Below are 176281 nucleotides of genomic sequence, written 5' to 3' on the forward strand. Positions count from 1 at the left end.
TCGGATTTCATCAGGGCCAGCGGTCATAAACCCCGCACCAACAGGCCGGACATATGACCGAAGCAGACCAACTCGTTCGATACTTCAAAAAGCGCTTGCCAATAGGGGCCGTCCACATATGACGATGTGGAGACAGTTGTGCGAGATATCTCATCACCGTCGTCCTGGCGAAAGCCAGGACCCATTACCCCGGTCAGCGTTGCCGAAGCGCGATGTGGCCACCAGCGTACGCAGCGACTCACATCGGTGGCTATGGGTCCTGGCTTTCGCCAGGACGACGCGGAGAGGCATTGTTGCGACCCACCACACGCACGCAAAACACAACCGTCATAGTCTCTAACGCCCACTAACCAACGCTCGACTTAAAACTGTCATAATCACCCAATGGAACCCGCGCCCGCACGCTCTTTACACGCCGTTAAGCGCGGCTGCTTTGGATGCGCGGGGAATGTGCGTTGGGGACTGCAATGACTGCCGCGAAGAAGATGCCGGGAAAACCGGCCGCCGAAATGTTTGACGACATCCCGGTGCTTCAGCGCAAATGGCGTGCCGCGTTGAAGCCGGGTGAACGGCTGCCGCGCTACGAGGACGTGATGCTCGGCAGCCTCGGGCGGCTCGCCGACCACGTCGCGCTGCTCAGGAGCGACGGCGCGCTCGAATTGTCGCGCAGCGGACGTTACGTGCAGAAATGGCTCGGCGAGGAGCGCTGGGACATCCCGGTCGCCGAACTGCCGCCTGATTGCGCGACGGCCTTGTCGGAAGCGGCCGCGAGCGCGCTCAAGACCGGGCAACCGCACCAGACCAGCGCGCATTGCGTACGCGACGGCATGGTCAGGACCTACGATTTGCTGGCGCTGCCGACATCCTCGCGCTGGGGCGCGACGCTGGTCGGCGCCTACGTCAACGAACGCGGCGCGCAATACAATCTGCTGGACGCGATCTTTTCATCGACCGACGACGCGGTGGTCTCGCTGACCGCGTTGCGCGATGCTGCCGGCAAGCCGTTCGATCTCCAGATCGTGCACCACAACAACAGCGCCGGCGCGCTGCTGAAGGCGGAAGGTGCAGCCCTGTTGTGGCGCCGGATCGGCAAGGGGAGCACGCTGCTGGCCTTGCCCGAGATCATGGACTTCCTGCTCAAGGCCGTCTCCGGCGGCCGCGGCGAACAGCTCGAGATCGAGAACGACGGACGGCACCTCCGGCTCAGCGCCACCGCTTTCGCCGACGTGGTCTCGCTGACGATCTCCGATGTCACCGCCTTGAAGCGGCGCGACGCCTCGTTCCGCCTGCTGTTCGACAACAACCCGATGCCGATGTGGGTGTTCGACGCCGAGACCAAGGAGTTTCTCAGCGTCAACGACGCCGCCGTCCAGCATTACGGCTACAGCCGTCCGACGTTCCTGCGCATGAAGCTGCACGAGATCTGGCCGGAGGACGAGTGGGACAGCCATGCCGAGGCGCTCGAGCGCGTCGGCGACACCTATCATTCCTCGCGCAACTGGCGCCATCTGCGCGCCGACGGCAGCGAGATCGAGGTGCTCACCTTCGGCCGCCGCGTCGCCTTCGACGATCGAGACGGCTATCTGGTCGCGGTCGTCGACATCACCGAGCGGCGCAGGGCCGAGGCGCGGATCGCTCACATGGCCCACCATGACGGGCTCACCGACCTGCCGAACCGCGAACATTTCCAGGAGCGCCTGAAGCGGGCGCTCGACCAGGCCGCGGGCAAGCGGGTCGGCGTGCTCTATATCGATCTCGACCTGTTCAAGAACATCAACGATTCCTTCGGACATCCGGTGGGCGATCGCCTCCTGAAGGAGGTCGCCGAACGTCTGACCACCGCGGTTCGCGGCGCCAATCTCGCGGCACGTCTCGGCGGCGACGAGTTCGCCGTGATCCTCGCGGCCGATGTCTCGCCGAACGAGGCCAGTGCCTGCGCGAGCTTGCTGATCGACATGTTGAAGGCGCCCTACGAGATCGACGGTCAGGAGATGGTGATCGGCGCCAGCATCGGCATCGCGCTGTCGCCGGGTGACGGCGTGACGTCGGAGGAACTGATGCGCAATGCCGACATGGCGCTGTACCGGGCAAAGTCCGACGGCGGCGGCGTGCACCATTTCTTCGAGCGCGAGATGGACCTGCAGGCGCAGAAGCGCCGCGACATGGAGCTCGATCTGCGCCGCGCCTTTGCCAATGGCGAGTTCGAGCTGCACTACCAGCCGCTGGTGTCGATCGTGTCCGACCGCATCTCCGGCTTCGAGTCGCTGCTGCGCTGGCGTCATCCCGACAAGGGCATGATCTCGCCGGCGGAGTTCATCCCGGTTGCCGAGGACATCGGCCTCATCACGCAGCTCGGCGAGTGGGTGCTGCGCGAAGCCTGCGCGGAAGCCGTGAAATGGCCCGTCGACATCAAGGTCGCGGTCAATCTGTCGCCGGCGCAGTTCCGTAGCCGCAATCTGGTTCAGGTCGTGATCTCGGCGCTGGCGCAATCCGGCCTGTCGCCGAAGCGGCTCGAATTGGAGATCACCGAGTCGATCTTCCTCGCCGAGACCGATGCCAATCTCGCGATCCTGCATCAGCTCCGCGAACTCGGCGTCAGCATCTCCATGGATGATTTCGGCACCGGCTATTCCAGCCTCAGCTACTTGCGCAGCTTCCCCTTCGACAAGATCAAGATCGACCGCTCTTTCGTCAAGGATCTGGCGCAGCGGCCCGATTGCGGCGCGATCGTGCGCGCAATCTCCGGGTTAGGCCGCAGCCTCAACATCACCACGACCGCGGAAGGCGTCGAGACCGAGGACCAGCTCGACTGGCTGCGCGCCGAAGGCTGCAACGAGGTGCAGGGTTTTCTGTTCAGCGCGGCGCGGCCGGCCTCGGAGATCGCAAAGCTGCTCGCCGATTTCGGTCAGCGCGCCTCACGGGCGGCGTAGGCCCTCGGGATAGCAGTCGTAGACCAGCGCCTTGAAGGCGGGCGTGATGCGGCTGCGCTCGTTCTGGGTCTGCTGCATCATGAGGTAGACCATGTCGAGCTTGGGATCGACGCCGAAATAAGTGCCGCTGCCACTGTCCCATTTCAACTCGCCGAGCGAGCCCGGCGGCGGCGGTTTCGCGTTGCCGGGATCGGTGCGCACTGCAAGGCCGTAGCCATAGCCGAAACCGTCGCCAGGGAAATAGAAATAGTCGCGTCCGACGCCGGAGCCCGGCCCGACGTGATCGGTCGTCATGGCCTTGAAGGCGGCGGGGCTCAGATAGCGCTTGCCCTCGAACTCGCCGCCATTGAGCAGCATCTGCGAGAAGCGCTGATAGTCGGTGATGGTCGAGAGAAGGCCGCCGCCGCCGGACTGCCATTCGGGATGGTCGAGGCGGTCGCGCTCGGCGGCGAGCAGGATGAAATCGTTCGGCAGCGGCCGCGCCATACGCGCCAGCTCGTCCTCGGTCGCGAGTGCGAACTTGGTGCTGCTCATGCCGAGCGGGTCGAGGATGCGTGCTTTCAGGAATTCGTACAGGGTCTGGCCCGAGATGATCTCGATGATGGCGCCCAGCACGTCGGTGGAATGGCCGTAGCGCCACAGCGTTCCCGGCTGCCGCGCCAGCGGCAGCTTGGCGACGCGGTCGGCAAATTCCCTGTTGTTGAAAGCTCCCTCGAAGATGTTGGCGGCCTTGTAGGCCTGCTCGACCCATTTGCCGCCGATATAGTCGTAGCTGATGCCCGAAGTGTGCCGCAGCAGATCCTCGATGTTGACGGGGCGGACCGGCGGCACGAGGTCGAGCTTCAGCTTGCCGTCCGGCTCGGTGACCTCGAGGCCGACCTGGGTGTCGGCAAACAGGGGGACGTATTTCGACGCGGGATCGGTGAGTGCGAGCTTGCCCTCGTCGATCAGCATCATCGCGCCGAGGCACGTGATCGGCTTGGTCATCGAGTGGATGGCGAAGATGGTGTCGGGCGTCATCGCAAGGCCCGTCCTGGTGTCGCGCACGCCAAACGTCTTCTGGTAGACCGGCTTGCCGTGCTGCTGCACCAGGATGACGGCGCCCGGCAAGCGGCCGCTCGTCACCTCGTTGTCAAAGTACGCCGTGATGCGGTCGAGCCCGTCGGACGACGGGGCAGGGATGTCGGCGGCGCGGCTTCGGGCCATCGTGCTGGCGAGCAAAGCGGCCCCGACCAGAAATTCGCGGCGTTTCATCCGGGCTTCCTCCCTCGCCGGGATCAAAGCCGCAAGACGCCAAAGCCGTCAACAAGACATCGATTAAAAACGCGTCACGATTTCCGAAAGGAACGGTCGCGGGCGGTCCTCGCTCGGCTTGGTCGGCGTGCCGACATGGACGAAGCCGGCGAGCTTTTCGTCCGGCTTGAGGCCGAGGCCGTCGAGCACGTCGCGATCGAAGGAGAACCAGCCGGTCAGCCAGCAGGCGCCGTAGCCGAGCGCAGTTGCGGCCGTGACGATGTTCATGGCGCTGGCGCCGGCCGACAATTCCTGCTCGAAGGCCGGCACCTTCGGATGCGGCCTGGTGAAGCTGACGATGCCGATCACCAGCGGGGCGTCGGTGAGACGCTTGCGCTCGGTCTCGATGTCGGCGGCGGGCGCGCCGGGATTCTTCCGGGTAAACACCTTCGCGATCACCTCGCCGGCGCGCGCACGGGCGTCGCCCTCGAAAATGATGAAGCGCCAGGGCGTGAGCTTGCCGTGGTCGGGCACGCGCGCGCCGATGGTGAGGATCGTCTCGAGCTCGGCCGGGGAGGGGCCGGGCCCGGTCATCTCGCGCGGCTTGACCGAGCGGCGGGTCTTCAGGAGTTCGATGGCGTCGGGCACGGGGAGATCCTCTTCGGCTGGTCGTCGGGCGTGCCACACGTAGATAGGCATGCACGCCCGCAACCGGAAGCGAATTTAGATCGATTTCAGGGATCAGACGACGCCGCGCGCCCGTCTGACATCCGGCGGGGTGGCCTCGTCGACCAGCGCGGCGATGGCCTCCTCCGTCGTCATCACCTTCTGGCCGTCGCTGCCGAGCCGGCGGACCGAGACCGAATGCGTCTCGGCCTCCTTCTTGCCGACCACGAGCAACGCCGGGATCTTGGCCAGCGAATGCTCGCGGACCTTGTAGTTGATCTTTTCGTTGCGCAGGTCGATCTCGACCCGCAGCCCTGCGCGCCGCGCCTGCTCCAGCACCTGCTTGGCGTACTCGTCGCCCTCCGAGGTGATGGTCGTGACCACCGCCTGCACCGGCGAGAGCCAGAGCGGGAAGTTGCCGGCATAGTGCTCGATCAGGATGCCGATATAGCGCTCCATCGAGCCGCAGATCGCGCGATGCACCATCACCGGCGGCTTCTTGCCGCCGTCATGGTCGATGTAGAACGCACCGAACCGCTCCGGCAGGTTGAAGTCGACCTGGGTGGTGCCGCACTGCCAGTCGCGGCCGATGGCGTCGCGCAGCACATATTCGAACTTCGGCCCGTAGAAGGCGCCTTCGCCCGGATTGATCTCGGTCTTGATGTGATTGTTCTGCGACTGGATCTCGCGCAGCACGGTGGCCATCACGCGCTCGGCGTGATCCCACATCGCATCGGTGCCGACGCGTTTCTCCGGCCGGGTCGACAGCTTGACGGTGAGATCGCCGGTGAAGCCGAAATCGGCATAGGTCGACAGGATCAGATCGTTGATCTTGAGGCACTCGTCCGCGAGCTGGTCCTCGGTGCAGAAGATGTGCGCATCGTCCTGGGTGAAGCCGCGCACGCGCATCAAGCCGTGCATGGCGCCGGAGGGCTCGTAGCGATGCACAACGCCGAACTCGGCGAGGCGCAGCGGCAGGTCGCGGTAGCTCTTCAGGCCGTGCTTGAAGATCTGCACGTGACCGGGGCAATTCATCGGCTTGAGCGCAAACCAGCGCTTGTCCTCGGCCTCGTCGCCGGCCGACTGCGCCGCGAACATGTTCTCGCGGTACCAGCCCCAATGGCCCGAGGTCTCCCACAGCACCTTGTCGAGGATCTGCGGCGCGTTGACCTCGCTGTAGTCGCCGGAGAGGCGCCGGCGCATATAGGCGATCAGCTGCTGGAAGATGGTCCAGCCCTTGGGGTGCCAGAACACGACGCCCGGACCTTCCTCCTGGAAGTGGAAGAGGTCGAGCTCGCGCCCAAGCTTGCGATGGTCGCGCTTCTCGGCTTCCTCGATTTGCTTCAGATAAGCGTCGAGGTCCTCCTGCTTGGCGAAGGCCGTGCCGTAGATGCGGGTCAGCATCGGGTTGTTGCTGTCGCCGCGCCAATAGGCGCCGGCCACCTTCATCAGCTTGAAGGCATTGCCGACCTTGCCGGTGGAGGTCATGTGCGGGCCGCGGCAGAGATCGAACCAGTCGCCCTGGTAGTAGATCTTGATCGGCTCGTTGCCGGGAATGGCGTCGACCAGCTCGACCTTGAACGCCTCGCCCTTGTCGCGGAACACCTGCTTGGTCTTCTCGCGGTCCCAGACTTCCTTGGTGAAAGGCTTGTCCCGCGCGATGAGCTCGCGCATCTTCTTCTCGATCGCGGCAAAGTCTTCCGGCGTGAACGGCTCGTTGCGGAAGAAGTCGTAGTAGAAGCCGTTCTCGATCACCGGGCCGATGGTGACCTGCGTACCGGGCCACAGCGTCTGCACGGCTTCGGCGAGCACGTGGGCGCAGTCATGGCGGATCAGCTCGAGCGCGCGCGGATCGTCGCGGTTGACGAGCTCGATCTTGGCGTCGTCCTCGATGGGATCGTTGAGGTCGGTGAGCACGCCGTCGAGCGCCATCGCAACCGTGCGCTTGGCCAGCGACGGCGAGATGCCCTTGGCAATCTCGAGGCCGGTGATGCTCTTGTCGTACTGGCGCTGGGCGCCGTCGGGGAAGGTGAGGGTAACTTTGGCGGCGGGGTTCACGGGCTTGAGATTGGAGAGGCTGTACTGGAAGCCGGACTCGGATTTGGGCTGGTCGGTCATTGCTTTTCTCCTGAGGCTCACTCCTGCGAACGAGCGCAGGTAAGCGGGAACGAGCGATATATCAGGCGATTCGGCCTGCGCAATTGGGCATTTCCAAGAAAATCGGCGGGCACGGCCGGCGCAACCGGCAACTATTTCAGATTGCGCCCTTTAACTCGTTTTGGGCCCGCTCTACATGCAACTGCATGGAAAATGCACGCGCCGGCCGTTTCACGGCCACCGCCCTGATGCTCGGCAATCTCGTCACCGGCTGCTCGGTATTGGCGCCGGCGGGCATGCTGCCGGAATTGTCGGCGGGGCTCGGCATCAGCATCCACGCCGCCGGGCTCCTGATCACCTTCGGCGCGATCACGCTGTGCATCGGCTCGCCGCTGACGGCCTGGCTGACGAGCCGCATCGAACGGCGGACGCTGCTCGCGACGACGCTCGCGGTGCTCGCCTTGGGCAATCTCGCTTCGGCATTCGCACCGGACTACACCAGCCTTCTCGTCATCCGGCTGGTGATGCTCGCGGTCGGCGCGCTCTATACGCCGCAGGCCGCCGGCACGGCGGCGCTGATCGTGCCGGTGGAGCGGCGCGGCAGCACGATCGCCTATATTTTCCTCGGTTGGTCGTTGGCTGCCGCCGTCGGCTTGCCGCTGATCACCTTCGTCGCCAGCCGCTATGGCTGGCGGGCGGCCTATGGCGGGATCGGCGCGCTCGGTTGCGTCAGCTTCCTGCTGTTGCTGCTGCGTCTGCCGGCGGGCCTGAAGGGCACGCCCGTGGATCTGAAGACCTGGAGCGCAGTCGGCCGCAGCAGGACGATTCTGCTATTGCTTGCGATCACCATGCTGCAAATGTCGGGACAGTTCGTGGTGTTCACCTTCATGGGTCCGCTGCTCAACAAGCTCACCGGTGCCGGGCCCGACGCAATCGGCATGGTGTTCGCGCTCTACGGCGTCTGCGGCTTCCTTGGCGTCGTCATCGCCACCCGCATCGTCGACACCTCGGGACCGTATCGGACCTCGCTGATATTCACCTGCCTGCTGTTTGCGGGGATCACGGGCTGGGCGCTCGGTGCGGGCACGCTCGTCTTGATGGCGGGCGCGGTTGCGATCTGGGGCCTCGGCTTTGCCTCGACCAATTCGATGCAGCAGGTGCGGCTGGTCGCGGCGGCGCCGCCGCTCGCATCGGCCACCGTCGCGCTCAACACGTCCGTCCTCTATATCGGCCAGGCGGTCGGATCCGCCGTCGGCGGATTGCTGTTCGCCCGCGAGCTCATGCATACGCTCGGCTTCGTCGCGGTCGGTTTCGTCGTGCTGGCACTGATCCTGGTGATGCTGACCCGGCCCCGCCCTGCCGCTGCCGCGGCTTGAATCCCGCGGTTTCGTGTACGCAAGGTGCTTGGCAAACCGCGCGCGGGAGCGCTAGAAGGCCGGTCATGGGGACCAAAGAGAGTTGACTGAGATGAGGATGATTCTGGCGGTTGCCGCGGTGCTCTATTCAGCCTCCGCGTTTGCGCAAGCCGACAAGCCACCGATGGTGGGGGACAAGCCCTTGGTGCAGGTCAAGCCCAAGGGGGCCAAGGCGGGCACCAAGGAGGCAGCGGCCAAGCCGGCGGCAGCGCCGAAGGGCAAGCCGCAATCGATCGCGGCCCGGCTTCAGGCCTGCCTCGAGCTCGATGACGGCACCAAGGACCGGCTGAACTGCTACGACGCGGTGATCGCGCCAACGCCGAAGCCGAAGCCGGCGAAGGCCAAGGGCTACGCCGATTGCCGATTCTTCAAGGAAGAGGACGAGCGGCTGGCGTGCTTCAACGGCTTTGCCGAGAGCATTCCGAAGCTGCCCAAGACCTGATGCTGGGTGGGCCGATGCTCGGCAGGCTGATGCTCAGTCGCTGATCCGGCTCAGCACCGCCCTGAAGGCAACGCCCGGCACTTGCAGTGCGGTGCCTTCGAATTCCGCGGTGTCGCCGTCCTCGCGGCCGGCGAGCGTCAACGTGATCCGGTCGATGCCGAACAGCGCCTTGAAGGACGGGTCGTCGTTGTAGCGCTGGGTCGCGATCTTGACCTTGATGCTGTCGCCTTCGCCGGTATAGGTGCCGATGAAGGCGAAGGCGGAATTGCCCCCGCGCATCTTGCCATCGCTCACATTGAGGACGCCGCAGCCGGTTCCGTGAACCGTGTGGAAGTCGACCTTGTACAATCCCTGACGCACGACTTGTCCCCGCGGAGTTCGAACTGCAACGTGGCCGGCAAATTATGATCGTAGCCAGCGGAAACAATCCGGTGGCTCACGGGGATGTCGATCATCAACATCACATTTTGATCAAAGCCTGAGAGAATTGCAGGCAGCGCGGCCAAAATGCCGGCTGGCGCAATATCAAGGGTTAGCGGCTCGATGCGGAAGGATTGGTGGAGGCCACGCGCGTGAGCGCGAGCGAGGGCGTCGCCGACATCTTCACCAGCACGTCCTTGAGCGGATCCCGCGTCCAGGCGCGGGTCACGTAGTCGCGATGGGTGATGCCGTCGCCGGTCTCGACGAACACCACGCTGCCGGGCCGCAGCGGTCCGTCCATGTCCTCGGAGACGCTGATACCCTTTTGCCTGAGCATGCTCATCAGCTCGCGGTCGCGCCGTGCGGTGTAGCGGGTGTAGGAGCTGACGAAGAAGCCGGTGCGGTGGCTCTCGATCCAGGAGGCGAACTTGTCCATTTCGCCATAAACGGCGTCGAGCAGCACGACGCCGCGAACGCGGTCGCTGATGCCGCCGACCTCCAGGCTCCAGGCCGTCGGCAGGAAGCCGCCGCTGTAGCCGACGATCACGATCGGCATGTTGGCGAAAGCCCGCGCGCTGTTGGGATCGCCGCTGACGCGGGCGAGGTGATTGGCCGATTCCTCCATGAAGCGCTTGAAGCCGCCCGGCTGCCAGAATTTTCCGGCGCTGGAATCGGCGGCATCGACGGCCATCTGCGGGGCGAGGAGCACGGCATTGGCGCCGGAATCGGTGATCTGCTGCGGCACCAGCTGCCGGTCGCGCACGTCGCGCTCCAGCGTTGCGCCATTGCCGTGGAAGAACACCACGATCACGCCCGGCTTGCGCACGTCGAAATGCTCGGGCACGTGCATCAGCACGCGGCTGTCGCTGTAGGTCTCGTCCTGCCAGTAGACACGCCCGGAATAACTGCGGTGGCCGCGGCGGTCGCCCTTGGCGATGTTGAGGAACGGTGCGTCCGAGGCGGGGTTGTTGCCGAAATAGGGGAAGGCCGACGACTTCATGCTGACGAGCGTCGTCAAGTCGTCGCGTGGCGAACGCTGGTAGGGGACCTGCGGCGCGAGCGAGGCCACCTTGTAGGGCGCCTGCTCCGGCGGCTGTTGCTGCACGGCGCGCTTGGGCGAGAAGTCCGACATCTGCCGTTGCAGAAAACTCTCGCTCGCGGAGGGGAAGCGCTCGCGGAATTGCGGGGCGGGGAAGCGATCGTCGAAGGTGTCGGCGCTTGCGACTTGGGTGTTGGTCTTGGCGACCACCTGGACATTGGCCTGCGAGTTCGCCGCGAGCGCCGCCGGGTTGGGCGCCTTGCCGCATTGAACCAGCGTGAGCGACAACGGCACCAAGGCTGAGATCAGGACGATCCGGAGCGCACGAGCGCGCACACCGGACGTCGTCCGGTCGGCACACATGTCATCTCTCAGTTTCGGAACGGCCCCGACCATCCACCCATGACCCCAAAGTCACGTCCATCGGCATTCTAAGACAACAATTGAGCCGACTGGCGTTTAGGCGACGTTAAGTGTCCGGAGAAACTCCCCACATCCGGAACGCTCAAAAGGACCACGCAATCGTGTCCTGATTGTGGGGAGGGGGAACGGGAAATTCCGGGCCCAACGCAGCCTTATTGCCTCAGAGCAAGCATAAAAGGTGATAAAATACCTATTTGGGCCGCCTCATTTAGCCCTTGTTAACCCTGCTTGAATTGACTGGACCAAACTGCACGATGCTCCCCACGAGGCGTGACGCCTGAGGTTTGAGGACCCCGATGACGGCATCAGATGCGGGACCCGCGCCCTGGACTGGCCGGCTGACCGGAAGCGGGGCCGGGGTTTCCGCTCTGGTCGCAACCGCCATCGTCGTGGCCGACATGGTCGGGGTCGGCGTCTTCACCAGCCTCGGCTTCCAGGTCAAGGACATCCCGTCCGGCTTCTCGATCCTGCTGCTGTGGTCCGTCGGCGGCATCGTCGCGCTGTGTGGCGTGTTCTCCTACAGCGAGCTGGGGGCGATGTTTCCGCGCTCGAGCGGCGAGTACAATTTTCTCGGCCGCGCCTATCATCCGGCCTTCGGCTTTCTCGCGGGCTGGGTCTCGGCGACGGTTGGTTTCGCAGCGCCGGTCGCGCTCGCCGCGATGGCGTTCGGCGAATACGCCAAGTCGGTCGTTCCCGCGTTGCCGCCGATCCCGCTTGCCATCGGCGTGGTGTGGCTGGTCTCGATGGTCCAGCTGACCGGCGTCAGGCACTCCGCGACCTTCCAGCTGATCTCGACCATCCTGAAGGTCGTGCTGATCATCGCCTTCCTGGTCGCCGGCTTCGTCATCGGCGCGCCGCAGCCGATCGCCTTCACGCCGCAGGCGGGTGATCTCGCCCACATCGTCAGCGCGCCCTTCGCGATCGGACTCGTCTTCGTGATGTACTCGTTCTCGGGCTGGAATGCCGCAACCTACATCATCGGCGAGATGAACACGCCGCAGCAAAGCCTGCCGCGCGCGCTGCTCGCGGGCACGCTGATCGTGCTCGTCCTGTACGTCGCGCTGAACGCGGTGTTCCTCTACTCGACGCCGGTCGGTGCGCTCGCCGGCCAGCTCGACGTGGCCAGCGTTGCCGGCACCGCCATCTTCGGCAGCCTCGGCGGCCGGATCGTCGGCGCGATGATCTGCGTCGGCCTGATCTCCTCGATCAGTGCGATGATGTGGATCGGTCCGCGCGTGATGATGACGATGGGCGAGGACATTCCGGCGCTGCGCGTGTTCTCGAAGCGGTCGGTGAGCGGCGCGCCGGCCTATGCCATCCTGTTTCAGCTCGCGGTCGCCAATCTGCTGCTGTTCACGCGCAGCTTCGAGGCGGTGCTCGACTTCATCCAGTTCGCGCTCTTGTTCTGCTCGTTCTTCACGGTCGCCGGCGTCATCAAGCTGCGCATGACCGATCCCGATCTGCCCAGGCCCTATCGCGCCTGGGGATACCCGTTCACGCCCCTCGTTTTCCTGCTCGTGACCGCCTTCATGATGTACTACCTGTTGACCGAGCGGCCGCTGCAGTCGCTGTCGGGGATGCTCGTCATGCTCTCGGGCCTGTTGATTTATGCTGTTTTCCGCGGGCGGCCGGTCGCCGCTGGCACGTCACACAATCGCGAATAGACATGTTTCGACCCATGAGAATTGCCGCCGTCGCTCTTGTCCTGCTGGCTGCGGCCGTCTCGTCCGCACGTGCCGCCGACGTGACCTTCGACGACACCGCGCGATTCCTCGCGGGCATGCAGCCTTCGGCGGACTCGCCGCTGACGCCGCTCACGAAGGACCCGGGCTGGCAGCGCCACGCGAAATTCTTCGACGGCGCCTTCGCCCAGCTCGAGCAGCGGCAGCTCTCCAAGATCCGCAATTGGGCCGACGTCAATCTCGCCGCGCCCAGGCCGACCATGTTCTATCTGTTCAGCGGCCCGGACTTTCTCTACGCCAACGCGTTCTATCCCAAGGCCAGCACCTATGTCCTCGGCGCGCTCGAGCCGGTCGGGGCGGTGCCCGACCTGACGCGGCTGCCGCGCGGTGCGGTCGGCGCCGCGCTCTACAATGTCGAGCGCTCGCTCGGCTCGATCCTGAGCTTTTCCTTCTTCATCACCAAGCAGATGAAGGTCGATCTGCACACCAACCAGGTCAACGGCACCCTGCCGATCCTCTACGTCTTCCTCGCGCGCTCCGGCAAGACCATCCGCAATGTCGAGATGGTCGCGCTCGATGCCCAGGGCGGGATGCATGTCGGGAACGACAATCCGGGACCGAACGCGACGCGCGGCGTCCGCATCACCTTTGCCGGCAGCGATGGGGAAGCGCGCACGCTGTATTATTTCTCGACTGATCTCTCCAACTCCGGTGCACGCGCGGCCGGCTTCCTGAAGTTCTGCGAAACGCTCGGGCCCGGCAACAGCCTGCTCAAGAGCGCGTCGTATCTCTTGCATTCCGGCAATTTCACCGTCGCGCGCGACTGGTTGCTCGCCAACAGCGCGACCATCATCCAGGACGATTCCGGCATTCCGCTTGCGAACTACAGCACGCGGCAATGGCGCTTCTTCCCGTTCGGCCGCTATCTCGGGCCGATCGACGAGTTCCCCGGCCGCTACCAGCAGCGCTACGCCGAACTGTTCACGCGCGCCCAGCCGATCGATTTCGGCGTCGGCTACCGCTGGCGCATGCACGAGTCGAACTTGCTGCTGTCGGTGAAGGTGCCGGGGACCGAGACCGCGCCGGCGGCGGAGACAACCTCGTCGGCCGAGCCGACGCCGAAGCCGCCGCGGCCGAAGCGGCCGCGTCCGCCCGAGCCGATCCCGCCGCCGCCGGGGCGTTTCTTCTGGTTCCGCTGATTACCAGTGCACGCTCTGGCTCGGCACGATGAAGGCCGTGCTGCTAGGCGGCGTCGCAAGGCTCGTTGCCAGATACCATCCGGAGCCGACCGCGAGCACCAGCAGGGCGATGATGGCGAGCATGTCGAGGGCCCTGGGATCATGGCCCCGCGAACCAGACCTGAGATCTGGCCCAGGCCCGAAGTGGAAATGACGGCTGATTTTCCAGCGCATTGTTGTTTCCTCCCGTGGGAGCATCACAACAACGCGAGGGGAAAGTTCCGGTTCCGCTCAGGGCAGCGATGCACGAAGCGCCGCAGCAATCTCAGGATGCATTGACGCCGCGCCAGAGCGCATAGCGCCAGGGCAGGTACCAGCGCGCGCCTTGCGGCGCAGCGAGTGGGACATTGTCGATGCCGGACGTGCCGAAGGGATTGCAGCGGAGCAGCCGCGCCAGTGTCATCCAGCCGCCGGCCCAGAGCCCGAACCGCTCGATCGCCTCGTCGCCATAGACGGAGCAGGTCGGCAGGTGCCGGCAATTGTAGCCGACCAGCGGCGAGAGCGTATGACGGTAGACCCAGATCAGCGCGCGGCCGAATCTGCGCGGGAGGCGGAGCGCGCTATCGACGGAACTGGAACAGTGCGCGCAGGCCGATTGCTTCATGTGCGTTTGCCGCGATTGTAGGCGAGGTATTGCACGGTTCCGGCGCAGGGAACCGCAAGCCGTTGTTTGCACGCCATATTTTGCGTGCTTTTTGGGAGCAGTGCAGCAAGTACCTATGGACGATCTGTATTCCCCCGGATACCATTTTTGTGACGTCCGTGTGTAGAAACATACGCCTGTATGATGGACTCAGAGGGCGCTACCGGGGATTGTTTGGGGACCTTTGGGGCTTGGGGAAGGAACCAGATTGAGATTTCTGAACTCCCTTGATCTTCGCGGCTGGCTATTGCTTGGGGCGGCTGCGCTTGGCGTCGCGTTGTCCGGTGCGGTCGCTACGACCGGCACCACGGCCCACGCCGGTGCAGCTCTCGAAGAGCGCAAACTGCCGATGAAGTTCAGCTGGGTTGCCTGCGAGCCGAACTGCCGTGGCTGGGTCAGCGCAGTCGGCATCATCACCGCCGATACGCCCAAGGATTTCGAAGAGTTTTCGCGCGGTCGCCAGCTCGGCGGGGCAACAGTGGTGCTCGATTCCAGCGGCGGTTCCGTCAACGATGCGATCACGCTCGGCCGGCGCTTCCGCAATCTCGGCCTTTTGACCACGGTGGGCATCAGCCTCCCGAACCGCGGCGGACAGTCGGCCCGTCCGGCGGTCGCCTCCGAGGCCTATTGCGAATCCATGTGCGTGTTCCTGCTGCTGGCCGGCAAGAAGCGCTACGTGCCGGAAGCGGCCCATGTCCGGGTCCACCAGATCTGGATGGGCGATCGCGCGGACGACGCCAAGGCCGCGAGCTACAGCGCCCAGGACCTGATGATCGTGGAGCGCGACATCGGCCGGCTCGCCAAATACACCTTCGACATGGGCGGCGCCGGCGATCTGCTGTCGCTCGCACTCAGCGTGCCGCCCTGGGAAGATCTGCATGAGCTGGACGCGGGCGAGCTCAAGCTCACCAATCTGGTGACGACCGATCTCGTGGCCGACGTGCTGCCGCATGTCGACATCTCGTCGCCGGCCATGGCCGAGCTTGCACCGAAGACGCAGGCGAGGTTCGGCGCGGAACCGGAGCAGCCTGCCAAGTCGACCCAGACGGCGGAAGCCATGGTGCCGACGAGCAGCGTTGCGGCACCAAGCGCGGCGCCGCAGAAGTAAGCCAAATTGTTTGACGATCAGGCCGATGGCATCGCCCCGGAATGACGGGGAGAGTCAGTCCTGTGCGGCAACCGGCTGCTTGGCCTTGGCCTCGATCTGGCCGATGGCATCGACGACCGCATCGAAGGTCAAGAGCGTCGAGGCATGGCGCGCCTTGTAGTCGCGGACCGGCTCGAGGAACTTCATGTCTTCCCATTTGCCTTGAGGAGGCGCGCCATTCTCCTTCAGCATCTTGCGAACGGTTTCGCGTAACTCACGGAGTTCGCTCGCAGTCGAGCCGACGACCTGACTTGCCATGATGGATGAAGAGGCTTGTCCGAGCGCGCAGGCCTTCACGTCGTGGGCGAAGTCGGTGACGGTGTCACCGCTCATCTTGAGGTCGACCTTCACGGTCGAGCCGCACAGCTTGGAGTGGGCGGTGGCGGTGGCATCGGGGTCCGATAACCGCCCAAGGCGCGGAATATTGCCGGCCAGCTCGATGATCCGCTTGTTATAGATGTCGTTCAGCATGTGATGGAGTCCAAGACTTCCGGGAGACTTCCGGGCCGTATCGGCCTTGGCGGGCGCCGTCCACGGTCCTATATAGGGTCGGAACCGGCGGAAAAACAGTCCAGCACTGCGGTGACGGTGATCCAGATCTGCACCGTCGGCCTTGTGAGCAACGGGCCTTTCCGCCAAAACTATTTTCTTCAGGCGTCCGGCGGCTTGCCGCCCCGTCTGCCGGTGACACTCCGGCCGCGAGGCCGTCGAACGGAGTAGACATGGACGCTACCATCAAATCCATCCGCCCCAACAAGCCCTCCGACCGGCAGCCCGAGAGCCGCCCGGCCGAGCTTGACCCTGCCGAATTCCTCGCGGCCGCCGTCCGCGCCGACCAGCCGCGCCCGGCGCGCGCCGAGGCCGAGCAGGCGGTGAAGACGCTGCTCGCCTATATCGGCGAGAACACCGCGCGCGAGGGCCTGCTCGACACGCCGCGCCGCGTGGTCGAAGCCTTCGACGAGCTCTATCAGGGCTACCACCAGTGCCCGGCCGAGGTGCTCGATCGCACCTTCGGCGAGACCGCCGGCTATGACGACTTCGTCCTGGTGCGCGACATCGAGTTCACGTCGCAATGCGAGCATCACATGATGCCGTTCTACGGCAAGGCGCATATCGCCTATACGCCGGTGGAACGCGTGGTCGGGCTGTCGAAGCTCGCGCGCCTCACCGACATCTTCGCCCGCCGGCTCCAGACCCAGGAGCATCTGACCGCGCAGATCGCGGCGGCCATCGACGAGATCCTCAAGCCGCGCGGCGTTGCCGTGCTGATCGAGGCCGAGCATACCTGCATGTCGGTGCGCGGCGTCGCCAAGCATGGCGCCTCCACCTTCACCAGCCGCTTCACCGGCATGTTCCGCGACAATCCGGCGGAGCAGGCCCGTTTCCTGTCCCTGGTGCGAGGCCTGCAGCGCTGACCTCGCGAATTGACTGGCGAGGATTCCGTGTCCGCTCACTCCCATGAGATCGAGGAAGGGCTTTCCTTCGTCCCCAAGTTCGATGCCGCCGGTCTCGTGACTTGCGTCGCGACCGACGTCGCGACCGGCGACGTGCTCATGGTCGCGCACATGAACGACGAAGCTCTTCGCAAGACGATTGCGACCGGCGAAGCCTGGTACTTCAGTCGCTCGCGCAATGCCTTGTGGCGAAAAGGTGAGACCTCAGGTCAGACCCAGCGCGTGGTCGAGATGCGCACTGATTGCGACCAGGACGCCGTCTGGATCCGGGTCGAGCAGATCGGCGCGGCCTGCCACACCGGCCGCCGGTCCTGCTTCTACCGCAAGGTCGAGGCCGAGGGCGGGGGAGCGAAGCTGGTCTTCACCGACGCCGAGCGACTGTTTGATCCCAGCGACGTCTACAAGAAATGACCTCCGTACCCCGGGATGACTCGGGGCGCGGGGGCCAAACGCCGAATTAACTCCGCATTAACCATACCTGTCCCACGGTGAGACGACGGGTGCCGAATTGCCGGCGCCGCCGAACGCCGCGCGGGGCGGGCACTTCATCATGTCGGTCGACAATTCCAGTGCCTCTCAGACGGCCGGTCTCGATCCGTCGCGGGCACGCGTCGCCGGCGCGATCAAGCAGGTCTCCAGCCGGACCGGCGTCAGCTTCCAGTACATGCTGACCACCGCCAAGATGGAATCGGATTTCGATCCGACCGCGGGGGCCACCACGTCGTCCGCGCACGGGCTCTACCAGTTCATCGACCAGACCTGGCTCGGCACCGTGAAGGAGGCGGGCACCCAGCTCGGCTATGGCAATTATTCCGACGCCATCACCAGGACCTCTTCGGGCAGCTACACCGTCGATGATCCCGCCATGAAGCGGTCGATCATGAAGCTGCGCGACGATCCGGAAGCCGCATCCAGCATGGCGGCGGCGCTGACGCAGTCGAACAGTTTCAAGCTCACCGGTCTGCTCGGCCGCAGGCCGTCCGACAGTGAGCTCTACATGGCGCACTTCATGGGCGTCGGCGGCGCGGCAAAACTGATCGCCAATGCCGAGGACAATCCGCAAGCGGTCGGCGCGCGGCTGTTTCCCAATGCGGCCTCCGCCAACCGTTCGATCTTCTACGCCAAGGACGGCCGCGCCCGCAGCGTCTCCGAGGTCTATTCGGTGCTGGATGCGCGTTACGCCAGCGCGGCGAATTCGAAAACGACCCGCAGCGCGATGGCGATGTATGGTGATACGCCGTCGACCACGCAGGTCGCGAGCGCCAACGGCGTACAGCCGACTGCGCCTGTGGTCGACAACGCCGCTTATCTCCAGACTTTCCCCAATACGAACGCCGTGACGCAGGTCGGCGCGACGTCGGCGACGACGGTCGCTGACAACACGCCGGTCGCGCCGGCTTTCCGCTCGATCTACCAGCCCGGCGATGTCACGCAGCCGGTCTCGACGACGGTGCAGAAATTATGGGGCAGCAACGCCTCGCTCACCTCGGTCGCATCAGCGACGCCGGATGTGCGTCCGCCGCAGCCGCTCGATCTCTTCAGCGATCGCAGCGGCACGTTCAGCAGCTAATTCTCGGCCAAACATTCTCGCTCGTGTCCCGGACGCGCTGCAGCGTGTAACGCTGCTGCGCAGAGCCGGGACCCACGAAACAGGCACCGCTCCCTAAACTATGGGCCCCGGCTCAGCAGCGCATCACCTGCGTGCTGCGCCGCGTCCGGGGCACGGGAGTAGGGCGGCTTTTGTTCCCTTAACAAAACGTCAACAAAACCAGCCAGTTATGGTGAACGCTTTGTTAAGCGTCGTGGTTTATTTTGTGTTGCAGGTGACGAGCCGTCACCATTTTCGTTTGTTGTGTAAGCCGGAAGCAGCATGATTGTTCGGCAGTTCATCAATTGGATCAGGACGGCGCCCGCCGGCGAGCGGGCCGAGGCAACACGGGCGTTGGCCCGGGCCTGGCTGATCTCGGACCTTTCCGTAGACGACCGCATCGCCGCCGAGGGCGCGCTTCTGATGCTGCTCGACGATCCCTCGCCGCTGGTGCGGCAGGCGATGGCCGAGGCCTTTGCGCGCAGCCTTGATGCGCCGGCATCGATCGTGCGGGCCTTGTCGGCGGACCAGCCGACCGTGGCGCTGCCCGTGCTCGAACATTCTCCGCTGCTGATCGACGCCGATCTCGTCGACATCGTCGCGACCGGCAACGGCGAGGTGCAGTGCGCGGTCGCCCGCCGCATCGCGCTGCCGGTCTCGGTCTGCGCCGCCATCGCCGAAGTCGGCTGCGCGGCGGCAGCGCTCGAGCTGATCGAAAATCCCCACGCCGAGCTCGCGCCGTTCTCCTGGGACCGTATCGCCGAGCGCCACGGCCATCTCGCCGCGATCCGCGAGGCGATGCTGGTGCTGGAGGATCTGCCCTCCGCAACGCGCGCGGCGCTGGTGGCGAAACTCTCCGAGACCCTGGCGCAATTCGTGGTGGCGCGGAACTGGCTGAGTGCCGACCGTGCCGAGCGGATCGCGACCGAGGCGCGCGACCGCTCCACCATGAACATCGCCGCCCGCTCGCGCGGCGAGGACATGCAAGGCCTGGTGCGGCACCTGCGCATCACCGGCCAGCTCACGGCGGGTCTCATCCTGCGCGCGCTGCTGTCGAGCAATCTCGACCTGTTCGACGCGGCGCTGGCCGAACTCGCCGACCTGCCGCTGGCGCGCGTCTCCGCGCTGCTGCACGATCGCGGCGGCAACAGCCTGCACGCGCTGCTCCGCCGCGCCGGGCTGCCCGAGGCGACGTTCGCTGCGTTCCAGGTCGCGCTCGATGCCTGCCATGAGCAGGGCTTCGTCGGCAGCGACGACGGCGCGGCGCGGTTGCGCCGGCGCATGGTCGAGCGCGTGCTCACCCATTGCGAGACCGACCGCGGCGCTGCCGAACCGCTGATGGTCCTGCTCCGCCGCTTCGCCACGGAATCCGCGCGCGAAGAGGCAAGGCTGTTCTGCGACGAGCTCGTCGCGGATGACGCGGTCGATCCGGTCTACGACGATCTGATTGCGGCGTAACGAGATGCCGTAGGTCCGTAGGGTGGGTTAGCCCCGCGCTGCGCGTAGCGCAGTCGCTCGGCGTAACCCACCACTGTCTATCTCCACGGATCGCAAAAGAGGTGGGTTACGCCGAGCAGATGCGCTTCGCATATCTGCAGGGCTAACCCACCCTGCGACACCTGCGCTCGTAATGACGAGAGAAGAACTACTCCGCCGGCGCGATGCTCGGTGCCAGGATCACCTCGAGATGCTCGGGGCGGTCGCGGTTGACCTGGGTGAGATAGTCGTCGGCGACCTTGCGCAGGCGGCGGCTCAGCTCGGCGGAGACGCTGATGCTGTCGAGCTTGGTGTTCTCGTGCACGATGGCCAGGATGGCGTTGATGTGGTGCGTGAACAGCTCGGCCGGCACCCGTTCGAGATCTGGCGCGTGCTCGATGACGCGGCACAGGCTCTCGGCGATTCCCGCCGCCGCCGGATAGCCGAACGTCGCGGCGTCGCCCTTGATGTCGTGCGCGGCGCGGAACAGCTCGTCGCGCCGCTCCTTGGTGAAGCCGTCGTTGCGGATGGCGACGTAGGCGGCCGACAGACGGTTGACCTCGGTCGTCATCCAGTCCTTGAACTCGCCGGAGAGGCCTGCGAGCGCCTGCTCGGCGCGGCCGATCGGATCGTCCATGTCCTTGTCTTCGAGGCGGCGCAAAACCTTCCGCAGCGGGTTGGGCTGCGTGATGATTTGATGCGTGGCGAAGGCCGTGACCTCGATGTCCTTTGCGCTGTTCTTCGCCATGATACCTGCCTCGCGTGAGACGTTGCGCTAGATGGAGGAGCGGGCCTTGTCGAGCAGCGAGGGCTGCTGGAGCACCTCGTGCTTTTCGCCGACGCGACGCTCGGGACCCATATAGGCAGAGCTGGTGTTGCGGCGACGGTCGGGCCCGAAATAGGTCTTGGTCTTGATGAAGGGCCGGGGACTGGCGACCACGTTGAGGATGCGCTGATAGAGGCCCTTGGCCGAGATCGGCTTGGCCAGGAATTCGGTCACGCCGGCATCACGCGCCACGGTGACGCGGCGCTTCTCGGAATGACCGGTCAGCATGATGATCGGCGCGTAAGGGTTGCCCTTGGATTCCGGCTGCCGGATCATCTGCGCGAGCTCGAGCCCGTCGAAGATCGGCATCGCCCAGTCGGTGATGACGATATCAGGGACGTAGTGGCTGTACATTTCCAGCGCCGTGGCGCCGTCCTCGGCCTCGTAGACTTCGCGCGCGCCGAAGGAATGCAGCAGCGTCCGCAGGATGCGGCGCATGTGCGGATTGTCGTCGCAGACGAGGAAGCGCAGTTTGTTGAAATCGATGCGGAACATGACGCCCGGGCCAAAGCGGTCAACTTTCATTAACCATATCGCGCCGGGGGTTAACGAAGGGTTGCGACCGGGGGTCCCGTGGTGGGCCGGGCAGGCGGATCAGGAGCCGAATTGCTCGCGCAGGATGCGTTCTTCCAGGCTGTGGCCGGGGTCGAACAGCATGCGCATCGAGATGGTCTTGTCGGTCAGGACCTCGACGCGGCGGACGTCGCGGACCTCGTCGTGGTCGGCGACCGCCGCCACGGGGCGCTTGTCGCCCTCCAGCACCTCGATCACGACGTAAGCCGTATTGGGCAGCAGCGCGCCGCGCCAGCGGCGGGGGCGGAAGGCGCTGATCGGCGTCAGCGCCAGCAGCGCGGCGTTGATCGGCAGGATCGGCCCCTGCGCAGACAGGTTGTAGGCGGTCGAGCCGGCCGGCGTCGCCACCATGATGCCGTCGGCGATCAGCTCGGGCATGCGCTCGCGCTCGTCGATCAGGATCCTCAGGCGCGCGGCCTGGTAGGTCTGCCGGAACAGCGCGACCTCGTTGATGGCGTGATGCAGGTGAACGCGGTCATTGACGTCGGTCGCGCGCATCAGCAGCGGATTGATCTCGGATTCATGCGCCGCCTCGAGCCGGGCGCGCAGATCGTGGGTCGCGTATTCGTTCATCAGGAAGCCGACCGTGCCGCGGTGCATGCCGTAGATCGGCTTTCCCGTGTGCATGTTGTGGTGCAGCGTCTGGAGCATCAGACCGTCACCGCCGAGCGCGACCACGACGTCGGCTTCCTCGGGGGCATAATTGCCATAGTCCCTGGTGAGCTGGCGAAAGGCGGCCTGCGCCTCGCTGCTCGGGCTGGCGACGAAGGCGATCCGGTCGTATCGCGAGGGCTTGGTCATGGCTTCCGGCAGGGCCGCTGGCTCGAGAAAGGTCCGCCGCGCTCTCTATACGAGGTGGGCCTCCATTGTCGAGGATGACCGCCTCTCAAGGCAAGCGGGCGATTGTCCCGCCGGGTTCAAGGCGAAACCGGGTCGATTTGAGCCCGATCGGTCTCTTCAGGCCCCCCCCCCGGACCGGTGGTCCCCCAAACCGTCGCAATTCCTCGCTAGCTTTGGGTGTGCTCCGGCTCTCCAGAGCCGGGCAGGGAGAACGATCATGGTCATGAGCTTGCCGGCGCTCCGCAGCGCGATGCTGGTGCTGGCGGTGTCGGCTTTCGGGCTCGCTGGTCTGGCGCGGGCGGATGATCCGGCGCAGCCGCGCTCCGAGACCTCGGCGCCATCAGGACAGAAGGGCGGCCGTGGTGGCAACGCGCAAGGCGCGACGCAGGCGCCGCCGGCCGCCGAGCCGCATCGCCTGCCTGCGGATTCGACCACGAAGCAGACGCTCGATCTGCCCGGTCGCATGCTCGGATTCGCTGCAACCGCCGGCTCGATCCGCGTGTTCGATGGCAAGGGCGAGCCGCTGGCCGACATCGCCTACACGTCCTACGAACTTGATGGTGCAGACCGCGCGACGCGCCCGGTGACCTTCCTGTTCAACGGTGGACCCGGCGCGTCCTCGGCCTGGCTCCAGTTCGGCGCTGCGGGTCCGTGGCGGCTGCCGCTCGATGGCGAAGCCCTGTCGCCGTCGGCCTCGCCCGAGGTGAAGCCGAACGCGGAGACCTGGCTCGATTTCACCGATCTCGTCTTCATCGATCCCGTCAGCACCGGCTACAGCCGGTTCGTTGCCACCGGCGAGGACGCGCGAAAATCGTTCTACTCCGTCGACGGTGACGTCAACGCGATCGCGCTGGTGATCCGCCGCTGGCTGGAGAAGCACGACCGGCTGGTTTCGCCGAAATACGTCGCGGGCGAGAGCTATGGCGGCATCCGCGGGCCGAAGGTCGTGCGCCAGTTGCAGATCCAGCACGGGGTCGGCGTCAGGGGACTGATCCTGGTGTCGCCGCTGCTCGACTTCCGTGAGTTCACCGGAACGAGCCTCCTGCAATATGTCGCGACCTTGCCGAGCTACGTGGCGGTGGCGCGCGAGGCCAAAGGGCCGGTCAAGCGCGCCGATCTCGCCGACGTCGAGGCCTATGCGCGCGGCGAATTCCTGGCCGATCTCGTCAAGGGCGCGGCCGACAAGGAAGCCACCAACCGGCTCGCCGACAAGGTCGCCGAGCTCACCGGCATCGACCAGGCGGTGAGCCGCAGGCTCGCCGGCCGCTTCGACGTCGGCGAATTCCGCCGCGAGTTCGACCGGGGGAAAGGCAAGGTGACGGGTCGTTACGACGGCTCCGTGCGCGGCTTCGATCCCTATCCGGATTCGGGCAACTCGCGCTTCGGCGATCCCTCGGGCGATGCGCTCCAGGCGCCGCTGACGAGTGCCGCGGTCGACGTGCTGACACGCAAGCTCAACTGGCGGCCGGACGGCTCCTACGAAGTCCTGAATGGCGCCGTCGAGGGGCAGTGGGATTTTGGCCGTGGCATCAACCCGCCGCAGTCGGTGTCGGATCTGCGCCAGATCCTCGCCACCGACGCGAGGCTGAACGTGCTGGTCGCGCACGGCCTGTTCGATCTTGCCACGCCCTATTTCGGATCGAAGCGGGTGCTCGATCAGTTGCCGGCCTTCGCGAAGCCACGGGTGAAGTTCGTCGTCTATCCCGGCGGCCACATGTTCTATTCGCGCGACGGCTCGCGGCAGGCGCTTCGCGGCGAGGTCGAAGCACTGATCAGGGAATAGGGCCGCAAAGGCACAGGCTCCGGCGCGGTTCTATGCTCTCGCCTCGGCCACCGCGCTGATCTCGACGATCTGCTGCGGCGAGGCCAGATAGGTCACGCCGATGAGCGTGGCGGCCGGACGATGGCCTTCAAGGTAGTCCCTGAAAACCCGCACGAACGGCTCGAAATGCTCCTGCGGCTTCGTCAGATAGATCTCGAGATAGGCGAGGTTCGATTTCGTGATGCCGAAGCCCTTGAGCACGCGGTCGAGATTGTCGAGCGTGAGCCGGGTCTGCACCGCGATGTCGCCGTCGATGAAGCCGTTCTGGTCGTGGGAAAACTGCCCCGAAATGTAGATCGTGCCGTTGACGCTATAGCCCTGGGTGACGCTGTTGCCCGCTTCCCAGGCGACCCCGTGGTCAAAGATTTTTGCTCGGCTGATCAAGTGTATCTCTCCTTTTGAGTTGCACGCGGGTGCCACGGCGTTTGTTGTCGCTGTCGCAACGCCAGCGCAGCCATGCCGCGACATCGGCGGCGTGTTGGTGCATATAGTCCACTGATTGGCGAATGGCGGGCGACACTGAAGCGATGCTTCAGCCAGATGCGAGCGATGGGGAATGACTTGCCGCGTGCGAATGTGAACGACATTCTCGTGTTCATGGCCGTGGTCGAGGCCGGTAGCTTCGTGGCCGGCGGCGAAGCGATGGGGCTCTCACGCTCGGCGGCAGGCAAGGCGATCATGCGCCTGGAAGACCGCCTCGGTACGCGCCTTTTGAATCGCACGACGCGGAAGCTCAGCCTTACCAGCGAGGGCCGCGTGTTTTACGAGCGCGGGCTCGACGTCATTGCCTCGATCGACCAGGCGGAAGCCAGTGTCGCGCGAAAAGCCGGCACGCCCCGCGGGGTGTTGCGGCTCACTGCACCCGATGCCTTTGGCCGGCTCGTCGTTCTGCCGCTGATCCAGAAATATCTCCTGCAGTGGCCCGGTCTCGAGGTCGAAGCCAGTTTCAGCGATCGCGTCGCCGACGTCGTCGAGGAGGGGTTTGACCTCGCGATCCGGATCGGGCTCACGACCCCTGACACGCGGCTCGTGTCGCGCGTGGTCGCGAGCTACGAGGCGATCCTTTGCGCTGCGCCCGCCTATCTCGCCGGGCGTGGTGAGCCCAGGGACATCGACGATCTCGCCGCCCATGATGGGCTGATCTTCTCTAGCCGCAATCAGCGGCAGGGCTGGCGTTTTCGCACGTCCGGCGGCTCCTGGACCAAGGCGCAGATCCGTAGCCGCCTGCGGTTCGACAGCGGCGAGGCGCTTCGGGATTGCGCGCTTGCCGGCCTCGGCATCGCACTTCTTCCGGATTTTCTGATCAGGGACGATTTGAGGGCGGGCCGCCTGCGGCGGCTTCTGCCCGCCCTTGAAGCCGACCCGGTCAAGATCGTCACGCTCTATCCCGGCAAGCGCCTGTTGGAGCCCCGGGTGCGGCGTTTCATCGACCTGATGGTGGAGGAGCTCGCGATGAGGCCGTAGCGCTATCTTGCGCGACCCGTCATGTCGGCCGCCGCTTGCGCGGCTTGTATCTCCGCGCGATCTCGCGCGCCACCACGTTCGCGGGCTTCACATTGGCTCCCGCGATCCAGATGTCGCTGATCCGCCCGCGCTTGTCGCGGACGCGGCGCACCGGCTCGCCGTGGCTGGAATAGCCGGCGGCCCAGGCGAGCTTGCCGGTGTCGCGGCCGGTGACTTCGATCTCGGCGGCATCCATGAACGGGTTGTTGAGCTGCGGATTGACGACTAGCACGCGGTCGCCGGCGGGCACGAAGTCTGTCGCGCCCCACATCGTCCACCAGCGGCCGGTCCAGTCGCGCACGCGCCGGCCGGGCGCGCCGCGGGTCTTGAAGACGCGCAGGATCTGCATCGCGCCGTCCATCCAGAATGGCGCCGCGCCGTCGAGAGAGTTGCTGAGAATGCTGATCGCGAGCTCGCAAGCGGGGATCGAGCAGGTCCGGGAGATGTAACCCTGGAAGCCGCCGCTGTGGCCGAACCAGTCCCAGCCATCGGTCTTGCCGGCGTTGACGCCGAGGCCGTAATAGGCCTCGAAGCTCTGCGGGATGCGCCAATGGTGGCGCGTCATCTCGCGGCGGCTCGCGATCGACAGCACGCTCTTTTTCGCGTTGGGCGCGAGCTGCGCGAAGAAGCGCGCGGTGTCGGCGGCGGTGGCGACGAAGCCCGCGGCCGAGGCCATGGCGTATGCGGGATTGTCGCCGGGAACCACGCATCGCTCGCCGAACGGCAGTTTTCGCGTATGGCCGCGTGCGAATAGCGCGCCCTTGGGCAGCGGCGCATTCGGTTCGGTCTCGCGCAAACCGGCGGGCTCGATGATCTCGCGCTTGATCCAGTCGCAGTAGGGTTCCTTCGTCACCGCTTCGATGACGAGGCCGATCAGGGCAAAACCGTGATTGGAATATTTGAAGCGCGTGCCGGGCTCGATCGCGGTCGGCAGCTTCAGCTCCGCAAACAGTTCCTTGGCGTCGAGATAGGGACGGCTGTCGATGAACTGGCCGGAATCGGCACCGTCGCGCGTCAGCCCCGCGCTGTGCGAGAGCACTTGCGCGATCGTCGTCTCGGCGACGCGGGGATGCAGGCCGCCGACATATTGGCCGACCGTGTCGTCGAGCCGCAGCTTGCGCTGCTCGCGCAGCTTCATGATGCCGGCCGAGGTGAAGCTCTTGGAGTGCGAGGCGATGCGGAAGCGATGGCGCGGGGTGAGTTTTTCGCCGGTGTCGAGATTGGCGAGGCCGAATGCATGCTCGGCGACGATCTCGCCGCGATGGGCGAATGCGACGATGACGCCAGGCTGCTGGATTGTCGTCTGCTGGAATTCGATCCAGGAGCCGATGTAGTCGATCGCGGATCGCAGCCACGTATCCATTGCGCACCAATTGGAGAGGGAAGATTGGTGCGAGAAGCTAGCCGAGAAGGCAGAACGGGCACAACCCCTGGGTTGTGCCCGTTCGCTTCATTCGAAGATGCGCTGTCTTAGTAGACCAGAGTCGCGCCAGTCGGCTTGTCGAGCGCGGCGGCAAGCGAGCGATACTCCGAGCTGTCGGTGCCGGCGAGCGAGGCGATCTTGTTCAGGTGATACTGCGCCTGCTCGCGATTGCCCTGCTCGAGCTGCCAGAGGCCATAATACTGCCAGGTGCGGACGTGGTTCGGATCGTCCTTCAGCGCCAGCTCGTAATAGACCTTCGACGACTGGTAGTTGCCGAGCTTGCGATAGGAGTAGCCGATCAGATTGGCGACGTCGGCGACGTCGTCGCGCTTGAGCGACTTCAGCTGGTCGATTGCGCCCGTGTAGTCGTGGCCGTCGTAGATCGTGGTGTAGGCGGTGCGGTAGGCCGCGAGGAATTTGGGATCGCTGACGGAAGAGCTCTTCTTCTTGCCCTTCTTGCTCGATGAGTCCGACTTCGGCGGCGAGGACGGTTCGTCGCTGCCCGCGGCGTAGGCGCTGGTCAGCACCGGCCCGGCTGCGAGCGCCATGGAAACGAGGCCCGGCAGCAGAAGCATTGAGAGTTTGCGCATCTAGATTCTCCCGTATGAAGCGTGGCGATCCTACACGATTGCCCGAAGACCGGAACACCCCGCGGGCGAAAACATTCCCGGCCGGCCCGATCCAATCGCCCGGGCGCAGATGACAAACTTGTCATCCAGATGAACGGAAGCCTGCAGCGGGCTTCAGATTGGGTTCAGTGCGTAGCCCCTAGGCTCACACCTACGATCGAAGGGTTGGCGAGAGGGCGCCGCCTCAAGATCCTTCCAAGAGGAGACCACCATGTTGAAGACCATTTCTGCAGCCTTGCTCGCCGCTTCCGTCATTGCAGCCCCGGCTTTCGCCGCCGAGGCGGGCAAAACCACCACGACCGCGCCGGTGATCAAGGCGGACCAGACCCAGTCCAAGGTCTCGACCACCGCTGCGAAACCCGCCGCCGGCGTCAAGGCCGATGCCAAGACTTCGGATGTCAAGGCGGGCGACGTCAAGGCGGATGCCAAGGTCGACACCAAGTCGAAGGCGATGAACGCCAACGCTGCGGTCACGCCCGACGAGCACAAGACGGTGCGCACGCATCGCCATCACCACAAGCATCTGTCGGCCAAGAAGTCGCTGAAGACGCAGCCGGACGTCACCAAGCCGGCGACGACCGACAAGCGCAGCTAACGACTGACCCCACGCGGCAGCATCCCAAGCATTGCCCCGCCGCCGCGTGAGGAATTCAGGCCCGTCCCGTCGTCTCGGCGCCTTGCGCGAAAGCGCAGCCGCCGGCGGCGGGACGGTGCGTTGGCCGCAGGGCCCCGCGAGCAGGACGCGAATTCCCTTTGCGCACCCCAGAGGCTAGAACGTCTTCCGAGTCTGATCGAGCGGAGAGCGTGACCTGTGGGGCGATTGGCGAGACGTACGGTGCGCCTGGCATTGATCCTGGCATTGCCGTTGACGCTTGCGGCATGTTTCGGCAGCGACGGTGACCGTCCAACCCTCGTCGGTGGGACGCAGGCCGGCGGGCCGCAGCCGTTCCCCGACAATTTCCGCAGCGACACGCTGGCCTTGATGCGCAGCTATCTGAACAACCCCGTCGGCGTGCGCGAGGCCAGCATGGCCGAGCCGGTGCTGCGCGAGATCGGCGGACGGCAGTTCTACATCGCCTGCCTGCACTTCACGCCACGCGAGACCGACGGCAGCTACAAGGCCATGCGCGAACGGGCTGCCGTCTTCGTCAACGGGCGGGGCGACCGCATCGTCGACAAAGCCAACGAGCTCTGCGCAGGCGCGGTTTACGTACCCTTTCCGGAACTGGAAAAGATGGCGCGGTAGCGCAAAGCCCGCTTTCATCGCCGCCTGCTAGAACGATGTCTGCCGGAGCCGCTGGATCACATTTTGGCGAGCTTTGAACGGGGCGGTTTTGCCTTGCGACAAATCATTACGGCAGGTCTTGCGCCGACGACAAAATCGGTCGGAGTAAGCCGGCGTGACGGAACAAAATCGCATTGTTGCCACCCCGTCACAGTATCGAACGATCAACGTTCCGGCATCGCCGCGAAGCAACCAAATTCACGCCACGTTGTTTCCTGAGGGTCGATTTTGAAAGAACGGGGATGGACATGAAAACGATTTTGCTGGGCGCAGTCGCTCTGCTTGCGCTGGCCGCACCGGCCGCAGCAGCCGACATGCAGCCGCGCACCTACACCAAGGCTCCAGCCTATACGCCGCCCCAGGTGATCTACAACTGGACCGGTTTCTACATCGGCGGCCATGTTGGCGGCGCCTTCGCCGGCGACAGCAGCTTCCAGTCCAGCGACGCCCGCTTCCTGGGCGGCGTGCAGGGCGGCTTCGACTATCAGTTCGCGCCCAACTGGGTGGTGGGTGTCGAGGCCCAGTATTCCTGGCTGCCGACCAACAATAACGGCGTCACGTTCCCGCTGGGCACGCAGGTGACCTCCAACACCGACCAGCTCGGCTCGGTGACCGGTCGCATCGGCTACACCTGGGGGCCGACGCTGCTCTACGCCAAGGGCGGCTACGCCTGGCGCAACAACGGTCTCGGCGTCAACATCGCCGGCGTGCCGCAGGCCTTCACCACCACCGGCAACAGCAAGGACGGCTACACCGTCGGCGCCGGCCTCGAATACATGTTCGCGCCGAGCTGGTCGGCCAAAGCCGAGTACCAGTATTATAATTTCGGCAGCACCACCTTCACCTCCGGTCCGGCGGACGTCGTCGGCGTCCGGGGCCGGGAAGACGAGCATACCGTCAAGGTCGGTGTGAACTACCGTTTCGGCTGGGGCGGGCCATCAGGCTCGCGCTACTGACCGCCTGCGGCGACCCGAGATCTGACAAAGGCCGGCCTCCCGCCGGCCTTTCGTTTGCCCGGCCTTGCCGGCGCGTTTGCCTTGCGTGAACCATCTGGCGCGTCATTTGCAAGCAAACAGTCGGGCGCGCGCCTTCTCACGCGTGTCATGGGGCCCGGGTAAAGCAAAAATAATTTTTGCCGCTTACGGAACTCGCGCTCCGGAACGCGTTATATGAGAATTACCGGGCTGGTGGGACGACGGACATGCGTATCTTTGTGTCGGCAGTGGCGCTCTCGTGCTTTGTCTGTCTGCCGTGCTCTGCCCAGACAATCCTCAAATCCGAGCCTCTTATGCTGGCACCCTATGAGGTGGCCTTCGTCAAGGACGCTTCCTGTCCGTCCGGCAAGGTGCTGAAGGTCACGGGCGCTATCCGCGGCCTGCATCGGCGGAAGGCTTGCGTGGTCTTGGCCGGCGAGCAGGCCTCGCTGGCGACGGCGACCCCCTGAGAGCCCCTCCGGCGTCCGGCCGGGTCTTCACGAGTTCAGCTCGAGCTCCATCCTGGATTGGCGGTCGGCCTCGGCCTTGTTCTGGGCGGGGTCCTCGCCCTGGGCGGCCCGGCAGGGCCTGATCTCGTAGTCATTGTCGAGCACCCGGCGTGGCCCGGGGCGGTCCTCGTCGGCGCTGACATCCACGACGAGACCACTTCGCTCCGCCAGCTTCCAGACGTCGGACTCGTCAGGATAGGCCTTGCTGATTTGGGCATCATTGCAGAACAGCGCGTAGGGCATTCTTCCCGCTCCCGGAAAGCGCGTTAACGACTTCACGGGGCAAGGGTTTCCGGCTGGTGGGGCGATCACGGGAGCGTGATCATGGCGACCGGGCCTTGAGTCCTTAACGAGTCCTGAATCCCCAAAAAAAGAATCCCTGGGACTCGTTTGGCGGAATCAGCGGATGTTTTCGGTCATGACGAGCGACCTGAAAACCTCCTGCGGGTACATGCTCCTGCCGCTGACGCTGGCGCTGTTCGGCGCCTGCGCGGCCAATCTCTGGCTGGTTTGGTCCTGGCTGTAGTCTTGGCTGTAGGCTTGGCTGTAAGGCCGTTACTTTTCGGCAGGTGGGCGGGGAGAGGGGTCGCGGATCGCGGCGCGCAATTTGGTCAGGGTCGCCGCGCAATATTCCTCGCGCTCGCGCTCGAACCGCTCCTGATGCTTGCGGAAATTGGCGATGCGGGCCTGCATTTCGCTGCGGAAATCGCCGCTCGCCCGCGGCGGCGGGACGAATGAGGGCGGGGGCGGTGCAGGCTCTTGCGGCGGTTTGACCTCGAGCGCGACAGCCTCGACGGCGACGATCTCCACGGTGACGGTCTCCATGGTGACGGTCGGGGCAACGGTCGGGACATCCGGCTGGAGGAGGTCATCCTTCTTGCCGGTCACCGATTGGACGAAGGCCAGTGTCTGCGCGATCAGTGCGTCGCGCTCCGTGATCCATTTCATGATCCACCTCGCCGTGGCCCATTCCAGCAAAGCGGCCGCTCCGAATCAAGGTCGTTAGCAAAGGGATTGCATATTTTTCCCGGTCGCCTGACACTGGGCTGATGGATGCCGGTAAAGAAAGTTCGGAAGCAGCGGAGGGCTTGAGGCTCATCCGCGCGTTTCTGTCCCTGCCGCCCGACAAGCGGGCGGAGGTGATCGCTTTCGTCGAGGAATTGGCGCGCACCCATGGCCGGCCCGAGGAGGGCAAGGAGGCATCGCCGAGGTGAGCGCTATCGCTCGCGCGGATTGACGTTGGGCTCGAAAGGGGCGCCGACCACCCGAACGGACATCTGAACCGGAGTGCGGGCGATGACGTCAGTCGCAGCCCTCTCGACACGCGGCCTTTCGGGGGCCTGTCCAAGCACCGGCTCGAACAGCGTGAATGTGCCGGCGACGGCCCCGCAGCACAGAGTCACCGCCGCCAACAAGACCATGTTCCGATTTTCTTCCCTGATCCGCATGGGCCGACAACGGCCGACGGCGTTGCTCGGTTCCGCGCCGTCCTGCCGGCATCGGGGTGCCACCAAATGGAGGCGAAGCTTGCGTGAAGCTTACGGAGGGGGCGAAACGGTTATTTTTCAGCAAGACTACCGGTACCATTTGGTATCAAATTTTAACGTCCGCCGGTTCCAATGCCCGTTGCCGGGATTATGCCCTGCGACTGGAAATCATTGGATCCCTTGCGATGAGCTTTTTCAACAATCTGAAGATCGTGTGGAAGGTTGCGCTGATCGTGGCCGTCATGGGCTGTGCGATGGTCGGCGTCGCCGCGTTCGCCATGAGCGAACTCTCCGCGACCGTTGACGGGTTTGGCGAGCTCACCGTCGCGCAATCCTCGGCGCTCAACCTCACGCGGGCCCAGCGCCGCGCCGAGACCTATCATGCCGCGCTCTATGCGGTCTTCACCGAGGCGACGGAGGCGGGCAATGCCGCTCGCCTCAAGACCGCGAACCAGAACCGCAGCGAAATCGGTCAATTCCTCGATGCGGCGGAGAAGGACGATCCCTCCCGCGCGAGCCAGATCAAGAGCATCGGTGACCAGTTGAAGGCCGCGTTCTCCAGCTGCGATCCGGTGCTCCAGGCCGGCGCGCAGGCGAGCAGCATGGAGGAGAATGCCAAGGCGGCCGAACGCGCGCACAAGGAGTGCGATCCGGTGCTGGACGCAGCCCTCGCGCGCATCGTTCAGTTCGTCACCGATACCTCGCAGTCGGTGAGCAAGCGCAAGGAGGCCATCAACCGCGACGCCAGATCGGCGACCTGGACCGTGATGGGCGTCAGCGCCGGCGGCCTGATTGTCGGCATCGCGATTGCGCTGTTCATCGGCCTCTATGCGATGTCGCGCCCGATCGCCCGACTCAAGCTCGCCATGGAAGGCCTTGCCCGCAACGATCTGAAGACCGAGGTGCCCGAGAAGGACCGCCGCGACGAGATCGGCGAGATGGCCAAGACCGTCGAAGTGTTCAAGACCAACGGACTCGAGGTCGAGCGCCTCAAGGCTGCGCAGGTCGAAGCCGAGAGGGGCGCCGCCGAGCAGCGCCGCCGCGACATGGTCAACCTGGCCGACGGATTCGAACGTGCGGTCGGCGAGATCATCGAGACGGTCGGATCCGCATCCACCGAGCTCGAAGCATCGTCCTCGACGCTGGCCACGACCGCGCAGCGCGCACAGGAGTTGACCTCGGTCGTCGTGACCGCGTCGGGTGAAGCCACCGGCAACGTGCAGTCGGTTGCGACCGCCACGGAGGAGCTGTCTTCGTCGGTCAACGAGATCAGCCGCCAGGTGCAGGAATCCGCGCGGATGGCGAGCGAGGCCGTCGGCCAGGCCCGTACCACGACCGAGCGCGTCAGCGAGCTCTCGGTTGCGGCGACGCGCATCGGCGACGTCGTCGAGCTGATCAACACCATTGCCGGCCAGACCAATCTTCTGGCGCTGAATGCCACGATCGAGGCGGCACGTGCCGGTGAGGCCGGCCGCGGCTTCGCGGTCGTTGCCTCCGAGGTGAAGACGCTGGCCGAACAGACCGCGAAGGCGACCGGCGAGATCAGCCTGCAGATTTCCGGCATCCAGACCGCGACCCAGGAATCCGTCAACGCGATCCGCGACATCTCCGCGACGATCGAGCGGCTGTCGGAAGTGTCCTCCACCATCGCTGCGGCCGTCGAGGAGCAGGGCGCCGCGACCCAGGAGATTTCGCGCAACGTGCAGCAGGCCGCGCACGGCACCCAGCAGGTCTCCTCGAACATCACCGACGTGCAGCGCGGCGCTGCCGAGACCGGCTCGGCTTCCTCGCAGGTGCTCTCGACCGCGAAGATGCTGGCGACCGACAGCAACCGGCTGAAGGACGAAGTCGGGAAATTCCTGCAGACCGTGCGCGCCGCGTAAGCTCGCGCGGCGGCTGTCGTCCGCCGCCCTGACCGCCCCTAATGCGGCAGCAGAAGACTGAGCGCGAACACGAACAGCATGGCCGTCATGACGACGGCTGTCGCCGCGCCGGCAACGATCTTGGCCTTCTCGCTGGCGGTGGTCGGGCGCATGGGACCCGGGTGAGACGGATGACGCGAGCAGGTTCGTGCGCGGACAATGTCGGACAGGTCGCTCTGCCTGTATAGTGGGCCTGCGCCGGAATCTCGGCTATCCTGTTGTCCGATGATCTCCAAACGTCCTCCCGTGCTCGCCCACGAGCGCTTCGTCGCGGACCGCGACAATTTCGCGGGCCTCGATCTCGCCGCGCGGTTCCAGCGGATCGAGCGGACGAACCTTTGGGGCGCGGCCACCTCGGTGTCCGGCCTCGGCTCGGAGGATCCCGCGACCGCCGCGATCCGGGATGCGCTTCCGCCGCTGCTGCAACGGATCGGCGCGCGCTCCCTGCTCGATGCGCCCTGCGGCGATGCCGGCTGGATCGGCCGCATGAAGCTCGATCTCGACTACATCGGCATCGACATCGTGCCGCCGCTGATCGAAGCCAATCGCCGGCGCGTGGCGGGCGGCGAGTTGTCCGGCCGGTTTCTCGTTGCCGACGTCACGCGCGATGCGCTGCCGCCTGCTGATCTGATCTTGTGCCGTGACTGCCTCGTGCATCTGAGCTTTCAGAACATCGCGCGCGCCGTGACCCGCTTCCGGATGAGCGGCGCGCGCTTCCTGCTGGTCACGACCTTTCCCGAATGGGATGCAAATCGCGATTGCGAGGATGGCGACTGGCGCGCGCTGAACATGGAGAAAGCACCGTTCGACTGGCCTGTGCCGCGCGAACTGATCAACGAGCGCTGCGAGGAGGGCGGAGGCGGCTGGCGCGACAAGAGCCTCGGGCTCTGGCGGCTGGATGAATTGCCGGCTGACGGCGCAGTGCAGGATTGACGGCGTGGCGCTCGTGCACGCGGCGCTGCGGAATTGACCGAACGAGATATCCGCAAACCGAAGATCCGGGAGCAATTCGATGATCGAGGCCAGATGCAGTTGCGGCGCGCTTGTGCTGGCGCTTCCGGGGCCAACAAGCCTCGTCGTTGCCTGTCATTGCATTGACTGTCAGCGACGAACGGGCGCGCCGTTCGGCGTCGGCGCCTTCTATCCGGCTGAGGCCGTTGCGATCTCGGGAACACCGAAGGCGTACGTTCGGACGGCGACGAGCGGCGGCAAGGTCCGCAGCTATTTTTGTCCCGATTGCGGTTCGACGGTGTACTGGCAAGCCGACAATCTGCCTGCGATGATCGGCGTTGCCGTCGGCGCAATGGCGGACCCGAACGAGCGGGCTCCCGCCAGATCGGTTTTCGAACAGTCGAAACATGCCTGGGTCGAGATTCCCGGCGCCGAGCACTTCCAGCAAAGCAGCGCGCCGAAGAAGTCGGGCTGAGGGCCGCGCGTCAGAAGCTGGTGCCGGCTGAGGGGATTGAACCCCCGACCTTCGGTTTACAAAACCGCTGCTCTACCGCTGAGCTAAGCCGGCGACGCTGGGAAGCGGGCAGGGCCGGCATGCGCCGGGGCTATCCGCCCGTGCGCGCCGCAATATCAGACTTGGTCGGAAAGTGCCAGAACCCGAAGGCGGCGTCTCGCCGGTATGAAACAGGCGGCCCGTTGGGCCGCCTGAAACCGTTCAACCCGATGGAGGGCCCTTACTGGCAGAGGTGCCGTCGGCCGTCTTCGCCCTTGATCCAGGTGCCGGGCCTGCACACGATGCCGTTGCGGGCCGCATAGGCGTCCCAGTTGCCGTTCCAGGCAGGGCCGCCGCGGTCGTAGCTCGCATAGGAATTTCCCCAGCCCTGGAACGGCGCGGCGGCGACCGTTGCTGCGGTTCCGACGGCCGCGCCAGCCACCGCGCCCGCCGTATCGAGCGGCCAGAAGCCCGATTGCCGCTCATCATTCGGATTCACTTGGTTACGGGCCATGTGGCGGCGGCGATAGGCGCGGTCGGTTGCGGCATTACCGGGACCGAGATTCTGGCAATTGGGATCCTGGAAGAGCCCCGTGCAGCGGCCCGAATTGTCGACCGCGGTTTGCGCGAAGGCCGGTGTTGCCAGCGTGGACGCAACGATTGCGGCCAAGCCAAGAAGCTTCAGGCTCGTCATGGCATTTTCTCCATGTTGTTGAGACCTGTGCTAAGTGCGACCTCCGGCAGTCGTTCCGCGGATTCTCGCGCGCAGGGTCACATCGACGTGAGCGCGCCCAGGATGTGAAGTTCGTGCCACGCAACCCTGGCCCGCTCCGGCACGTGACGTGAGTTTGCGCCCGCGTTAACGCTTCGCTAGCGCGCCTTTCGGCATTTGAGCAGCTGTCGATCCTTACGCGTTAGGCTTACCGGAAGTTGGTGAGCAGGCCTTAACCCTCTCTGTGCTGCGATCGGATAGGTTGTGTTCCGGATAACCGGGGCCTTCTCATGCGCGTTGTGGCGCTCGCTGCCTTTTTGATCGGACTGCCCGCGACGGCGTTTGCCGGCGGCGGCTTCGATATCGTCGTTCCCGGCCGTCCCGGCGTGCCGATCATCATCAACAACATCGACGCGTCCTACAGCGTGGTCGAGGGTGTCTGGGGTCTCGGCAAGAACGTCCAGGTGCAGCCGACGATCTATGGCGGACGCTACATCGCCGAGCGGCAGCCCGAGGACGTCGGCCATTATTATCCGACCATGGGCCTGCGGCCCGGCTACGGCCGCCTCGAGGTCGAGCCGCCCGCCAACCGCAAATTGCCGAAGCCCGCCGAGAGCTATCACCAGAGCTGGGGCGCATCGTCCGCGCCGCTGCCGGCGCAGATGGATCCGCCCGTCGATCCGCCGCCGGTGATCTACGCGCCCGAGATCAACGACCGTCCCCGGCGTCCTCGGCCGCGGCCGCATGTAGAAATACCCGGCAAGCCGCCGGGTTGAGAAACGTCAAAATTCAAACAAACGAAAATCAACAGGAGAGAGTAATGCGTCAGATGATTTCGGGACTGGTTGCGGCGGCTGCCGTGATGTTCGTCGGGGCTGCGCCCGCAGCGGCCTGCGGCTTCAACCCGTGCCAGCCGGTCGCGCCGGTCTATTCCGGCTGCAACACCGGCTGCGGCGGCTATGGATACGGTGCCGGCTACGGCGCCTATGAGCGTCTCGCGGAGCCGACCACGCAGTACTATTACGTCAATCAGGGCCCGACCTATACCGGCCCGGGCTCCTTCGCGCCGTATCCAACCTACCGTGAGGACGCGGTCGTTGCGCCCGCCAATTACGGCTATGGCTACGGCTATCGCGCTGCCGCTTATCCCTCGCACCGCCCGTACTACCGTCCGTATCGCTACGGCTACGGCCCGCGTTACGGCTATCTGCCGCGCACGCATTACGGCTACGGCCCGCGCTATGGCTACGCGCACCGTCACGCGCCGGCGCCGTACTATGGTGGCCACCGCGTGCTGCGCCGCTATTACTGATCTCTGATCGGCTGAGTTACGAGACGCCCGTTCGCGCAAAGCGGACGGGCGTTTTGCTTTTTCCAATTACCGCTTCATCAGCCCCAGCCGACTCGCGCCGACATAGAGCGACAGCACGGCAGCGTTGGAGACGTTGAGGCTCTTGATCTCGCCGGGCATGTCGAGCCGTGCCACGACGCTGCAGGTCTCGCGCGTCAAACGCCGCAGCCCCGTGCCTTCCGCGCCCAGCACCAGCGCGAGCGGCTCGCGCAGCACGACGTCCGAGAGGTCCTCGCTGCCTTCGCTGTCCAGCCCAACGGTCTGGAAGCCGAGCTCGTTCAACGTGGTGAGTGCGCGGGCGAGGTTTTGTACCGTCACAACAGGCACGAGCTCCAGCGCGCCGGAGGCGGCCTTGGCGAGCACGCCGGTCGCTTCCGGACTGTGGCGCGCGGTGGTGACGATCGCCTTTACCGCGAACGCGGCTGCGGAGCGCAGGATGGCGCCGACATTGTGCGGATCGGTGATCTGGTCGAGGACCAGCACCATGCCCTCTTGCGCCAGGTCCTCGATGTCGGGCGAGGGCAGGGGATCGGCCTCCGCGAGCAGGCCCTGGTGCACAGCGTCGGGCGACAGCTGCCGGTCGATGTCCTGGGGCCGGACGATCTCAGGGATGACGCGGGTCTCGATGTTCTCTTCCGTGAGGCGCCTTGCGGCGTTCTCGGTCAGCGTCAGCTTGCGGATCCGCCTCTGGGGATTGGCGAGCGCCATGGTGACGGTGTGCCAGCCATAGAGGATGACGGGGCCGTCGCCATGCGAATCGCGGTCGCGCCCGGCCGGCCGGCCGGCCGATTTTCCGGGCCTGTTGAAGGGCTTAGCCCCGCCGCGGGGCCCCCTCGGAGCGAATTTTTTGTCCTTCATGGGCTCGCTTGTGTCACGGGTCCCGGAATATGGCAATTTGGGTGGCTTCGGGGACGATTTTAGCTGTTCGCCTCGGTTGACTTTGCCCCACCGCATCGCCCATAAACGCGCCCGGTCGCGCCCCCATCCGGGCTGTCGCGGCCTTCACGTTCCATGGCCGTCTTCGGTCGCCGGCAAGGTCCGGCCCGATTGTGCTGCCGTCGAGCGGGGGAGTGTCCCGAGTGGCAAAGGGAGCTGACTGTAAATCAGCCGCCTCATGGCTTCGCAGGTTCGAGTCCTGCCTCCCCCACCAGCCTTCGCTCGCTTCGCGAGCTACGGCTGGGCAAGCCAGCCCAAATCACCGTCACGCGAAGCTAGCGAAGGCTGTCACGCCGTAGCCCGAAGGGCGCAGGCGGGCTGTTCTCATAACCGCTACCCCATCATCTCCCGCACCAGCGGCACCACCTTCCGCCCATAGAGCTCGATGCTCTTCATCAGCTTCTCGTGCGGCAGGGGGCCGGCCGAATATTTCAGCTGGAACCGTGAAATCCCGAGCGCCTTTGCGGTCTTGGCGATCTTGCGCGCCACTGTCTCCGACGAGCCGACATAGAGCGAGCCGTGCTCGGCCTCGTTCACGAACTCGTCGCGGCCCATCGGCGGCCAGCCGCGCTCCTTGCCGATGCGGTCGCGCATGGCCTTGTAATCGGGCCACAGCTCCTCGCGCGCCTGCGCGTCGGTCTCGGCGACATAGCCGGGCGAGTGCACGCCGATCGGCTGCGCCGGGCGGCCGAACTCCTTGAAGGCGCGATGATAGAGATCGACGTAAGGCGCAAAGCGCGCGGGATCGCCGCCGATGATCGCGAGCATCAAAGGCAGGTCGTAATGTGCCGCGCGCACCACCGATTGCGGGCTGCCGCCGACGCCGATCCAGGTCTTGAGCGTGCCGTTCTCGACCGGGGGATAGACGAGCTGGTCCTTCAGCGGCGGACGCAGCTTGCCTTGCCAGGTCACCGGCTGCTGCGACAGCAGTGCGGCGAACAGGTCGAGCTTCTCCTCGAACAGCTCTTCGTATTTGCGCAGGTCGAAGCCGAACAGCGGAAAGGATTCGGTGAACGAGCCGCGGCCGAGGATCACCTCGGCGCGTCCGTTCGAGAGCGCATCGAGCGTCGCAAAGCGCTGGAACACGCGGATCGGATCGTCCGAGCTCAGCACCGTCACGGCCGAGCCGAGATGGATGTGCTTTGTACGCGCGGCGATCGCGGCCAGCACGGTCTCCGGCGAGGAGATCGCGAAATCGGCGCGGTGATGCTCGCCGAGGCCGATGAAGTCGAGGCCGAACTCGTCGGCGAGCACGGCTTCCTCGACGACGTTGCGGATCACCTGCGCATGGGGAAGCATGGCGCCGGAGGCGCCCCTGGTGACGTCGCCAAAGGTGTCCAGTCCGAATTCAAGCGGTGCGGTCATCGATGAGGTCTCTGCGGGGGCAAGTGGCGCCTGCCATTAGGGGAGGGATGGTTTTGTGGTGGAGCTAGGTCGCGACCACCGATTCAACAAGGCTGCTCCGGGAAAGGCTGGGTTTCCGGTTTTTCACCGCGCCGGCTCAATCGGACCTGGCGAACATCCCGACCAGGGTCTCGCGCAGCCAGCGCTGCGCCGGCACGGTGTCGTTGCGCTGGTGCCAGAACAGGCTGACGATGCGTGACGGTGCCTTGAGCGGAAGCGGCATGGCATGCAGGAACGGCGCGTGTCTTGATTGCGAACGCAAATCGCTCGGCAGCACGGCGATCAGGTCGGACTGGCGCACGACCTCGTAGGCGGCGCTGTAATGATTGACGGTCGCGACCAGGTTGCGCGACAGCCCGCGCGAGGCGAGGAAGAGGTCGTAGGACGGCATGGTCTTGCCCGCGAGGCTCACATCGACGTGGCCTGCGTTGAGGAAAGTACGCGTGCTCAGCCGTTTCTGTGCGGCGAGCGGATGGCCGCGCCGCATGAAGCAGGCATAGTCGACGGTCCACAGCGAGCGCGAGCGAATGGCGGCCGGCTGCTGCGCTTCGTTGACATAGACGCTGAGCACGCCATCGACCCTGTTGTCCTCGAGCTGGTCGGCGATCTCCAGAATGGTGTTGGGGACGGTGTGGACGCGCGCCTTGGGCGCGACCTTGCCGAGATGGCCGAGCAGGTTCGGCATCACGAGCGAGGAGACGTAGTCCGACATCGACAGGCTGAACTCGGTCTGCGCGCGGGCGGGGTCGAACACCTGCTCGTCGAGCGCGCCACGCACGCTTTCCAGCGCTTCGCCGATCGGCCCCCACAGCACCACGGCGCGCTGGGTCGGACGGATGCCGGTGCCGGATCGCACGAACAGGGGATCGCCGAGCGCGTCGCGCAGCCGCGCGAGCGCATTGCTGACCGCGGGCTGGGTCATCGTCAGCGCGCTTGCGGCGCGCGTGACGCTGCCTTCGGTCATCAACGCCTCGAAGACTTTCAGGAGGTTGAGGTCGAGCGCGCGGAACGACACGAATATTCACCATGGTGATATATTAGATCATGATTATAAATTATGACGATAATGTCACTTTGTCTATGGTTCCCTCCCGAGCGGCGCGCCGGGCCCGTGACAATCGAGGGGGACTTTCATGTCGATGATATCGGCGCGCATCGAGCGCCTTCCGTTCGCACGCTTCCACAAGCATCTGCTGCTGATGGGCGGGCTCGGCTACACGTTCGACGCGATGGACGCGGCGGTGCTGGCCTTCATCCTGCCGGTGCTGCGCACAGCCTGGAATCTGTCGAGCGTCGAGATCGGCGTGCTCGGCAGCAGCACCTATATCGGCTTCCTGTTCGGCGCCTTGTTCGCCGGCACGCTGGGCGACCTGATCGGCCGCCGTGCCGTGATGATGTCAGCGCTGGCGCTCTATTGCGCAGCATCCATCGTGAGCGCCGTGGTGGACACATGGCCGGCCTTCTTCACCGCGCGCGTCGTCGCCGGCATGGGTACCGGCGCGGAGAGCGCGATCATCGCGCCTTATCTCGCCGAGTTCGTCGCGCGGCGTTACCGCGGCAGCTTCACCGGCGCGCTGGCCGGCTTCTTCTCCTTCGGTTTCGTTGCGGCGGCCTTGCTCGGCTACTTCATCGTGCCTTCGTATGAGAATGGCTGGCGGATCGTGCTGGTCATCACGGCGGTGCCGGTCGTCATGCTGTTGTGGTGGCGCCGGGCGTTGCCGGAATCGCCGCGCTGGCTCGAAAGCCGGGGTAGGGGCAAGGAAGCCGAAGCCTTGCTGGACCGGATCGAGGCGGGCTTTGCGCGCGAGGGCCATGTCCTGCCGCAGCCGGTTGTCGAAGCAACAGTGCCCGCGGGGGCAGGCGGAACGCTGCTCGCCAATTTCGCGGCGCTTCTGGCAGGCCGGCAGGCACGCATCACCATCATGACCTGGATCATGTGGCTGGCGATCACCTTCAGCTATTATTCGTTCTTCGTCTGGATCCCCGGCCTGCTGGTCCAGAACGGCATGAGCATCACCAAGAGCTTCGCCTATTCGATCGCGATCTATTGCGCGCAGATTCCCGGCTATTTCAGCGCCGCGTATTTCAACGAGCGCATCGGCCGGCAGGCGACGATCGCGACCTACATGGTGCTCGGCGGCGCCAGCGCGCTCGGGCTCGCCTTTGCGCACAGCGACCAGCAGATCATGGCGGCGGGAATCTTCCTGTCCCTGTTCATGAACGGCACCTATGCAGGTGTTTATGCCTACACCGCCGAGGTGTTCCCGACGCCGGTGAGAACCACGGGTGCGGGGCTCGCCTCCGCGATCGGCCGTATCGGTGCGATCGTCTCGCCGATCCTGGTCGGCTATCTCTATCCGAACTTCGGCTTCGCCGGCGTGTTCGGCATCACCACCACCGTGCTCGTGCTCGGGGCCGTCACCGTCGTGCTGATGGGCGTGCCGACCCGCGGCCGTTCGCTGGAGGAGATTGCGGCGGGTGAGGTGGCATGACGCGGACGAAACTCAAGGCTGATCCCTGGCTCTGCGCGGTCGCGGCCGCGCAGGACAGGGCGGATCAGCCGGATGCGCTGTTCGCGGCGCTGGACGAAGCCGTGAAGTCGGCAATCGGACACAAGCTGTTCACGATCCTGACCTATGACGGCGGCAGCGGCGAAGCGGCGCGGGTCTATTCCAATCTCCCCGGCCCGTACCCGACCGGCGGGCGTAAGCGGCTCGCGCCGGGACCATGGACCGAGGCCGTTCTCGACCGCGGCGAGGCCTATATCGGCCGCACCCAGGATGATTTGCGCACCGTCTTCTCCGATCACGAGCTGATCGCTTCGCTCGGCTGCGAGAGCGTACTCAACATGCCCGTGCGCTGGCGCGGCCGTACGCTGGGCTCGCTCAACCTGCTTCACGAGGCGGGCTGGTACGGCGAGGACGATATCGCCGCGTGTCTTCCCTTCGCCCAGCTCACTTTGCCGGCACTGCTTGCGCCGGCCCATCTCTGACAGGACGCCGCGATGCCCAGCCTCCTCTTCAAGAACGCCGCTCTGCTCGATCCGCTCCAGCCGGACTTGCTGGAGGGCCATCACGTGCTGGTCGAAGACAATGTGATCAAGGAGGTCTCGGATCGGCCGCTCCAGATCTCAGCCGACCGCACCATCGATCTGAACGGCAAGACGCTGATGCCCGGCCTGATCGACCTGCATGTGCATGCGGTCGCCGTCGAGCTCAACCTGGCGCAGCAGGTGCACATGCCGAATGTGCTGGTGACGCTGCGCTCGACGCTGCTGTTGCGCGGCATGCTGCGGCGTGGCTTCACGACCGTCCGCGACGCCGGCGGCGCCGGCCATGCACTGAAGCAGGCGATCGATACCGGCCTCACCGACGGTCCGCGGCTGTTCGTCTCCGGTCGCGCGCTCAGCCAGACCGGCGGGCATGGCGACATGCGGGCGCGCTCAGACTATCTGGCGAGCGACGCGCCGTGCCCCTGCTGCGTGCGCGTCGGCGCGCTGGCGCGCGTTGCCGACGGTGTCGATGGCGTGCGCAGGGCGGCGCGCGAGGAACTCCAGATGGGCGCCGATCAGATCAAGATCATGGCGTCCGGCGGCGTTGCGTCGCCGACCGACCCGGTCGGCGCGTTCGGCTACTCCGAGGACGAGATCCGGGCCATCGTCGAGGAGGCGCGTGGGCGCCAGACCTATGTGCTTGCGCACGCCTACACCGCTGCCGCCATCGAGCGCGCGGTCCGCTGCGGCGTACGCACCATCGAGCACGGCAATCTGGTCGATGCGCCGACCGCGCGCCTGATGGCCGAGAAGGGCGCCTATGTGGTGCCGACGCTCGTCACCTATGAGGCGCTGGCCAATGAGGGCGCCCAATATGGCCTGCCGCCGGAGAGCGTGGCCAAGATCGCCGATGTCCGCGACGCAGGCCTGCGCTCGCTCGCGATCTATCGCGACGCCGGCGTCAAGATGGGGTTCGGCAGCGACCTGCTCGGACCGTCGCAACGCCTGCAGAGCGACGAATTCCGCATTCGTGCCGAAATCCTCGGCCCGCAAGCCGTCATCGCCAGCGCGACGTTGATCGGCGCCGAAGTGCTCGGCATGGAGGGCAAACTCGGCCGCATCGCGCCCGAGGCACTCGCGGACCTGCTGGTCGTCGACGGCAATCCGCTGCGCGATGTCGCCTGCCTGCTCGGTCAGGGCGAGTGCATTCCGCTGGTGTTGAAGGCCGGCAAGGTCCAGTTCGATAGGTTGAATGCGTAGTTACCATCACATCCCCTGCGCGGAATGAATGGACGATCGTCGGCTCACAAGGCTGCGGTTGCCGTTTGTGCGTCCTATTTCGAGATGCGCACGACCATCTTGCCGAGCGCCCCGCGCGTCTGCATGGTCCTGAACGCTTCCCGGAAATCGCCCAGCGCGAAGACGCGACCGACCACAGGCTTTAGCTTGCCCGCGGCCAGCCAACTTGTCAGCTCCGACATCAGGCGCTTCTGCACCTCGGGCTCGCGCGTTGGAAGCTGCGCGAGGTCGACGCCCAGCAGAGCGCCACCCTTCAGCAGTGGCAGGTTGAATGGCAATGCCGGGATCGCGCCGGCGGCAAACCCGACCACGAGATGACGGCCGCGCCAGGCGATGGAGCGAAAGGCCTGCACTGAGATTTCGCCGCCGACGGGGTTGAAGATCACGTCGGCGCCGTGTCCTCCGGTCAATTCCTTCAGCGTGTCGCGCCAGTCGGCCTGTGTGTAGTCGATCACCGCGTCGGCGCCATGTTGTTGCGCGAACTCGCGCTTGTCTGGCGTTGATGCCGCTGCGATCACGCGGGCGCCGAGCAGCTTGCCGATCTGGACAGCCGCGATTCCAGTGCCGCCAGCTGCGCCCAGCACCAAAAGTTGTTCGCCTGCGCAGAGCGAGGCGCGCGCACTGAGCGCATAGAGCGCGGTCAGATAGTTGGCACGAAACGAGGCCGCGACCTCGGCAGCGACGCCGTCCGGCAGGGGATGGAGCGCTGCGGGCGTGACGACGATCTCTTCGGCCAGCGCGCCCGACCGCGTCATGCCCATCACGCGCATGCCGGGCCGATAGCCTCCCGGCTCGCCCGGAGCTTCGGCCACAACTCCCGCGAACTCCGTTCCGGGAACGAAGGGTAGGGGATCCTTGGTTTGATACAGGCCTTGAATCTTCAAGCCGTCGACAAAGCCTATCCCGGCAGCCTCAACCCGGATGCGCAGCTGTCCGGGCTCCATGCGCGGAGACGGAACGTCCTTCAGTTCGATCTGATCGATGGGCGCGTATTGCTCGACGACGACGGCTTTCATGTCGGACCTCTGTGGTTCCAGTTATCCTGACAGGTCTCGACACCGGCCTCTTGCGTCTACCGCCACATCCCCCGCATCTTTGCCCCGATGTCGATCTTCGGGCCTTGCGCTGCGGTACGCGCCGCGCCCGCGGCGGCCTTCGGCCAGGCGGTGCGCTCGAACAGATAGACGAGGGATTCCGGGATGAAGCGGGTGCGCGAGGCGTAGACGTGGCGGTCGCCCTTGGCAGCCTGGCCGTGGACGAAGAAGCGCTGGGGAACGACGAGGTGCAGATCGTCCTTGGCGCGCGTCATCGCGACATAGAGCAGGCGGCGCTCCTCTTCGAGCTCGGCGCTGGTGCCGGCGCCGAGGTCGGAGGGCATGCAGCCGTCGACGACGTTGAGCACGAACACCGACTTCCACTCCTGGCCCTTGGCGGAATGGATGGTGGAGAGGATCAGATAGTCCTCGTCGCGGAGCGGCGGCCCGGATTTGTCGCTGGTCGCATCCGGCGGATCGAGCGTGAGCTCGGTCAAAAATTTTTCGCGCGAGGCATAGCCGCTGGCGATCTGCTCGAGCTGCATCAGGTCGGCGCGGCGCGTCTCGGAATCCTCGTGGATGCGATCGAGATGCGGCTCGTACCAGAGCCGCACGCGTTCGAGATCGGCCGGCCATTCCGAGTAGCGCAGATTTTCAACGGTGCGGACGAAGCCGGTCCAGTCCGCGCCGGTGCGCGCGGGTACCGGCAGCTGGCCAAGCGCATGCAGCGGGTCGGTGCTCTCGGCCATCTGGTCGAGCACGCGCTGCGCGGTCGCGGGGCCGATGCCGGGCAACAGATGCAGGATGCGGAAACCGGCGACGCGATCGCGCGGATTTTCGGCGAAGCGCAGCAGCGCCAGCACGTCCTTGACATGCGCGGCATCGAGGAATTTCAGCCCGCCGAACTTGACGAAAGGAACGTTGCGGCGGGTGAGCTCGATCTCCAGCGGGCCCGAATGCGAGGACGTCCGGAACAGCACCGCCTGGTGCTTGAGCAGCGCGCCTTGCTCGCGGTTGGCCAGCACCTCCTCGACGATATAGCGGGCCTGGTCGGCCTCGTCGTGCACGGTGACGAGCTGCGGCTTTTGCGACGAGGTCCGGTCGGTCCAGAGGTTTTTTGTGAAGCGTTCGCGCGCAAGCCCGATGACGCCGTTGGCCGCCGCCAGCACGGACTGCGTCGAGCGGTAGTTGCGGTCGAGCGTGATCATCTCGGCGCGAGGCGAGAAGCTCTGCGGGAAGTCCAGGATGTTGCGCACGGTGGCGGCGCGGAACGAGTAGATCGACTGCGCGTCGTCGCCGACGACGGTGAGGCCGCGGCCATCGGGCTTGAGCGCCAGCAGGATCGAGGATTGCAGGCGGTTGGTGTCCTGATATTCGTCGACCAGAACGTGATCGAAGCGGCCGCCGATCTCTTCGGCGATCAGCGCATCGCTCATCATCTGCGACCAGTAGAGTAGGAGGTCGTCATAATCGAGCACGTGCTGGGTCTGCTTGGCCTCGACATAGGCGGCGAACAGGCTCTTCAGCTCGGCTGCCCAACCTGCGCACCAGGGATAATGCACCCCCAGCACCTTCTCGATCTCCGTCTCCGCGTTGACGCAGCGCGAGTAGATCGACAGGCAGGTGCCCTTGGCAGGAAAGCGGCTCTCGGTCTTCGACAGGCCGCGCTCGTGCCGGACCAGATTCATCAGGTCGGCTGAGTCTTCGCGATCGTGGATGGTGAAGGCGGGATCGACGCCGATCCGCTCGGCATATTCGCGCAGGAGCCGCGCGCCGATGCCGTGGAAGGTGCCGGCCCAGGTGAGCGCATCGCGCATGATCGCGGCGTTGTTCTCGCCCAGCACCTTGCGGGCGATGCGCTCGACGCGGCCGGCCATTTCGGCTGCGGCACGGCGGGAGAACGTCATCAACAGGATGCGGCGCGGATCGGCGCCCGCGACGATCAGATGCGCGACGCGGTGGGCGAGCGTGTTGGTCTTGCCGGAGCCGGCGCCGGCGATGACGAGCAGGGGGGCGCCCACGGTCGCGCCATCAGCCACGCCATGCTCGACGGCGCGGCGCTGCTCCGCATTGAGCGTGTCCAGATATGTCGCCACGAATCGCCCCGGTGAAAGGGCGAGCGTCGGCGATCCCGCTGCGAATCGCAATGCGGCTGGACGGAACCGAGATTAGGATTTAGGGGGAATATGGCCCGAAGTTCCAGCAGCGCATGCCCGACATGACCGAGCTCAAGCCCGACCAGTTCGAGATGCGGCGGCTGGAATCGCTCAGCAACACCATTTTCGGTGTCGCCATGACACTTCTGGCCTACGACCTGCCCAAGGCCGCGGTGTTCACCAGCGCCCCCGGCTGGAGCGACCTTGCCCAGGTCTATTCCGGCAAGCTCGCCGGCCTTGCGCTCAGCTTCATCATCGCCGGCGTGTTCTGGATCAGCCATCACCGGCGGCTGGCGCGCCAGCCCGTCGGCAGCCGCGGCGTGGTGATCCTCAACCTGTTCTTCCTGCTCTCGATCGTGCTGCTGCCGGTGACCAACGGCCTCTATACCAATTACGGCATGAGCAGCGCAGTCGCTGTGCTCTACGGCCTGCATCTCACCGCGATCGCCGGCCTCAATGCCTGGCTGTGGTGGACGATCCTGGGCGGCTGGCGCCAGGAGATCATGGCCTCGCTGTTTCCGCTTCTGGTGTTCATCCCGGGCACGATCGTTGCGGCGTTCGCGCCGCACGTCGCGCCCTTCCTGTGGTTCATCGCCTTCGGCGGCCTCATGATCCAGCGCTTCTATGTCGCGCGGACCGGGCCGGATGCGTAAGGCGGCGGCTCATCCGGGTGTCGCGCCGAACCCATCGGCCGGCACGTAAAGCTTGACCGGGCGGATTTCGTAGACCGCGGTCGGATTGACCTCACGCAACTTCCGCGCCGCCGCAATCGCCTCTTCATCCGTGTCGTACTCCACGAGATGGAAGCCCAGGAGCTGTTCCTTGGTCTCCGCAAACGGGCCGTCCAGCACCATGCCCGCGCCGGGGCCACGCAGGGTGCGGGCCTTTCGGGTCTCATCCAGACGGGCGGCCGGCCCGAACCGTCCGCTTGCCCTCAGGGGCGCCTGAACCTCGATGACTTTGGCCACGACCGCCGCGTCCTGCTCCGGTGTCCAGGACAAAAGCTCGTCTTCCACGTGATAGGCCAGGATGGCGTACAGCATCGTCACCTCGTTGGTTTTTTCTGCGCAAGCCCGAAGGACGTATCACCGTGCGCGCCGCCGACAATCCCCGATGCACAAATTATTGCGCGGCCGGCAACGACGAAACCGTCCTGAAACCCGATTGCCGCCTTGCGGCGTGAACGCGGCCCGGAACCGCTGCGACTGATGTCCACAAAGAAAAATTGCGATGCTGGAGGCGGCAATGCCGGGTCATACCATCAAGATCATCTGCGACGCGCGTCGGGCGGGACAGTCGGAGCCTGCCGATCTGCACGACCAGAGCAGCCACCACCGCTATTACGGCAGCTCGGCCGAGAATGGCGGCGAGCGGATCGCGGAAAGCCGGCGTGGCAAGCGCCCGCGCGTCCTCGGCGTCTGCGGCTTCTGAAGCCTTCGACGAAACTGTCCTCCGATATGGATGTCCTGCAAATATCGATCGCGGCGATGCCGTTCCTGCTCGCACTGATGAGCCGGTCGGGGAAGGCGATCGCACCGTGCCTGCTGACGAGCATCTTCACGGTGCTGCTCGGCGGGGAGCCTCACCGCGCGGTCATGGCCAGGTGCGTCGGCGTGCTGATCGCCGCCGTGGCCTTGCGCGAGCGGTTTCGCACAGGCTGATCCGGCACTGTTACGGCGCGCTCAGGACCTGCTTGACGATGGTCTCGCGCAGCGTCGCCAACTCGCCGCTGGTCTCCATCTGTGCGATCACCTGGCCGACCTTGGGCACCAGATCGCGATGACGTTCGTGCAGATAATGGTAGATGTGGATGCGCTCGAGCGGCGGCGAGAGCGGGTAGATCCTGGCCTGGAGATTGAGCTTCCTCACCGCGACGAGCCCGCTGAAGAGATCGGTCACCATCACGTCGAAACGGTCGGCGTCGAGCATCTTCACCATGCTCTCGAGACTCGTGGTTGCCGTGACGCGGGCCATGCCGCGCGTGCCGGCCTCCGATGAGCCGACGCCGCGGACGATGCCGATGCTGTAGTCCCTGATCGAATCCCAGCCGGCGACGTCGAAACGAAGTTTCGTCGCGAACACCGCCGGCTCGATGTAGTTGATCGCCGGCGTGACCTGGACCAGCGTCGGGTAGTCGCGCGAGAGCGTACCGATCCGCTGGATCTCGCCGTCGACCTCGCCGGCGCTCGACAATGCCAGCGCGCGCTTGCCGGGGACATCCTCGAATTCCAGCTTGATGTTCAGCCTGGCGTAGACGACGCGCAGCATCTCGCCGCCGACATATTGATCGGGGATGTCGGCGATGCGCGCCAGCCGGATCAGTTCCTGCGCCTGCGAGGGTCCGCTTGCGAGCAGTGACAGGCAGGCGACGATGATCCGCCACATGACGCGTCTCCCTGGTTGTCCATTGCTACCGCTGGAATTCGGATGCCCGCGCGGTCTACCGGAGATGGCGCCTGCGCGGGGGCCATGGAGGTCACCGCTCGCCCGCCATGCGGGCGACTCCGGACTTTCACCGATGTCAATCTAGCACGTGAGGTGATAGCTTGCGCGAGAATCCTGCTGCTGGGCGCAAGATATGACCCTGCCGGCCTCGAGCCGCCCAGTGGTTGACAGGAAATGGGCCGACAGGATTGCCGCGCACGTCGCTTTCAGGCCACGTCGCGTGAAGGGAAAGTCTCAAACGTCGAATTGCTCGAGGCTGCGACCAGGCCGGCCGGAGCAGGTGCCGCCATTCCGGGGATGTGGTGCATGGCCAAGGCAGGTGACGAGGAATCCAATCGCGGCCGCGCCGCTGCGCCGGCGGCTGCGAACCAGGATTTGAGCGGCACCGTGCTCGCGCCGGCAGTGTTCGCGGCGCTGCTGGCGCGAATCTTCAACTGGTCCCGCAGCGGGGTCGGTCCGCGCCTGCTCGCCGCGGTGCTGGTGTTCTCTTCGGTCGTGACGCTGATGTTGACCGCGCTCCAGCTCTATCTGGACTACAATCGCGAGGTCGGACTCATCGAGACGCGGCTCGACGAGATCGGCCGCAGCACCACCGGCAGCCTCGGCGAGAGCCTGTGGAATCTCGACCAGAACCAGCTCAAGCTCCAGCTCGACGGTATCCTGCGCCTGCCCGACATCCGCGCCGCGGAGGTTCGCGAGATCGCCGATCGCTCCAATCCCATCCGTGTTGCGCTCGGCGAGCGAAGCACCCGCTCGGTCGTGACGCGCGACTACCCCTTGAATTACACTGTGCAGGGGGGCGCCCGCGAGATCGGCGCGCTCCATGTCGAGGCGACGCTGAGTGACGTCTATCGGCAATTGCTGAACCGGGCCCTCATCATTCTGGCGAGCCAGGCGGCGAAGACGTTCCTCGTCTCTCTGTTCATCATCTACATGGTCCATCTGCTGGTGACGCGGCATCTCGTCGCCATCGCCGAGTTCGTCAGCAAGTACAGCCTGGCGCGGCCGCCGCCGCCTTTGCATCTGGAGCGCCGGCCGCCCTACGATGCCGACGAGCTGGACAAGGTGATCGACGCCTTCAACACCATGTGCGCGAACCTCGAGCGTGCCTATGGCGAGCTGCGCGAGGCCAATGCGAATCTCGAGCGCGACCTGAATATCCGCCGGCGCGCCGAAGAGGATGCGCGCGCCAGCGAGCAGCGTTTCCGCGACTATGCCGAGACCGCGTCGGACTGGTTCTGGGAGACCGGACCGGATCACCAGTTCACCTACATCTCCGACCGGGCCGGCGCCTTCGGCATGGACCACAAGGCGCTGATCGGCAAGCGTCGCACCGATGCCGCCTTTGACCGCGACGCCGAGCCGGAAAAATGGCGCGCCCATATGGCGACGCTGAATCGCCACGAGCCGTTCCGGAAGTTCGAATATCGCGGCCGCGACGCCTCCGGACGCATGCATCATTTCAGGGTCAACGGCCAGCCGGTCTTCGCCGACGACGGACGCTTCATGGGCTATCGCGGATCGGCGACCGATCTCACCCAGCAGCACGAGACCGAGGAGCGGCTGCGTCAATCCCAGAAGATGGACGCGATCGGCCAGCTCACCGGCGGCGTCGCGCACGATTTCAACAACGTGCTGACCGTCATCACCGGCACCATCGAGATCGTCCAGGAGGGGCTTGCGGACAAGCCCCAGTTCGCCGCGATCGCGCAGCTGATCGACGATGCGGCGGCGCGCGGCGCGGAGATCACCTCGCAGCTCCTGACCTTTGCGCGCCGCCAGCCGCTGGAGCCGCGCGAGATCGACGTCAACGCGCTCGTGGTCGAGACGGCGAAGCTGCTCAAGCCGATCCTCGGCGAGCATATCGAGATCGTGACCCGGCTCGCGGACGACGCCTGGTCCGCGATGGCGGATCCGTCACAGCTCTCTTCCGCGATCGTCAATCTCGCCGTCAACGCCCGTGACGCGATGCCGGGCGGGGGCAGGCTCACGCTCGAGACCGCGAACCGCGAGCTCGACGGCACGGAAGGAGCCGGCGAGGGCGATGTCATGCGCGGCGCATTCGTGATGGTTGCGGTGGCGGACACCGGCCACGGCATTCCGGCCGACATCCGTGAGCGCGTGTTCGAGCCGTTCTTCACCACCAAGGGCGTTGGCCGCGGCACCGGGCTCGGGCTCAGCATGGTCTACGGCTTCGCCCGCCAGACCGGCGGCACCGTCGCCATCGAGAGCGAGGAGGGCCGCGGCACGGTGATGCGGCTGTTCCTGCCGAAATCGAAGGGCGAGGCGCCGGCCAGGACGGCGCCGGTTCAGGCGCTCGCGGCGGCACGCGGGCACGAGACGATACTCGTGGTCGAGGACGATCCGCTGGTGCAGGGCTACGTCATTGCGCAACTCGGCACCCTCGGCTATCGCACGCTCGCCGCCGGCGACGGTGCAGCCGCCCTCGCGTTGGTCGACCAGGGCGCCAAATTCGATCTGCTGTTCACGGACATCATCATGCCCGGCGGCATGAACGGGCGGGAATTGGCCGAGGCCGTCCGGCAGCGCCGGCCAGGGGTGAGGGTGCTCTACACGTCGGGCTACACCGACAACACCCTCGTCCACGAAGGACATCTCGATCCCGGCGTGGCGCTGCTCAGCAAGCCGTACCGGAAGTCGGAGCTGTCGCAGAAGCTTCGCGAGGTGCTTGCGGGCGAGCCGCCCGTCTGAGCTGCGCCGGGCTGCGAAAAAGGCGCGGCGGGGAAGCCCCGTCGCGCCCGATTTCTTGCTCGCTGGTCCAGGGCTGAGAGCGCCCCGATGCCAGGCCTTTCGTCAAAGCCTAGCGGGCGATCCCAGCGAGGTGACAGCGCTTGGGATAAGACACTGGATCACCTCCTTTCGTTGGTTTCGGGACCTCCAATATAGGGCGAAACCCCGCGGCCGTTAAGGGGGCGGGCCAGGAGGCCGGGAACAGGCCCGATCGCGAGGCCGGAAAGACCGGCCTGGGGCAGTTGAGACCGCCGCCCGGCCGTGTTAGGTGATCGCCCAACGCGGGTGTAGCTCAATGGTAGAGCAGCAGCCTTCCAAGCTGAATACGAGGGTTCGATTCCCTTCACCCGCTCCAAATCTCCATCGCGCCCTGTACGAGTTGACCGCAGCGGCCGTTCTGTCAAAGAAGGCCGTCAAATCGACTGTCGGCACGACCGCGCTGACCGCCCGCGTCGTATGATCATCGGGAGCTAAGGGCACATATGGCTGAGCGGATCGCTCTCATCACCGGCGTGACCGGGCAGGACGGCGCCTATCTCGCCGAACATCTGCTGTCGCTCGGCTATGTCGTGCACGGCATCAAGCGGCGTTCGTCCTCGTTCAACACCGCGCGGGTCGATCATCTCTACCAGGACCCGCATGTCGGCAACGTGCCGTTCCTGATGCACTATGGCGACATGACGGATTCGACCAATCTGATCCGCCTGGTGCAGCAGATCCGGCCGACCGAGATCTACAATCTCGCCGCCCAGAGCCACGTCGCGGTCAGCTTCGAGAGCCCGGAATACACCGCCAATGCCGACGGGATCGGCGTGCTGCGCCTCTTGGAGGCGATCCGCATCCTCGGCATGGAGAAGGAGACGCGGTTCTACCAGGCCTCGACCTCCGAGCTCTATGGCCTCGTGCAGGAGATCCCGCAGAAGGAGACCACGCCGTTCTATCCGCGCTCGCCTTACGGCGTCGCCAAGCTCTACGGCTACTGGATCACGGTGAACTACCGCGAAGCCTACGGCATGTTCGCCAGCAACGGCATCCTGTTCAACCACGAGAGCCCGATCCGCGGCGAGACCTTCGTCACCCGCAAGATCACCCGCGGCGTCGCCCGCATCGAGGTCGGGCTCGAAGACACGCTCTATCTCGGCAACCTCTCGGCCCAGCGCGACTGGGGCCATGCGCGCGACTATGTCGAGGGCATGCACCTGATCCTCCAGGCCGACAAGCCCGACGACTTCGTGCTCGCCACCGGCGAGACGCGCTCGGTGCGCGAGATGGTCGAGCTGTCGTTCGCGCAGGTCGGCCGCCGCATCGAATGGCGCGGCAAGGGCGTCGAGGAGACCGGCGTCGATGCCAAAAGCGGCAAGACCGTGGTGAAGATCGATCCGACCTATTTCCGCCCGACCGAGGTCGATCTCCTCGTCGGCGACGCCAGCAAGGCGCGCCAGGTGCTGGGCTGGAGGCCGAAGCGGACCTTTGCCGAACTCGTCGCCGAGATGATGGCGAGCGATCTGGCGGACGCAAAACGGGATGCGGGCAGTGGCAAGCGTACCGTTTGAGCTGAAGGGCAAGACCGTCTACGTCGCCGGCCATCGCGGCATGGTCGGCAGTGCGCTGGTGCGCCGGCTGGCACGGGAAGATGTCAAGCTCATCACCATGGACCGGCGCGAGCTCGATCTCTGCAACCAGGCCGCCGTGTTCGACTGGTTCGCCACGGCGCGGCCGCAAGTCGTGTTCCTCGCCGCGGCAAAGGTCGGCGGCATCGTCGCCAACGACACGCTGCGTGCCGAGTTCATCTACGACAACATCGCGATCGCGGCCAATGTGATCCAGGCCGCGCACCAGAGCGGCGTCGAGAAGCTGATGTTCCTGGGCTCGTCCTGCATCTACCCGAAACTGGCGCCACAGCCGCTGCGCGAGGACTCCGTGCTCACGGGCCCGCTGGAGCCGACCAACGAGCCCTATGCGATCGCCAAGATCGCCGGCATCAAGATGGCGGAAGCCTATCGCAGCCAGTACGGATGCGACTTCATCAGCGTGATGCCGACCAATCTCTACGGCCCCGGCGACAATTATCACCCCGAAATGAGCCACGTGGTCGCTGCCCTGATCCGTCGCTTCCACGAGGCCAAGGTCGCCAATGCGGGGAGCGTCGTGGTCTGGGGCACCGGCACGCCGCGGCGCGAGTTCCTCTATGTCGACGACATGGCGGATGCCTGCGTGTACCTGATGAAAATCTATTCGGATGCGAATCTGATCAATGTCGGCGCCGGCGAGGACATCACGATTGCCGAGTTCGCGCGTGTCGTGGGCGATATCGTCGGCTACAGCGGCGAGATCAGCTTCGACACCTCGCGGCCCGACGGCACGCCGCGCAAGCTGCTCGACAGCAGCCGCCTCGCAAGGCTCGGCTGGCGCGCAACGACCTCGCTTCACGATGGCTTGAGGCGCGCTTACGACGCTTATCTGGCCGGTCTGCCCAAGGCTGCGCAGTAGAGCTGCTGCGGGCGAGACTGCAAGTCGAGCTCACACGATCAGTCGGCCCTGGCGCTCGGCGATGCCGATCTCGGCCTCCGTTCCTGCGTTGAAATCGAGCCGATCGGCCTCGATGCCGTCGCTGAAGATGACACCGTTCTCCGGCATCAGCGACCGCACGCGGAGCGCGTCGGACGAGGCCAGGCGGCCGCAGACGATGCTGGTCTGCGAATGGCGGCTAGGGAAGGGTTCGCGCACCGCGTAGCGCAACTCGCGCGCATCCCAGGCAAGCGCACTGTAGGCCTCGGGCTCGGCCGGATGGCCGAATTCGCCTGCGATCGCGACCGAGCCGGTGACAATGCTCTTGAACCAGGCGGTCGAGCCCAGCCCCGTCGACACGATGAGGCCGCTCGATGACTGTCTTTCCGTCGTGCCGCCGGTGGCGATCTCGTACATCGCGGACACATGCGTGCGCGCGCCGATGAAGAGGTCGTTGACGGCATGCAGCACCTGGCCGTCGGCGAGCCGGGCGCGGGCCATTGTCACGGCCTGGCTCGCGCGCTTCTCTGCCGCGACGTCGGGCAGGAGCTTCGCAAGATCGCGCGGCGCGAAGGGGAGGAGGATGCCGTCATGTCGTCCGGGGTCCGGGTTGAGCCCGATCAGCGGATGGCCGTCGAGATACTTCATGGTGTTGGCGACGACGCCGTCCTGGCCGAGCGCGACCACGATGTCGGACGGCGCGAAAATGAAATTCGGCAGGAAGCTGCGTTCGATCGCCTGATAGCGGCCCCATTGCTCGAGCACCTGCAAGGTCAGGCGCCGCTGCGCGTGGTAGGTCTCGTGCTCGCGCTCATAGTCGGAGAAGTCGGCGCCGAGGTGCTCGACGTAGAACCGTGCCTGCGCCGCGGTCAGGTAGCGCGCGACCAGGTCCTCGAGCCTGGTCTTGCGCGTCACCAGCACGATCTTGCGGTCATTGGCGGCGGGCATTGCCGGCCTCCGGCGCCTTGGGGCGCTCCATCAACTGGCTGAGCAGATCGGGCGAGACGTTGAGCTGGCCGATCTTTTCGGCCTTCTCCGCGATGCCGGTGAAGGCCTGCGCGATCAGCTGGCCCGGCTGCATGCCGGCCGAAGCGAGCGCCTGGATCACGCGGGTGTCGACGCCTTCGAAGATCTTCATCAACGCGCCGACGCGATAGGCCTCGGCATCCGCCAGCGTCCGCGTGTTCTCGGCGTTGAGGCCGACGAAGTCCTTCCGCTTGGCTTCCAGTCCGATGTCCGCGACCATGCCGGCCTGCCGCAGCTCGTGGCGCTTGGCGGCCACGCTCGCCTCGGCGTCCATCTGCGTCTCGCGGATCGAGCGCTTCTTCTGCTCGACGGCAATCTCGGTGTCGAGCTCGCTCTCGCGAATGGAACGCTCCTGCTCGACCGCGAAATTGCGCCGGGCGAAGATCGCCTCGTCGGCATTCTTCAGGATCGCCTCGCGCGCTTCCGCCTCGAGCGCCTTCGCGGTATCAGGCGTCGGCTTGATGCCGCGGATGGACACGCCGAGGATTTCGAGGCCGAGAGCCGCGACATCGGCGCGCGCCTGCAAGCCGGTCGCGATCACCTCGGCGATGCGGTCGGAGGCCTGCAGCGCCTCCTTCAGCGTCAGCATCTTCACGGTCTGCTGCGTCAGCACCTCGACGGCGGCGAGGATGCGCTGCGGCAGCTTCTCCGGATCGTCGGTTTCGTAGTTCTTGCCGTCGGATTTCAGCGTGAAGTCGAGCATCGCGGATGCCTTCTTCGGCTCGTTGATGCGATAGGTGACGTGGCCCTGCACGGTGAGCGTCTGAAAGTCGCGCGCGATCTGCTCGAAGATGAAGGGGGCGTCGCGGCTGCCGATGGGAACGGCGACCAGGGTGGTGACCGGGGCATAATAGAGCGCGGACAAGCCCGCGCCCTCCGCGATGACCGCGCCGGCGCGGTACTTCATCAGATAGGTGGTGGGCTGGGCCTTGATGAATTTAATCCCGAACATGGCCGTCTCCAGTAAGTTGGTCAGAGCAACTAAGTAAGTTGCACTGTACAACTAAGAGGGCTAGTGTCAAGGCCCGAACGGGGAGGCGGTCATGGCGGCCAGACGTGAGACCAAAGGCGTTGAAGGATCAGGACAATTGGACTTCTCCCGGCCGCTCACGACGGTCGACGTGGTCATCTTCGCGATCCGTGACGATGGCCTCCACGTCCTGCTGGTGCAGCGGCCGGCGGTCGACGGCGAGCCGTTTCCGCGGAGCTGGGCGTTGCCGGGCGGTTTCGTGGACATCGCCCGCGACCGGAATCTCCAGGCCTGCGCCGCGCGCAAGCTGAAGGAGAAGACCGGCGTCACGACCCCTTATCTGGAGCAGCTTGGAAGCTGGGGCAGCGCCTCGCGCGATCCGCGGGGCTGGTCGGCGACCCACGCCTATTTCGCATTGATGCCGGAAGCAGCGGTCGCAAAACTGCCTGCCTCGGACGTTCAGTGGTTTCCCGTCGCCGGCGAGGCGGTCGAACCGAAGCTTGCTTTCGATCACGGCGAGATCCTGGGCACAGCGATCCGGCGCCTGCGCAACAAGGTCGAATACACCTCGCTGCCCGCGTTTCTGATGCCGCCGGAATTCACGTTGCCCGACCTGCAACGCGTCTACGAGATCGTGCTCGACCGTCCGTTGGAGAAGAGTGCGTTCCGCACCCGCATCCTGTCGGCCGACATGATCGAGCCGGCCGCCGGCATGCGGCGCGGCCCCAATCGACCGGCGCAGCTCTACCGTCTGAAGACGGGCGGGGATCCCGTGTATTTCGTGCGCACGTTCAATCCACCGGAGTGAGCGCGGTCACTCGGCCCGAGCCGGTTGCATCATGCCAATGTTCTAGGAACCATCACTCCGGGCACGAGTTGGCGCGTCGGGCAGGGCGAAAGTCACACGAGGCCGACAGTGCAGCAAGACGTGCGCGTGCGTACCACCGCAGAGATCGCGGGTCATCAGATGCTCGTGCCGATTCCGATCGCGTGCGCCATCGGCGCGTTCCGGGTTGCCGATGACAGCGGCAACAGGGTGTGGCGGGTGAGCGCGGCGCATCCGCAACTCACGCAGCGATAGGAGTTCGACAATGGGCCTTGCTCAATATGCGATCGTGCCGGTGCAGGACGAATGGGGCGTGCTGCATGACGGCGACGTCAAGAGCAGATACGCCACCAAGGAAGCCGCCTTCGAGTCGGCGGTCGCCGCAGCATCCCTGGCTCTTCGTGAGGGACACGAAGTCCATGTCAGCGTGCCCGGTCGCGTAGCGGGTGAGAATGCGCTCGGAAGCTAGCAGCCTCACGCCACCTGTCAGAGGACGACATCCCGGTTGACGTTCTTGTACAGGAGATAGACCGACTGGCTCGAGCCGGTGGGATAGAATTGCTGCGGGCAGAACGATCCCATCCAGATGAAGTCATCAACCCAGATTTCATGCCAGCTATCGCCAAGATAGTACAAACCTTGGCCCTCCAGCATGAGCAATCCGTGCTCCATGATGTGAGTCTCGACGGCTGGAAAACAGACGCCGGGTTGGAAGAACATCAGGTTCATCTCAAAATCGAATCGCAGATCGCCCATCGGCAGCAGGTGCTTGAAGCCGCGCCCCTGTAGTCCGGTATGGTTCGTCATCGGCATCGATTGCTGTTGACCGATGATGGCCGTCGGTGCCGCGATGCCCTCGGCCCTTTCATAACGCTTCTTGACCACGATCACGCGGGCGGGCGCAGTGGAATGGCAGTGCATCGTGAATGACGTTCCCGGCGGAACATAGGCAAAGCCACCTTCCGTCAGCGAGGTCGGGGCGTCGGCCCCAAGGCTGATGTCGACGGCTCCCGTCACGACGTAGAAGAAATGCTGAAGATCCACGCAGATGGCCTGGGCCGTGCCACCCGAGGGTTCGATTTCCAACATGAACTGGGCGAACTCGGCTCCGAGCGTCGGCGCCGCCAGGAAACGCACCGTCGTTGACGACCACGCCGGCAACCGGCTCTTCAATACACCTTCAGGCGGGATGAACGCGAAATTGCGGCCGACGACTGCGCGGCTGTGGCCGATCGCGCCAGGACGGACGACGCCGGGTTGGGCAGGCAGATCGGTGGGATGCATCTGAAATTCCCTGGTCAACTCGCGACAGTGTGCGGCCGCGAAGCGTCGGCGGAGGACTGGAGCGTTGCGACGCGAGTGAATGTGGCGCTGTTCATGCCGGCTTCTTCAATTTGATAAATGACAGCGTGGTGTATCGCAACGGCGGTCGGTCAGTGCCCCCGGCGCAAATAACATCATGTTAGGTTTATCGGATAACTGGGTAATTGTGTTACGAGGGTGATAGCCTACTGTCACAACCCAACCAGACCCCGATCGGCAGTGACCACGCTCGCGAAGCTCCGCACGGCGCCTGGGGAGTGCTGCCCAATTGAGTGAAGCCCGCCAACGGGACATCAACAAAACCAGTGGAGGAACTTTTCTGATGGCTACCACGCGCGCGATCCACGACATGAGTCAGTCCAGGAAGGCTGCTGCGAGCGGCTGGATCGGGTCGGCTCTCGAATATTATGACTTCTTCATCTATGCGACCGCCGCGTCGCTGATCTTTCCGCAGATCTTCTTCCCGTCGGAGAATCCCACCGTCGCCATCGTCGCATCGCTCGCGACCTATGGCGTCGGCTATGTGGCCCGGCCGATCGGTGCCTTCGTTCTCGGACATTGGGGCGACACCCATGGCCGCAAGACCGTTCTCATCGTCTGCATGTTCCTGATGGGCATCTCGACCATGGCGGTGGGCATCCTGCCGACCTATCAGCAGGTCGGCATCCTGGCTCCGATCCTGCTCGTCATCCTTCGCCTCGTGCAGGGATTTGCCGTTGCCGGAGAAATCTCGGGCGCGAGTTCGATGATCCTGGAGCATGCGCCGTTCGGCCGGCGCGGCTTCTATGCAAGCTTCGCGCTTCAGGGCGTGCAGGCCGGACAAATTCTCGCCGCAGCTATCTTCCTGCCGCTGGCGGCCTATATGCCGACCGACGCCTTCAACAGCTGGGGCTGGCGGATTCCGTTCCTGCTCAGCTTCTTCGTCATCGTCGCGGGCTACATCATTCGCCGCGAAGTCGACGAGACCCCTGCCTTTGCGCAAGAGGGCGAGCGGGGAGAAACACCGCGGTCGCCCATCATTCAGGCCATCAAGCTGAGCTGGCGCGACATGCTCAGGGTCATCTGCATGGCTTTGATGAACGTCATCCCGGTCGTTGCGACCATCTTCGGCGCGGCCTACGCGGTCCAGCCAGCCTATGGCATCGGCTTTGCCAAGGACGTCTATCTGTGGATCCCGGTGCTTGGAAACATGCTGGCCATAATCGTCATTCCCCTCGTCGGGAACCTCTCCGACAAGGTTGGCCGCAAGCCTCCGGTCATCGTGGGCGCGCTTCTCTCCGGCTTGCTGGCCTTCGGCTATCTCTACGCCATCAGCATCAGGAACGTGCCGCTGGCGATCCTCGTGTCGCTCCTGATGTGGGGCGTCGTCTATCAGGGCTATAACGCGATCTTCCCGAGCTTTTACCCTGAGCTGTTTCCGACCCGCACACGTGTGTCGGCGATGGCGATCTCGCAGAACATCGGCACGACCATCACCGCGTTGCTTCCTGCCCTGTTTGCGACCGTGGCGCCTCCCGGCTCGGCCAATATTCCCTTGACGGTGGGCGCGATCGCCTTCGGCATCACGGTCATCGCCGCGCTGGCGGCCGTCACGGCCCGGGAGACCTATCGGATCAGCATCGATGATCTCGGCAATCCCAAGGCCGTTCCGATCGCCCGAGCCGACTATGAGCGGCAGCGGGCGGAGGCGGCGAGTGGTGTGGCCGCAGTTCAGACCTGACGCGAACGCAAGGAAGCCCTGCCGCTGCGACAATTGATGTTTGCGGCGGCAGGGCTCCGCGCGTTATGTCATGGCCTGATTGAACTTGGTGCGCGTGAGCGCGATCATCATGAGGTTGCAGGATGAACCCCGTCGTCGTTGCTGTCGCTATCACCGGCTCCGTTCCGCGCAAGAAGGACAATCCGGCGGTGCCTATCCTGCCGTCCGAACAGATCGAGTCGACGCACCAGGCCTTCGAGGCCGGCGCCACGCTTGCCCACATCCATGTTCGCAACGATGACGAGACGCCGTCGTCCGATCCCGAACGCTTCGTCCTGGTGCAGGAGGGGATCAGGAAGCACTGTCCTGACATGATCGTCCAGTTCTCGACCGGCGGGCGGGGCCGCGATCCCTCGGCGCGTGGATCATCACTCTATCTGAAGCCGGACATGGCCTCGCTGTCCACGGGATCGGTGAACTTCCCGACGATTGTTTATGAGAACAGCGCCGCCCTGGTCGAGACCCTCGCCACCGGCATGAAGACGAATGGCATCCGGCCGGAAATCGAGATCTTCGATCTGTCGCATATCCATGGTGCCCGCCGCCTGATCGAGGCGGGGCTGATGGACGCACGTCCGCACGTACAGTTCGTCATGGGCGTCAAGAACGCGATGCCCGCGGACGAGCATGTCCTCGACATCCTGTTGGGCGAGCTCCGGCGGTTGATTCCGAAAGCGACGTGGACCGCGGCCGGGATCGGACGTCACCAGGCCGAGGTCATGGGCTGGGCGCTGGCGCGGGGCGCCGACGCGGTCCGGACCGGGCTCGAGGACAATATCAGGGTCGACAAGACGCGCCTCGCCGCCAGCAACGCGGAGCTCGTGACCATCGCCTGCGAGGCGGTCAAGCGTCACGGCCGGCGCGTTGCGACCGCGGCCGAGGCGCGATCCTTGCTCGGGATCGGCGGGTAGGGGCTACCGCCTCCTCCTGACATGCTTCCGGCTGCCTACTGCCATTCGGCGGCCGGCGTTCCGCTGTGCCGAGTCTCCGGATAAGACAGGGCTCACAGGCGTGATCGGCGCCTGCCGGGCAGGCGACGACTGGAATGCAATTGTTGAAATCTGACAGCAGGCTCATCGGGGTCCTGCTGGTGCTTGCCATCACCCAACTCATTGGATGGGGTACGATCGGCCTTCCGGCCGTGGTCGGCCGCGACCTCGGAGCCGATCTCGGCATGAGCCTGCCGGCGGTGTTCGCGGGCAGCTCGGTCCTCTATGTCACCATGGGCCTCTGCGCGCCCTGGCTCGCCAAGGCCTTTGCCCGGCACGGCGCACGCGGGGTGATGATGGTGGGCACTGTTGTCTCCGCGCCGGGCTACGTTGTTCTGTTTTTCGCGCGTGAGCCGATGCTCTATTTCGCCGGCTGGGTGATTCTCGGCATGGGCGGCAGCGCCACGTTGTCGACCGGCGCCTATATCATGCTCAACGAGGTTGCCGGACGGGGCGCCAAGAATGCCATCGGCGGGCTGATGCTGGTGACGGGTCTCTCCAGCAGCATCTTCTGGCCGACCACGTCGTTCCTGAGCGATTGGCTCGGCTGGCGCGGGACCTGTCTCGTCTATGCGGCGATGATGCTCGCCATCAACCTTCCGCTCTATGCGTTTGTCGCGCCGCGCCGGAAAATTACGACTGACGATCTTGGTGAGGCCGTCAAGGCTGCGCCGCCGCCTGCGATTCCAAGAAGCACCTTCGGTCTCGTCGTCTGCGTGATCACGATGAACGCCTTCGTCAATTTCGGCATCGGCGCCATCCTGATCGAGCTGTTGCGAGCGGAGGGCCTTGCACCCGCGCAGGCGCTGCTCTTCGGCTCGATGCTGGGCGTGATCCAGGTCAGCGCCCGCGGGCTCGACTTCCTCGGCGGTGGGCGGTGGGACGGCATCACGACCGGGCTCGTCGCCGGCACCGCGCTTCCCGTGGCGATGCTGCTCCTGATGATGAGTGAGGGCGCGACCTGGGCGGTCGCAGTCTTCATCCTGCTCTATGGCGCCGGCAGCGGCGCCATGGCGGTGGCGCGGGCGACCATCCCGCTGGTGTTCTACGACCAGGCCGAGTTCGCCAAGGCGATGTCGATGATCGCATTGCCGCTCAATCTCGCCTCCGCGCTGTCTCCGCCGCTGCTGGCAGGCCTGCTTACCCAGTTCGGCAGCCGCAGCGCGCTCGGTCTCACCTTCGTCTGCTCCTGCGCAACGGTGCTGATTCTGGTCCTGCTCGGTCGCCGCAGGCCGCAGGTGGTTGCGGCTGCTGTAACCTGAGGCAATATTCACGGCGCGGAATTCGATCTCGGTGGCCGGTTTGGCCGCCGGGGCAGGGATGGCCGTATGCCCGGAGCGCAGTGCTCGGGGAACGAAAATGGTGTATCCGCAGGGAGCGCGGCCCGCGATCTCGCCGCCGCGCCAAGATCCAGTTCCCCGGAGGAAATCGACATGTCGGCCTTGCCGCTCTCAGGCATCAAGATCCTTGACCTCACGCGCGTGCTTGCCGGGCCCTTGTCGGCCCAGATGCTCGGCGACCTCGGTGCGGAGGTGATCAAGATCGAGCGGCCGGGCACCGGCGACGACGCGCGCGCCTTCGGGCCGCCTTACCTGACCGATCCCGAGGGCAAGGCAAACAACAATAATTCGTTCTACCTCTGCGCCAACCGCAACAAGAAGTCGGTCACCGTCAACATCGCCAAGCCCGAGGGGCAGGCGATCATCCGCGAGCTCGCCAGGGATGTCGACGTCTTCATGGAGAACTACAAGGTCGGCGACCTCAAGCGCTACGGCCTCGACTACGAGACGATCAAGGCGATCAATCCCCGCATCATCTATTGCTCGGTGACCGGCTTCGGCCAGACCGGCCCTTACGCGCCGCGCGCCGGCTATGACGCCATCCTGCAGGCGATGGGCGGCCTGATGAGCGTCACCGGCCACATGGACGGCGAGCCGGGCGAGGGCCCGATGAAGGTCGGTCCCTCCATCGTCGACTACATGACCGGCATGAACACCTCGATCGGGATTCTCTCGGCGCTCTACAATCGCGACGCCAATGGCGGCGTCGGACAGCATCTCGACGTCTGCCTGCTCGACACCGTGATTGCCTCGCTCAGCCACTGGCTGCAGATCTACCTCGTCAACGGCAAGACGCCGCCGCGGCGCGGCACCTGGGGCAATGGCGGCATGCCGGCCGGCGTGTTCCGCTGCACCGACGGCGAATTGATGCTGGTGGTCGGCAATGACGGCCAGTTCCAGCGCACCTGCGCCGTGCTCGGCGAGCCCGAGCTCGCCAATGACAAGCGCTTCGTCAGGAACAACGACCGCGTCGTGCACGGCAAGGAGATCATGGCGATCTTCGCCGGCCTGTTCCTGAAGCAGCCGGTGGCCTACTGGCTGGAAAAGCTGGAGGAGGCCGGCGTGCCGTCGGGCCCGATCAACAATTTCGAGCAGGTGTTTTCCGATCCGCACGTCCAGTCGCGCGGCATGCGGGTGAAGACCGAGCACAAGTTCGAGCCGGAGCTGTCGCTGATCCGCAACGCGCTGACCTTCTCGGAGACCCCGATCGAGACCTATCGCGCGCCGCCGCTGCTCGGCGAGCACACGCAGGAAGTTCTCGGCGGCAAGCTCGGCTATGATGCGGGGAAAATCGAGGAACTGAAGAAGCAGGGCATCATCTAGCCTTGTTTTCGCCTCTGCTCGCAAGCGGGGCGACCCCCAAAGCCCGAGCGGATCGCGACGTCTGTGCTGGAAGTGGCCACAGCCGGGATTGCTGCGCAGCAACTGGTGACGGAAGCATGACGTTCGCGCGGCCTTGCGTGGAGCTTGCGCGCAATCCCCAGATAAACCCGTCCGTATTCGACACGGCTTCCACTTTTCGTCCGACTCTGATTCGATCTCTCCACTTGAGTTCGGGAGGGAAGTAGATGTCCTACACGATCGGGTTCCAGGCGAAGGACCAGAAGGCAATTCTGGCGACCGAGGCGGCCACCGCCAACCAGGCCGTCGCCATTGTTGCTGCACTGCGGCGGAGTGCCGAGGAGATCAAGTTCATCCGCTCGCCTCAGGAAGGCGAGATGGGCATCGAGATGCTGCTGCTGCTCGCCAAGGAAGAGGCCGAGGAGATGCCGCAGCGGGCTTAAGCCCGCGGGTTGCGACCACACTTCGATCAAAAGCGAAGCATGCCGGCTGCAGAATGATGTAGTCAGCCGTCAGTTTCGCTCGAACCGAAGGTGGCCGGCATGAAACGCGAAGCGCTCCGCGTCGAACCGATCTCGACGTTTCTCGACCGCTGGAAGGCGCCGACCTCGCCGGTCACGCGCGCCGGCAACATGATCTTCGTTGCCGGCCTGCCGCCATTCGACCCGGAGACGGGCGAGCTCGCGCAAATGCCGATCGAGCGGCAGAGCGAGATCATCATGGAGCAGATGAAGCTCTGCCTGGAAACCGCGGGCGCCTCCCTCGACAACGTCATGAAGTGCAACGTCTACTGCACCTCGACGAAGCATTTCGCCGCGTTCAACGCGGTCTACGCCCGCTATTTTCCGGTTGATCCGCCGGCGCGGATCTTCGTCTGCACGCCGGAATGGTTCGGCCCCTTCGACGTCGAGATCGACTGCATCGCGATGATGTGAGGTGGAGTGGGCGCCCCCGGTTTCCCTGTGGCCATCCTTCGAGACGCCGGCTTGGGCGGGCTCCTTACAGGATGAGGGTGGAGTGCGCGGCTGCAGACTTACCGGGCCACGGTGCCGATTAGCCTCAACCTGAGGAGACCGCGAAGCGGGCGTCTCGAAGGACGAGGCGTACGCTCGATTCGATCGAGATCATTCGTCAGCGCGCGTCGCGTGCGAGTGCACGCGCGGGCGCCTTCGCCTTTCCCGCCGTCAGCGCCATCGTCGCCACGCTCACCACGCGCGTGACGACGTCCTCGACGTCGTCGAGATCGCATTTGCCTTCCGACAGCTTGATCAGCCGCTCGCTCTCGCGGATGGTGTGGTGCGCCATGGCGAGCGCGAAATTCAGGCCCCAATAGATATCGACGTCGCTGCGGTCGGGCAGGGCGCGGCGCATCGCGCCGGCGAATTTGCGCAAATGGTCGATCTCGCGATTCTTGATGCGGCGGATCGGCGGCACGGATTCGATCGAGGCGCGGATCATGAAGCGCGCCGCGGTCGAGCGCTGGTTTTCGGGGCCGAGGCAACCGCGCAAGGTCGGCCCGACCAGCGCGTGCAAGATCACCTCGATCGGCGCGCGGCCGCCGCCTTCTTCCTCGGCGGCCTTCAACTCGCGCAAGCGCTCGCGGTTGGTGGCGATCGAGCGGGTGACGAACAGCTCCGCGATCAATTCGTCCTTCGAGCCGAAATGATAGTTCACCGCCGCCAGGTTGACGTTCGCCTCCGCGACGATGTCGCGCAGCGTCACGTCGCCGAACCCGCGGTCGGCATAGAGCCGTTCGGCGGCGGCGAGAATGGCAGACCTTGTGTGATCGCTGGCCATGAGAGCCCTCAGGGGGGGGAGTTGCAATTCAAACAGTTGTATGAAACCATCGTTTGAAGGCCGGGAAAAGTCAATCCGCAATCGGGACTCGTTCGCAACTGCGATGGGTTCCGGGGCGTCCGCAAGCCAGCGCATTCGCGCTTGCGGGCCGCCCACGGCGGGAGGACAGTTCGGCGCAAAAGGACTAGCGAGAGAGAAACGAGGAGCGTCCCATGGATTTCGATCTGTCCCCCAAGCAGAAGGAATGGCTCGACCGCGTGCGGTCCTTCATGGCCAAGCACGTGCGTCCGGCGGTGCCGGTTTACGACGAGCAGGATCGCAGCGGCGAACGCTGGAAGGTGATCCCGGTGCTCGAGGACCTCAAGAAAAAGGCGAAGGCCGAAGGCCTCTGGAACATGTTCATGCCGCCGAACGAGCATGAGGACGACGAATTCCGTGGCGCGGGATTGACCAATCTCGAATACGCGCTGCTCTCGGAAGAGATGGGCCGCATCACCTGGGCTTCGGAAGTGTTCAACTGTTCCGCGCCCGACACCGGCAACATGGAAGTGTTCATGCGCTACGGCTCCAAGGAGCAGAAGCGCAAATGGCTGCGCCCGCTGATGGACGGCGAGATCCGCTCGGCCTTCCTGATGACGGAACCGGCGGTCGCCTCATCCGACGCCACCAACATCGAGACCAGCATCAAGAGGGATGGCGATCACTACGTCATCAACGGCCGCAAATGGTGGTCGTCCGGCGTCGGTGATCCCCGCTGCAAGATCGCGATCTTGATGGGCAAGACCGATTTCAAGGCAGCCAAGCACCAGCAGCAGTCGCAGATCCTGGTTCCGCTCGACACATCAGGCATCAAGGTCGAGAAGATGCTGCCGGTGTTCGGCTTCGACGACGCGCCGCACGGCCACGCCCAGGTGCTGCTCGAGAACGTGCGCGTGCCCAAGGAAAACATCCTGCTCGGCGAAGGCCGCGGCTTCGAGATCGCGCAGGGCCGTCTCGGACCGGGCCGTATCCATCACTGCATGCGCACCATCGGCAAGGCCGAGGAGGCGCTGGAGAAGATGGTGAAGCGGCTCGCCTCGCGCACCGCCTTCGGCAAGAAGATCATCGAGCATTCGGTGTGGGAGCAGCGCATCGGCGAGGCGCGCACCGATATCGAGATGAATCGCCTGCTGTGCCTCAAGGCCGCCGACATGATGGACAAGGTCGGCAACAAGACCGCGCAGGCCGAGATCGCCATGATCAAGGTCGCCGGTCCCAATATGGCGCTGAAGATCATCGATCAGGCGATCCAGGCCTTCGGCGGCGCCGGCGTCTCGGACGAGGCGGGCCTTGCCAAGGACTACGCGCACATCCGCACCCTCCGTCTCGCCGACGGTCCGGACGAGGTGCACAACCGCGCCATTGCCAGACTTGAACTTCGGAAGTATGCAAACTCTTCAAGTCACTAAGCAAGTTATCAAGAGGGAGCGCCGGAAAGCGCTCCCGACTGATGAAGCGACAGGACATGATCCGCTTCCGGATGACCGCTTGACGCAAGTGCGTCGGCGGTTACCGATTAGGATCGTGCCCGACCTGAAATGGTCAGGACTGAAGAGGGAGCGTCATCGTGGCTGACGGCGTCAGGAAAGACGAAGAATTCTCGGGCACCAAGCCGATCGAGGAGCGGCATCGTTTCGACGAGCTGCGCCTGGAAGCCTGGATGCGCGACAACGTCGAAGGCTATGAGGGACCGCTGGTCGTCCTCCAGTTCAAGGGCGGCCAGTCCAATCCGACCTACCGGCTGAATACGCCGAAGCGCTCCTACGTGATGCGCCGAAAGCCGTTCGGCAAATTGCTGCCCTCGGCACACGCGGTCGACCGCGAATATCGCGTGATCGCGGCGCTCGGCAAGCAGGGCTTTCCGGTCGCGCACGCCTATGCGCTGTGCCAGGACGACGGCGTCATCGGCGCGGCCTTCTACATCATGTCGATGGAGGAGGGCCGGGTGTTCTGGGATCCGGCGCTGCCGAGCCAGGATGCCGATGCGCGGCGCAAGATCTTCACCAGCAAGATCGAGACGCTGGCCAAGCTCCACATGTACGACCCTGTTGCAATCGGCCTCGGCGAGTTCGGCAAGCCCGGCAATTATTTCGCGCGCCAGATCGACCGCTGGACCAAGCAGTATCGCGCGTCGGAAACGCAGCATATTCCCGAGTTCGAGAAGGTCGCCGAATGGCTGCCCAAGACCGTGCCGGAGCAGGCGCGCGTCTCGATCGTCCACGGCGACTATCGCCTCGACAACATGATTTTCCACGCAACGGAACCGCGCGTGCAGGCCGTGCTCGACTGGGAACTGTCGACGCTCGGCGATCCCATGGCCGATTTCACGTATCTCTTGATGCAGTGGATCATGCCGGGTCTGCAGGGCGTCGACCTCAAGGCGCTCAACATCCCGAGCCTGGAAGAGGCTGCGCAGATCTACTGCAACGTCACCAAGATGAACGTGCCTGATCTCAACTGGTACTTCTCCTACAATTTGTTCCGCCTTGCGGGCATCACGCAAGGAATCGCCGGCCGCATCCGCGACGGCACTGCCGCGAATGCCAAGGCGCTCGAATCCGCCAAGCGCACCGTGCCGCTGTCACAGGCGTCGTGGGAGTACGCGCAGAAGGCGGGCGCGGTGTAGGAAATGCGAAAGGCGCGGCCGGTGGCTGCGCCTTTTTTCATATGAACTTTCGGCGTGAGGACGCATTTGACACGCACGGCGCTTGACCTGCTGGAACTCGAACAGCGTGCGCGTAACGCCATGAATGCAGGGCGGCTGAAAGAGGCTGCAACTCTTTACGCCAAGATCGTCGCGCAGGATCCGGGCTGGGAGCACGGAGAAGCCTTGCACAGTCTTGCCGGTTGCTACGAAGATTTGGGCGAGCTCGTGCTTGCCGAAGAGTGCTACCGCAGGGCATTGAGCTATGAGCCAGAAAATCCCACATTCATTGGCGGTCTCGCCTCGTTCCTTCACCTTCACGGTAGCAAGCCGTAGTCCCTGCGCTCATCCGGGCCACGGGCGGCCCCGCGCATTCCGTCATTGCGAGCGCAGCGAAGCAATCCAGCATGCTTCTGCGGCGGCAGTCTGGATTGCTTCGTCGCTTCGCTCCTCGCAATGACGGGGAGGAGAGCGAGGAGCCTTATCGCCGACAGCTCTCGTAGGGTGGGCAAAAGCGCGTAGCGCTGTGCCCACGATCTCTTTGTGATGATCGCAGCAGATCGTGGGCACGCTGCGCTTTGCCCACCCTACGGCAGCGGTGCTTGTGACTACCCCTTCGCGCAATGCGCGATCAGCTTCTCCACGAAGCCCGCGCATTTCTCCAGCTCCGCCATCGCGATGAACTCATCCGGCGTATGCGCCTGCGCGATCGAGCCGGGGCCGATCACCACTGACGGGATATCGGCGATGCTGGCAAACAGGCTCGCTTCGGTGCCGAAGGCGACCTTGGCGTGGTCGTTACGCCCCGCAAGGCTCTTCGCCAGTGTGACGATGGCGGCGTCGGCCTTGGTGTCGAGAGCGGGGTAGTCGAGGATCTCCTCGAAATCGATGCCGCACTCGGGATTCCTGGCCTTCATCGCCGGCTCGAGCTCCGCTTTCGCCCAGGCGACGATCGCATCCGTCACTTCCCGGGACTCAGTGATGCCGATGCCGCGGCATTCGAAATCGACCGTGCAGGTGTCGGGCACGATGTTGAGCGCCGCGCCGCCATGCACGATGCTCGTCAGCAGCGTCGAGTGCGGAACGTCGTAGAGGCTGGCGCGTTCGACCTCGCTCGCGAGCTTCACCGCGCGGCGCCTGATCTCGACGATGAGCTCGGCCGCATATTCGATCGCATTGACGCCTTCGGGCGCGATCGAGGAGTGGCGGGCGAGCCCGCGAAAGGTCGCGCGCACGCCGTGCTTGCCCTTGTGGCCGATGATGACTTTCATCTCGGTCGGCTCGCCGATGAAAGCGCCGAGCGGCCTGACCCTCTTCTTCGCGACCTCGCCGAGCATCGGCCGCACGCCGACGCAGCCGATCTCCTCGTCATAGGAGATCGCCAGATGAATCGGCGTTGCGAGCTTGGCCTCGAGCATCTCCGGCACCATCGCCAGGCACACCGCGACAAAACCTTTCATGTCGGTGGTGCCGCGGCCGTAGAGCTTGCCGTCGCGCTCGACCAGCTTGAACGGATCGTGGCTCCAGTCCTGGCCCACGACGGGCACGACGTCGGTATGGCCCGACAGCACCAGGCCTGGCCGGTCCTCCGGTCCGATCGTGACCCATAGCGAGGCCTTCTGCCCTGTTGCGTCGGTGATGCGCTCGCCTTTAAGGCCGAGAAAAGCGAGATAGCTCTCGATGTGGGCGATCAAGGGCAGGTTGGTGCGATCGCTGACAGTGTCGAAACCGACGAGGTCGGCGAGAAGGTGGCGGATGCGATCGGTTCTGGAACTCGGGAAGATCGGGTTGGGCATTGTCATTTCTTGTCGAGGGATGGAAGCGGAGACGCCTGCATGAACCATACCAACGTGGCGCTCCAATGAGCAAATCAACATGGCCCGTAGGGCCCGTAGCCCGGGTGAGCGAAGCGATACCCGGGGCCGCTCGCGGTTGGAATCCCGGATATCGCTTCGCTCATCCGGGCTACAAGGTCTCGCGTTGCCCGTCGGGCAAAACACCCCAGCGATGGGACAATCCGCCTCGCCAAAAATATTCCACTTTACCGAATTTCGGAAACGGCGTACATCTCACCGCAACCCGGCCCAAGGAAGAGGGCGTATCGCGATCGTCACGAACGCGGGCCGGGCGGCGGTGGACGCAGATGGCATCGGCGCGAACGGATTTGCAGGGCGGGAGACCGTGAGCAAAGCCGTCGCGCATACGACCGGTGCCATCAGCGTACGGCGAAATCGTGTGGTCCTGGCGCCCGGGGTCTGTGCGCCAAGTCTTGTGGTGATGTGTGCGGCCCGACCGGGCCGGCAAATCAGCCATCTGCGAGGCGACGGGGGCAATAGTGCATCGCTCCCCGGGGAGAGCACGACATAAGCCGTAAAACCATTGCGCAGGGAAGGCCGGTTGCTAGGCTTCACCTGTATGCCGCTGTGCAAATTCTTGTTGCCACCTTTCGCACAGTGGACCGTGGGTGCCCGGCCGGCACTCGGTCTTCCCTGCGCCCTCTTTCACAGAGAGTGGAGCGACGAGGCACAGCTCGGGCGAAACCAGCCGCGAGGATGTGAAGGTGTGTTTGCGATGAGGATGCAAGCCACAGAAGCGACGCCGATGCTCCTTGCTCCGTCATTGCGAGCGCAGCGAAGCAATCCAGAATCCCTCCGCGGAAAGACTCTGGATTGCTTCGCTGCGCTCGCGATGACGATGTTTATGCAGCTGTGCGCCGAAATTCCGCTCTCGTGCCCCGGACGTAGCGCAGCGTTATCCCGGCGATACGAAGCATCGTCCGGTTCGACGATGCGCTGCAGAGCCGGGGCCCATGCTGCAGCGATTGCCGTGGCTTCCTGGGTCCCGGCTCTGCGCAGCAACGCCAAGAGCGTTGCAGCGCGTCCGGGACACAAGACCGCCCTTGCTAAACCGGCTTGCCCGTATACGGCATCGACGCCGTGAGGCCGCCGTCAACCGGGAAGGCCTGGCCGTTCACATACGAGGCCTCATCGCTCGCCAGGAACAATCCCATCGCCGCGAGCTCGTGTGGTTGGCCGGGGCGCTTCAGCGGGTTGAGCTGGCCGATCTTGTCTTGGGTGCCGCGCTCCTTGGCGCGGTCGAAGATCGGCTTGGTCATGCCGGTCTCGATCAGGCCGGGGCAGACCGCGTTGATGCGCACGCCGGTGCCGGTGAGCGAATAGGCCGTGGTCTGCACCAGGCTGATCACGCCGGCCTTGCTCGCGGCATAGGGATGGCCGCTGGCGCCGGCCTTGAGGCCCGCGACGGACGCGGTCAGCACGATCGCGCCGGACTGCTGCTTCACCATGTGCGGCATCGCGTGCTTCACCGCGAGGAACGGTCCGATCAGATTGACGCGCAGCACCTCCTGCCACTGCTCTACGGTCTGCTCGCCGAGCGGGACGAGCCCGCCGCTGACGCCGGCATTGGCCCAGATCACGTCGAGCCGGCCGTGCGTCTTCACGGCCTTGTCGATGACGGCGATGACGTCCTTCTCGGAGCCCGCATCCGCAACCATGGCTTCCGCGACGCCGCCAGCCTTCCTCACCTCGTCGACGGTCTCCTTCACCGCCTCGGTGCGGTCGACAGCGATCAGCTTTGCGCCTTCTCTGGTGAAGAGGAGCGCGGCGGCGCGGCCGATGCCGCTGCCGGCGCCGGTAATGATGACGGATTTGCCCTGCAGGCGGCCCATGCGTTTCTCCCTTTGGTGCACTGCGCGACGCTTGCCGCGCGACGGAATTTCAAACAGAATTTGAAACAGTAAAGTGTCTTGAGACACGTTCATACCTGACGTACAGCGACATCAAACGGGATGGAAGAGGTTCGATGGCAGGCGCAGACAAGCCGAATGTGGTCACGACACGGTGGTGGTGGGTCCGTCACGCGCCGGTGCGCAACGACGGCGGCAACATCTACGGGCAGAGCGACATCGCCTGCGACACCAGCGACACCTACGTGTTCAATGCTGTTGCCAAGGTGCTGCCACGCAAGGCGGTCTGGTATTCGAGCAATCTGGTGCGCACGCACCAGACCGCCGAAGCGATCTGGGCCGCCGGTTTCCCGCGACCTGCCTCGATGAAATGGGAAGCGGATCTCGCCGAGCAGAATCTCGGCCGCTGGCAGGGCATGAACCGCGCCCAGTTCATCGCGAGCCGCCCGGTGGGGACGAGCTGGTTCGCCGACATCAACGAGCCGGCGCCCGGCGGCGAAAGCTTCATGGACCTCTACAACCGCACGCGCCGCACCATCGAGCGGATCAACAATGAGGCGGCCGGGCAGGACGTGATCGCGGTCGCGCATGGCGGCACCATCAAGGCGGCGATCGGCCTCGCGCTCGACGGCCAGGTGGAGCGGGCGCTGTCCTTCGACATCGACAACGTGTCGATCACGCGGCTCGATCATTTCGCAAGTCCCGAGCGCACGGTCTGGCGGCTGCCGATGGTGAACCAGCAGCCGTGGATCGCCGATGATGCGCACGCCGCAATGCACCAGCTGGCGGGGCCGGAAGTCAAGAAGCTCGCCTGAAGCCGTTGTCCGCGCGCGCGAGTGCGGCGTAAGCTTCGGGCCAAACCAAATCATACTCTTGGGAGAGAAACATGACCTTGTTCGACATGAAGGGGAAAGTTGCCGTCATCACCGGCTCGACGCGCGGCATCGGACTTGCGATCGCCGAGCGCATGGCCGAACACGGCGCCAAGGTCGTGATCTCCTCGCGCAAGGCCGATGTCTGCGAGGACGTGGCGAAGGGGATCAACGACAAGTACGGCAAGGGCACCGCGGTCGCGATTGCCGCCAACATCTCCTCGAAGGAGAATCTGCAAAACCTCGTCGACGAGAGCAACCGCGCCTTCGGCAAGATCGACGTGCTGGTGTGCAACGCGGCGTCGAACCCGTATTACGGTCCGCTCGCCGGCATCTCCGACGATCAGTTCAGGAAGATCCTCGACAACAACATCGTCGCCAACAACTGGCTGATCTCGATGGTGGTGCCGCAGATGATCGAGCGCAAGGATGGCTCGGTCATCATCGTCTCCTCGATCGGTGGCTTGAAAGGCTCGACCATCCTCGGCGCCTATGCCATCTCCAAGGCCGCCGACATGCAGCTCGCGCGCAACCTCGCTTGCGAATACGGCAAGCACAACATCCGCGTGAACTGCATCGCGCCCGGCCTGATCAAGACCGACTTTGCGAAGGCTCTGTGGGACAATCCGGAGAACCTGAAGGCCTCGACCGCGCGTTCGCCGCTCCTGCGCATCGGCATCCCCGACGAGATCGCGGGCGCGGCCGTGTTCCTGGGATCTGCGGCCGGCGACTTCATGACCGGCCAGACCATGGTGATCGACGGCGGCGCGACGATTAGCTGACGCGCTCGTGTCCCGGACGCGGTGCGGCACCATAAGCGCGTTCACGCGCGTCTTCGAAGCGCTCCGGTGCCGCCCCGCAGCGCCGGGACCCAGAAGGTGAGGGATTTCGAAATCGCGGAGGCATGGGCCCCGGCTCTGCGCAGCAACTCTAAAGGCGTTGCAGCGCGTCCGGGGCACGAGACTAATCGACCGCCGCGTAAACCAGATCCCGCACCAGGGTCCGCGTGTAGTCGCGCTGGCCCGGGCCCTGGCTCATGAACACCGCGAACAGGTCTTCCTTCGGGTCGATCCAGAAGAACGTCCCCGCGATGCCGCTCCAGAAATACTGGCCGACACTGCCGGGGAACGGTGCGATGCCGGGCTCGGTGCGCACGGCGAAGCCGAGGCCGAATCCATGGCCGGGCGAGAGCAGGGTGCCGTTGATCGCAACGCCGGGGCCGAGATGATCGGACGCCATCAGTTCCAGCGTCTTGCGGCCGATGATCCTGTTGCCGTCGAGCGTGCCGCCGTTGCGCAGCATCAGGCAGAAGCGGGCATAGTCCAGCGTGGTGGAGACGAGGCCGCCGCCGCCGGACTCCATCACCGGCTGCTCGAGCATGTTGAAGAGCGCGACCTTGTCGCCGGTCCAGGGATCGGCCGCGAACGGTTCGGCGAGCCTGTTGGCGTTGGCCTCGGACGTCGAGAAGCCGGTCTCGGCCATCTGGAGCGGCGCAAGCACGCGCTCGGTGAGGAACGCGCCGAGCGACTTGCCGCTGACGACCTCGATGATGCGGCCGAGGATGTCCGTGGAGCGGCTGTAGTTGAACTCCGCGCCGGGCTGGCAGACCAGCGGGAAGCTCGCCACCAGGCCCGCGTGCTCGGCATTGGTGATCTTGCGGCTTCGCACCCGCGAGTCCTGGTAGAGCTTGTGCACGGGGCCGTCGCCCTGATGCTCATAGGTCAGGCCCGAGCTGTGGCGGAGCAGGTCCTGCACCGTCATCGGCCGCCTGGGCGGAACCAGTTCCAGCCTGCCGCCGCTGATCACGCCGACCTTCTGGTCGGCGAATTCGGGGATGAATTTGGCGACGGGATCACCGAGCAGGAGGTGGCCGTCCTCGACCAGCGCCATGACGGCAACCGAAACGATCGGCTTGGTCATCGAGAAGATCCGGAAGATCGAATCGCGCGCCATCGGGGTCGCGCCCGCCGGGCTCTGCTTGCCGAGGGCCTCGAACCAGCCGACCTGGCCGCGCCGGGCCACCAGCACGGTGACGCCAGGGACGGTCCCCTTGTCGATCTCGCGCTTGAAGGCGTCCGACATGGCCTGGAGGCGGGGGCGCGACAGGCCGAGCGTTTCGGGGCGGACCTCGGGCAAAGGCGGGCTCTGGGCTGCGGAGGCGGGGCTAGGGGCGGCTTGGGCGTTCATGAGGGCTCCCGGGTTGTTTTTGTCGTTGGAGGTCAACTGTCGCCCGGAAGTCGCGCTGTGAACAAGCGGCCCTTGTGCGCTTCTCCCTTGCAATCCGGTCGCCCCCTGTGCTTGAAAGCGCCCCTGAGCCGCGGCGACGCAGGTTCGTAGGAGTGTAGCTCAATTGGTAGAGCACCGGTCTCCAAAACCGGGGGTCGCAGGTTCGAGCCCTGCCACTCCTGCCAGCAAAATCAATCATTTAGGTCGGAATCTGGCGGGACACGGACAAAGATGCCCGTGCGGCGGCGTCCGTTGTCCACAGTCAGCCTCGGCTGTGGATTAGCGTGCGGAGGTCCGTCCGGCGTCGACGGGAACCTGGCTGAGATCGACGTCCCGGATGGGAACGCGGCGCAGCAGTGAGACGATGGTCCCGATGAGCTCGAAATAGGTGCGCAGCCGCAACGCACGGGAAGAGCCCTTCAGCTCCGCGTTCAGGCTGACCGGCACCTGCACATAGGTGAGGCCGAGCTGGAGCAGCGAGATCAGCGCACAGATCTGATAACCGTAGCCGTCGGCCTTGACCGCGATCTGGCGCAGCCATTTCACGGGGTAGACGATCATGCTGTGGTAGTCGGACAGCCAGAAGCCGAACAGGCAGTTCAGGATGAACCGCAGCGAATGCGACTGGATCGAGCGGTTGACGGAGCGGTCCGACTGGTTGTCGCGATAGGTGATGACGAGGTTGGCAGCGCCCGCCGCCTTGAACATCCTGGCGACGCCTTCGTTCTGGAAGGCGTGATCGCCGGGAATCAGCGTGATGGCATCGAACTTCGCGCGCGACAGGGCGTATTCGAATCCGGCGCCGACGCCCCGCCGCTCGGGGTTGTGATGCACGATGATCCGCGGCTCCCTGGCCGCGAACTCGTCCATGATCGCGCCAGTGGCATCGGTGCTGCCGTCGTCGATCAGGAAAATCTCGAAATCGTCGAGCAGCTCCTGGGCAAGCGGCAGCACGCCGTCGATGGTGTCGGCGATCTTGTCCTGCTCGTTCAGTGCAGGAATGACGATCGTAAGCCGTTTTGCCGCTCTGGAAGGTGTCATCGCATACTGCCGTTGCCGGCTACTCGTGATGTTGGAACCCGCTCCTGACTCTAGGTGATCGGGGTGCGCCAAACAATATCGGTCCCGCAGATCAGGTCTACCCGGCTGGCACGATTGAGTCGGAGAGTGGCATTCGGGCCACTAGTCGGTGAAATCGTAAAGACCGGTGTCACCGATGCCGAAGGCATGGCGCAGCCTGCTGATCCGGCTTGCCATGGTCTGGCCCGCCGCCGTGGGTTCAAAGCGGGAATCGACCTGTTCGACCAGGCCACCGTCGACCAGGATGCTTGTGCGGCCCCGGAACAGATCTGGAACCTGGCGGTCGACGACATGCGAAAGCGGAGCCGTCCGGTCGGGCCGATCGACAAGACCGAGCAGGATGTCCAGTGAAACCGATTTGTAGGCGGCGCCGAAGGCGAAAACATAACCCATGACGCCAAATCCGAAAATCGATGCGGCGTCCCAGTACCGGAACTGCGGCAAGGTCAAAACGCCCAACACCACGCCAAGAAGATGCGAGACGATCGCAGCGATCGCGAGCAGGATCACCGGGGCAAGCGACCATGCCCGGACACGAGCCATGAACTGCATGACAGGCGCCAGCAGCGCGAATACGACGACGGCAATGAGGCCAACGGCGAATGACATCGTGGCCGTCACCCAAGTCCCGTTGAGAAACGAACGAGCTTGACGAGCTGCGCCACCGCGAGCCCCTTGGCCGTCGGGGTCAATCTGCTGTTGGCTGTCGTCACCATTCCGGAGCCAACCAAGAGCTTCAATCGATTATGCGCGAAGGTGCCGAGATCTCCGCCCTGCATGTAGGCCGCTGCCCATTGCTCCAGGGTGAGGGGACGTCCGGCCTGCACCAGCGCCGTGAGCAGCGTCAGCGTAAAGCCCCAGGCCAGCAGGCTGAACAGGACGTAGCAAAGCATCATCGCGGTCGCCAGCAGGAAGAAGCCGCCAACCACGTCGTCGAGATCCCGTTGACCCGGAAGTGCGATGCAGGCGATCACGAAAAGGGCGATGACGCTGAGACAGCCCAGCCGAAAACGGCGACCCGCTCCGCGAATGGCGGCGATACGTGCGTAACACAGCAGCAGCAGCGGGAGCGCGGCACTGAGACAAATCGCAGCGGTCTGCGCCGGGCCCGGTAGGAAGTTCATCGCGGAAAATCGCCTCGGACGCCTCGATGCCGTGCGGTGTCTATAGGAGGTCGCATTTTTGCGGTCAATGACCAATTGGGAGCCCGTCGTCCGGCTCTTGCGGCAGTCGGGTGGGCGTGCGAATTCTTGCCGCCGATGCCATCCCTCACTCGTCCCAGCACATCCACAATGCGCCGCGCGACAGCCGTTCTGCTGGCGCTGCTGCTGACCGCGCATGCGCCGATGCTGCTGAACGACGGCCTCTTCATGGACGACTGGGTGGTGCTGAAGCCGCGTCCGGACGTCGTGATCGACATCGATTTTCTCCTGAGCAGCGCGGGCCATCCGATCTTCTTCAGCTACGACACCTTCGCCAACTGGACCGGCGCGCCCGTCGCCGTGATGGTGGCGCTGGCGCTCGCCGGAATTTTCCTCGGCGCGATGTCACTGGCGTTGACGGCAGCGCGGCTCGATCTGCTCGACCGGGCCGAGGCGGTCGGCTTCGCCCTGATCGTCTGGACCTATCCCGGCTATCAGCTCTGGGCAGGCAAGGCGAACGCGGTCTACGTGCTCAGCTTCGGGCTGCTTTTCCTCGGCACGTGGCTGTTGACGCTGGCCTACGGAGCGCGCGGCATGCGCTGCGCGCTGCTTCGCCTGGCCTGTGCGCTCGTGTTCATGCTGAGCTTCGCACTCAACTCGACGATCGTGCTGTATGCCTTCGTGATGCTGGGTCTGTTCGTCGCGGTTTGGCGCAGCGGCAACGGGGCGCGGGGCCTGATCGGGCGTACGTGGCGCGCGGCATTGTACTGCGTGACCCGTTATCCGGAATTGGCGGTGCTTCCCCTGGTCTACTGGGGCGTGCTCAATATCTGGTTCAAACGCACCGGCGTCTATGCGCAGCACTACAACGCTCATTTCCCGACGCTTGGCGAACTGGCGCAAGGGTGGCACGCGTTTTTCCTCACCAGCTATTGGGACGTCGTGGCCAACGCGTTCCATATGATGACCGATGCACGCGCGACATTGATCGTCGCTGCGCTCTTCGTCGGCGCCGCCTTGTTGCTGCTGCGTTCCGAGGCGGAGCCGACCGCGGCCAGATATGCGATCGCCGCGCCGCTCGCGCTCGCCGTCGTCCTGTTTCTGGCGTTGTCGTTCCCCTATCTGGTCGCGGGATTGCGACCCTCCACGTCGCATTTCTATGAGAGCCGCCATCTGCTGATGTTCGGGCTGCCGTCGGCATTGACGTTGCTCGCTTTGAAGCGATCGGTCGAGCGCGCGATCGGCTCGACGGCAGCTTTCGCGATCGTGTTCGGATTTGGGTCGGTGCTGTCGATCGGCCTGCTGTGGAACGTCTACGTCTTCATGCAGGCGAGAACGCTGAAGCAGGAGGCCCTTGCCAACAACTTCGTCAGCCGGACCCAGCCGGCAGCGACTGTTTATGCGCTCGACGACGGCTTCGTCGATTACCCGTCACGGCATGTGCCGTTCGGCTTGGCCGAGGTTACCGGCATGCTCCGCCTGGCCTGGGGCGATCAACCGTTCTTCGGATTTGCCCTGCGTGCCGAACGGCCAACCATCCTCCAGGAGATGGAAGCAGCGCGCGTGGCGCCGGGAAGCGCGTTCCGTCATCTCGATCCGTCGGGGCAGCAAGCGACGATTTCGTTCCAGCCGGGCCCCGCGGCTGCACCGAACCAGGCTTTGGTGCGGACGTACTACGCGTGCCGGTTGCTGGCCTACTGCGATGTTGCAGGCCTTCTGGCTCAGCTTGGGCAGGTCACGATCAAGCTGGGCCCGATCGCCGGCATTACGCCACTCGACGGCGCAAGCAAGGATGCCAAGCCTAGCCGCTAGCGCCTGGGCGCCAGATCGTCTCCGCAAGGGCGATGTCAGTCACGGAGTCCTCGCCGGAGGCCAGCGGGCTCCTTCGCTCGACGATATCGGCGACGAATGCGTCGGCCTGACGCCGAAACGCCCAGCTCGTCGCACGCGTCAGTCGCGTGACCTGTCCGCCCTGATCGAGGATGACCTCCGCCTCTTGCTCGGCGAAGGGGGGAGGCAATTCTATCGTCAGTGTACCCCGCTCGAACGCGATCGTGAGTCCCTCGCGCCAGACACCATCGGATCCGTTCGCGAGTTGCAGCGCGCATGCGATGCCGTCGAAGTCGAGAGTGACGCGCGCGGCGCCCGAAGCCTCGACGGTGCTTTCGGCGACGGCGGGCGAGGCCCCGAGCACGTAGCGCGCGAGATTGATGATATGGCTGAACACGTTCAGGAAGTTGTCGTAGCCGGGCCGCATCGCGCCTGGCATCCAGTCGGGGCCGTCCTGCCAGAGCTCGAGCCCGTCCGGCCGCGTTTCGGCGGTCATGACGAAGTTGTCCTGCGACCGGCCAGTATCGCCGCCAAAGCACCAGCCGCGTGCGCCGACGATGCGTCCGAGCGACTGGTTCGCTCGGATACGCGCCAATTCGGCCAGCGCCCGTGCCACGCCGGCATCGTGACGCTTCATGTAGCCGATGCTGTAGACGAGACCTTGCCGTCGCGCAGCCTCAGCCAGCGAGACGGCTTGGGCCGTGGTGTAGGCCATCGGCTTTTCCGACAGCACATGGCGACCGCTGTTCAACGCATCGAGGACGATCGGGCCGGTGGCGCGGCGCTTCGTCACCACGACGACGGCGGACACCTCGTTGTCCGCGAGCAGCTCCCGGTGGGTGCCATGAACTCGCGAGATGCCGAATTTCTGCGCGGCCGCAGCGGCGAGATCCGGCCGGAGGTCGGCGATGGCGACAACGCGGCAGGCGGGATTGGCGGCGAAATTGGCGAGGTGGCACATCTGGCCGACCATGCCCGTTCCGACGATGCCAATGCCTGGCTTCACGTGTTACGATCCCTCGAAGCGCTTCCGGACGACGAGGAAATGCGCCGGCTGTCCCCAGGTGTCGATGAACGCCTGATCGGATTGGGTCAGGGCAGTGACTGCGGACGCATCCCGCCGCCCGATCGCGCTGAAGATGCGATGGAAACTGTCGAGCGTTGCGATGATGGCTTCGATGTCGGCAGCGTCGTCGGCGAGAATGTCCGTCGTCCGGACCGTCTCCCGCAGCGAGGCGAGGCTCGCGATCACGCGGGGCAGGCTGCCACCGAAGGGATCATCGATCATGCCATCGACATCGCGCACCAGCGCTTCGATCGATGCCGAGATCGCGTCGACCGCGTCGCTCCTGCCGACCAGATAGAGCTTCCGTCCGCCGAGGAAGCTCAAACGGCTGCGGCTGAGATGGCGTGTCGCGCGCCGCAGCTTCTCGTCATCGGGCAGGACCTTTTTGTGCCAGTATACGTCCACGCTGTCGCGATAGGCCGGCCACGCCGAATGGATGTCGAATCCCTGCTGATGCGCGGCCGCGCACAACGCCCCCGCGTCGAGGAAGTACCGGTAACGGACGAATGGATTTTCCAGCACGTCCATCAGCCAGGATTCGAAGCTGCGGGTGTGCGGAATGCTGTTCCATTTCGCGTCGAACAGCATCTTCGCCGTTTCGAGCGCAGGGCGGCCCGTCAATGCCTTGCCGGCCGCATGGATCGCCTTGAGCGCGAGCTCGAAGAAGCCGCCGTAACGTTCGTAGTAGGAGACGACGGCGTAACCATCGGGATTGAGCAGTCGATGAAAGATGCCGAGCCAGTTTTCGGTCGGTTGCACCGTGTAGATGAATCCTTCGGCATCGATGATGTCGAAACGGCGATCGCTGCGAAATCCCTCGACGTCCGACGATACGAGCTCGCGCAGACGCTCCGTCCGGCTGAAATGCGCGAAGTAGGCCTGAATTTTTGCGTGGGCATGACGGTTCGGCTCGGCGAGCGTCATGTTCGCGCCCCAGCCGGCAAACACCAGCGCGTTCTCGCCGGAATCAGGGCCGAATTCCAGCACCTCGGCGTCGCGGAACAGCCGCGGCGGCAGCACCAGCTTGTCCGAAAACAGCTCGCGCCGCTGGCTGGCATAAGCCCCGAGTTCAGCGGACGATTTGAAGTTACCGAACGTCGGCAGGACGTCCTGGCGTTCGTAGTAGTTGAAGAGCTTGTCCTCAGCCATGCCGCGACCCTGCGGCCGCCTCGAGACGATCGAGCTCGCTCCAGATGTCGGACGGCGCGAAGATCGAGACGATGTGCAGCGGGCGCTTCACGGTCTCGCGCAGCCGGCTGCTGACCTTGGCCTCGTTCTCCTCGTTCACGGCCAGAAGACAGACGAGTGGATCCGATTTGCCGGCGAAGTCGTCAGGCGAGCGGATCGGAATGCCCGTGCCGGGCAGGAACAGCCCCTGGCGCTCCTTCTGGTCGTCGACCGAGAGGTCGACGAGATCCGCCAGTTCGTGGGCATTGGTGAAGGTGCAGGCACGGCAGCCCGCACCGTAGATGGCGATCTCGGCGCCGTTGGCACGGGCCTTGGCGAGGATCGGGCGGAGACGCGCGCCATACTCCCGCGCAAGCTGACCGAATTTTTCGCCGACGCCGGCCGGCGCGGGCGGTGGGGTCACGGCGTGCGTCGCACGGCGGGCTGCGATCGCGAGGCTGCCGCCGCTGAAATTGTATTTCTTCACGGACACCGCCTCGAAGCCGTGGCGCGCCAGCAGCGCGAGCAGGGTCGGTTCGGTGAAATAGCTGACGTGCTCCTCCCAGAGGACGGAGAGATCGCCGGCCGTCGAGCCGGGCGCGAAATCGGGCACGTCGATGAACAGCAAGCCGTCGTCGCTGAGCGCAATCTTCACGCAATCGAAAAAGTTCTCGAAATCGACGATGTGCTCCAGCACCTGGCGCGAGACGACGAGGTCGAACTTGCCCGCCTGCGCCACTGCGTCGTGACACATTGCCGGGCTGATCATGTCGGCATACACCTTGATGCCGCGCTCGCGGGCGATCTTGCCCGACACCGGGTTGGGCTCGACGCCGACCAAAACCTTCGCGCCGCGTTCGCGCAGTCTGTCCATGAACAGGCCGTCGTTGCATCCGATCTCGAACACGGATTGATGCTTCGAGAATTTCGCGATGGTGTCGAGCTCGTCGACCTGGTGCGGCTCCGGCTTCCAGCTGCTGAAATTGTAATTGAACTGCCGGTACAGAATGTCGGGATCGATCGGCTTGACGATCTGCGGCAGACCGCAATCGCCGCACGCGAGTACCTCGAAGGGATACCGTTCGTCCTGTTCGTCCCGGCTGTGCCGAAGCCGATGCGCAATCGGCATCTGTCCGAGGTCGATGACCGGGCGCAAATTGGTCGAATGGCAGAGGCGGCAATGATCGGTCACTGGTTTGGCTCTGTGCAAGGAATACGGGGGAACTTCTGCGCCCAAGCAAACGCGGCGCAACTAGGGCTATATCGTGCTCGAGACCGCGCTACAATTCCTTAGTTGTCGGCTTCAGGCAGCTGTCGAGGTGCATGCGCTACTGAACTCCCGCGCTCGATTCGTCGCAAGCCGGTGAAGGCAGCGCCAGTAGCCAGGCCGCCCCGCGGACGCCGGGTCGCCGGCAGGGTGGCCGATATTCGGCTCTTGCCAGGGGGATCGGCTCGCCATCCTTCAACTGCATGAGCTCGCCCCGACCTTCGGTGGCGGAGGGCGCATCCTTGAGGACCGCCCTCAGGAGTTCGAGCAGGCCGATGTCATCGGGCGGCGGAATTCCCGGCGCGGCACGATAACGCCAGGTCTCCAGGCGGGACGGACAGGAGAAGAATTCGAGGTAGGAAATCGAGCAGCTACCGCGCGAGACTGCACCAGGCGAGGTGAAATCCCCGCAATAGTCGGTGTAGACAAACGATCGTGCGCGACTTTCGTCACGCAGCGTCGCTTGCGCGACATTCATGTCGCTGGCCCCGAGGCATCGCGAGCGGAACGCGATGATGTTACTCTCCGCGACCTGGAGCTTCACGACCTTGGGCTCGGGATCCGCGAGCAAGGCTGCGCGAATCTGCCGCTGCATGTCACCGGTAACCAGCCCGTCATACAGCAGCCATTTGGAATCATGGGCCATCGACAGTGCGAAGACCGTGATCACGCCACCGGCGGCCGCTGCACGTAGACGCTGTACCGGAATCGACTGCACCAGGGCGGCCATCAGTATCAAGATGCCGAATTGCGATGGAAACAGCAGTCTCGTTTCGCCCCGCGTCATGTCGCCATAAAGCCCGGCAAGCGCGTAGGGCGCGGCGCCAAGGAGGGCCATCACGGCTCCCAACAGGAGCAATCTCAGCGCGCTTCTCGTCGACGTGTGGCCTTTGAGCATCCAGGGCGCCGACGATGCGCCCGAAGAGAGCAGAACGAACACGGCCATGGCGGCCAATGTCACCACGGTCGAGAGGCCGTAGCCGAGAAACGCAAACCCGCGGGAGTAAGCGTAGCCGAGGCCGCGGGGGAAGGCCAAGAGATGCGTAGCCAGTGCCTGCTTTATGACGGCGAAATCAGGCGTGAAGCCATATTGTCCGGCGTAGTGACCGCTCTTGCCCAGTATCGTCAGCCGCAGCACGATCATGGCCGCGACGGCCAGCCAGAATGGGGCAAGACGCGCGAGCGTCCGCGTCCAACGCTCTCCGGCGGATCGGGCCAGCACGACGCGGAGCGGCTCGAGGGCGATCAGGGTCTCGAGCGACAATGAGAAAAGCAGGCTGAACGGCGCCGCCCATCGAAGCGCTCGTATCTTCGAATAGGTCAATTCGTAGGACAACAAATAGAAGACCAGGAAGAAGTCATAGACTGCATTTTGCGTCAGCCGAATTGCGTAGAACGGGCTGAGCAAGAAGAGGGCAGTGAAGAATCCGGCGATGCGCCGCGTATGCGATGATCGCGAGAGGATGGAGTAGAGCAATATGCCGTTCACAAGGTGGCAACCGAGCCCTGCGAGCCGCGCGGCGACATCCGGCATGTCTTGTAAAAGCACGACATACATCGTCATGGGAATCGCGAAGCCGGCGTGTGCCGACTCCCGCAGGACGCGGGCAAGGCCGGCTACGCCCTCGGTCCAATAGATGTAATAGACCGTCCAGTCGTCGCCGAAGACCTCGCGCGCGAACAGCGCAGGCAGGCTCGCAACGACGGCGATCGCCATGGCCAGAAAGACGTATCCGATGCCCAATCGGGCGTGAGACCGGGCCATCGCTGCGTCTGCGCCGGCCTTCACGTAAAGATCACCGGAACTGGCAGGGCCGATCACGGCGCTATGCCTTGCTTTGATCGGCCAGCTGCTCCGCGGCGAGCGTACCAATCCTCGTGACGTAGTCCTGGACCGCGGCGGCATCGCTGCCGTCGGGCGCCCACTCGGGAAATGCCGTGCGGGAGGGATCGAACGGACCGGCGGTGGTTTCGTGGAACACCAGCCATTCCGAGGTGATCAGGATCGAGTGGAAGACCTGTTCGGGCATCCGGTAGTAGCAGCGCTTGCCCTGGCCGTAGGGCGCCATTTCGAGCACGTCGCGAATCCGGCCGTCGTCCTCGAAGATGACGACCAGCGCGGTGCCCTCGATCACGTGAAACGATTCCGGTTTGCCAAAGTGCTTGTGGGGCCGCACATAGGCCTCGCGATGATGCACGATCAGCATCTCGTGCAGGCCGGACGAGGGATCCGGATGCGTGCACAGCCTGCTGCGCAGACGCGGGTTGCCGGCGGCGATGCGCTTCAGTTCCGCGATCGTGGCATCGTCCGCGGTGACGATGGCGTCGTCCGAATAATAGACTTCCGGATTTTGCGGGCGCAGCGGTCGGCGCTGGCCGGCCGCCTCATTCGAAGAAGATGAACCCATGGTCGCCCCGGTATCCGCATTTGTCGTAGATCCAGGCCCATGTTTCCGGACCGTGGAAGCTCAGGCAAGTCAGCTGCCAGTACAGCAGGTTCGCCTTCTCGTGCTCGTTGCGGAACGATTCCACCATCAGATATTTCGAGGCGCCGCGTCCGACGCGCTCGATCTCCGACACCGCGCGGAAGACGTCCTCGAGCGGAAGGTTGTGTAGCACGCCCAGCGACACCACGAGGTCGAAGCTGTGGTCGGGGTAGGGGAGCTCGACGGCACTGCCGACCTTCAACTGCGGCCGCACCTCCTCCTTGGCATTGGCGATGCCATAGTCGGAGATGTCGATGCCGGCGATCGTGAGGTCGGGAACAAGCTGGGTGAATTCGTAGAGCAAATAGCCCTTGCCGCAGCCGACATCGAGCACGCTCATGCCCGGCTTGATGCCATAGCGGTCGATCAGGGTCTGTGCGAGCGGACGCCACCGTCCGTCGTAGCGATAGCCGCCATAGCCATAACGGCGGTCGCCGTCCCAGTAGTCGGGCCCCCATTGCCGCGCCACGGTCGCCGATTCCGCCTTGTCATGCTCGACCACGCGCTGAACGTAGTTCCGCTTGGTCGATGCGTGCATCGGCTGGAGCAGGTTGATCTCGGCCATGATCGTCAATCGACCCGCGGCATCGTCACAGAATGGTCGCGAATTTGTTCACGAGCAGGATGTCCTCGACGGCCTGGATGTCCTTCTGCGACGAGAGCGTGATCTCCTCCACGGCCGCGTGCAGATCACAGCCCTCGCGCAGCACGCGGTCGTAGATCTGCCGGCGCCGTGCCTCGTCGGGCGGCAGCATGAAGATGCTGTAGAGGATCAGGCCGTTCAGGCGGGGCAGCTCGTCCAGGATGTCCTCGAGCACCATGTAGCTGCCGGGCATGATGTGCTCGACGGCGCTGAGCAGGTATTGCAGGTTCTTCCGCCGCGCGTAGTCGCGGATCACGATGTTCTGGACGTGCTGCGGGGAGCGGCTGCCGTTCAGGGGACGTGCGCCGATGTAGCCGCGATGGCCAGCTCGCTCAGCCATGGAAGCCTCCCGGCAGTTTGTATTGCATGCCGACCCGTGTCGCCGGGCGGAGCAGGATCGGCTCGAAGAACTCGCCGAAGCGCTTGTCCGCGTAGGGCGACATGATGCTCTTGAACCGGCAGTTCATGCTCCAGCGCGTGCCGGGCTCCTCGTTGACGCGATTGCCGTGCATCAGGGTCTGGTTGAACAGCATCACGTGACCGTAGGGAATCTCGATGAAGGTCGCGTGCGGCTTGATTGTCTTGTACAGCTCCTCGGCGCTGCGCAGGCTCGCCATCCGGTCCTGTATGTCGCCGTTCAGGGACGGGGGCAGCAGATACATCGCCTTAGTGCGGTGAACGTCCACCAGCGGCACCCACACCACGACCTCGAACGGCGAGTCGCCCGACCACACGTCGGAATGGGTGGCGAGCAGCGACGAGCTGTCGCCGGGCATCTGGATGCTGAGATTGACGCGGCGCTGCATGCAGAGCTCATTGCCGACGATGGTCTCGATCGTCGAGCGCGCCAGACGGAAATAGGTCGGCCGGAACCAGGCCTCGGCGTTGAGGCCGTTGAAGACGTGCAGCCGGAGGCCATTGAGATCGTCCACGCTCACGCGCGTGTGGACGGTATCCAGCATCGCGTAGGGATCGTTGCTGTGCGGCAGCTTCAGATAGTCCGCCGCGAGCTCGGCGGCGCGCCGCTGGATGCGGTCGAGCCCGGCGCGGTCGTCGGCCGGCGTGGTGACAAAGCCGTCGTCGATGAAGCGCTGCGCCAGCGCCTGCTCGTCGGCCTGGAGGAAGTCCGTATCCGTCATGCAAAGTACTCCCGGGCGGTCGCGCAGATATGGCTGATATCGGCGGCCGAGAGGAACTGGTTGATGGGAAGGGTCAGGATCTGGTCCGCCTGCCGCTCGGTCACCGGAAACGCGCCGCGCCCCTGGCCCAGATGCGCTGCGGCCGGCTGCAGATGGATCGGGACCGGGTAGTGGATCGCGGTCTCGATGCCCTTGTCGGCAAGATATTTCTGGAAATCGTTGCGGCGGTCGGTCTGCACGACGAAGGTGTGGAAGGTGTTGAACTCGATGTTGCGGCAGGGCGGAATGAACAGCGGCAGGCCTGCGAGCTCGGCGCGGTATTGCGCAGCGTTGCGCCGCCGGCGTTCGATCACCGAGGGCAGGTGGCGCAGGCGAATGCGCAGCACCTCGGCCTGCAGCGTGTCGAGCCGCGACACGAGGCCCCATTCCTGGACGTCGCTGCGGTTGATCAGGCCGTGATTGCGAAGGCGGCGAATTCGTGCGGCGAGTTCGGCGTCGGCGGTGACGAGGAAGCCGGCGTCGCCCGCGGCATTGAGATTCTTCAGCGGATGCGCGGAGAAGCAGCCGAACGTCCCGATGGTGCCGCTCATCCGTCCGTCATAGGTCGAACCGACGGCTTGCGCGCTGTCCTCGATCACGGCGAGAGCGTGCTTGCTCGCGATCGCCATCAGCGGGTTCATGTCGGCCATGCGCCCGGTCAGGTGCACCGGCATGATCGCCTTGGTCCGCGACGTGACGGCGGCCTCGACCGCGGCCGGGTCGATGTTCTGGTCCGGCAGCACGTCCGCAAAGACCGGCGTCGCACCGACCGCGATGATCGCGGCGGTCGATGCCACGAACGAATTCGGCGGGGTGATCACCTCGTCGCCGGGGCCGATGTCGAGCGCCCGCATGGCGAGGATCAGCGCATCGGTGCCGGAGTTCAGCGTCACCACATGCGGCGAGCCGAGATAGGCGGACAATTCGTCCTCGAGCTTTCCGACCGCAGCCCCGCCGATGAAATCGCCGCGGGAAAACACGCCCTCGACCGCCTGCATGATCTCGCCGCGTTCTTCCTCGAACTGGGCGGGAAGATTGACGTAGCCGATGCGCCGGCGGCCGGTGTCAGCGTCCATGGCAGAACTTCCGAACGGTTTCGATGACGCGGTCCTGCTGGGCACGCGTCAGATGCTGGTCCACGGGGAAGCTGATGACTTCCTTGGCATGGCGGTCGGTGACCGGGAATGTCCCCGGGGCGTAACCGAGATGCTTGAGCCCTTCCTGCTGATACAGCGGAATGGGATAGTGGATCTTGGCTTCGATGCCGTTGTCCAGGCAGTACTGGTAAAGCTCGTCGCGGCGTTCGGCGAACACCATGTAGAGATGGTAGACGTGCTTCACGTTGGGCCGACGCTGGGGGATGCGCAGGCCGGGAAGGCCGGCGAGGCCCGCATCGTAATAGGCCGCGTTCTCGATCCTGCGCCGCGTGATCTCGCCGGTCTGGCCGATCAGCCAGTTGCCGACGACGGCCTGGAGGGAATCGAGCCGCGAATTGCAGCCGAGGATCGCGATCTCGTCGCGGTTCTTCATGCCATGGTTGCGGATCAGGCGGAGCTTCTCGTTCATCCCGTCGTCATTGGTGACGACGACGCCGGCATCGCCCCAGACGTTGAGGTTCTTGAGCGGATGCAGGGAGAAGCCGGCCGCGATGCCGTGGGTGCCGGAGCGCTTGCCGGCGAACTCTGACAGGATGCCCTGGCAGGCATCCTCGACGACGGGCAGGTTGTGACGCTGGGCGATCGCCATGAGCTTGCCCATGTCGGTGACCTCGCCGGTCAACTGAACCGGCATGATCGCCTTGGTCTTCTTGGTGATGGCTGCTTCGACATAGTCGACGTTCATGCAGAAGGAATCGTCGCAGTCGACCAGCACCGGCGTCGCACCGGTCTCCGCGATGGCGCCGACGGTGGCGATGAACGTATTGGCGGCGGTGATGACCTCGTCGCCATGGCCGATGCCGAGCGCCTTGAGCGGCAGCTTCAGCGCGTCGGTGCCTGATCCGACGCCGATGGCGTGACGCACGCCGATCAGCTCGGCGAAACGCCGCTCGAATTCGGCGACGGGCTTGCCAAGGGTGAAGTCACCGGTCGCCACCAGGCGGCCGATTTCGGCCAGGATCGGGGCAGGATCGGAGAATTGCTCGAGCAGATAGGAATATCGAACGTCGTACATGTGACCCGTCAGGTGGAATGAAGTTGAGGAGAGGAGGTGCGCGACGCCGCGAGCGCATGCTCGATCGAGGTCGCAATGGCGTTGGCGGAAAGTCCGTGCTTCTTCAGCAGCGAGTCCTGCGAGCCGTAATTGTGCATGAAGCGGTCCGGCAGCGACAGCCGCAGCATCGCCGGCAGGCCCGATCCGAGCTTGTCGATCAACGTCTCCGCGACCGCGCTGCCGAGGCCGCCGGAGGGGACATGCTCCTCGAGCGTCGCCACGAGATTGGTGCCGCGGATCGCCTGCAACAGCGCCTCGGTGTCGAGCGGCTTGACGGTATGCATGTGCAGGATGCCGGAGCGAATGCCTTGCGCGGCCAGCAGGTCGGCCGCAGCGAGGGCGCGCTGAAGCATGATGCCGGTGGTTACCATGAGGACGTCGCCCGGTGGGCGCATCAGGATGGCCTTGCCGATCTCAAAGCCGTGCTCGGCCTTGGAGACGATGGCGTCGCCGCCCTTGCCGAGCCGGATGTAGATCGGCCCGGTCCAGTCGAGCGTCTGCTCCATCATGCGGGCCGCCTCGTCGGCATCGCACGGGCAGATCACCGTCATGTTCGGCAACGCCCGCATGATGGCGATATCCTCGATCGCCTGATGGGTGGGACCGAGCGGCGCATAGACCAGCCCGCCGCCGTTGGCGATCAGCCGCACCGGCAGATTGTGCAGGCAGAGATCGACCGCCACCTGCTCGTAGCAGCGGCGGGTGAGGAAGGTCGCGATGGTGTTGACGTAGGGCACGAAGCCCTCCATCGCGAGGCCGGCCGACATGCCGATGATGTGTGCTTCCGAAATGCCTTCGATCAGATGGCGCTTGGGAAACTCCTTGCTCATCGCGCGCAGAGTGCCCGCGCCGGGATCGGAGCCGATGTAAAGCACCCGCTCGTCGCGCGTGGCGAGCTTGTGGACCATGTTCATCGCGGTGTTGCGCATGGGGAGCCGATCAAAAATCGCCGACAGCGACGCGGATGGCGTCGAGCTCGCTGTCGGTCAGCTTGTTCTTGTGATGCCAATCGGCGTTGGACTCTGCGGGCGGCAGACCCTTGCCCTTGACGGTATGGCAGATGATCGCGGTGGGCTTGCCCGGAACGGCCGGGATCTGCTTGAGGACGGTGCGCAGGGCGCCGACGTCGTGGCCGTTGAGCTCCTGCACGGCAAAGCCGAAGCTGCGCCATTTGTCCGCGAGCGGCTCCAGCGGCAGCACGTAGTCGGTGGGTCCGTAGCTCTGGAGCTTGTTGTAGTCGATCAGCGCGACCAGATTGTCGAGTCCGTGCTTGGCCGCGCCCATCGCAGCTTCCCACACCGATCCTTCGTTGATCTCGCCGTCGCCGAGCAGCACGAAGGTCCGGTAGCTGCGCTCGCGCATGCGTGCGGCGAGCGCAAGGCCGACACCGATCGACAGGCCATGTCCGAGCGCGCCGGTCGAGGCCTCGACGCCCGGCACCATGCCGTATTCGGGATGTCCGCCCAGGATGCTGTCGGGGCCGCAAAACCCGTCGAGCTCCGACAGCGGGAAGAAGCCGCGATCGGCCAACAGCGCATAGAGCGCCAGGCAACCGTGTCCCTTGCTGAGGATCGCGCGGTCTCGATTCGGATCGCGCGGGTTCTGCGGATCGATCCGCAGGATGTCGTCATAGAGCACGCGGACCATCTCGATCAGCGACAGGGCAGGACCGACATGTCCGCGTCCCGCCGAACGGACGGAACCGAGGACCAGGCGACGCAAGTAAAGGCTGCGCTCGTCCAGCGTGCAGGTGAGGGCGGCTTCAGCGTGGGGTGAGATCTGGATCACGTTGGCAAATCGTTTGATGGAGCCGTCGGGCTTTGTCGAGCTGACCGGCAAGGCGGACCGTCAGGTCGCCACCTTGCGCAGCCAAGGCGCGCCGGGAGCGGCTTTCCGGCAAATAGGCATTCAGGACAATCAGGCACCAAATCGCCCCGAATACAGGATACAGTACGTCACGACGGATCGCAAACGCGTCATCTTTAGCGGCGAAAGCTTGCGTGAGGCGTTCGGTCAACCGATTTGCTTTGGCTTCGGGTAGATCGCTACCAGGGTGAAGCGCGGTGTCGGACACGAGCTTGACCGGATCATCCCAGCCGAAATATTCGAAGTCGATGAATCGCAGCCGGCCGTCTTCGCTGCGCAGTGCATTGTGCAGCCCGAAATCGGAGGGGCTCAATGCGCGATGCGCGGGCGCCAGGTCCGCTGCGGGATCCAGGCCAAGTTCCGCATAGCGGCGGCGGAGTCGCCGAATTGCGATGGCGGTGCTGGGAACCAGGCTGTCGTCCATGAAGGCGCGCAAGTCCGGATGGTTGGCAGAGGCCCGCCTCAGTCCGTCCAGCCGCTGCTCATACTGGGCAATGGCTTCCTCCGGCGAAAAGATGCTGGCCGAGGCGTTGCGCAAATTCTGCGCGCCATCGGCGTTGCGCAGCTTCTGCAGCTCGATCAGGAAATCGGCCAGCTGATCGGCATCGCCGTCCTGAGGGCGCACGACCGCCGCTTCACCGTCGAACCATTGATACAGCGCGCAGAACGCATCCGCGTCCTTTCCGATCGGCCGCGGCGTCGACAAGATGCCGTGGCGCGACAGAAACGACAGCGCGTCATATTCCTGTCCCAGGCGATCGCGTCCGTCGGACGGATAATGCTTGAGCGCGAGGGGCGGTCCCTCAGTCATCTCCAGCCGAAACACCCTGTTGTTGCCGCCGGATCGCGCCGGCTGGGCGGCCGCGACCGGTGCTCCGGCCAAGCGGCTGCCAATCGCGATCGCATCCGGCACGCTGATGTCGGGCTCGCTCATTCCGCAAACACCTCGTGGCGGATGCCGGCCCACGTCGCGATCGGCTTGCAGTGTTCGGGGTGGGGAGGCTGCGACCGCGTGAACAGGATCGCCCGCGTCGCCTTCGGGAAATGCGGTTGCTCGAAGACCTCGACGAGATCATCGATGAACACGTCGAGCTCCAGGCTCGCGAGTCTTTCGACTTTGGCGGCCATCGTGTCCTCGAAGTAAACAGCGCCGGCGGCCACCGCCGCATCCGAAGCGTCGATCAGGCCGGCGCTACGCAGCCAGCCGCGAGCGGCCTCACGCAGATCGGTGTGGTCGGGGTCCTGATGACCGAATCGGGTCTTGTGGCTGACGATGTACACCTTCGCGCCAGCCTGTCGGCACGCCGCCAGGAATTCCCGCACGCCCGGATAGATTTCCGCGCCGCCAATTCCCTTGCCGTAGACGAAGCCTTGCAGGCCTTGCCAGGCGAGTTCGCCACCCGTGCGGGACCGCAGGTGATCCCGCACATCGGTCTTCAGCCCCTCCCAGCCCTCCGGCACCAGGTCGCGCTGGCGTGCGACGGCGGCGAAGACCTTGTCGTAGCAGATGATCGTGTTGTCGAAATCGATGCCGATCCGCACGCCGCTCACTTCAGGCTGATGTTCTGCATCATCTTGATGTTGAAGTACCGGGGATCGTTGAGCGAGTTCGGCAGGCGGCCGGCCTTGAAGGCATCCACCAGTCCGGACACGGCCTGTTCGATCGTGTGCGTCGGCGCAAAGCCGAGCTCGCGGCGAATCTTTTCGGAAGACACGTGGTAGGAGCGCAGATCGTCGGTCGGCTCGACCACGACGTCGACATTGTTTCCGACCACCGACTTGACGATGTCGGCGATCTTCATCAGCGAGTGGTTCTCGTAGCCGATATTGTAGGTCTTGCCGTCGATCTTCGCATCGTCCTGCTGGAGCAGGAACAGATAGGCCGCGGACATGTCCTCGATGTGCAGATTGGGCCGGCGCTGCGTCCCGCCGAACACGCGGATGCGGCCGGTGTTGACCGCGAGATTGGTCAGGATGTTGACGACCACGTCGAGCCGCTGCCGCGGTGCGTAGCCGCAGACGGTGGCGGGACGAACGGTGCAGGCGACGAAGCCGGAGGCGGCCTCCTCGGCAAGATCGGTCTCGCACATCGCCTTGAACTTCGAGTAGTCCGTGAGCGGCTCGCAGGACAGCTCCTCGGTCACCTCGGCCTCGTCCTTGATGCCGTAGACGCTGGAGGAGGAAGCATAGATGAAGCGCTTGATGCCCGCCTTCTTCGCGGCGCGCACCATCGGACGGAAGCAGTCGTAGTTGATCGACTTGCCGAGGCCCGGGTCCAGCTCGAACGAGGGGTCGTTGGAGATGCAGGCGAGGTGGATCACCGCGTTGTTGCCGCGCAGCGCCTCGTTGATCGCGGCCTCATCGCGGATGTCGCCCTTGATCAGGCGAAGGTTCGGGTTGTTGCGAACCGCGTCGAAGACGGATTCGCCGTACATGAACAGGTCGAGCACGGTGACCTTGTGGCCCGCCGCCAGCAACTGGGGAACCAGCACGCTGCCGACATAGCCGGCGCCACCGGTGACCATCACGTTCCATTTCTGATCAATCACTGTCGTTCTCCAGAATTTGGCGTTCGCGCTACTTCAACAACGCGGTGACGAATTTGACGAGCGGCGCCTTCTCGACCGAGCTGCGGTGGCCGACGATGCCGACCTTGATCGCGCCTGCGGCGTTGCCGATGAAGGCGACGTCCTCGATGTTGCCGCCGGCGGCAACCAGCGGCGCCGTGATCGTCAGGAAGGCGTCGCCGGCGCCGACGGTGTCGACGACGGTCTTGGTGAAAGCGGGCACGCGCGCGACGCCGGTCTTCGACGAGAAGGGGTAACAGCCGAAGGAGCCGTGCGTGATGATCATGTTGTCGCAGTCGATCTTGCCGTGCAGGCCGCCCTCGATGACGGAGGCGATGTCGTTGAACTTGTCGGTGGCGGCCAGCCGCGCTTCCGGCGCGTCGATGCAGATGTAGTCGGCCCGCGGATACTTCGTGACCAGATTGTAGCCGTGATTTCCGCTGTTGCTCTGGGCGTTGACCGCCAGGAACTTGGAGTTCGCGATCAGCGTGTCGATCGTGCTGGATGCGATCATGCCGTGACCGAAATCGGTGACGATCACCACGTCTGCGTCCCGCACGCGTTCCGCGGTGACCTTGTCGATCTCCTTGCGCGCGGTCTCGTCGAGCGGCGTGTCGTCCATGGTGTAGACTTCGAACAGCTTGTGCAGATAACCCATCTCGACATACCGCAATTTTCGGGTCGTCGGACGGCCCTGAACGCGGATCGGCGTCAGCGTGACATTCGGGCGGACGTGCGCGCGAATGAACTCTTCCGGGTAGTCGTTGCCGCCCAGCGTCGTGACGATCTCGACCGACTTGCAGAAGCTCGCCACGTGATTGGCCGCGGCAATGACGCCGCCGGCAAATTGCTCGCCATTCTTGAACAGGGTCGCGACGATGTTCTCCTTGGACGCCTTTCCGAGTGCCGTGACGTACTGGTACTCGTCGATGATCGTGTCTCCGACCAGCACGACGTGCATGTCCTGGATCTTGTCGATCAGCTTCAGCAGGCGTTCGGCGCCACCGCCTTCGCGTACCTTCTGGAGGTAGTCGCGCAGAGGGGGATCGTAGATGTCGAAGTAGCGGTTCAGCAGCGAGGACGAACTGAAGGTGACGTCGCGCGTGAAGACGATGCGGCCGCCATGGCGCTCGACGGCCTCGCGCTCGGTTGCGATCTTGCCGGTGACGTCATCTTCGGGGTTTTCGTAGTCCGAGCCCTTCACATAGATGTCGGGGCGCACGGTATCGAGGACCGGCTCGGCGCTGGAGGTCCGGTTGATGCCGACCCAATCGACCGTGCCGAGCGCGGCCAGCATCTCGGCGCGCATGTTCTCCGGAAAGATCGGCCGTCCCGGGCCCTTGTTGACGAAACGGTCGGCGGTGGTGGTCACGATGACCACATCGGCCTCGTTGCGCGCCGCCAGGATGTGCCGGACGTGGCCGAGATGCACGAGATCGAACACGCCGTGGCAGAGCGCAACGGTGCGGCCCTCGGCTTGCGCGGCCCGCGCGATCTCGCCCAGTTCCTCGATCGACTTGATCTTCTCGTGCGGTGCCGGATGCACGGCCGTCTTGTCTGTCGGAGCATTACCCATTTGTATTACCCAAAGCGCCGGTCGGCCTCAGCCGGTCGGCCCGGAATTGATCGACTCGCTGCAACGATATCCGGCGAACCTGTTCAGTGGCTTGCCTTCTGCGCGGCGCCGGGAGCCGCATCGTTGTCGTCACCGAGATATTTGAACCAGTCCTTGGTGGCGTCGGCGATCTTGTCCACCGTCCACAGGGGAGCATCCTTGTACTGGTCCATCGACTTCAGCATCGTCGCGACGCCGTCCTCGAACTTCACCTTCGGCGTCCATTTCAGAACCCGCTTGATCTTTGTGATGTCGGCGTAGGTGCAGTCGGGCTCGCCGGGACGCTTGGGAATGTGGACCTTGTCGCCGCCGAGAAGCTCGACCAGCCGGTTGACGCTGTAGGTGTTGTCCGAGCCGACGTTGAATATTTCGTGCGAGACATCGGAGCGCGCGGCGGTCACGAAGGCGTCGGCGACGTCGCTGACGAAGGTGAAGTCGCGAGTCTGCTCGCCATCACCGACCACCGTGAACGGCTTGCCGGCGAGCTTCTGCGCCATGAAGACACCGAACACGGCGCCGTAGGTGCCGGTGGTACGATGGCGCGGGCCGTAGACGTTGAACAGGCGCAGCGCGACCGCGGGCAGCTTGTAGACCTGGCACCAGTGCATGACGCACTGCTCGCCGAGATTCTTGGTGAGCGCATAGGGATACATCGGCCGGATCTCGGCGCTCTCCGGCGTCGGATAGACGTCGGGAATGCCGTAGCAGGAGGACGACGCCGCATAGACGAAGCGCCTGACACCGGCGTGCCGCGCTGCCTCGAGAACGTTGACCGTGCCGTCGACATTGGCGCGATGATAGGGAATCGGCGACTCGATCGAGGGAACAATGTCGGCCAGCGCCGCGAGATGGAACACCCAATCGACACCGGCGAAATGCGGCTTGATCGATTCGAGGTCGGTGACGTCGGCCCGCACGACCTTCAACTGGCTCGAATTGGCGCGTGCGGCCAGATTCTCCGGGCGTCCGATGACGAAATTGTCGAGCGCGATGACCTCGTGGCCGTCATCGAGGAGTCGATCGACGAGGTGACTTCCAATGAAGCCGGCGCCGCCGGTAACGATGCATTTCATGGGGAACATCCGTGACGCGAATGCCCAGCGAAATAGGCTCGCCAATGTTGAGTGAAACCCGAAGCCGACTACCAGCCGCCCGCAAACTTTGCAAGTATTATACCTTTGCAATCCTTGGTAATAGCCGGTATCACCCGGTCATGTTGCAATCGAGCCGCCAGCCCATGCCCGCCGAGTCCGTCGATCCCGATCACAAGGCTTTCCTCGACGATTACGTGGGGCGCCTCCATCGCGCGACGGCGGTTGACGACGGTGTTTTTGCCAGCATCTCCGCCACGCGCGCGGCCTGGTTGCGCGCGCGCGAGCAGGGCGGTCGCGTCATCTTCATCGGTAACGGCGGCTCGGCCGGCATCGCTTCGCATCTGGCGATCGATCTGGCGAAGAACGCCTCGGTGCCCGCACTGTGCTTCAGCGATGCGAGCATGATGTCGTGCCTTGCCAACGATTACGGATTCGAGGACTGGATCGCGCACGCCGTGCGGTTGAGCGCCCGCGCCGGCGACTGCCTGGTCGCGATCAGCTCGTCGGGGCGTTCGAAGAACATCCTCAATGCGGTCGCTCAGGCGCGCGCGATGAAGCTCGCCGTGATCACGCTGTCGGGCATGAATGCGGACAATCCGCTGCGCACTCTCGGCGACGTCAATTTCTGGGCCGACAGCCGCAGCTACAACATCGTCGAGACCACGCACCAGTTCTGGATGATGGCCGCAATCGACCTCGTCATCGGTCGTGCGGAATATCCGGCGTCCTGAGGCTGGCATCCGATGCAGTCGCGGTACAAGCAGGCGGCCCTGTTTTCGGTGAAGCTGCTGCTGTCGATCGCCGTGCTGGTCTACATCGCGCGCGGGCTCGACCTGCGCCAGTTGCGCAACCATCTCGTCTCCGTCGATCCGCTGCTGTTCGTCGTCGCGCTGGCGCTGATCTTCTTTCAGACCTTCGTGCTCAACGGCCGGTGGGAGCTGATCATGCGCGCGCTCGGCGTGTCGCTGGACTGGCTCGGCGGCTGGCGGATCCTCATGATCAGCCTCTGGTTCAATCAAGTGCTGCCGTCGTCGGTCGGCGGCGACGCGGTGCGGATGTGGCTGCTGCGCCAGCGTGGCGTGCAGTGGTCGGAGGCGGTCAAAGGGGTCGCGGCAGACCGTTTCACGGCGTTGATCGGGCTGATCGTGCTGATGGTGGCCGGGTTGCCGTTCCTGCTGTCGCGCGTATCGAATCAGGCTGCGATCCTGGCCATCGGCGGGCTGACGCTGGCGGGCGTCGCCGGCACCGTGGTCCTGTTGACGCTCGATCGCCTGCCGAAGCGACTGATCTCGCTTCCCGCGATCGCAAGCTTCGTTCGGTTCGGAACACTCGTCAGGTTTCTTCTCCTGCAGTCCGAGCGCCGCGGTGTGCTGTTCGGATCGGCGCTCCTCATTCATCTCGTGACGGCGGCGGCCTGCTTTGCCCTCGCGCGCGGCGTCGGAGCGCAGCTCTCGGTGCTGGACGCCGGTATCCTGATTCCGCCGGTGATCCTGCTGACAGCGGTTCCGATTTCGATCAGCGGGTGGGGCGTTCGCGAGGGGGCGATGGTCGCCTGTCTTGGTCTTGCCGGCGTTCCTTCCGAGGAGGCACTGTCGGTTTCGCTCCTGCTGGGTGCCGTCAGCGTTATCGTCGGTCTCGCAGGCGGCGTGATCTGGCTGTCAAGCGCGGAGCGCGGCTCGTATTCAGCGGACAAAGCGGCGAAGGCTGCGGAAGAATCGCCGAACTACGGGCTGGCGAAGGCCGAGGAGGTATCGAGCCACCCTTGACCCCTTGAACCATTGCAGTCGATCTGATCTCCACAGGGTGGGAATGTCTCACCCGCGCGCATGTCTCCGTTTTCCGGTTCCATGATGAAAAACCTGTTCTACGTCCGCCAAACCTGCCGCCTCTGTCACTCCGACAAGCAAGAGCTGGTCGTGCCCATGGCCGGCATGCCGATCGGCACGCCGAACTTCCAGGTGCCGGAGGCCAGTGTCGACGATCCCGTGTTCCGGGCCGCGGTGCCGATGGCGCTGCACCTGTGCAGGGATTGCGGCCACCTCCAGATTCTCCATGTCGGCAATCCGGAGATCCAGTACCGAAACTACGTCTACACCACCTCGCTGTCGCTCGGCCTGCGGGAGCATTTCGCAGGCTATGCCAACGACGTCGTCAGCCGCTTCGGCATCGCGCCCGGCTCGCTGGTCGTCGAACTCGGCAGCAACGACGGATCGCTGCTCGGCTTCTTCAAGGAGCGCGGCATGCGGGTGCTGGGCGTCGACCCCGCCGTCGACATTGCGCGGCGTGCGACCGAATCGGGGATCGAGACCATCGGCGACTTCTTCACCGATGCCATCGGTCACCGCATTCTGCAGAGCCACGGCGCGGCGAGCGTCGTGATCGCCAACAACATGATCGCCAATGTCGACAACCTCGATCCGCTGGTGATCGGGGTTCGCGACGTGCTGGCGCCGGACGGACTGTTCGTGTTCGAGACGCAGTATGGCGTCGACGTCACCGAGAAGAACCTTCTCGACACCGTCTATCACGAGCATCTGTCGTATTTTAACATCAAGCCGCTGATCCGTTTCTTTGCCCGGCTCGGCATGGAGCTGATCGATGTCCAGCACATCTGGACCAAGGGTGGCTCGATCCGCGTGACCGTGCAGCGCGCCGGCGGCGCGAAGAAGCCGTCCGCGGAGGTCGCGCGCTTCGTTGCCGAGGAAGAGCGGCTCGGCGTCGACCAGCCGGCTTATTATGCGCCCTATGTGAAGAGGATCGCCGCCATCCGTGACGAACTCGTCGCGATGGCCGATGCTGCCCATGCGCGCGGTCAACTCGTTGCCGGCTATGGTGTTTCCGTAGGCACCACGACCCTGCTGCCGCAGTTCGGCCTGGAGGGAAAGATCGACTTCCTGGTGGACGATGACCCGAAGAAGGGGAACGTCATGGCCGGGCCGGGCTACGATATCCCGATCCTGCCGCCTGCCGCCCTCTACGAGCGCAAGCCGGCGTTCGTCGTCGTCTTCGCCTGGCGCTATGTGGACCCAATCCGGGCCAAGCACGCCCGCTATTTCGCCGAGGGCGGAAAGTTCGTGGTGCCGCTGCCCGGTGTCGCGATGGTCGACCGGGCCGACTGACGGTCGTCCGGGGGCTGTGAGGGGCGAGCTGGACAGACCGGCCGGCTCAGGCGTCAGAAGGTCGCGTGGCCCGGCTCGGTAAGCCGTTGATTCGCATGGCCTCTGACGTCGTCCTCCGGGCGCGAGGGGACGCTTGCCGGGCGCGCCGCTACCTTGACGTTTGGTCCCATCCGCAGTAGATACCCCGCACTCGCAGCCGGCCCGTTAGACGCGGATCTCCGGCGCGGCTTTGAAATCCCCGAACAATCGAGCCCGGTTCCCGGCTCATCCTTCGAGACAGAGGGCTGGGCCAACGGCGGCTGTTCGGATCCCTGAAATTCATTTGCGTCTGTCGACGGACGTTGGACATCAAACGATGGCAGTCAGCCCGTTCAAGTTCTTGCAGGAAGTGCGCTCGGAGACCGCCAAGGTCACCTGGCCGACCCGTCGTGAGACGACGATCACCACCATCATGGTGTTCGTCATGGTCGCCGTGGCCTCGATCTTCTTCTTCGCCGCCGACCAGATTATCCGTGTTCTCATCACCTTCCTTCTGGGCATTCACTGATGGCAACAGCAACCGCTCAATTGTCTGACAAGCGCTGGTACATCGTCCACGCCTATTCGAACTTCGAGAAGAAGGTCGCTGAATCGATTCGCGAGCAGGCCAAGCAGCGCGGGCTCGAGGAACTGTTCGAGTTGGTGCTGGTTCCGACCGAGAAGGTCACGGAAGTGCGCCGCGGCCGCAAGATCGACGCCGAGCGCAAGTTCTTCCCGGGCTACGTGCTGGTGAAGATGAAGCTGACCGACGAGGCGTTTCATCTGATCAAGAACACGCCGAAGGTCACGGGCTTCCTCGGCGCGGAAAACAAGCCGATGCCGATCTCGGAAGCCGAAGCCATGCGCATCCTGCACCAGGTGCAGGAGGGCGTGGAGCGGCCGAAGGCGTCGGTGTCGTTCGAGATCGGCGAGAACGTGCGCGTGGCCGACGGCCCGTTCGCTTCGTTCTCGGGTGTGGTCGAGGAAATCGACGAGGCGCGCTCGCGCGTGAAGGTCGCGGTGTCGATCTTCGGCCGCGCCACGCCGGTCGAACTGGAATTCGGTCAGGTCGAGAAGGTCTGACCGGGTACGCGGAAAGCCGAAAGCTTTCCGCAAAACGAGGCCGTGGGAGGGAGAGGGCGGTTGCCAGCCGCATCCGACCCAGACCACGAACCTGAAACCGCCGGCCTGGCCGACACAACAGGAGTGATACATGGCAAAGAAAGTGACCGGATACCTGAAGCTTCAGGTCCCGGCCGGTGCGGCGAATCCTTCGCCCCCGATCGGTCCCGCGCTTGGTCAGCGCGGTCTCAACATCATGGAGTTCTGCAAGGCGTTCAACGCCCAGACCCAGAAGGAAGAGAAGAACACCCCGATTCCCGTCGTGATCACGATCTACGCCGATCGTTCCTTCACGTTCGAGATGAAGACCCCCCCGATGTCCTTCTTCCTCAAGCAGGCAGCCAAGATCCAGTCCGGCTCGAAGGCGCCGGGCCGTGACAAGGCCGGCAAGGTGACCAAGGCGCAAGTGCGCGAGATCGCCGAGAAGAAGATGAAGGATCTCAATTGCGACTCCATCGAATCGGCCATGAAGATGGTCGAGGGCTCTGCCCGCTCGATGGGTCTGGAAGTGGCGGGGTAAGCGGTCATGGCAATCGGAAAGCGTTTGAACAAAGCCCGCGAAGGTGTTGACCGCGAAAAGCTTTACCCGCTCGCGGACGCCATCAAGATGGTCAAGGAACGCGCGAAAGCGAAGTTCGACGAGACCATCGAGGTCGCGATCAATCTCGGCGTCGATCCGCGTCACGCCGACCAGATGGTCCGTGGCGTCGTGACCCTGCCGAACGGCACCGGCCGTACGCTCCGCGTCGGCGTGTTCGCCCGTGGCGCCAAGGCTGATGAAGCCAAGGCTGCGGGTGCTGACGTCGTCGGCGCCGAAGACCTGGTCGAGAAGGTGCAGAACGGTTCGATCGATTTCGACCGTTGTATTGCAACTCCCGACATGATGCCGCTGGTCGGCCGCCTCGGTAAGGTGCTCGGCCCGCGCGGCCTGATGCCGAACCCGAAGATCGGCACCGTGACCATGGACGTCACCGGTGCGGTGAAGGGTGCCAAGGGCGGCTCGGTCGAGTTCCGCGTCGAGAAGGCCGGCATCCTGCAGGCCGGCGTCGGCAAGGCCTCGTTCTCCGAGGAGAAGCTGGTCGAGAACATCAAGGCCCTGGCCGACGCTGTCTCGAAGGCGAAGCCGGCTGGTTCCAAGGGTACCTACATCCAGCGCGTTGCGGTGTCCTCGACGATGGGCCCCGGCGTGAAGGTCGAGCCAGGCACCATTCTCGGCTAAGGTCTGCCTCGACGAGAGGTTTGGAAATTGCATGAGGCGAGGGGCGGAATTGGGCAACCGATTCCGCCCCTCGTCGTTTGCGTCGGCGCTCGCAGGGAACAAGAACAATGGCTGATAAGGTCCTGATCTACTCGCGCTTCCCCAAGACGATGATGGCGCGCTTTGCCGAGCGGTTCGAACTGCTCGACACCGGCGGCAAGCCCGCGCGTGAGGTGTTTTCGGCCGACGAGCTTGGCGGCATCCGCGCGATGCTGACCGCGGGCGCCTCGCCGCTCGGTGCCGAGGCGATGGACCTGTTTCCGAAACTCGGCGCCATCGTCTGCTACGGCACCGGTTATGACGGCGTCGACCTCAAGGCGGCCGCCGCGCGCGACATCGCGGTCGGTCACAGCCCCGGCGCCAATGCGGCCTCGGTCGCCGATATCGCGATGACCCTGATGCTGGCGACGACGCGGCGGATCCTGGTTGCTGACGAATATGTCCGCAGCGGCGATTGGGCGGCGTCAAAGCAATCGCCGATGATGCGTCCGCAGGCCGGCATGCCCGGCCGCCGCATCGGCGTCTTCGGCATGGGCGAGATCGGCCGCAAGATCGCGGCGCGCTGCGCCGCCTTCGAGAGCGAGGTCGGCTATTTCAGCCGCACCAGATACGATCTGCCCTATCAGTATTTCCCATCGCTGGAGGCGCTGGCCGACTGGTGCAGCGTGCTGATGATCGCGGTCCGGGCAGGGGCGGAGACCCAGCATGTCGTCAGCGCCGATATCCTGAGGCGCCTGGGCGCGGACGGCTATGTCGTCAACATCTCCCGCGGCTCGGTCATCGACGAAAAGGCCCTGGTCACAGCGCTCACCGACAAGACCATCGCCGGCGCTGGCCTCGACGTCTTCGAGAAGGAACCGCACGCCCCCGACGCCCTGACGGCGCTCCCCAACGTGGTGTTCGCCCCGCATATCGGCGGCCACACCCTCGAATCGCATGTCGCCATGCAGAACTGCGTGCTAGCGAACCTGACCGCGTTCTTCGCGGGCAGACCGCTGCCTCATGGGGTCAAATCGACCTGAATCGGCCCTTGTCGGCCCGTCTCAGGGCCCGCCGCCAACGGATTGGAACTGGTGTGAATTTTGCTCTTGGCAAGCAGGCTCTGAGCGGTTAAAGAACCGCTTCCGGACGTGCCGGCCTCGGCTGGCGCGTTCGTGCACGCATTCCGAAAACCCGACAGGCAGGAGATCATTCCTTTTCAGGACGTCCGTGAGGATTTGCCCGAAAAGGAAGGAAAACCCGTCAGTTGGTGGGGTGCGGGCAGGGGTCGGACGGTTCGCCGGCTGACCCTGTCCTGTCCAAGACTGCAGGCGCCCGCGGGAAATTTCGATTTCTCAACGGCTTAATCGCACAGCCTGCATAGACGGGTGAAGACCGGATTTCACTTCGCGCCCAGCTTTAACGGCTGGCTTCGCGAAACGGGTCTGGTTCGGACCTCGACACGCCGTGGGCCCCAGGGCTCCCGGAGGGCAGGCTTTAAATTGTCGTCTCGCCCGGCGCGTGTCCGAAGGGTTTTGACCCGGAGGTTCAGGTTTTGGGTGGGGCGACGGGTGCAACCCGGTGGTCCCGCTTTTCGCGATGACCGCCAACCGGAAAGAGCTTGCTGTGGAACGAGCGGCAAAAAAGGAAGCGGTCGAACAGCTCAATGAGGTCTTCAAGACCACGAGCGTCGCGGTCGTTGCCCAATATTCCGGCCTCACCGTCGCCCAGATGCAGAAGCTGCGCATGCAGATGAAGCAGGCTGGCGCCTCGGTAAAGGTCTCGAAGAACCGTCTCGCCAAAATTGCTCTTGAAGGCACTGACGTCGTTGCCATCGGCCCCATGCTGAAGGGACCGACCGTGATCGCCACTTCGAACGATCCGGTAGCGGCGCCAAAGGTCGCCGTCGAATTCGCCAAGGCGAACGAAAAGTTCGTCATCATTGGCGGCTCGATGGGAAAGACCGTCCTGAATGTCGACAGCGTAAAGGCGCTTGCCTCGCTGCCGTCGCTTGACGAACTGCGCGCAAAGATCGTCGGCCTGCTTGTGGCCCCGGCGACCAAGATCGCTCAGCTCGCCAACGCGCCCGCGGGCAAGCTCGCGCGCGTCATCCAGGCTCATGCCTCAAAGGGCGAAGCGGCCTGACGCCCTTCGCAAAACTCAAACCCGAACCAGACTTACACGTAAGGAAACTGAACAATGGCTGACTTGCAGAAGATCGTTGACGACCTCTCGAGCCTCACCGTGCTCGAAGCTGCCGAACTCGCGAAGCTCCTCGAAGAGAAGTGGGGCGTTTCGGCTGCCGCGGCTGTCGCCGTGGCCGGCCCGGCTGGTGGTGGCGCTGCCGCTGCTCCGGCGGAAGAGAAGACCGAGTTCACGGTCGTTCTCGCCAGCGCCGGCGACAAGAAGATCGAGGTCATCAAGGAAGTCCGCGCCATCACCGGCCTGGGCTTGAAGGAAGCAAAGGACCTCGTCGAGGGCGCGCCGAAGCCTGTCAAGGAAGGCGTGAACAAGGACGAAGCCGAGAAGATCAAGGCCCAGCTCGAGAAGGCTGGCGCGAAGGTCGAGCTCAAGTAAGCAACACTTACTGGCGCAGGATCCCGGGCCATCGCCCGGGATCCTGGTCCGCCCTCAACGGGCGGGCCAGATGCAAAAGGCGTGCGACGGAACGTCCCGACGCAGGCCGAACACGAAAAAGTGTGGGGATTTGCGGGTTTACCCCTCGAATCTCCACTATTGTCGCCCCATATCGGTTCGGCAGCACGAAAGCGCGGTGGGCAGGGATGCGGGTTCTCTGTAAGCCGTTGGGAGAGCAGGCTATTTCGGGCTTTTGCAGTCCGTGAAGACAATCGTTGTGACGGGCGGGCGCGCACCAGCGCCCCGCGCGTCGTTTTGCGTTTTGAAGGTCTGAAGAACAGATTCAGGACATTTTGGCCTGAACCTGAGTTTCCGGCCCCCAAAGCGGGTTCGAAAAATTCAACCCGGGGAGCGGTGGCAGCCGCGCTCCGGACGGCGCGCCCAGAGCGGGCGACGAAATGAGAGGCCACGATGGCGCAGCAGACATTCACCGGTCGCAAACGCGTTCGCAAGTTCTTCGGACACATCAAGGAAGTCGCCGAGATGCCGAACCTCATCGAGGTTCAGAAGGCATCCTATGACCAGTTCCTGATGGTCGACGAACCCACCGGCGGGCGTCTCGACGAGGGCCTGCAGGCTGTGTTCCGCTCGGTGTTCCCGATCTCCGACTTCTCGGGCACCTCGATGCTGGAATTCGTCCGCTACGAGTTCGAGCAGCCGAAATACGACGTCGACGAGTGCCGTCAGCGCGGCATGACCTTCGCGGCGCCCCTCAAGGTGACGCTGCGCCTCATCGTGTTCGATATCGACGAGGAAACCGGCGCGAAGTCGGTCAAGGACATCAAGGAGCAGGACGTCTACATGGGCGACATCCCGCTCATGACGATGAACGGCACCTTCATCGTCAACGGCACCGAGCGCGTCATCGTCTCGCAGATGCACCGTTCGCCGGGCGTGTTCTTCGACCACGACAAGGGCAAGACTCACTCCTCGGGCAAGCTGCTGTTCGCTGCCCGCGTGATCCCGTATCGCGGCTCCTGGCTCGACATCGAGTTCGACGCCAAGGACATCGTCTATGCGCGTATCGACCGTCGCCGCAAGCTGCCGGTGACGTCGCTGATGTTCGCCCTCGGCCTCGACGGCGAGGCGATCCTGTCCACGTTCTACAAGAAGATCCTCTACAAGCGGACCAAGGAAGGCTGGCGCGTTCCGTTCGACGCCAACCGTTTCCGCGGCTACTCGACGATCAACGACCTGATCGACGCCGACACCGGCAAGGTCGTGCTCGAGGCCGGCAAGAAGCTCACCGTCCGCGCCGCCCGTCAGCTCCAGGAGAAGGGCCTGAAGGCGCTGCGCCTGTCGGATGAGGAACTCGTCGGCAACTACCTCGCCGAGGACCTCGTCAACCCGAAGACGGGTGAGATCCACGCTGAAGCCGGTGAGGAAATCACCGACAAGTCCATGAAGGCGCTCAACGAGCACGGCTACAAGGAATTGCCGCTGCTCGACATCGACCACGTCAATGTCGGCGCCTACATCCGCAACACGCTCTCGGCCGACAAGAACATGACGCGTGAAGACGCGCTGTTCGACATCTACCGCGTAATGCGTCCGGGCGAGCCGCCGACGCTGGATTCGGCGCAGGCCATGTTCCAGTCGCTGTTCTTCGACGCCGAACGCTACGACCTGTCCGCGGTCGGCCGCGTCAAGATGAACATGCGCCTCGACCTCGATGCGCCCGACACCCAGCGCACGCTACGCAAGGAAGACATCCTCTCCGTCATCAAGACGCTGGTGGACCTGCGCGACGGCAAGGGCGAGATCGACGACATCGACCATCTCGGCAACCGCCGTGTGCGCTCGGTCGGCGAGCTCATGGAGAACCAGTACCGCATCGGCCTGTTGCGCATGGAGCGCGCGATCAAGGAGCGCATGTCCTCGGTCGACATCGACACGGTCATGCCGCAGGACCTGATCAACGCCAAGCCGGCGGCCGCCGCCGTGCGCGAGTTCTTCGGCTCCTCGCAGCTCTCGCAGTTCATGGACCAGACCAACCCGCTGTCGGAGATCACCCACAAGCGCCGTCTCTCGGCGCTTGGACCGGGCGGTCTGACCCGCGAGCGCGCCGGCTTCGAGGTGCGCGACGTGCATCCGACGCATTACGGCCGCATCTGCCCGATCGAGACGCCGGAAGGTCCGAACATCGGCCTGATCAACTCGCTCGCGACCTTCGCGCGCGTGAACAAGTACGGCTTCGTCGAGACGCCTTACCGCAAGGTGAAGGATGGCCGCGTCACCGACGAGGTCGTGTACCTCTCGGCGATGGAAGAGGGCCGCTACACGGTCGCGCAGGCCAACGTGCCGCTCGACCCGAAGGGCCGCTTCACCGAAGACCTCGTGGTCTGCCGTCACGCCGGCGAAGTCTTGCCGGTGACGCCGGACAAGGTCGACTACATGGACGTGTCGCCGAAGCAGCTCGTTTCGGTCGCCGCGGCGCTGATCCCGTTCCTCGAGAACGACGACGCCAACCGCGCGCTGATGGGCTCGAACATGCAGCGCCAGGCGGTGCCGCTGGTTCGCGCCGAGGCGCCGTTCGTCGGCACCGGCATGGAAGGCGTGGTTGCGCGTGACTCGGGTGCTGCGATCGCGGCGCGCCGTTCGGGCGTGATCGACCAGATCGACGCGACCCGCGTCGTGATCCGCGCGACGGAAGATCTCGATCCGACCAAGTCGGGCGTCGATATCTATCGTCTGATGAAGTACCAGCGCTCCAACCAGTCGACCTGCATCAACCAGCGTCCGCTGGTGAAGGTCGGCGACATCGTCAAGAAGGGCGACATCATCGCGGACGGTCCGTCGACCGATCTCGGCGAACTCGCGCTCGGCCGCAACGTGCTCGTCGCGTTCATGCCGTGGAACGGCTACAACTTCGAAGACTCGATCCTGCTCTCCGAGCGGATCGTGAAGGAAGACGTCTTCACCTCGATTCACATCGAGGAGTTCGAGGTGATGGCCCGCGACACCAAGCTCGGACCTGAGGAAATCACCCGCGACATTCCGAACGTCTCGGAAGAAGCGCTGAAGAACCTCGACGAAGCCGGTATCGTCTACATCGGTGCGGAAGTGCGCGCCGGCGACATCCTGGTCGGCAAGATCACGCCGAAGGGTGAAAGCCCGATGACGCCGGAAGAGAAGCTCCTGCGCGCCATCTTCGGCGAGAAGGCCTCCGACGTTCGCGACACCTCGCTGCGCGTTCCTCCGGGCGTGCAGGGCACGATCGTGGAAGTGCGCGTGTTCAACCGTCACGGCGTCGACAAGGACGAGCGTGCGCTGGCGATCGAGCGGGAAGAGATCGAGCGTCTGGCCAAGGACCGCGACGACGAGCAGGCGATCCTGGACCGCAACGTCTACAACCGTCTTGCCGAGCTGCTGGAAGGGCGGCAGGGCATCGCAGGTCCCAAGGGCTTCAAGAAGGACACCAAGATCACCCGCGCGGTGCTCGAGGAGTATCCGAAGTCGCAGTGGTGGCTGTTCGCTTCGCCGAACGACAAGCTGATGGCCGAGATCGAGGCCATGCGGAAGCAGTACGACGAGTCGAAGAAGGGGCTGGAACAGCGCTTCCTCGACAAGGTCGAGAAGCTTCAGCGCGGCGACGAATTGCCGCCCGGCGTGATGAAGATGGTCAAGGTCTTCGTCGCGGTGAAGCGCAAGATCCAGCCCGGCGACAAGATGGCCGGCCGCCACGGCAACAAGGGCGTGGTGTCGAAGATCGTGCCGATCGAGGACATGCCGTTCCTCGAAGACGGCACGCATGCCGACATCGTGCTCAATCCGCTGGGCGTGCCCTCGCGCATGAACGTCGGACAGATCCTCGAGACCCATCTCGGCTGGGCCTGTGCCGGCCTCGGCAAGCGGATCGGCCAGACGGTCGATGCCTACTTGTCGAAGCAGGACATCAAGCCGCTGAAGGAAACCTTGAAGAAGGTCTACGGCGAGGACGAGACGATCAAGACGCTCAACGACAACGAGCTGCTTGAACTCGGCCATAACCTCAGCCGCGGCGTGCCGATTGCGACGCCGGTGTTCGACGGTGCCAAGGAAGCCGACATCGAGGAGATGCTGAAGCTTGCCGGTCTCGACGCGTCGGGTCAGTCGACCGTCTATGACGGCCGCACCGGCGACGCCTTCGATCGCAAGGTGACGGTGGGCTACATCTACATGCTCAAGCTGCACCATCTGGTCGACGACAAGATCCATGCGCGTTCGATCGGTCCGTACTCGCTCGTCACCCAGCAGCCGCTGGGCGGCAAGGCGCAGTTCGGCGGCCAGCGCTTCGGCGAAATGGAAGTGTGGGCGCTCGAGGCTTACGGCGCGGCGTACACGCTCCAGGAAATGCTGACGGTGAAGTCGGACGACGTCGCCGGCCGCACCAAGGTGTACGAGGCGATCGTGCGCGGCGACGACACGTTCGAGGCCGGTATTCCGGAATCGTTCAACGTGCTGGTCAAGGAAATGCGCTCGCTCGGCCTCAACGTCGACCTGCACAACTCCAAGGTGGGACCGGCGCCGACGTCGGAAGCAGCCGAGTAACACGACCTTTCATGCCCGGCCTTCACGGCCGGGCATTGGCGCCCCTCCCGATGCCTTGAGGGCAGGGTGCCCCGCTCGAGTGATTTTCGAATTTGCGGCCGGAGGCGACCGGTACGCGAGGAGAAGACGATGAACCAAGAAATTATGAATCTCTTTAACCCGACGACGCCGGCTCAGGTCTTCGACCAGATCCGGATCTCGATCGCGTCTCCAGAGAAGATTCTGTCCTGGTCCTACGGCGAGATCAAGAAGCCGGAGACCATCAACTACCGTACCTTCAAGCCCGAGCGCGACGGCCTGTTCTGCGCCCGCATCTTCGGGCCGATCAAGGACTACGAGTGCTTGTGCGGCAAGTACAAGCGCATGAAGTACAAGGGCATCATCTGCGAGAAGTGCTCGGTCGAGGTCACGCTGTCGCGCGTCCGGCGCGAGCGCATGGGCCATATCGAGCTCGCCGCCCCCGTCGCCCACATCTGGTTCCTGAAGTCGCTGCCCTCGCGCATCGGTCTTCTGCTGGACATGACGCTGAAGGATCTCGAGCGGATCCTCTACTTCGAATATTACGTCGTGCTCGAGCCGGGTCTCACCGCGCTCAAGGACCGTCAGCTGCTGTCGGAAGACGAGTATCTGAAGGCGCAGGACGAGTACGGCCAGGATTCCTTCACCGCCATGATTGGCGCGGAAGCGATCCGCGAGCTGCTCAAGGGCATGGACCTCGAGAAGCTCGAACTGTCCTTGCGCGCGGAGATGCAGGAGACCGACTCCGACATCAAGCACAAGAAGCTCGCCAAGCGCCTGAAGATCGTGGAAGCGTTCCGCCACTCCGGCAACAAGCCGGAATGGATGATCATGACCGTGGTCCCGGTGATTCCGCCGGACCTGCGTCCGCTGGTGCCGCTGGACGGCGGCCGCTTCGCGACCTCGGACCTCAACGACCTCTACCGCCGCGTCATCAACCGCAACAACCGCTTGAAGCGGCTGATGGAGCTGCGCGCGCCCGACATCATCATCCGCAACGAGAAGCGCATGCTTCAGGAAGCGGTCGATGCGCTGTTCGACAACGGCCGCCGCGGCCGCGTCATCACCGGCGCCAACAAGCGTCCGCTGAAGTCGCTCGCCGACATGCTCAAGGGCAAGCAAGGCCGCTTCCGTCAGAACCTGCTCGGCAAGCGCGTCGACTATTCGGGCCGTTCGGTGATCGTGGTCGGTCCCGAGCTGCGCCTGCATCAGTGCGGCCTGCCGAAGAAGATGGCGCTCGAGCTGTTCAAGCCGTTCATCTACTCGCGGCTTGACGCCAAGGGCCTGTCCACCACCGTGAAGCAGGCGAAGAAGCTGGTCGAGAAGGAGCGGCCCGAGGTCTGGGACATCCTGGACGAGGTCATCCGCGAGCATCCGGTGCTGCTCAACCGCGCACCAACGCTGCATCGTCTCGGCATCCAGGCGTTCGAGCCCGTGCTGATCGAGGGCAAGGCGATCCAGCTTCACCCGCTGGTCTGCTCGGCGTTCAACGCCGACTTCGACGGCGACCAGATGGCCGTGCACGTCCCGCTGTCGCTCGAAGCGCAGCTGGAAGCGCGCGTCCTGATGATGTCGACCAACAACATCCTGCATCCGGCGAACGGCCAGCCGATCATCGTGCCGTCGCAGGACATCGTGCTCGGTCTCTACTACGTCTCGATCATGCGCGAAGGCCTGCCCGGCGAGGGCAAGGTGTTCGGCGAGATGGCCGAGCTCGAGCACGCCCTGCACGCGAAGGTCATCCACCTCCACACCAAGATCAAGTACCGGTGGGAAGGCATCGACGAGACCGGCAAGATCTCCAAGCGCTGGATCGAGACCACCGCTGGCCGCGTCATGCTCGGTAACCTGCTGCCGAAGAACCCGCGCGTCCCGTACGAGATAATCAACAAGCTGATGACCAAGCGCGAGATCTCGGGCGTCATCGACCAGGTCTACCGCCACTGCGGTCAGAAGGAGACGGTGATCTTCTGCGACCGCATCATGGCGCTCGGCTTCTACAACGCGTTCAAGGCCGGCATCTCGTTCGGCAAGGACGACATGGTCGTGCCGCACTCCAAGTGGAAGATCGTAGATACCACCCGTACGCTGGCGAAGGATTTCGAGCAGCAGTACAACGACGGCCTGATCACCCATGGCGAGAAGTACAACAAGGTCGTCGACGCCTGGTCGAAGGCCACGGAAGAAATCGCCAAGGCGATGATGAAGGAAATCTCCTCGACCAAGAAGACGGCGAGTGGAGCGGATGCCGACATCAACTCGATCTACATGATGGCTCACTCCGGTGCCCGCGGTTCGCCGGCCCAGATGCGCCAGCTCGCCGGCATGCGCGGCCTGATGGCCAAGCCGTCGGGTGAGATCATCGAGACGCCGATCATCTCGAACTTCAAGGAAGGTCTCTCGGTTCTCGAGTACTTCAACTCGACCCACGGCGCCCGCAAGGGCCTCGCGGACACCGCGTTGAAGACCGCGAACTCGGGCTACCTGACCCGCCGTCTGGTCGACGTGGCGCAGGACTGCATCATCACGCAGTCCGACTGCGGCACCAAGCTCGGCATCAAGATGCGCGCCATCGTCGATGCCGGCACCGTGGTGGCTTCGCTCGGCTCGCGTATCCTCGGACGCACGGCCTGCGAAGACATCCGTGACAGCTCCGGCAAGGTGATCATCAAGCGCGATACGCTGATGGAAGAGAGCCATCTGGACGCTATCCAGCAGGGTGGTGTGCAGGAGGTGAAGATCCGCTCGGCGCTGACCTGCGAACTCGTCAACGGCATCTGCGGCAAGTGCTATGGCCGCGACCTCGCCCGCGGCACGCCGGTCAACCACGGCGAAGCGGTCGGCGTCATCGCGGCGCAGTCGATCGGTGAGCCGGGCACCCAGCTCACCATGCGCACCTTCCACATCGGTGGTGCGGCGCAGCTCAACGAGCAGTCGTTCGTCGAAGCCAACTTCGACGGCAAGATCGTGATCAGGAACAAGGCCATCGCCCGCAACAGCGAAGGTCACCTGGTCGCAATGGTGCGCAACATGGTGGTGGCGATCGTCGATGCCGACGGCACCGAGCGTGCGACGCACCGCGTCCAGTACGGCTCCCGCCTGCACATCGACGAAGGTGACACGGTCAAGCGTGGCCAGCGCATCGTCGAGTGGGATCCCTACACCCGTCCGCTCCTCACCGAAGTCGAAGGTACGATCGGCTTCGAGGATCTGGTCGAGGGGCAGTCGATCTCGGAAACGCTCGACGAGGCCACCGGCATCGCCAAGCGCGTGGTCATCGACTGGCGTTCGACCCGCGGCGGTTCGGACCTGCGTCCGGCCATCGTGGTCAAGGGCAAGGACGGCAAGGTGCTCAAGCTCGCCCGTGGCGGCGATGCCCGGTACATGCTGTCGGTCGACGCCATTCTCTCGGTCGACGTCGGAGCCAAGGTCAACCCGGGCGACATCCTCGCCCGTGTCTCGACCGAAAGCGCCAAGACGCGTGACATCACCGGCGGTCTGCCGCGGGTGGCGGAACTGTTCGAGGCACGGCGTCCGAAGGATGCGGCGATCATTGCCGAAATCTCGGGCACCATCCGGTTCGGACGCGACTACAAGAACAAGCGTCGCATCTCGATCGAGCCGATGGACAAGACCGACGAGCCGCGCGAGTACCTGATCCCGAAGGGCAAGCACATCCACCTTCAGGACGGCGACGTCGTCGAAAAGGGCGACTTCATCGTGGAAGGCAACCCGGCGCCGCACGACATCCTCGCGGTCAAGGGCATCGAGGAGCTCGCGGCCTACCTGGTCAACGAAATCCAGGAGGTCTACCGGCTCCAGGGCGTGCTCATCAACGACAAGCACATCGAGGTGATTGTCCGTCAGATGCTCCAGAAGGTGGAAGTCACCGACCAGGGCGACACGGACATGATCTCCGGCGAGCAGGTCGACAAGATCGAGTTCGACGCACTCAACGAGAAGGCGAAGGAAGAGGGCAAGAAGATCGCCACGGGTACGCCGGTTCTGCTCGGCATCACCAAGGCGAGCCTCCAGACCCGCTCCTTCTTCTCGGCGGCCTCGTTCCAGGAGACCACCCGCGTCCTCACGGAAGCGGCGGTCAACGGCAAGGTCGATCCGCTCGAAGGTCTCAAGGAGAACGTCATCGTCGGCCGGCTGATCCCGGCAGGCACCGGCGCCTCCATGGCCAAGATCCGCGAAGTCGCGATGAAGCGCGACAAGCTGATCCTGGACGAGCGCGAGAAGCAGGCGGCCGTCGTGTCGCCCGCGCCGGAAGCGGAGCTTCCTGCGCTGCCGCCCGCGGAATGATCGTTCATCCGTAGGAATACCGAGGACAACGAAAAGGCCGGCGCAAGCCGGCCTTTTTGCTGCTTTGTTTGCTTGCTGCGTTGCGGGATCAACCTTTGTTCATCTTTCCTTCAGGCGCAAAAGCGCTTTTGCTAGGGGAGTTTAGACCGGTGGATCCCGTGACGGGGGCAGGGCCGGAGACCACGGAACTCATATGCTTGATCTCGCAATCGTAGGCGGCGGCCCCGGCGGGCTGATGAGCGCCTGGTATCTGAAGCGCAAGCTCGGCGATCTCTGTCGCATCACCATCTACGAGGCGTCCGATCGGCTCGGCGGCAAGATCGTCACGCGCAAATTCGATTCCGCGCCCGCGATGTACGAGGCCGGCGTGGCCGAGATCTACGATTACTCGATGACGGGGCCGGATCCGCTGCGCGAGCTGATCCAGCATTTCGGACTGCAGACGATTCCGATGGATGCCGAACAGGTGCAGTTCGGCGGCGAACTCCTCAACGACGTCGCCGGCATGCGCCGCAAATACGGCGCCAAGACCGCGGCCGCGATCGAGGCATTCCGCAAGCGCTGCACCGAGGCGATGTCGCCGATCGAATATTACGAGGGCGTCGGCGCGCACGACAACGAGAACCCCTGGGCCTACAAGACCGCCGAGCAGGTGCTCGACGAGGAGGTCGAGGACGAGACCGCCAAGCGCTTCTTCAAGGTGATGGCACGCTCGGACATCGCCACCGAAAGCCACAACACCAACGGCCTGAACGCGCTCAAGAACTACCTGATGGACGTCGACGGCTATATCGGCCTCTACTCCATCCAGAACGGCAACGAGCAGCTGATCGAGTGCCTGCAGTCGGAGGTCAATGCCGACATCCAGCTCAATCACCGCGTGCTCACCGTCGGCAAGGCGCCGACCGGCCGCTACCAGCTCAAGATGATGAACGGCAAGGGGCCGGAGACGCGCGACTTCGATCTCGTGCTGGTCTGTCTGCCGCATTCCTGGCTCGCCACCGTCGGCTGGGAAGGCGAGCAGCTGCGCAAGTCGATGGTCAAGCACGTCTCCTACTTCGACCGTCCCGCGCATTACCTGCGCGTCTCGATCCTGTTCGACACGCCGTTCTGGGGCGAGAAGATTCCCGGCGCCTGGTTCATGTCGGAAGCCTTCGGCGGCTGCTGCGTCTACAACGAGGGCGCGCGTCACGACGTCGGCAAGCACGGCGTGCTGAACTGGCTGATTCCCGGCTCCGATGCGCTGGCCTTCGCCAATCTCACCGACCAGGAGCTGATCGACGCCGCGCTGAAATCGCTGCCGGCCTCGCTCGGCGATGCGCGTGCGCACTTCATGGAAGGCAAGATCCACCGCTGGCTGTCGTCGGTGAACGCGATTCCGGGCGGTCTGCCCGTGCGCGACGTCATGACCAATCACCGGCCCGAGCCGAAGGAGCATCCCGGCATCGTGGTGGTCGGCGACTATTTGTTCGACTCGACGCTGAACGGTCTGCTCGACTCCTCGGATGCGGCGACCGACATCATCCTGACCGAGATGATGCGCCTGCGCCGCGAGCGTGCGCAGGGCGAGGAGCCGGTCTCGGACAAGATCGACCGCGACTATTTCGAGAATTATCGCGGCCTCGGTCCCTACAGCGAGGCGTGGCGCCACTTCACCGATCCCGATTACCTCGCCAGGCTGGTCGGCATCGTCTGGGGCAGGGCGAAGGGCGCCAAGCTGTTGGTCGCGGGTTCGGCTAGCGGCGAGCTGGTCGGTGCGCTGCGCGAACGCGGCATCGATGCCTTCGGCATCGAGAGCAACCGCGCCATCCACGCCCGGACGCCGAAGGCGCTGAAGAAGTACAACAAGCTCGGCTCGATCACCGACATGCCGTTCAAGGACGGCGCCTTCGATTTCGTGTTCGAGACCAGCCTCTGCCACGTTTCCCCGAAGCAGGTGGTCCGCGCGATCAAGGAGCTGAACCGCGTGGTCAAGACCGGCCTCGTGTTCGGATCGGTCACCTCGGACATGGCGCCGGCACTGATCGACCGTTACGACCTCCTGCGCGGGGTCAAGAAGCTCGGTACCTGGTGGGAATGGTCCGAACTGTTCTTCGGCAACGGCTTCGACCTGTCGATGCACCGCAAGGACTGCACCGACATGCTCTGGGAGGCGACGCTCGCCGCCAACAAGGGCCCGGGCCAGTGGTACGCCGACGCCGACAGCTTGCGCTATTCCTTCTTCGACAAGGTCGAGGACGAGGACGACGACTAGCGGCAGGATCTGATGAATTCGCCAATTGTTTTGCCGAATTCATCTTGATCGCATAGAATCGGCGCAATAGCGGCTAGCGCTATTTCCTGCTTTCTCTGCGGTCATGCCGGCCGTCAGCATCGGTTGGTTTCATGGCATCCAAGCCTCTCACGCCCGACAAACAGAAGCTCGCCGCCGAAGAGGCGGCCGAGCTCGACGACAAGCTCGCCTCGGCCGCCAAGCCGGATATCGAAGACGACCAGGACGACGAAGAGGAAGACGACGAGCTGGAGCTCGATGACGACGATGAGGACGAGGACCTCGTCGTCTTTACCGCGCGCGAAGCGGCCGGCGCGCTCGCGACCATCCTGGGGTTCGTCAAACCCTTCCTGGCGAACTACAAGCGGATGCTGTCATTCGTGGCGTTCGGCGTCTGCGTCGAGACGCTGTTCAACGTCATCATGCCGCTCAGCCTGAAGTTCCTGATCGACGACGCGCTCGGCGAGGAGGACTTCCAGGCGCTGTACAAGATCCTCGGCGTGCTCGCGGTCGCCGGCATCACCACCTCGATCATCGCGGTCTGGTACGAGCGCTGGGACGCACGGCTCGCCGCCTGCATCATCTCCGACGTCCGCAAGCGCCTGTTCGAGCACGTCCAGGATCTGCCGGCGGCCTATTTCGGCCGCACCAGGCGCGGCGAGATCCTGTCGCGCTTCTCGGTCGACCTGTCGGCCTTCGAAGGCTCGGTCAAGACCTTCGCCAACAGCGCCGCGCTGCCGTTCCTGGAATTGATCGCCGGCATCATCCTGATGGTGTTCCTGAACTGGCAGCTGGCGGCGGTCGCGCTGCTGGTGTTTCCGATCACGCTGATCGGCCCGCGCATCCTCACCCCGAAGGCCGTGCAGGCCAATTACGAGCAGAAGCAGAACGAAAGCGCGCTGCTCGGCATGGTGCAGGAGAACGTGGCGGCGCAGGCCGTGATCAAGGCGTTCAGCCTGCAACGCAAGATGTTCGGCTTCTTCACCTTCCGCAACGACGAGACGCGCCGCAAGATCGCCTCGGCCGCGTTCCTGTCGACCATGGTGGAACGCACGGTCACCATCTCGGTGCTGCTGCTGCACCTGGTCGTGCTCGCGATCGGCGCGTATCTCGCGACCAAGGGCCAGATCACCATCGGCACCTTCGTCACCTTCGAGAGCGCGTTCTGGGAGGTCTCCTACAACATCGCGCATGTGATGCATTTCATCCCGGTGTCGATCTCCGCGGCCGCCGCGATCCGCCACATGCAGGAGCTGCTCGACGAGCCGACGCGCGGCGCCGATCGTCCCGGCGCGCCCGATTTGCCGCGCGTCACCCACGACATCACCTTCGACCGCGTGACGTTCCAGTACGAAGGCAGCCAGACGCCGGTATTGGACAATCTCAGCCTCAAGCTCGACGTCGGCAAGCGAATCGCCATCGTCGGCCCCTCAGGCTCCGGCAAGAGCACGCTGCTCAATCTGATCTTGCGGCTCTACGTGCCCGACGAAGGGCGCGTCACCATCGACGGCGTCGACGTCCGCAAGGTGACGCTGGATTCGCTGCGGCGAAGCATGGCCGTGGTGTTCCAGGAGAACATGCTCTTCAACATGTCGATCCGCGAGAACATCCGGCTCGGCAAGGAGGGCGCGACCGACGAGGAGGTGGAGGAGGCCGCCAGGAAGGCCGAGATCCACCGCTACATCATGAGCCTGCCGCAGCGCTACGATACGCCGGTCGGCGAGCGCGGCGATACGCTGTCGGGAGGCCAGCGCCAGCGCATAGCGATCGCGCGCGCGATCATCCGCAATCCGTCGGTGCTGCTGCTGGACGAGGCCACCTCGGCGCTGGATCAGACCACGGAAGCCGCGATCAACCGCACGCTGCTCAAGGTCGCCAAGGGCCGCACCATGATCTGGTCGACCCACCGCCTGACCTCGGTGGTCGAGATGGACGAGATCATCGTGATTTCAGGGGGCAGGGCGATCGAGCGCGGCTCGCATGCCGAACTGCTCGCCAAGAACGGCACTTATCGCAAGCTGTGGAACGATCAGACCCATCAGCCGCATGGCGCGGCGGCTCAGGCCGAGGACGACAGCGACGATGACGAGGATGACGACGACCTCGAGGATGATGAGGACGAGGACGACGAGGAGGAGTGACCGAGGAAGTTCGGCTCCAGATCGAGGGCTCCTCCAAGCGGCCGCAATAGCCCCTGAACCGACCATGCGATGAAGCGCGCCCAGCGATGCGCCGTCCAGTAGGGGCTGGTGCCGATCGAGACCGACCGGAAGTCGAACGCCTTCGCCGCCGACCATTCGTCGCAAGCCTGTTTGACCGGATCGGCGTAGAAGGCGGCGATCTTGTCCGCATCCATCCCGTCGGAGGCGAGCCATCGCGGGATGTAGACATTGCAGAGCCGCTCGACGTCCGTGAAGACCTTGTCGCAGCCGGTGCCGCCGACGGGGCAGGAGGTCGAGAAGGCATCGCCCACCAGCACGAGGCCGGGCTGGCCGCTTGCATCGTTCACATAGAGATCGATCGGGCGGATCTTCATCTCGCCCGGAATCTCGAATGGGCCGGTAATGCGCTTGAGCCCGGGCAGGGCGGCGTTCAGCGTCTCGGCCGGCGCGCGGCGCAGCTCGCGCAGCCAGGGATCGTCGAAGCCGCGATAGACGAACAGATTCGCCCGCATCCGCGTGCCGATCGGAAATAGCGTGATGTAGGGGATGCGGTCGCTCGGCCGCTCCGAGAAATAGGTGAGCGCCGGGAAGTCGAACGAATTCGGTCCCGCCGGCACGACGTCGAAACCGACCGAGATCGAATGGCAGGCGCTGATGATTCTTCGCGCGATGCCGAGCTGGTGCCGCAGGCCGACATTGAGGCCGTTGGCGAGCACGACCAGGCGAGCCGAGATCGTCTCGTCATTGGAGAGCACGACCTTCTGCCGCTCCGGGCTCGTCTCGACCGCGATGGCTTTGGCGCAGATTCGCTCGACGTTGTCGGAGATTTCGTCGCGAACGGCGTTGACCAGGGAATCGTAGAGGATGTTGAACTGCCGGCTCGGCGCCTTGTCGAGCAGGTGGCCGAAGCGGGCGATCCAGTTCTCGCCGGCGAAGGTCGCCCGGCGCAGCACCGATTCTCCGATTCCCGTCTTCAGGAATCGCTCGACTTGAACTTCACCGCTGATTTTTTCGACCCGAAAGTCCGCCGGATAGCTCTCATGCGGATCGATCAGGGCGGCCGAAATCCCGGCGCGGCCGAGCATTGCGGCGGCGGTCGAGCCGGAAAGTCCCCCGCCGATAATGGCAATGTCGGTGTACCGCATGGCGCAAATCTCTGCTGAAGGTGGCAGATTGACGCATCAACAGGAAAAAAAGCCTTAGCAGGAGTTATAAAAGTATATTTCGCCCGGGTATAAATTGCGCTGGGGTAGCGGGGAGCCGCCTTCGTTCCCATATCGGGGAGGCGCGACAAGTGCGGCCAGGAAGCGATTTCGACAGGCGCCAGAAGCGCTTTGTGACTGTCGTTTCGCCTTGACTTGACCGATTCTCACTTATAGAAAGCGCCTCACTTAACGACAGGCGGTGAGCATCGCCAGCGTCGGAACGGGCTACCCGTTTGATCCCTTGGGATCGCCAGGACGGGCACCAACCTCGACGAATGCCGCTCAAACGCTGTCGATCATAGCTAGGCAATGCCAGTGCGACTTTAGGTCTCTTGAGCCCGTTCTCTTGAGGTCGAAATCGGATGCATGACCTCAGTGCGCGGGCCGCGGCTTTAAGCTGACCGGCCTTGATACTGCGGTCCTCTGTGGCGTCGAAGCGCTTTCCGCTCGTTGATGGAGCGGTTGGCGCGATTTCGCTTTGTGCGGATTGTTCCGCAAAGGCGGCCTCGTCGGGCGGGTAGCTCGAAAGAATTTGCAGTCCCGGCAACGGGCTGCGGCAAGACAGCGGATCCGGAAGGGTCTGCGACAGAACAAAGGGTAAGGCCAGGATGCCGACGATCAACCAGCTGATCGCTCAACCGCGTGAAGTGCAGAAGTCGCGCAAGAAGGTGCCGGCGCTGCAGCAGTCGCCGCAGAAGCGTGGTGTTTGCACCCGCGTCTACACCACGACCCCGAAGAAGCCGAACTCGGCGCTTCGTAAGGTCGCCAAGGTGCGCCTGACCAACGGCTTCGAGGTGATCGGCTACATCCCCGGCGAGGGCCATAACCTCCAGGAGCACTCGGTGGTCATGATCCGCGGCGGTCGCGTCAAGGACTTGCCCGGCGTGCGCTACCACATCCTCCGCGGCGTTCTGGATACCCAGGGCGTCAAGAACCGTAAGCAGCGTCGTTCGAAGTACGGCGCGAAGCGTCCGAAGTAAGCGGGAACCAGCTCAATGTCTCGTCGCCACTCAGCGGAAAAGCGCGAAGTCCTTCCCGATCCGAAGTTCGGGAACATCATCGTCACGAAGTTCATGAACTCGGTGATGTACGCCGGCAAGAAGTCGGTCGCGGAAGGCATCGTCTATGGTGCGTTCGGTATCATCGAAGCCAAGACCAAGCAGAGCCCGCTCGGCGTGTTCGAGCAGGCCCTTGAGAACGTCATGCCGACGATCGAAGTGCGCTCCCGCCGCGTCGGTGGCGCGACCTACCAGGTTCCTGTCGAAGTTCGTTCGACCCGCCGTCAGGCTCTGGGCATTCGCTGGCTGATCTCGGCCGCGCGCGAGCGCAACGAGAAGACGATGACCGAGCGGCTCTCGGCTGAGCTGCTGGACGCCTCGAACAACCGCGGCAACGCCGTCAAGAAGCGTGAAGATGTGCACCGGATGGCGGAAGCCAACCGCGCCTTCTCGCACTATCGCTGGTAACGGCGACACACGGAATCCAAGGAACATCCCATGCCTCGCGTTCATGCCATAGAGAACTACCGCAATTTCGGTATCATGGCGCATATCGATGCCGGCAAGACCACAACGACCGAGCGCATCCTCTATTACACCGGCAAGAGCCACAAGATCGGCGAAGTGCACGAAGGTGCCGCGACGATGGACTGGATGGAGCAGGAGCAGGAGCGTGGCATCACGATCACCTCGGCTGCGACCACCGCCTTCTGGGCCGGCAAGCGCCTGAACATCATCGACACCCCCGGCCACGTCGACTTCACCATTGAAGTCGAGCGTTCGCTGCGCGTGCTCGACGGCGCCGTCTGCGTGCTCGACTCCAACCAGGGCGTCGAGCCCCAGACCGAGACCGTCTGGCGCCAGGGTGACAAGTACAAGGTTCCGCGCATCGTCTTCGCCAACAAGATGGACAAGACCGGTGCCGACTTCTTCAAGTGCCTGGCCGACATCGTCGACCGCCTCGGCGCCAAGCCGATCGCGATCCAGCTTCCGATTGGTGCCGAGAACAACTTCAAGGGTCTCGTCGACCTCGTGAAGATGCAGGGCATCATCTGGAACGATGAGTCGCTCGGCGCGAAGTTCGATTACGTCGACATCCCTGAAGACATGGTCGAGCAGGCCAAGGAATACCGCGAGAAGATGGTGGAAGCCGCCGTCGAGCTCGATGACGATGCATTGGCTGCTTTCCTCGACGGCAAGGAGCCGGACGAAGAGACGCTGAAGCGGTTGATCCGCAAGGCGGTGCTGACCGGTGCGTTCTATCCCGTGCTGTGCGGCTCGGCCTTCAAGAACAAGGGCGTGCAGCCGCTGCTCGACGCCGTAGTCGACTATCTGCCGTCGCCGATCGACGTGCCCGCGATCAAGGGCACCGACGACCGCGGCAACGAGGTCGTGCGCAAGGCGGACGACAAGGAGCCGCTCGCGCTGCTCGCGTTCAAGATCATGGACGACCCGTTCGTCGGCACCATCACCTTCTGCCGCATCTACTCCGGCGTCCTGCAGAGCGGCACCGGCGTCGTGAACTCGACGCGCGAGAAGAAGGAGCGCATCGGGCGCATGCTGCTGATGCATGCGAACAACCGCGAGGACATCAAGGAAGCCTATGCCGGCGACATCGTCGCGCTGGCCGGCCTGAAGGAAGCGCGCACCGGTGACACGCTGTGCGATCCCGACAAGCAGGTGATCCTGGAGAAGATGGAATTTCCCGAGCCGGTCATCGAGATCGCGATCGAGCCGAAGTCCAAGGCCGACCAGGAAAAGCTGGGCGTGGCGCTGGCCAAGCTCGCCGCGGAGGATCCGTCCTTCCGCGTGTCGACCGACCAGGAGTCCGGCCAGACCATCCTCAAGGGCATGGGCGAACTCCATCTCGACATCAAGGTCGACATCCTCAAGCGTACCTACAAGGTCGACGCCAACATCGGCGCGCCCCAGGTTGCGTTCCGTGAGCGCGTCACCAAGAAGGCCGAGGTCAAGTACACCCACAAGAAGCAGACCGGCGGTACCGGTCAGTTCGCGGAAGTGTCGATCGTTGTCGAGCCGAACGAGCCCGGCAAGGGCTATGAGTTCGAGTCCAAGATCGTCGGCGGTGCGGTTCCGAAGGAATACATCCCCGGCGTCGAAAAGGGCCTCAACAGCGTGATGAGCTCCGGCGTGGTCGCGGGCTTCCCCGTGGTCGACGTCAAGGTTCAGCTCGTCGACGGCAAGTATCACGACGTCGACTCGTCGGCGCTCGCCTTCGAAATCGCATCGCGCGCGGCGTTCCGCGAAGCTTTGCAGAAGGGCAAGTCCGTCCTGCTCGAGCCGATCATGAAGGTCGAAGTGGTGACCCCGGAAGACTACACCGGTTCGGTCATCGGCGACCTGAATTCCCGGCGCGGTCAGATCCAGGGGCAGGACATGCGCGGCAACGCCAACGTCATCAACGCGATGGTGCCGCTCATGAACATGTTCGGTTACGTGAATAACCTGCGCTCGATGAGCCAGGGTCGCGCAACCTTCACCATGCAGTTCGACCACTACGCAGAAGCGCCGGCCAACGTGTCGGCAGAAGTCCAGAAGAAGTTTGCCTGATTGTCGTCGGTCACGAACTGACGATTGAACGGAGAGTCAAATGGCCAAAGCTAAGTTTGAACGTAACAAGCCGCACTGCAACATCGGCACCATCGGTCACGTCGACCATGGCAAGACGTCGCTGACCGCGGCGATCACCAAGGTTCTCGCCGAAGCCGGCGGTGCGACGTTCACCGCGTACGACCAGATCGACAAGGCGCCGGAAGAGAAGGCGCGCGGCATCACGATCTCGACCGCGCACGTCGAGTACGAGACGCCGAACCGCCACTACGCCCACGTCGACTGCCCCGGCCACGCCGACTACGTGAAGAACATGATCACCGGCGCCGCCCAGATGGACGGCGCGATCCTGGTCGTGTCGGCTGCTGACGGCCCGATGCCGCAGACCCGCGAGCACATCCTGCTCGCCCGCCAGGTCGGCGTGCCCGCGCTCGTCGTGTTCCTCAACAAGTGCGACATGGTCGACGATCCGGAACTGCTCGAACTCGTCGAGCTCGAGGTCCGCGAGCTGCTCTCGAAGTACGACTTCCCGGGCGACAAGATCCCGATCATCAAGGGCTCGGCGCTCGCCGCTCTCGAAGATTCCGACAAGAAGCTCGGCCACGACGCCATCCTCGAGCTGATGAAGAACGTCGACAGCTACATCCCGCAGCCGGAGCGTCCGATCGACCAGCCGTTCCTGATGCCGGTTGAAGACGTGTTCTCGATCTCGGGCCGCGGCACCGTCGTGACCGGCCGTGTCGAGCGCGGCATCGTCAAGGTCGGCGAGGAAATCGAGATCGTCGGTCTCCGTGCTACCCAGAAGACCACCGTCACCGGCGTCGAAATGTTCCGCAAGCTGCTCGATCAGGGCCAGGCCGGCGACAACATCGGTGCGCTGCTCCGCGGCACCAAGCGCGAAGACGTCGAGCGTGGCCAGGTGCTGTGCAAGCCGGGTTCGGTCAAGCCGCACACCAAGTTCAAGGCTGAGGCTTACATCCTCACCAAGGAAGAGGGCGGTCGCCACACCCCGTTCTTCACCAACTACCGTCCGCAGTTCTACTTCCGCACCACCGACGTGACCGGTGTCGTGCACCTGCCGGAAGGCACCGAGATGGTGATGCCGGGCGACAACATCGCGATGGAAGTGCACCTGATCGTGCCGATCGCGATGGAAGAGAAGCTCCGCTTCGCGATCCGCGAAGGCGGCCGCACCGTCGGCGCCGGCGTCGTCGCCTCGATCATCGAGTAATTACGAGAATAGGGATCGGCGAGTAGCGAATGGTGACATTCGCTATTCGCTATTCGCCACCCACTGAAGAGAGACCACGGCAATGAACGGCCAAAACATTCGTATCCGTCTCAAGGCGTTCGACCATCGTATCCTCGATACGTCGACCCGCGAGATCGTGAACACGGCGAAGCGCACCGGCGCGCAGGTCCGCGGACCCATTCCGCTGCCCACCCGCATCGAGAAGTTCACCGTCAACCGTTCGCCCCACGTCGACAAGAAGAGCCGCGAGCAGTTCGAGATGCGCACCCACAAGCGCCTGCTCGACATCGTCGATCCGACCCCGCAGACCGTCGATGCTTTGATGAAGCTCGACCTGGCCGCCGGTGTCGACGTCGAGATCAAGCTCTAAGATTTTTGGATCCCGTTCGCGCAAGCGGACAGAAAGAACAGGAAGCAAGCCGATGCGCTCCGGAGTGATCGCACAAAAGGTCGGGATGACGCGGGTCTTTACGGAGGCCGGCGAACATATCCCCGTGACCGTGCTGAAGCTCGGCAATTGCCAGGTCGTAGGCCACCGTACCGAAGAGAAGAACGGTTACGTTGCGCTCCAGCTCGGTTCTGGCAGCCGCAAGACCGTTTACATGCCCAAGGCGGAGCGCGGCCAGTTCGCGGTCGCCAAGGTCGAGCCGAAGCGCCAGGTCGAGGAATTCCGCGTCACCGCGGATGCCATGATCCCGGTCGGCGCCGAGATCCTTGCCGATCACTTCGTCGTCGGCCAGTTCGTCGACGTCACCGGCACCTCGGTCGGTAAGGGCTTCGCCGGCGGTATGAAGCGCTGGAACTTCGGCGGTCTGCGCGCCACCCACGGCGTCTCGGTCTCGCACCGTTCGATCGGTTCGACCGGTGGCCGTCAGGACCCCGGCAAGACCTGGAAGAACAAGAAGATGCCCGGTCACATGGGTGTCGACCGCATCACCACGCTCAACCTCCGCGTCGTCCAGCTCGATGTCGAGCGCGGCCTGATCCTGGTCGAAGGCGCCGTCCCCGGCTCCAAGGGCGGCTGGATCCGCGTGCGCGACGCCGTCAAGAAGCCGCTGCCGAAGGAAGCTCCGAAGCCCGGCAAGTTCAAGGTTGCTGGCGACGCGGAAGCCGCCCCGGCTGCGCAGGAGGCGTGAGATGGAACTGAAGGTCACCACTCTCGAAGGTAAGGATGCCGGCTCGGTCCAGCTTTCCGACACCATTTTCGGCCTCGAGCCGCGCCAGGACATTATTGCACGTTGCGTGCAGTGGCAGCTCAACAAGCGCCAGGCCGGTACGCACAAGGCCAAGGGCCGCGCCGAGATCTGGCGCACTGGCAAGAAGATGTACAAGCAGAAGGGCACTGGCGGTGCTCGTCACGGCTCGGCCCGCGTGCCGCAGTTCCGTGGCGGTGGTCGTGCCTTTGGTCCGGTGGTGCGTTCGCACGCCACCGACCTGCCGAAGAAGGTCCGCGCGCTTGCTCTCAAGCATGCGCTCTCGGCCAAGGCCAAGGACGGCGATCTCGTCGTGATCGAGAAGGCCGCGCTGGAAGCTGCCAAGACCAAGGCTCTGCTCGGTCACTTCTCGGGTCTCGGGCTCACCAACGCGCTGATCATCGACGGTGCCGAGCTCAACAACGGCTTCGCCGCTGCGGCTCGCAACATCCCGAACATGGACGTGCTGCCGATCCAGGGCATCAACGTCTATGACATCCTGCGCCGTCAGAAGCTCGTTCTGACCAAGGCCGCCATCGATGCGCTGGAGGCGCGCTTCAAATGACGAAGAACATCGAGCCTCGCCACTACGACGTGATCCTGTCGCCGGTCGTGACCGAAAAGGCCACGATTGCCTCGGAGCACAACAAGGTCCTGTTCAAGGTGGCCGCCAAGGCGACCAAGCCGCAGATCAAGGAAGCGATCGAGAAGCTCTTCGACGTCAAGGTCAAGAGCGTCAACACGCTGGTCCGCAAGGGCAAGACCAAGATCTTCCGCGGCAATCTCGGCTCGCAGTCGAACAGCAAGCGCGCGATCGTGACCCTCGAAGAGGGCCACCGGATCGACGTCACCACCGGTCTGTAAGGTCGTACGACGATGGCACTGAAGAAATTCAATCCCACGACGCCGGGCCAGCGCCAGCTGGTCATGGTCGATCGTTCGGCCCTCTACAAGGGCAAGCCGGTCAAGGCGCTCACCGAGGGCAAGCACTCCTCGGGCGGCCGCAACAACACCGGTCGCATTACCGTGCGCTTCCGTGGCGGTGGTCACAAGAAGACGCTGCGCACCGTGGATTTCAAGCGCGAGAAGATCGACGTCCCCGCGACCGTCGAGCGGCTCGAGTACGATCCGAACCGCACCGGCTTCATCGCGCTGATCAAGTATCAGGACGGCGAGCAGGCCTACATCCTGGCGCCGCAGCGCCTGGCCGTGGGTGACACCATCATCGCCGGCAACTACGTCGACGTGAAGCCGGGCAACGTCATGCCGCTCGGCAACATGCCGGTCGGCACGATCATCCACAACATCGAGGTCAAGATCGGGAAGGGCGGCCAGCTCGCTCGTTCGGCCGGCACCTATGCCCAGCTCGTCGGTCGCGACCAGGACTACGTGATCATCCGCCTGAACTCGGGCGAGCAGCGCCTGGTGCACGGCCGTTGCCGCGGCACGATCGGTGCGGTGTCGAACCCTGACCACATGAACACCTCGATCGGCAAGGCCGGCCGCAACCGCTGGCTGGGCCGCAAGCCGCATAACCGCGGCGTTTCGATGAACCCGATCGACCATCCGCACGGCGGTGGTGAAGGTCGTACCTCGGGCGGTCGCCACCCGGTCACTCCGTGGGGCAAGCCGACCAAGGGCAAGAAGACCCGCACCAACAAGTCGACCAACAAATTCATTCTCCTAAGCCGCCACAAGCGGAAGAAGTAAGGAACGCCGGACATGGTTCGTTCAGTCTGGAAAGGCCCGTTCGTCGAGGGTTCTCTGCTCAAGAAGGCAGATGCCGCGCGCGCGTCCGGCCGTCACGACGTCATCAAGATCTGGAGCCGTCGCTCGACGATCCTGCCGCAGTTCGTCGGCCTGACCTTCGGCGTCTACAACGGTCAGAAGCACGTGCCGGTGGCCGTCAACGAGGAAATGGTCGGTCACAAGTTCGGCGAGTTCTCGCCGACCCGGACCTTCCATGGCCACTCCGGCGACAAGAAAGCCAAGAAGGCTTGAGGATTAAACGATGAGCAAACCTAAGCGCGAACGGAGCCTCGCCGAGAACGAGGCCAAGGCGGTCGCCCGGATGCTGCGGGTGAGCCCGCAGAAGCTCAACCTGGTCGCCCAGCTCATTCGCGGCCGGAAGGCAGCTGCTGCGCTCGCCGACCTGCAGTTTTCGCGCAAGCGGATCGCGGTTGACGTGAAGAAGTGCCTGGAATCGGCTATTGCCAACGCCGAGAACAACCACGACCTCGACGTCGACGATCTCGTCGTGGCGCAGGCCTTCGTGGGCAACGGCCTCGTGATGAAGCGCTTTGCCGCCCGCGGCCGCGGCCGCTCGGGCCGTGTCTACAAACCATTTTCGCAGCTGACGATCATCGTTCGTCAGGTCGAAGCCGAAGCAGCGGCTTAAGGGACGCAGGAGAACACGATGGGTCAAAAGATCAATCCGATCGGTCTGCGTCTCGGCATCAACCGGACCTGGGATTCCCGCTGGTTCGCCGGCAAGCAGGAATACGGCAAGCTGCTGCACGAGGACGTCAAGATCCGTGAGATCCTGCACAAGGAGCTCAAGCAGGCGGCCGTCGCCCGCATCGTGATCGAGCGTCCGCACAAGAAGTGCCGCGTCACCATCCACTCGGCCCGTCCGGGCGTGGTGATCGGCAAGAAGGGCGCCGACATCGACAAGCTTCGCAAGAAGGTCGCGGACATCACCTCGTCCGACGTCGTCATCAACATCGTCGAAATCCGCAAGCCGGAGCTCGATGCGACGCTGGTGGCCGAGTCGATCGCGCAGCAGCTGGAGCGCCGCGTGGCGTTCCGCCGCGCCATGAAGCGCGCCGTTCAGTCGGCGATGCGTCTCGGCGCGGAAGGCATCCGCATCAACTGCTCGGGTCGTCTGGGCGGTGCGGAAATCGCGCGCATGGAGTGGTACCGCGAAGGTCGCGTGCCGCTGCACACGCTGCGCGCGGACATCGATTACGGCGTTGCGACCGCGTTCACGACCTTCGGCACCTGCGGCGTCAAGGTCTGGATCTTCAAGGGCGAGATCCTCGAGCACGATCCGATGGCCCAGGACAAGAGAATGGCCGAAGGCGAGACGGGTGGTAGCAGCGATCGTGGTGGTCGTCAGCGCCGCGACACGGCTGCAGCCTGATCCAGCACGGGAATTTGAGGGCTTAAAGCCATGATGCAACCTAAGAAAACGAAGTTCCGGAAGGCGCATAAGGGCCGCATCCACGGCGTTGCGTCTTCGGGCGCGACGTTGGCGTTCGGCCAGTTCGGCCTGAAGGCGACCGAGCCTGAGCGCGTCACCGCGCGCCAGATCGAAGCCGCTCGCCGCGCGCTGACCCGCCACATGAAGCGCGCCGGCCGCGTCTGGATCCGCGTGTTCCCCGACGTTCCGGTGTCGAAGAAGCCGGCCGAAGTCCGCATGGGCTCCGGCAAGGGTTCGCCGGAACTGTGGGTGGCGCGCGTCAAGCCGGGCCGGGTGCTGTTCGAGATCGACGGCGTCAACACCCAGACGGCGCGTGAGGCGCTGACCCTGGCGGCCGCCAAGCTGCCGATCAAGACGCGCTTCGTCGAGCGCATTGCGGAGTAATGGCCATGGCCCAGATGAAGATCGAAGACATCCGCGCGATGAGCCCCGACCAGCAGGATGACGCCATCCTGAACCTGAAGAAGGAGCGCTTCAACCTGCGCTTCCAGCGCGCCACCGGGCAGCTCGAGAACACCTCGCGCCTGCGCGAGGCCCGCCGTGACATCGCCCGGATCAAGACCGTCGCCGCGCAGACGCGCGCGAAGAAGAAGTAAGAGGCTTACGAAGATGCCGAAACGTACTTTGCAGGGCGTGGTCGTCAGCGACAAGCAGGCCAAGACCATCGTGGTGCGCGTTGACCGCCGCTTCACGCACCCGATCTACAAGAAGACGATCCGCCGTTCGAAGAACTACCACGCGCACGACGAGAGCAACGAGTTCAAGCCGGGCGACATGGTGTGGATCGAGGAATCGAAGCCGATTTCGAAGTTGAAGCGCTGGGTCGTGATCCGGGGCGAACACAAGAAAAGCGCCTGATCTGTTGGCTTTAGCCGACTGACTTCAGGGAAATGTTGAGCGCCGGCTGGGCTGGCGCAAAGAGAAAGAGGACGAGGTGCATCAATGATTCAGATGCAGACCAACCTCGACGTGGCCGATAATTCTGGCGCACGCCGTGTCATGTGTATCAAGGTGCTCGGGGGCTCCAAGCGCCGCTACGCCACGATCGGCGACATCATCGTCGTCTCGATCAAGGAAGCAATTCCGCGTGGCAAGGTGAAGAAGGGCGACGTGATGAAGGCCGTCGTGGTGCGCGTCCGCAAGGACATCCGCCGCGCCGACGGTTCGGTCATCCGCTTCGACCGCAACGCCGCCGTTCTGATCAACAACCAGTCCGAGCCGGTCGGCACCCGCATCTTCGGGCCCGTGCCGCGCGAGCTGCGTGCGAAGAACCACATGAAGATCATCTCGCTCGCGCCGGAGGTGCTGTGATGGCTGCGAAGATCCGCAAGGGCGACAAGGTCGTCGTGCTGACCGGCCGCGACAAGGGCCGCACCGGCGAAGTGTTCGAAGTGCGCCCCGATGCCGGCACCGCGCTCGTGCGTGGCATCAACATGGTCAAGCGTCACCAGAAGCAGACGCAGGCCCAGGAAGGCGGCATCATCTCGAAGGAGTCGCCGATCCAACTGTCCAACATCGCGTATGTCGGCAAGGACGGAAAGCCGACCCGCGTCGGATTCAAGATTCTGGCGGACGGCAAGAAGGTCCGCATCGCCAAGAGCTCGGGAGCTGAGATCGATGGCTGAGGCCGCTTACACGCCGCGCCTGCGCGCGGAATACGACGCGAAGATCCGCACGGCCATGACCGAGAAGTTCGGTTATGAGAACGTGATGCAGGTTCCGCGCCTGGACAAGGTCGTGCTGAACATGGGCGTTGGCGATTCCGTCAACGACCGCAAGAAGGCCGAGACCGCCGCTGCCGAGCTGACCCAGATCTCCGGCCAGAAGGCGATCGTGACCTACTCGCGTATCGCGATCGCGACCTTCAAGCTGCGTGAGAATCAGCCGATCGGCTGCAAGGTCACGCTGCGCAAGGCCCGCATGTACGAGTTCATCGATCGCCTGGTGACGGTCGCGCTGCCGCGCGTCCGCGACTTCCGCGGCCTGAACCCGAAGAGCTTCGACGGCCGCGGCAACTACTCGCTCGGCATCAAGGAGCACATCATTTTCCCCGAGATCGACTTCGACAAGGTCACGGAAGCCCGCGGTATGGACATCACCGTCTGCACCACGGCCAAGACCGACGAAGAGGCGAGGGCCTTGTTGACCGCTTTCAATTTCCCGTTCCGGCAGTGAGACGCTGACCTAAAGCCTCTCAAACGCGGATACCCAGGAGCCAAGCATGGCAAAGAAGAGTTCAGTCGAGAAGAACAACCGGCGCAAGCGGATGGTGAAGAATGCCGCCCCGAAGCGCGAGCGGTTGAAGGCGATCATCGCCGACAAGACGCTGCCGATGGAAGAGCGGTTCGCCGCGACCCTGAAGCTGGCGGAAATGCCGCGCAACTCGTCGGCGACCCGCATTCGCCTGCGTTGCGAGCTGTCGGGCCGTCCGCGCTCGAACTACCGCAAGAACAAGCTGTCCCGTATCGCGCTGCGCGACCTTGGCTCCAAGGGCATGGTCCCGGGCCTCGTGAAGTCCAGCTGGTAAGGAGGGTCGTTTAGATGTCTACGCACGATCCAATCAGCGATCTGATCACCCGTATCCGCAACGCGCAGATGCGCGCCAAGACCAAGGTCTCCACGCCTGGTTCGAAGATGCGCGAGAACGTGCTCGAGGTTCTCAAGACCGAGGGCTACATCCGCGGCTACGCCACGCTCGAGCACTCCTCGGGCCGCAGCGAGATCGAGATCGAGCTGAAGTATTTCGACGGCGAGCCCGTCATCCGCGAGATCGAACGTGTCTCGAAGCCCGGGCGCCGCGTTTACGCCTCGGTGAAGAACCTGCCGCGGGTGAACAACGGACTCGGCATTTCGGTGTTGTCGACGCCGAAGGGGATCATGGCCGACCACAGCGCGCGCGACGCGAATGTGGGCGGTGAAGTCCTCTTCACGGTGTTCTGAGAAGGATTTTTGATCCATGTCACGTGTTGGCAAAAGGCCTGTGGCGGTTCCGTCGGGTGTGACCGCGACCGTCGATGGGCAGACCGTCAAGATGAAGGGCCCGAAGGGCCAGCTTCAGTTCGTCGTCCATGACGACGTCGAGGTGAAGCTCGAGAACGGCCAGGTGAAGGTGAACCCGCGGGTCGAGACCAATCGCGCGCGGGCGCTGTACGGCACCGCTCGCGCCCAGGTCGCGAATCTGGTCGAAGGCGTCACCAAGGGCTTCGAGAAGAAGCTCGAGATCACCGGCGTCGGTTACCGCGCCGCGATGCAGGGCAAGAACCTGCAGCTCGCGCTGGGTTACAGCCACGACGTCGTTTATGCGATCCCGGAAGGGATCACGATCACGGTGCCGAAGCCGACCGAGATCACGGTGACCGGCAGCGACATCCAGCGCGTCGGCCAGGTTGCGGCCGAGATCCGCGCCTATCGCCCGCCGGAGCCCTACAAGGGCAAGGGCGTGAAGTATGTTGGCGAATTCATCTTCCGCAAGGAAGGCAAGAAGAAGTAACGGAGCCGGTCATGTCGAAAGCCAAGGTTACGAATGCCCGGCGCAAGCGGAGTGTGCGGCTGAAGCTGCGCCGCTCCGGTGGTGGTCGTCCGCGTCTGTCGGTGTTCCGCTCGTCCAAGCACATCTACGCCCAGGTCATCGACGACCTGAAGGGCGAGACGCTGGCCTCTGCCTCGTCGCTCGAGAAGTCGATGCGCGACGGCGGCAAGACCGGCGCCGACATCGATGCGGCGAAGGCGGTCGGCAAGCTGCTGGCCGAGCGCGCCGCCGAGAAGGGCGTCAAGGAAGTCGTGTTCGATCGCGGCAGCTACCTCTACCACGGGCGCGTCAAGGCTCTTGCCGACGCAGCGCGTGAGAGCGGGCTGAGCTTCTAACAGAATTTGAGGATTGAGGCGCAAGCCTCTGAAGGATTGGAAAAATGGCAGAACGCGAACAACGTGGTGGACGCGATCAACGCGGCGGCGGCGGACGTGAACGCAGGGAGCGCGAGGAGCGCGACAGCGAGTTCGTCGACAAGCTCGTCCACATCAACCGCGTGGCCAAGGTCGTCAAGGGCGGCAAGCGCTTCGGTTTCGCAGCGCTGGTCGTGATCGGCGACCAGAAGGGCCGCGCCGGCTTCGGTCACGGCAAGGCGCGCGAAGTGCCTGAGGCCATCCGCAAGGCAACCGAGTCCGCCAAGCGCAATTTGACCCGCGTGTCGCTGCGCGAGGGCCGTACGCTGCATCACGACATCGCCGGCCGTCATGGCGCGGGCCGTGTCTACCTGCGTGCAGCTCCGGCCGGTACCGGCATCATCGCCGGCGGCCCGATGCGCGCCGTGTTCGAGACGCTCGGCGTCCAGGACGTGGTTGCGAAGTCGATCGGCTCGTCGAACCCGTACAACATGGTGCGCGCGACCTTCGATGCGCTGAAGCACCAGGATTCGCCGCGTTCGGTCGCAGCCCGCCGCAACATCAAGGTGTCCACCCTCCAGTCCCGTCGTATCGGCGGCGATGCCGAGGCGGCTGCCGACTAACGGAAGCTTTTCGGAGTAGACTCCCATGGCCAAGGCCGCAAAGACGATCAAGCTCGAGCAGACCGGCAGCGCGATCCGCCGCCATCACTCGCAGCGCTCGACGCTGATCGGGCTCAAGCTCAACAAGATCGGCCGCACCAGCGAACTGCCGGATACCCCGGCGGTCCGCGGCATGATCGAGAAGGTTCACCATCTCGTCCGCATCGTCGACGAGAAGTAAGCAAAGGCGCATGATCCCGAAGAGCGGGCACCGGTTTTCGGCGAAGATCGTGCGCAAGACACAAGGAGAAGGGCGATGAAGCTCAGCGATATCGCCGACAACGCCGGCTCGCGCAAGAAGCGTATGCGCGTCGGCCGCGGCATTGGTTCGGGCAAGGGCAAGCAGTCCGGCCGCGGCGGCAAGGGCCAGACCGCGCGTTCGGGCGTGCGCATCAAGGGTTTCGAAGGCGGCCAGATGCCGATGCATCGCCGTCTGCCCAAGCGCGGCTTCAACAACATCTTCCGCGTCGAGCTCGCCGAGATCAATCTCGACCGGCTCCAGGAAGCCGTCGATGCCAAGAAGGTCGACGCCGGCAGCGTCGTGAACGTCGAGGCCCTGGTGAAGGCCGGCGTGCTGCGCCGCGCCAAGGGCGGTCTGCGGCTGCTCGGCCGCGGCGAGCTCAAGTCCAAGCTCAACATCGAAGTGCACGGCGCCACCAAGACCGCGATTGCAGCGGTCGAGAAGGCCGGCGGCTCGGTGAAGATTCTCGCCCCTGCCAAGGAAGAAGGCGAGGCGGCGTAACAACTGCGTCATTGGCCCGCGGCTCGCGGGCCTTTACGCATGCGGGACGTGGACTTATCGAAGCCGAGCCCCAGATAATGTCCGGCGTCCGCTAGATAGTAGCCCGGCCGCGGGCATGACGGCGCAACAGGCGGCGGGAGAAAGTCCAAGATGGCCTCAGCAGCGGAACAACTGGCAGCCAATCTCAATTTCGGTGCGTTTGCCAAGGCTGACGAACTGAAGAAGCGCATCTGGTTCACCCTGGGTGCGCTGCTCGTTTATCGGCTGGGGACCTACATCCCGCTCCCCGGCATCGATCCCAACATCTGGGAGCAGGTGTTCCGCTCCCAGGCGGGCGGCATCCTCGGCATGTTCAACATGTTCGCCGGCGGCGGCATCCACCGCATGGCGATCTTCGCGCTGAACATCATGCCGTATATCTCGGCCTCGATCATCATCCAGCTCCTCACCACCGTCTCGCCGCAGCTCGAGGCGCTGAAGAAGGAGGGCGAGTCGGGCCGCAAGCTGCTGAACCAGTACACCCGTTACCTCACCGTGATCCTGGCCGCATTCCAGTCCTACGGCATCGCGGTGGGCCTCGAGGGCGCCGGCAACGTCGTCAGCGACCCCGGCATGTTCTTCCGCCTGTCCACGGCGATCACGCTGACCGGCGGCACCATGTTCCTGATGTGGCTGGGCGAGCAGATCACCTCGCGCGGCATCGGTAACGGCATCTCGTTGATCATTCTCTCCGGCATCGTCGCCGAGCTGCCCGCAGCGCTCGCCAACATGCTCGAGCTCGGCCGTCAGGGCGCTATGTCGACCGGCCTGATCCTGGTCGTCATCATCATGGCAGTCGCCGTGATCGCCTTCATCGTGTTCATGGAGCGTGCGCAGCGCCGGCTGCTGATCCAGTATCCGAAGCGCCAGGTCGGCAACAAGATGTTCGAGGGCCAGTCCTCGCATCTGCCGCTCAAGCTCAATACCTCGGGCGTGATCCCGCCGATCTTCGCGTCCTCGCTGCTGCTGCTGCCGACGACGGTTGCGAACTTCAATGCGGGCAGCGGGCCGGAATGGTTCCAGTGGATCACCACCCAGCTCGGCCACGGCCGTCCGCTGTTCCTGATCATGTATCTCGCGTTGATCGTGTTCTTCGCGTTCTTCTACACCGCCATCGTGTTCAACCCGACCGAGACCGCGGACAATCTGAAGAAGCACGGCGGCTTCATCCCGGGCATCCGTCCGGGCGAGCGCACCGCGGAATATATCGACTACGTGCTGTCGCGCATCACCGTGCTCGGCGCGATTTATCTGGCGATCGTCTGCTTGATCCCGGAAATCCTGATCTCCTACGCCTCGGTGCCATTCTACTTCGGCGGTACCTCGCTGCTGATCGTGGTCAGCGTCACCATGGATACGGTGGCGCAGGTGCAGGGCTATCTGCTGGCGCACCAGTATGAAGGTCTGATCCGGAAGTCGAAGCTGCGCGGCCGCCGTAGATGAGCAGGGAGCTCGCGCGCCGAATCGCTTTCACGATTGGCGCGCTGCTCCTCTTCAGGCTCGGCACGCAGGTCCCATTCGCTGGGATGGGCGTGCAGAGCCTGTCTTTTTCGGCCCATCATGTGGTCCGGCTTTCGATCTTCGCGCTCGGCATCCTTCCCTATCTGAGCGCTGCGATCGTCATTCGGCTTCTCTCGCTGGTATGGCAGCGCTTGAGTTCGCTCGAGAGGTCAGGCGAGCGTGGCCGGCGCAGGATCTCCGCCTGCACGCTGATCCTGACCCTGGCATTTGCCACCTTCCAGGCCTACGGCTACGCCTCCACCATCCAGACAATTCCGGCGCTGGTTTCCGATCCTGACCAGTGGTCCGTGCTCGCAGCGACGGCCTCGATCGCGGGCGGCGTGTTCGTCCTGATCTGGCTCAGCGAACTGATGACGCGCCACGGTATCGGCAATGGTCTGGCATTGCTGCTCAGCGTCGATTTTCTGGTTCACATCCCGCGCGACATTGCCGGCGTCGCAAGCCTTCTGGACAGCGGCCAGATCTCCGGCAATCTCGTACTGTTTCATGCCGTCTTCTGGATCGCGGTCGTCGCCCTGATCGTCTTCGTCGAGGGCGCGCGGCGCAATGTTCGTGTCGAGTTCGCCGAACGCAAAGTCGGAGATCGCCTGCTGCCCGCGCGATCGGCGGTTCTCCCGATCAAGATCAACAGCGCCGGCTTTCTGGTGCCGACCACCGTGGCGCCCTGGATCTGGTTTCTGCCGCTCGCGGGCCTGACCTTCATCTTCGGTGCCGATACGCCGTGGGTGGCCGCCGCCTACCGCGAACTTCAGTTTGGCACGCTCGCCCACATGATCCTCGGATCGGTTGCGGTCTTCGTACTCGCCTTCATCTACACCGCTTATGTCGTTGATCCCGAGCACGCGGCCAAATCCCTGGCTGCGCGTAACGGTATAATTCCAGGTGTGGCGGCAGGCGAGGCGACTGCGGACTATCTCGACCGCGTCGTATCATTGACGACGGTCGCCGGAGCCGTCTACCTGATGGCATTGCAGTTGATTCCGGAGGTCTTCGAGCTTTACGGGATCGGGCTGCCTTATAGTATGATCGTCAATGGTGGCGGGGCGCTGGTTGTGGTCTGCACCGCTCTTGATATCAAAACACAGGTGCGCGACGTATCGCTCACCAATCCGGGGGGCGTACGCCGATGAGAATTATACTTCTGGGACCGCCGGGGTCGGGCAAGGGGACCCAGGCGCAGCTGCTGGTGCAGCGCTATGGCATCGTCCAGCTCTCGACCGGCGAGATGCTGCGCGCGGCCGTGGCGGCGGGAACGCCGGTCGGGCTCAAGGCCAAGGAGATCATGGCCAGCGGTGGTCTCGTACCCGACGAGGTCGTGGTCGGAATCATCTCCGACCGGATCGACCAGCCGGACGCCAAGAACGGTTTCATCCTCGACGGTTTCCCGCGCACGGTGCCGCAGGCCGAGGCACTGGACGAACTGCTCAAGCACAAGCACCTCAAGCTCGACGCAGTGATCGAGCTCCGCGTCAACGAGAGCGCGCTGCTGAGTCGCGTCGAGACCCGCGTCGCCCAGATGCGGGAGCGGGGCGAGGAGGTTCGGCTCGATGACACCCCGGAGGTCCTGGCCAAGCGACTCGGCAGCTACCGCAGCCAGACGGAACCGCTGATTCACTACTATTCCGAGCGGCGGAAGCTCTCGACCATTGACGGCATGATGGCCATCGACGAGGTCACCCGCGCCATCCATCGCCAGCTGCTGGCGCTCGGGGCGGTCGAGCCCAAGACCCATGCCCGCAGCGCGGCCAAGGCGGCACCGGCCAAAAAGGCCAAGGCAGCCAAGAAGAGGGCCAAAAAGCCGGCGAAAGCAGCCAAAAAGCCCGCCAAAGCGGCCAAAACCGCCAAAAAGGCGGCCAAAAAAGCCGTGAAGGGCGCCAAGAAGGCCACCAAGAAAACCGCCAAGAAAACCGCCAAGAAAGCGGCCAAAAAGGCAGCCAAAACGACCGCCAAGAAGGCCGTCAAAAAGGGTGCCAAAAAGACCGCAAAAAAGGTCACGAAAAAGCGAGCTAAGCGCTAGCGGCGGTTGACGAAAGCCCCCTGAATCCCTTAATAAGCCCCGCATCCAAGTCGGATAGTTTCAAACGATGCCGGGCCCCAGGAAGACCAGGGGTGGGCGTCGTGTTCGCGTTTGTGAACACCTGCCCGAGAAACCAAGCACTTAAAGACCGATTCCTGACGAGGGATCGGCAACAGGAGAGAAGGCCGTGGCCCGTATTGCCGGCGTGAACATTCCGACCAACAAGCGCGTGCTGATCGCGCTCCAGTACATCCATGGCATCGGCGAGAAGATTGCCGGTGAAATCATGGTGAAGGTGAAGATCCCCGAGGATCGTCGCGTCAATCAGCTCAGCGACGCCGAAGTGCTCCAGATCCGCGAAGTGATCGACCGCGACTATCTCGTCGAGGGCGATCTGCGTCGCGAGGTCGGCATCAACATCAAGCGTCTGATGGACCTCGGCTGCTATCGCGGCCTGCGTCATCGTCGCGGTCTGCCGGTGCGCGGCCAGCGTACCCACACCAATGCGCGCACGCGCAAGGGCCCGGCCAAGGCCATCGCCGGCAAGAAGAAGTAAGTTTTCGAATCCAATCGCGGCGTGTGGCGAAGAGGGGATCACCCGTTCGCCACGCGCTTTTCGTTCCACAGGTGTAGCCGCTGGCATTACGGCGGCGTTTGAGATCTCCAGGAAAGGTACTCAATGGGCAAGGAAGCCACCCGCGTTCGTCGTCGTGAGCGCAAGAACATCGCCTCCGGCGTCGCGCACGTGAACTCGTCGTTCAACAACACGACCATCACCATCACCGACGCGCAGGGCAACACGATTGCCTGGTCTTCCGCCGGCACGATGGGCTTCAAGGGCTCGCGCAAGTCGACCCCGTACGCCGCGCAGGTTGCCGCCGAAGACGTGTCGAAGAAGGCGCAGGAGCACGGCATGCGCACGCTGGAAGTCGAAGTCGCCGGTCCCGGTTCGGGCCGTGAGTCGGCGCTCCGTGCGCTCCAGGCCGCTGGCTTCACCGTCACCTCGATCCGCGACGTGACCACGATCCCGCACAACGGTTGCCGTCCCCGCAAGCGTCGGCGCGTTTGATATCTACGAGTTGCGGGCGCATCGGCGCCCGCAATGACTTTGCAAGAAGCCGCGGGAATGATCTGCGGCCTTTCTCCAACGCCAGTATTTGAACTATCAAATTGACTGGCCTGTATGGGTGAAACAGTGACGATCCAGAAAAATTGGCAAGAACTGATTCGGCCGAACAAGCTCCAGGTGCAACCCGGCAGCGATCCCTCGCGTTTCGCGACCATCGTTGCCGAGCCGCTCGAGCGTGGTTTCGGCCAGACGCTGGGCAACGCGCTGCGCCGCATCCTGCTCTCCTCGCTCCAGGGCGCGGCGGTGCAGTCGGTGCACATCGACGGCGTGCTGCACGAGTTCTCCTCGATCGCGGGCGTCCGTGAGGACGTCACCGACATCGTGCTCAACATCAAGGACATCTCGATCAAGATGCAGGGCGAAGGCCCCAAGCGCATGGTCGTGAAGAAGCAGGGCCCGGGTGTCGTCACTGCCGGTGACATCCAGACCGTCGGCGATGTCGTCGTGCTCAACCCGGACCTCCAGATCTGCACCCTCGACGAGGGCGCCGAGATCCGCATGGAGTTCACGGTCGCCACCGGCAAGGGCTATGTGCCCGCCGAGCGTAACCGTCCCGAGGACGCGCCGATCGGTCTGATCCCGGTCGACAGCCTGTACTCGCCGGTCCGCAAGGTCTCCTACAAGGTCGAGAACACCCGCGAGGGTCAGATCCTCGACTACGACAAGCTGACCATGACGATCGAAACCAACGGCGCGCTGACGCCGGATGATTCGGTGGCTTACGCCGCGCGCATCCTGCAGGATCAGCTCAACGTGTTCGTCAACTTCGAAGAGCCGCGCAAGGAAGTCGCCCAGGAGATCATCCCGGACCTCGCCTTCAACCCGGCCTTCCTCAAGAAGGTGGACGAGCTCGAACTGTCGGTGCGTTCGGCCAACTGCCTGAAGAACGACAACATCGTCTACATCGGCGACCTCGTGCAGAAGAGCGAAGCGGAAATGCTCCGCACTCCGAACTTCGGCCGCAAGTCGCTGAACGAGATCAAGGAAGTGCTGGCCCAGATGGGTCTGCATCTCGGCATGGAAGTGCCGGGCTGGCCGCCGGAGAATATCGACGAGCTCGCCAAGCGCTTCGAGGATCATTACTGATCCACTTCATCGTCGCGGCCGGAGACATCCGGCCGCGATTTTTATGGGCGAACGCAGGAAGCCCACCTGAGCAACTGATCCGACGAACCGTCGCGGCAGTTCATATCCAAGGAATACACACATGCGTCACGGCAAGGTTCATCGTAAGCTCAACCGCACCGCCGAGCATCGCCGCGCGATGTTCGCCAACATGTGCGCCGCGCTGATCAAGCACGAGCAGATCGTCACCACGCTGCCCAAGGCCAAGGAGCTCCGTCCGATCGTCGAGAAGCTCATCACTCTCGGCAAGAAGGGCGGGCTGGCCATGCGCCGCCAGGCGATCTCCGAGATGCGCGACAAGGATCAGGTCAGGAAGCTGTTCGACGTCCTGGCGCCCCGCTACAAGGACCGCCAGGGCGGCTACACCCGCATCATCAAGGCGGGCTTCCGCTACGGCGACAACGCGGCGATGGCCGTGATCGAGTTCGTCGATCGCGACGTCGATGCCAAGGGCCAGGACTCCGGTCCGGTGCAGGAAAAGGAAGCCGAGGCGGCGTAAGCCACTCAGCAGATCTGAATTGAAAGCGGCGCCCTCGGGCGCCGCTTTTTTTGTCGACAACGTCGCGCGTGCACCGTCCGGCCTCGCTGTCGTGCCGCCTTTCTCACGCCACGAATGCAACTCTACTGTTCGCATTCAACCTCCGAGGGAAAGCGATGTTTAAGCCGCGATACATGATTTCCATTGTCTTTTTGGCGCTTTCAATGATCTGGCCGGTCGGCCTCGCGCAGGCCCAGCAGGCATTTCAGCGCTTTCTGCCGTTCCTGGTCGATTTGAATGGTTGGGAGGGCAAGAAGCCGGAGGGCATGTCGATGCAAATGGCAGAGACCAGCGTGACCACTGCGACGCGCGACTACGAACGCGGTGAGGCGCAGGCTCACGCCACCATCATTCTCGGCTCGGCCGCCGAGGGCGCGCTGGCGCCGATTCAGAGTGGCATGAACCTCCAGACGGCGGATGGTCACATGATCACCGGCAGCGCGCGGGGCATGCAGGTCTTCAAGACCTTCCACATCAAGGACAAGTCCGGCACGCTGATCGTCGCGCTCAGCAAGGACGCGGTGTTCAACTTCACCTATCAGGGCGTCGGCGAGGACGAGGCATTGGCGCTCGCCGACAGGTTCGACTGGAAGGCGATTCAGGCCGTCGCCCAGAAAAAATGACGGTGTAGCAGGGGCAGACCTGTCGGGCGGACACGGCGCACTTGCGCCGTACCCATCACCACCATTGGCGAGCGGAAGATCACTCCTCCTTGATCCCCGCCTTCTGCGCGATGTCCTTCATCTCCGCCGTCTCCTTGGTCACCGTTCCGGCCCAATCGTCGAAGCGCGCAAAGCCCGGCTCGAAGCCGACCTTGCTGAAGCGCTCGGCGACGGAGGGGCTGTTGATGATCTCCTCCAGCGTCGCCGACAGCTTGTTGCGAACTGCCGGCGGCAGCCCCTTGGGCGCGACCAACGCGCCCCAGGACGAGAAGTCGATGCTGCCATAGCCGAGCTCGGCGAGCGTCGGCACGTCGGGCAGGAAGGGCGTGCGCTTGCCGGAGAACACGGCGAGCACCTTGACCGTGCCGGCCTCGATCTGCGGCTTCACGGCGATCACGGTGTCGACGTGGTACTGGATGTGCTTGCCGATGAGATCGTTCATCGCCGGCGCGCTGCCCTTGTAGGGCAGGTGGACCATCTTGACCCCGGCGGCCGACTTGAACAGCTCGCCGGCGAAATGCGAGACGGTCGCGACGCCGAAGGATGCCAGCGACAGCTTGTCGGGATTGGCCTTCGCCTCGGCGACCAGCGCAGCCACGTCCTTGATCGGGTTGTCCTGGTAGGTGACCAGCGCCAGCGTGATCTTGCCGGTCCGGCCGATTGGCTCAAAGTCCTTGGCTGCGTCGTAAGGCACGCTCTCCTTCACGGCTGCGGGCAGCGTGAAGCTCGAGTTCGAGCTGAAGAACAGGGTGTATCCGTCGGGCTCCGCGCGCGCGACCTCCTTGGCTGCGATCGTGGTGCCGCCGCCCGGACGATTCATGATGACCACGGGCTTGCCGAGCCGCGTCTCCAGCTCGCCGCCGATGATGCGCGCCACCACGTCGGAGGCGCCGCCGGGCGGGAAGGGAACGATCAATTGCAGGGATTTTTCCGGATAGACCGCTTGAGCCGGGGCTGGCGAATTGCCGCCCGTCAGGACGACCAACCCGAGCACAACAGTTAGGGCCGTTCTCTTCATCGCATGGTCCTTCCGTGTTCGCATGAGCCAAGAAGCTCGGGTGTGGCTTAGCAATAATCGTTCCAGCCGTGGTCGCGATAGCGGGCGTGGGGGTCCATGCTGTTGCCGGTACGGCCGATCATTCTCTCACTGATTGGTGAGCGCCAATTGCGGCCCAGTCGGTTGCGCCCGATATCCCCGTCATCGATCAGATGGAGATAGTACATGAACATCGACCTTTCGGGAAAAACTGCACTGGTGACCGGCTCGACCGCCGGCATCGGCCACGCCATTGCCAAGGGCCTTGCAGCCTCCGGCGCCAGTGTGGTGATCAATGGCCGCAGCCAGGACAAGGTCGATGCGGCCGTGCGCAGGCTGGAGGGTGTTGGCGGCAGGGTGCGCGGCATCGCCGCCGACGTCTCGACCGCCGCGGGCTGCAAGGCGCTTGTAGCGGCATTGCCGGAGGTCGACATTCTCATCAACAACGCCGGGATCTTCGAGCCGAAGGATTTCTTCGACATCCCGGACGAGGACTGGACGCGTTTCTTCGAGGTCAACGTGATGAGCGGCGTGCGGTTGTCGCGCGCATTCCTGAAAGGCATGCTCAACCGCAATTGGGGCCGCATCGTCTTCATCTCCTCGGAGTCCGGGCTCAACATTCCCGTCGAGATGATCCACTACGGCATGACCAAGACGGCGCAGCTCTCGGTCGCGCGCGGCCTCGCGCAGCTCACCCGCGGGACCGGCGTCACCGTCAATTCCGTGCTGCCGGGCCCGACCATGTCGGAGGGCGTCGAGACCTTCGTGAAGGATCTCGCGAAGCAGAACGGCCAGTCGGTGGACGAAGCCGCCGCGAATTTCGTCAAGCAGCATCGTCCGAGCTCGCTGATCCAGCGTTTTGCTGGCGTCGACGAGATCGCGAACATGGTTGTTTACATTGCCTCGAAGGAAGCGTCTGCGACCAACGGCGCCGCGCTGCGGGCCGAAGGCGGCATCGTCAACACGATTGCCTGAGACCCGCGCATGACAGCCTATGTGATTTCCGAAGTCGAGATGCGCGATCCCGATGGCTTTGACGCCTATCGCACGCTCGCCGCGCAGACGATCGCGCAATATGGAGGGCGTTATCTCGTCCGCGGCGGCAAGGCCGAGCTTGCCGAAGGCAATCTCCCGCCGAAGGCCGTCGTCATCGTCGAATTTGCATCGATGGCGAGGCTGAAGGAATGGTACGCCTCACCGGAATATGCCGAGGCGCTGAAGCTGCGGCAGACGGCGCTGGAGCGGCGGCTGCTGTTCGTCGAGGGTGTTCCGGAAATGTAGGGTGGGTTAGCCCTGCAGATGCGTGAAGCGCATCTGCAGGGCGTGACCCACCACTACTGTTGCCGAAGAGGAAGACGCGGTGGGTTACGCCGTGCGAACTGCGCTTCGCGCAGTCGCAGGGCTAACCCACCCTACGCACCGACGCCGGAGCCGCTACCACCCCTCCAGCACGATCTTGCCGCGCGACTTGCCGCTCTCGAGCAGCGCATGCGCGCGCTTGAGGTTGGCGGCGTTGATCGTGCCGAAGGTCTGGTCGAGCGTGGTGCGCAGCACGCCCTTGTCGATGAGGTCGGCGACGTCGTTGAGCAGATGATGTTGCGCGATCATGTCGGCGGTCTGGAACGAGGAGCGCGTGAACATCGATTCCCAGTGCACCGAGATTGCCTTGCCCTTGAACGTGCTCATGGTGAACTCCGCGGGATCGTCGATCAGGCCGAACCGGCCCTGTGGCGCCATGAAGTCGGCGATCGCCTTGTAGTGCTGGTCGGTGAAGGTGAGGCTTGCCACCAGCGCGACCGGCGGCAGCTTGAGCTTCTCGATCTGCTCCTTCATCGGCTTGCCGTGGTCGATCACCGCATGCGCGCCGAGATCGAGGCACCATTTCTGCGACTCCGGCCGCGTCGCGGTTGCGAGCACGGTGAGGCCGGTGAGGCGGCGCGCGAGCTGGATCAGGATCGAGCCAACGCCACCGGCGCCGCCCGTGATCAAGAGCGTGCGCGGATCGACGCTCTTGCCCGGCACCGCGCCGAGCCGGTCGAACAGCAATTCCCAGGCGGTAATGGAGGTGAGAGGAAGCGCGGCGGCCTGCGCGAAGGACAGGCTCTTCGGCTTGTTGCCGACGATGCGCTCGTCGACCAGGTGGAATTCGGCGTTGGTGCCCTGGCGCAGGATCGAGCCGGCGTAGAACACCTCGTCGCCCGGCTTGAACAGCGTGACGTCGGGTCCGACGGCATCGACCACGCCGGCGGCGTCATAGCCCAGGATCTTGGTCTCGCCCTCGGGCGGCGCGGCGCGCTTGCGCACCTTGTAATCGACCGGATTGGCCGAGATCGCCTTCACGGCGACGCGGATGTCGCGGCCCTTGGGCTCGGGCTTTGCGGTCTCGAAATCGATCAGCGCGTCCTGATCCTCGATCGGAAGCGACTTCTTGTAACCGACGGCCTTCATGGCTTGTCTCCATCAGATGGCGTGCTCGCCTGCCGCTTTAACTGTCGCCCTGGCTCCGATTTGGCAAGTACTGTAAATTCGGGGATATAGTCCCTGTTTGGATACTATTGGGAAGATACGCATGAAACGCCGCAATTTTGCCCGTCGTCCCGGCTGCTCGGTCGAGGCGACGCTGGACCTGATCGATGGCAAGTGGAAGGGCGTGATCCTCTATCACCTCCAGAGCGGCACCCAGCGCTTCGGCGAATTGCGCCGCATGATGCCCGGCATCACCCAGCGCATGCTCACAAAGCAGCTTCGTGCGCTGGAGGAGGACAAGCTGGTCATCCGCAAGGTCTATGCCGAAGTGCCGCCGCGGGTGGAGTATCGCCTTTCCGAGCTTGGCGAGAGCCTGCGGCCGGTGATCGATATCCTGAAGGCCTGGGGCGAGAGCCATCAGCAGCGATTGTCCTGTGCGCCGCCGCCGGTGGTCTTGAAGAAGCCGAAGCGCGCGGGAGTGAGTTTGTAGAGAAGCGGCATTCTCGGTGTCGTCCCTGCCTAGTGCGCAATTGCGCACGGGGAGCAGGGACCCATAACCGCAGGGAAAAGTCGTGGAGCGAGCCGGCAATTCCGAGTCATCGCAACCACGCCCGCCTGTGGTTATGGGTCCCGGGCTCGCGCTTTCGCGCGCCCCGGGACGACGAGGGTTCAGAACGCGAACTGCGTGCGCATCGCGACCGCGTCGAACTTCGAGCCGACATCGGCGGTCGAAACCGGCGAGGCTTGCCGCGACACCGTGCCGTGCAGATAGTCGAGCATGAAGCGGACGTTGCCGTTGACGTACCAGTTCAGCGCGAGCGTGTAGACGGTCTGCCGGCCGCCGGCGACGCCGTTGGCGGTCGCGAGCTGGTCGTTGAGGTCGATCGTGGAGTAGCGCCCCGCGATTTCCCAAGCGCCCCAGCCGCCGCCGTCGAGCGAGAACGGATGCGCAGGCTTGACACCGTTATAGGCAGCGTTCGCTGCGTTGTAGCTGCGGCCTTCGCCCGTCAGCACATAGCCGGCCTGTGCGTAGCCACCCTGGAATTTCAGGCTCGGTGCGCCGACCAGCGGGACGCCGGTGTTGGCGGTGCGATCGACATTGTACCAGAAGTACTCGCCCTGGACGATGAACGGACCGTAGGTCGCGGCGGCTTCGACGCTGTAGACCTGCGCGCCCGAGGCATTGGCGATCGCGCCGGTCGAGACCAGCGTGGTCGGATCGAGCCGCAGCTCCGGACGGTCGCTGAGCGTGACCGTCTGCGTGTTGGCGATCAGATTGTGCGGCGGCTGGATCAGCCATTGCGCGTCGGCGCCGATATGCACCGAATAGTCCTTGCCGCTGATCGGGTTGCCGGCAACGCGCGCCACCGCACCATATTGCTCGCTGGTGCCCACTGGGGCCGCGCTCGAGGCGGAATGGATCGCGCCTGTCGACGGCCCCGTGACATAGCCGCCGATCCATAGCTGGTCGTTGTACCAGCGCGTGCCGGCCGCGGAGCGGAAGTCGCCGGCCGCGATGTTGGTCGCGATCACGCCGGGCGAGGCGCGCTCCATGAACATGATGTCGTTGGAGCTGGTGGCCTCGTCCATGGTGTAGGGCAGGTCCATGATGCCGGCCTCGATCGCCATCCGTCCGCCGAATGGCTTCAGTCCGGTGTAGCTGAGATAGGCGTTCTCGACGCCGGACAGGCCACCGCCCGGGAGCGATCCTGGTGCCGCGCCGCCAAATCCGTCGGAGGAGCCGCCGAAGTCGTAGACCAGTGCGAAATTCCAGTCGTTGAAGAATTTGCCGGTGACGCCGATGCGCGCGCGGCGGACGTTCTCGCCGCTGTCGAGCTTCTGCGGCACCGTGGCCGCGGTATTGGGACGATAGTCATAGCCGCCGATATCGTAGTGCACGCGGCCGGTGATGGCGACGCAATTGGCCTGGTCGGCCGTGCAGATGGTCGGCCGGTTGTTCGGCATCGTCACGACGACGCCGGAGGCGGGCGCCGGGCCCTTCAGCGGGATCGCCGCGTTCGCATTTGCGACGACGGCCTTCGCCTCCGAACGCGCCTCGGCTTTGGCCTCGGCCTTCGCTTCTGCCTTGGCTTTCGCCGTGGCGGCCGTGTTCGCTGCGGTCTGGCTCTGGAGCTTGTCGAGCTTCTGCTCCAGCATCTTCAACTGCTGCTTCAGCAGCGCGATCTCCTGCTCGCTGCTGCTTGCCGATTGGGCCTGGGCCTGCGCGGCCGCCAGCACACCGGCGAGACCAATCGCCGTGGCTGCAATTCTTGTCCTGCTCACGTCACGCCTCCATCGTTTGACGAACTTCCCCAAGTCGCAACGGGAGAGCCTAGGATCGATCGATGACTGCCCCGCGACGCTGCGCCCGGTTGCGCGGTTCCCACTGATGCAAATTCGCCGCAACCGAATCCACCGCGCACCACAATGCTGGATGACGCGCATCATGCCAATCCACCGGCCAGGCAAATTGCCGATTCGGACGCTGGGCTTGCATGCCGGACACACCGGGACGGGGCAGAATATTGCCGCCCGGCGCCCTTCTAATGGCGGGCGAACGCGCCTATATTCCGTCGTCTTTTCCGAGAGGTATGAATGTTTCGTTCGATCCGTGCCGCCGTCATCACTGCATTGTGCATAGCCTCTTCGGCCACCTTCAATCCGGCCACGGCGCAGGACCGTCGGGTCCCGTCATCGCCGGCCGAGCTGCGGCTGTCCTATGCGCCGATCGTGCAGCGGGTGCAGCCGGCGGTCGTCAACGTCTATGCCGCCAAGGTGGTGCAGAACCGCAATCCTCTGCTGGACGACCCGATCTTCCGCCGCTTCTTCGGCGTGCCGGGCCAACAGCAGGAGCAGGTGCAACGCTCGCTGGGCTCGGGCGTGATCGTCGATACGTCCGGGCTCGTCGTCACCAACGTCCACGTCATCGAAGGCGCCGACCAGGTGAAGGTGTCGCTGTCGGACAAGCGCGAGTTTGAAGCCGAGATCGTGCTGAAGGATTCCCGCACGGATCTTGCGGTGCTGCGCCTGAAGGATTCGAAGGAGAAGTTTCCGGCGCTCGAATTCACCAATTCGGACGAGCTGCTGGTGGGCGACGTCGTGATGGCGATCGGCAATCCGTTCGGTGTCGGCCAGACCGTGACCCACGGCATCATCTCGGCGCTGGCGCGCACGCAGGTCGGCATCACCGATTACCAGTTCTTCATCCAGACCGACGCGGCGATCAATCCCGGCAATTCCGGCGGTGCGCTGGTCGACATGAACGGCCGGCTCGCCGGTATCAACACCGCGATCTACTCCCGCTCCGGCGGCTCGCAAGGCATCGGCTTCGCCATTCCCGCCAACATGGTGCGCGTCGTCGTCGCTTCCGCCAAGAGCGGCGGCAAGGCGGTGAAGCGTCCCTGGCTCGGCGCGAGATTGCAGGCGGTGACGCCCGAGATCGCCGAGAGCCTCGGCCTGCGCTCGCCGACCGGTGCGCTGGTCGCGAGCGTGGTGTCGAACGGTCCGGCGGCCAAGGCCGGCCTCAAGTCGTCCGATCTCATCACCGGAATCGACGGCCAGACCGTGGATGATCCCAACGCCTTCGACTATCGCTTCGCCACACGCCCGCTCGGCGGCACCGCGCAGATCGACGTGCAGCGCGGCGGCAAGCCGGTCAAGCTGGCGGTGGCGCTGGAGACCGCGCCCGATACCGGGCGCAACGAGCTCGTCGTCACCGCGCGCTCGCCATTCCAGGGCGCGAAGGTCTCGACCATCACGCCGGCGGTCGCCGATGAGCTGCATCTGGACGCCGACACCGAAGGCGTCGTGATCACCGATCTCGGCGGCGACAGCGCCGCGGCGAGTGTCGGCTTCCAGAAGGGCGACATCATTCTGTCGGTCAACAACCAGAAGATCAGCAAGACCGGCGACCTCGAGAAGGCCGCAGGCGAGCGCCCGCGGCTCTGGCGCATCACGCTGGTGCGCGGCGGCCAGCAGATCAACGTCACGCTGGGCGGATGAGTCCGAAACGACCACAGCAGACGCCAACTCTCTTCGCCGCGGCGGGGCTCGATCAAGAGGCTCCGCATCCGCTGCCGGACCGGCTGCGTCCGCGTGCGCTGTCGGAGGTCGTCGGCCAGGACCACATCCTCGGTCCCGACGGCGCGCTGACGCGCATGCTGGAGACGCGCACGCTGGGATCGCTGGTGTTCTGGGGGCCGCCCGGCACCGGCAAGACCACGGTGGCGCGGCTCCTGGCGGACGCGACGGATCTGCATTTCGAGCAGATTTCCGCGGTGTTCTCCGGCGTCGCCGATCTGAAGAAGGCGTTCGACGCCGCGCGCGCCCGCCGCGAGATGGGCAAGGGCACGCTGCTGTTCGTCGACGAGGTGCATCGCTTCAACCGCGCGCAGCAGGATTCGTTTCTGCCCGTGATGGAAGACGGCACGGTGGTGATGGTCGGCGCCACCACCGAAAACCCGTCCTTCGAGCTCAACGCGGCGCTTTTGTCGCGCGCGCGCGTGCTGGTGTTTCGTTCGCTCGATGCCGCCGCGATCGAAAGGCTGTTCGCGCATGCCGAGGAGGTCGAAGGCCGCAAGCTGCCGCTCGATGCCGAGGCACGCGCCGTGCTCGTGCGCATGGCCGACGGCGACGGACGCGCCTCCCTGACGCTCGCCGAAGAGGTCTGGCGTTCGGCGCGGGCGGACGAGATTTTCAATGCTGCGCAGTTGCAGGACATCCTGCAACGCCGCGCGCCGATCTACGACAAATCGGCCGACGGCCATTACAATTTGATCTCGGCGCTGCATAAGTCGGTGCGCGGCTCCGATCCCGATGCCGCGCTGTACTATCTCGCGCGCATGCTTGATGCTGGTGAGGACCCGCTGTTCCTGGCCCGCCGCGTCGTGCGCATGGCGGTCGAGGACATCGGGCTCGCCGATCCCCAAGCGCTCGTCGTCGCCAATGCCGCCAAGGATGCGTTCGACTTCCTCGGCCATCCCGAGGGCGAGCTCGCGATCGCACAGGCCGTGGTCTATCTCGCCACCGCGCCGAAATCGAACGCGGTCTACACCGCCTTCGGCACGGCGATGCAGGTCGCCAAGCAGGCCGGCTCGCTGCTGCCGCCCAAGCACATTCTCAATTCCCCGACCAAGCTGATGAAGTCGGAAGGCTACGGCGCGGCCTACGAATACGACCACGACGCCCCCGACGCCTTCTCCGGCCAGGACTACTTCCCGGAAGCCCTGGGCCGCCAGACCTTCTACGACCCGCCCGAGCGCGGCTTCGAGCGGGAGATTCGCAAACGGCTGGATTATTGGGCGAAGCTGAGGAAGGAGCGGGGCGGGAAGTAGGGCTTAAGCCCGCCCCAAGAGCGTACATTTACGGTTTACGTAACACGTAAATCTTGCTACTTGGCCGGGGAATTCCTATGCCCCATACACCTACACATCCCGGCGAGCACCTTGCCGAAGAACTGCGCGAACTCGGCATCACGGCCGCAGAGCTGTCGCGTCAGATTGACGTGCCGGTCAATCGCATCACCGGCATCATCAACGGGCAACGCGGCATTACTGCCGATACGGCGCTCCGTCTTGGTCACTGGTTCGGTACCAGCCCGCAATTCTGGATGAACCTGCAACAGCAGTATGAGCTGCGGCTGGCGGAAAAAGAGGTGGGTGCGCAGGTTGCGTCACTGCCCCGCCGCGCCAATGCGCAGTCGACACGAAAGCTTGGAAAAACCGCATGAGCCGCCGCATCAAGAGAATGAACCCGAAGCCTCGGGACCGCGACGAGCGCAAGGAGGCGCGCCCGTTCAAGGCGCGCACCGCGAAGACAGCCGGACCGCGGCCGGGTGGCAAGCCCGGCAGCAAGCCGCCGCGCTTTGCCGGCGAGCGTGCCGAGCGGCGCGCGCCGAAAGCCGAGCTGGAAAAGGCCGCACCGGCAAAGCCGGTCGAGGCATTGCTGCCGACCAAGGTGCAGACCGTCAAGGTCACGGCCGACGAGAACAACATGCGGGTCGACCGCTTCCTCGAAGCGCGCTTTCCCGGCCTGTCATTTTCCCACATCCAGCGCGTCGTCCGCAAAGGCGAGCTGCGCGTCGACGGCAAGCGCGTCGACAGCAAGGACCGCCTGGAGGAGGGCCAGAGCGTCCGCATTCCGCCGCTGAAGCTCGACACGCCGAAGGTCGTCGGCGAGCTGTCGGAGGCTGCGCAGAAGACGCTCAAGGCGCTGAAGGAGATGACGATCTTTGAGGACGACGACGTCCTCGTGCTGAACAAGCCGGCCGGCCTTGCCGTGCAGGGCGGCTCCGGCATGACGCGGCACATCGATCAGATGCTCGAGGTGATGCGCGATTCCAAGGGCCAGAAGCCGCGCCTCGTGCACCGCATCGACAGGGAAACGTCAGGCTGTCTGCTGATCGCCAAGACACGCTTTGCCGCCTCGCATCTGACCGGCGCCTTCCGCTCCCGCTCGGCGCGAAAAACCTATTGGGCGCTGGTGCCGGGGCTGCCGAAGCCGAAGCAGGGCCGCATCTCGACGTTCCTCGCCAAGGAAGAGAGCGAGGACGACACCATCATGCGTATCGCCCAGCATGGCGACGAGGGCGCGAGCCACGCGGTGACCTACTACGCTGTCGTCGAGACCGCCGGCAACAAGCTGACCTGGGTGTCGCTGAAGCCGGTGACGGGCCGCACCCACCAGCTCCGCGCCCACATGGAGCATATCGGCCATCCCATCGTCGGCGATCCCAAATATTTCAACATCGAGAACTGGCAGCTGCCGGGCGGCCTGCAGAACCGGCTGCATCTCTTGGCACGCCGCATCGTCATTCCGCATCCGCGGGGAGGCGTGATCGACGCCACCGCGCCACTGCCGCCGCACATGCAGCAGTCGTGGAATCTGCTCGGGCTGGACGCAAGCCGATTCGATCCGATCGAAAACGCGCCGGAGGAGTAGGGGCGGAGCCACGGCGCCCGCAAGTTCCCTCCTGCCTGCCGCTCGCTTTATCGGCCGCCGCTCTTATCTTAAAAGCTAGCATTCAGAGACCGGGACCGAAAACTCACATGCGCGAATTGTTCGAAGAAGCTGCGGGGCAGCCCCCACCGGATCCACGGGAATCGGCGCGTGCGTCCGCACGCTCGCCGCAGCGCAAGCGCTTCTACAAGGAGGCGGGAGTCACTGATGCCGAGGGCGGCTTCGCCATTACCCTCGACGGCAGGCCGATCCGCACGCCCTCCAGCCGGCAGGTGGTGATCCCCTCGCGCGAACTGGCCGACGCGGTGGCCGCGGAATGGGCGGCGCAGGGCGAGACGATCGATCCTGTCACCATGCCGCTGACGCGGGTTGCCAACAGCGTGGTCGAAGGCGTGGTCGACCGCGTCGAGCTCGTCAGCGACGACCTCGCGAAATATTTCGAGTCCGACCTGCTGTTCTATCGCGCCGGCCATCCCGAGGGGCTGGTCGCCCGCGAGGCCGCGAATTGGGATCCCGTGCTGTTCTGGGCCGCCGAGACGCTGGGCGCGCATTTCATCCTGTCCGAGGGCGTCATGCATGTGAAGCAGCCCGACGAGGCGCTCAGGGCCGCGCGTGCGGCGCTGCCGGGGGATGCCTGGTCGGTTGCCGCGCTCCACATGGTCACGACCCTGACCGGCTCGGCGCTGCTGGCGCTGGCCCTGGCGCATGGCGTGCGTGATGCCGGCCAGGTCTGGGCCGCCGCCCATGTCGATGAGGACTGGAACGCCGACCAATGGGGCGTGGACGAGGAAGCAGCGGCGCGCCGGGCTACGCGCCTGCGGGATTTCGAGGCCGCCGTAGCGGTTTTGGCGGCCGTAAAGCCGCAAGCGGCCGAAGGTCCTTAACGAGAGGTTTACGAGGGCGGCCTTAGGGTGGGGCTAGCGTTTCTCCGGGCCCCTCGATATGCCGACGCCGGTCACTTCCATCGCTCCCGCCAGTGCCGCCAGTCCCCTGGCTGATGCGGCGACGCCCGATCTCGTGCTCCAGGCCGGCAGTGTCGTCGACGCCAGGGTCGTCAGCGTGCTCGCCGACAATCTGGTGCGGATCGCGATCGCCAACCTTTCGATGGATGTGATGTCCGAGGTGTCGCTGACGCCGGGGCAAAATCTGCAGCTCGCGGTGTCGCAGAACGACGGCACCATCCGGCTCGCCGTCATGGGCGGGGCAGGCGAGGCGACGGCGGATCAGGTCACGCTGACGCCGCGCGCGGCCTCGCTGGTGGACAGCCCGCCGCTTGCGCCGTCCGCGAGCGCGGCCCGCAACACGCTGACGCCGTTGGAGCAGATCGCCGTCACCGTGGCTTCGAGCGAAGCCGTGACCAAACAGGGCAGCCAGGCGCCGCTGTTCGCCAATCTCGCCTCCGTCGTCACCGGCAGCGATCTGCCGGCGGGGTTGAAGCAGGCGGTGCTGGACGTGCTGGCGCAGCAGACGCCGCTCAATGCCGGCCTCGACGGCGGCGACATCGAGTCCGCCTTCCAGAAATCCGGCCTGTTCCTCGAGGCTTCGCTCGCCGCAGGCACAACGCCGTCATACGGCACGATGCCGGACCTGAAGGCCGCGCTGCTGGTACTGCGCCAGACGCTCGCGACGATCGAGACCGCCGCGCCGCAGGCGCAAGGTTCCGCCACGCCTGCTGGCGCGACGGCGACACCGCAGGTCGCCGCCGCGCCGGCTCAGTCAGCCGGTGAGGCCGCGCAGGCCGCATTGCCAACCGGACCCGAGATCGCCCAACAAGCGCAGCAGCCCCGCGGCGCCAATCTGGCCGCCGCCGTGCTGGCCGACATCGCCGGCAATACTCCGCAGGCAGCGATGCCGCGCACCATGTCCGCCGGCCTTGCCGCAAGCCTCCTGCAGGAGGTCACGCAAAACCTGCCGCGCTTGACCGGCAACGTTCCGGGCTCGAACAAGGCCGTGCCCGACGGCCACGTCTTCGAGGCCGCCGCGCGCGCGACACCACCGCCGTTCCGTGGCGCGCTGCCGGCGCCGCAGGCGGTTGCCTCGCCATCGCTCGCGCCGGATACGCCGCTCTCCGCAGCGGTGCACCGCTTGCTCGACGACACCGATGCCGCGATCGCGCGGCAGACCTTGTTGCAGGTCGCTTCACTCCCCGATCGCGCCGATGCCAGCGGTCACCGTATCGATCCGGCCGTGCCGCAGTGGAATTTCGAGATTCCCTTCGCGACCCCGCAGGGCACCGCGATGGCGCAGTTCGAGATCTCGCGCGATGGCGGCAATGAGTCCGCCGATCCCGCCAAACGCGCCTGGCGCGCGCGCTTCACGCTCAATGTCGAGCCGGCGGGACCGGTGCATGCGCTGATCACGCTGAACGGCGACAAGACGTTTGTGCGGATGTGGGCGGAGCGGCCGGCGACCGCACAGCAGCTCCGCGCCGGCATCGGCGAGCTCAATCAGGCCCTCACGCGGGCCGAGCTCAAGCCCGGCGACATCATGGTCCGCGACGGCACGCCGCCGCAGCCCGCGCCGGCCCGTGCCGGCCATTTCCTGGACCGCGCCACATGAGCGATCCATCCAAGCTCGCAATTGCGCTGCATTACGAGAAGGGCACCAACGCGCCCGTCGTCGTTGCCAAGGGCAGGGGCACGATCGGCGAAAAGATCGTCGAGATCGCCAAGGCCAACGACATTCCGATCGAGGAGAACGAGATATTGGCCGGCGCGCTGTCCAAGGTCGAGCTCGGCGAGGAGATCCCGCCCGATCTCTACAAGGCCGTCGCCGAAGTGCTGGTGTTCGTTCTGCGGCTGTCGGGCCGTGCGAGATAGCCTGTCATTGTTTCACCACGTAGCGGCGGCATGGTCGCGGCCACTTTCATCGTTTGACGGACACCGCTCTTGCTCACCCGCCGCTCCACTCTCGGCCTTCTTGCTGCCGCCGCCACCTTGCCGTCGCGTGCATTCGCCCATGTCGCGCCGCCGCGCAATGAGATCCGCGACAGTCTCGCAAAGCGCTTCACTGACCTTGGCACGGCGGGCACCTTCGTCGGCTACAAGGTCGAGGACTACCTGATCGTCGCCAGCGACAAGGAGCGCTCCGGCGAGGGGAAGCTGCCGGCCTCGACCTTCAAGATCCCGAACTCGCTGATCGCGCTGGAGACCGGTGTCGTCACCGACCCCGACAAGGACCTGTTTCCCTGGGACGGCGTGAAGCGTTCGATCGAGGCCTGGAATAAGGACCATACGCTGCGCAGCGCGATCGCTGTGAGTGCCGTGCCGGTCTATCAGGAGATCGCGCGCCGGATCGGCGAGGTGCGCATGCAAAAATACGTCGACGAGTTCGATTACGGCAATCGCGACATCGGCGGCGGCATCGACCAATTCTGGCTTACCGGCGCCTTGCGAATCGATCCGGTCGAGCAGATCGACTTCGTCGATCGGCTGCGGCGCCGCGCGTTGCCGGTTTCCAAGCGCAGCCAGGATCTCGTCGCCGACATCCTGCCGCTGACCAAGGTTGGCGACAGCGTCATCCGGGCGAAGTCGGGCCTTCTCGGCGCCGAGCGCGGTGAGCCGTCGCTGGGCTGGATGGTCGGCTGGGCCGAGAAGGGCGAGGCACACACCGTGTTCGCGCTCAACATCGACTGCCGCGAGTCGCGCCACATCGAGGCGCGCATGAGCCTGACGCAAGCCTGCCTTGCCGAGATCGGCGCGATCTAGCGCTGTCGCGCCGCCGCCGCTCGACTAGCATCCTTCCGGCCAAGAAAGAAAACCGGGAGGATAACAATGAACGCAATACCGCTCTGGCTGTCGTCGCTCACGCTTGCCGCAGCTGGCGGCTGGCTCGCCGCCACGATGTTTGCTGCACCCGCCACCAGCAAGGAGCCGCGATTTCCGCAGCTGACCATGGATCAGCTGGATGCCAAGCAGAAGCCGCTCGGCGAGCAGATTATGAAGGTGTCGAGCGTCGGCATCGGCGGGCCCTACAATCCGATGATCCGCAGCCCGGTGCTGGGTCAGCGCCTGTTCGACCTGTTCTATTATCTGCGGTGGGAAACCTCGGTCCCCACAAAACTCAACGAGTTTGCGATCCTGATCATTGGGCGGCAGTGGCGCTCGCAAGTGGAGTGGTTCGCCCATGCGCCGCTGGCGGCCAAGGCAGGCCTCTCCTCCGACATCATAGCGGAGCTCAAGGCCAACAAGCGCCCGTTGAAGATGGCCGAGGACGAGGCCGTCGTTTACGACTTCGTCACCGAGCTCACTACGACCAGGAAGGTCTCCGACGAGACTTATGCGCGCGCAAAGAAAATCTTCAACGACCAGCAGATCGTCGATCTCACCGCACTCGCCGGCAATTACGTGATGGTCGCCATGCTGCTGGCGATGGCGGAAGAGACGGTGCCGCCGGACAAGCAGGAGCCGTTTAGGCCGGGCGAGCCTTAGGGCGAGGAGCCCGCGACAAATTGTGATACCGTAGGGTGGGCAAAGGCGCGTAGCGCCGTGCCCACCATCTCTCCGGGGCGTAATCTGCGATTGGTGGGCACGCTTTCGCTTTGCCCACCCTACGGCATCTGCGGTGTGGCCTCACCCCAGCTTGAACAGCACCTGCAAAAACTCCTCCACCGCCTTGCGCGACTCCGCGGCAGTCTTCGGATTGCCGCCGACATGGGGGTTGAGCTCGACGCAAGCGTCCTTGTAGGTGAAGGGCGCGTTCGTATCGCCGTTCATCAGTACGCCGCCGTCGCCTTCCTTGATCTGGCAATTGCGCACGGTCTGCGCATTGGCGGACACCGCAACCGTGTTGACGCCGAGCAGGCCGCTGTCGAAGCCGTGCGCACTGTCGGGATATTCGGTCAGCACCACGTCGCGCCCGGCGGTTTTGAGCCGCTCGACGAAAGCCTTGCAGCTCCTGACCGGATTGTAGTCATCCGGCGTGCCGTGGAAGATGCGGATCGGGCGCGCTACAACCTCGCTATCGCCGACATAGGTCGTCGAGCAGTCCGGATAGAACGGAACGTAGGCCGCGAACTGGATGCCGGACTTGTTCCAGAGCTTGTTGAAGCGGTCGAGGCTCGCATAGAGCGTGGCCTGTCCGCCGCGCGAAAAGCCCATCAGCACGATGCGGTCAGGATCGACGCGTGGATGCTTCGCCAGGATCTCCAGCGAGCGGTAAATGTCGATGATCAAGTTGAGCCGGCCGAGCAGGGCCTGGTTCGGCCCGACCACGGTCAGCCCGCGGCCGGTGAAACCGTCGATCACGAAGGTCGAGATGCCCATGGCGTTGAACGCGTGCACCCAGGCCTCGGTGGTGGCGCCGACGCCACTGGAGCCGTGCATCAGCACGACGACGGGGAGCTTGCCGGTGCCTTGGGCGACACGGAATTCGCCGGCGACCGTCACCGGCTTGCCGGCCGCCGCATCGCCGCTGAGGAATTGCTGGTCGGACAGGGTGAGCGAGGGGATCGGGTAGATCTCGGCCCGGGTGGCGACTTCCTTGGGGAGGGATTGCGCGTTGGCGCCCATGCCGGCGAGCAGTGTTGACATGCAGAGCGCAATAGCGACGCGGAATGCCGTCGGCATCGGATCCTCCCCTGTGATTTTCGTCGAGTAGAACAACCCGGCCGCGTGCTGTCAATTTGGCACGGCAGCCTCAAGGGGTGTCGGTCTTCTTCGCGGTCAGCGCCTGGTCGATCGCGAAGCCGCCGATCTCGCTCATCGCCTGCGAGATCACGTCGCCCCTGCGGGCAAAGCCTTCGGAGAGGAAATCGAACTGCGTCCGTGCCAGCCGCAGCACCTCGATCGGCACGGAGACGACGGTCTCGTTGAAACTGTCCACGGAGGCGCGCAAGCCGTCGAGCTCACCCGTGAGCTTGACGATATGGCTTTCGGCATCCTGCATCAGGCCGATCAGCTTGCTGCGTTCGGCATCGAAGGCGGCGCGTTCGGCTGCTGCTGCGGCGGTGACCTCGGCGAGCTGGGCGCGCAGCGCCTCGATCTGACTGACCATGGCGTCGGAGGCGAGCTCGGCGGCTTCACGCAGCTCGGTGTTGCGCGTGCTCTCGACCTGCTGCTCGTGATAGAGCCGCTCGGCCGACATCGCGCGCTGCGAAAGCGACTCGATCAGCGCGGCGGCGCGCAGCAGCATCTCGCCGTTCCGCCCCGACACCATGCTGGCCATGCGCCGCAGGAAGTCGACGGTTGCGGACGATGAGTTCGGCGGCAGGGGGACGACCGTCGCGGACATCGAGGTGACGCGTGATGCTTGAGCCAAGCCGTAATGACCGCCGCCGTACCGACTGGGCTCACGCAACATCCGGCGCCTGATCGTGAGCGCGAAGCAAGCCTGAATCGGCTCGCCCGGTCAACCGGCCGGGCCAGCAAATTTGCGGCGAGGTGCGGGGGATCAGGCGTCCTTCTGCCGGCCGATCCGGCCCAGATGGGTGAAGCCGAACCCGGCGGAATATTTCAGGCCATAACCCAGCGCCCGGTCGATGCCGATATGGGCAAGCCAGATCAAGGCGATGGACAGAGTGAGGGGCGAAGTGAGGCCGAAGCCCACCGTCAGCAGCGTCACCGGTGCCATGTAGCTGTGGGCCGCGTTGTAGACCAGCGCGCCGAATTTGGCGTCGGCAAGGTAGGCCAGGAAGCTCAGATCCGGGACGAGGAAGAGCAGGGCAAAGACCAGCCAGGAGCCGTCCCAGGCCCAATAGAGCACCACCATCCCCGCAAACAGGGTCAGGCCCTCCAGACGCAGCAGGATGTTGACGCCGCCCGTCGCCGCGCCGGTCTCGTCCGTTCCGTCCGTCATGCTCGTCTCCCAGGCAAAACTTTGTAATTCCTTGCGCTTTCACGCTGCGGCAGGGCAGCCTTGCGGCGCCGAAAGGCGCTTTCCGGCCCGCAAAATGCCGTGTTAGAACCCCGCATCACTTAAGAACTGGCGGGAGCAAATGAAACACATCCTGGACGCCCTTGAAGACCGTCGCGCCGGCGCAAAGCTCGGCGGCGGGGAGAAGCGCATCGAGGCGCAGCATGCCCGCGGCAAGCTGACCGCGCGCGAGCGCATCGAGTTGCTGCTCGACAAGGGATCGTTCGAGGAATTCGACATGTTCGTCGAGCACCGCTCCACCGAGTTCGGCATGGAGAAGACCAAGGTGCCGGGCGACGGCGTCGTCACGGGCTGGGGCACCGTCAACGGCCGCAAGACTTTTGTGTTCGCCAAGGATTTCACCGTGTTCGGCGGCTCGCTGTCCGAGACCCATGCGCTGAAGATCACAAAGCTCCAGGACATGGCGATGAAGGCGAGGGCGCCCATCATCGGCCTCTATGACGCGGGCGGCGCCCGCATCCAGGAGGGCGTCGCCGCGCTCGCCGGCTATTCCTACGTCTTCCGCCGCAACGTGCTCGCCTCGGGGGTGATCCCGCAGATCTCCGTCATCATGGGCCCCTGCGCCGGCGGCGACGTCTATTCGCCCGCCATGACCGACTTCATCTTCATGGTGAAGAACACCAGCTACATGTTCGTCACCGGCCCTGACGTCGTGAAGACCGTCACCAACGAGGTCGTCACCGCGGAAGAGCTCGGCGGTGCTTCGGTGCACGCCACGCGCTCCTCGATCGCCGACGGCGCCTTCGAGAACGACGTCGAGACGCTCTTGCAGATGCGGCGCCTGATCGACTTCCTGCCGTCCAACAACACCGACGGCGTGCCGGAATGGCCGAGCTTCGACGACATCGGCCGTGTCGACATGTCCTTGGACACGCTGATCCCCGACAATCCGAACAAGCCCTACGACATGAAGGAGCTGATCCTGAAGGTCGTGGACGAGGGCGATTTCTTCGAGATCGCAGACGCCTTCGCCAAGAACATCGTCACCGGCTTCGGCCGCATCGCCGGCCGCACCGTCGGCTTCGTCGCCAACCAGCCGATGGTGCTGGCCGGCGTGCTCGACTCTGATGCCTCGCGGAAAGCCGCGCGCTTTGTTCGTTTTTGTGATGCCTTCAACATCCCGATCGTCACCTTCGTCGACGTTCCCGGCTTCCTGCCGGGCACCGCGCAGGAATATGGCGGCCTGATCAAGCACGGCGCGAAGCTCCTGTTCGCCTATTCGCAGTGCACCGTGCCGCTGGTCACCATCATCACCCGCAAGGCCTATGGCGGCGCCTTCGACGTCATGGCCTCCAAGGAAATCGGCGCCGACATGAACTACGCCTGGCCGACCGCCCAGATCGCGGTGATGGGCGCCAAGGGCGCGGTCGAGATCATCTTCCGCTCCGACATCGGCGACCCCGACAAGATCGCCGCGCGCACCAAGGAATACGAAGACCGCTTCCTGTCGCCGTTCATCGCCGCCGAGCGCGGCTATATCGACGACGTCATCATGCCGCACTCGACGCGCAAGCGGATCGCGCGGGCGCTGGCGATGCTGAAGGACAAGAAGGTGGAAGCGCCAGCGAAGAAGCACGACAATTTGCCGTTGTGAGGACACGTAGCCCGGATGAGCGCAGCGACATCCGGGTTCTTGCTGAAGTCCCGCATGTCGCTTCGCTCATGCGGGCTACTGCGCAAGATCATAAAAACAGGTAGCTCGAAAGCAGAGCCTCACATGCCGAGTGTTTTCGATTTGCCTGAGGAGCATCCGCTGCGCGTCGCACACATGAAGTGCAGCAATCACCGCGCAGATATCGAGCGCAGCGAGCTCTGCGGCTGTTTTTATTGTAGAACGACGTTTGGTCCAGATCGGATCGTCGATTGGGTCGATAAGGATTCCACCGCCCTGTGTCCCGAGTGTGGAATTGACAGTGTCCTTGGGGATGCGTCGGGAGTGCCGATCAACAAGTCTTTTCTGGAGGCCATGCACTCAGCCTGGCTTTCAGTCAGTTAGGCTGTGTCGTAACGATCCAATGCGAATTTTGGGGGACACCAAGTGGACGGCCTTCATCGAAGTGTCTTCCTGAAGGAGCTAAAGGACACTTTTCCGGATCTGCGATCGGAGATTAACGCGCAGCACGGCTTGCTGCATCTCGAGGTGGGCGTATTCGCCGGCTTCGTGCAACGAGCTATCGCTCTCGGAAATGCGAAAGACGTCGCATTGTGCTTCAAGCTCGCTGAGAAGTATCACAGGGAAGGAAACGATCAGTTGCGCAATGCGATCGGCGTTTCCTTTGTCGAACACCTGAACCTGGGCAATGCAAAGTGGGCCTGGGAGTTGTTGGGACCGATCTTGAAAAAGGAATACCTGCAGCTAGCTGACGCTGGCATGGCCAAGCCATTGCCCTATCTTGGCTAGCTCCGCTGGTTGAAGCCCAATGACCGAAGACGATCTAACAGACGAAATCTCCGATATCGAAGACCGGATCGAGCGGCTTGCCGAGATCGCCGAGCGGTGCCGGAAGTACATTCTGGCGTCCAAGATCGCGATCGGCGGTGGGGCCGCGCTGCTGATGGTGACGGTCCTCGGACTGTTTGGCTTCGGCCAGACCGCCGCGCTCGGATCGATCGCGCTGGTGCTGGGCGGGATCGTCTCGCTCGGGTCGAACATCAGCACGCTGCGGCAGACCGACGACGCCATCGGTGCTGCCGAGGCGCGGCGCTCGGCGTTGATCGGTAGCATCGACCTGCGGGTGGTCGCCGATGCGCCGATGAAGCTGGTGTGACGCGCACGTATTGACGGTGCGTAGGGTGTCGTGCAGATGCGCAAAGCGCATCTGTGCGGCGTAACCCACCAACGCCTGCTTCACCGGATAGAGGCGTTGGCGGATTCCGCTTCGCTAATCCGCCCTACGGGATCCCGCGCGTCTTATCCGCAGCAGCGAAATGCGCCATCTGGTCGGCGTGGGCCTTGACGAAGGCCGAGCGCGCCGTCGCCCGCGCGACGTAGTTGTGGCAGGCAGGACTGTCCGTCAGCCCGTCGAAACGATCGACGAGACGCAGCACGTCCGCCATCAGGATGTCGGCGATGGAGAAGGAGCCCGCCAGCCATTCGCGCTTCGCAAGCACCGTCTCCATGTGCTTGAGACGCAGCTTGAGGAAGTCGTCGACGAACTTCACGGCGGGTGAGCCATCATCCTTGCCGGTGAATTTGAAGATTGCCCAGGGCAGGCTGGCCATTTCCACCGAATTGAGCGCGGCGAATACCCACTCCGTCGCCTCAACGCGGCCGCGCGGATCTGATGGCATCAGCTTCGTGCTGAGCCCGCCCAGATGCAGCAGGATCGCGCCGCTCTCGAAGATCGAGAGGTCGCCGTCGGTCAGCCACGGCACCTGGCCGAAGGGCTGGTGGGCGAAATGCGCAGGGCCGCGATCGCCGAACGGCGCGCTCGCGACGCGGTAGGGCAGGGACGCCTCTTCCAGCGCCCAGCGCACGCGAAGGTCGCGCACGAACCCGCGCGGCATCTCGGGAACCCAGTCGAAGGTGGTGAGGGTGAGGTCGGCCATTGGGTGTCTCCGTGCTGTCTGGACATAGGACGGATGAAGGACGCGCGTTCCGACAGTGGAGAGAATTTTTTCGCGGCGGTCCGTAGTTTTCGCGGGGTGGGCAAAGGCGCCCTTGCGCCGTGCCCACGATCTATTGCTGGGGACATAGGTGGTGGGCACGCTTCCGCCTTCGCTCTTCGAGCTACGGCGGACAAGCCGCTTTGCCCACCCTACGGACTGATGTGATGCGCCGGCTGCGCGTGCCAGTACGGCCCGAGCTTTTCCAAAGTACGTTGCTTTGCCGCCGCGATCGCACGTTCCGCATCCTCCGGAAGTAGCAACCGCTCCGCGATCTGGCGTGCAGCCTCGCGCCGCACCGCAGCCACATACGCGCCGTCGTCGGCATATCGCTCGGCATTCGACGACCGGGGGTCATGCACCTCCTTGCGCGCAGCCTCGGTCGGTGCGAACGGAATCATCGCGCCCTGCAGCGGATAGAGCGCCGTCGAGCCGAACCCTTGAGCCCGCGGATTCCATCCCGTGTAGGTCGCGCGCGGGACGGCCAGCGCAAGCTGGCGGATGCCTGATATGGCCATGCCGTCATTGTCGGCCTTCGGCACGAACACGGGATAGCGGCCGATCTCCTTGGGCGGCAGCACGCTCTGGTCGGAGAAGGCGGCGAGCGTGTGGATGCCGGCGTAGGGCAGGCCGGGGATGTCGCTCGGCACCGCGCCTTGCGCTGCGACCAGCGTGCCGTGGGCGCGCATGGGGACGCGGCTTGAGGGCGGCTTTATCCCGTCGCTGATCCAGGCGTTGAGGTCGGTGAGCAACGCGCGCATCGGCATGCCCGCATGCATCGGGTTCTGCGGCAGCGACATCGCGGGGACACCCTTGCGCATGACCTCCACGGCTTCGGCGAAATGCGGCGTGCCTGATATCATGTAGGCGCGGACGTTGTCGGGAAGGTCGAGATGATTGCCGGCGAGATCGGTGACCAGCAGCGAGGCGTGCGAGGCCCACCATTCGTGTTCGCTGTCGGTCTGCATCACCTTCGGGCAGGTCGCCGAGAGCGAGCAGCGGCGCAAGAGGCCGTCGGTCTTGCCGGAATAGGGATCGCTGAGGCTCGCATAGGTGAAGGGGAAGAGATCGGCCTGCCACGCCGGATCTTGCGGATGACGCGGGTTGCGGCCGGGCTGGCCGAAGCGGACATTTGTCGCCATCCGCCGCGTGCCCGCGACGTGCGGCATCAGGCCCTCGAACACCGTGCGGCCCTGGAGGTCCTCGTTGAAACCGAGATAGAGGAAGTCGCGCAGGAAGCGGCCGGATTGCGAGACGCCGAAACCGATGGCGCGGCTCACCGAGGGATGCAGGCCATTGAGCAGCGGATTGGCTTGCGTCTCGTCATGGCGGCGGAAGCTGACGACGTCGCGCACGGCGGCATAGCCCATGCCGAGCGGCACCGGATCGCGTGCGGTGTAGGTGATCTCGTAAAGCGCGCCCGCGTCGAAGCCGTCGGGCCGGGTGATCTCCACCGTCACGGGATCGATGATCTTTGCGGAGAGGCCAGATGGCGTCTGCCGCTGATCGGCCCAGGCGGCGCGCACGGTGACATTGAGATTGGCGGCCTCAGCGGCCGGCCAGGTCAGCGTCGCGCGCGCCGGGCTCGTCGTGTTGTCGAACACGAACTCCTCGCGCGCGGGGCCGATGATGTTCTTCAGCACCGGCGCGCTCAGCGCGAGCTGGCCGGGCTTGGAGGGGATGTCTCCCTGCCAGCCGACCCAGACCATCGTAAAACCCTGTCGATGCAGGAAGCCGATGCCGGCGTCCTCGGCCTTGTCCGCGATGTTGGCGCCGGGCTGGGCGGAATCGTCGAACAATTGCGGCGCAAGCTTGCGGCCGCGATTGGGGACTTCCAGCAGCAGCGTGCCGTTGCCGTGGGTGGGATCGCTGGGCCTGAGGATCACGACGTCGGCGGTGGCCTCAACCTTGCCGTCAGCGCTGCGCGGCGCGAGCACGAGATCGGTGATGACGGCGTTGCGGTCGTCGGATGGATTGAGCGCGAAGGTCGCGCGTGCGGTGATGCGCTCATAAGCGCCGACAGTGCCAAAGCCGCGTCCGCCAAAAGCGGGTTCGCGCGCGAGGATGTCGAAGCGGACGATTTCGGCGATTGAGGCCGCGGGCCACAGGCAGGTGATCGCAACGAGGCCGGTGATGATCCTGCGCATGGCCGTTCCCCTTCTTATCGGCACGACGGCAAATCCGCCGTGCGGGCTTTTTCTTGCCGCCACTATAACCGTCTATGATCGCGCCAAACAACAGGAGGAAATCCGATGCCGTCAGCCTTTTTCGTCGTCCGCGCCATCGTCACCGATCCCGCGAGGCGCGCTGCCTTCGACAGATGGTACGAGACGGAACATGTCCCCGATGCGGTGAAGGCGTTCGGCGTCAGCAAAGCCTGGCGGTTCTGGAGCCTGGACGATCCCTCGCTGCACCAGGCGATGTATCAATTCGATGACGAGGCCAAGCTCGAGACCATGCTGAAGGGCGATGCGTTGAAAAAGCTCGTCGCCGACTTCAACCGCGATTGGCCCGACGTGAAGCGCGCGCGCGAGACGCTGGTGATAGCCCAGGAGTTCGTGAAGTAGGTGCGGTCGTAGATCGTAGCCCGGATGAGCGACAGCGATATCCGGGGAAGTCGTTCCCGCATGTCGCTGTCGCTCATGCGGGCTACAAAGCTGTCCACGTCGCAACGAACCTGAACATTTGATTCAGCTTCGGTTCATGTCGCGACCGCGACACTCGCTCTGCATCACTTGCCAGTTAGCCGAGAGGACACGTCATGGAGCGCCGGAACTTTTTGAAACTTGCATTCGGTGTCGCAGCGGGAGCGGCCACGCTCGCGACGGCCGCGCAGGCCGCGCCGTTGTCGCCGCAGCCGGTGGGCGGTCCCGCCCGGATGCCGGAAGGCAATCCCGACGTATATCCCGCCGTCACCAGCAGCGAGGAAGCCGCGCAGCTGAAGCCCGAGCAGGTGCACTGGCATGGCCACCATCGCCATTGGGGCTGGCGCCGCCGTCATTGGGGCTGGCATCGCCGCCGTTGGCATCGCCGTCACTGGTGAGCCCCCAGTCGAGGTTTTAACGGGGATCGCGGTCGCGGTCCCCGTTTTGATTCGGCGCTGCTGCAACACGCTGTGTTTGAGGATGCTCAAAAGAAAACGGCCGCGCAGGCTTTCGCCGCGCGGCCGTTTCGCAATTTGCAAGGTTGGATCAGAACGGACGGCAGCGTCCAGCGTACCAGCGGAAGCCGTAGGGACACACGCGCGGACGAACCACGACGACCGGGGCGGGCGCCGGCGCCACGACGACGACCGGAGGACGGCCAGCCATCGGACGGCAGCCGCCATAAGGCCCACGATACCAACCGGGGCCGCAACCGCCGGCTGCGCTAGCCGCCTCGCTGAAGCCGACAACCGCGCTGGCGAGCATGACGGCGGCAAACAGGTATTTCATTTGTTCTTCCTTCTCGTCCTTGGGGCAAGTCTGTGGCGCTTGCGGCGCACAATGAATCAAAAGACACGATTCGACACGTTAAATCTGGGCACGTGCCGACACGTCGCGATCCAAACCTGCCAATCATGATCTGAATGCGGCATGAACGTTCTCCGCATCCTGCCTCAGGCGACACACAACTGTCGCTAGCGGCCGAGAAAGCCCAGCACCAGCTCCCTGTACTTCTCCGGCGCCTCCAGGAAGACAAGGTGCCCGGCGTCCGGGATCACCTCGGCCCGCGCATTCGGCATCTTCGCTGCCAGCGCTTTCGCGAGCTCGGCGTTCTGTCCCATCTTCGCGCGCAGCGCCTCCGGTGCAAGTGGCCGGCCCGGCGCGTTGTGGTCGTCGGCGCCCATGATGAACAGCGTGGGCAGCGCGATGAGCGGGATCTCGTGCGCGACCGGCTCGCGATAGATCATCTGGCCGGAGCTGACGAAGGCGCGCAGCCAGCGCGGATAGTCGGGGCTGCCCTTGATGTTGAAGCGGGCATCGACGAACGGCGTGATTGCGTCGCCCGGCAGCTTGATCGCGTAGTTGGTTTGCAACTGCTTGCGATAGCCGTCGGCGGTGAGCTTGTCCTCGGTCTCGATGATCTTCTCGGTGGGCGTCGGCGGCACGTAGAGGCGGTAGTCTTCCAGGCCAATTGGGGCCGTCAGAACAAGGTGGGCGACGCGGTCCGGATAGGCGCGGGCAATGCGCACGCCCAGCATGCCACCGAGCGAATGGGCGACGATCTCGGCCTTGTCGATCTTGAGGTGATCGAGCAGCGCGATGGTGTTGCGCGCCAGATTGTCGAAATGCAGTTCGCCCGTAGGCTTGGAGGATTTGCCGAAGCCGATCTGGTCCGGCACCACGACGCGGAAGCCTGCCTCGCTCAGCATCTTGATCACGGGTGCCCAGTAGCTTGACGGGAAATTGCGCCCGTGCAGCAGCACCACGGTGCGGCCGTTCGGCTGCGCGGGCGCCACGTCCATGTAGGCCATGCTGAGCTGCTCGCCGTCATTGACGACGGGCAGCACGTGCACGGGATAGGGATAGGCAAAGCCTTCGAGCGCGATGCCGTAGGGCTCGCGTTGGGGCGCGTCGGCGGCGCGGGATGCAAACGATGTCGTAAGGAGGGCGGCAGCGAGCGCGGCCGAGAAGATGCGGTTCATTGGGGTCTCATATTTGGAGCCGTCATTCCGGGGCGCGTCGAAGACGCGAACTCTGGTGCGCAATTGCGCACCTGAGAATCTCGAGGTTCCGGGTTCGATGCTGCGCATCGCCCCGGAACGACACTGCGCTTAAAGACTGGGATGGCCGGGTCAAGCCCGGCCATGACGACGGTGAGAGTTCACACGCAAACGTGTGCTGTCACGCAAATGGCGTGATCAGTCCTTCGCATCTCCGAACAGCGCGGCAAACTGCTTCTCGCCGGTGCGGGTGAAATTCACCACGCGGCTGCCGGGCGTGGCGTCGCGCGCGGCCCATTTCAGCTCGGTGAAGCGCTGCATCATGGTCGCGCCCAGCGTGCCGGCGAGGTGGTGGCGCCGCTCGCTCCAGTCGAGGCAGGCCTTGCACACCGGGCGGCGTGGATGGGTGAGCATGTCGGGCGAGATCTGCAGGTGCTTGGCGAGGAAGCGCTCGCCCTCGGTCGTCAGCTCGATGTCCTGCTTCTTCTGCCTGACCAGGTTTCGCGTGCGCAGGCTGTCGAGCATCTGCACGCCGAGATCGCCGGCGAGGTGGTCGTAGCAGATCCGCGCGCGCCGCAGCGCCGGATCCTTCGGCCCGGTGCGCACGCGCATGTGGCCGGTGCGCGCGGCGAGGCCCGCAAGGCCTTCGAGCACGCCGGCGACGTCGTCGTCGGTGAGGCGATAATAGCGATGACGGCCCTGCTTCTCCGGCTCGACCAGCCCGCCGGCCTCGAGCTTCGAAAGATGCGAGCTCGCCGTCTGCGGCGTGATGCCGGCCTCCTGCGCCAGTTCGCTCGCGGTGAGCGCGCGGCCGTTCATCAGCGCCGTGAGCATGTTGGCGCGGGCGGGATCGCCGACCAGCGAGGCGACCATGGCGATATCAGGACCTGATTTCATGCTTCGATGGTAGCCGAAGCATTGCGGTCGGGCAAGCGCGTAGCGTCGTAGCACGAACACGTCATTGCGAGCGCAGCGAAGCAATCCAGATGCTTCAGCGGCAACGGCGTCGTTCGCGCTTTTCGCAATCAAGATTCAGGAGCCCGTCATGTCCGTCACCGTCTTCATCCGCTACCAGCTCGATCCGTTCAAGCGCGCGCAGTTCGAGGAATATTCGAAGCGCTGGCTCACCATCATCCCGAAATGCGGCGGCGACCTGATCGGCTATTTCATGCCGCATGAAGGCACCAACAACATCGCGTTCGCGCTGATCACCTTCGAGAGTCTGGCCGCCTATGAAGCCTATCGCGCCCGGCTGCGGCAGGACGCCGAGGGCATGGCGAATTTCCACTTCGCGGAGGAACACAAGTTCATCCTCGCTGAAGAGCGCACATTCCTGCGCAAGGTGGTATTGTAGGCCACTCAACGACAGGAGTTGCCCATGATCGCCGTGATCTTCGAGGTCTGGCCGAAGCCCGAACACCGCCAGGACTATTTCGACCTCGCGGCCGGCTTGAAGCCGCTGCTGCAAACCATCGACGGCTTCATCTCGGTCGAGCGTTTCGAGAGCTTGACCGAGAAGGGCAAGATCCTGTCGGTGTCGTTCTGGCGTGATGAGGCAGCCGTGCAGGCCTGGCGCAACACGATGGAGCATCGCCGCACCCAGGCCAAGGGCCGTGCAAAGATCTTCGCCGACTATCATCTGCGCATCGCCAGCGTCATCCGCGACTACGGCATGAACGATCGGGACGAGGCGCCGAAGGACAGCCGCGCGGTGCATGACGTGCACTAGCGCGTTGAGCGGCGCGTGCCTATGTCTGCGCGGCCAACAAGGGAGAGAAACATGCACGTGACGACCGCGGACAAGCGCGCGACGTTCAGGAAGCTGCACGAGAGCGGCTGCTTCATCCTGCCCAATCCGGTGGATGTCGGCAGCGCGAAGGCCTTGCAACATCTCGGTTTCAAGGCCATTGCGTCATCGAGCGCGGGCTTTGCCTGGACCATCGGCAAGGCCGACAACCACGTCAATGTCGAGGACGTCTGTCAGCATCTGGCAGCATTGAGCTCGGCCGTCGACATCCCCGTCAACGCCGATTTCGAGGGCGGCTTTGCCGTCGAGCCGGACAAGGTCGCAGATCACGTCGAACGCTGTGTGCGAACCGGCGTCGCCGGCCTGTCGATCGAGGATTCCACCGGTGACAAGGACAAGCCGATCTACGACCGCGCACTCGCGGTCGAGCGCATCAAGGCCTCGCGCAAGGCGATCGGCGACAGCGGCACGCTCTTGGTCGGCCGCTGCGAGGCATATTTGTGGGGCGTGGCCGATCTCAATCTCGTCATCGACCGGCTCACCGCTTATGCGGATGCCGGCGCCGACTGCCTCTACGCGCCGGGACTGAAGAGCCGCGAGGACATCGCCGCGGTGGTGAAGGCTGTCGCACCCAAGCCGTTCAATCTGCTGATCGGCGGCTCCGGCCTGTCGTTGCGTGAGGCCGAAGATCTCGGCGTGCGCCGGATCAGCGTCGGCGGCTCGCTCGCCCGCGCCGCCTGGGGCGGCTTCATGCGCGCGGCAAAGGAGATGGCGGAGAAGGGAACCTTCACCGAACTCGGCAGCGGCTATCCCGGCGGCGAGCTCAACAAGATGTTCAGCTGAATGAAGAGCGGCGGGATGTTGAGTCCCGCCGCTCTCGGTCGTGATTTCGGTGTCATGCCCCGCGCATGCGGGGCATCCAGTATGCCGCGGCCCCTCGATTTAGCCATGTCTGTCTCGGCGTACTGGATCGCCCGGTCACGGGCGATGACAGTTGTGTGTTACGCGATGACAGTCGCGTTGTTACTTCGCGCCGTCAGAGGGCGCCTCCGTGTCCGGGGCCGGCTTGGTCGGCGCAGCACCCGTGGTCACGCCCGGCGCGGTGTTGTTGCGCGGCGGTGTCACGTCGCGCATGCCGGGAGGCGCGGCCGGATTGGCGGGCTGCGTCTGTGCCGTCTGCGAGGCCGGCGCGTTGCTGGCCTGGTTCGTCGTGCTGCTGTTGTTCAGGCCGTAGAACACGGCACCCAGCACCAGCGCGATCGCAACGGCGAACATCGCAATCTTGCCGCTGGAGGCGGGGCCTTCGCCAAGCTCGGGATCGGCCTGAAGGTCGGCATCCCGGCGCGCCGCGCGAAGATACTCATCGTCGGCGAGGTTCGGGCGGTACGGATCGTTGGGAAAACGGTCGTCAGCCATCGATTGGTCTCCTCGGGTTATGACGACAGGACAACCCGTAGATGCGAGATTCTGTTCCGCCCCTCCGACGCTTTCGTCGCATGTTGCCCTCGTGCCGGGAATCGGGAACCTGTTCATCTCGGATGAACTCTCGTTCATCCTGGGAACCCGAGCGTCGTGGGGGGAGGGAACAAGACGATGTGGAGCCTGCCACCGACCGATAGCGTGCTGCATTTCCTGTCCCTGGTCGCGCTCGCCGCGCAGGGCATGACCGCGGCGCTCGCTGCGGGCAGGCGTAGCATGGACTGGCTCGGCGTCTGTTTTCTCGGCTGCATCACCGCGCTCGGCGGCGGCACGCTGCGCGATCTCTTCCTCGGGCATTATCCGCTGGCCTGGGTCGCCAACCCGATCTACCTCGCGCTGGCCGGCGGCGCGGCTTTCCTGACCATCCTGATCGCGCGTCTCGTGCACCGGCTCAAGGTCGCCTTCATCGTGCTCGATGCCATCGGGCTCGTCGTCTTCACCATGACCGGTTGCGACGTCGCCTGGCAAATGGATGCTTCGCTGCCGATCGTCATCGTCTCCGGCATGGTGACGGGCTGCGCCGGCGGCGTGTTGCGCGACGTGCTCTGCAACGACGTGCCGCTGCTGTTCCGCTCCGAACTCTACGCCAGCGTCTCGGTCGTGACAGGGCTGTTCTATGCAACCGCGTTCGGCCTCAAGCTGAACGCGGAACTCTGGACCATTTTGACCTTCGTGCTCGGGATCAGCTTCCGCTTGCTGGCGGTGCGCTACAAATGGGAGATGCCGAAATTCGTCTTCGCGGAGGACGAGGAGCGGTAGAGCTTCGCCAGTCGTAGAGTTTATGCGCTATCGCACCCGCGGCGTCATGGCCGGGCTTGTCCGCTTGTCCCGGCCATCCACGACCTTGTCGCGACACCAAGAACGTGGATGCCGGGGACAAGCCCGGGCATGACGACCTCTTGCGGAGCAGGGGTCTAATTTTCCTTCCGCGCCTTCACCACCTGCGCCGGCGTCACCAGGGGCGCCGCATTGCCCCAGGAGTTGCGAATGTAGTTCGTCACCGCCGCGATCTCTTCGTTGGACAATTGCTTGGCATAGGGCGGCATCTCGCCGGTATTGGGCGCGCGCGGCGTCGTCACGGTGTGGGCGCCGTCGAGAGTGATGCGCAAGGTCGAGGCTGGATTGATCGATTGCAGCAGCGCATTGCCCGGCAGGGGCGGATAGATGCGCGGGGCGCCGGAGCCGTCGGCTTCATGGCAGGCGATGCAGAGCTTTGCGTAGACGGCCTGGCCGACCTTCATCTCGGCGTCGTCGGGCGGCGTCACGATCGTCTCGCGCCGCGCCGGCGGCAGGCTCTTCAGGTACATCGCGATCGCCCGCAAATCGGCCTCGCTCATCTTCGAGGTCGAGTAGACGACGACATCCGCCATCAATCCGCCGGCATGGCTCTTGGCATTGCGCCCGCTTTGCAGATATTCGGTGATGTCCCCCTCGCTCCAGGATTTCAGCCCGGTGCGGGCGGCGCCGTCGAGGCGCGGGGCAAACCAGCCGCCGACCTCGTTGCCTGACAGGGCCTGCGCGTCGCGGTCGGCGCCAAAATAGTTCTTCGGCGTGTGGCAGGCGCCGCAATGGCCGAGCCCGGTGACGAGATAGCCGCCGCGATTCCAGGCCGCGCTCTGGCTCTGGTCCGGCTCGAACAGGCCGGGCTTGAAATACATGGCGTTCCAGATCCGCATCAGGCCGCGATAGCCGAACGGCCAACGCAGCTCCGGCGGCTTGTTGCGGCTGGTGACGGATGTCAGCGTGCCGAGATAGGCGCGGATTGCCAGCGTGTCGTCCTTCGTCATCCGCGTGAAGTAGGGGTAGGGGAAGGCCGGATAATAGTTCGAACCATCAGGCGCGACGCCATAGCGCACCGCGCGCACGAAATCGGCGTCGGTCCAGGCGCCGATCCCGGTCTCGCGGTCCGGCGTCAGGTTCGGCGCGTAGAGCGCGCCGAAGGGGGTGTCGATGCGCTTGCCGCCCGCAAACGGTTTTGCGGGATCGGCGGTGTGGCAGCCCGCGCAGCCGCCGGCCTCGACCAGCGCCTTGCCATAGGCGACCAGTTCCGGCGAGGGCTCGGCGGCGCTCGCAACCGCACTGCACAACGCCCAACCCGCAAGAGCCAGCCCAGTCAGAATCGTCCGCATCGAAAGCCTCTCCTGCGACCAATCGGCCTTACCCGCGTGAAAGGAGCGTCAATTCATTTCGCGACAGCGGGGGTATGGTGACACAAATTGAAAATGCCCGATGCCTTTGCAGCCACGAAATTGCGATTTTTACCCGGCGCTCCCTTTGGTCCAGATTTGTGATGCGGATCGTGAAATATCCGACATAGAGTGGCAGAGGTGGTCGGCGCGCCCTAGCTAAAAACAACGGGCAGGCAACGGCTTAAGCGACGCAAAGTGACAAAGACCTGAACAGGGCGTGGAAAGAGGACAGCATGGGCATCAACCAGGGTCCGATCAGTCTCGATCAAAAATACACCCAGGAAACCGGACATGTCTTCACCACGGGCATCCAGGCCCTGGTCCGGCTGCCGATGGCCCAGATCCGGCGCGACCGCGCCAATGGCCTCAACACCGCGGGCTTCATCTCGGGCTACCGCGGTTCGCCGCTCGGCGGCTACGACCAGCAGCTCTTCGCCGCCCGCAAGCATCTCGAGCAGTACAACATCAAGTTCCAGCCCGGCGTGAACGAGGATCTCGCCGCCACGGCGGTCTGGGGCTCGCAGCAGCTCAACCTCTCGCCCGGCGCAAAATACGATGGCGTCGTCGGCATCTGGTACGGCAAGGGCCCCGGCGTCGACCGCTGCGGTGACGTGTTCCGCCATGGCAATGCGGCGGGCTCGGCCAAGAACGGCGGCGTGCTCTGTCTCGCCGGTGACGATCACGGCGCGAAATCCTCGACCGTCCCGCATCAGTCCGACCACGCCTTCATGTCGGCGCTGATGCCGTATCTCTATCCCTCGAGCATCCACGAGATGATCGAGATGGGCCTCCTGGGCATCGCGATGTCGCGCTACTCCGGCTGCTGGGTCGGCATGAAGGTGATCACGGAGACGGTGGAGACCACCGCCGAGATCGACCTCACCGACGAGATGAAGCCCTTCATCATCCCGCCGGATTTCGAGCTGCCGCCCGGCGGCCTCAACCTGCGCTGGCCCGACGACCGCTTCGAGCAGGACCGGCGCCTGCAGGACTACAAGGGCTTTGCCGCGATCGCCTTTGCGCGCGCCAACAAGGTCAACCGCGTCACCATGGATTCGCCGAACGCCCGTTTCGGCATCATGGCGTCGGGCAAGAGCTACGAGGACGTGCGGCAGGCGCTACGCGAGCTCGGCATCACCGAGCAGGTCGCAGCAAAAATCGGTCTTCGCCTCTACAAGATCGGCATGCCCTGGCCGCTGGAGCCGGAAGGCGTGCATGAATTCGCCGTCGGTCTCGAAGAGATATTCATCATCGAGGAGCGCCGCGAGATCGTCGAGAACCAGGTCAAGCAGGTGTTGTTCAACTGGCGCGACGATGTGCGCCCGCGCATCGTCGGCAAGATGGACGAGCACGACAAGCGCTTCCTGACCTTCGCCGCCGAGCTCAGTGTCGCCTCGCTTGCGACCTCGCTGACCGAGCGTCTGCTTCGACTTAATCTCAACCCCGAGATTGCGGAGATGCTCCGCGCCAAGGCCGACTGGTTCAACGGCCGCCAGGCGAGCCAGATGCAGGCGGTCGCACCTGTCTCCCGCACCCCGTATTTCTGCTCCGGCTGTCCCCACAACACCTCGACCAAAGTCCCCGAAGGCAGCCGCGCGCTCGCCGGCATCGGCTGCCACTTCATGGCGCTGTGGATGGACCGTTCGACCGAGACGTTCACGCATATGGGCGGCGAGGGCGTGCCGTGGGTCGGCATCGCGCCCTTCACCAACGAGAACCACATTTTCGCGAACCTCGGCGACGGCACCTATTTCCATTCCGGTAGTCTTGCCATCCGCCAGTCGATCGCCTCCAAGGCCAACATCACCTACAAGATCCTCTACAACGACGCCGTCGCCATGACCGGCGGCCAGCGCCATGACGGCGATCTCTCGCCGCAGAAGATCATGGCGCAGCTTTACGCCGAGGGCATCAGCGAGATTTACCTCGTCTCGGAGAACCCGGATTCCTATCCGGCCGACACCATCGCGCCCGGTGTGAAGAAATATCACCGCGACGAGCTGCAGAACGTCATGAAGATGTGCCGCGAGTTCAAGGGCACCTCTGCGATCGTGTTCGTGCAGACCTGCGCCGCCGAGAAGCGCCGCCGCCGCAAGCGCGGCCTGATGGAGGATCCGGCGCGCCGCGTCATGATCAACCCGGCGGTCTGCGAAGGCTGCGGCGACTGCTCGGTGCAGTCGAACTGCATCTCGGTCGAACCGCTGGAGACCGAGTTCGGCCGCAAGCGCGCCATCAACCAGTCGTCCTGCAACAAGGACTATTCCTGCGTGAAGGGCTTCTGCCCGTCCTTCGTCACCATCGACGGCGGCGCGCCGCGCCACCGCGCCCCGGCCGAGCTTGCCGATATCGGCGAGTTGCCGGAGCCTGCGTCGCGTCCCACGCTGGATAAGCCTTACAATATCGCCGTCGGCGGTGTTGGCGGCACCGGCGTGCTCACCATCGGCGCGCTGCTCGGCATGGCCGCCCATATCGAGGGCAAGGCTTCGATGATCCTCGACATGTCGGGCCTCGCGCAAAAAGGCGGGGCGGTGCTCAGCCACGTCCGCCTGTCGGATCACCCGGCCGAGGTGACCTGCTCGCGCATCGTCACCGGCACGGCCGATCTCGTGCTCGCTGCCGACGAGGTGGTCGCGGTCGCCAAGGACACGATCTCGCTCTGCGACGCCACGCGGACCCGCGGCGTCATCAACAGCCACGTCATTCCCACCGCCGATTTCGTCCTCAACCGCGACTTCAACTTCCAGACCCGCAAGCTCAACGCCGTGCTGGAGACGGCGCTGCACAAGGACTCCGTGTTCTTCGACTTCACCAAGCCGGCCGAGCAGCTGCTGGGCGATGCGATCGCCACCAACATGATGATGATGGGCTACGCCTATCAGAAGGGGCTGTTCCCGCTGTCGGCCGAAGCGATCGAGCAGGCCATCGAGGTCAACGGCGTCTCGATCAAGATGAACAAGGAAGCCTTCCGCCTCGGCCGTCTCGCGGTGGCCGATCCCAAGCGTCTTGCCGACATGCTGAAGGGGACGGACGAGGTGGTTGCGCCCAAGACGCTGGATGCCATGACGCTCGACGAGGTCATCGAGCACCGCGCCAAGCATCTGACCGCCTATCAGAACGGTCGCCTGGCGAAACGCTATCGCAAGCTGATCGACCAGGTTCGCGATGCCGCGGTGAAGGGCGGCTACGGCGATGCGTTGCCGCGTGCTGTCGCGGTGAACTACGCCAAGCTGCTGGCCTACAAGGACGAATACGAAGTCGCGCGCCTCTACACTGACGGCGCCTTCGCCCAGCAGCTCCGCGATCAGTTCGAGGGCGACTACAAGTTCACCTTCAACCTCGCACCGCCGATCCTCAGCCGCGGCGTCGACGCGCTGGGACGTCCGAAGAAGCGCACCTTCGGCCCGTGGATGCTGAACGTCTTCAACGTGCTGGCGAAGCTCAAATTCCTGCGCGGCACGCCGCTCGACATCTTCGGCCGCAGCCCCGACCGCAAGCTCGAACGCGACCTGATCGCCGGCTACGAAAAGGACGTCGCCACCGTGCTCGGCCTGCTGTCGCCCGTCACGATCGACACCGCCGTCGAACTGCTGTCATTGCCCGACCGAATCCGCGGCTACGGCCCGGTGAAGGAGAAGGCGGTTGCCGACGCGAAGGTGCGTTACGCCCAGCTCGCGGCGGATCTAGCGAACCCGCCGCCGGCACCGCGGCAGATCGCGGCGGAGTAGGGCGGCCCCGTAGGGTGGGCAAAGGCGCAAAGCGCCGTGCCCACCATCTCTCCAGGATCGAGCGAGAAGACGTGGGCACGCTTCGCTTTGCCCACCCTACGACACCATCTCTTGCGCTGCCCGTCGGGCAAAACACCCATGCCGTGGGTCAATCCATATTCACACAAATATTCCACTTTACCGAAATTCGGAATTGTCGTATCAATCCGCCACCTCATCCCAGTCAGAGGGGCGTATCGCGATCGTCACGAAACGCGGGGTGAGTGGCGGTGGACGCGGGTTGCGTCGCGCGCGGGATTCTCTCGCGTGCACGACGGGCGCGGTCTCGCGTACGGCAAAATCGTGTGGTCCTGACGCCCGGGGTCTGTGCGTCAAGTCTTGCGATCACTCGCAAGGCGACGGGGGCAATAGTGCATCGCTCCCCGGGGAGAGCGCGACATAAGCCGTAAAACCACTGCGCAGGGAGTATTGCAACACAAAAACATCAATTAAATCAATAAGATTTAGTGTTTGTATCCACCGTTGTGTCGCGATCCGATCCGCCAAAAAATTTTTCCGTCCATAGGCATCCACGGCACGGCGCCGCCCTGCCGTCAATGCAGCAGCCGC

General features: G+C 64.5%; 182 protein-coding genes and 4 tRNA genes. 118 read left to right on the forward strand and 68 right to left on the reverse strand.

Annotated elements, in window-relative coordinates; all coding sequences use genetic code 11:
- Positions 1–467: 467 nt before the first annotated feature.
- On the forward strand, positions 468–2930 hold the full coding sequence (locus tag RAD15_RS32420; RefSeq protein ID WP_458182525.1) for a putative bifunctional diguanylate cyclase/phosphodiesterase: 2463 nt from the start codon (positions 468–470) through the stop codon (positions 2928–2930).
- Here the strand turns inward: RAD15_RS32420 and RAD15_RS32425 are convergent.
- From RAD15_RS32425 to thrS, 3 genes are all read right to left on the reverse strand, one after another.
- The gene (locus tag RAD15_RS32425) at positions 2916–4184 is read right to left on the reverse strand and encodes a serine hydrolase domain-containing protein (RefSeq protein ID WP_458182526.1); all 1269 of its coding nucleotides are present in this window, start codon (positions 4182–4184) and stop codon (positions 2916–2918) included. The genes RAD15_RS32420 and RAD15_RS32425 overlap by 15 nt on opposite strands.
- A 63-nt stretch (positions 4185–4247) precedes the next feature.
- On the reverse strand, positions 4248–4811 hold the full coding sequence (locus RAD15_RS32430; protein WP_458182528.1) for a nitroreductase family protein: 564 nt from the start codon (positions 4809–4811) through the stop codon (positions 4248–4250).
- A 93-nt stretch (positions 4812–4904) separates the two neighbouring features.
- A complete protein-coding gene (gene thrS, locus RAD15_RS32435) occupies positions 4905–6947 on the reverse strand; it encodes a threonine--tRNA ligase (RefSeq protein ID WP_458182530.1) in 2043 nt (680 codons plus the stop codon).
- Positions 6948–7132: 185 nt separating this feature from the next.
- Here thrS and RAD15_RS32440 point away from each other — a divergent pair, with 185 nt between their 5' ends.
- A complete protein-coding gene (locus tag RAD15_RS32440) occupies positions 7133–8302 on the forward strand; it encodes an MFS transporter (protein WP_458182532.1) in 1170 nt (389 codons plus the stop codon).
- A gap of 91 nt (positions 8303–8393) precedes the next feature.
- Entirely contained in the window at positions 8394–8783 is a 390-nt protein-coding gene (locus RAD15_RS32445; protein ID WP_458182534.1) for a hypothetical protein, read from the forward strand.
- 33 nt (positions 8784–8816) lie between these two features.
- On the opposite strand, the gene RAD15_RS32450 is transcribed toward RAD15_RS32445, so the two are convergent.
- Both RAD15_RS32450 and RAD15_RS32455 read right to left on the reverse strand, forming a co-directional pair.
- A complete protein-coding gene (locus tag RAD15_RS32450; RefSeq protein ID WP_458182536.1) occupies positions 8817–9143 on the reverse strand; it encodes a hypothetical protein in 327 nt (108 codons plus the stop codon).
- Positions 9144–9315: 172 nt separating this feature from the next.
- Positions 9316–10605: an alpha/beta hydrolase gene (locus RAD15_RS32455; protein ID WP_458182537.1), complete on the reverse strand. Its 1290-nt coding sequence runs from the start codon at positions 10603–10605 to the stop codon at positions 9316–9318.
- A gap of 356 nt (positions 10606–10961) precedes the next feature.
- Here RAD15_RS32455 and RAD15_RS32460 point away from each other — a divergent pair, with 356 nt between their 5' ends.
- Both RAD15_RS32460 and RAD15_RS32465 read left to right on the forward strand, forming a co-directional pair.
- Positions 10962–12329, forward strand: a complete 1368-nt coding sequence (locus RAD15_RS32460) for an APC family permease (RefSeq protein WP_458182539.1) — start codon at positions 10962–10964, stop codon at positions 12327–12329.
- A 2-nt stretch (positions 12330–12331) separates the two neighbouring features.
- Entirely contained in the window at positions 12332–13546 is a 1215-nt protein-coding gene (locus RAD15_RS32465) for a hypothetical protein (RefSeq protein ID WP_458182541.1), read from the forward strand.
- Here RAD15_RS32465 and RAD15_RS32470 read toward each other — a convergent pair whose 3' ends face one another.
- Both RAD15_RS32470 and yidD read right to left on the reverse strand, forming a co-directional pair.
- Entirely contained in the window at positions 13547–13759 is a 213-nt protein-coding gene (locus RAD15_RS32470; protein WP_458182542.1) for a hypothetical protein, read from the reverse strand.
- A 91-nt stretch (positions 13760–13850) separates the two neighbouring features.
- Positions 13851–14189: a membrane protein insertion efficiency factor YidD gene (gene yidD / locus RAD15_RS32475; protein WP_458182543.1), complete on the reverse strand. Its 339-nt coding sequence runs from the start codon at positions 14187–14189 to the stop codon at positions 13851–13853.
- Between the two features lie 247 nt (positions 14190–14436).
- On the opposite strand from yidD, the gene RAD15_RS32480 reads away from it, so the two are divergent.
- On the forward strand, positions 14437–15336 hold the full coding sequence (locus RAD15_RS32480) for a hypothetical protein (protein WP_458182544.1): 900 nt from the start codon (positions 14437–14439) through the stop codon (positions 15334–15336).
- Positions 15337–15390: 54 nt separating this feature from the next.
- On the opposite strand, the gene RAD15_RS32485 is transcribed toward RAD15_RS32480, so the two are convergent.
- Positions 15391–15846, reverse strand: coding sequence for an iron-sulfur cluster assembly scaffold protein (locus tag RAD15_RS32485; RefSeq protein ID WP_458182545.1), 456 nt, complete (start codon positions 15844–15846; stop codon positions 15391–15393).
- Between the two features lie 251 nt (positions 15847–16097).
- Here RAD15_RS32485 and folE point away from each other — a divergent pair, with 251 nt between their 5' ends.
- The 4 genes from folE to RAD15_RS32505 all read left to right on the forward strand — a co-directional run bounded on the left by folE (position 16098) and on the right by RAD15_RS32505 (position 19875).
- Positions 16098–16790 carry a GTP cyclohydrolase I FolE gene (gene folE / locus RAD15_RS32490; protein ID WP_458182546.1) on the forward strand — a complete coding sequence of 231 codons (693 nt, stop codon included), beginning with the start codon at positions 16098–16100 and terminating at the stop codon, positions 16788–16790.
- Between the two features lie 27 nt (positions 16791–16817).
- Positions 16818–17240 carry a phosphoribosyl-AMP cyclohydrolase gene (gene hisI, locus RAD15_RS32495; RefSeq protein WP_458182547.1) on the forward strand — a complete coding sequence of 141 codons (423 nt, stop codon included), beginning with the start codon at positions 16818–16820 and terminating at the stop codon, positions 17238–17240.
- A gap of 139 nt (positions 17241–17379) precedes the next feature.
- On the forward strand, positions 17380–18399 hold the full coding sequence (locus RAD15_RS32500) for a lytic transglycosylase domain-containing protein (RefSeq protein ID WP_458182549.1): 1020 nt from the start codon (positions 17380–17382) through the stop codon (positions 18397–18399).
- 300 nt (positions 18400–18699) lie between these two features.
- Positions 18700–19875, forward strand: coding sequence for a DUF2336 domain-containing protein (locus RAD15_RS32505; RefSeq protein WP_458182550.1), 1176 nt, complete (start codon positions 18700–18702; stop codon positions 19873–19875).
- A 187-nt stretch (positions 19876–20062) separates the two neighbouring features.
- On the opposite strand, the gene RAD15_RS32510 is transcribed toward RAD15_RS32505, so the two are convergent.
- The 3 genes from RAD15_RS32510 to RAD15_RS32520 form a co-directional block, all read right to left on the reverse strand.
- Entirely contained in the window at positions 20063–20641 is a 579-nt protein-coding gene (locus RAD15_RS32510; RefSeq protein ID WP_458182551.1) for an Hpt domain-containing protein, read from the reverse strand.
- Positions 20642–20668: 27 nt separating this feature from the next.
- Positions 20669–21214: a response regulator gene (locus RAD15_RS32515; protein ID WP_129267984.1), complete on the reverse strand. Its 546-nt coding sequence runs from the start codon at positions 21212–21214 to the stop codon at positions 20669–20671.
- Positions 21215–21313: 99 nt separating this feature from the next.
- Positions 21314–22093: an NAD kinase gene (locus tag RAD15_RS32520; protein ID WP_458182552.1), complete on the reverse strand. Its 780-nt coding sequence runs from the start codon at positions 22091–22093 to the stop codon at positions 21314–21316.
- A 256-nt stretch (positions 22094–22349) separates the two neighbouring features.
- Between RAD15_RS32520 and RAD15_RS32525 the strand changes: the two genes are divergently transcribed.
- Positions 22350–23915 (forward strand): S10 family peptidase, encoded by a 1566-nt coding sequence (locus tag RAD15_RS32525; protein ID WP_458182553.1) that lies wholly within the window; start codon positions 22350–22352, stop codon positions 23913–23915.
- 30 nt (positions 23916–23945) lie between these two features.
- On the opposite strand, the gene RAD15_RS32530 is transcribed toward RAD15_RS32525, so the two are convergent.
- A complete protein-coding gene (locus RAD15_RS32530; protein ID WP_458182554.1) occupies positions 23946–24338 on the reverse strand; it encodes a RidA family protein in 393 nt (130 codons plus the stop codon).
- A 177-nt stretch (positions 24339–24515) separates the two neighbouring features.
- On the opposite strand from RAD15_RS32530, the gene RAD15_RS32535 reads away from it, so the two are divergent.
- Complete coding sequence (locus RAD15_RS32535) at positions 24516–25418, forward strand: LysR family transcriptional regulator (protein WP_458182555.1); 903 nt, start codon at positions 24516–24518, stop codon at positions 25416–25418.
- A 19-nt stretch (positions 25419–25437) separates the two neighbouring features.
- Here RAD15_RS32535 and RAD15_RS32540 read toward each other — a convergent pair whose 3' ends face one another.
- Positions 25438–26820, reverse strand: coding sequence for a serine hydrolase domain-containing protein (locus RAD15_RS32540; protein ID WP_458182556.1), 1383 nt, complete (start codon positions 26818–26820; stop codon positions 25438–25440).
- A 107-nt stretch (positions 26821–26927) separates the two neighbouring features.
- A complete protein-coding gene (locus RAD15_RS32545) occupies positions 26928–27470 on the reverse strand; it encodes a tetratricopeptide repeat protein (RefSeq protein ID WP_458182557.1) in 543 nt (180 codons plus the stop codon).
- A 250-nt stretch (positions 27471–27720) separates the two neighbouring features.
- Here RAD15_RS32545 and RAD15_RS32550 point away from each other — a divergent pair, with 250 nt between their 5' ends.
- The 4 genes from RAD15_RS32550 to RAD15_RS32565 all read left to right on the forward strand — a co-directional run bounded on the left by RAD15_RS32550 (position 27721) and on the right by RAD15_RS32565 (position 30238).
- The gene (locus RAD15_RS32550; RefSeq protein ID WP_458182558.1) at positions 27721–28104 is read left to right on the forward strand and encodes a His-rich protein BRANT; all 384 of its coding nucleotides are present in this window, start codon (positions 27721–27723) and stop codon (positions 28102–28104) included.
- 216 nt (positions 28105–28320) lie between these two features.
- Positions 28321–28755 carry a hypothetical protein gene (locus tag RAD15_RS32555; protein WP_458182559.1) on the forward strand — a complete coding sequence of 145 codons (435 nt, stop codon included), beginning with the start codon at positions 28321–28323 and terminating at the stop codon, positions 28753–28755.
- A gap of 287 nt (positions 28756–29042) precedes the next feature.
- Complete coding sequence (locus tag RAD15_RS32560; RefSeq protein ID WP_458182560.1) at positions 29043–29750, forward strand: outer membrane protein; 708 nt, start codon at positions 29043–29045, stop codon at positions 29748–29750.
- Positions 29751–29995: 245 nt separating this feature from the next.
- Positions 29996–30238 carry a hypothetical protein gene (locus RAD15_RS32565; protein WP_458182561.1) on the forward strand — a complete coding sequence of 81 codons (243 nt, stop codon included), beginning with the start codon at positions 29996–29998 and terminating at the stop codon, positions 30236–30238.
- A 27-nt stretch (positions 30239–30265) separates the two neighbouring features.
- Here the strand turns inward: RAD15_RS32565 and RAD15_RS32570 are convergent, their stop codons facing one another.
- The gene (locus tag RAD15_RS32570; protein ID WP_458182562.1) at positions 30266–30520 is read right to left on the reverse strand and encodes a hypothetical protein; all 255 of its coding nucleotides are present in this window, start codon (positions 30518–30520) and stop codon (positions 30266–30268) included.
- Between the two features lie 312 nt (positions 30521–30832).
- Positions 30833–31225 (reverse strand): hypothetical protein, encoded by a 393-nt coding sequence (locus RAD15_RS32575; protein ID WP_458182563.1) that lies wholly within the window; start codon positions 31223–31225, stop codon positions 30833–30835.
- Between the two features lie 140 nt (positions 31226–31365).
- On the opposite strand from RAD15_RS32575, the gene RAD15_RS32580 reads away from it, so the two are divergent.
- The 4 genes from RAD15_RS32580 to RAD15_RS32595 all read left to right on the forward strand — a co-directional run bounded on the left by RAD15_RS32580 (position 31366) and on the right by RAD15_RS32595 (position 35112).
- Positions 31366–31491, forward strand: a complete 126-nt coding sequence (locus RAD15_RS32580) for a hypothetical protein (protein WP_458182564.1) — start codon at positions 31366–31368, stop codon at positions 31489–31491.
- Between the two features lie 458 nt (positions 31492–31949).
- A complete protein-coding gene (locus RAD15_RS32585; protein WP_458182565.1) occupies positions 31950–33647 on the forward strand; it encodes a methyl-accepting chemotaxis protein in 1698 nt (565 codons plus the stop codon).
- A 264-nt stretch (positions 33648–33911) separates the two neighbouring features.
- Positions 33912–34619, forward strand: a complete 708-nt coding sequence (locus RAD15_RS32590; RefSeq protein ID WP_458182566.1) for a class I SAM-dependent methyltransferase — start codon at positions 33912–33914, stop codon at positions 34617–34619.
- Between the two features lie 79 nt (positions 34620–34698).
- Complete coding sequence (locus RAD15_RS32595) at positions 34699–35112, forward strand: GFA family protein (protein WP_458182568.1); 414 nt, start codon at positions 34699–34701, stop codon at positions 35110–35112.
- Positions 35113–35130: 18 nt separating this feature from the next.
- On the opposite strand, the gene RAD15_RS32600 is transcribed toward RAD15_RS32595, so the two are convergent.
- Together RAD15_RS32600 and RAD15_RS32605 are read right to left on the reverse strand one after the other, a co-directional pair.
- A tRNA-Thr gene (locus RAD15_RS32600) sits at positions 35131–35205 on the reverse strand.
- Positions 35206–35371: 166 nt separating this feature from the next.
- Positions 35372–35824 (reverse strand): hypothetical protein, encoded by a 453-nt coding sequence (locus RAD15_RS32605; protein WP_458182569.1) that lies wholly within the window; start codon positions 35822–35824, stop codon positions 35372–35374.
- 308 nt (positions 35825–36132) lie between these two features.
- Between RAD15_RS32605 and RAD15_RS32610 the strand changes: the two genes are divergently transcribed.
- Both RAD15_RS32610 and RAD15_RS32615 read left to right on the forward strand, forming a co-directional pair.
- A complete protein-coding gene (locus RAD15_RS32610) occupies positions 36133–36618 on the forward strand; it encodes a hypothetical protein (protein ID WP_458182570.1) in 486 nt (161 codons plus the stop codon).
- 44 nt (positions 36619–36662) lie between these two features.
- Positions 36663–37154 carry a hypothetical protein gene (locus tag RAD15_RS32615; protein WP_458182572.1) on the forward strand — a complete coding sequence of 164 codons (492 nt, stop codon included), beginning with the start codon at positions 36663–36665 and terminating at the stop codon, positions 37152–37154.
- 66 nt (positions 37155–37220) lie between these two features.
- On the opposite strand, the gene rlmB is transcribed toward RAD15_RS32615, so the two are convergent.
- A complete protein-coding gene (gene rlmB / locus RAD15_RS32620; protein ID WP_458182573.1) occupies positions 37221–38051 on the reverse strand; it encodes a 23S rRNA (guanosine(2251)-2'-O)-methyltransferase RlmB in 831 nt (276 codons plus the stop codon).
- A gap of 206 nt (positions 38052–38257) precedes the next feature.
- Here rlmB and RAD15_RS32625 point away from each other — a divergent pair.
- Positions 38258–38343, forward strand: a tRNA-Tyr gene (locus RAD15_RS32625).
- A gap of 119 nt (positions 38344–38462) precedes the next feature.
- Here RAD15_RS32625 and RAD15_RS32630 read toward each other — a convergent pair.
- Both RAD15_RS32630 and RAD15_RS32635 read right to left on the reverse strand, forming a co-directional pair.
- Positions 38463–39494, reverse strand: coding sequence for an LLM class flavin-dependent oxidoreductase (locus tag RAD15_RS32630; protein WP_458182575.1), 1032 nt, complete (start codon positions 39492–39494; stop codon positions 38463–38465).
- Between the two features lie 136 nt (positions 39495–39630).
- The gene (locus RAD15_RS32635) at positions 39631–40554 is read right to left on the reverse strand and encodes a LysR family transcriptional regulator (protein WP_458182750.1); all 924 of its coding nucleotides are present in this window, start codon (positions 40552–40554) and stop codon (positions 39631–39633) included.
- A gap of 112 nt (positions 40555–40666) precedes the next feature.
- On the opposite strand from RAD15_RS32635, the gene RAD15_RS32640 reads away from it, so the two are divergent.
- From RAD15_RS32640 to RAD15_RS32650, 3 genes are read left to right on the forward strand one after another with little or no spacing between them, the layout of a single operon-like run.
- Entirely contained in the window at positions 40667–42025 is a 1359-nt protein-coding gene (locus RAD15_RS32640) for an MFS transporter (RefSeq protein ID WP_458182577.1), read from the forward strand.
- Positions 42022–42525 carry a GAF domain-containing protein gene (locus tag RAD15_RS32645; protein ID WP_458182579.1) on the forward strand — a complete coding sequence of 168 codons (504 nt, stop codon included), beginning with the start codon at positions 42022–42024 and terminating at the stop codon, positions 42523–42525. The genes RAD15_RS32640 and RAD15_RS32645 overlap by 4 nt, the downstream gene beginning before the upstream one ends.
- A gap of 12 nt (positions 42526–42537) precedes the next feature.
- Positions 42538–43785, forward strand: a complete 1248-nt coding sequence (locus RAD15_RS32650; RefSeq protein ID WP_458182580.1) for an amidohydrolase family protein — start codon at positions 42538–42540, stop codon at positions 43783–43785.
- A 74-nt stretch (positions 43786–43859) separates the two neighbouring features.
- Here RAD15_RS32650 and RAD15_RS32655 read toward each other — a convergent pair whose 3' ends face one another.
- Positions 43860–44840: an NADPH:quinone oxidoreductase family protein gene (locus RAD15_RS32655; protein ID WP_458182582.1), complete on the reverse strand. Its 981-nt coding sequence runs from the start codon at positions 44838–44840 to the stop codon at positions 43860–43862.
- 56 nt (positions 44841–44896) lie between these two features.
- On the reverse strand, positions 44897–46954 hold the full coding sequence (locus RAD15_RS32660) for an ATP-dependent helicase (RefSeq protein WP_458182584.1): 2058 nt from the start codon (positions 46952–46954) through the stop codon (positions 44897–44899).
- Between the two features lie 122 nt (positions 46955–47076).
- Here RAD15_RS32660 and RAD15_RS32665 point away from each other — a divergent pair, with 122 nt between their 5' ends.
- Positions 47077–47667 carry a TMEM175 family protein gene (locus tag RAD15_RS32665; RefSeq protein ID WP_458182752.1) on the forward strand — a complete coding sequence of 197 codons (591 nt, stop codon included), beginning with the start codon at positions 47077–47079 and terminating at the stop codon, positions 47665–47667.
- Between the two features lie 9 nt (positions 47668–47676).
- Here the strand turns inward: RAD15_RS32665 and RAD15_RS32670 are convergent, their stop codons facing one another.
- Positions 47677–48057, reverse strand: coding sequence for a YciI family protein (locus RAD15_RS32670; protein WP_458182586.1), 381 nt, complete (start codon positions 48055–48057; stop codon positions 47677–47679).
- A gap of 202 nt (positions 48058–48259) precedes the next feature.
- Between RAD15_RS32670 and RAD15_RS32675 the strand changes: the two genes are divergently transcribed.
- Both RAD15_RS32675 and RAD15_RS32680 read left to right on the forward strand, forming a co-directional pair.
- Positions 48260–48445, forward strand: a complete 186-nt coding sequence (locus RAD15_RS32675) for a hypothetical protein (RefSeq protein WP_458182588.1) — start codon at positions 48260–48262, stop codon at positions 48443–48445.
- 26 nt (positions 48446–48471) lie between these two features.
- Positions 48472–48675 carry a hypothetical protein gene (locus tag RAD15_RS32680; protein WP_458182590.1) on the forward strand — a complete coding sequence of 68 codons (204 nt, stop codon included), beginning with the start codon at positions 48472–48474 and terminating at the stop codon, positions 48673–48675.
- Positions 48676–48685: 10 nt separating this feature from the next.
- On the opposite strand, the gene RAD15_RS32685 is transcribed toward RAD15_RS32680, so the two are convergent.
- Positions 48686–49399 (reverse strand): substrate-binding periplasmic protein, encoded by a 714-nt coding sequence (locus RAD15_RS32685; RefSeq protein ID WP_458182591.1) that lies wholly within the window; start codon positions 49397–49399, stop codon positions 48686–48688.
- 366 nt (positions 49400–49765) lie between these two features.
- Between RAD15_RS32685 and RAD15_RS32690 the strand changes: the two genes are divergently transcribed.
- The 4 genes from RAD15_RS32690 (at position 49766) to fcl (ending at position 54700) form a co-directional block, all read left to right on the forward strand.
- Positions 49766–52171, forward strand: a complete 2406-nt coding sequence (locus tag RAD15_RS32690) for an ATP-binding protein (protein ID WP_458182592.1) — start codon at positions 49766–49768, stop codon at positions 52169–52171.
- 320 nt (positions 52172–52491) lie between these two features.
- Positions 52492–52565: transfer RNA gene (locus tag RAD15_RS32695), tRNA-Gly, on the forward strand.
- A gap of 127 nt (positions 52566–52692) precedes the next feature.
- Positions 52693–53763: a GDP-mannose 4,6-dehydratase gene (gene gmd, locus RAD15_RS32700; protein ID WP_458182594.1), complete on the forward strand. Its 1071-nt coding sequence runs from the start codon at positions 52693–52695 to the stop codon at positions 53761–53763.
- Positions 53735–54700 (forward strand): GDP-L-fucose synthase, encoded by a 966-nt coding sequence (gene fcl / locus RAD15_RS32705; protein ID WP_458182595.1) that lies wholly within the window; start codon positions 53735–53737, stop codon positions 54698–54700. Before gmd ends, fcl begins: the two co-directional genes overlap by 29 nt.
- 30 nt (positions 54701–54730) lie before the next feature.
- Here the strand turns inward: fcl and RAD15_RS32710 are convergent, their stop codons facing one another.
- Together RAD15_RS32710 and RAD15_RS32715 are read right to left on the reverse strand one after the other, a co-directional pair.
- Positions 54731–55666, reverse strand: a complete 936-nt coding sequence (locus RAD15_RS32710) for a sugar kinase (protein WP_458182597.1) — start codon at positions 55664–55666, stop codon at positions 54731–54733.
- On the reverse strand, positions 55650–56696 hold the full coding sequence (locus RAD15_RS32715) for an SPFH domain-containing protein (protein WP_458182599.1): 1047 nt from the start codon (positions 56694–56696) through the stop codon (positions 55650–55652). Before RAD15_RS32715 ends, RAD15_RS32710 begins: the two co-directional genes overlap by 17 nt.
- Before the next feature lie 91 nt (positions 56697–56787).
- On the opposite strand from RAD15_RS32715, the gene RAD15_RS32720 reads away from it, so the two are divergent.
- From RAD15_RS32720 to RAD15_RS32730, 3 genes are all read left to right on the forward strand, one after another.
- Positions 56788–57522 (forward strand): NUDIX hydrolase, encoded by a 735-nt coding sequence (locus tag RAD15_RS32720; protein WP_458182601.1) that lies wholly within the window; start codon positions 56788–56790, stop codon positions 57520–57522.
- Positions 57523–57630: 108 nt separating this feature from the next.
- Positions 57631–57795, forward strand: a complete 165-nt coding sequence (locus RAD15_RS32725) for a hypothetical protein (protein WP_458182602.1) — start codon at positions 57631–57633, stop codon at positions 57793–57795.
- A gap of 10 nt (positions 57796–57805) precedes the next feature.
- Complete coding sequence (locus RAD15_RS32730; RefSeq protein ID WP_458182603.1) at positions 57806–58009, forward strand: hypothetical protein; 204 nt, start codon at positions 57806–57808, stop codon at positions 58007–58009.
- Between the two features lie 17 nt (positions 58010–58026).
- Here RAD15_RS32730 and allE read toward each other — a convergent pair whose 3' ends face one another.
- Complete coding sequence (gene allE / locus RAD15_RS32735) at positions 58027–58824, reverse strand: (S)-ureidoglycine aminohydrolase (protein WP_458182604.1); 798 nt, start codon at positions 58822–58824, stop codon at positions 58027–58029.
- Between the two features lie 361 nt (positions 58825–59185).
- On the opposite strand from allE, the gene RAD15_RS32740 reads away from it, so the two are divergent.
- The 6 genes from RAD15_RS32740 (at position 59186) to RAD15_RS32765 (ending at position 65227) form a co-directional block, all read left to right on the forward strand.
- Positions 59186–60583 (forward strand): MFS transporter, encoded by a 1398-nt coding sequence (locus tag RAD15_RS32740; RefSeq protein ID WP_458182605.1) that lies wholly within the window; start codon positions 59186–59188, stop codon positions 60581–60583.
- 122 nt (positions 60584–60705) lie between these two features.
- The gene (locus RAD15_RS32745) at positions 60706–61533 is read left to right on the forward strand and encodes a 3-keto-5-aminohexanoate cleavage protein (protein ID WP_458182606.1); all 828 of its coding nucleotides are present in this window, start codon (positions 60706–60708) and stop codon (positions 61531–61533) included.
- A 134-nt stretch (positions 61534–61667) separates the two neighbouring features.
- On the forward strand, positions 61668–62873 hold the full coding sequence (locus RAD15_RS32750) for an MFS transporter (RefSeq protein WP_458182608.1): 1206 nt from the start codon (positions 61668–61670) through the stop codon (positions 62871–62873).
- A 171-nt stretch (positions 62874–63044) separates the two neighbouring features.
- Positions 63045–64274, forward strand: a complete 1230-nt coding sequence (locus tag RAD15_RS32755) for a CaiB/BaiF CoA transferase family protein (RefSeq protein ID WP_458182610.1) — start codon at positions 63045–63047, stop codon at positions 64272–64274.
- Positions 64275–64519: 245 nt separating this feature from the next.
- A complete protein-coding gene (locus tag RAD15_RS32760; protein ID WP_246918593.1) occupies positions 64520–64735 on the forward strand; it encodes a hypothetical protein in 216 nt (71 codons plus the stop codon).
- 99 nt (positions 64736–64834) lie between these two features.
- Entirely contained in the window at positions 64835–65227 is a 393-nt protein-coding gene (locus RAD15_RS32765; protein WP_458182611.1) for a RidA family protein, read from the forward strand.
- A 196-nt stretch (positions 65228–65423) separates the two neighbouring features.
- Here RAD15_RS32765 and RAD15_RS32770 read toward each other — a convergent pair whose 3' ends face one another.
- On the reverse strand, positions 65424–66089 hold the full coding sequence (locus RAD15_RS32770) for a TetR/AcrR family transcriptional regulator (protein WP_458182613.1): 666 nt from the start codon (positions 66087–66089) through the stop codon (positions 65424–65426).
- A 212-nt stretch (positions 66090–66301) separates the two neighbouring features.
- On the opposite strand from RAD15_RS32770, the gene RAD15_RS32775 reads away from it, so the two are divergent.
- From RAD15_RS32775 to RAD15_RS32785, 3 genes are all read left to right on the forward strand, one after another.
- Positions 66302–67537 carry an acyl-CoA dehydrogenase family protein gene (locus RAD15_RS32775; protein ID WP_458182616.1) on the forward strand — a complete coding sequence of 412 codons (1236 nt, stop codon included), beginning with the start codon at positions 66302–66304 and terminating at the stop codon, positions 67535–67537.
- A 158-nt stretch (positions 67538–67695) separates the two neighbouring features.
- Positions 67696–68754 (forward strand): phosphotransferase family protein, encoded by a 1059-nt coding sequence (locus RAD15_RS32780; RefSeq protein ID WP_458182617.1) that lies wholly within the window; start codon positions 67696–67698, stop codon positions 68752–68754.
- A gap of 66 nt (positions 68755–68820) precedes the next feature.
- Positions 68821–69108, forward strand: coding sequence for a tetratricopeptide repeat protein (locus RAD15_RS32785; RefSeq protein ID WP_458182619.1), 288 nt, complete (start codon positions 68821–68823; stop codon positions 69106–69108).
- 272 nt (positions 69109–69380) lie between these two features.
- Here RAD15_RS32785 and argE read toward each other — a convergent pair whose 3' ends face one another.
- Together argE and RAD15_RS32795 are read right to left on the reverse strand one after the other, a co-directional pair.
- Complete coding sequence (gene argE, locus RAD15_RS32790; RefSeq protein ID WP_458182620.1) at positions 69381–70568, reverse strand: acetylornithine deacetylase; 1188 nt, start codon at positions 70566–70568, stop codon at positions 69381–69383.
- 1106 nt (positions 70569–71674) lie between these two features.
- Positions 71675–72460: an SDR family NAD(P)-dependent oxidoreductase gene (locus RAD15_RS32795; RefSeq protein ID WP_458182621.1), complete on the reverse strand. Its 786-nt coding sequence runs from the start codon at positions 72458–72460 to the stop codon at positions 71675–71677.
- A gap of 134 nt (positions 72461–72594) precedes the next feature.
- On the opposite strand from RAD15_RS32795, the gene RAD15_RS32800 reads away from it, so the two are divergent.
- Positions 72595–73293, forward strand: coding sequence for a histidine phosphatase family protein (locus RAD15_RS32800; protein ID WP_458182623.1), 699 nt, complete (start codon positions 72595–72597; stop codon positions 73291–73293).
- Between the two features lie 71 nt (positions 73294–73364).
- A complete protein-coding gene (locus RAD15_RS32805; protein WP_458182624.1) occupies positions 73365–74132 on the forward strand; it encodes an SDR family NAD(P)-dependent oxidoreductase in 768 nt (255 codons plus the stop codon).
- Positions 74133–74313: 181 nt separating this feature from the next.
- Here the strand turns inward: RAD15_RS32805 and RAD15_RS32810 are convergent, their stop codons facing one another.
- Positions 74314–75537, reverse strand: a complete 1224-nt coding sequence (locus RAD15_RS32810; RefSeq protein WP_458182625.1) for a serine hydrolase domain-containing protein — start codon at positions 75535–75537, stop codon at positions 74314–74316.
- Positions 75538–75685: 148 nt separating this feature from the next.
- Between RAD15_RS32810 and RAD15_RS32815 the strand changes: the two genes are divergently transcribed.
- Positions 75686–75761 (forward strand) — tRNA-Trp (locus RAD15_RS32815).
- Positions 75762–75855: 94 nt separating this feature from the next.
- Here the strand turns inward: RAD15_RS32815 and RAD15_RS32820 are convergent.
- From RAD15_RS32820 to RAD15_RS32830, 3 genes are all read right to left on the reverse strand, one after another.
- The gene (locus RAD15_RS32820) at positions 75856–76617 is read right to left on the reverse strand and encodes a glycosyltransferase family 2 protein (RefSeq protein ID WP_458182627.1); all 762 of its coding nucleotides are present in this window, start codon (positions 76615–76617) and stop codon (positions 75856–75858) included.
- 141 nt (positions 76618–76758) lie between these two features.
- Positions 76759–77277 (reverse strand): hypothetical protein, encoded by a 519-nt coding sequence (locus tag RAD15_RS32825; protein WP_458182628.1) that lies wholly within the window; start codon positions 77275–77277, stop codon positions 76759–76761.
- On the reverse strand, positions 77274–77780 hold the full coding sequence (locus RAD15_RS32830) for a hypothetical protein (protein WP_458182630.1): 507 nt from the start codon (positions 77778–77780) through the stop codon (positions 77274–77276). The genes RAD15_RS32825 and RAD15_RS32830 overlap by 4 nt, the downstream gene beginning before the upstream one ends.
- 168 nt (positions 77781–77948) lie before the next feature.
- Between RAD15_RS32830 and RAD15_RS32835 the strand changes: the two genes are divergently transcribed.
- Complete coding sequence (locus RAD15_RS32835) at positions 77949–79610, forward strand: hypothetical protein (protein ID WP_458182632.1); 1662 nt, start codon at positions 77949–77951, stop codon at positions 79608–79610.
- Here the strand turns inward: RAD15_RS32835 and RAD15_RS32840 are convergent.
- From RAD15_RS32840 to RAD15_RS32920, 17 genes are all read right to left on the reverse strand, one after another.
- A complete protein-coding gene (locus tag RAD15_RS32840; RefSeq protein ID WP_458182633.1) occupies positions 79600–80634 on the reverse strand; it encodes a Gfo/Idh/MocA family protein in 1035 nt (344 codons plus the stop codon). The two genes, RAD15_RS32835 and RAD15_RS32840, sit on opposite strands and share 11 nt — an antisense overlap.
- A 3-nt stretch (positions 80635–80637) precedes the next feature.
- A complete protein-coding gene (locus RAD15_RS32845; protein WP_458182634.1) occupies positions 80638–81843 on the reverse strand; it encodes a class I SAM-dependent methyltransferase in 1206 nt (401 codons plus the stop codon).
- Positions 81836–83053, reverse strand: a complete 1218-nt coding sequence (locus RAD15_RS32850) for a class I SAM-dependent methyltransferase (protein WP_458182635.1) — start codon at positions 83051–83053, stop codon at positions 81836–81838. The genes RAD15_RS32845 and RAD15_RS32850 overlap by 8 nt, the downstream gene beginning before the upstream one ends.
- Before the next feature lie 136 nt (positions 83054–83189).
- Positions 83190–84950 carry a hypothetical protein gene (locus RAD15_RS32855; protein ID WP_458182637.1) on the reverse strand — a complete coding sequence of 587 codons (1761 nt, stop codon included), beginning with the start codon at positions 84948–84950 and terminating at the stop codon, positions 83190–83192.
- 4 nt (positions 84951–84954) lie between these two features.
- A complete protein-coding gene (locus tag RAD15_RS32860; protein WP_458182638.1) occupies positions 84955–85536 on the reverse strand; it encodes a WbuC family cupin fold metalloprotein in 582 nt (193 codons plus the stop codon).
- Entirely contained in the window at positions 85514–86179 is a 666-nt protein-coding gene (locus tag RAD15_RS32865; protein ID WP_458182640.1) for a class I SAM-dependent methyltransferase, read from the reverse strand. Before RAD15_RS32865 ends, RAD15_RS32860 begins: the two co-directional genes overlap by 23 nt.
- A 25-nt stretch (positions 86180–86204) precedes the next feature.
- Complete coding sequence (locus tag RAD15_RS32870) at positions 86205–86597, reverse strand: LIC12192 family sporadic carbohydrate cluster protein (RefSeq protein WP_458182641.1); 393 nt, start codon at positions 86595–86597, stop codon at positions 86205–86207.
- A complete protein-coding gene (locus RAD15_RS32875; RefSeq protein ID WP_458182643.1) occupies positions 86590–87396 on the reverse strand; it encodes a sporadic carbohydrate cluster 2OG-Fe(II) oxygenase in 807 nt (268 codons plus the stop codon). The genes RAD15_RS32870 and RAD15_RS32875 overlap by 8 nt, the downstream gene beginning before the upstream one ends.
- A complete protein-coding gene (locus RAD15_RS32880) occupies positions 87393–88511 on the reverse strand; it encodes a DegT/DnrJ/EryC1/StrS family aminotransferase (RefSeq protein WP_458182644.1) in 1119 nt (372 codons plus the stop codon). Before RAD15_RS32880 ends, RAD15_RS32875 begins: the two co-directional genes overlap by 4 nt.
- Positions 88501–89607, reverse strand: coding sequence for a DegT/DnrJ/EryC1/StrS family aminotransferase (locus RAD15_RS32885; protein ID WP_458182645.1), 1107 nt, complete (start codon positions 89605–89607; stop codon positions 88501–88503). The genes RAD15_RS32880 and RAD15_RS32885 overlap by 11 nt, the downstream gene beginning before the upstream one ends.
- 8 nt (positions 89608–89615) lie before the next feature.
- Positions 89616–90575 (reverse strand): transketolase family protein, encoded by a 960-nt coding sequence (locus tag RAD15_RS32890; RefSeq protein ID WP_458182646.1) that lies wholly within the window; start codon positions 90573–90575, stop codon positions 89616–89618.
- Positions 90576–90585: 10 nt separating this feature from the next.
- Positions 90586–91434 carry a transketolase gene (locus tag RAD15_RS32895; protein WP_458182647.1) on the reverse strand — a complete coding sequence of 283 codons (849 nt, stop codon included), beginning with the start codon at positions 91432–91434 and terminating at the stop codon, positions 90586–90588.
- Positions 91409–92446: an aminoglycoside phosphotransferase family protein gene (locus RAD15_RS32900; RefSeq protein ID WP_458182649.1), complete on the reverse strand. Its 1038-nt coding sequence runs from the start codon at positions 92444–92446 to the stop codon at positions 91409–91411. Before RAD15_RS32900 ends, RAD15_RS32895 begins: the two co-directional genes overlap by 26 nt.
- Positions 92443–93054 (reverse strand): hypothetical protein, encoded by a 612-nt coding sequence (locus RAD15_RS32905; RefSeq protein ID WP_458182650.1) that lies wholly within the window; start codon positions 93052–93054, stop codon positions 92443–92445. Before RAD15_RS32905 ends, RAD15_RS32900 begins: the two co-directional genes overlap by 4 nt.
- A 5-nt stretch (positions 93055–93059) precedes the next feature.
- The gene (locus RAD15_RS32910; RefSeq protein WP_458182651.1) at positions 93060–94061 is read right to left on the reverse strand and encodes an NAD-dependent epimerase/dehydratase family protein; all 1002 of its coding nucleotides are present in this window, start codon (positions 94059–94061) and stop codon (positions 93060–93062) included.
- A gap of 28 nt (positions 94062–94089) precedes the next feature.
- Entirely contained in the window at positions 94090–95655 is a 1566-nt protein-coding gene (locus RAD15_RS32915; RefSeq protein WP_458182652.1) for a PfkB family carbohydrate kinase, read from the reverse strand.
- Positions 95656–95738: 83 nt separating this feature from the next.
- Positions 95739–96767: an SDR family oxidoreductase gene (locus tag RAD15_RS32920; RefSeq protein WP_458182654.1), complete on the reverse strand. Its 1029-nt coding sequence runs from the start codon at positions 96765–96767 to the stop codon at positions 95739–95741.
- 164 nt (positions 96768–96931) lie between these two features.
- Between RAD15_RS32920 and RAD15_RS32925 the strand changes: the two genes are divergently transcribed.
- The 14 genes from RAD15_RS32925 to RAD15_RS32990 all read left to right on the forward strand — a co-directional run bounded on the left by RAD15_RS32925 (position 96932) and on the right by RAD15_RS32990 (position 118190).
- Positions 96932–97519, forward strand: a complete 588-nt coding sequence (locus RAD15_RS32925) for an SIS domain-containing protein (RefSeq protein WP_458182655.1) — start codon at positions 96932–96934, stop codon at positions 97517–97519.
- Positions 97520–97531: 12 nt separating this feature from the next.
- On the forward strand, positions 97532–98554 hold the full coding sequence (locus RAD15_RS32930) for a lysylphosphatidylglycerol synthase transmembrane domain-containing protein (protein ID WP_458182657.1): 1023 nt from the start codon (positions 97532–97534) through the stop codon (positions 98552–98554).
- 84 nt (positions 98555–98638) lie between these two features.
- Entirely contained in the window at positions 98639–99907 is a 1269-nt protein-coding gene (locus tag RAD15_RS32935; protein WP_458182659.1) for a methyltransferase domain-containing protein, read from the forward strand.
- A gap of 355 nt (positions 99908–100262) precedes the next feature.
- Entirely contained in the window at positions 100263–100454 is a 192-nt protein-coding gene (gene secE, locus RAD15_RS32940; RefSeq protein ID WP_007602984.1) for a preprotein translocase subunit SecE, read from the forward strand.
- Positions 100454–101008, forward strand: a complete 555-nt coding sequence (nusG, locus tag RAD15_RS32945) for a transcription termination/antitermination protein NusG (RefSeq protein ID WP_007602985.1) — start codon at positions 100454–100456, stop codon at positions 101006–101008. The genes secE and nusG overlap by 1 nt, the downstream gene beginning before the upstream one ends.
- Positions 101009–101138: 130 nt before the next feature.
- The gene (gene rplK / locus RAD15_RS32950; RefSeq protein WP_006611824.1) at positions 101139–101567 is read left to right on the forward strand and encodes a 50S ribosomal protein L11; all 429 of its coding nucleotides are present in this window, start codon (positions 101139–101141) and stop codon (positions 101565–101567) included.
- Positions 101568–101573: 6 nt separating this feature from the next.
- Positions 101574–102266 (forward strand): 50S ribosomal protein L1, encoded by a 693-nt coding sequence (rplA, locus tag RAD15_RS32955; protein ID WP_014494487.1) that lies wholly within the window; start codon positions 101574–101576, stop codon positions 102264–102266.
- A 107-nt stretch (positions 102267–102373) separates the two neighbouring features.
- A complete protein-coding gene (locus tag RAD15_RS32960; protein ID WP_458182661.1) occupies positions 102374–103327 on the forward strand; it encodes a 2-hydroxyacid dehydrogenase in 954 nt (317 codons plus the stop codon).
- Between the two features lie 583 nt (positions 103328–103910).
- Positions 103911–104429 (forward strand): 50S ribosomal protein L10, encoded by a 519-nt coding sequence (gene rplJ, locus RAD15_RS32965; protein WP_458182753.1) that lies wholly within the window; start codon positions 103911–103913, stop codon positions 104427–104429.
- 54 nt (positions 104430–104483) lie between these two features.
- Complete coding sequence (gene rplL / locus RAD15_RS32970; RefSeq protein WP_091957455.1) at positions 104484–104861, forward strand: 50S ribosomal protein L7/L12; 378 nt, start codon at positions 104484–104486, stop codon at positions 104859–104861.
- 471 nt (positions 104862–105332) lie between these two features.
- Positions 105333–109451 carry a DNA-directed RNA polymerase subunit beta gene (gene rpoB / locus RAD15_RS32975; RefSeq protein ID WP_458182663.1) on the forward strand — a complete coding sequence of 1373 codons (4119 nt, stop codon included), beginning with the start codon at positions 105333–105335 and terminating at the stop codon, positions 109449–109451.
- Positions 109452–109580: 129 nt separating this feature from the next.
- On the forward strand, positions 109581–113777 hold the full coding sequence (gene rpoC / locus RAD15_RS32980; RefSeq protein WP_458182665.1) for a DNA-directed RNA polymerase subunit beta': 4197 nt from the start codon (positions 109581–109583) through the stop codon (positions 113775–113777).
- A 193-nt stretch (positions 113778–113970) separates the two neighbouring features.
- Complete coding sequence (locus RAD15_RS32985) at positions 113971–116031, forward strand: FAD-dependent oxidoreductase (protein WP_458182667.1); 2061 nt, start codon at positions 113971–113973, stop codon at positions 116029–116031.
- A 131-nt stretch (positions 116032–116162) separates the two neighbouring features.
- Positions 116163–118190: an ABC transporter ATP-binding protein gene (locus RAD15_RS32990; RefSeq protein ID WP_458182668.1), complete on the forward strand. Its 2028-nt coding sequence runs from the start codon at positions 116163–116165 to the stop codon at positions 118188–118190.
- On the opposite strand, the gene RAD15_RS32995 is transcribed toward RAD15_RS32990, so the two are convergent.
- On the reverse strand, positions 118109–119356 hold the full coding sequence (locus tag RAD15_RS32995; protein WP_458182669.1) for an FAD-dependent oxidoreductase: 1248 nt from the start codon (positions 119354–119356) through the stop codon (positions 118109–118111). The genes RAD15_RS32990 and RAD15_RS32995 overlap by 82 nt on opposite strands.
- 668 nt (positions 119357–120024) lie before the next feature.
- Here RAD15_RS32995 and rpsL point away from each other — a divergent pair.
- The 33 genes from rpsL (at position 120025) to RAD15_RS33160 (ending at position 140910) form a co-directional block, all read left to right on the forward strand.
- Complete coding sequence (gene rpsL / locus RAD15_RS33000) at positions 120025–120396, forward strand: 30S ribosomal protein S12 (protein WP_007603006.1); 372 nt, start codon at positions 120025–120027, stop codon at positions 120394–120396.
- A 15-nt stretch (positions 120397–120411) separates the two neighbouring features.
- Positions 120412–120882: a 30S ribosomal protein S7 gene (gene rpsG / locus RAD15_RS33005; RefSeq protein WP_028152987.1), complete on the forward strand. Its 471-nt coding sequence runs from the start codon at positions 120412–120414 to the stop codon at positions 120880–120882.
- Positions 120883–120912: 30 nt separating this feature from the next.
- Positions 120913–122985 carry an elongation factor G gene (gene fusA, locus RAD15_RS33010; RefSeq protein ID WP_282521065.1) on the forward strand — a complete coding sequence of 691 codons (2073 nt, stop codon included), beginning with the start codon at positions 120913–120915 and terminating at the stop codon, positions 122983–122985.
- 40 nt (positions 122986–123025) lie between these two features.
- Positions 123026–124216, forward strand: coding sequence for an elongation factor Tu (gene tuf, locus RAD15_RS33015; RefSeq protein WP_458182671.1), 1191 nt, complete (start codon positions 123026–123028; stop codon positions 124214–124216).
- A gap of 82 nt (positions 124217–124298) precedes the next feature.
- Complete coding sequence (gene rpsJ, locus RAD15_RS33020) at positions 124299–124607, forward strand: 30S ribosomal protein S10 (RefSeq protein ID WP_002712302.1); 309 nt, start codon at positions 124299–124301, stop codon at positions 124605–124607.
- Between the two features lie 52 nt (positions 124608–124659).
- Entirely contained in the window at positions 124660–125373 is a 714-nt protein-coding gene (rplC, locus tag RAD15_RS33025; RefSeq protein WP_458182673.1) for a 50S ribosomal protein L3, read from the forward strand.
- A 1-nt stretch (position 125374) separates the two neighbouring features.
- The gene (rplD, locus tag RAD15_RS33030) at positions 125375–125995 is read left to right on the forward strand and encodes a 50S ribosomal protein L4 (RefSeq protein WP_458182674.1); all 621 of its coding nucleotides are present in this window, start codon (positions 125375–125377) and stop codon (positions 125993–125995) included.
- On the forward strand, positions 125992–126294 hold the full coding sequence (locus tag RAD15_RS33035; RefSeq protein WP_007603019.1) for a 50S ribosomal protein L23: 303 nt from the start codon (positions 125992–125994) through the stop codon (positions 126292–126294). Before rplD ends, RAD15_RS33035 begins: the two co-directional genes overlap by 4 nt.
- Before the next feature lie 12 nt (positions 126295–126306).
- The gene (gene rplB / locus RAD15_RS33040; protein WP_254143022.1) at positions 126307–127140 is read left to right on the forward strand and encodes a 50S ribosomal protein L2; all 834 of its coding nucleotides are present in this window, start codon (positions 126307–126309) and stop codon (positions 127138–127140) included.
- A 12-nt stretch (positions 127141–127152) separates the two neighbouring features.
- The gene (gene rpsS / locus RAD15_RS33045) at positions 127153–127431 is read left to right on the forward strand and encodes a 30S ribosomal protein S19 (protein WP_008136357.1); all 279 of its coding nucleotides are present in this window, start codon (positions 127153–127155) and stop codon (positions 127429–127431) included.
- A gap of 10 nt (positions 127432–127441) precedes the next feature.
- Positions 127442–127828 (forward strand): 50S ribosomal protein L22, encoded by a 387-nt coding sequence (rplV, locus tag RAD15_RS33050; RefSeq protein ID WP_008136353.1) that lies wholly within the window; start codon positions 127442–127444, stop codon positions 127826–127828.
- Positions 127829–127846: 18 nt separating this feature from the next.
- Positions 127847–128572, forward strand: a complete 726-nt coding sequence (gene rpsC / locus RAD15_RS33055; RefSeq protein ID WP_092294149.1) for a 30S ribosomal protein S3 — start codon at positions 127847–127849, stop codon at positions 128570–128572.
- A 30-nt stretch (positions 128573–128602) separates the two neighbouring features.
- On the forward strand, positions 128603–129016 hold the full coding sequence (rplP, locus tag RAD15_RS33060) for a 50S ribosomal protein L16 (protein WP_008136349.1): 414 nt from the start codon (positions 128603–128605) through the stop codon (positions 129014–129016).
- A gap of 5 nt (positions 129017–129021) precedes the next feature.
- Entirely contained in the window at positions 129022–129228 is a 207-nt protein-coding gene (gene rpmC / locus RAD15_RS33065; protein WP_011088144.1) for a 50S ribosomal protein L29, read from the forward strand.
- 13 nt (positions 129229–129241) lie between these two features.
- Complete coding sequence (gene rpsQ / locus RAD15_RS33070) at positions 129242–129490, forward strand: 30S ribosomal protein S17 (protein ID WP_007603028.1); 249 nt, start codon at positions 129242–129244, stop codon at positions 129488–129490.
- Between the two features lie 84 nt (positions 129491–129574).
- On the forward strand, positions 129575–129943 hold the full coding sequence (gene rplN, locus RAD15_RS33075; RefSeq protein ID WP_007603030.1) for a 50S ribosomal protein L14: 369 nt from the start codon (positions 129575–129577) through the stop codon (positions 129941–129943).
- On the forward strand, positions 129943–130257 hold the full coding sequence (gene rplX, locus RAD15_RS33080) for a 50S ribosomal protein L24 (protein WP_007603031.1): 315 nt from the start codon (positions 129943–129945) through the stop codon (positions 130255–130257). Before rplN ends, rplX begins: the two co-directional genes overlap by 1 nt.
- Complete coding sequence (gene rplE / locus RAD15_RS33085; protein WP_458182676.1) at positions 130250–130807, forward strand: 50S ribosomal protein L5; 558 nt, start codon at positions 130250–130252, stop codon at positions 130805–130807. Before rplX ends, rplE begins: the two co-directional genes overlap by 8 nt.
- A gap of 46 nt (positions 130808–130853) precedes the next feature.
- Positions 130854–131159 (forward strand): 30S ribosomal protein S14, encoded by a 306-nt coding sequence (gene rpsN / locus RAD15_RS33090; RefSeq protein WP_057745473.1) that lies wholly within the window; start codon positions 130854–130856, stop codon positions 131157–131159.
- A 14-nt stretch (positions 131160–131173) separates the two neighbouring features.
- The gene (gene rpsH / locus RAD15_RS33095; protein WP_194402788.1) at positions 131174–131572 is read left to right on the forward strand and encodes a 30S ribosomal protein S8; all 399 of its coding nucleotides are present in this window, start codon (positions 131174–131176) and stop codon (positions 131570–131572) included.
- Between the two features lie 16 nt (positions 131573–131588).
- Entirely contained in the window at positions 131589–132122 is a 534-nt protein-coding gene (gene rplF / locus RAD15_RS33100; protein WP_200455581.1) for a 50S ribosomal protein L6, read from the forward strand.
- 11 nt (positions 132123–132133) lie between these two features.
- Positions 132134–132496 carry a 50S ribosomal protein L18 gene (gene rplR / locus RAD15_RS33105; protein WP_007603036.1) on the forward strand — a complete coding sequence of 121 codons (363 nt, stop codon included), beginning with the start codon at positions 132134–132136 and terminating at the stop codon, positions 132494–132496.
- 44 nt (positions 132497–132540) lie between these two features.
- Complete coding sequence (gene rpsE / locus RAD15_RS33110) at positions 132541–133137, forward strand: 30S ribosomal protein S5 (protein WP_018322271.1); 597 nt, start codon at positions 132541–132543, stop codon at positions 133135–133137.
- 25 nt (positions 133138–133162) lie between these two features.
- Positions 133163–133357: a 50S ribosomal protein L30 gene (rpmD, locus tag RAD15_RS33115; protein WP_011088137.1), complete on the forward strand. Its 195-nt coding sequence runs from the start codon at positions 133163–133165 to the stop codon at positions 133355–133357.
- A 75-nt stretch (positions 133358–133432) separates the two neighbouring features.
- Complete coding sequence (gene rplO / locus RAD15_RS33120) at positions 133433–133918, forward strand: 50S ribosomal protein L15 (RefSeq protein WP_458182680.1); 486 nt, start codon at positions 133433–133435, stop codon at positions 133916–133918.
- 150 nt (positions 133919–134068) lie between these two features.
- Entirely contained in the window at positions 134069–135400 is a 1332-nt protein-coding gene (gene secY, locus RAD15_RS33125) for a preprotein translocase subunit SecY (protein ID WP_458182682.1), read from the forward strand.
- Positions 135397–136608 carry a preprotein translocase subunit SecY gene (locus tag RAD15_RS33130; RefSeq protein WP_458182684.1) on the forward strand — a complete coding sequence of 404 codons (1212 nt, stop codon included), beginning with the start codon at positions 135397–135399 and terminating at the stop codon, positions 136606–136608. Before secY ends, RAD15_RS33130 begins: the two co-directional genes overlap by 4 nt.
- Entirely contained in the window at positions 136605–137495 is an 891-nt protein-coding gene (locus RAD15_RS33135; RefSeq protein WP_458182686.1) for an adenylate kinase, read from the forward strand. The genes RAD15_RS33130 and RAD15_RS33135 overlap by 4 nt, the downstream gene beginning before the upstream one ends.
- A 187-nt stretch (positions 137496–137682) precedes the next feature.
- Complete coding sequence (rpsM, locus tag RAD15_RS33140) at positions 137683–138051, forward strand: 30S ribosomal protein S13 (protein ID WP_458182688.1); 369 nt, start codon at positions 137683–137685, stop codon at positions 138049–138051.
- Positions 138052–138174: 123 nt separating this feature from the next.
- The gene (gene rpsK, locus RAD15_RS33145) at positions 138175–138564 is read left to right on the forward strand and encodes a 30S ribosomal protein S11 (protein WP_007603045.1); all 390 of its coding nucleotides are present in this window, start codon (positions 138175–138177) and stop codon (positions 138562–138564) included.
- A gap of 114 nt (positions 138565–138678) precedes the next feature.
- Complete coding sequence (locus RAD15_RS33150) at positions 138679–139710, forward strand: DNA-directed RNA polymerase subunit alpha (RefSeq protein ID WP_458182690.1); 1032 nt, start codon at positions 138679–138681, stop codon at positions 139708–139710.
- Positions 139711–139831: 121 nt separating this feature from the next.
- A complete protein-coding gene (gene rplQ, locus RAD15_RS33155; RefSeq protein ID WP_129268086.1) occupies positions 139832–140248 on the forward strand; it encodes a 50S ribosomal protein L17 in 417 nt (138 codons plus the stop codon).
- 68 nt (positions 140249–140316) lie between these two features.
- Positions 140317–140910 (forward strand): hypothetical protein, encoded by a 594-nt coding sequence (locus tag RAD15_RS33160; RefSeq protein WP_458182692.1) that lies wholly within the window; start codon positions 140317–140319, stop codon positions 140908–140910.
- 79 nt (positions 140911–140989) lie between these two features.
- Here RAD15_RS33160 and RAD15_RS33165 read toward each other — a convergent pair whose 3' ends face one another.
- Together RAD15_RS33165 and RAD15_RS33170 are read right to left on the reverse strand one after the other, a co-directional pair.
- The gene (locus RAD15_RS33165) at positions 140990–141967 is read right to left on the reverse strand and encodes a Bug family tripartite tricarboxylate transporter substrate binding protein (RefSeq protein ID WP_458182694.1); all 978 of its coding nucleotides are present in this window, start codon (positions 141965–141967) and stop codon (positions 140990–140992) included.
- Between the two features lie 47 nt (positions 141968–142014).
- The gene (locus RAD15_RS33170; RefSeq protein WP_458182696.1) at positions 142015–142179 is read right to left on the reverse strand and encodes a hypothetical protein; all 165 of its coding nucleotides are present in this window, start codon (positions 142177–142179) and stop codon (positions 142015–142017) included.
- Between RAD15_RS33170 and RAD15_RS33175 the strand changes: the two genes are divergently transcribed.
- Both RAD15_RS33175 and RAD15_RS33180 read left to right on the forward strand, forming a co-directional pair.
- Entirely contained in the window at positions 142172–142960 is a 789-nt protein-coding gene (locus RAD15_RS33175) for an SDR family NAD(P)-dependent oxidoreductase (RefSeq protein WP_458182698.1), read from the forward strand. The two genes, RAD15_RS33170 and RAD15_RS33175, sit on opposite strands and share 8 nt — an antisense overlap.
- A gap of 9 nt (positions 142961–142969) precedes the next feature.
- Complete coding sequence (locus RAD15_RS33180) at positions 142970–143266, forward strand: DUF1330 domain-containing protein (protein WP_458182700.1); 297 nt, start codon at positions 142970–142972, stop codon at positions 143264–143266.
- Positions 143267–143419: 153 nt separating this feature from the next.
- On the opposite strand, the gene RAD15_RS33185 is transcribed toward RAD15_RS33180, so the two are convergent.
- Positions 143420–144433 (reverse strand): zinc-binding alcohol dehydrogenase family protein, encoded by a 1014-nt coding sequence (locus RAD15_RS33185; RefSeq protein WP_458182701.1) that lies wholly within the window; start codon positions 144431–144433, stop codon positions 143420–143422.
- Positions 144434–144554: 121 nt separating this feature from the next.
- Here RAD15_RS33185 and RAD15_RS33190 point away from each other — a divergent pair, with 121 nt between their 5' ends.
- Positions 144555–144941: a winged helix-turn-helix transcriptional regulator gene (locus RAD15_RS33190; protein ID WP_458182703.1), complete on the forward strand. Its 387-nt coding sequence runs from the start codon at positions 144555–144557 to the stop codon at positions 144939–144941.
- A 179-nt stretch (positions 144942–145120) separates the two neighbouring features.
- Here the strand turns inward: RAD15_RS33190 and RAD15_RS33195 are convergent, their stop codons facing one another.
- The gene (locus tag RAD15_RS33195) at positions 145121–146734 is read right to left on the reverse strand and encodes an OprO/OprP family phosphate-selective porin (protein WP_458182705.1); all 1614 of its coding nucleotides are present in this window, start codon (positions 146732–146734) and stop codon (positions 145121–145123) included.
- A gap of 312 nt (positions 146735–147046) precedes the next feature.
- On the opposite strand from RAD15_RS33195, the gene RAD15_RS33200 reads away from it, so the two are divergent.
- The 9 genes from RAD15_RS33200 to RAD15_RS33240 all read left to right on the forward strand — a co-directional run bounded on the left by RAD15_RS33200 (position 147047) and on the right by RAD15_RS33240 (position 155838).
- Positions 147047–148453 carry a DegQ family serine endoprotease gene (locus RAD15_RS33200; protein ID WP_458182706.1) on the forward strand — a complete coding sequence of 469 codons (1407 nt, stop codon included), beginning with the start codon at positions 147047–147049 and terminating at the stop codon, positions 148451–148453.
- Positions 148450–149784 (forward strand): replication-associated recombination protein A, encoded by a 1335-nt coding sequence (locus RAD15_RS33205; RefSeq protein ID WP_458182707.1) that lies wholly within the window; start codon positions 148450–148452, stop codon positions 149782–149784. The genes RAD15_RS33200 and RAD15_RS33205 overlap by 4 nt, the downstream gene beginning before the upstream one ends.
- Positions 149785–149861: 77 nt before the next feature.
- Positions 149862–150179, forward strand: coding sequence for a HigA family addiction module antitoxin (locus tag RAD15_RS33210; RefSeq protein ID WP_458182708.1), 318 nt, complete (start codon positions 149862–149864; stop codon positions 150177–150179).
- Positions 150176–151390, forward strand: a complete 1215-nt coding sequence (locus RAD15_RS33215; RefSeq protein ID WP_458182710.1) for an RluA family pseudouridine synthase — start codon at positions 150176–150178, stop codon at positions 151388–151390. Before RAD15_RS33210 ends, RAD15_RS33215 begins: the two co-directional genes overlap by 4 nt.
- A gap of 107 nt (positions 151391–151497) precedes the next feature.
- Positions 151498–152292: an ATP12 family chaperone protein gene (locus tag RAD15_RS33220; protein WP_458182711.1), complete on the forward strand. Its 795-nt coding sequence runs from the start codon at positions 151498–151500 to the stop codon at positions 152290–152292.
- 58 nt (positions 152293–152350) lie between these two features.
- Positions 152351–153967 (forward strand): flagellar hook-length control protein FliK, encoded by a 1617-nt coding sequence (locus RAD15_RS33225; protein WP_458182713.1) that lies wholly within the window; start codon positions 152351–152353, stop codon positions 153965–153967.
- Positions 153964–154227: an EscU/YscU/HrcU family type III secretion system export apparatus switch protein gene (locus tag RAD15_RS33230; RefSeq protein ID WP_458182715.1), complete on the forward strand. Its 264-nt coding sequence runs from the start codon at positions 153964–153966 to the stop codon at positions 154225–154227. The genes RAD15_RS33225 and RAD15_RS33230 overlap by 4 nt, the downstream gene beginning before the upstream one ends.
- A 69-nt stretch (positions 154228–154296) precedes the next feature.
- Positions 154297–155115 (forward strand): class D beta-lactamase, encoded by an 819-nt coding sequence (gene blaOXA / locus RAD15_RS33235; RefSeq protein ID WP_458182716.1) that lies wholly within the window; start codon positions 154297–154299, stop codon positions 155113–155115.
- Between the two features lie 66 nt (positions 155116–155181).
- The gene (locus RAD15_RS33240; protein ID WP_458182717.1) at positions 155182–155838 is read left to right on the forward strand and encodes a carboxymuconolactone decarboxylase family protein; all 657 of its coding nucleotides are present in this window, start codon (positions 155182–155184) and stop codon (positions 155836–155838) included.
- Positions 155839–155979: 141 nt separating this feature from the next.
- Here the strand turns inward: RAD15_RS33240 and RAD15_RS33245 are convergent, their stop codons facing one another.
- The 3 genes from RAD15_RS33245 to RAD15_RS33255 all read right to left on the reverse strand — a co-directional run bounded on the left by RAD15_RS33245 (position 155980) and on the right by RAD15_RS33255 (position 158203).
- Entirely contained in the window at positions 155980–156975 is a 996-nt protein-coding gene (locus tag RAD15_RS33245) for a dienelactone hydrolase family protein (RefSeq protein WP_458182719.1), read from the reverse strand.
- Between the two features lie 70 nt (positions 156976–157045).
- Positions 157046–157639 carry a hypothetical protein gene (locus RAD15_RS33250; protein ID WP_458182721.1) on the reverse strand — a complete coding sequence of 198 codons (594 nt, stop codon included), beginning with the start codon at positions 157637–157639 and terminating at the stop codon, positions 157046–157048.
- 159 nt (positions 157640–157798) lie between these two features.
- Positions 157799–158203, reverse strand: a complete 405-nt coding sequence (locus RAD15_RS33255; RefSeq protein WP_458182722.1) for a DUF4260 domain-containing protein — start codon at positions 158201–158203, stop codon at positions 157799–157801.
- A 139-nt stretch (positions 158204–158342) separates the two neighbouring features.
- Here RAD15_RS33255 and RAD15_RS33260 point away from each other — a divergent pair, with 139 nt between their 5' ends.
- From RAD15_RS33260 to RAD15_RS33270, 3 genes are all read left to right on the forward strand, one after another.
- On the forward strand, positions 158343–159875 hold the full coding sequence (locus RAD15_RS33260; RefSeq protein WP_458182724.1) for an acyl-CoA carboxylase subunit beta: 1533 nt from the start codon (positions 158343–158345) through the stop codon (positions 159873–159875).
- 444 nt (positions 159876–160319) lie between these two features.
- A complete protein-coding gene (locus tag RAD15_RS33265) occupies positions 160320–160682 on the forward strand; it encodes a DUF7674 family protein (RefSeq protein WP_458182726.1) in 363 nt (120 codons plus the stop codon).
- Positions 160683–160701: 19 nt separating this feature from the next.
- Positions 160702–161049: a hypothetical protein gene (locus RAD15_RS33270; RefSeq protein WP_458182728.1), complete on the forward strand. Its 348-nt coding sequence runs from the start codon at positions 160702–160704 to the stop codon at positions 161047–161049.
- 124 nt (positions 161050–161173) lie between these two features.
- On the opposite strand, the gene RAD15_RS33275 is transcribed toward RAD15_RS33270, so the two are convergent.
- Together RAD15_RS33275 and RAD15_RS33280 are read right to left on the reverse strand one after the other, a co-directional pair.
- The gene (locus RAD15_RS33275; protein WP_458182755.1) at positions 161174–161830 is read right to left on the reverse strand and encodes a glutathione S-transferase family protein; all 657 of its coding nucleotides are present in this window, start codon (positions 161828–161830) and stop codon (positions 161174–161176) included.
- Between the two features lie 209 nt (positions 161831–162039).
- A complete protein-coding gene (locus RAD15_RS33280) occupies positions 162040–164034 on the reverse strand; it encodes an alpha/beta hydrolase domain-containing protein (RefSeq protein ID WP_458182730.1) in 1995 nt (664 codons plus the stop codon).
- A 105-nt stretch (positions 164035–164139) separates the two neighbouring features.
- Between RAD15_RS33280 and RAD15_RS33285 the strand changes: the two genes are divergently transcribed.
- Positions 164140–164454 (forward strand): hypothetical protein, encoded by a 315-nt coding sequence (locus RAD15_RS33285; protein WP_458182732.1) that lies wholly within the window; start codon positions 164140–164142, stop codon positions 164452–164454.
- A gap of 194 nt (positions 164455–164648) precedes the next feature.
- The gene (locus RAD15_RS33290) at positions 164649–164930 is read left to right on the forward strand and encodes a twin-arginine translocation signal domain-containing protein (RefSeq protein WP_458182733.1); all 282 of its coding nucleotides are present in this window, start codon (positions 164649–164651) and stop codon (positions 164928–164930) included.
- Positions 164931–165078: 148 nt separating this feature from the next.
- Here RAD15_RS33290 and RAD15_RS33295 read toward each other — a convergent pair whose 3' ends face one another.
- The 3 genes from RAD15_RS33295 to RAD15_RS33305 all read right to left on the reverse strand — a co-directional run bounded on the left by RAD15_RS33295 (position 165079) and on the right by RAD15_RS33305 (position 167429).
- Positions 165079–165321: a GCG_CRPN prefix-to-repeats domain-containing protein gene (locus RAD15_RS33295; protein ID WP_458182735.1), complete on the reverse strand. Its 243-nt coding sequence runs from the start codon at positions 165319–165321 to the stop codon at positions 165079–165081.
- 185 nt (positions 165322–165506) lie between these two features.
- The gene (locus RAD15_RS33300) at positions 165507–166514 is read right to left on the reverse strand and encodes an alpha/beta fold hydrolase (protein ID WP_458182736.1); all 1008 of its coding nucleotides are present in this window, start codon (positions 166512–166514) and stop codon (positions 165507–165509) included.
- A 216-nt stretch (positions 166515–166730) separates the two neighbouring features.
- The gene (locus tag RAD15_RS33305; RefSeq protein WP_458182737.1) at positions 166731–167429 is read right to left on the reverse strand and encodes a metalloregulator ArsR/SmtB family transcription factor; all 699 of its coding nucleotides are present in this window, start codon (positions 167427–167429) and stop codon (positions 166731–166733) included.
- Positions 167430–167577: 148 nt separating this feature from the next.
- Here RAD15_RS33305 and RAD15_RS33310 point away from each other — a divergent pair, with 148 nt between their 5' ends.
- From RAD15_RS33310 to RAD15_RS33320, 3 genes are read left to right on the forward strand one after another with little or no spacing between them, the layout of a single operon-like run.
- On the forward strand, positions 167578–167886 hold the full coding sequence (locus tag RAD15_RS33310) for an NIPSNAP family protein (protein ID WP_018647290.1): 309 nt from the start codon (positions 167578–167580) through the stop codon (positions 167884–167886).
- Positions 167887–167910: 24 nt separating this feature from the next.
- Positions 167911–168261 carry an antibiotic biosynthesis monooxygenase family protein gene (locus RAD15_RS33315; RefSeq protein WP_458182739.1) on the forward strand — a complete coding sequence of 117 codons (351 nt, stop codon included), beginning with the start codon at positions 167911–167913 and terminating at the stop codon, positions 168259–168261.
- 51 nt (positions 168262–168312) lie between these two features.
- Positions 168313–169122: an isocitrate lyase/PEP mutase family protein gene (locus RAD15_RS33320; RefSeq protein WP_458182740.1), complete on the forward strand. Its 810-nt coding sequence runs from the start codon at positions 168313–168315 to the stop codon at positions 169120–169122.
- A 180-nt stretch (positions 169123–169302) separates the two neighbouring features.
- Here RAD15_RS33320 and RAD15_RS33325 read toward each other — a convergent pair whose 3' ends face one another.
- A complete protein-coding gene (locus RAD15_RS33325) occupies positions 169303–169695 on the reverse strand; it encodes a hypothetical protein (RefSeq protein WP_458182741.1) in 393 nt (130 codons plus the stop codon).
- A 177-nt stretch (positions 169696–169872) separates the two neighbouring features.
- On the opposite strand from RAD15_RS33325, the gene RAD15_RS33330 reads away from it, so the two are divergent.
- Positions 169873–170517, forward strand: a complete 645-nt coding sequence (locus RAD15_RS33330; protein WP_458182743.1) for a trimeric intracellular cation channel family protein — start codon at positions 169873–169875, stop codon at positions 170515–170517.
- A 155-nt stretch (positions 170518–170672) separates the two neighbouring features.
- Here the strand turns inward: RAD15_RS33330 and RAD15_RS33335 are convergent, their stop codons facing one another.
- Positions 170673–171887, reverse strand: coding sequence for a cytochrome c (locus RAD15_RS33335; protein WP_458182744.1), 1215 nt, complete (start codon positions 171885–171887; stop codon positions 170673–170675).
- A gap of 293 nt (positions 171888–172180) precedes the next feature.
- On the opposite strand from RAD15_RS33335, the gene RAD15_RS33340 reads away from it, so the two are divergent.
- Positions 172181–175672 (forward strand): indolepyruvate ferredoxin oxidoreductase family protein, encoded by a 3492-nt coding sequence (locus RAD15_RS33340; RefSeq protein ID WP_458182746.1) that lies wholly within the window; start codon positions 172181–172183, stop codon positions 175670–175672.
- 384 nt (positions 175673–176056) lie between these two features.
- Here RAD15_RS33340 and RAD15_RS33345 read toward each other — a convergent pair.
- Positions 176057–176281 (reverse strand): hypothetical protein (locus RAD15_RS33345; protein WP_458182748.1); only part of this gene is annotated, 225 nt, incomplete at its 5' end.

This window comes from Bradyrhizobium sp. 14AA (assembly GCF_054185205.1).

Coding starts and splice junctions, on each gene's coding strand:
- RAD15_RS32420 (WP_458182525.1), top strand. CDS start 468: ATGACTGCCGCGAAGAAGATGCCGGGAAAACCGGCCGCCGAAATGTTT.
- RAD15_RS32425 (WP_458182526.1), bottom strand. CDS start 4,184: ATGAAACGCCGCGAATTTCTGGTCGGGGCCGCTTTGCTCGCCAGCACG.
- thrS (WP_458182530.1), bottom strand. CDS start 6,947: ATGACCGACCAGCCCAAATCCGAGTCCGGCTTCCAGTACAGCCTCTCC.
- RAD15_RS32440 (WP_458182532.1), top strand. CDS start 7,133: ATGGAAAATGCACGCGCCGGCCGTTTCACGGCCACCGCCCTGATGCTC.
- RAD15_RS32445 (WP_458182534.1), top strand. CDS start 8,394: ATGAGGATGATTCTGGCGGTTGCCGCGGTGCTCTATTCAGCCTCCGCG.
- RAD15_RS32455 (WP_458182537.1), bottom strand. CDS start 10,605: ATGTGTGCCGACCGGACGACGTCCGGTGTGCGCGCTCGTGCGCTCCGG.
- RAD15_RS32460 (WP_458182539.1), top strand. CDS start 10,962: ATGACGGCATCAGATGCGGGACCCGCGCCCTGGACTGGCCGGCTGACC.
- RAD15_RS32465 (WP_458182541.1), top strand. CDS start 12,332: ATGTTTCGACCCATGAGAATTGCCGCCGTCGCTCTTGTCCTGCTGGCT.
- RAD15_RS32470 (WP_458182542.1), bottom strand. CDS start 13,759: ATGCGCTGGAAAATCAGCCGTCATTTCCACTTCGGGCCTGGGCCAGAT.
- yidD (WP_458182543.1), bottom strand. CDS start 14,189: ATGAAGCAATCGGCCTGCGCGCACTGTTCCAGTTCCGTCGATAGCGCG.
- RAD15_RS32485 (WP_458182545.1), bottom strand. CDS start 15,846: ATGCTGAACGACATCTATAACAAGCGGATCATCGAGCTGGCCGGCAAT.
- folE (WP_458182546.1), top strand. CDS start 16,098: ATGGACGCTACCATCAAATCCATCCGCCCCAACAAGCCCTCCGACCGG.
- RAD15_RS32500 (WP_458182549.1), top strand. CDS start 17,380: ATGTCGGTCGACAATTCCAGTGCCTCTCAGACGGCCGGTCTCGATCCG.
- RAD15_RS32505 (WP_458182550.1), top strand. CDS start 18,700: ATGATTGTTCGGCAGTTCATCAATTGGATCAGGACGGCGCCCGCCGGC.
- RAD15_RS32510 (WP_458182551.1), bottom strand. CDS start 20,641: ATGGCGAAGAACAGCGCAAAGGACATCGAGGTCACGGCCTTCGCCACG.
- RAD15_RS32515 (WP_129267984.1), bottom strand. CDS start 21,214: ATGTTCCGCATCGATTTCAACAAACTGCGCTTCCTCGTCTGCGACGAC.
- RAD15_RS32520 (WP_458182552.1), bottom strand. CDS start 22,093: ATGACCAAGCCCTCGCGATACGACCGGATCGCCTTCGTCGCCAGCCCG.
- RAD15_RS32525 (WP_458182553.1), top strand. CDS start 22,350: ATGGTCATGAGCTTGCCGGCGCTCCGCAGCGCGATGCTGGTGCTGGCG.
- RAD15_RS32540 (WP_458182556.1), bottom strand. CDS start 26,820: ATGGATACGTGGCTGCGATCCGCGATCGACTACATCGGCTCCTGGATC.
- RAD15_RS32545 (WP_458182557.1), bottom strand. CDS start 27,470: ATGCGCAAACTCTCAATGCTTCTGCTGCCGGGCCTCGTTTCCATGGCG.
- RAD15_RS32550 (WP_458182558.1), top strand. CDS start 27,721: ATGTTGAAGACCATTTCTGCAGCCTTGCTCGCCGCTTCCGTCATTGCA.
- RAD15_RS32560 (WP_458182560.1), top strand. CDS start 29,043: ATGAAAACGATTTTGCTGGGCGCAGTCGCTCTGCTTGCGCTGGCCGCA.
- RAD15_RS32565 (WP_458182561.1), top strand. CDS start 29,996: ATGCGTATCTTTGTGTCGGCAGTGGCGCTCTCGTGCTTTGTCTGTCTG.
- RAD15_RS32570 (WP_458182562.1), bottom strand. CDS start 30,520: ATGCCCTACGCGCTGTTCTGCAATGATGCCCAAATCAGCAAGGCCTAT.
- RAD15_RS32575 (WP_458182563.1), bottom strand. CDS start 31,225: ATGAAATGGATCACGGAGCGCGACGCACTGATCGCGCAGACACTGGCC.
- RAD15_RS32585 (WP_458182565.1), top strand. CDS start 31,950: ATGAGCTTTTTCAACAATCTGAAGATCGTGTGGAAGGTTGCGCTGATC.
- RAD15_RS32590 (WP_458182566.1), top strand. CDS start 33,912: ATGATCTCCAAACGTCCTCCCGTGCTCGCCCACGAGCGCTTCGTCGCG.
- RAD15_RS32595 (WP_458182568.1), top strand. CDS start 34,699: ATGATCGAGGCCAGATGCAGTTGCGGCGCGCTTGTGCTGGCGCTTCCG.
- RAD15_RS32605 (WP_458182569.1), bottom strand. CDS start 35,824: ATGACGAGCCTGAAGCTTCTTGGCTTGGCCGCAATCGTTGCGTCCACG.
- RAD15_RS32610 (WP_458182570.1), top strand. CDS start 36,133: ATGCGCGTTGTGGCGCTCGCTGCCTTTTTGATCGGACTGCCCGCGACG.
- RAD15_RS32615 (WP_458182572.1), top strand. CDS start 36,663: ATGCGTCAGATGATTTCGGGACTGGTTGCGGCGGCTGCCGTGATGTTC.
- rlmB (WP_458182573.1), bottom strand. CDS start 38,051: ATGAAGGACAAAAAATTCGCTCCGAGGGGGCCCCGCGGCGGGGCTAAG.
- RAD15_RS32630 (WP_458182575.1), bottom strand. CDS start 39,494: ATGACCGCACCGCTTGAATTCGGACTGGACACCTTTGGCGACGTCACC.
- RAD15_RS32640 (WP_458182577.1), top strand. CDS start 40,667: ATGTCGATGATATCGGCGCGCATCGAGCGCCTTCCGTTCGCACGCTTC.
- RAD15_RS32645 (WP_458182579.1), top strand. CDS start 42,022: ATGACGCGGACGAAACTCAAGGCTGATCCCTGGCTCTGCGCGGTCGCG.
- RAD15_RS32650 (WP_458182580.1), top strand. CDS start 42,538: ATGCCCAGCCTCCTCTTCAAGAACGCCGCTCTGCTCGATCCGCTCCAG.
- RAD15_RS32655 (WP_458182582.1), bottom strand. CDS start 44,840: ATGAAAGCCGTCGTCGTCGAGCAATACGCGCCCATCGATCAGATCGAA.
- RAD15_RS32665 (WP_458182752.1), top strand. CDS start 47,077: ATGACCGAGCTCAAGCCCGACCAGTTCGAGATGCGGCGGCTGGAATCG.
- RAD15_RS32670 (WP_458182586.1), bottom strand. CDS start 48,057: ATGCTGTACGCCATCCTGGCCTATCACGTGGAAGACGAGCTTTTGTCC.
- RAD15_RS32675 (WP_458182588.1), top strand. CDS start 48,260: ATGCCGGGTCATACCATCAAGATCATCTGCGACGCGCGTCGGGCGGGA.
- RAD15_RS32680 (WP_458182590.1), top strand. CDS start 48,472: ATGGATGTCCTGCAAATATCGATCGCGGCGATGCCGTTCCTGCTCGCA.
- RAD15_RS32685 (WP_458182591.1), bottom strand. CDS start 49,399: ATGTGGCGGATCATCGTCGCCTGCCTGTCACTGCTCGCAAGCGGACCC.
- RAD15_RS32690 (WP_458182592.1), top strand. CDS start 49,766: ATGGCCAAGGCAGGTGACGAGGAATCCAATCGCGGCCGCGCCGCTGCG.
- gmd (WP_458182594.1), top strand. CDS start 52,693: ATGGCTGAGCGGATCGCTCTCATCACCGGCGTGACCGGGCAGGACGGC.
- fcl (WP_458182595.1), top strand. CDS start 53,735: ATGCGGGCAGTGGCAAGCGTACCGTTTGAGCTGAAGGGCAAGACCGTC.
- RAD15_RS32710 (WP_458182597.1), bottom strand. CDS start 55,666: ATGCCCGCCGCCAATGACCGCAAGATCGTGCTGGTGACGCGCAAGACC.
- RAD15_RS32715 (WP_458182599.1), bottom strand. CDS start 56,696: ATGTTCGGGATTAAATTCATCAAGGCCCAGCCCACCACCTATCTGATG.
- RAD15_RS32720 (WP_458182601.1), top strand. CDS start 56,788: ATGGCGGCCAGACGTGAGACCAAAGGCGTTGAAGGATCAGGACAATTG.
- RAD15_RS32730 (WP_458182603.1), top strand. CDS start 57,806: ATGGGCCTTGCTCAATATGCGATCGTGCCGGTGCAGGACGAATGGGGC.
- allE (WP_458182604.1), bottom strand. CDS start 58,824: ATGCATCCCACCGATCTGCCTGCCCAACCCGGCGTCGTCCGTCCTGGC.
- RAD15_RS32740 (WP_458182605.1), top strand. CDS start 59,186: ATGGCTACCACGCGCGCGATCCACGACATGAGTCAGTCCAGGAAGGCT.
- RAD15_RS32745 (WP_458182606.1), top strand. CDS start 60,706: ATGAACCCCGTCGTCGTTGCTGTCGCTATCACCGGCTCCGTTCCGCGC.
- RAD15_RS32750 (WP_458182608.1), top strand. CDS start 61,668: ATGCAATTGTTGAAATCTGACAGCAGGCTCATCGGGGTCCTGCTGGTG.
- RAD15_RS32755 (WP_458182610.1), top strand. CDS start 63,045: ATGTCGGCCTTGCCGCTCTCAGGCATCAAGATCCTTGACCTCACGCGC.
- RAD15_RS32760 (WP_246918593.1), top strand. CDS start 64,520: ATGTCCTACACGATCGGGTTCCAGGCGAAGGACCAGAAGGCAATTCTG.
- RAD15_RS32765 (WP_458182611.1), top strand. CDS start 64,835: ATGAAACGCGAAGCGCTCCGCGTCGAACCGATCTCGACGTTTCTCGAC.
- RAD15_RS32770 (WP_458182613.1), bottom strand. CDS start 66,089: ATGGCCAGCGATCACACAAGGTCTGCCATTCTCGCCGCCGCCGAACGG.
- RAD15_RS32775 (WP_458182616.1), top strand. CDS start 66,302: ATGGATTTCGATCTGTCCCCCAAGCAGAAGGAATGGCTCGACCGCGTG.
- argE (WP_458182620.1), bottom strand. CDS start 70,568: ATGCCCAACCCGATCTTCCCGAGTTCCAGAACCGATCGCATCCGCCAC.
- RAD15_RS32795 (WP_458182621.1), bottom strand. CDS start 72,460: ATGGGCCGCCTGCAGGGCAAATCCGTCATCATTACCGGCGCCGGCAGC.
- RAD15_RS32800 (WP_458182623.1), top strand. CDS start 72,595: ATGGCAGGCGCAGACAAGCCGAATGTGGTCACGACACGGTGGTGGTGG.
- RAD15_RS32805 (WP_458182624.1), top strand. CDS start 73,365: ATGACCTTGTTCGACATGAAGGGGAAAGTTGCCGTCATCACCGGCTCG.
- RAD15_RS32810 (WP_458182625.1), bottom strand. CDS start 75,537: ATGAACGCCCAAGCCGCCCCTAGCCCCGCCTCCGCAGCCCAGAGCCCG.
- RAD15_RS32820 (WP_458182627.1), bottom strand. CDS start 76,617: ATGACACCTTCCAGAGCGGCAAAACGGCTTACGATCGTCATTCCTGCA.
- RAD15_RS32830 (WP_458182630.1), bottom strand. CDS start 77,780: ATGAACTTCCTACCGGGCCCGGCGCAGACCGCTGCGATTTGTCTCAGT.
- RAD15_RS32835 (WP_458182632.1), top strand. CDS start 77,949: ATGCGCCGCGCGACAGCCGTTCTGCTGGCGCTGCTGCTGACCGCGCAT.
- RAD15_RS32845 (WP_458182634.1), bottom strand. CDS start 81,843: ATGGCTGAGGACAAGCTCTTCAACTACTACGAACGCCAGGACGTCCTG.
- RAD15_RS32860 (WP_458182638.1), bottom strand. CDS start 85,536: ATGGGTTCATCTTCTTCGAATGAGGCGGCCGGCCAGCGCCGACCGCTG.
- RAD15_RS32865 (WP_458182640.1), bottom strand. CDS start 86,179: ATGGCCGAGATCAACCTGCTCCAGCCGATGCACGCATCGACCAAGCGG.
- RAD15_RS32870 (WP_458182641.1), bottom strand. CDS start 86,597: ATGGCTGAGCGAGCTGGCCATCGCGGCTACATCGGCGCACGTCCCCTG.
- RAD15_RS32875 (WP_458182643.1), bottom strand. CDS start 87,396: ATGACGGATACGGACTTCCTCCAGGCCGACGAGCAGGCGCTGGCGCAG.
- RAD15_RS32880 (WP_458182644.1), bottom strand. CDS start 88,511: ATGGACGCTGACACCGGCCGCCGGCGCATCGGCTACGTCAATCTTCCC.
- RAD15_RS32885 (WP_458182645.1), bottom strand. CDS start 89,607: ATGTACGACGTTCGATATTCCTATCTGCTCGAGCAATTCTCCGATCCT.
- RAD15_RS32890 (WP_458182646.1), bottom strand. CDS start 90,575: ATGCGCAACACCGCGATGAACATGGTCCACAAGCTCGCCACGCGCGAC.
- RAD15_RS32900 (WP_458182649.1), bottom strand. CDS start 92,446: ATGAGCGAGCCCGACATCAGCGTGCCGGATGCGATCGCGATTGGCAGC.
- RAD15_RS32915 (WP_458182652.1), bottom strand. CDS start 95,655: ATGGGTAATGCTCCGACAGACAAGACGGCCGTGCATCCGGCACCGCAC.
- RAD15_RS32920 (WP_458182654.1), bottom strand. CDS start 96,767: ATGAAATGCATCGTTACCGGCGGCGCCGGCTTCATTGGAAGTCACCTC.
- RAD15_RS32925 (WP_458182655.1), top strand. CDS start 96,932: ATGCCCGCCGAGTCCGTCGATCCCGATCACAAGGCTTTCCTCGACGAT.
- RAD15_RS32930 (WP_458182657.1), top strand. CDS start 97,532: ATGCAGTCGCGGTACAAGCAGGCGGCCCTGTTTTCGGTGAAGCTGCTG.
- RAD15_RS32935 (WP_458182659.1), top strand. CDS start 98,639: ATGAAAAACCTGTTCTACGTCCGCCAAACCTGCCGCCTCTGTCACTCC.
- secE (WP_007602984.1), top strand. CDS start 100,263: ATGGCAGTCAGCCCGTTCAAGTTCTTGCAGGAAGTGCGCTCGGAGACC.
- nusG (WP_007602985.1), top strand. CDS start 100,454: ATGGCAACAGCAACCGCTCAATTGTCTGACAAGCGCTGGTACATCGTC.
- rplK (WP_006611824.1), top strand. CDS start 101,139: ATGGCAAAGAAAGTGACCGGATACCTGAAGCTTCAGGTCCCGGCCGGT.
- rplA (WP_014494487.1), top strand. CDS start 101,574: ATGGCAATCGGAAAGCGTTTGAACAAAGCCCGCGAAGGTGTTGACCGC.
- RAD15_RS32960 (WP_458182661.1), top strand. CDS start 102,374: ATGGCTGATAAGGTCCTGATCTACTCGCGCTTCCCCAAGACGATGATG.
- rplL (WP_091957455.1), top strand. CDS start 104,484: ATGGCTGACTTGCAGAAGATCGTTGACGACCTCTCGAGCCTCACCGTG.
- rpoB (WP_458182663.1), top strand. CDS start 105,333: ATGGCGCAGCAGACATTCACCGGTCGCAAACGCGTTCGCAAGTTCTTC.
- rpoC (WP_458182665.1), top strand. CDS start 109,581: ATGAACCAAGAAATTATGAATCTCTTTAACCCGACGACGCCGGCTCAG.
- RAD15_RS32985 (WP_458182667.1), top strand. CDS start 113,971: ATGCTTGATCTCGCAATCGTAGGCGGCGGCCCCGGCGGGCTGATGAGC.
- RAD15_RS32990 (WP_458182668.1), top strand. CDS start 116,163: ATGGCATCCAAGCCTCTCACGCCCGACAAACAGAAGCTCGCCGCCGAA.
- RAD15_RS32995 (WP_458182669.1), bottom strand. CDS start 119,356: ATGCGGTACACCGACATTGCCATTATCGGCGGGGGACTTTCCGGCTCG.
- rpsL (WP_007603006.1), top strand. CDS start 120,025: ATGCCGACGATCAACCAGCTGATCGCTCAACCGCGTGAAGTGCAGAAG.
- rpsG (WP_028152987.1), top strand. CDS start 120,412: ATGTCTCGTCGCCACTCAGCGGAAAAGCGCGAAGTCCTTCCCGATCCG.
- fusA (WP_282521065.1), top strand. CDS start 120,913: ATGCCTCGCGTTCATGCCATAGAGAACTACCGCAATTTCGGTATCATG.
- tuf (WP_458182671.1), top strand. CDS start 123,026: ATGGCCAAAGCTAAGTTTGAACGTAACAAGCCGCACTGCAACATCGGC.
- rpsJ (WP_002712302.1), top strand. CDS start 124,299: ATGAACGGCCAAAACATTCGTATCCGTCTCAAGGCGTTCGACCATCGT.
- rplC (WP_458182673.1), top strand. CDS start 124,660: ATGCGCTCCGGAGTGATCGCACAAAAGGTCGGGATGACGCGGGTCTTT.
- rplD (WP_458182674.1), top strand. CDS start 125,375: ATGGAACTGAAGGTCACCACTCTCGAAGGTAAGGATGCCGGCTCGGTC.
- RAD15_RS33035 (WP_007603019.1), top strand. CDS start 125,992: ATGACGAAGAACATCGAGCCTCGCCACTACGACGTGATCCTGTCGCCG.
- rplB (WP_254143022.1), top strand. CDS start 126,307: ATGGCACTGAAGAAATTCAATCCCACGACGCCGGGCCAGCGCCAGCTG.
- rpsS (WP_008136357.1), top strand. CDS start 127,153: ATGGTTCGTTCAGTCTGGAAAGGCCCGTTCGTCGAGGGTTCTCTGCTC.
- rplV (WP_008136353.1), top strand. CDS start 127,442: ATGAGCAAACCTAAGCGCGAACGGAGCCTCGCCGAGAACGAGGCCAAG.
- rpsC (WP_092294149.1), top strand. CDS start 127,847: ATGGGTCAAAAGATCAATCCGATCGGTCTGCGTCTCGGCATCAACCGG.
- rplP (WP_008136349.1), top strand. CDS start 128,603: ATGATGCAACCTAAGAAAACGAAGTTCCGGAAGGCGCATAAGGGCCGC.
- rpmC (WP_011088144.1), top strand. CDS start 129,022: ATGGCCCAGATGAAGATCGAAGACATCCGCGCGATGAGCCCCGACCAG.
- rpsQ (WP_007603028.1), top strand. CDS start 129,242: ATGCCGAAACGTACTTTGCAGGGCGTGGTCGTCAGCGACAAGCAGGCC.
- rplN (WP_007603030.1), top strand. CDS start 129,575: ATGATTCAGATGCAGACCAACCTCGACGTGGCCGATAATTCTGGCGCA.
- rplX (WP_007603031.1), top strand. CDS start 129,943: ATGGCTGCGAAGATCCGCAAGGGCGACAAGGTCGTCGTGCTGACCGGC.
- rplE (WP_458182676.1), top strand. CDS start 130,250: ATGGCTGAGGCCGCTTACACGCCGCGCCTGCGCGCGGAATACGACGCG.
- rpsN (WP_057745473.1), top strand. CDS start 130,854: ATGGCAAAGAAGAGTTCAGTCGAGAAGAACAACCGGCGCAAGCGGATG.
- rpsH (WP_194402788.1), top strand. CDS start 131,174: ATGTCTACGCACGATCCAATCAGCGATCTGATCACCCGTATCCGCAAC.
- rplF (WP_200455581.1), top strand. CDS start 131,589: ATGTCACGTGTTGGCAAAAGGCCTGTGGCGGTTCCGTCGGGTGTGACC.
- rplR (WP_007603036.1), top strand. CDS start 132,134: ATGTCGAAAGCCAAGGTTACGAATGCCCGGCGCAAGCGGAGTGTGCGG.
- rpsE (WP_018322271.1), top strand. CDS start 132,541: ATGGCAGAACGCGAACAACGTGGTGGACGCGATCAACGCGGCGGCGGC.
- rpmD (WP_011088137.1), top strand. CDS start 133,163: ATGGCCAAGGCCGCAAAGACGATCAAGCTCGAGCAGACCGGCAGCGCG.
- rplO (WP_458182680.1), top strand. CDS start 133,433: ATGAAGCTCAGCGATATCGCCGACAACGCCGGCTCGCGCAAGAAGCGT.
- secY (WP_458182682.1), top strand. CDS start 134,069: ATGGCCTCAGCAGCGGAACAACTGGCAGCCAATCTCAATTTCGGTGCG.
- RAD15_RS33130 (WP_458182684.1), top strand. CDS start 135,397: ATGAGCAGGGAGCTCGCGCGCCGAATCGCTTTCACGATTGGCGCGCTG.
- RAD15_RS33135 (WP_458182686.1), top strand. CDS start 136,605: ATGAGAATTATACTTCTGGGACCGCCGGGGTCGGGCAAGGGGACCCAG.
- rpsK (WP_007603045.1), top strand. CDS start 138,175: ATGGGCAAGGAAGCCACCCGCGTTCGTCGTCGTGAGCGCAAGAACATC.
- RAD15_RS33150 (WP_458182690.1), top strand. CDS start 138,679: ATGGGTGAAACAGTGACGATCCAGAAAAATTGGCAAGAACTGATTCGG.
- rplQ (WP_129268086.1), top strand. CDS start 139,832: ATGCGTCACGGCAAGGTTCATCGTAAGCTCAACCGCACCGCCGAGCAT.
- RAD15_RS33165 (WP_458182694.1), bottom strand. CDS start 141,967: ATGAAGAGAACGGCCCTAACTGTTGTGCTCGGGTTGGTCGTCCTGACG.
- RAD15_RS33175 (WP_458182698.1), top strand. CDS start 142,172: ATGAACATCGACCTTTCGGGAAAAACTGCACTGGTGACCGGCTCGACC.
- RAD15_RS33170 (WP_458182696.1), bottom strand. CDS start 142,179: ATGTTCATGTACTATCTCCATCTGATCGATGACGGGGATATCGGGCGC.
- RAD15_RS33180 (WP_458182700.1), top strand. CDS start 142,970: ATGACAGCCTATGTGATTTCCGAAGTCGAGATGCGCGATCCCGATGGC.
- RAD15_RS33185 (WP_458182701.1), bottom strand. CDS start 144,433: ATGAAGGCCGTCGGTTACAAGAAGTCGCTTCCGATCGAGGATCAGGAC.
- RAD15_RS33190 (WP_458182703.1), top strand. CDS start 144,555: ATGAAACGCCGCAATTTTGCCCGTCGTCCCGGCTGCTCGGTCGAGGCG.
- RAD15_RS33200 (WP_458182706.1), top strand. CDS start 147,047: ATGTTTCGTTCGATCCGTGCCGCCGTCATCACTGCATTGTGCATAGCC.
- RAD15_RS33205 (WP_458182707.1), top strand. CDS start 148,450: ATGAGTCCGAAACGACCACAGCAGACGCCAACTCTCTTCGCCGCGGCG.
- RAD15_RS33210 (WP_458182708.1), top strand. CDS start 149,862: ATGCCCCATACACCTACACATCCCGGCGAGCACCTTGCCGAAGAACTG.
- RAD15_RS33215 (WP_458182710.1), top strand. CDS start 150,176: ATGAGCCGCCGCATCAAGAGAATGAACCCGAAGCCTCGGGACCGCGAC.
- RAD15_RS33220 (WP_458182711.1), top strand. CDS start 151,498: ATGCGCGAATTGTTCGAAGAAGCTGCGGGGCAGCCCCCACCGGATCCA.
- RAD15_RS33225 (WP_458182713.1), top strand. CDS start 152,351: ATGCCGACGCCGGTCACTTCCATCGCTCCCGCCAGTGCCGCCAGTCCC.
- RAD15_RS33230 (WP_458182715.1), top strand. CDS start 153,964: ATGAGCGATCCATCCAAGCTCGCAATTGCGCTGCATTACGAGAAGGGC.
- RAD15_RS33240 (WP_458182717.1), top strand. CDS start 155,182: ATGAACGCAATACCGCTCTGGCTGTCGTCGCTCACGCTTGCCGCAGCT.
- RAD15_RS33245 (WP_458182719.1), bottom strand. CDS start 156,975: ATGCCGACGGCATTCCGCGTCGCTATTGCGCTCTGCATGTCAACACTG.
- RAD15_RS33250 (WP_458182721.1), bottom strand. CDS start 157,639: ATGTCCGCGACGGTCGTCCCCCTGCCGCCGAACTCATCGTCCGCAACC.
- RAD15_RS33255 (WP_458182722.1), bottom strand. CDS start 158,203: ATGACGGACGGAACGGACGAGACCGGCGCGGCGACGGGCGGCGTCAAC.
- RAD15_RS33260 (WP_458182724.1), top strand. CDS start 158,343: ATGAAACACATCCTGGACGCCCTTGAAGACCGTCGCGCCGGCGCAAAG.
- RAD15_RS33270 (WP_458182728.1), top strand. CDS start 160,702: ATGACCGAAGACGATCTAACAGACGAAATCTCCGATATCGAAGACCGG.
- RAD15_RS33275 (WP_458182755.1), bottom strand. CDS start 161,830: ATGGCCGACCTCACCCTCACCACCTTCGACTGGGTTCCCGAGATGCCG.
- RAD15_RS33280 (WP_458182730.1), bottom strand. CDS start 164,034: ATGCGCAGGATCATCACCGGCCTCGTTGCGATCACCTGCCTGTGGCCC.
- RAD15_RS33285 (WP_458182732.1), top strand. CDS start 164,140: ATGCCGTCAGCCTTTTTCGTCGTCCGCGCCATCGTCACCGATCCCGCG.
- RAD15_RS33290 (WP_458182733.1), top strand. CDS start 164,649: ATGGAGCGCCGGAACTTTTTGAAACTTGCATTCGGTGTCGCAGCGGGA.
- RAD15_RS33295 (WP_458182735.1), bottom strand. CDS start 165,321: ATGAAATACCTGTTTGCCGCCGTCATGCTCGCCAGCGCGGTTGTCGGC.
- RAD15_RS33300 (WP_458182736.1), bottom strand. CDS start 166,514: ATGAACCGCATCTTCTCGGCCGCGCTCGCTGCCGCCCTCCTTACGACA.
- RAD15_RS33305 (WP_458182737.1), bottom strand. CDS start 167,429: ATGAAATCAGGTCCTGATATCGCCATGGTCGCCTCGCTGGTCGGCGAT.
- RAD15_RS33310 (WP_018647290.1), top strand. CDS start 167,578: ATGTCCGTCACCGTCTTCATCCGCTACCAGCTCGATCCGTTCAAGCGC.
- RAD15_RS33315 (WP_458182739.1), top strand. CDS start 167,911: ATGATCGCCGTGATCTTCGAGGTCTGGCCGAAGCCCGAACACCGCCAG.
- RAD15_RS33320 (WP_458182740.1), top strand. CDS start 168,313: ATGCACGTGACGACCGCGGACAAGCGCGCGACGTTCAGGAAGCTGCAC.
- RAD15_RS33325 (WP_458182741.1), bottom strand. CDS start 169,695: ATGGCTGACGACCGTTTTCCCAACGATCCGTACCGCCCGAACCTCGCC.
- RAD15_RS33330 (WP_458182743.1), top strand. CDS start 169,873: ATGTGGAGCCTGCCACCGACCGATAGCGTGCTGCATTTCCTGTCCCTG.
- RAD15_RS33335 (WP_458182744.1), bottom strand. CDS start 171,887: ATGCGGACGATTCTGACTGGGCTGGCTCTTGCGGGTTGGGCGTTGTGC.
- RAD15_RS33340 (WP_458182746.1), top strand. CDS start 172,181: ATGGGCATCAACCAGGGTCCGATCAGTCTCGATCAAAAATACACCCAG.